This window comes from Stutzerimonas sp. VN223-3 (genome assembly GCF_045999685.1).
In the GTDB taxonomy this organism is placed as follows: domain Bacteria; phylum Pseudomonadota; class Gammaproteobacteria; order Pseudomonadales; family Pseudomonadaceae; genus Stutzerimonas; species Stutzerimonas stutzeri_AR.
On sequence record NZ_RBEC01000001.1, the window covers coordinates 565,569 to 794,836 of the forward strand.

Consider the following 229,268-nt stretch of genomic DNA (forward strand, 5'->3'; position numbering starts at 1 on the left):
GAAGCCCCGAACTACCGGGTCGGTTGATCCACACCTGTAAACAGGCGCTGGAAGCTGGAAGCTGGAAGCTGGAAGCGATGACTTCAGCTTGCAATTCCAGCTTCCGGCTTTCAGCTTCAAGCTCTTTCCGAAGGAAAGCCCATGTCTCATCAAGACATCCACGCCCACCGCATCCTGATTCTCGATTTTGGTTCCCAGTACACCCAGTTGATCGCCCGGCGCGTGCGTGAGCTTGGCGTCTACTGCGAGTTGCACCCGTTCGACATGAGCGATGAAGACATCCGTGAATTCAATCCGCGCGGAATCATCCTCGCTGGCGGCCCGGAGTCGGTGCACGCCGAAGGTAGCCCGCGCGCGCCGAAGGCTGTGTTTGATCTGAACGTGCCGCTGTTTGGTATCTGTTATGGCATGCAGACCATGTCCGAGCAGCTTGGCGGCAAGGTACAGGGTTCGGACGAGCGTGAGTTCGGCTATGCCCGTGTCGATCTGGTCGGCAAGTCGAAGCTGTTCGACGGCATCGAAGACCACATGGATGACGACGGCGTGTTCGGTCTCGACGTCTGGATGAGTCACGGCGATAAGGTGACCAACCTGCCGGAAGGCTTCCATATCCTCGCCAGCACCCCCAGCTGCCCGATCGCCGCGATGGGCGACGACTTCCGTGGCTACTACGGCGTGCAGTTCCACCCGGAAGTGACCCATACCCGTCAGGGCGGGCGCATTCTGTCGCGCTTCCTGCTGGAAATCTGCGGCTGCGAAGCGCTGTGGACGCCATCCAACATCGTCGACGATCTGGTCGAGCAGGTTCGCACCCAGGTCGGCTCGGCCAATGTGTTGCTGGGCTTGTCCGGCGGTGTCGATTCATCGGTGGTGGCGGCGCTACTGCACAAGGCCATCGGCGATCAGCTGACCTGCGTGTTCGTTGACAACGGCCTGCTGCGCCTGCACGAGGGCGATCAGGTTATGGCGATGTTTGCCGAGAACATGGGCGTCAAGGTGATCCGCGCCGATGCCGAAGCGCAGTTCCTCGACAACCTCGCCGGCGAAGCCGACCCGGAAAAGAAGCGCAAGATCATTGGCCGCACGTTCATCGACGTCTTCGATGCGCAGGCCAGCAAGCTCGACAACATCCAGTTTCTTGCTCAAGGCACTATCTACCCGGACGTCATCGAGTCCGCCGGTGCCAAGAGCGGCAAGGCGCACGTGATCAAGTCGCACCACAACGTTGGCGGCCTGCCGGAGGAAATGAACCTCAAGCTGGTCGAGCCGCTACGTGAGCTGTTCAAGGACGAGGTGCGCAAGATCGGCCTGGAGCTGGGCCTGCCGTACGACATGGTGTATCGCCACCCTTTCCCTGGTCCGGGTCTGGGTGTACGCATCCTTGGCGAAGTGAAGAAGGAGTACGCGGACCTGCTGCGTCGTGCCGACCACATCTTCATTCAGGAACTGCGCAACTTCGACTGGTACCACAAGACCAGCCAGGCCTTCGTGGTGTTCCAGCCGGTCAAGTCGGTGGGTGTGGTCGGTGATGGCCGCCGCTACGCTTGGGTCGTTGCCCTGCGCGCAGTGGAAACCATCGACTTCATGACTGCGCGTTGGGCACATCTGCCTTACGAGCTGCTGGAGAAGGTCTCGAACCGCATAATTAACGAAATCGAAGGCATCTCGCGCGTCACCTATGACGTGTCGAGCAAGCCGCCTGCCACCATCGAGTGGGAGTGATCGACGGGTCGATTCGCTGAAAATAGAAGCCCCGGTACGCCGGGGTTTTTATTTTCGGGATATCAGTGCATGACGGCTGGCATGTCGATACGGCGCCAGATCGCTTCGGAAAAGCTGTAGACGGCGAAGGCGACCAGCCCGAGGCCTACCAGCGACAGCCAGAAGGTGCCGAATGGCAGGCTCTGCAGTGCGTTTAACGCGTCTTCGATTCCAGGTGGGTTGGTGGGTTCGTAGCGAGCGCCCCCGCTGAACAGCATGCCGGCAACGATCAGGAAGGCAACCCCGCGAGCGATCAGCCCAATACGTGAGATCGGCCGAACCCAGCGCATGACATGTTCGGAAGCGTAGAAATACTTTTCGAACTTGGCTTTCCAGCCTTTGACGATGTGAGCGATACCGACGACAAGCGGAACCAGCGCCACGAGATAGACCAGATAATTCGAGTATTTCCAGCCGAGCAGGCCGGAGAGGAAGTCGCCACTGCCGGAGCCGCCGCCACCGCTACCGGCGGATTCGCCAATAGAACTGCCGAGCAGGCCGAGGGTGAATAGCGCAAGCAGGGTATAGGCGATGGCGCTGCCAATCAGTCCGGCTCGTATCATCAGCCCCTTGGCATCGCTGCCGTGCCCCTCCGGATCGGTTATGGCCTGAGTCAGGCGCCACGCTACGTAGGCCACAAGGCCAACGACCATGATCCAGAGCAAGGTTTCGCCAAACGGTTGCCCCAACAATTGCTGTATCGCGCCCTTGGTCCCAACGGTGTCTCCGCTGCCGATGCCGGCCATGAATGCGAATACGCCGATGATCAGATAGACGACGCCTCGTGCGGCGTAGCCGCTGCGGGCGAGCCAGACGATACCTCGACTGACTTCGCCTTTGGCATGGGTGGCAGTGATGTGCATGGGGCCTCCGGTCGAGAATGCTGTAAAGGTCTCTTGCAGTAGAGGTGCAATTGGCCGCTAGGGTTCGCGGGTTTGTGAGCCTGGTTTCGTCCGGGGCAGGTGTTAGCGCGGTCTGGAAGCTGTAGCATGACGCAAATGCGAGAGATTCCTTTTTCGGCTGCGGAAGGTCGATGAGGCTCGCGACCGTTTTTTATGGAAGGAAGAATGAGGTTTACACGACGAAAGCTGTTGACGGGACTCGCCGGGTTGGCAGTCTTGGGTGTTGCAGGTGGTGGTGCACGCTATTGGTTGGGCCGACCCTCTGATTCCGTCACTCATGACTATGAGCTGATCGCCGCGCCACAGGATCTCGAATTGATTGCGGGGCAACAGACGCCAGCCTGGTGCTACGGTGGGCAAGCGCCTGGCGTGGAGCTGCGCGCGCGGCAGGGTGATTGGTTGCGGGTGCGCTTCATTAACCATCTGCCGGAGCCCACGACCATCCACTGGCATGGCATCCGCTTGCCATTGAACATGGACGGAGTGCCCTACGTGTCGCAGCTGCCGGTGTTGCCAGGCGAGTCCTTCGACTATCTGTTTCAGGTGCCTGATGCGGGTAGCTTCTGGTATCACCCGCACACGACCAGCGCCGAGCAGCTGGGGCGTGGGCTGGTTGGCCCGCTGATCGTCGAGGAGCGCGAGCCGAGCGGCTTCCGCTATGAGCAAACGCTGAGTCTGAAGAGCTGGCATGTCGACAAACAAGGCGCATTCACTGATTTCAGCGTGCCGCGCGAGGCCGCGCGTGGCGGCACGCCGGGCGTGCTCTCGACAGTCAACGGTGAGCATGCACCAACGTTGGAGTTGCCAGCCGGGCAGGTAGTACGCTTGCGTATCATCAATCTCGATAACACGCTGACCTATCGACTCAATCTCTCGGATGGGGAGGCACGCATTTACGCGCTCGATGGCAATCCGATCAGTCCGCGGCCGCTCGGCAAAAGCTACTGGCTGGGCCCGGGCATGCGCATCGACCTGGCGTTGAAGGTGCCGCCACCAGGACAACAGTTATCCCTGCGCAACGGGCCGCTGCGGCTGGCTACGCTCGCATCCACGAGCACTAACGAGGTTGAGGGAGAATGGCCGGCACCACTGCCACCTAATCCGATCATCGAGCCTGATCTGCAGCAGGCAGAAACCCTGCGTTTCAACTTCGAATGGGCAGGCACCTTGTCCAGCGATGCGGGGCAAGGCGACGCTTTCACCTTCTGGCAGATCAACGGTCAGGCTTGGGACATCAATGACAAAACCTGTGCGGATCGGCCGATCGCGACGTTGAGGAAAAATGGTCACTACATATTCGAGCTGCGCAATCTCAGCCAGTACCAGCATCCAATCCATTTGCACGGCATGACCTTCAAGGTCATCTCTTCCAATCGCAAACGGATCGAGCCCTGGTTCACCGATACCTACCTGCTGGGCAAGAACGAGACGGCGCGAATCGCTCTAGTAGCGGATAATCCCGGCGTATGGATGTTCCATTGCCACGTCATCGACCATATGGAAACCGGTCTGATGGCGGCGATCGAAGTGGTTTGAGGCAGCTACAAAAAGTGCAAAGCGAAAGCGAGGGCGGCTGAAGCTGAGTTTGAATGAAAAGACCTATGATCATCGACCGTTCTCGTGACGAGGAATTCATGCGTGAAGCGCTGGCGCTGGCCGCCGAAGGGGCACGGCTTGGCGAGGTGCCGGTGGGTGCGGTGTTGGTGCAGAACGGCGAAGTCATCGGTCGTGGCTTCAACTGTCCGATTTCGCGCCATGACCCCAGCGCCCACGCCGAGATGGTTGCTATCCGTGATGCCGCGCTGGCGGTGGAGAACTACCGGCTGCCTGGCAGCACGTTGTATGTGACGCTGGAGCCTTGCAGCATGTGCGCCGGCCTGATTGTGCACTCACGTATCCAACGTGTGGTTTATGGCGCTACCGAGCCCAAGGCCGGTGTTGCGGTCAGCCGCGGTCAATTCTTCTCGCAGGACTTTCTCAACCACCGAGTACTGATCGAGGGCGGGGTGATGATCGAAGCGTGCAGCGCAGCGCTGAGCGAATTCTTTCGTATACGCCGCCTCAAGCTCCGCAGTGAAGATGCCACACAGAGTCCAGCGGACGGCTGAGCGCTGTACAGGTTATACGTTGCTGCTATAGCGGCGCACACCGGCTTCCGGCAGTTTTTCATGTGCGGCGACGCTGCCCTGTGCAGGAAAAACCACTAGATGATCGGCAGCGATGGCAATGCCGACGTCCTGGCCGGTCGGGTAGTCGGCGTGACTGGGAAAAATGCCTTCGAGCAGATTGCCGGTCGGCAGTTGCAGACGATACAGCGTCGACGCACCGAGGAAAGTCTTGCCGACGATAAGCGCCTTGAGCGGGCTCTGCGGCGAGTAGACGATGTCGTCCGGACGCAGCAGAACATCCACCGAGCTACCGGGAGGCATGGTGTAGGCGCGGTTGCCGCGGATAACTCCAAGCTCGGTCTGGACCGTTTCCGGGTCGATCAATTGGCCGCGGATGAAATAACCCTGCCCGATAAAGCTTGCGACGAAAGGCGTGAACGGCTCGTGGTAGAGATTGTAGGGCGTATCCCATTGTTCGAGGCGACCATCCTTGAACACCCCGACCTGATCGCTGACGGCGAAGGCCTCTTCCTGATCGTGGGTCACCAGGATCGCGCTGGTGCCGCGTGCCTTGAGGATTTCTCGCACCTCATGGCTCAAGCGGCGGCGCAAGTCGCCGTCAAGATTGGAGAAGGGCTCGTCGAGTAGGAGCAGTTCCGGCTCCGGTGCAAGCGCGCGGGCGAGGGCGACGCGTTGCTGCTGGCCACCTGACAGCTCGTGCGGGTAACGCTTGCTCAGCGGTGTGAGGTGCACCAGGTCCAGCATTTCCCGGACGATACGCTGGCAATGCGGATGCTTGCGGATACCGAATGCAATGTTGTCTGCCACCGTCAGGTGCGGAAACAGGGCGTAGTCCTGAAACACCATGCCGATTCGACGCTTTTCCGGCGCCAGGGTACAACCGCGCCGTGAAAGCACGGCGTCGCCCAGCTGAATCTCGCCTTCGTTAACGTGCTCGAAGCCGGCGATGGCACGCAGCGTGGTGGTCTTGCCACAGCCGGACGGCCCGAGCAGGCAACCGATGTCACCGCGATTCAAATGCAGATTGAGGTTCTGTACGACGCTCTGCCCGCCGTAGCCGCAATCCAGGTTGCGCAGGTGCAGGAGTGATTGATGGCTCATGCGTGGTGGTAGGCAGGCTCGACCAAAAACTCAAGCAATGCCTTCTGCACGTGCAGGCGGTTCTCGGCTTGATCCCAGGCTACCGAGCGCGGGTCATCGAGCAGGTCGTTGCTGATTTCTTCGCCGCGGTGAGCCGGCAGGCAGTGCATGAACAGCACGTCTTCGGACGCGACATCAAGCAAAGCGCGGTCGATCTGATAGGGGCGGAAGGTGGCGATACGTGCCGCCACTTCATCTTCCTGACCCATCGAAGCCCAGACGTCGGTGCTGACCAGGTGCGCTCCGTTCACCGCTTCGCGCGGGTCACGGAATATCTGCACACGGTCACCGGCCTGAGCCAGGAGTCCGGCCTCGGGCTCGTAGCCTTCAGGGCAGGCGATACGCAACTGGAAGTCGAACTGAATGGCGGCCTCCATATAGGAGTTGCACATGTTGTTGCCGTCACCGACCCAGGCGACCGTCTTGCCGGCGATGCTGCCGCGGTGTTCGTGAAAGGTCTGCATGTCAGCCAACAACTGGCATGGGTGTAAATCGTCAGAAAGGCCATTGATGACGGGCACCGATGAGTGTGCAGCGAATTCGGTCAGCGTGGCGTGAGCAAAGGTACGGATCATGACCGCATCGAGCATGCTCGACATAACGATGGCTGAATCGCTGATCGGCTCGCCGCGACCCAGCTGAGTGTCGCGAGGCGAGAGGAATATGGCCTGGCCACCGAGCTGAATCATCCCCGCTTCGAAAGAGAGTCGAGTGCGTGTCGAGGCTTTTTCAAAAATCATTCCCAGCACGCGATTCTTCAGCGGTTCGAACAGAATGCCGCGCTCGCGCAGATCCTTCAGCTCGATGCCGCGACGAACCAGGCCGATGAGCTCCTGGGGCGTGCAGTCCATCAGTGAGAGAAAATGCCTTGCGCTCATATCAACTACCTTTATTGCCGCAGTCGAGGCCGGAAGTTTTTCAACGAAAAAGGAGGGGCCTACGACAGGGGGTCGCACGAGAAGCGACGAAACGGGAAAGGCGAGATCTTATCCAGAAAGCCTTCGCAGGCGCAAATCGGCCTCAGCGCACCAATGACGTGGATCGCAAGCGGCTCTCCGCCCGCTTCGGCCGATAAAAACCGAGCTCGCGACTCGGCTTTTATAGTGCTGTTCTGTACAATGCGCGCCAACCGTGACTAGCCGAGGTGCCCCATGGATATCATCGAAACCATCAAAGAGCAGATCGAAAAGAACCCGGTGCTGCTGTACATGAAAGGCTCGCCCAACGCGCCACAGTGCGGGTTCTCCGCGCGCGCGACCCAGGCGGTGATGGGCTGCGGCGAGAAGTTCGCCTACGTCGACATCCTGCAAAATCCTGAAATCCGCGCCAATCTACCGAAGTACGCCAACTGGCCGACCTTCCCGCAACTGTGGGTCGATGGTGAGCTGGTCGGCGGTAGCGACATCATTCTGGAAATGTTCGAGAAAGGTGAGCTGCAGCCATTGATCAAGGAAGCCGTTCAGAAAGCTGGCGCCTGATCGCGACGCGCTGCCAAACCCGCCGAACGGCGGGTTTTTTGTGGTTGCGATTCCGAGTCGCTGAAGCCTCCCACACCTCTGCGATCAGAAGTTGAACGGTGGGCTTGCATAAAAGAAAACGGGAGCCCGATGGCTCCCGTTTGCACTGCAGGCAGATCGCTATTCGTCCATCTGTGATTGCAGGTAGTTTTCCATGCCGACTTTGTCGATGAGACTCAGCTGAGTTTCCAGCCAGTCGATGTGTTCTTCCTCGGACTCGAGAATGTCTTCCAGCAGTTCGCGGGTGCCGTAGTCGCCCACGCTCTCGCAGTAGGCGATCGCAACCTTCAGGTCCTGAATGCCGCCTTGTTCGAGCTTGAGATCGCAGTCCAGCATTTCGCGGGTGTTTTCGCCGATCAAAAGCTTGCCGAGATCCTGCAGGTTGGGCAGACCTTCGAGAAAAAGGATGCGCTTGATCAGCTTGTCGGCATGCTTCATCTCGTCGATGGATTCGTCGTATTCATGCTTGCCGAGCTTGCCCAGACCCCAGTCTTCGTACATGCGGGCATGCAAAAAGTACTGGTTGATGGCGACCAGTTCGTTGCCGAGGATCTTGTTGAGATGCTGAATGACTAGCTTGTCGCCTTTCATGTCGGTGCCTGCTTCGAATCGGGAACGTTAATTCAAAGCAGTCTGGCCACGAATAATCCGGCTGTCAAACCTAAGTCATTGAATGCAAAAGGGTAAAACCGAATAAGAATACTTCTGTTCCGCGACTAGAAAGCAACATCTTGATTTTCAGGCAGAAAAAAGCCGGGCATAAGCCCGGCTTAGGAAATGCGCCTATTCAGGCCGGAACGAAAGCTGCGGGATAGGCGAGGGATGCCTGGGCGCTCTGCGCATTGCTTAGCGTTTCGCGTACGACTTGCTTGGCTACACACGCGCACTTGCCGCATTGGGTGGCGACACCGGTGGCTTCGCGTACTTCACGATAGCTGCAGCAGCCTTCGTAAATCGCTTCACGAATCTGACCGTCGGTTACACCCTGGCAAAGACACACGTACATAAGAACTACCCGTTGGGTCTGCTGTTGGGTTGAGATGCTAAACAGAATGAGAATGATTGTCAAAGAACGTTCGTCGGGAGTGCTGCTGCCAGTTTCGGCTCAAGAGGCGGTATCTAGAGTTTGGCACCTAGCGGACGATTTGCAGGGTTCCGGCGTTACCTGCCAATGCAAGACTTGGATCGCTATGCGCTAAACTGCGTCTCCTTTTTCGCACCTGGAGCCGTCATGGCCCTGCAAGCCACACCCTATAAAGTCGAGATCAACCTCACTGATCTGGACCGCCACGTTTATCAGGATCTGCGTTTCACCGTTGCCCGGCATCCGTCGGAAACCGAGGAGCGACTAGCCGCGCGCCTTATCGCTTACGTGCTCTGGTATGACGAACAGTTGGCGTTCGGCCGGGGGCTGTCGGATGTGGATGAGCCGGCCCTTTGGGAAAAGAGCCTGGATGACCGTGTGCTGCACTGGATCGAGGTCGGCCAGCCGGATGCAGAGCGCATCACTTGGTGCTCACGTCGTACCGAGCGTTTCAGCCTCGTCGCCTACGGCAATTTGCGGGTATGGCAGACCAAGGTGTTGGACAGCGTACGCAGCCTGAAGAAGATCAACGTCGTTGCGGTCGGGCAGGAGGCGCTTGAAACCGTGGCGCTTGATCTGCCGCGTGCAATCAACTGGAGCGTCATGATCAGCGAAGGCGCGATGTTCATCACCGACGAGCGCGGCCAGCACGAAGTGCCGCTGGAATGGCTGATCGGCGAGCGCGACTGAGCGCGTCGCCGGTTCCAGCGCGACGGGCATCGCTGCCCCAAGGTGGTTTAGGATTGCCAGAATCGCAGCAGCGCGTCGAAGGACAACACCACGCCGACCGCGGTCGACCATTGCCAGCAGACCGAACAGCAACATCCAGGTCGGATGGCGGTACTCAGTGCCTACAATTTCGGGCTTCTTCGTCGCCCAGAGAATCAACTGGCGGGTCCCGGTACATCGGGACGAGATATGAGTACTACGACGATAAATTATCGATGATTTATCAATAAATATTTATCGGACACGGGTCGATCGGTCTCTCTGGAGCACATTGCTGTATGCTTGCGGACCCGATTCACCAAGGCGCCAGTCTCGCTGCCGCCCCCTCAGTTCATGGTCCACAAGATGGTTGACGCCAATTCCACACGCCCGTTGCGATCGTCCATCGTGGCGTCGGCGCATCTCGCCGAGCAGTCGCAGGAATTATCCGAGCTTGAATACGGCGTCATCATTGCCAGCGCCGCGTTGATGCGCTGGATGGAACGCTGCATGAAGGCATCCGGCGCGGTGGAAATGAATGCGCTGGACGTGATGGTGCTGCATAACCTCACCAGCCGCGGGCGTGCCAAGCGACAGGCGGATATCTGCCTGTTGCTGAACATTGAAGACACTCACACCGTGACCTACGCGCTGAAGAAGCTCGGCAAGCTAGGGTTGGTCGAGGGTGAGAAGCAGGGCAAGGAAATATTCTATCGCACCACCGACAAGGGGCGCGAGCTGTGCCAGGAGTACGCCGACATCCGTCGCGAATGCCTGATCGCGTCGTTCGAAAATCTCAATATTGATCCCGAGGAGATTCACCGTCTCGCCGGGATGCTGCGTGCCATGTCAGGTCTTTACGATCAGGCTGCGCGCGCCGCGACTTCGCTTTGAACTGCCCCTCGCTACAAGCCGGATAACCATCAGATGCGCATAGAACCCCGTCCGCTACCCGAACTGCTGCCTGATCTGGGCGACTTGCCGCCGCTGCTGACGCGCCTCTACGCCGCGCGCGGTGTGCAATCGGTGGCAGAGCTGGACAAGGGGCTCTCCCGGCTGATTCCTTACGCACAGCTCAAGGGCATCGATGGTGCGGTTGAGTTGCTCGTAGAGGCGCTTGAGAAGCGTCAGCGCATCCTCTTCGTCGGTGATTTCGATGCCGATGGCGCCACCGCCAGTACTGTCGGCGTGCTGGGCTTGCGTCAGCTCGGCGCGGCGCATGTCGATTATCTGGTGCCGAATCGCTTCGAATATGGCTACGGCCTGACGCCAGAAATCGTCGCCGTCGCGCTTGAGCGACAACCGGATCTGCTGGTGACCGTGGATAACGGGATATCCAGCGTCGACGGCGTCGCCGCCGCCAAATCCGCAGGCCTCAAGGTGCTGGTAACCGACCACCATCTGCCGGGACACGAGTTACCGGCGGCCGATGCCATCGTCAATCCCAACCAGCCGGAGTGCGCCTTTCCAAGCAAATGCATTGCCGGGGTCGGAGTTATTTTCTATGTGTTGCTGGCCTTGCGGGCGCGCTTGCGCGAGGCGGGCTGGTTCGCCCGCAACGGCTGGAGCGAACCAAATCTCGCCGAACTGCTCGATCTGGTCGCGCTGGGCAGCGTCGCCGACGTGGTGCCGCTGGACGCTAACAACCGCATCCTCGTGCATCAGGGGCTCGCGCGGATTCGCGCAGGGAGGGCACGCCCTGGGTTGCGCGCGATCCTTGAAGTCGCTGGGCGCGACCACAGCCGCATCACGTCTACCGATCTCGGCTTCATCCTCGGACCACGATTGAACGCGGCGGGGCGCCTGGACGACATGGCGCTGGGCATCGAGTGCCTGCTCTGCGAAGACGAAGCACTGGCGCGCGACATGGCCGTGCAACTCGATCAGCTCAATCAGGACCGTAAGGGCATCGAACAGGGCATGCAGCGCGAAGCGCTGGCGCAGCTCAAGGATTTGCCGCTGGAAGATATGCCATTTGGCCTGTGCCTGTTCGAGCCGGGCTGGCATCAGGGCGTTATCGGCATTCTCGCCTCGCGACTGAAGGAGCGCTATCACCGACCTACTATCGCGTTCGCTGATGCAGGCGATGGTTTGCTCAAAGGCTCCGCGCGCTCGGTGCCGGGTTTTCATATCCGCGATGCGCTGGATGCGGTCGCGGCGCGCCATCCCGGGCTGATCAGCAAATTCGGCGGCCATGCGATGGCGGCCGGCCTCTCACTGCCGCAGGGAAACTTCGGCGCCTTTGCCACGGCGTTCGATGCCGAGGTGCGCCGCCAGCTATGCGAAGACGATCTGACTGGACGCTTGCTTACCGACGGGCAGCTGAGCATCGAGGAATTTCACCTGGAACTGGCCAAAGCGCTGCGCAACGCCGGCCCTTGGGGCCAGCATTTTCCCGAGCCGGTGTTCCACGGCGTGTTCCAACTGGTTCAGCAGCGTTTGGTCGGCGAGAAACATCTGAAGATGGTGCTCAAGAGCGAATGTGGCTCGCTGACCCTCGACGGTATCGCTTTCAATATTGATCGCGACGTCTGGCCCAACCCCACCGTGCGCTGGGCGGATCTGGCCTACAAGCTGGACGTCAACGAATTTCGCGGTCGTGAAAGCGTGCAGCTGCTGGTAGCGCATATCGCAGCGCGCTGATCCGCTCGTTCGGGCCGATGATCGGCCCGCTGAATCAAGAGCCATTTGCCACGGCTTGATTGATTGTTGACCACTCGCAGCGCGCCTAGAGTGTTCGGACTACAACAACAATCTCCGGAGCCTGCGATGAGCGAAACGACCCGGCACCACCGTGCGTGCCACCTGTGCGAGGCCATCTGTGGCCTGACCATCGAAACCCGCGACGAACAAATCGTTTCGATCAAGGGTGACCCTCAGGATAGTTTCAGTCGCGGCCACATTTGTCCTAAAGCAGTTGCCCTGCAGGATATCCAGAACGACCCGGACCGCCTGCGCCATCCCATGCGCCGTGTTGGCGACGAATGGCAAGCCATTGAGTGGGACGAGGCCTTCGCATTGGTGGCCGAGCGCCTGACCGACATCCGCGAGCGTCATGGTAACAACGCAGTGGCGGTTTATCAGGGCAACCCCAGTGTGCATAACTACGGGCTGATGACCCATAGCAACTACTTTCTCGGCCAGCTGAAAACCCGTAATCGTTTCTCGGCTACCTCAGTCGATCAGCTGCCGCATCACCTGACCAGCCTAATGATGTACGGCCACGGCCTGCTGATTCCGATTCCCGACATCGATCACACCGACTTCATGCTGATACTCGGTGGCAACCCGCTGGCGTCCAACGGCAGCATCATGACCGTCCCTGACGTGGAAAAGCGCCTCAAGGCGTTAAGGGCACGTGGTGGCAAGCTGGTGGTGGTCGACCCACGCCGTAGCGAAACCGCTGCCATCGCCGATCAGCATCTGTTCGTTCGTCCCGGTGAGGACGCCGCGCTGCTTTTCGGTCTGCTCAACACGCTATTCGACGAGGGCCTGACGCGCGCCAGTCATCTACCGGTGGATGGTCTGGACGAACTCCGTGCCGCTGTAGCGCCATTCACGGCCGAGGCGATGAGCCTGCGCTGCGGCGTGTCGGCCGAGCAGATCCGCCAGCTGGCGCGCGATTTCGCTGCGGCGGACAAGGCGGTCTGCTACGGCCGCATGGGCGTATCGACCCAGGCGTTCGGTACGCTGTGCCAATGGCTAGTCCAATCGATCAATCTGGTGACCGGCAATCTGGATCGAGTCGGTGGCGCGCTCTGCACCGAGCCGGCTGTGGACTTGGTAGCCAACACCTCCGGTGGGCATTTCAATCGCTGGCAGAGCCGGGTTTCAGGCTTGCCGGAATACGGCGGCGAGCTGCCTGTATCGGCGCTGGCCGAAGAGATGCTCACCGAAGGGGAAGGGCAGATTCGCGCGTTGATAACGGTGGCGGGTAATCCGGCGCTTTCGACGCCCAACGGCCGGCAGTTGGAGCAAGCGCTGGACGGCCTGGATTTCATGCTCAGCGTGGATTTCTATATCAACGAAACCACTCGCTACGCCGATCTGATCCTGCCGCCAACGGCGCCGCTGGAACACGATCACTACGACACCACGTTCAACCTTTTCGCGGTACGCAACGTCACTCGCTTCAACGAGGCCGTGCTGAGCAAGCCGGCCGGTTCGCTGCACGATTGGGAAATCTTTGTCGGCCTGGCGCAGGCTTTTGCCGCGCGGACCGGTAGTGACCTCAAGCCGACCATCGCGCCCGAACAGATGATCGACCTCGGCCTGCGTGCCGGGCCGTACGGCGACCACAGCGAGCTTGCATTGAGCTTCTCCAGGCTGCGCGACTACCCGCACGGCCTCGATCTCGGTGCGCTCAAACCGAACCTCGCCGGTCGCCTGAAGACCGCCAATCAGCGTATCCAGGCGGCGCCGGAGCTGTTTCTCAATGACCTGAAACGCTTTGCTTTGGCGCCCACTCAGCAAGCGGATCAGCTGGTATTGATCGGCCGTCGTCATGTGCGCAGTAATAATTCCTGGATGCACAACTACCATCGCCTGGTGAAAGGCAAGCCGCGCCATCAGCTGTTGATGAACCCCGTGGATTTAAGTCGACTTGGGTTACTTGATGGCCAGCGCGTGCGGGTTCGCTCGCGGGTCGGGATGATCGAAGTGGAAGTCGCCGCCAGCGACGAGATGATGCCCGGTGTGGTCAGCTTGCCTCATGGCTGGGGGCACGGGCGCCCCGGCGTGCGGATGGGCATCGCCAGCAGCCAGCCGGGTGCCAGCGCCAACGACCTGACTGATGAGCGACAGCTTGATGCGCTGTCCGGCAATGCTGCGCTTAATGGTGTGCCGGTTCAGGTGGAGGCGGCGTAGCCGGCGATCTTGTGGGGCGATGCTTATGCGGTGCTACCAACTGCTGCCCCTCACCCTAACCCTCTCCCCTCAGGGAGAGGGGGCTGGACCGAGCTGATACGAGCGATAGCGATCCGCCCGGCGCGCACGGTGGCAAAAAGCACGCTGACTGTCCCTTCACTCTAACCCTCTCCCCCCTCAGGGAGAGTGGACTGGACCGAGCTGATATGAGCGATAGCGATCCGCCCGGCGCGCACTGTGGCAAGAAAAGCACGCTGGACCTCGTCGAATTGGGCTCAGATGCGTCAGAGGCTGCAAGCACGAGCGAAGCCAGCACGCGCTTCACACCGACACGGAACAAGCCCCCTCTCCCCTCCGGGGAGAGGGCTGGGGTGAGGGGAAACGAGGCAAACCCTCACGCTAGGTTCTGCCATACGCAATGCAAGCCCAATCAGCCACGGCGCGGAGCAACTTCTGCTTGGAGAGCGGGGCAAGCCAACCAGCCATGCCGCAAAACTCCATGGCCTTCGCAACACGCAGTCACCGATTCGCCCACCAAGCGCAGCTGTGACCAGGCAAGATCGTCGAAACAGTCTGTACTGAGGGATGTCCAACCCGCATCCATCGCAGCCGAGGTTTCCATGACACAGCTTTTTCAGCCGCTCACCCTGCGTCAGTTGACGTTGCCCAATCGCATAGCCGTTTCGCCCATGTGCCAGTATTCGGCCAAGGCTGGCATGGCCAACGACTGGCACCTGGTGCACCTCGGCAGTCGCGCAGTGGGTGGCGCCGGGCTGGTCATCATCGAGGCGACCGCCGTCACCGCCGATGGGCGGATTTCACCGGAAGATCTCGGCATCTGGTCTGATGAGCATGTCGAGCCGCTGCGCCGGATCACGCGCTTCATCGAAGCCCAGGGCGCGGTCGCCGGTATTCAATTGGCGCATGCCGGGCGCAAGGCGAGCACCTGGCAGCCCTGGCTTGGGCGGCACGGTAGCGTGCCAATCGCAGCTGGCGGCTGGACGCCGGTCGGCCCGTCGACCATTGCCTTCGATCCGGAGCACGCTGTACCCACCGCGCTGGACGAGACCGGCATCGCCGAGGTCAGTCAGGCCTTCGTGCGTGCAGCCGAACGAGCGCTGGCGGCAGGATTCAAGGTCGCCGAAGTGCACGCCGCCCACGGCTATCTGCTGCATCAGTTCCTTTCGCCTCTGTCCAACCAACGTCAGGATGGCTATGGCGGCTCCTTCGACAACCGTATCCGTTTGCTACTGGAAGTGACCGAGGCAGTGAGAGCCGTGTGGCCGGAAGAGCTGCCCCTGTTCGTCCGCCTGTCCGCGACCGACTGGGTGCAGGATGGCTGGAACGCCGAAGAAACCGTAGAACTGGCGCGGCGATTGAAAATCCTTGGGGTCGATCTGATCGACGTGTCCTCGGGCGGCACCGCAGTGAATGCCGAGATCCCGGTCGGGCCCGGCTATCAGACCCAGTTTGCCGAACAGGTCCGACGCGAGGCCGACATCGCCACCGGCACCGTCGGCATGATCACCGAGGCGGTTCAGGCCGAACACATTCTGCGCACCGGGCAAGCCGATCTGATCCTGCTGGCCCGCGAGTTGTTGCGCGATCCCTATTGGCCGCTGCATGCCGCCGAGGATCTGCGTGAAAACTCGGTGCCATGGCCTGCACAGTACTTACGCGCCGCTCATCGAAACACGCCGATTCGGCAAGTTCCCGATTCGCTCGACTAATCTATCCCTTGTTAAGCAGGTAATTTCATGAAGACCTCCGGTTTGCTCGATCAACTGCTCAAATCCGGGCAGGACCTCCTACAGAAACAGCAGGGCTCTGTAACGCGCCCGGGCAACACTAAAAGCAGCGGTTCGCTCGGCGACATGCTCGCTGGCGCCAGCGGTCCTCTGGGCAGCATTCTTGGAGGAAGTGGCGGCGGGCGTGGCGCACTGGCGACCGGCGCGCTCGGCATGTTGTTAGGCAGCAAGGGTGGGCGTCGCCTGGGTGGCAAGGCGGTGACTTATGGCGGACTAGCTGCGCTCGGCATGCTGGCCTACAAGGCCTATGGCAACTGGCAGGCACAGCAGGCCGGCGCAGCGCAGGCGAGCGCTACACAGGCCGAGCCGAAAACCGTTGATCGACTGCCGCCCGATCAGGTCGAGGAGCACAGCCGTGGCATTCTCAAGGCGCTGGTCGCCGCGGCCAAGGCTGACGGCCACGTCGATGATCAGGAACGCAAGATGATCGAGGCCGAATTGGCGCAGCTGACCGATGACCCAGAGTTGAAACACTGGCTGGAAGCGGAGCTGAACAAGCCGTTGGACCCGGTTGAAGTCGCCGCTGCCGCCACTACGCCGGAGATGGCCTCGGAAATGTATCTGGCCAGTGTGCTGATGGTGGATGAAGAACACTTCATGGAGCGCGCCTACCTGGACGAGCTGGCCCGGCAACTCAAGCTCGACGCGCAGCTCAAGGCCGAGCTGGAAAGCCAGGTGCGCGGCGTTTCCGCCTGATTGCCGCCGGGGCGGTCCGATGGCCGCCTTTGCTGGGATCGGCTTGGCTTGCCAAGAGCCGCGTCGATGGCCTCGCATGGGCTGTCAGCCACGGCCTGCTGCGCTATAATCGTCGGCTTTTCGCACCGTCCGATTGAGAGCTGCCTATCTATGGAAATCAACCCGATCCTCAACAGCATCAAGGACCTGTCCGACCGCACCCAGTCAATTCGGGGGTATCTTTGACTACGATCAAAAGCATGATCGTCTCGTCGAAGTAAACCGCGAACTCGAAGACCCCAACGTCTGGAACAACCCTGAGTACGCCCAGAATCTTGGTCGCGAGCGTGCGACGTTGGCGCTGATCGTCGAAACCATCGATGACCTCACAGGCAGCCTGGTCGACTCCCGCGACCTGCTCGACATGGCCGTCGAAGAAGACGACCAGAGCGCCGTGGACGACGTAGCCGCTGAGCTGGACCGTCTGCGCGGCATTCTCGAAGGGCTGGAATTCCGCCGCATGTTCAGCGGCGAAATGGACCCCAACAACGCCTACCTTGACATCCAGGCCGGTTCCGGCGGCACCGAAGCCCAGGACTGGGCCAACATGCTGCTGCGCATGTACCTGCGCTGGGCCGACAAGCACGGTTTCGACGCCACCATCATGGAACTGTCCGAAGGCGAAGTCGCCGGCATCAAGGGCGCCACGCTGCACATCAAAGGCGAATACGCCTTCGGTTGGCTGCGAACCGAGATCGGCGTGCACCGCCTGGTGCGCAAGAGCCCGTTCGACTCCGGCAATCGTCGCCACACTTCGTTCACAGCGGTGTTCGTTTCGCCGGAAATCGACGACAACATCGAGATCGAGATCAACCCGGCCGACCTGCGCATCGACACCTACCGTTCATCCGGTGCCGGTGGTCAGCACGTCAACACCACCGACTCGGCGGTGCGTATCACCCACGTGCCGACCAATACCGTGGTCAGTTGCCAGAACGAACGTTCCCAGCACGCCAACAAGGACACCGCCATGAAAATGCTGCGGGCCCGGTTGTACGAGCAGGAAATCCAGAAGCGCAACGCGGCGTCCCAGGCGCTGGAAGACACCAAGTCGGATATCGGCTGGGGCCACCAGATTCGCTCCTACGTGCTCGACCAGTCGCGCATCAAGGACCTGCGTACCAGCGTCGAGCGCAGCGACTGCGACAAGGTGCTGGACGGGGATATTGACGAGTATCTCGAAGCGAGCCTGAAACAGGGGCTGTAAGGATACTGCGCTTGGCCAGCGTCGGTGGGCTGAAGCCCACCCTACGGTACCGACGTCAGCCAGGGATTATGTAGGGTGGGCTTCAGCCCACCAAAACAGGGCGAGGTTGCTGGTGGGCTGAAGCGGAATGCCGCCCGGCCCACCGTGCTTCTGAAACCCGCAGCACATCAGCTTCAGCCTGCACGACAATCAGACATTAGCTAGCCAATCCATGGGTCTAGACGACCCACGCGCCGGAATAACTGACCATGAGCGAACAACCGCTGAACCAGCACGCCATCCAAGAGGAAGAAAACAGCCTGATCCTTCAGCGCAAGGAAAAACTGGCTGCCGAGCGCGCCAAGGGCGACGTCTTTCCCAACGACTTCCGTCGCGACAGCTACTGCAACGATCTGCAGCAGAAGTACGTCGACAAGACCAAGGAAGAGCTGGCAGAAGCGGCGATTCCGGTGAAGGTCGCCGGTCGCATCATGCTCAACCGCGGCGCCTTCATGGTGTTGCAGGACATGAGCGGACGCATCCAGGTCTACGTCAACCGCAAGACACTGCCAGCCGAGACCCTGGAAGCGATCAAGCACTGGGACCTGGGTGACATTATCGCTGCCGAGGGCACCCTGGCGCGTTCCGGTAAAGGTGACCTTTACGTCGAGATGACCGACGTGCGTCTGCTGACCAAATCGCTGCGTCCGCTACCGGACAAGCACCATGGTCTGACCGACACCGAGCAGCGCTACCGCCAGCGCTACGTCGATCTGATCGTCAACGAGGAAACCCGCCACACCTTCCGTGTGCGTTCGCAGGTGATCGGGCATATCCGCAAGTTCCTCAACGAACGCGACTTCCTTGAAGTCGAAACGCCGATGCTGCAAACCATTCCTGGCGGCGCCGCAGCCAAGCCGTTCGAGACCCATCACAACGCGCTGGACCTGCCGATGTTCCTGCGCATCGCGCCGGAGCTTTACCTCAAGCGTCTGGTGGTCGGTGGTTTCGAGCGCGTCTTCGAGATCAACCGCAACTTCCGTAACGAAGGCGTTTCGACCCGGCATAACCCCGAATTCACCATGCTCGAGTTTTACCAGGCCTACGCCGACTACGAAGACAACATGGATCTCACCGAAGAGTTGTTCCGCGAGCTGGCGCAGCTGGTTCTGGGCAGCACCGACGTGCCGTACGGTGACAAGGTGTTCCACTTCGGCGAGCCGTTTGTGCGGCTTTCGGTGTTCGATTCGATCCTGAAATACAACCCGGACATCAGCGTCGCCGACCTGCAGGACATCGATAATGCCCGCGAAATCGCCAAGAAGGCCGGCGCCAAGGTGCTCGGCTTCGAAGGCCTGGGCAAGCTGCAGGTGATGATTTTCGAAGAGTTGGTTGAGCACAAGCTGGAGCAGCCACACTTCATCACTCGCTATCCGTTCGAAGTCTCGCCGCTGGCGCGTCGCAGCGATGATGATCCGAGTGTCACCGACCGCTTCGAGCTGTTCATTGGCGGCCGCGAAATTGCCAATGCCTATTCCGAGTTGAATGACGCCGAGGACCAGGCCGAGCGCTTCATGCAGCAGGTTGCCGACAAGGATGCCGGTGACGATGAAGCCATGCACTTCGACGCTGACTTCGTCCGCGCGCTGGAGTACGGCATGCCACCGACCGCGGGTGAGGGTATCGGCATCGACCGCCTGGTGATGCTGCTGACCAATTCACCGTCGATCCGCGACGTGATTCTGTTTCCACATATGCGCCCTGAGGTCTGACCTCATCTGGTCCCCGCTCGGTGACGCTTTACCGAGCGGTGATCGTCCCGTCGTTTGCGTCTGGCGGTCGCGTCTGCACTGAAGATGCACCGCTCCGAGCATCGAACCTCCGCATCACCACCGCAGCCGCAGGGCGACGGCACATATCGTCGCCGTCTCGATGGCTTCAGATCGGTAATCTTCTGCCGACAGCTGTATATAGCTGAAGCAGCTCTTCGCGAACCGGGCACGGATTGCGACGGTCCGCTGATGTATAAGTTGAAGGCTACGGATCACTGACGAGGTACGGATGAATACCCGTAACAATCTCGATGAGTACCAAAGCACGGTTCGTGCACTATCCGACCGCATCGTCGAGGCACAAACCCCGGTGCGGGTGCTCGATGCGGTGAAGTGGGACGACAACGTCCGTAAGGGTTTCTTCGCCGCTGGCGGTCGCGAGCTACCGAAGATCGATCGCAGCTATTACGAAGGACGCCCGCTGGCGTTCGATTCGAGCGCCAAGAAGGAAGAATTCCAGAACATCGAGCGTGACATCACGCGGCAGCTGGGGCAGTTCAACCCGGTCGGGCAGATCATGCGGCGCATGTGCAAGGAATACCGCATGGTGATCCGCATGCTCGAAGCACGCGGTACCGCTGATTTCGGGCTGATCTCCCAGGAACTCTACGGCGCGGCGTCGGACGCTTTCCATGCCGGCGATCCTACGCTCGCCGACCTCGGCTTGATGCTCTCCGATTACCTGAACAACATTGCCGACCGAGGCGATCTCAAAGACGAAGCCAAGACCCTCAACGCGCCGCAAGCGGTGGACATGCTGCAGAAACGGCTCGACTTGGTATTTGGTGAAGGCGAAGGCGTGATCCGAGTGTTCGAATCCGACGGCATCCTTGCCGACGCAGCCGCGGGTGCCGACTACATCAAGATCCGCAGCGATGCCATGTTCAACGAGCGCGACGTGCGCGCGCTGGAGGTGCACGAAGGCCTGGTGCATGTGGGCACGACGCTCAACGGGCAGAACCAGCCGATTTGCACCTTCCTTGCGAAGGGCCCGCCGTCTTCCACCGTGACTCAGGAAGGCTTGGCAATTCTGATGGAAGTCATCGCCTTCGCCTCATACCCGACCCGCCTGCGCAAGCTGACCAACCGTACCCGCGCCATTCACATGGCCGAGGAGGGCGCGGATTTCCTCGATGTATTCGCCTTCTTCCGTGACCAGGGCTACGCCGAGGACGAGTGCTACAGCAACGCCAGCCGGGTTTTCCGCGGTTCGCTCCCGAATGGTTTGCCCTTCACCAAAGACCTGTCCTATCTGAAGGGCTTCATCATGATTTACAACTACATCCAGCTTGCGGTCCGCAAGGGCCGGCTGGAGCAGATTCCGCTGTTGTTCTGCGGCAAGACCACTCTGGAAGACATGCGCACCCTGCGCCAGCTGGTCGACGAGGGTATGGTCGTCCCACCCAAATATCTGCCGCAGCAGTTCCAGGACCTCAACGCGCTGTCAGCCTGGATGTGCTTCTCCAACTTCCTTAATCACCTGAGCCTCGATCGGATCGAGGCGGATTACGCGAATATTCTCTAAGGCGCATACGAAAAAAAGCCGGAGCATCTGCTCCGGCTTTTTTCGTTTCGGTTGATGGCAGTCAGAACAGTGTGTTCGGCAGGTAGGTCGCGATCTCCGGAAAGACCATGATGATGCCCATGCCGATGATGTTGACGATCACGAAAGGAATCACCGACCAGTAGATGTCCTTCATGGTGATGCTTGGCGGGACGATACCTTTCAGATAGAAGAGGTTGAACCCGAAGGGCGGCGTCATATAGCCGATTTCCATGTTGATCACGAACAGCACGCCGAACCAGATCGGATCGAAGCCCAGCGAGGCGATGATCGGCAGGAATACCGGCAGGGTGATCAACATGATGCCGACCGGATCGAGCAGCATGCCCATGACGAATACGATGGCCATCATGAAGATGACGATCGCCCAGCGGCCGCCCGGCAGGTCCATCATCAGCCCTTCGATCAACGACTGCGCGCCCATGCCTTGGTAGGCCGAGCTGAACGCGTGGGCCGCGAACAGGATCCAGGCGATCATGCCGGTGAGCTTGAAGGTGCGGATAGCTGCTTCCTGCAGGATCGGCCAGTTCAGCTTGCGGTACACGGCGGCGGAAATCAGCGCGCCGAACACACCCATCGCAGCCGCCTCGGTCGGCGTGGTTATGCCACCAATGATCGAGCCAAGGACCATTACCACGATGCCGATCGGCAGCAGCACGGCGCGCACCGCCCGAAATTTCTCCGGCCAGGTACCGCGTTCTTCCTTTGGCAGTGCCGGTGCCAGGTGCGGTTGCAAGTAGCTGCGCACTAGCACGTAGGTAACCGTCAGGAAGACCAGCAGCAGGCCCGGCAAAACGCCTGCGGCAAACATCTTGCCGACCGACTGGCCGCTGATCATTGCGTAGAGAATCATCATGATGCTCGGCGGGATCAGGATGCCCCAGCCCCCGCCGGTGTTGATGCAGCCCAGCACCATGCGCTTGTCGTAGCCGCGTTCGAGCATCGCTGGTAATGCGATGGTACCCATTGCCACCACAGCGGCGCCGCTGATGCCGACCATGGCGCCGAACACCGCGCAGATACCCAGCGTGCCGATCGCCAGCCCGCCGCGCATGCCGCCGCACCACAGGTGCATCATGCGATAGAGGTCGCGCGCCACGCCCGTTCGTTCGAGCAGCATGGCCATGAACACGAATAGCGGTATGGCCACCAGGGTGAAGCTTTCCATGGTGCCCCACATCTGCGAGGCGACCATGTAGAAGGCATCGACGCCCCAGGTGAAATAAAGAAACAGCACCGAGACGCCGCCCAGTACAAACGCCAGTGGTAGGCCCAGTACGAGGAAGAACACCAAGGTCAGGAAGAACAGCAGCGTGGTGATTTCGATGCTCATTGCGCATCCTCCGCGTGCTTGGCTGGCTCGTGCCCCAGCGCGATAAGGATGTCTTGCAGCAGCTTGGCAATGCCCTGCAACAGCAACAGCAAGGTACCGAGCGGAATCATCGCCTTGATCGGCCAGATAGGCGGGTTCCAGGCCGAATAGGAGGTTTCCATGCCTTGAATCGATTCCCAAGCCATTGAGCTGCCGAAGTAGAGCAGCGCGGCCATGAAGAGGAAAAACATGCTCGAGGTGAAGATATCGATCCATGCGCGGATGCGCGGACCGAACGAGGCATACAACAGATCCACGTTAACGTGGTCGCGATGCGCCATCACGTAGCCGCCGGACAGCACTACGTAAGCACCGAACAGCATCTGCCCGAATTCATTGGTCCAGGAGGTGGGATTCGAGAACAGATAGCGCATGAGCACTTCGAACAGCAGTAGTCCAAAGATGATAAAGATCAGGTAGGCCACCCAGCGGCCAATGAATTCGTTGAGCCGGGTGATGCCGTCGATGTAGGCATGGATCAGGCGCATGACGAGTCCCACGAGCAAGAATTGAGCGAATTGTCCAGGCCGGCGCGGTTAGGCGCGCCGGTCTGGTGATCAGGCGAGGAAATTACATGTAGCCGAGGTCGCCGAGGAAGGTCTTGAGTTTTTGCAGGGCTTGAGCGGCTTTTTCGCTGCGCTTGCCTTCTTCTTCCCACGACTTACGCGCTACTTCCTGTAGCCGCTTCTGTACGTCCTCGGGCAGCACGTTGACCTGTACGCCTTCTTCCTTGATCGCTTTCTGCAAGGCGATCTGCTCTTGGTACAGGTATTCGTTAGTGCGGTACCAGAACTGCTCGTCAAGGATCTGCTTGACGATCTCCTGGTCGCGCTCGGAGAGCTTATCCAATGCCTTCTGACTGACAATGATCACGTCGGTACCGGCAATGTTGAGCGCGGGTTTGACGTGAAACTTCGCTACTTCGTAGAAGCTCATGCTCGCCGCGCCCTGAGCCGCACCCCAATGCGCACCATCGACCACGCCGGTATCGAGCGCCGGGTAAAGCTCGCCGCCAGGTAGGTAGGTCGTCGAGGCGCCTGCCTCGTCGAGGAATTTTTGCAGCGCGCCCGAAGAGCGAATTTTCAGTTTGGTGAAATCCTCCCAGCTGTTGATCGGGCGCTTCACCACCATCTCTGTCGGGTAGACCTTGTCAGTCGACCAGTACACTCCGTACTGAGCGGCTTCTTCGCGGAGCATGTCCTCGAAGCCCATGTGCTTATGGAAGTAGGCCGTTTCCCAAACATTCTGAAAGGCGAACGGCAGTCCGGAGGCGATGCCGGCGAGCGTGATTTTGTCCTGGGCGTAGCCAGGGGAGATGGTGCCCATCTGAATGATGCCGCGGCTGACCGCGTTGAAGGTCTCCTGTGGCTTGAACAGCGCACCGGATTCGAACAGTTGCAATTCCAGGCGGCCTTCGGTGCGCCTCTCTATCTCATTCTTCAGACGCACCAGGCTGTCTTCGTAAGAGCTACTGGCGCTCGGCCAGTGGGATTGGACACGCCACTTGGTGACCTCTTGGGCCGCGGCCATTTGCGGCAGGACCGCAGAGACCGCCAAGGCGACCAGGCTGGCTGGAACGAGTAGCTTCTTGAGCATGAATTTCATAACGCGTCCTCTTGTTGTAATTGTCTGGCTGACGGGCCTTTTTTGTGTACTTACATCATTCTACGTTTCGCACAGTAAAACTGATTTTTGAAAATGTATCCGAAAGCTAACATAGCGCGTAGCTTTTTCAACCGCTGGTATGTGCTATCGACTCCTTTTTTTGTTTTTACAACTATCCCACCGCTTAGCTGACTGGTGCCATGGCACTTCGATATTGATCTTAGACGGTTCTGTTTGTGGGTCGTCATAATTCTGCCTGATGGAACTGGATTTCGAATTGACTCGAAGATTCAGGCATGCCAGCTTCAAAAAACAGCGTCTCTACAAAAACAATCGAGGGGGCTCGCTATGCGGTTCGTAATTCGATTCATCGAGATGGGGCAGTCCTGTACTTGCGCTTCAACGACTGCGACTCGCTCAAGCTGCGTGTCATGAAGACGCGAGACCTGGATCCGTCTGTGAGCGAAGACCCGGCGATCAAACTGCCGATCAGCGGCGGTAAGGATCTCCCAGGGTTTCATCAGGTGTTGGGCTACCGTCAAGTGACCTGGACGGAAAATGAGGCGGTCATCGAGCTGGACGTGCAAGCCTGTCACCTGAACATGGCGGGCGTGCTCCACGGTGGCGTGATCACCTCGCTGCTCGACGTGGTGCTGGCCGAGGCCGGCACCTATTGCCCTTATCCAGGCCGGGTGCGCAAAGCCATCACGCTGGTGCTGAACACCACCTTCACCGGGCAGTGTTCCGGCGGAGTCATCCGCGCCATCGGTAAGCGGCGTGCTGGTGGCACCCGAATCTTCAACAGTTCCGGCGAGGTACGCGACCAGGATGATCGTCTGCTGGCGATCGGCGAAGCGACTTTCCGCCTGCGCTCCGGCAGCGAGCATCCGCAAGGGGTGCCATTTTCGTTGCCCCCGCAGAACAACAAGAAGGAAAACGGCGATGTATGAATTGACTGGTAAAGCGCTGCAGATCCATGAACAGCTCACGGCATTCATGGAAGAGCATGTTTATCCCAACGAACACCTCTTTCATGAGCAGGTCGCCACCGCAGCGGATCGCTGGGCGCCGCCGCCGATTCTCGAAGAGCTCAAGGCCAAAGCCAGGGCGCAGGGGCTGTGGAATCTGTTCTTGCCGGAGAGCGAGTTCGGCGCCGGGCTGACCAATTTCGAGTACGCCCACCTGTGCGAGATCATGGGTCGTTCCCATGGTGCCGCTGAGGTCTTCAACTGCTCCGCACCGGACACCGGCAATATGGAGGTGCTGACGCGCTACGGCACGCCGGAGCAGCAGGAGCAGTGGCTGAAGCCCTTGCTCAACGGCGAGATACGCTCCTGCTTTTCGATGACCGAACCTGACGTGGCATCGTCCGATGCCACCAATATTGCCTGCGAGATTCGCCGCGAAGGCGATGAGTACGTGATCAACGGGCACAAGTGGTGGTCGTCCGGCGCGATGGCAACCACCTGCAAGATTGCTATCGTCATGGGTAAGACCGATCCCACTGCCGAGCGCCATCGCCAGCAGTCGATGATTCTCGTGCCGCTGGACACGCCCGGCGTTGAAATCACCCGGGCGCTCCACGTGTTCGGCTACGACCATGCGCCTCACGGGCATGCCGAGATCCACTACAACAATGTCCGCGTGCCGGCCAGCAACATGCTGCTCGGCGAAGGCCGCGGCTTCGAGATCGCCCAGGGCCGTCTCGGTCCAGGCCGCATCCACCATTGCATGCGCACCATCGGTGTAGCCGAGCGCGCGCTGCAGGCCATGTGCGAGCGCGTTCATTCCCGCGTGGCATTCGGCAAGCGGCTGGCCGACTTCGACTCGATTCGCAAGGATATCGCCCGTTCACGCATAGAGATCGAACAGACCCGCCTGCTGACGCTCAAGGCGGCGCGCATGATGGACACCGTCGGCAACAAGGTGGCGCGCCAGGAGATCGCCATGATCAAGGCGGCTGCACCCAGCATGGCGCTGCGCGTACTGGATCGCGCGATTCAGGTGCACGGGGCCAAGGGCGTCTGCCAGGACAGCTTTCTGGCGGCGGCGTGGGCCCACCAACGCACCTTGCGCCTGGCGGATGGCCCGGACGAGGTGCATCTGGACACCATTGCCAAACTGGAGCTGCAGAACTATTCCAAAAAGCGCTGAGCCTCCTACAAAACCTACAAGAAGGATGCAGTCATGACCAATCCGTTATTCGATCTGTCCGGAAAGGTGGCGCTGATCACCGGTTCCACCCGCGGCATTGGCCGCTCCATTGCCGAAGAAATGGCGAGGTGCGGCGCCAAGGTCGTCATCTCCAGTCGCAAGGCCGATGCCTGCGAGACCGTGGTCGCCGAGCTCCAAGCTGCGGGCTTCGAGGCCATCGCTGTGCCCTGTCATGTTGGCCGCAAGGAAGACCTGCAGCGGTTGGTCGAAACCACCTTGCAAACCTGGGGGCGCATCGATGTGCTGGTCTGCAACGCGGCCACCAACCCCGTCTACGGCCCGACCAGTGAGCTGACCGATGATGCCTGGGACAAGATCATGGACACCAACGTCAAGGGCACCTTCTGGCTGTCGAACATGGTTCTGCCGCAGATGGCCGAACGTGGCGAAGGGGCGGTAATCATGCTCTCCAGCATCGCCGGGCTGCGTGGCAATACCGTGATCGGCACCTATGGCGTATCCAAGGCAGCCGAAGCGGCGCTGGCGCGAAACCTGGCTGCCGAGTGGGGCCCCAAGGGCATCCGCGTCAACGCCATCGCGCCGGGGCTGGTGCGTACCGATTTCGCCAAGGCATTGCTCGACGATCCGGAGCGGGTTCGTCGGGCGGCCGAGAAAACCCCGCTGCGCCGTATCGGCGAGCCGGTGGATATTGCCGGACTCGCGGTCTTTCTCGCGGCGCCCGCCAGTGCCTATATCACCGGTCAGGTAATCGTCGCGGATGGCGGAGAAACCGCGTGCTGAGGGGTTGGTAATGAGCGAACCCGAACTGATCGAGGTCCTGCCGGCCCATCGTTTCGATGAGGCCGCGCTAGCTCGGCATCTGCGCCTGCATCTGCCGCAGCTGGGTGATGACGGTCTGATCATCAAACAATTCCAGGGCGGCCAGTCCAACCCCACATACCTACTGGAGACGGCGGGGCGCCGTTATGTGCTGCGCAAGAAGCCGCCGGGCAAGGTGCTGCCCTCGGCGCACATGGTCGAACGTGAGTACAAGGTAATCCGCGCGCTATCCGAGCACACCCGTGTGCCGGTACCGCATGTGCATCTGCTGTGCGAGGACGAAGGCATCATCGGCACGGCCTTCTATCTGATGGATCACGTCGAGGGGCGAATCTTCAGTCATCCGGCGCTGGAGGAGCTGGCGGCCCAGGAGCGTCAGCCGCTTCATCTGGCCGCTATCGATACCCTGGCCGAGCTGCATCGAGTCGATGTCGAGGCGGTGGGGCTTGGCGATTTCGGCAAGGCCCAAGGCTATTTCGCCCGTCAGGTGAAGCGTTGGTCCGGCCAGTACCAGGCGTCCCGCACCGGCGACATGCCAGCGATGGAGCGGCTGATGCAGTGGCTACCGGAACAGGTGCCGCAACGTGATGAATGCGCTATTGCCCACGGCGACTACCGCCTCGGCAATCTGATCTTTGAACCCGGGGCGGCGAAGGTGGCGGCAATTCTTGACTGGGAGCTGTCGACCCTGGGCCATCCGCTCGCCGACCTCGCTTATTTCTGCCTGCCGTATCACCTGCCCGCCGGTGTGGATGGCTTGCGTGGGCTAGTCGGCAGCGATCTGCAGGCGCAGGGCATTCCCACCGAACTGCAAGTGCTAGAACGTTACTGCAAGCAAAGTGGACGGACCGAAGTGGCTAACTGGCATGTCTTCGTGGCGTTTTCGCTGTTCCGTCTCGCGGCGATTGTCCAGGGTGTTTATGCCCGTGCACTGCAGGGCAACGCGAGCAATGCCGATGCGCTGCAAGTCGGTCAGCGCGCCGGCTTGCTGGCCGATGCGGGCTGGCGCATCGCCCAAGGTGGTCAGGGAGAATTGGCATGAGCGGTCCGTTGCTGCGCCGCGTCCTGCTGACCAACGACGACGGCATCGCCGCGCCGGGTTTGGCATTGCTCGAGCGAATCGCCGCGCAACTGGCCGAGGAAGTCTGGGTAGTTGCGCCAGAGCATGATCAAAGCGGCACCGGTCAGGGCATTTCCGTGCACTCGCCGTTGCGGGTATATCGCCACGGTGAACGGCGCTTCGCCGTTTCCGGTACGCCGTCCGACTGCGTGATGTTCGCCATGGCCGAGTGGTTGCAGGAGTCGCCACCCGATCTGGTGCTCTCCGGCGTCAACAGTGGGGCGAACATCGGCGACTCGGTTCCCTATTCGGGAACCATCGGCGCGGTGCTCAGTGCCGATTTACTGGGGCTGCCGGCCATCGGCCTGAGCCAGGCCTTTCTCGATCGCACGAATATCGATTGGTCGTGTGTCGAAATCTACGCTGAAGCCGCGATCCGCGAGCTCTGGATGCGCCGCTCGGAAGGCGGCTGTTGTTGGAACGTCAACTTTCCCGCCTGCTCGGCCGACGCGGTCAGCCATCTGCGGATGACCCAGCAATCGCGCGGCTCAATTTCCAAGCCGCGCCTGCAGGCCGGCCGGGACGGTCGAGGTCTGCCGTACTGGTGGCTCGGCTTCGAGCATTCCTCTTCGCACATCGTTGCGCCTGAGGCGGACGTCACGGCACTGCGCGAGAAACGCATCGCCATCACACCTTTGCGCGACACCCGAGGCTGGCTCGAGTGGGGCGAAGAACGGGCCTTGGCAGACCTGGCCTTTTATAGCGATTCAGGAGCTTTGTAATGTTCACTCGTCATCATGCGGTCTGGCCCGAGGATTTGCCCAAACATCTGACGGTGCCGGAAACCAGCCTGTTCACCAATCTGGAAATCTCCGCCCGACGTTTTCCGGACAAGACGGCCATCGTCTACTACGACACCCTGATCACCTACACCGAACTGCTACGCGAAGTGGAAGCGCTGGCCGGCTATCTGCAGCATCTGGGCGTCGCCAAGGGTGATCGGGTTCTGCTCTACATGCAGAACTCGCCACAGTTCACCATCGCCTATTACGCGATCCTGCGTGCGGACGCCGTGGTGGTGCCGGTCAACCCGATGAACCACAGCGCCGAGCTGGAGCACTACCTGCACGATACCGGCGCGAGCGTCTGCATCTGCGGCCAGGAGTTGACCAGCTTCATCGCGCCGCTGGCTGGCACCGCGCAGCTGCGTCAGGTGATCGTCGCGGCCTATTCGCAGTACGTTCGCCAGCCCACCGATTTGGCGTTGCCGGCAGAGGTGCAGGCAGCGCCGACCACGCCGGATTTCGCCGGTGGCGTCAGCTGGAGCGAGGCCCTGAGCGCGGGTCATGCGCCGGGCCCGCACACCGCCGGCCCGGACGATCTGTGCGTGTTCCCTTACAGCTCCGGCACTACCGGTGCGCCCAAGGGCTGCATGCACACCCATCGCTCGGCCATGGCGACCATCATTCACCGCGTGGTCTGGACCAATAGCACCAGCGAGTCGGTGATTCTCGCGACGCTGCCGTATTTTCACGTGACCGGCATGCAGGGCGCCATGAGCGGGCCGATCTACAACGGCGGCACCGCGGTGATCATGACCCGCTGGGACCGCAAGGTCGCGGCGAAACTGATCGAGCGCCACGCGGTAACCGGCTGGGTCAATATCGCCACCATGGCCATCGACTTTCTCGCCGATCCGGATCTCGAACAGTACGACCTGTCCAGCCTGGTCAGCGTCGGCGGCGGCGGGGCGGCCATGCCCAAGGCGGTCGAAGAAAAGCTGCATCGGCTCACTGGTCTGCGTTACATCGAGGGCTACGGCCTGTCCGAAACCATTGCTGCCACCCATATCAACCCGGTTGCGCGGCCCAAGGCCCAATGCCTCGGCATTCCGATATTCGATGTCGACAGTCGGGTCATCGACCTGAGCACGCAACACGAGCTCGGCCCCAACGAGGTGGGTGAGATCGTCAGTCACGGTCCGCAGGTATTCGTCGGCTACTGGAACCGGCCTGAAGAGACCGAACGCGCCTTCATCGAGCTGGACGGCAAGCGTTTCTTCCGCACCGGCGACATGGGCTACTACGATGAGGAGGGCTATTTCTTCATGGTCGACCGGGTCAAGCGCATGATCAATGCGTCGGGCTTCAAGGTCTGGCCGTCGGAGGTCGAGAGCCTGATGTACCGCCACCCTGCGATCCAGGAGTGCTGTGTCATCTCGCGCCCCGACCCAAAACGCGGCGAGACGGTAAAAGCCTGCGTTGTGCTGCGTGACGGTCAGGCCGGGCAGGTCAGCGAACAGGACGTCATCGACTGGTGCAAGGCGGAGATGGCGGCGTACAAGGCGCCGGTGTACGTGGAATTCGTCACGTCGCTGCCGCGCTCGTCCACCGGCAAGCTGATGTGGCGTGCCTTGCAGGAAGAAGAAAACCGCAAGCACGCCAGTGCGCAGGAGGCCTGACGGCACAGCCCCGACCTAGGCCCCTTCGAAACCAATGGAGAAGACTTATGCAAGATTCAACTTCGACGAATCGGGACGCGGAATGGCAGGTGCGTAAGGACCTCGCCGCGGCCTATCGACTGGTGGCGCACTTCGGCTGGGACGATCTCGTTTTCACTCATCTGTCTGCCCGCGTGCCGGGGCCCGAACACCACTTTCTGATCAACCCGTACGGCCTGCTATTTCAGGAAATCACTGCCTCGTCGCTGGTGAAAGTGGACAGCGAGGGGCAGATCGTCCAGAGCGGCAGCCTGCATAGGGTCAACCCGGCGGGCTTCACCATCCACAGCGCTATTCACATGGGGCGCGAGGACGCCGGCGCGGTCATGCACCTGCATGCCGCCGACGGCACGGCGGTCTCGGCACACCGCGATGGTCTGCTGCCGCTGAGCCAGACCGCGATGCTCTGTCTCGATCACCTCAGCTATCACGATTACGAAGGCGTGGCGCTGGACCTGAGCGAGCGCGAACGGCTGATCCGCGACCTCGGCGACAAACAGATAATGATCCTGCGCAACCATGGCGTGCTTACGGCGGGCAGCACCGTCGCCGAAGCTTTCACTTATCTCTATTTCCTGATGAAGGCGTGCGAGATTCAGGTGCGAGCCCAGTCTTGCGGCCCGACCCACCTGCCGTCGGATGCCGCCATCGAGACCACTCGCCAGCAGTCGGCCGAGCTGGGCAAAGCCGCCAAGCTGACCTGGCCGGCGTTGCTGCGTCTGCTGGAGGCCAACGGCCACGTCTACGCGATATAAGCGCCTCGGCTGGCATCATGGCCCGTCTGCCAGCCAGCGCAGGCGGGCATCTTTCGAACAGAACAAAAAGCAGAGCGCCCATGAAAATCCTCTTCGTCGCCGCCGATCCCAAGCCCGAGCGTTGGACCAACCTGATTCAGCAGCACCTTCCAGATGCCGAGATTCAGGTATGGCATCCGGACAGCCCGAGTTGCGGCGCCGACTACGCCATCGTCTGGCATCCGCCGGCCGCCTTGTTCGACAAGGAACCGCAGCTCAAGGCGATCTTCAATCTTGGCGCAGGGGTAGATGCCTTGGTGAAGGTGCCGAACCTGCCGCGAAATGTCCCGGTGGTACGCCTGGAAGACGCCGGCATGGCAGTGCAGATGGCCGAATACGTCGCTTATCACGTGATCGGCATCACCCGTGACATGGACGCCTACCGCGAACAGCAGACTGCCGGGCAATGGAAACTGCGCCGGCCGATCGAACGCAGCGATTGGCCGGTGGGCGTGCTGGGCCTCGGCCACATCGGCCAGCGTGTCGCCCGGACTTTGGCTGGGCTGGAATATCCGGTTTGCGGCTGGTCGCGCTCCTCTTATGCCATCGACGGCGTGCGCAGTTTCGCTGGCGAGGCGGAACTGGACGGCTTTCTCGGCGAAACCCGGGTGCTGATCAACACGCTACCGCTGACCGACAGCACACGGGATCTGATCGACTATTCACTGCTGTCGCGGCTCAGACCCGACGCGGTGGTGATCAACGTCGGTCGCGGTGAGCATCTGGTAGATGAGGATCTCGTTCGGGCCATAGAGGAGGGTCGCGTGACCCGAGCGGTGCTCGATGTCTTTCGTGAGGAGCCGCTGCCAACCACCCATCCGTTCTGGAACATGTCGCAAGTGAGCATCACCCCGCATGTCTCGGCACGTACGTTGCGCGAAGCGACCATTACACAGATCGGCGACAAGATTCTCGCGCTGGAACAGGGCCAGGCCATCAGCGGTATCGTCGACGTACAGCGTGGTTACTGAGGGCGGGCGCGAAGCGTAGGTACGCTCGCAAGGAACGCTGCTTGTACCGAGCAGCGCCTTCCCAGGCGCTGAACTCGGCTTTCAATCCAAAATGCCGTGCATTTCCAGATAGCGGTCCCGCAGCTCGCGCTTGAGTACCTTGCCAATGGCGCTGCGCGGCAACTCGTCAGTAAGCTCCAGGCGCGCCAGGCGTTGGGTCTTGCCAACGCGACCGTTGAACCAATCCAGTAGCGCTTCCGAGCTTTCCGTCGCTCCTGCGGTGCGCACGACGAAGGCCACCGGCGTCTCGCCCCAGCGCGCGGACGCTACGCCAACCACCGCGACGTCTGCGATTGCCGGGTGCTCGCGCAGTATGGCTTCGAGGTCGCTTGGGTAAAGGTTGAAGCCGCCGGAAATGATCATGTCCTTCTTGCGATCGAGCAGCGTCAGGAAGCCCTCGTCGTCGAAGCGGCCAACGTCCCCGGTGCGGATGAAGCGTTTGCCGCTGGGATCGAACCATTCGGCTTCGGCGGTCTTCTCTGGCTTGTTGAGATAGCCGGTCATCATGGCCGGCGAATGGCCGACAATTTCGCCAATGGCCCCTTTGGACAGTTCATTGCCCTCGTCGTCTATCACGCGAATGTCATGTCGTTCGGCTGGCTTGCCGACGGTGTGCAGCTTGTCCGGATATTCGTGTGCGGCGAGGATGCAGGTGCCGCCACCTTCGGTCATCCCGTAGGTGTCGATCAGTCCCCCCGGCCAGCGCGCCAGAACATCTGCCTTCAGCGCTGCATTGAACGGGGCGCTGGTGCACATCTTGTAGCGGAAGCGGCTGAGGTCGTACTGATCGAAGTCGTCGCGCGACATGATCCGCTGGTATTGCACCGGCACCAGCATGGTATGGGTGACGCCGTGCTGCTGTGCCAGGCGTAGATACTCGCCTGCCTCGAACTTGCTCATCAGCACTACGGTGCTGCCCAGCGCTACTGTAGGTAGGAAGGCCACCAGCGTCGTGTTGGAGTACAGCGGCGTAGAGATCAGCGTGACGGCATTTTCGCCATAGCCGTAGCCGGCACTGCGGCGGACGTGCGCCCAGCGCATGGCGTGGGACTGCACGATGCCCTTGGGCTCGCCGGTGGTGCCGGAGGAATAGATAATGTTGAACGCCCAATCCGGCTGGATCGCTACTGGTTGTGGCGCTGTATCGCATAGCCATGCGGACAATCCGTTCGCGGTTTGGTCCAGCCGCAGAGCCGGGCAGGGCAATCGCGCTGCGACGGGTGCCAGATGCTGCGCGGCATGCTCGTCGATGAACAGCAGATGAGGCGAGGCATCGGCCAACATGGTCAACAGGCTTTCTGCACTGGCCGAGGGCGCCAAGGGCGCTACCGCCACACCAGCGCGCAGCGCTCCGAGAAAAACCGTGGCGTATTCGATGGAGTTGAGCGCACAGATTGCCAACACATCACCGGGTTTCATGCCGTCGCGCTGCACTGCGGCGGCGACCCTGTTCATATGGGCGTCGAGTTGGGCGAAGCTCAGGCTACGCTCGCCCTGGATCAAGGCGCGATGATCGGGGCGATGCTTTGCCCAGTGCTTGATGAGGTCGGGGATGGCCGCAAAGGGTTGTTCGAGATCGATGGCGTCGGGGCGGGCAGAAATATCCATGGCTGGCTCGTCCTGTCGAAGAAGAGAGGTTGTGCCATGCAATAGCAGGCACGGCAGTGCATCGGATTGGATCAACATTCAGCGGTAATTGCGCGCGCGTGAAGTGTTATTCGCGCCGGCTATGGCAGGCAATCAATAGGATCAGACATTGCTGTCACAACGAAAGCGAGGCCTTTTCTGCTCAGCGCTGCGACCTCCAGCCGTGTATTCAGTCGGACGGCTGAGCCTTCGCCCCAGGCGCGTTATTTTTGCGACAATGTCGCCTATTTGATCAGGCGAGCCCCTCCATGTCCGAACGTAACCCCATCCCGCTGATCCTCACTGCCATCGGCAGTGTCATCGGCACCGTCGCGGTGCTGTCCTATTACGGCTATATGCACGTCGCCAAGCCAGAAGACGCGCTGTTGCTGGCCGACTACACCATGCTCAAGACCATCCCAGGCGAGGACTACCGCGTCTCGCTCAAGCCTGCGCCGCAGGTGGCGGAATGCATCGATGGCGTGCTGGTGCTGTTCGACACGGAGCAGAAGGGCCTGACCGGTGTGTTGGTGGATAACCGCAAGCGTGCGATTCGTTGCATGGGCCAGCAAGTGCCTGCCGCTGGCAATTCAGCGGTCGAGCAATAACGCGACAATTCGGCTGACGCTTCAACTAGAAAACCCGCCATCATGGCGGGCTTTCTAGTTGAAGCGTCGTTAGTACCGGTTTTCCGATACTGCCGTTGCGGTCATTCCATCGACGAGCGCGGGGCGACCTGTTGGTTGTCGTTGGAGATGGTCACTTCAACACGACGGTTCATGGCGCGGTTCGATGGTGAGTCATTGCTCGCGACCGGATACTCCTCACCGTAGCCAATGGTCTGGATCCGCTGTGGATCGACACCGGCGCGGGTCAATGCACGAAGCACGGACTCCGCGCGACGCTGTGAGAGCTGCTGGTTGTAGGAATCGGAGCCAGTGCTGTCGGTGTATCCCTCGACCACCACCTTGCGCTCCGGATTCTCAACGAGGAAGTCGGCAAGCTTCTGCACGCCACGCATGCCAGACGGCTTGAGTTCGGACTTGTTCAGATCGAACAGCACGTCGCCGAAGGTCACTAGCGTGCCGCGCTCGGTCTGCTTGGCCTGTAGGTCCTGCTGCAACTGGCGGATTTCCTCCTGCTGCCGCTGGAGCTGCTGTTCGCGCGATTCGAGACGGGCTTCTGCGCGCTTGGCCGATGCCTTCTCGATTTGCTGCTCGGCAGTGCGCAAGGCGATCGTCTGCTCGGCGAGTTCGATGCGACGCTTGGCCAGATAGGCGAGCTGGTCGACTTTTTCCTCATCCGCATCGTTCAGATAGGCCTGATTGGCCTTCTCCAGCATATTGCCGGCATCTTCGGTTTCCAATGCCGCCAACTGATTGGAGCGGGCGTCGGCCTGCAGTTGTGAATACTGGCTGCGGGCCTGCTCGAGGTTCTGGTTGGGCTGAGAAGAGCAGGCTGCCAGCCCGATGGTCATGGCCAGGACTGTTGGAAGAGTCAGTAATTTATTCATAACGGGTCATCCTTTTGTGAAGGCGTTGAGAGTTGAACGTCGTGATTACTGGAGGCCGCGCATGCTTTCTTCGCGCAGTTCCTGAATCCCTTTGTTGGCTTCCTCTACTGCCTTCTGCGCCTTGGCTGCCTGAGCTTTTCGCTCGGCCACTCGGGCATCCCATTCGGCTTGCTCGGCCAGCTTGCGGGCTTCGTCGTAATTTTCCTTCTGCATGGCCAGCTCGGCCTGTTTCCATTTTTCCCGCGCGTTGCGCATTTCAACCGCCGCGTATTCGGTGCCGCCCGCGCTTACCGCGCTACGTACCGCGGACTCGGTGACGGCGAACTGTTCATTCGGCGGGTTGCCGGCGCAACCCGCCAGTAGCAGGCCTCCAAGTGCAACGGCTGCAAGTTTGGGTAAGTGAAACCGCGACACTGGGCTTTCGATGGTGTTCATTTTCATGGTCAGTCTCCGATGGAAGTTTTGCCTGACGGATGGGAACAGTGCCCGCAAACGTTGCGCTCGGCCTGGAATCGTGTGGCCTGAGATCAGAACGGGCATGTTTTTGTGAGGCCATTTCGCCACAATCGTTCCAGTGGATTGGCAAACGGAGCGCTTGGATGTCGCTGTTTAGAGCCATCAGGACGGGGCCGAGGCCGCCTCGGGTAGCCGCCTCGGTGCAGCCATGCGGCGCATTGTGGAGCGTGTTAAGTGATCGACGATTCTCTCTGGACTATTCCGAACGCTCGGCAAGCAAGCGCTCCAGATGTTTTCGCGAAAGCGCCAGAAAACGTGGTGTAGGGCCGACGTCTTCGTAGATCGGGTCGCCTTGCTCGTCGGTGGAAATCACGTTGGAACCCTGCTTGTAAGGGAGGCTGGTTTCGATAGCTTCCAGCGCGGCGCCCACCAGCTCTCCGAGCAGCTCATCGGTGCTGCGCTTGGGATACATCTCGGCCAGTGCGGCCAGCCGCGCAGCGCTCTCGACATCCAGCGGAATGGTGTATTGCGTGCTGCTCATACGGCCGGTGGCAGTGCTTTCCCACTCGTGGACCAGTTCTGAGATTTTCATCAAGCTCCATCCTTAGCCCGCTATGCGAGCGACATTTGCGTGAAATGCGAGCGGTTGTCGAACGTGCGCTATTGCGCCATGCCTTGTCATCGACGAACGCGCTGGGCACTCTGTTTGGAGGGTTCTAACAGCGTAGCCGTTCAGCATCGATTGCAGATTGGCTGCGAGCCTTCGATGGTGCGGTCTGGGAGATACGAACATGGCGAAGATCGACGCGCGTCTGCGCGAGAACGTTCATCTGCTCGGCGAACTGCTGGGCAACACCATCCGCGAACAACACGGTGATGCCTTCTTCGACAAGATCGAGCGCATCCGCAAGGGTGCCAAGGGTGCGCGCCGCGGTTCTGCCGATGGGGCCAAACTGTTGCAGGAAACCCTCGACGGGTTGGCAGACGATGAGCTGCTGCCCATGACCCGTGCCTTCAACCAGTTTCTCAATCTGGCCAATATCGCCGAGCAGTATCACCAGGTACGTCGTCGACATCCCGGCGAGCCGGCACCCTTCGAAGCCGGCGTGCTGTCCGGGTTGCTCGAGCGGCTCAAGGGAGAAGGCTTCGGTCAGGATTTGCTCGCGCGTCAGGTAGGCCGGCTGGAAATCGAGCTGGTGTTGACCGCCCACCCGACCGAGGTCTCGCGGCGCACCCTGATCCAAAAATACGACGCCATCGCCGCGCAACTGGCAGCACGTGACCACACCGATCTCGGTGCGGCGGAGCTGGCCCAAATCGAACTGCGCCTGCAACGGCTGATCGCCGAGGCCTGGCACACCGAGGAAATTCGCCGCAGTCGGCCGACGCCGGTGGAAGAAGCGAAATGGGGCTTCGCCGTCATCGAAAACTCGCTCTGGCAGGCGTTGCCGAACGTGCTGCGGCATACCGATCAGGTGCTTAGTCGCAGCACTGGCTTGCACTTGCCGCTGGATGCTGCGCCGATTCGCTTTGCATCCTGGATGGGTGGCGATCGCGACGGCAATCCCAACGTGACGGCGAAAGTGACCCGCGAGGTGCTATTGCTGGCGCGCTGGGTCGCGGCTGATTTATTCCTGCGCGATATCGAGGGGCTGATCACCGCGCTGTCGATGCAAACCGCCAGCGACGAGCTGTTGCATCACAGCGGCGAATCGGCCGAGCCCTACCGGACGCTGCTCAAGAGCTTGCGTGGGCGCCTTCAGGCCACGCGAGACTGGGCGAGTAGCGCTGTCGAACACGACCAGCCGGCGCCGCTCGCGGTATTGCAGGAAAACCGTGAGCTACGGGAGCCGCTCGAACTGTGCTATCGCTCATTACATGCCTGCGGCATGGGCGTGATCGCTGACGGCGCTTTGCTCGATACGCTGCGTCGGGTCGCCGCGTTCGGGCTGTTTCTGGTGCGCCTCGACATCCGCCAGGACTCGGCTCGGCACGTCGCGGCCCTGGCGGAAATTACCGATTATCTGGGGATAGGCCACTATGACCAGTGGAACGAGCAGCAGCGCTTGGATTTCCTCCAGCGCGAGCTGAGCAATCGCCGTCCACTGCTGCCGCCACATTTTCAACCGTCGGCCGAGACCGCAGAGGTACTGGCGACTTGTCGCGTGGTGGCGCAGGCGCCGGGTTCATCGCTCGGCTCGTACGTCATCTCCATGGCCAAGGGTGCGTCGGATGTACTGGCGGTACAACTGTTGCTCAAGGAGTCCGGCCTGCAGCGGCCGATGCGCGTAGCGCCGTTGTTCGAGACGCTGGACGATCTGAACAATGCCGGCCCGGCCATCGATCGCCTGCTGGCACTGCCCGGTTATCGCCAGCGTTTGCACGGCCCGCAGGAGGTCATGATCGGCTATTCGGACTCCGCCAAGGATGCCGGTACCACCGCGGCGGCCTGGGCCCAGTACCGCGCTCAGGAAAGCCTCGTCGAAATCTGTCGTGATCACGATGTCGAGCTGCTGCTGTTCCACGGCCGTGGCGGCACTGTCGGACGAGGCGGCGGTCCGGCTCATGCGGCGATCCTGTCGCAGCCGCCCGGATCGGTGGCGGGGCGTTTCCGCACGACCGAGCAGGGCGAGATGATCCGCTTCAAGTTCGGGCTGCCGGATATCGCCGAGCAGAACCTCAATCTGTATCTAGCGGCGGTACTGGAGGCGACTTTGCTACCGCCGCCGATGCCCGAACCGGACTGGCGCGAAACCATGGATCAATTGGCCGGGGAGGGCGTCGAGGCGTATCGCGGTGTGGTGCGTGATCACCCGCAGTTCGTCGAGTATTTCCGCCAGGCGACGCCCGAGCAGGAACTCGGCCGGTTGCCGCTGGGCAGCCGGCCCTCGAAGCGTCGCGAAGGCGGCGTCGAGAGTCTGCGGGCGATTCCCTGGATATTCGCCTGGACCCAGACCCGGCTGATGCTCCCCGCCTGGCTGGGCTGGGAACAGGCGTTGCAGGTCGCACTGGAGCGCGGCGAAGGCGAGCGGCTACGAGCCATGCGTCAACATTGGCCGTTTTTCAGCACGCGCATCGACATGCTCGAAATGGTGTTGGCCAAGGCTGACGCGGACATTGCAAAGCGTTACGACGAGCGCCTGGTCTCAGCGCAACTGCAGTCGCTGGGTCGCGATTTGCGTGACAGATTGTCGCAGGCGGTGGAGGCGGCGCTTAGGCTGACCGGCCAGTCCGAACTGCTGGCGCATAGCCCCGAGACCCTTGAGGCTTTCAGCTTGCGCAACACCTATCTGGATCCCTTGCACCTGATGCAGACCGAGCTGCTGGCCCGTTCACGGCGACAACAGAACCCGGCGGAAAGCCCTCTGGAGCAAGCCCTGCTGGTCAGCGTGGCAGGTATTGCGGCGGGTTTGCGTAACACCGGTTGAGCCGAAACAAAGCAAATTACGGCGCGCCGGTCTAATGTCATCGTGGCCGGTCGGCGCCGTTTTATCGTCTCCATGTGCCGATAAACCGCCCATGAGCAGCGCGGTGGGGTCTGCTTGTCTGCATTCTGTGCGCTGTGTATCGTGTTCAACCTTTTGTCGCATGGCGGCAAACCAGAATTTTTGATTCGCCAGCGGTAGGGTTGCAGTCAATCGGCCCTGGCGGCATCCCTTTGCAAACTTGAGGACTCATCCATGCGCGTAATTTTGCTGGGAGCACCCGGTGCCGGGAAAGGCACACAGGCACGCTTCATTACCGAGAAATTCGCCATCCCGCAAATTTCCACCGGTGACATGTTGCGCGCAGCGGTCAAGGCCGGTTCGCCGCTGGGGCTGCAGGTCAAGGACGTGATGGAAAGCGGTGGTCTGGTTTCCGACGAGATCATCATTGCGCTGATTCAGGAGCGTCTGCAGCAGGCCGATTGCACCAACGGCTTCCTCTTCGATGGCTTCCCGCGCACCATTCCGCAAGCCGAAGCACTGCGCGACGCCGGAGTGAAGCTCGACCACGTACTGGAAATTGCCGTAGACGACGAAGAGATCGTCGGTCGTCTTTCTGGCCGCTGGGTACACGCTGCTTCGGGGCGTGTTTACCACACCGAGCACAACCCGCCGAAAGTGACCGGCATCGATGACCTCACCGGCGAAGAATTGATCCAGCGCAAGGACGACTTGGAAGAAACCGTTCGTCACCGTCTGAGCCTCTACCACTCGCAGACCAAGCCGCTGGTAGCCTTCTACCAGAACCTCGAAGCCGCCCAGGGCACCCCCAAGTGCAGCCGCGTCGAAGGCGTCGGCTCGGTAGAAGAGATCACCGCCAAGGTGCTGGCTGCGCTCAGCTGATTCACCTAGGCAAACTGAACGGCCCGCTTGCGGGCCGTTTTCGTTTGCATCGCATTCACGTCTAGCCGAGTTGTCCATAAAGGATCTGGCATGGCGCGCAGCTGCTACAATCGCCGCCCTTTTTCGACTGACCGGAACCGCCGATGACCACGCTGTTGGCCTTGGATACCGCCACTGAAGCCTGCTCCGTCGCGCTGCTGCATGACGGCCGCATGCTGAGCCATTACGAGGTGATCCCGCGGCTGCATGCGCAACGGCTGCTGCCGATGATCCAGGCCCTGCTGGGCGAGGCCGGCATCGCTTTATCGGCAGTCGATGCCCTGGCGTTTGGTCGTGGTCCGGGTGCTTTCACGGGGGTGCGCATCGCTGTCGGCGTGGTTCAGGGGTTGGCGTTCGCGCTGCAACGTCCGGTGCTGCCGGTGTCGACCTTGGCCACCATCGCCCAACGCGCGCATCGTGAACACGGCGCTGAGCAAGTAGCCACAGCGATCGACGCGCGTATGGACGAGGTTTACTGGGGCTGCTATCGACTCCATGGAGGCGAGATGCAATTGGCGGGTATCGAAGCGGTGCTGCCACCGGAACAGGCCAGCTTGCCGCGTGGTAGCGAGGGGCCGTGGTTCGGTGCCGGCACTGGGTGGGGCTATGGTGCACGTATCGCCGTCAGCCCGGCAGCGACCGATGCTGCGCTGCTGCCGCATGCGGAAGACCTGCTTCGGTTAGCCGGTTTTGCCTGGCAGCGAGGGGAAGCGCTGGAGGCCGATCAGGCGCAGCCGATCTACCTGCGGGACAACGTCGCCACGCCGAAGACCGCGCGGTGACGGACGGCATTGCCAATCCCTGGGCGGCTCGCTAGAGTCGGTATCACTTCGTACAGGTGAATGATGCGCCTCAACGGTCTTGCTCCCTCAGCCTATCCCATCGAACGCGTTTCCCCACGGGAAAACGCGCCCGTACCCTATCGCGAAAGCGAAAAGGCGGCCGAGCAGGCGCGCAAGTCCAACGTCGTCCCGGCCGGCCAGGCTGATTCAACCTACGAACATCTCTCCCGACGCACCCAGAGCGAGCCCACCGATTACACCTCGGTGGTGTCCGGCGATTTCATGCCGGCGCGCTTCGAGGCGATGATGGAGCGCCCGCTGACCAACCGTGCGACGCAAGCACTGCAAAGTTATGGCACCACCGCCAGTTTCAGCGCCGATATCGATGCCCATGAAGTGCTTGGTCTGGATCTCTACGCTTGAGGCGTAGCCAATCCCATTGAGTCTTCCCTATTTTCTCGGTTGCCCTTCGTGGAATGATGCCGCCTGGCGCGGTTCGCTCTATCCGTCTGGGCTGCCGGCTACCGGTTTTCTTTCCCATTACTGCTCAGTCTTCAACACCGTTGAGGGCAACACGACGCTATACGCCTGGCCGTCGGCGCAGAAGATCGAACGTTGGGCGACCTTGATGCCCGAAGGGTTTCGCTTTTGCGCCAAGCTTCCTCGAGAAATCAGTCAGGCATCGAATCTGCACGAGGTGTCGGAGCTGATCCTGGCGTTCCGTTCGCTGCTTGCACCGCTGGGCCAACGAGTCGCCCCGTTCTGGTTGCAGCTGCCGGCCAGCTTTGGCCCGGCTCGCCTCGGCGAACTGGCGTATCTGATCGAGACGCTGAACCGACCGCTCGCCGTCGAAGTGCGCCACACCGACTTTTTCGCGAAGGGTGAGGAGGAGCGTGCGCTCAATCGATTGTTGCTCGAGCGTGGCGTGGAGCGTATCTGCATGGATACCCGTGCGCTGTTCAGCTGCCAGTCACGCGATCCGGCGTTACTGCATGCGCAAAGCAAAAAGCCACGCCTGCCCGTTCGGCCCGCTGCCTTCAGCGAGTCGCCACAGCTGCGCTTCGTCGGTCACCCTGAGTTGGAAGCCAATGATCGCTTTCTCGCGCCCTGGCTGGAGAAAGTCGCGGGATGGATCGAGTCGGGTAAGCGCCCGCATGTTTACTTGCACACGCCAGACAATCGTCTGGCGCCCGATCTGGCCATGCGCTTCCATGACCGGCTCGCAGTGCGCCTGCCAGGCCTGCCGCCGCTGGCAGCTCCTGCACTGCAGAGCGAGTCTCAGCTGTCGCTGCTTGAAGACGAAGGCTGATCAAGTGCTGCGTGACGATAGTCGGCAGCGAGCGGGGAGCCGACCGCCGTTAACGTATCAGCCGCCCAGCTTGCTCAGCGCGAATGCGGCAAGGAAGCCCACGACAGTGATTAGCCCGGCGAAATTGTGGGTCTCATCGAATGCTTCGGGGATCATGGTATCCACCAGCATGGCCAGAATGGCGCCAGCGGCGATCGCCGTCGTGGCCGCCACCATATCTGGCGAGCTGCCGGCGAAGAGCACGTAGCCGGCGATCGAGGCAAGACCCGAAGCGAGCGCGATGCCGCCCCAAACGCCAAAAACATAGCCTGCGTGTCGGCCAGCCTTTTTCATGCCGACGGCGCTCGAAAGTCCTTCGGGGAGGTTCGACAAAAAGATGGCGGCGACGGCAACCAGGCTGACCGCGCCGCCTTGCAACAGGCTCAGACCGATAACGATGGACTCTGGAATACCATCGAGCAACGCGCCGAGCGCAATCGACAGGCCGCTTCCTGCCTGGTCCTTTTCCGACGCTTGTTGGCCGCCGGAGCGCTTACGATGTTTCGCGCCATACCGGGACAACCCCCAACTCGCGGTTGTGTAGACCAGCGCCCCGGCGAGAAATCCCAGGCTGGTTGAATCGAGACCGCCACGTTTGAACGCTTCATCCATCAGTTCGAACGACAATGCGGAAATCAGGACGCCGCTGCCGAATGCCATTATCGCGGCCACGAGGCGCTGGGGCACCCTAACAAAAAAGCCGGTTCCGGCGCCCAGGAGCAGGGCGCCCCCGGCGAGCAGACCCCACAGACCCGCCTCTAACCAACTCGGCACTCGCGCGCTCCTTCTTCAAATGACTGGTCGTGATGCGCGGTGCATGCAGCCTGTTTGGCACGACATGATGACGGGACTCAGAAGCATGGACCGCCTGCAAAGGGAAAAGTGTTGAAAGCGGAGGAGTGATTCTGCCCCCGCCAGCGAAACCATTTGTACAGCGTGGCACTGTTTACGACCGCCGCACGGGCACTGAGCCATCGGTCTGCAAAACGCGTCTATACGTGAACGGCCTGGTTGTCTGCGCCTTAATCACCGCTAACCCGGCGCTCCCAAAGCGATACGAAGGGGCCGGCAAGCCGGCGAAGGGGTTTGCAACCTTGAACCGCTCGCGTTGCCAAACCCAGCATGACTTTTGGCCGTTTCTTCCTGTTACTACTGCTCGCATTCGCCGGGTTCATCTACGCGGTATGGCGCGGTCACGTTGATGTCCCCGCGAAATGGAACCCCTGGGCGCCGCTGGATATCCGCGAGACGCCGAACCTGCTGACGTCGTTCAAACTGCAGCGTCTGCAGGGCGACCGTGCCCTCTGCGAGCAGGCACTGACGACCTCGGATCTCAAGTATGTCGCCGTGCCCGACAGCACACCGCAAGCGGGCTGCCCAGTGGAGAACGCGGTACGTGTCACCGGATCGGCGGTGCGCTTCAACGGTGCGTTCCTTGCCACCTGTCCTCTGGCGGCGGCTTATGCGCTGTTCGAGCGGCATGGTTTGCAGCCGGCGGCGCAGCAGGTGTTCGGCCAGCCGGTGGTGCGCGTCGATCACTTCGGCAGCTTCGCCTGCCGGAATATCGCCCGAAGTAACAGGCGCAGCCAGCACGCGTCGGCCAACGCATTGGATCTGGCAGGTTTCCGGCTGCAAGACGGCACGCGGATCACCGTCGCCCGCGACTGGAAGGGCGACGATGACAAGGCGCGCTTCCTCCGGCAGGTCAAGGCGGCCGCCTGTGATGCGTTCAAGATTACCCTGAGCCCCGAATACAACGCCGCCCATCACGATCATTTCCATGTGGACATGGGCGGCTTTGGCATGTGCCGCTGAGGCATGCCAGCGCCGGCTCTGGCAGAATGCGGCGTTTTCCATCACCGAGCTGCCCATGACTGCTTCCCTTCCATTGGTCCGTGTAGAAGCCCTTGCTCCGCAGTTCGCTGAGCGGGCCGAGGCCTGGGCGTCGCGACTGGGCTTGCCGGGCCATGCGGATGAAGCGGAATTTGCCTTGCAACTGGGCGAGTCCGGGCTGCAGCTACAGCTGCTCGGCGCACAGGCTCCGGGTCCGGTTCGGGTGGATTTCATCGAAGGCGGCGCCGCACATCGTCGTCAGTTCGGTGGCGGCAGCGGGCAGATGATCGCCAAGGCGGTCGGTATCCAGCCCGGTATTCGTCCCCGCGTACTGGACGCTACGGCCGGGCTTGGGCGCGATGCCTTCGTGCTGGCGACGCTGGGCTGCGAAATGATCCTGTTCGAGCGTCAGCCGCTGGTCGCCGCGCTGCTGGAGGATGGCCTGGCGCGTGGTCGCGAGGATGCCGAAGTGCGTCCTATCGTCGAACGCATGTGCTTGCGTCAGGGCAATGCCATCGAGCTGATGAGGCAATGGCAGGGCGAACCGCCGCAGGTCATCTATCTCGATCCGATGTTTCCGCACCGGGAAAAGAGCGCGCTGGTGAAAAAGGAGATGCGACTGTTCCGGCCCTTCGTCGGAGACGATCTGGACGCCGGCGCACTGCTCGAACAGGCGCTGGCATTGGCCAGCCACCGCGTCGTGGTGAAGCGCCCGCGCAAGGCGCCTGCCGTCGACGGCCCCAAGCCCGGCTACAGCCTGGAAGGCAAGTCCAGCCGCTACGACATCTACCCGAAGAAGAAGCTGCTACCTGCCGGGCAGTAATCCACCGGAGTCGCCAGTGCCGCCGCTGGTTGCCCGCTGCCCGGCAAGTACCGTTGCGTTGGTCTTGCTTAATCTCGCCAAGAGTGGCATTCCTAGTTCAGGCCGTTTGTGGCTGAACGGTGGTTACCTAGATCGCGTAGAAGGAAGAGCATATGCAGATCCAAGTACATAGCGATAACCACATCGAAGGAAGCGCCCGTCTTGTGGACTGGGTCAGCGGCAATGTTGCCGACAAGCTGGATAGATTCGACGACGAAGTCACCCGCGTCGTTGTGCATCTGAACGACGAGAACGGCATCAAAGCCGGTGCCCACGACAAACGATGCCAGATCGAGGCCCGGCCGAAAGGCCAGCAGCCTCTTTCCGTTACGCACAAGGCGGCATCCCTTGAACTGGCGGTCGACGGCGCTATCGATAAACTCAACAACGCCCTCAGACATCAATTCGGCAAGCTGCGAAGCAAGCGGGTATCGGCGCCGACGCCAATGGAAGGCGAGACCCTTGAGATCGAAGGTCGGGATGCACTGCTGGAGGAAGACTTCCTCGCCGACGAGCAACTGCGCACCTCCTGAACCGCCGGCTGTTTACCGTCCGTGCGAACTCGGACGAATAGCATCTCCCATCGAAACAGGCAGGCATCGTCCCGCGGTGCCTGCCTTCGCTTCAGTTATCGCTCAACCCACCTGATCCTATCGCTGCCCGATTATCGATAACACGACCACCGGGCCTATCGATCCCTGGCGCCTGTGCTATACCCCTTTGAGGTACTGCACGAGGAGCGCCGAATGCTGGCGCGCTAGGCTCGCGGCAGACCTTGACGAGAGGGGGACCAAGCGCGTGGGAAGGGCTCGAGTGGCCGCCCATTGCCATCAGCTAGTGAGGTGACACCATGACCATGATGCAATGCGAATACCGCGATCACGTCATTACCGCCGAAGTAATGGAGCATCCGGGCACACCAACTCCCTGGGCCGGCGGTTGCCGAATAAGCAATCTTCAGGGGCAGACCACCCGGCGTATGGCGCTCCCTGTCGGACACGCTTTCATGGCGGAACTCGAACAAGCGCAACGGGCATCCATCGCGCATGGCAAGTGGCTCGTAGATCAATATCTGGGTCAGGGAAGGCAGCTGTTCGACAAGGCGGCGTAATTCTCTTCATGCCTGTCGCGCCGTCTCAGGTGTGGCAGGCTTTTCAGCGTCTCGTTTGTCATTGCTCGTGGCTGACTCCGTTCTGAAACGTGATCGCCAGAAGCCGGGTTGAACTGAGTGCGGTCCGATCCTCTCTATCTAAGAACAGCCGGATCGCCAGAAAGGCGCTTCGGTATTCTCGATAGCCTGACGGAGCCCTTCATGGAACTACCCAATAAAGATCTCGGTACTCTCTTCGAACAACTGGGGCTGCCCTCGGATCCGGCCAGCATTGATGCCTTCATCGCCAGTCACCGGCCTATACCCAACCATATCAAGGTCTCCGAAGCGCCATTCTGGAACGAGGCGCAAGGCTCGTTTCTCAAGGAGCAGCTGATGGACGACGCTGAATGGGCGCCAATCGTCGATGAGCTCAATGTACGGTTGCATGAGCAGGGTGACGAGCTGTCCTGAATCGCCTCGGACCGAATGAATGCATCACTGACATATCGGTTCGATAGCTGAAGTCTTGCCGTGGCGTAACGCGTCAGGCGGAACAGCGCCGTAGTGGACAAGTAGGGCTGCGGCGTCCTGTTCGGTATGCCTGTTTCGCACGATTCACTAAAATCCGCCGTTCCGCGCAATTGCGCAGCCCCTCCATAGGAAAGCCATGAGTTCCGAGCGACCACTCGATATCGACGCGCGCTACGCCTGCGCCAAAGCCCTCGCCCTCGAGGCGGCGCAATTGGGCATGGAGTACTACCGAAAGCGCAACACCCTGACCGTCGAACACAAGGGTGACGATCTACAGGATGTAGTGAGCATCGCCGACAAACAGATCGAAGATTTCATTCGCGCTCGGCTTGGTGAACGCTTTCCCGAGGATGGCTTTCTCGGCGAGGAGAGTGGCTCGGCTGATTTGGGCGCCCGTTGCGTGTGGGTAATTGACCCCATTGATGGCACGGCCTGCTTCGTCAACGGGCTGCATAACTGGTGCGTGTCGATCGGCCTGCTGATCGACGGCGAACCGCACCTGGGCGCGATTGCCGATCCCAACCACGACGAGCTGTTCCATGGATGTCTGGGCCAGGGCGCTTTCGTCAATGACACGCCGCTGAAAGTCAGCGGCGCGACTCATGTGGGACAGGGCGTGACCGCGACCGGCACCTTCCACCCGCGCGGCAAGGAGCACTTCATTCCCTTTCTGGAAAAGCTGTTGGCCGAAGGCGGCATGTTCTTCCGCAACGGTTCCGGTGCGCTGATGACGGCTTACGTAGCGGCCGGGCGCCTGCTCGGCTACTACGAGACCGAGCTCAAGAGCTGGGACTGCATGGCTGGGTTGGTGCTGGTGAAAGAAGCGGGCGGACGAGTGAATGACTTCTTCCGTAACGATGGGTTGCTGCTTGGCAATCCTTATCTTGTCGCGTGTCCGGGCGTGTACCCGCAGTTGGCGGAAATGATCGGACCTTCGCTGGACGGCTGAACTCGATCTTTTGCTGCGAAGTTTTAATGCCGGTTCGCGAGCGAGCTCGCTCCTACAGGATGGCTTTCGTAGGAGCCAGCTTGCTGGCGAAGCGTTTGTTGCCAGTTCGCCATCAGCGGCCAAGCAACGACCGCACGGAACCGAGCAGGTTTTCCTCAGGTACGCAGTTCGGGTGGAACGGTGCCGCCATGTTCGGCGAGCTTGTGCATCACCGTGCGGTGCAGCCAGGTATTCATCTGCGCTGAGTCGGCCATCTTGTCCTGCGGGCAACCCAGCTCGGTTGCCAGCTCCTTGCGTGACTCCAGGCTGCTATCCAGACCCAGCAACTTGAGCAGATCGACAATCGAGGTGCGCCAGTTCAACTGCTCGGGGTGATTCGCGGCCATGCCGTCGAGCTTGGCCGGGACGTCTACCGCGGCGGTCGTCGGGCCTCCCGCCTCATTGCTCGGTCCGGCGCCTGGCGGGGTGGTGGTGGCGTTGTGAGCGGCCGTTGGGCGTTCGGAGTCGACGATCGTATCCGGCGCGTGCTGGTTCGGCGTGTTGTTCGGGTCGACGGGTTTGTGCGCCTCGTTACTGACGCCGCCCATGCCCAATTTGTCCTTGATCGTGTCGAACAGGCCCATTGCATGATCCTCGGTTGATGTAGGTAGCTGTTTGACTCTTGTTGCGGGCAGGACATTCAATCCCGCAGGTCGGAAGCGGTGCGTAGCAACAACCGTCCGTCTGGTGAGGCCAGCTAACGTGCGGCGGTTTCATTGGCCGTTGAGGCCGTGCCGCCGCCGAGGGCTACGTAGAGTTCGATCAGGTTCTGCACCTGCGCGCGTTGCACCTGAATGAGAGCCTGCTCGGCATCGAAGCGGTTGCGTTCGGCGTCGAGGACTTCCAGATAATTCACCACGCCTTCGGCATAGCGCTCCTGAGCCAGCTCTGCGATGCGCCGCAGCGTAGCAACGTTTTCCTGCTGCGCCGCGACCTGCTCGGCCAGGTATCGGCGACCCGCAAGGGCATCGGCCACCTCCCGGAAGGCCACTTCGATAGCGCGCTCGTATTCGGCGATGGCGATATTCTCGCGCGCTTCGGCGACGGTCAGGTTGCCACGGTTCCGACCGAAGTCGAACAGCGGCAGGCTGATTGACGGACCGATGCTCCAGGTGCGGTTATCGCTGCCGATCAGGTTGTTCAGTTCCGTAGAGGCATAGCCGGCACTGCCGGTCAGCGACACTTGTGGGAAGAACGCGGCGCGTGCAACGCCAATGTTCGCGCGGGCCGCACGTAACTGTTCTTCGGCAGCGAGAATGTCGGGGCGCACCAGCAGCAGTTCCGATGGCAGGCCTGCAGCCAGCGTGACCGGGTTGGTTTGCCGCGCCAACGCGTTGGCGTCCGGTAACGGGGCGGGCGGTTCGCCGCCGATCAGCTGAGTCAGGAAATTCAGCTGTTGCGCACGGGTGAGGCGCAGCGCGGCCAGCTCGGTTTCGGCCTGGGTGAGCAGGGCCTGGGCCTGGTTGAAATCCAGCGCCGAGGTAATGCCCGCATCGAAGCGTACCTGGGCGATGCGCAGGCCGTCGCGGCGACTGCGTACGGTAGCCTCCGCCAGTGCGATACGCTCGTCGGCCTCGCGCACCGCCAGATAGGTGGCACTGACATCGGCGATCAACGACAAACGAAACGCCCGCTGCGCCTCGACGGTGGCCAGGTACTGCGCCCTTGCCGCTTCGCTGAGATTGCGCACGCGGCCCCAGAAGTCCAGCTCGAAGGCAGTGATGCCAATGCCCAGCGAGTAACGTTCGATCACACCGGCGCCCCCGGCGGCGGCACTGCTACCTTGTGCGCCGCCAGCCCCGGCGCCTGTGCCTGCAGAAGTGCCCAGTGCGCCACTGGCTCCGGTGGGAAAGCGGCCACGGCTGGCATCGGCATTGAGACCGAGGCTGGGGTAGCGATCCGCGTCCTGAACACGAAACTGCCCGCGCGCTTCTTCGATCCTTTCCACGGCCACTTGCAGGTCGCGATTGCGCTCTAATGCCGATTCGATGAGCACCTGCAGGCGAGGGTCGAGCAGAAAGTCGCGCCAGCCAATACTCGCCGGAGCGACACCCCCTGCGTCGCTGTTGTACGCCTGTGGATAGCGCGGCGCGGTTGGCGATTTGGGACGCTCATGGGGCGGTGCGAACTGGCATCCGGCAAGCAGGCTGACCAGTAGCACCGACGCGGGCCTACGCATGGTCCGGCTCCTCGTCGTGTTTGCGAACCATGTCTTCGCTGGTAGGCGGTCGATGCCTGCTCAGCCAGCGGCGTACGCTGAGGTAGAACAGCGGTATGTAGAACAGCCCGAGGAGGGTGGCGACGATCATTCCGCCCATCACGCCGGTACCGACCGCCACGCGACCGGCCGCCCCGGCATCGGTGGAGAGCACCAGCGGCAGCATGCCGAGGATGAAGGTCAGCGAGGTCATCAGGATCGGCCGGAAGCGCAGCCGTACCGCGTTCATCACCGCATCGGTGAGGTTTTTCCCGTGGCCTTCCTCTTCGATGGCGAATTCGACGATGAGGATGGCGTTCTTGGCCGACAGGCCAATGATGGTCACCAGGCCGACGTTGAAATACACATCCGCCGGTAGATCGCGAAGCATTGCGAACAGCACCGCGCCGAGCGCGCCGAACGGCACCACCAGCAGCACGGCGATGGGCACCGTCCAGCTTTCATAGAGCGCCGCCAGCACCATTAGCGCCATCAGGAGTGAAAGACCCAGCAGCATGCCCACCTGTCCGGACGCCTGCTGCTCTTCATAGGAAATTCCGGTCCACTCGAAGGCGAAACCATCCGGCAACTCGCCGGCCAACCGTTCCATCTCTTCCATGGCCTCGCCAGTGGTACGGCCATTCGCGGCGTTGCCTGAAATAGTCATGGCCGGGTAGCCGTTGTAGCGCACCAGTTGGGTCGGCCCCTGCGTCCATCTCACCGTGGCGAAGGCCCCAAAAGGCACGTTCTCGCCCTGTTCGTTGAGGACCTTGAGATTGAGCACATCCTCAGGTGTCATGCGATAGGGCGAATCGGCCTGCAACAGCACTTGCAACACGCGGCCGTCGAGGTTGAAGTCATTGGCATAGGCACTGCCGAAGTGAGTGCTCAGGGTGGTGTTGACCTCGGCGATCGAAAGCCCCAGCGCGCGGGCCTTGATCCGGTCGACATCCACGCGCAGCCGGGGAGCGTCATCAGCCCCTTCGGGCCGCACCCCTTCGAGTATCGCGCTTTGGTTTCCTTCCCCGATTAACCGGTCCCGCGCATCGACCAACGCCTGATAGCCGTTATTGCCGCGATCCTCCAGCTTGAAGGTGAACCCGCCGGAGACACCGAGCGAGGGAATAGACGGTGGATTCAGCGCAAAGACACTCGCTTCTGTGATCTGCGAGAACGCGCCCATGGCCTGCCGCACCAGTGTCGGTGCGCTTTGCTCCTCTTCAGGTCGATCGTCCCATGGCGTCAGCGTGACGAAGGCCATCGCGTTGGCCTGGCCCTGGCCGAAAAAACTGAAACCATAGACGACGAGCGTATTCGCCACATGCGGCTGTTCGGCATAGAACGCACTGACCTGCTCCACTGCCTCGGTGGTGCGCTTGACGGTGGAACCAGGCGGCGCCTGTACGACCGTCATCACCGAACCTTGATCCTCGTCCGGCAGGAAGGCGCCGGGCATGCGCAGGAACAGGAAGGCGGTGATCACCATCAACGCCGCAAACGGCAACAGAAACCAAAGCGGCCTTGCGAGAACGCCGCTAACGGCATGGTGGTAGTGGCGTGTCGTGCGGTCGAGCCCGCGGTTGAAAGGCCCGAAAATGCGTTGGCTCCATCCACGCTTCCCCGATTCGTTCGCGCGGGGCTTCAGCACAGTCGCGCAAAGGGCCGGCGTAAGCGTGAGGGCGAGCAGGGTCGAGATCGCTACCGCGATAGAAAGTGTCACCGCGAACTGTCGATAGATGGCGCCGGTGGAGCCAGGAAAGAAGGCAAGTGGCACGAATACGGCGATCAGCACGAGCGTGGTACCGATGACCGGCGCGGTTACCTGCCCCATGGCTTTTACCGTCGCCTCGGAGGGCGACAGCTTTTCTTCATCCATGATCCGTGTAACGTTCTCTACTACAACGATAGCGTCGTCCACCAATGTGCCGATGGCCAGCACCATGCCGAACAGGCTGAGCAGATTAATGGAAAAACCTGCCAGCCAAAGCCCAAGGCAGGTGCCTGTCAGCGTGATGGGAATGATGATGGTGGGGATGATCGTGGTGCGCCAGTTCTGCAGAAATAGCAGCATGACCAATATCACCAGAATCATTGCCTGACCCAGCGTTACCAGCACCTCTTTGATCGAGGCCGAAATGAAAGGCGTGGAGTCGTAGGGGATTGACCAGGCGACATCATCGGGAAAACTCGACTCGAGCTCGGCCATCCGTTGCTTGATGCCATTGGCCGTATCCAGCGAGTTGGCTCCTGGTGCAAGCTGAATGGCCAGGCCGGCTGTGGGCTGGCCGTTCAGTTCGCTCTTTGTTGTGTAGTCTTCGGCGCCAAGTTCCACCCGCGCCACGTCGCCCAGGCGCACCGCCGAACCATCCGGATCGGCCCGCAGGATGATGTTTTCGAACTCCTCCGGTGAGCTGAAGCGCCCTTGCGTCTCGATAGGCGCATTGATATCGGTGCCTTCGCTCAGCGGCAGGGCACCTATGGAGCCACCTGCGGCCTCGCTGTTTTGTTCCTGCACTTGCGCCAGCACCTCACTGGCGGAAATATTGAAGCTCGCCATGCGGTCAGGATCAAGCCAGATGCGCATGGCGTAAGGCGTGTAGAAGTCGCGGATATCGCCAACCCCTTCTACGCGACGTAACTCGTCAACGATGTTGGTAGTAGCGAAATGGCCCAGCTCCAGGCTGCTCATTGCGCCGCTTTTCGAGTTGATCGACACAATCAGTAGAAAGTTGGACGAAGCCTGGAATACGCGAATGCCCTGGCGCCGAACCTCTTCAGGGAGACGCTGTTCGACGCGGGTCAGCAGGTTCTGTACTTCCATCTGCGCGACGTCGATGTCAGTACCGGGCTCCAGGGTAAGCTCGATCGACGCGCTGCCGTTCGACCGGCTGGTCGAATCCAGATACAGATAACCGTCGACTCCATTGAGCTCCTCTTCGATCACCTGGGTAACGTTGGTTTCCAGTACCGAGGCGTCTGCGCCGGGGTAGGTGACGTTGATATTGAGCACGGGCGGCGCGATCGACGGGTACTGTTCAATTGGCAGGCTCCGCAGAGCGAGCGCTCCACCTAGAAAAATGCCCAACGCAATGACCCAGGCGAATATGGGGCGACGTATGAAAAATGTTGGCGTCATTGTTGAGAAGGCCCGGTGGGCGGGGCGCCATCCTCTGGGCCGCTATAAGGCACCATGTGCACCGGCTGGCCGTCGCGCGCATTCTGTCCACCCTCGACTATGACGCGGTCGCCGGCTCGCAGACCGTCGCGTATTACCCAGTTGCTGCCATGCAGTTCACCCAGTTCGATATCCCGCGTGGCGACCTTGCCATCCTCACCGACCAGCAGCACGCGGGCACCGCGCTCGTTGACCATCACCGCGCGCTGCGGAATCAGCACACCGTTCGGGCGAGTGCCGGCACTTATCCTGGCGCGAACGAACTGGCCAGGCAGCAACAATCTGTCCGGGTTGGGAAACTCGGCGCGTACAGCCACGGTGCCAGTGGTTTCGTCGATGCTCATGGCGTAGAAGTCGATGTAGCCGGGGTGCGGATACTCATTGCCATTTTCCAGTATCAGTTTCACCTCGAAGCGGTCTTGCTCCGGCAGCGTCAACGCGCCCGAGGCAATTTGCGCGCGGATCCGCAGCAGATTGGAACTGGATTGGGAGAAATTCACGTAGACCGGATCGAACTGATCCACGGTGGTCAGCAGGGTGCCGTTGGTGCCGCTCACCAGCGCGCCTTCGGTGACCTGCGCACGGCCTGCACGGCCTTCGATCGGCGATTCGACTCGGGTGTACTCCAGGTTCAGCTCAGCCGATTGAACGTTCGCCTGGGCCTGTGAGACGTCTGCTCTGGCCGTCCGCAGCGTGGCCAGGGCGGTATCGTATTCCAGCTGGCTGATCGCCTGTTTGGCCACCAGTCCCTTATAGCGTTTCACATCCTGTGCGGCGTTCTGCGCGGTGGCTTCGGCGCGCTCCAGCGCCGCTTGAGCCGCCTTCAGATTGGCGCGCATCTCCCGCGGATCGATCTGGAACAGTGGCGTTCCGACTTCGACATCCGTGCCTTCTTCGTACAGGCGTTTCTGGATGATGCCATCGACCCGCGCGCGGATTTCCGCAACCCTGACTGCCTGGACCCGTCCCGGCAGTTCGACGATGTTGGCGACCGGATGAGGATCGACGGTCGTGACCTCCACCTTGGGTGGTGGCGGTGCAGGTTGTTCAACGTTCTTGTCGTCGGAGCAGGCGACCAGCAATAGCACCGTGACGCTGACTAGCGCACTGTTCAGCAGTAACTGCCTCATTAATCTGACCTTCGTTGGCGTTCGCACGGCCCCCGCTGCGGTATAGCGCGCGGACCTACACTCGACCGCAGCGGCGCGGGTACGGTTCCGGCAAAGTCTCGTTCGTGAGCAAGCGCCTCTGGTAGTCAGCGATATGCCGGTAGGCATCAGCTGTCCGGTGCGTGCAGCACCACGTTCTGCCGGGCCTGGTCAGGCAGTGAAACACCGGCGGCGCGCAGGGCTTCAACCAGAGCTTTGCGCACTTCGGAGGCGGTGATGACGAAATCCGATCGGCTCGAATCGCACCAGAACTCCGCATCGAACACCAATTCGGTCTGGCCCAGATTGCTGAGCCGCACCGAGGCTTCCGGCGTCGCCAGTACACCGGCCGTGGCCTGCGCAGCCTCACGCATGACATGGCTGATTGTGCCGATATCGATTTCATAGCCGAGGCTGCAAATCACCTTGCCGCGACGGATCGGGGCGGCGGTGTTATTGGTCACCCGCGATGTGAAGGTTTCGGCGTTCGGCACCAATACGCGGCGGCCATCGTAAGTGCGTATCTGCGTGGCGCGCAGTTCTATGCGCTCCACGCTGCCTTCGGTTTCGCCGATGATGATCTGGTCGCCCAGCTCGAAAGGCCGCAGTGTCAGAATCAGCAAGCCGCTGACGAAGTTGGAGAGAATGTCCTTGAGGGCAAACCCCAGCGCCAGGCTGGTCAGGCCCAGGCCGGTGGCGAGCGTGCTGGGTTCCAGCCCGAAAGCACTCGCCGCCACGATGAGACCCAGCAACCAGACGGTGTAATAACTTACCTGGCGGACCAGGTTCTCCACGGTCAGGTCGTTGACCACGCGGCTGAAGACCATTCGCATCAGGGCGCGCACCGCGGTCGCCAGGCCCCAGAACAGCAGCAGTACCAGCACCGCCGCCAAGATGCGCGGAATGATATTGATGGCCGATTCGAGCAGGCGGGCAAATGCCATTTCAACGCTTGCCTGGACGGATGTGACGAAGCGCCCGCGTTCCGAATCCCGGCGCTCTACTGCCGTAACCAGCGCCCTGTCGATAAGCGCGGCCCATTCCTGGGCAAGCGTATCGATGGTCTTGCCATTAGCGTCGGCGTCCATTGGCGTGACGGTTACCAGCTGTCGTCCGGCCACGCTGATCTGGCGACTATTGCCCGCCTCGCCAATCTTATTGATTCGTGCACGGGTGATGCCTTGGGGCGTTTCCAGTACAGCGGCGAGATGCTTTTCGACTTCTCTGGCCCGCGGTTTGGCTTCGAGCTCTTCGTTAAGGCCGATGCGGAACAAGGCGCGGCCATCGAGACGAACCGTGGCAACGCTTTCCTGCGCCTGCAACGGTGGCGACACCAAGATCAGCCAGACAAACGACAGCAATACCAGCCAGATCGGCTGACATGGCTGCGAGAGGGTTATCGGCTTTTGTATGGAAGGCATTCGGTCATCTGCGGGCGTGGCCGATGTGCTGCTGCAGGTAGGAGACAGACCACCGGTAGCCTTGGCGGCCTGTCGATAATGGCTTGTCAGTTCGGCGTAACGGATTCACGAACTGCGGTTCGGATTGGCATGCGCTTGTTCGTCGACTGCGCAAGCGGTGTCAGAACACCAGCATGAACAAGCCGATCACCACCAACAGACCAATCAGGAAGATGATTCCGATAGTGCTGCCCAGAAACTTCAGCATGAGGATGACTCCTGTTGCAGTGGGTTCACTAATTCCGACTGAGGCACGCTGTGATCGTTCAGAAAAGCCGCTGGCCGGACCGAAGCGGCCACACGGTCAGAGGTTTTTCAAAATCAATTGCAAGCCGGCCAGCAACATGCCGATTCGGGCGATTCGGTAAAACCAGGTGTGATCGATGCGTTTGTGCAGCCAGAGGCCGGTCCAGACGCCGAAGGGCACGATGGGCGCCAACGTCAGGCTCAGCAGCAGATTCTCGCGGCTGAACTGGCCGAGCGCGGCGTAGGGAATCAGCTTGATCGCATTGGTCATCAGGAAGAACAGGTTGATGGTCGCCACGTAGCGCAGCTTGTCCAGGTGCTGCGGGAGCAGATGCATCAGGATAGGCGGGCCACCCGCATGGGCGACGAAGCTGGTGAAGCCGGCAATCGAGGAGAGCAGAGTGCCGCGCCCACGTTGCAGCGGCCGTGGCTTGTCGTTGTTGGTGATCAGTCCGAGCATCACGAAGCTCACCGCGATGGCACCCATCATCAGGCCGATCATGCGTTCGTCGAGCATGCCGAAGGTCAGTGAGCCAAGCGCGATGCCGATCAGTGCGCCTGGAAGCATGACTTTCAGGTTCGCCACATCCCATTTGCCGAAATAGGCTTTCAGGCCCACCACATCCGCCAGGCAGAGAATCGGCAGCATCACGGCGGCCGCCTGTTTCGGCGAGATGGCCAGCGCCAGCAGCGGCACGGCAATGCCTCCGAGGGCTCCACCGAAACCACCTTTGGAGACGCCGGTAAGAAAGATCGCAGGCAGGGCGAACAGCAGAAAATCGGATAGGGTCATGGCTGGGTGTTTTCAGAACCAATCGAAATGCAGCGTGTGACGTTCGGTTTCGCCGCGTGATGATCGCACGTTTGCCCGCCTGTTTCGCTTGCGCTCGTGGATAGGTCTCGGCTGGCTGTGGTCAGCAGAATATAACGACCCGTAGGGCACGCTCTTGCGCTGGCCCAGGACAGAACCGAGAGCCGAAACAAGGGTTATCCATGACAGCGTCGCAAGCATCCGTAGTTTCTCCAGTCCGCACGCACCGAGCGCGGGGCAAACCGTTGAGGGTTGGCACCGTGTTGATGCTCGTCGTTGTCTTCGCGGCCGGGAGCAGGGCGGACGAGCCGATGGATCTGGTCAGCCTGATTAACGATTTTCGCAGCTCCACCCAGGCCTGCAGCGGTGGCGAAGGCGAAGCGGTGGGGCCGCTTGCGCCCTCTGATGCGCTCGCCGTGGCGCCAGCGACTAGCGGGGCGCAGCTGCAGCGTGATTTACAGGCGTCTGGCTATCGTCCGGCGAAATTGCAGGCTATCTCGGTGTCCGGCTTGGCGAATGCGCAGGCTGCCATGAGCGCGCTCAGGCAGCGCTATTGCAGCGCGCTGCGTAGTGATGAATTCGCCGAAATCGGCGTGTCGAGGCAAGGCAGTACCTGGCAGGTGCTGCTTGCCAAGCCGCTGCTATCGCCGAATTTGGGCGATTGGCAAGAAGCGGGCAAGGCAATACTCGAACGGGTCAACGAGGCGCGCGCGAACCCGCGTAAATGCGGCCGCCAGACCTTCGAAGCAGCACCGGCTTTGCGCTGGAACGATCAGCTGGCACAGGCCGCGCTGGACCATAGCCGCGACATGGCTAATCAGGATTACTTCAGTCACCAGGCTCCGGATGGCAGCCAGGTGAGCGATCGCGCCAGTCGCGCCGGATACAAATGGAGCCGGATCGGTGAGAACATCGCGGCCGGGCAGGGCTCGGTGGAGCAGGCCGTGGCCGGCTGGCTCGCCAGTCCTGGGCATTGCGCCAACATCATGCGACCGGATTTCACCGAGATGGGCGCCGCCTATGCCACGAACCCGGACAGCGCGGCTGTCAGCTACTGGACACAGGTATTCGGTACGCCGCGCTAGCCCTGACCTTCCAGCCAGTTATGCGCTTCGGTGCCTTGATGCTCATCGAACGCTTTCATCGTCAGGCCGGGAATCAAGGCGCCTTCAATTTCGCTGGCCTTGCGCACCCATTCCTTGGCACAGACCACGGCGCAGCGGTCGAAACGGCGGATGAAGCGAAACAGTTCTGGAATCCGCGACAGCTCGACGCCCACCGCGCCCAATGTCGGTATATCGAAATCGCCCACTCGGTAAAGCATCTGTCCGTGCGTAATGCCTTCGGATTTCCTCATCAGCTCATCGAGTGCGAAGCGCATCTCGCTGCTATCGAGCTTGCCGGAGAAATCTACATCGATGCGTTTGTCGCCTATGCGAGTGACATGGAACATGGTGAGTTCTCCTCTCGTTATGCCATCCGGTAAGAACGGCTGTACCGTCACCTGACCATAGTCCTTTTGACCCGTTCGGGCCTGTACGGTCGTGTGGGCTATCAACGTGTCGGTGGCTTTGATGCGCTTTTCGAGGAGAGATGTTGCGGCGTCCCCGCATATGGATGCGGGGACGGGGATGATTAGTCCTGGCGGCTGGTCACTTCCAGCAGGTGATAACCGAACTGGGTCTTCACCGGGCCTTGCACGACGTTGATCGGCGCGCTGAACACCACGGTATCGAACTCCTTGACCATCTGGCCGGGGCCGAACGAGCCCAGATCGCCGCCTTGACGGCTGGATGGGCAGGTGGAGTTGTCTTTAGCAACCTGGGCGAAATCGGCGCCGCCTTCGATAGCAGCTTTCAGTTCGTTGCACTTTTCTTCAGTGGGAACAAGGATGTGGCGGGCAGTGGCTCGGGCCATGGGGCGTTACTCCGTCTTGATAAGTGGCTGAGCCTACCGCAATCGGGTGGCGATTCAAACGCCGGTAAAGCGTTCGTGGAGCGAGCTGCAAACGCCGCGGCCGATCAGGCCGCGTCCACATCCACCGCTTTTGTCATGGCAGGTTGCGCATCCAGATATTGCTGCAACCGGTCCTTTTCCTGAGCGGTGAAGGCAAGGCCGAGCTTGGTGCGGCGCCAGAGGACATCGTCCACCCGAGCCGCCCATTCTTCCCGGCGGAGATAGTCCACCTCCTTTGCGTATAGATCCTGCCCCAGCTGCTCGCCCAGGTCGGCTACACAGCGCGCCTCGCCCAGCATGCGCCATGCACGATTGCCGTATAGGGTCGCCCAGCGCTGCGCCAGCGGCAGCTCCAAACCTTGCACCTTCGCTGCCAGCTCTTCAGTCAGTGCCTTGACGGTGCTCATGCCTTCGCCGCCGGGTAGGCTGGCGCTGGCCGTCCAGCTCGGGCCCATGGCCGGAAAGAAGGGTTTGAGCTGAGCCATCGCCGACTCGGCCAGTTTGCGGTAAGTGGTCAGCTTGCCGCCGAATACCGAGAGCAACGGTGCCTGCTTCTGCTCGGCATCCAGCGACAAGGTGTAATCGCGAGTAACGACCGAGGGGTTATCGGACTCGTCGTCGCACAGCGGGCGAACGCCAGCAAAGGTATGCAGGATGTCCTCCGGCTCCAGCTGTTTGCGGAAGTGAGTGTTGGCTACGCCAAGCAGGTAGGCGATCTCTTCTTCGCTGATGCTGACCTTGGCCGGGTCGCCGTGATACTCGCGATCGGTGGTGCCGATCATGGTGTATCGACCCAGGTAGGGGATGGCAAAGACGATGCGCCGATCCTCGTTCTGCATGATGTACGCCTGCTCGCCTTCATACAGCTTGGGCACGATGACGTGGCTGCCCTGAATCAGACGGATGCCATAAGGCGAACGTTGCTGAAGGTTTTCGCCGATGAATTGCGCGACCCAAGGGCCCGCCGCGTTGACCAGTGCCTTGGCGCGCAGCGAGAAGCGCGTGCCGTCCTGGCGCTGCAACTCGACATGCCAAATGCCGCGGGCACGCTTGGCGCTCAGGCAGCGGGTGCGGGTATGGATGTGCGCGCCTTTTTCTCGTGCGGCCATGGCGTTGAGTACGACTAGTCGCGCATCGTCGACCCAGCAATCGGAATATTCGAAACCGCGCCGTATCGCGGGTTTCAGCGGGCTTTCATCGCCGAAGCGCAGGCCGCGCGAGGCGGGAAGCTGTTCCCGCTTGCCGAGGTTGTCATAAAGAAACAGCCCGGCGCGAATCATCCAGGCAGGCCGCAGGTGCGGACAATGAGGCAGGACGAAACGCATCGGCTTGACGATATGCGGCGCCTTGCGCAGCAGCACTTCGCGTTCGGCCAGCGCCTCACGTACAAGGCGGAATTCGTAGTGCTCGAGGTAGCGCAGACCACCATGGATCAACTTGCTGCTGGCCGAAGACGTGTGGCTGGCAAGGTCGTCACGTTCACAAAGGAACACCGAAAGCCCGCGACCTGCCGCATCTGCGGCGATCCCCACGCCGTTAATTCCTCCGCCGATGACGGCGATGTCATAGAGCTCGGAGACGGGGCGGTCGGTGTCGGTCACTGTGTTCTCCTCAAAAACGAATATCTATTTTCGAATGTGAACATCGTAGCTCAGAAGAGTTCTGTTCTCCAGATTGGATGTTCGATATTTATATAAAAAGCAAATAAACGAACAGAAGTGAGCTGTTTTTTGTGCTGAGGCTCTACAGATCGAGTTGTGCTTTTTTCTTGGTGGGCTGAAGCCCACCCTACGGTGCTTCGAGGACAATTCGTAGGGTGGGCCGGGCGGCGTTCCGCTTCAGCTCACCAGCTTCGTAGGGTGGGCTTTAGCCCACCAGATGCTCTTTAGGCGAGTGATACGGGGGCTCAGGCGTCGCCCGACGTCAACAAAGTCGATCAGCTGGTGACTTCCAGCTTCACGTCGTGGCGGGCCAGCAGTTCGACAAAGGCTTCCGGTGGCTGGGCTTCGGTAAACAACATGTCGATCTGCTCCAGTGAACCGAGGCGCGTCATGGCGTTGCGGCCGAATTTGCTCGAATCTGCGGCGAGAAAAATCTTTCGCGCGTTATTGATGATGGCCTGCGAAACGCGGACTTCCTGATAATCAAAGTCCAGCAGGGTGCCATCCTCGTCGATGCCGCTGATTCCGATCAGGGCGAAGTCCACCTTGAACTGGCTGATGAAATCCGCCGTGGCCTGGCCGACCACGCCGCCATCGCTGCGCACGTTGCCGCCCGCGATCAGCACGTCGAAATCTTCCTTCGGGCTGAGGATGCTCGCCACATGCAGGTTGTTGGTGATGACCTTGAGGTCGCGATGGTTGAGCAACGCGTGGGCAATGGCTTCGGTGGTGGTGCCGATGTTGATGAACAGCGAGGCCTGATCGGGTATGTGCGCGGCCATGGCATCGGCGATGCGGCGTTTCTCGTCGCGCATCTGCCGGGCGCGTTGGGTGTAGGCAGTGTTCTGCACGCTGGAGTCGTGAGCAGCGCCGCCGTGGTAGCGGCGTAGCAGGCCGGCTTCGCCGAGCTGATTGATGTCGCGGCGGATGGTCTGGGGCGTCACCGCGAACTGCTGCGCCAGCTCCTCGATGCTGACGTAGCCGCGTTCGCGCACCAGTTCGAGAATGCTCTGCTGTCGTGGGGCCAGACTCATGGCGGTTTCCTTGTTATCGATATGCCGGGAAGCATGCCGCAGTCTGGCTTGTGATTAAAGAATTGTTCGTTTGCGAATGAAGGCGCCCGGCGGGAATCGAATCCGAGCCGGGCGCTGTATCGTTGATTCATGTGTCTGGAGTCAGGCGTCTTCCCAATCGCGGGTGCGATCCACCGCCTTCTTCCAACCCTTGTAAAGCGCTTCGCGCTGTTCGCTATCGCATGCCGGTTCGAAGACTCGCTCGATGGTGGCCTTGCCGCGCAACTCGTCCAGGCTGCTCCAGAATCCGGTCGCCAGGCCCGCCAGGTAGGCGGCGCCGAGGGCGGTGGTTTCCTTCATTTGCGGGCGCTCGACATGGGTGCCGAGCAGGTCGGCCTGGAACTGCATAAGGAAATTGTTGGCCACCGCGCCGCCGTCCACGCGTAGTGAACGCAAACGCTCAGCAGCGTCCTGCTGCATGGCGTCGAGCACGTCGCGGGTCTGGTAGGCAATGGATTCCAGCGCGGCGCGAATGATGTGGTCGACCTTCACACCGCGTGTGAGGCCGAACAGTGCGCCACGCGCACGCGGGTCCCAGTAAGGCGCGCCGAGGCCGGTGAACGCCGGCACCAGATAAACGCCGTTGCTGTCTTTGACCTTGGTCGCGAAGTATTCGGAATCCAGCGAATCGTTGATCACTTTCAACTCGTCGCGCAGCCACTGCACGGTGGAGCCGCCGTTGAAGATGGCGCCTTCCAGCGCGTAATTGACCTCGCCCTTCGGCCCGCAGGCGATAGTCGTGAGCAGGCCGTGCTCGGACTGCACGGCCTTGGTCCCAGTGTTCATCAGCAGGAAGCAGCCGGTGCCGTAGGTATTCTTCGCCTGGCCCGGTTCGACGCACATCTGGCCGAACAGCGCGGCTTGCTGATCGCCCGCGATACCGGCGATGGGAATGCCAGTGCTCTGCCCGGAACCGAGATAGGCGTGGCCGTAAACTTCCGAGGACGAGCGCACCTCCGGCAGCATTTCGCGCGGGATATCCAGCGCCTCCAGCATCACCGGATCCCACTCCAGCTTGTGGATGTCGTAAAGCATGGTGCGCGAGGCGTTGGTGTAATCGGTCACGTGCGCCTTGCCCTGGGTCATCTTCCAGATCAGCCAGCAATCGACGGTGCCGAACAACAGCTCGCCACGACGGGCGCGCTCCCGACTGCCCTCGACGTGATCGAGGATCCACTTGATCTTGGTGCCCGAGAAATAGGGGTCGATGACCAGGCCGGTGGTCTTGCGGATATGGTCTTCCATGCCGTCATGCTTGAGCTGATCGCAGATCGGCGTGCTCTGGCGGCTCTGCCAGACGATGGCGTTGTAGATCGGCCGGCCGGTGAGCTTGTCCCAGACGATGGCGGTTTCGCGCTGGTTGGTGATGCCGATCGCCGCGACCTGCTCGTTGGTGATGCCGGCCTGGGCCAAGGCTTCGACGAAGACGCCGCTCTGGGTGGCCCAGATTTCCATTGGGTCATGCTCGACCCAGCTCGGCTGCGGGTAGATCTGCGCGAATTCGCGCTGGGCGATGGTGACCACGTTGGCGTTGCGGTCCAGCACGATGGCTCGGGAACTGGTGGTGCCCTGGTCGAGGGCGACGATGAATTGCTTGTTGTTCTGAGTGCTCATGGTCGATTCCTTAACGAGCTCTGGTGCTCGGACATCGTGTGGGCTACAGCGCTTGGCGTGGCTTACTCACGCACGACATGTTGGCGAGAGAAGTCCAAGCCTCGAACGTGGCGCTAGCACAGCTATGTTCGTTTGCGAAAACTGAAGTCAAAAGAGTAGGCGGTCCAGACGAAACCGTGGGCTTTTCGACTTCCGTCGCTCAGCTGATCAGCGGTTCCTCGACCTGCGCCGCGCCGCGCTCGGTCTTCTGCGGCATGGCTTCGAAGCCGTCGGCTTGGGCCATGCTCCAGATGCGGGCGAAGAATTCGCTGTCGATCTGCTCCTTTAGCAGCGCACCCGGTTGGACGAAGTAATACAGCTGCGAAAACAGCTTGATTTCCGTCGAGCTGATGCGCCGGATCAGGTGGTGCGGCCCCAGTTCGGCAGGGTGTGACAGGCCGGCGGCCGCGAGCAGTTCAGCCAGGGCATGCACGGTGTTGCGGTGAAAACTGAAGACCCGTTCCGCCTTGTCCGGCACGACCAGCGCGCGTTGGCGCAACGGGTCCTGGGTGGCGACGCCGGTGGGGCAGCGATTGGTGTGGCAATGCTGCGACTGGATGCAGCCGATCGCGAACATGAAGCCGCGGGCCGAATTCACCCAGTCCGCGCCCATGGCCAGCACGCTGGCAATGTCGAAAGCGCTGACGATCTTGCCGCTGGCGCCAATGCGAATATGTTCGCGCAGGTTGCAGCCGACCAACACGTTATGCACGAACAACAGGCTTTCACGCAGGGGCATGCCGATGTGATTGGTGAACTCGACAGGTGCCGCACCCGTTCCGCCTTCCTTGCCGTCGACCACGATGAAGTCCGGATAGATACCGCTCTGCAACATGGCTTTGACGATGGCGACGAACTCCCAGGGATGGCCGATGCACAGCTTGAAGCCGACCGGCTTGCCGCCGGATAGCTCACGCAGACGAGCGATGAAGGTCATCAGCTCCAATGGTGTGGTGAAGGCGCTGTGGCTCGCTGGCGAGATGCAATCCAAGCCTTCCGGGATGCCTCGCGTGGAGGCGATTTCGGCGTTGACCTTGCGCCCCGGCAGGATGCCGCCGTGCCCGGGTTTGGCGCCCTGGCTCAGCTTGATTTCGATCATCCGTACCTGTAGGTCCCGCGCCTGGACGGCGAAGCGATCCGGATCGAATTCGCCGGTCTCGGTGCGGCAGCCGAAATAGCCGCTGCCCAGCTCCCAGACCAGATCGCCGCCGTGTTCGCGATGGTAGCGGCTGATGCTGCCTTCACCGGTGTCGTGGTAGAAGCCGCCAAGTTTGGCGCCTCGGTTCAGCGCCTGAATCGCATTGCCACTGAGCGAGCCGAAGCTCATCGCCGAAATGTTGAATACCGAAGCGGAATAGGGCTGCGCGCACTGCGGCCCACCAATAGACACGCGGAAGGTCTCGGGATCACTGACCGCTGCGGTGCGGATCGAATGGCCGATGCACTCGTATCCGGGTTCGTAGACATCGATCAGCGTGCCGAAGGGTTTGTCGTCCATCTCGTTCTTCGCCCGCGCATAGACCAGCGACCGCTGTGCGCGCGAGAACGGCACGCGATCCTGATCGCCTTCCAGTAAGTACTGGCGGATTTCCGGACGGATGCCTTCGAACAGGTAACGAATGTTGCCGAGAATCGGATAATTGCGGCGTACCGCATGTTCGTGCTGGCGCAGATCGTAGATGCCCAGCAGTGTCAGCAGGGCGGTGATGCCGAATAGCGGCCACACCCAAGGGTGATTCAGAAACGGCAGGCAGAGCAGGGCGGTCAACGCGCAGAGAACGAAAAATGCGTAGCGGCTGAGCAGCGAGATATTCATCTATGAACCTGTCTAGAGGGTTGGCGTGGCCTGCCAGAAAGCGACAAGCCTATCGCACTAGCCTCGGCCCGCCTAACGGCAGGCCGAGGGCGTCCCGCTCAAGGATGCAGGCGCGAGGTTGTCGGCGGGTCGAGCTGCCCAGCAAAGAAGGCGTCCAGTACGGCCTGAAAAACGGGCCGCTCGGGCGCGACGCAGGCAAACAAGGTCATGCTCGAGTGCAACTTCATATCGTCTGGCGAGCCGAGAATGTGTCGCGCCGAGCAATCGGTGTGCTGAAGCATTGCCTGCGCGCAATCCTCCAGTCGTGCTCCCAACAGCGAATGCTGCAGGTAGGCGAGCGCCTCGCCCGCATTGGAAATGGCGTAGCGCTGCGCCATCTCGCTGTGGCCGAGCCCGGCGATCTGGGGGAAGACGAACCACATCCAGTGACTTTGCTTGCGGCCGCTGCGCAGTTCCGCCAGGGCGCGGTCGTAGATGCCATCCTGGGCGGCGACGAATCGATTCAAGTCGTATGGGTCGAACATAAGAATTCCTCACGTTTGCAACTGCCTTGCTCATCAGACCGTGCCGCGCCGGATTCGGCGTGACCGCCCTTTACGCCTTGTTTACACCCCACTGACGCCTGCTGACCGAGCGGTGTTGTTTGATGGCTACGGGGAAAAGCCCCATCCGCAAAAGGAGACATTCATGTTCGGTCGAATAATCAAGGTGGGTTTGCTCGCGGGCTGCCTGATCATGGCTGGCACCGCTTCGGCCTCTGATCGCAACGTTGTGGTTCCCGTACTGGCGGGCGCAGCGGTGGGAGCGGTATTGGTTGCTGTGTTATCGAAGTCCGATGATGACCATCACGAATATCGGCAGCCTCGGCATGCTCAGCATCGCCCTCACGCCCGTTATCACCGGGCCCCTCCACGCGTAGTTAACTACCGGCCAAAACGCGTCGAGTACGTCATGGTTCCGGTAGAGCGCCGTGATTGGCGAAGAGGCCATCGTTAATTTGCCAAAGCAGAGAGGTGGGCGCCCGTCAGCTCATAACGGGCTGAGCTGACGGGACGCTCACCCAGACACGTCTTACTATGTTTTCACCCGGCTCGAAGAACGTCTTTTTGCGCCTGGCTGCTCCTTGGCCCGCTGTTCCTTAAAGCAGTGCTGACACAAACGAAATTGTCGCTCGGCCATCGGCATCGCCTTGCCGCACTGCTTGCAGTTGCGGGCCTCGCCAGACAAACGACGGCGGTCCGAACTGCGTGGCTTGCGTTGGCGCGACAGCTCGCGGGTGATCGCGCCGTTGAGCAGGCTGCGATGCTGTTCGGCCTGTTCCAACGCAGGAAAGTGCGTGGGCAGCGTCCGCGCCAAGTGCAGGTAGGTTTCGATGACATGCAGCGAGCTTTCCAATGTCGCCAGGTCGGCATCGATGATCAGCCGCGGCAGTGGGATTTCCTTGTCCTGCGCGACCTTCTTCAGCCATTGCTGGGCGAAGATGCTGGCGGGGCTGTCTAGGCCGCCGCGGATTGGCGTGCAGGCGAAAATCCAGCGCAGAGGCAGATCAATGGTCGGGTCATCGATCAGCTTGATCCACTCGGCCAGCTCGTCCGGCAATATGGAAATGAATTCTTCGCCATAATTGATGTTGCGATTGAAGGTCAGCCAGGCACGTAACAGGCTTGGCTCGTCCATCAATTCGGCGATGGCTTGCAGGTGTTCGATGGACGGCCGTACCTGGAATTGCGACAGGTCTACCGGCAGGTCATCGCTATGGAAAAGGCGCTTCACCGACTGCAGCGTCTGCGCATCCAGCGCGGTGATGAGGCCGCTGTCGTGATGGCCGAAGCGCCCGGCGCGCCCGCCGATCTGCTTGACCTCCTGCACTTTCAGCTGACGGTTCTGGATGCCGTCGTACTTTTCGTCGGTATAGAAACACAGCGTGTGCGCCGGCAGGTTGAGGCCCATGCCGACGGCATCGGTGGCAACCATGATGTCCGCCTCGCCTTCACGAAAGCGTCGCGCCTGTTCACGTCGTACTTCCGGCGATAGCGCGCCGTAGACCACCGAGACGCTCTTGCCGGCCATCTCCAGCAATGCCTTGAGTTCCAATACCGTCTTGCGGCTGAAGGCGACCAGCATCGAGCCCTCGTCGAGCTGCTTGAGCGTGGTGGAGCGGCGCGCCACTTCGACAGGCGACAGGCGTTTGGTGCGCTTGACCACCAGTTGGTCTTCGCATAGGTCGCAGAGTGTTTTCAGCGACGGCTGGATCAGCTCCGGGCCGGTCATGATCAGATCCTGGGTATAGGCGCTGACCAGCGCATCGACCCAGGCCCAACCGCGTTGCGAGTCGGCCATCATCTGTACTTCATCGATGACCACCACATCCCAGGGCTGATGGCGGAAGCGGGCGAATTCTTCGACAGTGCAGCAGTAGTGCGTGGCGCCTTCGCGAATGATTTCCTCCTCACCGGTGACCAGCGAGCAGGGCACGCCCATGGACTCGATGCGTTCCTGGTTTTCCAGGGCCATCAACCGTAGGGGCGACAGGTAGATGGCGTGCTCGACGCCCGTCATCGCTTCTATTGCCTGGTGCGTCTTGCCGCTGTTGGTAGGGCCGAGCAGGGCGGTCCAGGTGCGGGTGATGCGCCGTGCGGCGTAGAGCTTGTGGTAATGGACGAAGCGCGGGTTGTTCTCCAGCAGCACCGCAAAGGCCATTTTTTCCCGGTTGTCTTCACGGGCGAAGCGGATGGTACGGCGGAGCTTCTTCGGCTCCATCATGAAAATCTCGGTCAGGCGCTTCTCGCCCAGCAGCTGCAGATCGAAATCGCCGGCTTCCTCGACCATCATCTCGAACTTGGCGACCACCGCTTGGCGGTCCTCTTCCTTCAGTTCGGCTACCTCGCGCTCGCTGAGCACGTGACCCTGGCCGCCGGTAATGCGCCGCTGCATGTCCAGCGCCAGATCACCGTGGTGCAGCTTCACGACATAGCGCAGTTCGTGCTTCACCTCGTTGATAATATCGATGGCCTTGGCGGCGAAATCATCGAGCCGGGAGACTTTTGCTGGCAGGCGATCCAGGCAGCGCGACTTCTGCTCGCCGGTCATGCTGGCGAAGGGTTGCTCCAGGACATGCAGGCGGTCCCGGACCAGTGCCTGAATGGCGCTGTCCACGTTGGCTTCGAATTCGTCGATGGAGGTGCTGTCGGCGATGCGCAGCGTGAAGTCAGGTTCCAGCAGGTTCTGTACTGGGCCGCAGTCGAGCGTTTTCTCGACGCCGAAGATATCGACGTTACTGCTGTAGTCGTTCAGATCCCGATTCAGCAATCGACCAATCAGGCTTTGGGGGTCGGCTCCCTCGAGGTTGGCATCGACTGTCGGCTCGTCCAATCCCAACCAGAACAACCGCGCCGCGCGACCGATCTCCGGCGGTTGATGGCCAATGTAGGTTCTGAACCATTTCTCCTGATGGTTCTTCTTCGGCACGAAGTCTGGATGGCGCTCCGTAGCCCATGTCAGGAAGCGCTGGAGCCTTTCGAGTTTGACTGTGTTGCGGTGTTTGACTTCGGCCTTGCGCATGATCGACGCCTCTCTGATCAGGTTCTGCTACAGAGTATGGACAACCCTGTCGTCAGTTCCGATCGCTGTTTGCGATCTTCTGCGTGAGCACGCGCCCCGACCCAGGCAAACGTGCCGCGATGAACGTCTCTGACAGCGCAGAGTCGCAGATCAAGTAAGCCTTACCGAAACACAGCGGGAGACGCCAGGGCAGCAGCGTGGTGATCCCATCTGTGCTCGCTATCGAGGACGCTTCATAAAATGCATGGCTCTCGCTCGGCCGCCGCGGTGCGATTCATTAGGGTCGCGTTATGTGTTCCCTCGGCTATAGCGACACTTACAGCGTGCATCGCTCATCAAGACTGGTCAGATTTTGCCGAGCCATTACCAGGCCCACCGCGAATCCTCGGGCAGCATGCTGCTGGCTGTCTGATCGGTGCCGAGCCGCTAGCACTCGAAGGCATCGGCTATCAGGCAGTGGAGCTGCAACGCAACCGCCATTATGGTCATCCCGATCTGGTCGATTACATCCAGGCGTTGGGCCATCGCGTCGATCAGGCAGGCTTCGGCCCGATGCTGGTGGGCGACATGGCTCAACCGCGCGGCGGTCCCATGCCTTATGGCCATGCAAGTCATCAGACAGGGCTGGATGTGGATATCTGGTTTCGACTGGATCTGCCACCGCTGGAGCGCAGCGAGCGCAAGGATATCGAGCAGCCAATTCTGGTGAATGCGCAGACGGGCGAGCTCGACAGAGCGCGATGGACCGACCAGCAGGTCGAACTTGTTCGCCTCGCCGCGCTAGATCCACGCGTAACGCGGATATTCGTCGACGGTGCAATCAAGCGCGACCTCTGCGAGCGGCAATGGAAGGACCGATCCTGGCTGCAGCGCATTCGACCCTGGCCATTCCATGACGAACATTTTCATGTGCGGCTGCGCTGCCCTGCGGACTCGCCCGATTGTGTCGACCAGTCTCCGCCACCACCGGGAGAAGGGTGCGAGGGCATTGTTCCGACACCGCGCACGATCACGACGGCGAGTCCCCCTCGGCCACTGCCAGCCGCCTGCGAGACGGTGTTAGATCAGTAAGCGGAAAGCTATTTCGATGAAGCCGTGGGAGTTCGATTTGCATGAACATCATCGCTAGCAGCGAGCCGATTTTTCTAGGCTGTGCCGGCTGGAGCTTGCCGCGTAAGCAGTGGCCTGCATTCCCGTCAGACGGCACTCATCTGCAGCGCTACGCGGGCCGCTTCGGCGCGGTGGAAATCAACAGCTCGTTCTATCGCCCGCACCGGCCCGCGACCTATGCCAAATGGGCGCAGAGCGTACCGGAGGCGTTTCGCTTTTGCGTCAAAGTGCCCAAACAGCTTACCCACGAAGCCCGTCTGGTTGATTGCGACGAGGGACTTGATCGCTTCCTTCATGAATGCGGTCATCTGGGCGACAAGCTCGGTTGCTTGCTGGTCCAATTACCGCCATCGCTTGCATTCGACACGACCAGCGCAACGTCTTTTTTCGCGGCGTTACGGGCTCGCTATAACGGCTTCGTCGCCATCGAACCACGGCATCGAAGCTGGCTCGAAGCCGAGCCGTTGCTAAAGCAGCAGCGAATCGCTCGCGTCGCGGCAGATCCGGCGCCATTCCCCGAAGCCGCCAAGCCGGGCGGTTGGTCAGGGTTTCGTTACTACAGGCTGCACGGCTCGCCGCGTATCTATTACTCCTTCTACGACGATGGCTGGCTCGACAGGCTTGCCGCGCGGCTGATGGAAGATCGGCAACAGGGCGTCAGCTGGTGCATTTTCGACAACACCGCCAGCGGTGCCGCGACGGCCAACGCGCTGGATGTGCAGAAGCGCCTCCATCAGGCTTGAGTTGGCTACGGGAGCTGATACCGCATCGCCGCCTCTAAAAATGGTGGTTGCCGACGCCCAATAGCTCATTGATCGCGTGAAAGCATTCGCGAGCAAGCTCGCTCCTACAGACTTGGCTCGGTTTTCGCTTTTTGTAGCGAAGCGTTGGCCGCTGGTCGCAGATTACATTCCGCGCCTGACAGCGGCATGGCGCAGGCGTAGAATCCGCGCCGCTTGGCCCGTGCCGCCTGACTATTTACTGCTTCTTCCGGTTGAATCCCGCGCTTCTTCGAAGCCGTGGAGGCGACGGCATTGTCAGGCTCAGGTCGGCCTCTCATTTTCTTCATCATTCACCTGCCCGTTACGCCGTCCTGGCATGACGCATTGGTGGATGAATCGCACACCAGACATCGCCTACATGAACGAATCGGAAACCACCCGCGCCGGGAGCTGGCTCAGTGTCGTCGCACTGGCCATGGCTGCCTTTATCTTCAACACCACCGAGTTCGTGCCGGTGGCCTTGCTCAGCGATATCGGCAGCTCGTTTGAAATGCCGCCTTCGCAGGTCGGGCTGATGCTGACTATCTATGCTTGGGTGGTGGCGCTGATGTCGCTGCCGATGATGCTACTGACGCGCAATATCGAGCGGCGCACCTTGCTCATGGTGGTTTTCGCGGTGTTCGTCGGCAGCCATCTGGTCTCCAGCGTGGCGTCGAGCTTCGGCATGTTGATGGTCAGCCGCATCGGTATTGCCCTGGCGCACGCGGTGTTCTGGTCGATTACCGCATCGCTGGCCGTGCGTGTGGCGCCACAAGGCAAGCAGGCTCAGGCTCTGGGTCTGCTGGCGACCGGCAGCGCGCTGGCGATGGTGCTGGGAATTCCACTCGGACGCGTGGTGGGTGAGGCGCTGGGCTGGCGCACTACCTTTCTGTCGATTGCTGCCGTCGCAACCTTGGCTGTCGTTTGTTTGGCGAAGACGCTGCCGCTGCTGCCCAGTCAGAATTCCGGGTCGCTCAGAAGCCTGCCGGTTCTGTTCAAGCGCCCGGCATTGGTCGCTGCCTATGTGCTGACCGCGCTGGTGATTACTGCGCAATTCACCGCCTATACCTATATCGAGCCCTTCGCACAGACCATCGCCCATCTGAGCGGCGACATGACTACCGTGTTGCTGTTGCTGTTCGGTGGAGCCGGCATCCTTGGCTCGATTCTCTTCAGCCGCTACAGCAACCGTTATCCGAAAGGCTTTCTGATGGTCGCCATCGCCGCTATGTCGCTGTGCCTGCTGTTGCTGTTACCGGCCTCGCGCAACGCATCGCTGCTCGGCGCGCTGGTTGTGGTCTGGGGTATTGCCGGGATGTGCTTCGGCCTTGCGCTGCAGTCAAAGGTATTGAACCTGGCGTCCGATGCGACGGACGTTGCCATGGCCATGTTCTCCGGCATCTACAACATCGGGATTGGCGGCGGTGCTTTGCTTGGCAGTCTGGTCACCGTCCACCTTGGCTTGAGCGATGTTGGGATAATCGGTGGGTTGCTTGCGCTGAGCGGGCTGGTGCTGTGCTGCTTCGCGACTTATCGGTTCGCCCGGCCGGTCGGCAGCACGGCGCTTTAAGGGCACTCTTTGGCGGAGTAGCGTGCGGCGAATGGACTGCCATCCGCCGATCTGCTTGATCCAGCGGCTTTACTTGAGTTCGCTGGCGAAGCGGCCAACCGCGCCCACCACCTGCTTGGCGCCGTCCTGAATTTCGACGATCACTTCGCCGGCCTGATTGGCGAGTGCAAGACCCTGAGCGGCCTGCTCGCGGCTGTTGGCCATCTCGTGTACCGCCACCTCGACCAGCGTCTGGTTCTGCTGCACCACGCTGACGATCTCTTCCGTAGCGGCACTGGTACGGCCCGCCAGCTGCCGTACTTCGTCCGCCACGACCGCGAATCCCCGACCTTGCTCACCGGCGCGTGCCGCTTCGATGGCCGCGTTGAGCGCCAGCAGATTCGTTTGCGCGGCAATGCCGCCGATGGTCTGGACGATCGAGCTGATCAGCAATGACTGTTGGCCTAGCGCTTCTATTCCCTTGGTTGCCGATTCGACCTCCTCGGCGATGCGCTGCATGGTTTTGACTGTGTCCTTGACCACTGCGGCGCCGCGCTCGGCGCTGGTGTCGGTGTGCCGGGAAATTTCAAATGCAATGCTGGCGGCTTCCCTGACTTCTTCTTCGCGGGCGACCTGGTCGCTGATAATGCTGGCGAACTTGACTATCTGGCAGAGTTTGCCCTCGGTGTCGTGCACCGGGTTGTAGCTTGCTTCCAACCATACTTCACGGCCGCGGCTGTCGACGCGCTTGAAGCGATCGGCGACGAACTCGCCGCGGTTGAGTGTCTGCCAGAAGGATTTGTATTCAGGGGAAGCCGCATCTGCCGCGGTGCAGAACTGGCTGTGGTGTTTGCCGACGATCTGATTGAGTGAATAGCCCATCGCCTGCAGGAACTGATCGTTCGCGGTGACGACGGTACCGTCCAGGCGGAACTGGATCACCGCCGTCGAGCGAAGCAGCGCGTTGATAAAGGACTCGTTCTCCTTCGCCTGCTGCAGTTGCTTGGTAACTTCCCGCGCGTAACCGCTGATATGCAGCAGCCCGCCGCGCTCATCCTTGATCGGGTACCAATCGACGCGCAGCCACGCCAGGCTGCCGTCGGCACGCAGGTAGCGATAGTCATCGCTGATCGGTGCGAGCTTGGAAACGGCGGCTCTGAAATTGTGGAAGCAGGGCAGGTTTTTCACGTAAGCCGGAACGATATCGGCCATGGCACGGCCCTGTAGCTGCTCGGGGCTGTAGCCGAGCGTCTGGGCGAATTTCTGATTGACCGTCGCCATCCTGAATTCCGGGTCGAGGGTGATGGCGAGCATTGTGGCGTTCATGTGGTCATGCAGCTGGCGCAGGGTGGACAGTTCTGCGGTTTGCTCTTGGAGTTGTTTTTTCAGGCGGCCGTTGAACATGGTTGCACCAAGGTGGGTTTGCATTAATACGCTATCGGCTCCACTGGCGGCTTCTTGAAGCTTGTGGTTACTTTTCGGCGGTGTAGCGGCCATCGGTCTAGCTGATGAAGGTGGTGACACTGGTGATATTCCGAATTCAACGGGCCTGTCTCTGCACGTTTGCCAATCGATCACTCTGTCTTCTCGAGCCGCACCGGGATCACCCCCGAGCGCGTGCTGCCGATACGCTCGAAGGCGGACTTGGACAGATCGATGATTCTGCCGCGCACGAAAGGCCCACGGTCATTGATGCGCACCACCACGCTCTTGCCGTTGCGGGTATTGATGACCTTCACTCGCGTGCCGAAGGGCAGGGTGCGATGGGCGGCGGTGAGCGAGCCTTGATCGAATCGCTCGCCGCTGGCGGTCAGCTTGTTGTGATGTTGGCTGCCGTAGTACGAAGCCTTTCCCGAGCCGATATGCTCGCCCGTCACGGCGGGCGGTTGCTGGCTGGGTGTTGGCTCTATGGACGGGGCCGTCGAGCAACCGGCAAGCACAGCGGCCAACGACAGGGCAATGATCCAGTTCCAGTGGGTTGGTCTATGACGCATATTGATCCTTGTCTGCAATTGAAGAAGCCACGCGGCCGCTGATGGATGGTCAGCGGCAACCCGTTGATGCTGTTTGGGTTAGTGGACGAATCGCCCGAGGTTCCCCAGATGGCACAGCGCTAGGGCGCCTAAGCGTTCGTCCCGCGCGAAGGTCCTTACTTGCTTGGCTTGGCCAGCCAGGTATCGGCGATGCGTCGGTACTCGCCGGTGGCCTTGGTCAGATGCAGCCATTGATCGACGTATGCCTTGAAGGCAACGTCGTCGCGCGGCAACAGGAAGGCTTTCTCGCTGTACTGCAACGGCTTGTCGGCATTGACCGCGCATAGCGTAGGGTAGTTGCGTTGCTGGTACAGCGCTTCGGAGGCATCGGTGATCATCACGTCGGCCTTGTTATCGGCGACGGACTGGAAGATCACCGTGTTGTCGTGAAACAGCTCCAATTGCGCTTTGGGCAATTCGCGGTGAACGAAGGCTTCGTTGGTGCCACCCGGCGGCTCGATCAGACGCACCGAGGGCTGATTGAGCTGGGCTATGGTTTGGTACTTCTCGACCTCATCGCAGCGGACGAAGGGAATCTTGCCGTCCACTGTGATTGGGTCGCTGAAGAAGGCTTTCTTTTGCCGTTCGAGAGAGATCGAGATTCCGCCCACGCCCATATCGCAGTTGCCGGCAAGGAAGTCAGGCATCAGCGTCTTCCAGGTGGTCGGCACCCACTCGATCTTCACGTTAAGGGTTTTGGCCAGCGACTCGGCCAGGGCAATGTCGATGCCTTCGTACTGCTTGTCGTCGCGCAGGAAGGTGTAGGGCTTGTAGTCCCCGGTGGTACAGACCTTAAGGGTGCCGCGCTGCTGAACGTCGTCGAGCAGTGAAGTCGAGGGCGCAGCGAAACTGGCGCCGCTGGCCAGCAAGACACCGGCCGCAATCAGATATCTCATGGTTGTTCCTTACAAGGGCATGCCTGGGGAGGTCGCGGTTGTTGTTCTAGCCGCCTGACGGGCGGGCGTATCGAACGTACCGGACGGCGGCCTCGGCTCACAAGGTTTTTACGAAACGGATCAGCGGCCGGTTGAGCTGCGGACGCCATGACGGCGTCCGGCTCATATCGCACGTGACATGCTACTCAGGCGTGCGGCTTGTTGCGGATGGTCTTCATCAGGTCGGCTGGCGTGATGTGCCCGACCACGCTACCGGCGCTGCCCGGCTGTGGCAGGTTGAGGATGTTGCCCTTGATCTTGCCGATCACGTGCATCTCGCAGGGCTTGCAGTCGAACTTCAAGGTCAGCACCTCGTCACCGTGTACAAGCTGCATCGGCGCGACCTTGGTGCGCACGCCGGTGACGCCCTTGGCCTGTTTCGGGCAGAGATTGAAGGAGAAACGCAGGCAGTGCTTGGTGATCATCACTGGCACTTCGCCGGTTTCCTCGTGGGCCTCGTAGGCCGCATCGATCAGCTCCACGCCGTAGCGCTGATAGAAGGCGCGTGCCTTCTCGTTGTAGACGTTGGCGAGGAAGCTTAGATGCGACTCCGGATAGACCGGCGGCGGTACGCTGACCGGCTTGCGCGCGCCCAGCGGACGAATCGCCTCACGGGCCTCGGTCAGCGCCTCGATGGCTTCGCGGCGCAGGGCCTTGAGTTGCGAGTTGGGGATGAAGAACGCCTGAGGAGCGTCTACGTCGACTTCTTCGGCGTGGTAGATCGTGGTGCCCAGCTGGCTCAGCAGGTCGGCGATCTGACCGGGTACTTGCTCAGGCTTCTTCGCTTCGCCGAACGGGCCTGACAGCGAAACCGTGACATAGGCGCCTTCTTCGCTGGTCACGTGCAGCTCCAAGTCGTCCGCCCGCAGCTTGGCCAACCAGCGCACACCAACACGGCGTTCGGCGGATGTCTTGAGCAGTGCTTGCTGCCAGTTGTGGTCCAGGTTGCGGTTCAGTGGATGGTTCGGACGCAACTGGCGCAGCGCCGCTGGCATCTCGTTCGGCTCGACGCGGTACTGCAAGAGCTGCTGGCCGTCCTCTTCGAACTGCCCCAGCGGCTCGACCACGCTGGCGCGGAAACCCACCACTTCACGTTTGATCAGCACATTGAGGCCGTCACCGTTGGACAGCGGTTCGCGCGTCTGGACGGTCAGGTCGTGCTTGCCGACCTTGAGCACTTCACCCACGGCGAGGCCGGTGAAGGTCGGCGAATCGAACGCGCCGATGTCGATCTTGCGGTCGGTGACGAAATAGTCGGTGCTGCCGCGATGGAAGGTCTTGTCCGGGTCCGGCACGAAGAAGTGATCGGTGCGACCGCTGGAAGCACGGGCCAGATCGGTGCGGTCTTCGAGGATCTCGTCGAGGCGCTGACGGTAGTAAGCGGTGATGTTCTTCACGTAGCTCACATCCTTGTAGCGGCCCTCGATCTTGAACGAGCGCACGCCGGCATCTACCAGCGCGCGCAGATTGGCGCTCTGGTTGTTGTCCTTCATCGACAGCAGGTGTTTATCAAAGGCGACCACGCGGCCCTGGTCGTCCTTCAGCGTGTAGGGCAGGCGGCAGGCCTGTGAGCAATCACCGCGGTTAGCGCTGCGTCCGGTCTGCGCATGGGAAATATTGCACTGCCCGGAAAAGGCGACACACAGCGCACCGTGGATGAAAAATTCAATGGCAGCATCGGTCTCATCGGCGATCGCACGGATTTCCTGCAAATTCAACTCGCGCGCCAGCACCAGCTGCGAGAAGCCTGCCTTGTCGAGGAACTTGGCCCGCTCCAGGGTACGAATGTCAGTCTGGGTACTGGCGTGCAGTTCGATCGGCGGAAGGTCCATTTCCATCACACCCATGTCCTGCACGATCAGCGCATCCACGCCGATCTCGTACAGCTGCCAGATCAGCGCGCGCGCAGCTTCCAGCTCGTCGTCATGAAGAATGGTGTTGATCGTGACGAATACCCGCGCATGGAACAGGTGAGCGAAGGTCACCAGCTCGGCAATGTCCGCCACGCTGTTCTCGGCGTTGTGCCGCGCGCCGAAACTCGGTCCGCCGATGTACACCGCATCGGCACCATGCAGGATGGCCTCCTTGGCGATGGACACATCCCGCGCGGGGCTGAGCAGTTCGAGGTGGTGCTGGGGTAGGGACATGAGCGCGGACCGGCTGTGAATCGAAAGTCGCGCATTGTAATGGCTTGCGGCCTGTTTGGGGTTGGCCGCTGGGCGTGTCAGCCAGTTGATCCTGCACTGTAGATGACCGAGAGCCACGTTCACCAAACGCTTGTGCTTGGCGAGGCCCGCTTAGCCGATTTCAAGTGCCTTTGCAAAAAGCTTTCTGACACACCGTTCGAAAACCGTCCTCGGTGAGCCTGTATCAACAGGGAGGCCAGAACGCCCGGCAAGTCTATGCGCGAGCTTGCTCGCTGAAGATTTTTGCTATTGCTGTTAAAAATGATTAAGTATCTTATTTGAGATTGATTATTATCTCGATCCGAAACATGGCGTGCTTGCAAAAAAAAGACCCATCAGGCGCGCGGCTGACATCCACCCACAACAATGAGGAATTCACGTATGACTGGTAGCAAGGCCGGGCTTGACAAGGCGCAGGCATCTTGGCGACGCACCACCACCGCGTTCTTGTGCTGTGCTCCGTTGATTGCACCCCTGAGCGGTAACGCGCAGGAGTCGAGCCGCAACGAGGGCGAGGAGCCATATCGCCTTGCACCTATCATCGTCAACGCCAACGCATCTGCGGGTGACGACGCAAGCACCGTCGTTGCTCAGGAGCTCTGGGTTGGCGGCAAGGTGCCCACCAGCATCCTCAACACGCCCGCCTCGGTGTCCGTGATTACCCAGAAGGAAATCGAGCAACGCAGCGCCAGCACCACAGAGGAGGTGCTGCAATACACCCCCGGCGTCATCACCGATTTTTACGGTACAGATGACCGCAACGATTACTTCAAGATTCGCGGCTTCCAGGCCACCACTTACCGTGACGGGTTGACGCTGGGCTCGATGCGCGGCGTTCGCGAAGAGCCTTTCGCCTACGAGCGCATCGAGATTCTGCGCGGGGCCAACTCCACCCTGTTCGGACCGGCAGACCCGGGTGGCTCGGTGAACTTTGTAAGCAAACAGCCGCGTTTCGACAAGTTCGGCCAGGGTTATGTGACCTACGGCTCCTTCGACCATGTCGAGACCGGCATCGATGTCGGGGATTCGTTGAACGAGGACCAGACGCTGGCCTACCGCTTCACGGGCAAGATCCAGGACAGCGACCGCGAGTACGACCATTCCAAGGACGACAACAAGTTCGTGATGGGCGGTCTGACCTGGGCACCGACCGCGTTTACGTCGGCCACCGTGATTCTTGATTATCTGAACACTGATAGTTCACCAAACAGTGGTGGTTATCCGAAGGACAGAGAATATGACCGCAGCAAATTCTATGGTGAGCCTGGCTACAATTTCCATGATGTCGAGCGCACCAGTATTAGCGGCATCTTCACTCATGATTTCGACAACGGCTTTGTGCTGCGCAGCAACCTGCGTTACAGCGAGCTGACCGACGACTTTGGCTACGTTTACCTGGACGGTACGGGGACGGGAACCTCACTCAATCGTGACGCTTTCGGTACCGACACCGAAGCCGATCAGCTTAACGGCAACCTGATGCTGCAGTACGACGCCCGCTTCGAGAACATCGATAGCAGCACGATGGTAGGGGTGGAGTATCGCGATGCTTCGTCCGAGGACAGCTCTGTATACCAAGGCGTTTCTCCCATCGACATCGCCAATCCAACTTACGGCGGTGCCCCAGTCGGACTGGTGCCTTATAGCCGCAATAAACAGGACTACACCACCAAGTCGGTATTCGTGCAGCAGAACCTGTCCTTCTTCGACCGTTTCATCGTCACCGGCGGTGTGCGCAACGACTCTTTGGACCTCGCCAGCACCGACATCACCAACGTGAAAGCCTCTGATAACTTCTCGGAGACCTCCTACCGCGGTGCGCTGACCTATATGGTCAACGACGAGATATCCACCTACGTCAGCATGGTCGAGTCCGTCGCACCGCCCACCATCGGCGTGACCCCGGAACGCGGCAAGCAGTACGAGATCGGGGTGAAGTATTCACCTATGGGCATGAACGCGCTGTTCTCGGCTGCTGTTTATGATTTGACCCAGGAAGACGTCACCATCGCTGTCGTACAGCCCAATGGCACCATCGAACGGGAAACCATCGGTGAGTCGCAGGTGCGTGGTCTAGATCTGGAAGCCAAGGCCGAACTGACCGACAACCTGAGCCTGATCGGTGGTTACTCGTACATGGAGTCGGAAGTGCTGCGCGGAGCGTTGCGCAGTGGCGTTTCACTCAAGGGCAATGAGTTCGCCACGGCGCCAAAGCATTCCGCTTCGTTATGGACTTACTACAGCTTGCCGGGCACGGACATGAGCGTTGGTCTGGGTGCGCGCTACACCGGTGCCTACCAGTTCGATGCCGCCAATACCGCCGAAAGCGATGCCACCACGTTGTTTGACGCCGCCTTCAACTACCAGATCCTCAAAGACACCGAGCTGGCCGTTAACGTCAGCAACCTGCTGGATGAGCAGCACGTGGTCGGCTCTGGTACTGCGGACTACTACAACCCCGGCCGTGAGATCACGGCAAAGGTTAGCTACAACTGGTAAACAGGCCGGTCTGCGGTTCAAAGTCCGCTGTCTCGCTTCTCCGAGGCGAGACAGCGGCAGCAGGTTCTGCCTCTGCAAAAATGTGGAATTTGCCGGTCGGGTTGCATGGCCGGCGATGCCCATCTCCGCGCAAACGATGATTCCGACTTGCCATCTGCCGCCTCGCTACTGCGCAGCACAGCGAGGCTCCAAGTCGACGTACGGCTTCGCCTCTTACCGACCCTGTCGGCTGAATGCTGCTTAAGAGGAGGGATCGGTCCCTTCCTTTGACAGCCGTTCCTGAGCGCCCAACTGCGCGCGTAACCCCTGAACCTCGTGGTTCAGCTGTTCGACCTGTTTCAGCAGGCTTTGCATCACCGCCCGGTCGGCTTCCTGTTGTTTGGCACTCTCATCGCTCTTGTCAGCGGTGAACAGCGAGCCAACGTAAGCCGCGAAGCTACCGAACAGCCCGACACCGGACACCATCAGCAGCACCGCTACGATGCGACCCTCGGTCGTGACCGGGTAGTAGTCGCCATAGCCGACGGTCGTGACGGTCACGATTGCCCACCAGAGCGCTTCTTCCGGCGTATTGATAGCACTTTGCGGGTTAGGCGCCTCGACCAGCAACATGGTGATCGCGCCGAACGCGACCAGTAGCAGCGTGGCCGTGGCGACCGACGCGACAATGCTTTCAGCCCGGTTGCGAAACAGCAGGCGCCATATGATCTGCGTTGACTTGATCGCGCGCAGCGCACGCAGAACCTGCACGACACGCACCAATTTCGCCGCCTGCAGGCCTCCCGCCGGCACGCTGGCCAACAGGTCGATCCAGCCCCAACGCATGAACCGCCATTTGTCTTCGGCCATTTGCAGACGTCTGACGAAGTCGATGAAAAAGAACACGCAGACGATGTTGTCGATGTAACCCAGAAGCTCGGACACATCGGGCGGCAAGTCGAGCAGCAGGTCGGCGATCAGCGCCCCCACGACATACAACGAGAGCACGAGAATGAAAAGCTGGAAGGGCGAAACAGGGCGGTTGGTCATGGTAATGGCAAGCATGGGCGTGAGATGGGCCGCAGCTTAAGACATGCGGCGGCTCCCTTACACACCGCATCCGCCTTCGTTGACAGGCGAGCTCGGTTGGGGGGATTGAGCCTGAAATAATTTTCTTCAGGTTCTCAGCGGTACTTCGATGAGTGTCGCTTCGCTCAAATCAGTACGCAAACCGCCCAAATCATCCCGCCTAACAAGGGTAACCCCGTCGCCAAACGCGGGGCGTAGGGGATCAGCAGAAGCAGAGCGAAGCCGGTAAGCGAGATCAGACCGAACCAGCCGACCAGCGCCATGCCGCCGGGCCATACGCGGGTGGCGGTATACACGGCGAGGCCGAGCAGAAGGGCGCCTACCGGTACGCAGAGACGGCGTAGCCGAGCGGGAACGTGTGGGTGGGCCAGTTGTTTCCAGTGGCGTTCCTTGCCCAGGCAGAAGCCGAGCATACCGGCGTAGGCCAGCAGCAGACTGGCGAGCAGGGCCGAACCGTTCATGACGAGACTCCCGGGACCGGATGGTTGAGGGAAGCTTGGCGTGATTTCCTGGCGGCGACGACCGCCGGAATTTTCCAGGCGGTCCAGCCCGACAGCAGGCCCATCGCAAACACGGCTGCGAGAACGGACAACCGGATGCCGTCCAGCGCTGCGTTGGTTGTCATCAGGTCCAGCAGCGGCAGGGCCATCGCCAACGCCGCGGCGGCGAAGAGTTGCTCTCGCCATGCAAGCAACGGCTTGCGAGCCCGGGCATGTAGCCAGCTCAGGGCCCAGATGCCGAAGAACAGGCGCAACTCCCAATCCTGCCGATTGGCCAACTCAGCCGGCAGCAGGCGATTGCTCCACAAGAGCGCGACGCAGGCCAGGGAAAGCCCGGCCACCACGGCCACGTTGAGGCTTTCCACCATCCGCAGGAACTGCGCGTTGGCTTTGGCCTGCTTGCGTTGCTTGACGGTGTAAAGAACCAGCCCAGTGGCAATCATGGCGCAGCTGACCAGGCCACAGATGAAGTACAGCCAGCGCATCGGGTAGCCGCCGAACTGGGCGAAGTGCAGGCCGGCCATCACGCGTTGGGTCAGCTGGCTGGTGCGCGACGGCTCCGGCGCCTGGATCAGCTCACCGGTGACACCGTTGAAGACCATGCCTTCGCCCTTGGTCAGCTCGATGCGATTACCCAGTACCGGTCGCGCCGTGACCTGGGCATTCGCCCTTCCCGGGTTGCTCACGGCCAGACCGCCAATCATGCCCGCGCCGTAGTGCGCCTCGGCATGGGTAACTATCTCGCTTAGCGGAAGCAGCGGCGCGGCCTGCGCTTGCACGGGTTTGCTGTCACGGCCTGCGCCGAGCGGCGCCTGTGCGACAGCTCGTGCCGGCTGCGCCTCGCGGAAATAGGCCTGGCGATCGCCGCCGTACAGCGCATCGACCGCAGCCGGCATATAGATCAGGAAAAAGATCGCCAGCCCGGTGTAGGTGATCATCAGGTGGAACGGCAACAGCAGGACGGCGCTGGCATTGTGGCCGTCGAGCCAGGAGCGCTGCCCTTTGGCCGGGCGAAAGGTGAAGAATTCCTTGAAGATCTTCTTGTGGATGATGATCCCGCTGATCAGCGCCACCAGCATCGCCATCGCCGCGAACCCCACCACCCAGATGCCGAGCAGCCGTGGCATATGCAGCGTGTAGTGGAAATGGAAGAAGAAGTTGCCGCCGATGGTTTCCCGCGCCTCGACGGTCTCGCCAGTGAGCGGGTCCAGATGCGTGCCACCACTACCACCACGCCGCCGCTCCCCGACCGACACGCCGAGATCCGGCGAACGCTCGGTCGGCAGGCTGATGTTCCAGTTCGTCTCATCGGCGTGGTGCTCCATCAGCCAGCGCTGCGCGACGTTGGCCGCAGCTGCAGACGACTGGCCCTGGTCGGTCAGTTCCGGCTGCATCCACCAGCTGATTTCCTTGTCGAATACCGCCAGGGTTCCGGTGAGGAATATGGCGAACAGCACCCAGCCGAGCAAAAGCCCGCACCAGGTATGCAGCCAGGACATGGATTGCGTCAGGCTGCCTTTCATTGCAACGCCTCCAGCAGCTGTGGCCAGAAGCCGATGGCTGCCAAAGGCAGGGCGCCGCTTACGCCGGCCAGCACACGACGCACCGAGGTGGCGGTGAAAGCCCAGAGAATGAACGCCAGATAAACCACGAACGACAGCAGCGAGGCCGTCGCAAGGGCATCGACGCGATCCATCGGTAACAGCCGTGCCAGGGCGGCCGTGGCTGCATAGGTGAAGGCATAGCCGCCGAGGACGGCGAGGGCGGTACGCGCCGCAATGTCAGGCCATGCACTTCGCGATTGCGATACGGAACGAGTCACGACAGGCTCCCGGTGGGAAACAGCTGAAGTCATACGAAAAAACCCGCCAGGCAAGCCAGCGGGCAGTCTGTTCGAGGCGGGCGTGGCAAGCCGCGAAGGCCAGGCCGCGCCGCATCGCGTTTAAAAATCGACCGTCATACCCACAACCAGCCGGCGTCCGTCCAGTACCACTTCGTAGTCGTCATTGGTGACTTCCTTGTTGGCGATGTTGTACACCCCGGCCTTCACATCGACGCTCTGAGTCAACTGGTACACCACGCCAGCGTCGAAGAAACCGTAGCCGGGCGTGCCGTCGGACATGCTGGTGCGGCTGAGGTAGGTGCTGGTTTCGCTGCGGTAGTTACCTTGCAGCCAGGCGTTGAGGCGGGAGGTCGCCTGCCAGTCGAGCAGGGCGTTGGCCATGTGCTTGGGCTGCTTGTTCAGCGGATCGCCCTTGAATTCGCCGGTCTTCTGCTCGGAGTCGGTGAAGGTGTAGCTGGTGCTCAGATGTAGGTTCGGCAGAAAATCGTAGTCCAAGGTCCATTCGACGCCCTGCATGACGGCTTCGTCGACGTTCATCCGAGTGCTGAGAAAGTAGAAGTTGTTGCCGCCGAAATCGCAGGACCAGGCCGCCACGTTGTTCCGGTTGGTACTGGAGCCGTCGGTGTCGGTTTCGCAAATTCGGTCTTCGGTGATCTTGTCCTTGTACTGGGTATAGAAAGCCATGACGCTGGTGGCGAAGCCCAGCTCGGGGTTGTCGTAGTTGAAGCCCAGCTCGTAGTTGGTGCTGGTTTCCGGATCAAGTTCCGGGTTACCGATGATCAGCCCGCGCGGGTAGGGCGCGGGCGAACCGCCGCCGCCAGTGCCACGACCGAAACCTTCGGTGGCATCGGCGAGACCGGGTTGCTTGTAACCGGTGGAAATGCCGCCCTTGAGCGTCAGGTTCGGTGTGGATTGGTACACGCCGTAGAGGCGCGGTGACAGGTAGCCGCCGAACAGCTCGTCGTCGTTGTAACGCAGGCCAGTGGTGACCGCCAGATCTTCGGTTACGCCCCATTCCGCTTCAGCGAAGACAGCCGCCAGCCAGCGATCGACGCTCGCCACGGCACCCGGCACGTTGGAGGTCAGCAAGCCGTTGGATTCGTCGACGAAGTCTTCGTACTTGTACTGGCCGCCAACGGTAAACACATGCGAGCCCCAGAAGTAGCTGGCCTGGGTGTTCAGCGTGGTGATCTCTTCACGCTTGGTCAGGTCCTGGACACGCTCCGATTCGTCGTGTTGCAGATAGCTGCTGACCTGCCAATCGGCGTAGTGGCCGTCATGGGCCAGCACGTAGATGTCTTTCTCGTAATCGGTGGTGTTCTTGCTCGCCGTGATGTCGACGCTCTGGCCCGGATGATGGGTTTCGTTCAGGCGGGCGGCCTGGTAGCTGATGGAAAAGCGGTTGCGCTCGTCGGGTGTCAGATAAAGCTCGACGCCGCCTTGCTTGCGCTGGCTGTCCGGCATGCTGGCGGCACCATCGCCACCGCCGATGTAGTCGCTTTCGTCTGCCCGTGTGTAGCTGCCATTCAGCCTGGCGCCCAAGAGGCCAGGCACCAGCGCGCCGCCCAGGTAGAAGTTGGTGGTCGCTTCGTCTTCGTTGATGTCGTTCAGCGAGTGGCCGTACTCGGTGGAAATGGTACCGGCCCAGGCATCACCACCTTTGCGGGTGATGATGTTGATCACACCGCCCATGGCATCGGAGCCATACAGCGAAGACATCGGCCCGCGGATCACTTCGATACGTTCGATCATCGCCAGCGGCGGCAGACCGATCTGCTTGCCGCCGTCGCTGCCGTTGGTATTCACCGAACGGCCAGCGGAAACGGGGCGGCCATCGACGAGATACAGGGTGTAGGACGAACTCATGCCTCGAATGCTGATGTCCTGCATGTTGCCGCCGCCCGTAACGTAGACGCCGGGTATGTTTTTCATCGCATCGACGACGTTGGTGTACGACTGCTTTTCCAGCTGCTCGCGGGTGATCACCGAAATGCTCGCCGGGGCCTTGGCGATGTTCTGCTCATAACCGGCGGCGGTCACCACAGTCGTGGGCTGCAGCTCGAGAGGCTCTTCGGCATGTGCCGGTGTGCTCATCCAGGTTGCCACAGCGATCGCGCAAGCCAGCCGGTGTCGATTGAAAATCACCATTTACAGCAGTCTCCCTGAGAAGCGTTACGTCGTCTGCGGTCCGTTGGGTAACCGCGTGCCTGGCGCAGCAGTGTTACTGGCTGCCGTGTCGGCCGTAATGCTATGTATTCTCATTTGAGAGTAAAGCGCATTTACAATCTATACACTTCGCAGGCGGATGTTCATCCGCAAACCGGGCGCGCCGTTCTCGGCCCAGATATCGCCGCCCTGCATCAACACCATGCCGCGGGCGATGGCCAATCCGAGGCCGAACCCATCGCCTCCGGGCCGAGCTGCACTGAGGCGGGCGAAGGGGCGAAAGATGATTGGCAGTTGCTCCCGTGGAACGCCCGGTCCTTGATCTTCAATGCACAGACGCCAGCAATCAGGCTCACGGTGGGCTGATAGGCAAATGGCACCTTCTGCAGGGGAGTAGCGGATGGCGTTGCGCAAGATATTCTCCATCGCCTGCGCCAGCGCGTTCAGATTGCCGAGCACCTGGCAGCCCTCCGGCACCCGTGTGCAAATACGCTCGCGCGGCCAGCCCGCCTCGAAGCAGGCGTTTTCGCAGAGCACATCCCATAAGGCCTCGACATCCACCGGCTCGCACTCGAAGCGCGGCTGCTCGCTGTCCAGCCAGGCGAACTCCAGCGTGCGGTCCACCAGTTGCTGCATACAGACGACTTCGCGGTCGGTACGGCAACGCATCTCTTGTACGCTCAGCGCACTTTCGCAGGCCACGCGCAGGCGACTAAGGGGCGTGCGCAGTTCATGGGAAAGGTCGCGTAGCAACTGTCGCTGCTGGGTGATGGAGTCGCGCAGGCGTTGGGTGAGATATTCGAGCGAGCGGCCCAATTCGCCGAGCTCATCGCTGCGACGGGCGATCGACGTGGGCAGCAGCGAGTCGAGACGATTGCCCCGCAGCGCATTGGCCTGCCGGCGCAAACTATCCAATGGCGACACCAGCAGGCGATAGAGTAGCCAGCAGAACAGTACTGACAGCAGTACCGGAGGCAAATACACCGCGCCGGCAGTGAGCAGCGCATGGTTGCGCCAGGGGCGAAAACGCTCGGGTAGGCGCATGATCAGCTTCTCGCCCGCGTCACTCAGCGGGATCGAGACGAGCGGCAGGCCCGCGTTGCGACGGCTCATCGGCCACTCATAATCCCTCACGAAGGTGAGCATCTGACGTTCCTCGACGCTCAACGTCTGGCCGCCGAGCGGTTGCAGGTGCTGGTCCACTACTACCATCCAGCTCGACTCGCGCTGCCACATAGTCCTGAGCCAACGGCCCAGCTCTTCCGACCCCGCTTGCAACGCGGTGTGAGCGTCCTTGGCGTAACCGGAGAGCACCTCGCGCGCGTCCTCTGACAGGTAGGAATTGTTCCGGTCGATCTGTCGACCGACATAGCCGCTGACCCAGATCATCGACAGGCAAAAACCGGCGACCAGTAGCACCAGGCGCCAGAACAGCGAATGACGGTTGGGCATCAGTCGGCCTGCAGTTCCAGCACGTAACCCTTGCCCCACACCGACTCCAGGCGCAGCGCGACGACCTGCTCGCGTGCGAGTTTGCGGCGGATATTGCTGATATGCATGTCCAGACTGCGGTCATGTTGCGAGTAGCCACGGCGCAGCGCCTGTTGATAGAGAAACGGCTTGCTCAGCACCTCGCCAGCTGCATCGTGAAGGACCTTCAGCAATCGGTACTCGGTGGCGGTGAGGCCGGTCCAGCGGTTCTCGTAACGTAGATCGCTGCGCTGATCGTCGAACCTCAGCAGGTCGTCATTCGCAGCCGGTGGCACGCTACGCTCGTAGGCGACGCGACGCAGGATGGCGGCGATACGCACCTGCAGTTCTTCGATGCTGAACGGCTTGGGCAGATAATCGTCGGCGCCGCTGTCGAACCCCTGAATGCGATGCGCCTCGTTGCCTAGCGCGGACATCATCAGCACCGGCGTGCGGCAATTGATGCGCAGTTGGGTAAGCAGCTCCAGGCCGCTGAGACCCGGCAACAGCACGTCGAGAAGGATGAGGTCGTAATCTGTCTCGCTGGCCAGCGCCAGCCCGCTCGGGCCTTCGTCGGCAAGGGTGACCTGAAAGCCGCGGCTCTCCAGGGATGTTTTCAAGTGGGCACCGAGAATTGGGTCGTCTTCGATTGCAAGAATCTGGCGGGCTGCGGAAGGGAGCATTACAGGAACCGGTGCAAATAAGAATGATTATAGATTGCTGGTGTGCCGGTGCGGCAATAGGCATCGACAGTTGAGAAGATTGCGCTGGCGTACTGTCATCGGCGGCTCGACTTGAGATGCGCTCTCGGTGCATCGTCAAGCTACTCACAACTTGGGCTTTCGGAGATTTCATGCGCGTCCTTTCATCCTCCCTGCTTTTGGCTGTGCTACTGAGCGGCAACAGCCTCGCTGTCGCTGCAAACGGCAGCCAAGAGGCGCAGCTGGTCGAATCGATCAACGCCTATCGCAGTGCAGTGCAGCATTGCGACAGCCAGGCGAGCGAGGAGCTAACGCCGCTTTCGCCCGATCCGCGTCTGGTATTGCCGGCGACTGGTGCTGGCGATCTACAGGGCTCGCTTGCTCGCGCGGGTTATCCGATGGTCAACGTGCAAGCCATCAGCCTGTCCGGCCCGCGCGATGCGCAAGCGGCCATGCAGGCGCTACAGGAAAGCTTCTGTCGCGTGGTGCTCGATCCGCAGTACGCCGACATCGGCATCAGCCGAGAGGGCCGCGACTGGCGAATCGTCGTCGCGCGGCCGCTGCTCGGCGGGCATCTAAGGGACTGGCAGGTGGAAGGGCAGATGCTGCTCGATGAAATCAACCGTGCCCGCGGACAAGCGCGGCAATGTGGCGGCAAGCCTTTCGCTAGTGCGAAACCGCTGGCCTGGAACGCGACCCTCGCCAGCGTCGCTGAAACCCACAGCCGGGCCATGGCCAACGGCAATTTCTTCAGCCCGCTCGACAAGGATGGCCGCACACCCGGAGATCGGGCGGAGTTGGCGGGTTATAGCGGCACCCAGGTAGGGCAAAACATCGCTGCAGCGGTGGACCGGCCGAGCAGGGTGGTCGAGGGCTGGCTAGCCAGCCCCGGGCATTGCACCAACGTGATGAATCCGCGGTTCAGCGAGCTGGGCGCGGCTTATGCGGTCGACCCGCAGAGCGATGCGGGGATCTATTGGGTGGGGCTATTTGGAGAACCGTGACGCGTGGAGCGAAAGGCGGAGTGTTTCGAGTTAGCGGTTGAGAACGGGCACGCGCCGCGCCGCGCCGCTATTCAAGGTTCCTGCTGATAACCGGCAAGGAAGCGTTCCCATGGGGGCGTGGGAACGCTTAAACATACATGACAACCGTACCGTCACCGGGACCTGGTTAGATCAGCTTCTTCTTCGCCGCTTCTTCCAGATTGCTCTTGGTGAGGTCGTTTAGCAGCGCATCGCCCGACTCGTTGAACGGCAGCGCAAAAACCAGCAACAAGTGCATCCACGTCGTCAGTTTCTCTTGCTTCTGCACCCGTCCCAACTTCTTACCTTCCCCGTCGCGGAACATCATGTCCATGGTCAGGGTGTTATCGAAGGTACCGGGCACCAGGAAGAAGGTGGCACCAGTAACGAACGCCAAGCCCATACTGCCCGTTTCCTGATTTTGCAGCGTCACCGTCACATAGAGGTCCGACTCTTCCTGCTCCGTGCTGACCCGGGCAAAGCGTTCGCTGTCCATGAATGCCTGCCTGAGCAGCCCTTCAATCCTGGCAATGTCGGGACTGCTGGCCGTCGGCGTACCGTTCACCGAATATTCGGTCTGCACCTTCAGGTAAGCGGTGGGTTTGTCCCGCGCAGATTCGGCCAGCGGCCATTGCTCGACCTTCGGCAGCGAGTGGTGGGAGTAAGTCATGCAGCCCTGAAGACTCAGGGACGCGGCTACGGCCAGGAGGGCTATCAGCTTTTTCATTTTTGGCTTCCGTGTCAGTTTGCGAGTTGCTGGGTGCTGTCTTGCAGAAGCTGTTCGACGAGCTGCGTGAGCTGGCGCGAACCGAGAGATGTGTTGAAGTAGTCGTAGTCCCAAAGACCTGTGTTCTGATTCAACACCAGCGTTTTGCGTGAAATCGCCAGTTGCTTGCCGGCGGCATCGGTAACTTGCAGCTCGGCGGCGAGGTCGTATTTGTCTACGTAGATGGGGCCGTTTACCCAGATCCACACGGTCAGGGTCAGCAGCGCGCCGGGAAAATAACCGGGATGCGGTGTGCGCTTGCCCTTTAGCGAGCTGAAGTTGAATTGCAGCTGAACATCCTTCTCGTCCAGCTTGGCTGGAAAGCTGATGACTCGCTCGAAGTACTCGCCGCGGTCGACGTGCTGGGCGATTTGCGCCGTCAGTGTGTTGCTGATGTTCCTGCGCTGGGTCTCATTCAGGCGCGTGTCGGAAATCTCCACATCCTTGAGCATTGCGCCGGCGGGTATCGAGTGTTCGACGATTTGCGAAGGCGGACCGATAGGTCCTGAAGGGGTAAAGGAGACGCAGCCGGTCAGCGCCAGCCCCATCAGCGCAGCGGCTAGGTATTTCAACTTGATCATGGAACATCCTTGAAGGTACTTGCAGAAAGTGCTGGCTTGCCGTGGATGGTCGTTGGCGCTCTCTGTGGAGATCTTTTAGCCATCCTTGGGCGCGGCGGAGTTTAGCGGCATATTGCCATCAGGCAAGTGCGCTGATTCTCGCCCGCGGTACTGGTTCTCAATATTGGGCTCAGCCGCCGACATACGGTCTAGTGCGGCTGGCGGGGGATTCAGGCGTATCTTTAGCAGCGCCGCTGGCCATAGCTACGGTTTATGGCGTCGGCTGAGGAAGGCCAGCGAGGCCATTAATAAGCTCAACGCGTCGATGTATCGTCGTTGGGCAAGGACGGCAAGAGGCCCGCTGACCTGAACGCGTCACCAGGCATCGCTAATGACAGCGGATATTCTTTTCAACTAACCTTTCTCGCACGTGGCGCCGGGCCCCTCTGGCGGTGAACAATCCTCACCGTGATGTCGGAGTCACTAAGTTGAATTCTTGACTTAGGCAGACATACAGGGAGGGCTCATGACAGCTCTGCACGCGTTTTTGGCGACTCCGTTCCTCGGTACACCTTACTGGTTCTGGCTGGCATTCCTAGTCATCGTTTTTGCGCTGCTGGTCTTCGACCTCGGCGTGCTGCACCGCGACCAGCACGAAATCGAAATGCGTGAAAGCCTGCTGCTGTACAGCGGCTATTTCAGCGTCGGCATGGCGTTCGGTGGCTGGGTCTGGTGGCAGCTCGGCGCGACCAAGGCGCTGGAGTTCTACACCGGCTTTCTGGTCGAGCAATCTCTGTCGATGGACAACGTGTTCGTCATGGCGATGATCCTCGGTTTCTTCGGCATCCCCCGCAAATACCAGCACCGCGTCCTGTTCTGGGGCATCCTCGGGGTGATCATGTTGCGCGCCATCATGATCGGCCTGGGCACGGCCCTGGTGCAGCAGTTCGACTGGATTCTCTACGTGTTCGGTGCGTTCCTGCTATTCACCGGCGTCAAGATGCTGCTGAGCAAGGACCACGAAGAGCATCCAGATCTTTCGCAGAACCGTCTGCTGGCGTTCCTGCGCCGGCATATCCGCGTTACCGACGACCTTCACGAGGGGCGCTTCCTGGTGCGCCAGCACGACGCCGCCAGCGGCAAGACGCTGCTCTACGCCACGCCGCTGCTGCTGGCGCTCGTGCTGATCGAACTGGCGGATCTGGTGTTCGCCGTGGACAGCGTACCGGCCGTGTTCGCCATCACCCAGGATCCGTTCATCGTCTACACCTCGAACATCTTCGCCATTCTCGGGTTGCGCTCGCTCTATTTCGCGCTCGCGGCTCTGATGCACCGTTTCGTGTATCTGAAGTACGCGCTCGCAATCGTGCTGATCTTCATCGGCGGCAAGATTTTCCTGCATGGCTTCGTCAAGGTGCCGGCGTTGTTGTCGCTCAGCGTGACGCTCGGTGTGCTGGCTGGCGGTGTACTGCTGTCGCTGCTCAAGACGCGCGTCAAGTCGGAAGGCCAATAGTGGCGTAATTTGGAATATCGCGAAGCGATTTCCCGCCGAGGCGTTAGCGCCGGATCGTCAGTCCGATCAGGCGCGAAACGACCAGGGCGATATACATCACCCCGGCGAATTGCTCGAGCATCACCAACGCACGCGCCATCGGCGTGATCGGCAGAATGTCGCCGATGCCCACTCCGGAAAGAATGGTAAAACTCAAGAAGAGCAGTTCGAGCCAGCTGCGCGGCGCTTCGGGATCGAGCAATGCGGTAAAACTGCCCGGAAATAACAACTGGCAGACCATGAAACTGTACGCGAATGCCCAGGCAAGCAGCGTAAAAGTGGCACCGACCGCAAACAGCTCATCGGTGGTGGCGCGCTGATCTTCCATCATGTAAGCGATCAGGCTGGCTGCGGCATAGAAATAGAAGGCGGACTCCAGCGCTGCCAGCGACAGGCTCAGCACGGGACCGCCGCGAACCTCACCGATGATCGTCAGCGCCAGAATGCATGCGGCCAGCGTAAGGGCGACCCACTGAGTCAGTGGGCTACGACGCACCATGCGCAGGGCCGCCACCAATACAACGATGCCAAATGTGCCGATGATGGCCCGCGCATGGGATAGGTCTTCCAGAAACGGGTACAGCACGATACCCAGCAGTTGAATGAGCAAAAGGCTGGCAGACGGATAGCGAAGCAGAAATGATTGGTTGGTGTTCATCACGGGCGACAGCCGAAAGGGGATTGAAGCGTACAGTTTCGTCAGCGTGCCTGGCCACTGCCCGGTGCTAGGTACAAAGCGTTTCTTTCAGGGCACCCAATCGTCGTTCGACGTAGCTGCTGGCGATCAAGGTCTTTCCCTTTTTGCTTCGGTGAAGGAGGATGCTGCCGGCTCAGCCAGTGCCAGGCGCTGTGCATGCGTTTGTTTTGATCGAAAGGTAGGTGGATTGTGAGAAAGAAAAAGCCCGTTGACCCCGTCCGGCAGGCGGAAAAGAACCGTGCGCATCGGATTGGCTGGTTAATTGCGCTGGCGGGGATTGTTGTTGGGTTTGTGCTGGTAATGATGAGGCCGGGGCTATAAGCCTTTTGGTTTTTAAGCGCGGCTTAAGCGGTTCGATCACCCTGTACCGCTGCAGCCGCGGCCTACTGTGTCTACTCATTGCGACAACCCGCTCGGAGAATGAGCCGTCCCCACAGTGCCGAGCCCAGCCATGCACATCGCCATTTTTACCTTTGACGGCTTCAACGAACTGGATTCGCTTATCGCGCTAGGCATCTTGAATCGCATCAAGCAGCCGGACTGGCGCGTCTCCCTGGCATCACCGAGTGAAACGGTTACCTCGATGAACGGCGTGCGGCTATACCGCCAGGCCGCGCTGGAAGAGATCGACTCGTTCGATGCCGTGCTCGTTGGCAGCGGTATTAAAACTCGCGAAATTGCCGAGGATGCTGCCGTAATGCGGACGCTGGCGCGGCTCGATCCTGCGCGCCAGCTGATCGGCGCGCAGTGCTCCGGCACTTTGCTGCTAGCCAAATTGGGGCTGCTGAAAGGCATCCCAGGCTGCACCGACCTCACCACCAAACCCTGGGTGCAGGAAGCCGGCATCGACGTGCTGGAACAGCCGTTCTTCGCTCGCGGTAATCTCGCCACCGCCGGCGGCTGCCTGGCCTCCATCTATCTTGCAGCCTGGACGCTGGCCCGCCTGGTTGGGCGCGAGGCCGCAGCCGAGGCGCTGCATTACGTCGCGCCGGTAGGGGAGAAGGTGGAGTACGTCGAGCGGGCGCTGGCCAATATCGAACCTTATCTGCCCAGCGCCTGAACGGTCTCGCCGCGTGGCCTTTGTATAGGTTGCGATGTATGGTGCGAGCCGAACCTGGCCACCGATCGAAAAGCCCGCATGAGAACCGACAGCCGCCTTTCCCGCATGCTCCACGTCCTGCTGCACATGGCGCGCGACGAACGCCCGGTCACTTCGGAGCAGATCGCACAGATGCTCGGGACCAACGCGGCAGTGGTGCGTCGCACCATGACGGGGCTGAGAAAGGCCGGTTACGTCCGCGCCGACAAAGGTTACAACGGCGGCTGGAGCCTGTCGGTCGATCTACAACAGGTCACCTTGCTGGACATCTTTCATGCGGTCGGCGGCCCGCGAATCTTTGCTATCGGCGCGGACCGCGACAATCCGGATTGCCTGGTCGAGCGAGTGGTCAACGCCGCGCTCGAAGACGCCCTGCAACAAGCCGAAGCCCTGCTGTTGCAACGGCTGGGTTCGTTGACTTTGGCTGACCTGTCTAGCGAATTTAATACGCTGTACGGCACGTGCCCATCTAAAGCCGGTACTCATCGCTCGCACTGAGCGTTTCAACCTTTTCATCATTAAAACTCTTTCATGGAACTTGATTATTAGTGTAACTTCAAAAGATACAAAAATTATCGAGAGGGAGCGGATCATGTTCTATGACGTGATTATTATCGGTGGCAGCTATGCGGGATTGTCTGCGGGGCTACCCTTGGCGCGGGCCCGTCGGCGGGTTCTGGTGATTGACGCGGGCCTGCGGCGTAACCGTTTTGCCGCGGCATCTCACGGTTTTCTGACCCAGGATGGCGTACCCCCAGACGAAATCGCCGCTGAAGGTCGCGCCCAGTTGATGAACTACGACACTGTCGACTGGCTCCATGCCGAGGTGGCGCAGGCCGAGCGTGACGACCAAGGCTTCAGCGTCACCGACCGGAACGGAAAGCAGCACAGGTCGCGCCTATTGATCTTGGCTAACGGAGTCGTCGACGAGCTGCCGGCCATTCCGGGCCTGGCCGAGCGGTGGGGCACGCAGGTATTTCATTGCCCGTATTGCCACGGTTATGAACTTGAACAGGGTCGCATCGGCGTGCTGGCGACATCTCCACTATCGATGCACCAGGCGCTGATGCTGCCGGATTGGGGTAGTACGACACTGCTGTTGAACGATGCCTTCGAGCCGTCAGCCGAAGAGCTGGCCCAGCTCGACGCACGCGGGACAGCGCTGGAGCGCACCAAGGTCACTCGGCTATTGAACGGCGAACCGCTGAACGTGGCGTTGGCAGATGGCCGCCAGCTGCCGTTCGCCGGCCTCTTCGTCGCGCCACGTATGCGGGTCTCGGCATTGGTCGGGCAACTGGGGTGCGAAATGGAAGAAGGCCCGCTCGGTCCCTTCATCAAGACCGATCCCACCAAAGCCACCTCGATCCCTGGTGTATTCGCCTGCGGCGATGCGGCGCGGGCGGCCGGCTCGGTGCCTTTGGCGGTGGGGGACGGCGCGATGGCCGGCGTGGCCGCGCATCGGGTGTTGATGTTCGGGTTATGAGGTGAACTGGCGATTGAGCGGCGAGGTGTTTGCCAGTCAGGTCGAGCGAGCGCCCCGTCCATGCGTCCAACAGCCAGGAGTTCCGGCGTCTTCGCGCATGCGCTCGACGGTCGCTCACCATGGCGGTGCCTGGTGAGCGACATGCGTCGTGCTACACGCGGAAGCGGCTGACCATCGCCTGCAGCTCATTGCCAAGGCGAGCCAGTTCGATACTCGATGCGGCGGTCTCATCGCTGGCCGTTGCGGTCTGCTCGGAGATGTCGCGCACGTTAACCACGCTGCGGCTGATCTCCTCGGCCACGGCGCCTTGCTCTTCGGCAGCGGCAGCGATTTGCTGATTCATCGCCTGGATGTTCGAGACCTTCGCGGTGATATCGTTGAGCGCCAACCCGGCCTTGCGCGTGAGCTCGACGCTGCTTTCGGTCAGGTTGTGGCTGTTCTGCATCGCGACCGCAACCTGTTGCGTACCTTGCTGCAGACCGGCAACCAATTGTTCGATTTCCTCGGTCGATTTCTGTGTCCGCTGAGCCAGGCCGCGTACCTCGTCAGCGACCACTGCGAAACCGCGTCCCGCTTCACCGGCACGTGCGGCTTCGATAGCCGCATTGAGGGCCAGCAGATTGGTCTGCTCGGCGACCGCTTTGATCACGTCCATGACGCTGCCGATTCGGTTGCTTTCAGACTCCAGCTTGGTCATGGCTGCGGTAGAGCGAAGCATCTCGTGGGATAGCCGTTCGATCTGGGTTACCGCCTCGGACACTACCGCGTCGCCCGCACGCGCTTCCCGATCCGCGTCGCTGGCGGCTCGCGAAGCATCCTCGGCATTGCGCGCCACTTCTTGCACCGTGGCGGACATCTCGTGCATCGCCGTTGCGACCTGATCGGTCTCGATTTTCTGGCCGTTCATGCCGACGCTGGTCTGCTCGGTAATGGCCGACAATTGCTCTGCGGCACTGGCCATTTGCGTAACGCTGTCGCGGATACCGCTGATGAGCTCGCGTAGGGTCGCCGCCATGCCCATCACGCCTTGCTGCAACGCACCGATTTCATCCTTGCGCGCGATGTGGCGTTGGTCGGTCAAATCACCGGCAGCAATATTCCTGACGACCGCAAGCGTATCCGCCAACGGCTGGGTGATCTGACGCGTGATCAACCAGGCAGCCAGCAGGCCGATGAGCAATGCCAGCACGGTAACCGAGATCTGGGTGATTCCAGCCTGAGCGGTCTCATGATCGCGGCTAGCGTTCTGGGCCTGGGTCAGGGCCATGCCGAGACGGTTGATCTCATCCGTCTCGCTTGCCATTTCCTGGCGTGCCGCTGCAATCGCTTCGGTTTGAGCGACGACTGCTTTGAGCGCTACGAGATACCCGTCGAGTGCCTGCTCGGTGACGGCCACCTGAGCGGAGAAGTCGTCCCCAAGCACCGCCTTCAAGCGCGCGGCGGATTGCCGAGCCTGCCCAATCTGGTGCTCGACCTTGGCAGCGACCTCGGCCGTAGGCGTGGTGTTGTAACCACGCATCTGGTAGCGCACCAATTGCCAGTTCATGCGCAGGTCGGAAATCGCCTTCAGGCCTGCGTAGCGATTGTCCGCGTAGACCGGCAATTGCTCCACCGCCTTGCCCATGGCGTCGATTGGCGCGCTGGCGAGCGTTGCATGCTTGCCCATGTCCGCTCGGGCTGCGTCGCCGGCGGTGTAGGCGTCACGCATGTTTTTCAACGAGGCGCGGTAGAGCTGGATCTGCTCGCCTTGCTTTCGCAGAAGCACCAGATTTTTGGGGTTGGAGAAGTTCGGCGAAATCTCGTTGAGACGAGTCTCAAACCGGTCCAGGGCCCCGTTCACGGCCTCGGCCGATTTCGCATCTCCGTTGTCGAGCATGTACTGCAGGCGCGCAACTCGCAGATCGGTTAGCGATTTGTTTAGCGAAGCGATCTGCTCCATCAAGGCGCTGCGGTGTGTGACGCTACCCAGGCTGAGCCAGCCGGAGACGGCCAACCCGGCGGTAAGCAAAAGCACCGAGCCGAATCCGATCGCCAGCTTCTTGGTCATGCTGATATCGGCAAACCAGTTCTTCATTCAATTTTCTCCTGACCAGATTCGGCTGCGGTGCCGAGACGCCTGACAACCGCTGACGCTGCGACTGCCAGGTGACATCGTGGGGTAGGTAATGCCAATGCCGCTGCCGAGGGGGTGACAGAAATTCAGGCCGTGTTGCATGCCGCATGCGCTGATTGCTATAGCCCGGTGCCACGGCCTCGGGCTATAGCGATAGCTCAATAAACGAACGTCAGCAGCGCGTTGAAGATCAGTGCCGCGACAAAGCCCAGGGGCGCAGCGCGGAACAGCAATCGCGGAAAGAGCGAGGTACGGCTTTGCTCCGTTGTGCACGAGCCGAGGATCAGGCTGCCGCCTGATGAGAACGGCGAGATCGAGGTGGCCTGGGAACCGACAACGATGGCGATGAACAGGAGCATCGGATCAAGGCCAAGCGCCGAGGCAATTGGCGGTACCATCGGGAACAGCGCCGGCGTGACGACCCCCAATGTGCTGGAAAACAGCGACATGAACGCCGCCACCACGCCAAAGACGATCGGGACCATGATCGGCGGGATGCTGTTGCCCATCCACGACGCCAGGGCGTCGATGGTGCCCGCCTTGATGGCGACGGAAATGAGCATGCCCACGCCGCAGATCATGATCAACGTGGCCCAGGGCACCGAGGCCATGGCTTTGCGTTCGTCGCCCAGCTTCAACAGCAGTGCGATGACCGAGAAGATGCTGGCGATCAGGCCGATGTCCATCTTCGAATTGATGAAGCTGACCGTCGCGTTGTCCGGCAAGGCGATGTGCGCGATTGGTGCCGCCAGCACGATTGCCATCATCGCCAACGTCAGCCACAGCGTAATCTTCTGCTCGCGGTTCAGCGGCGTCGGCTCGGTTGCTATATAGGCGAATGCCTTCATCGCTTTACCATGCCCGGTCAGGAATACCAGTACGGAAATCACCAGCAGCGGAATTACCAGCGTGCTGACGAAAATCCCCGCCGCGTTGATGAAGGCGTCGTTCTCCGGGATGCCTGCGTTGACCATCAAGCCACGGAAAATGATGCCGCTCTGGCTGGACACGAAGTTGGCGCCGCTCAAGGCGCCGTAGTTCACTGCCATGCCGCCGGCAATCAGGCTCATGCCAGTGCGCTCACAGAGCAGCAGGGTGATCGGTGCCATGAACGCCAGCACCGTGTAGTAACCCGCGCCCATTGCGGAGATGACCGTCGCAGTGAAGAAGACCGCGAACGGCAACAGTTGCGGCACCGAGCGACAGTGATAGATCAGGTGCTCGGCCAGTTTCTCCAGGGTGCCGTTGACCGTGGCGAAACTGTAGAACAGGCAGACCGAGAAGATGATGAAGAAGATCTTCAACGGCCACATGCTGATGACCTCGGACGGGCTGAGGCCCATACCGAAACAGCCGATCAGGTAAGCGAAGGCGATTGCGAACAGACCGATGTTGATCTTGGTCTTGTAGCCAAGTGCGACGGCGACGACGATGGCCGCGACGACGAGCATGCTCATCATGATGTAAGTGTCCTGTTGTTGTTATGAAGCGTTTAGCGGGAAAGGTTGAAGCCGAACAGCTCCGCCGGGTTATTCATCAGCACCTGGGCGCGCTCGCCCGCGTCCGGCAATAGCGCCTCGATGAAAGCGACCTGCCGGTCATAATCGGTCTGGTCTTCGAACTGGGTGTTGGGCCAGTCGCTGCCCCAGAGGAAACGCTCGATGCCGTCGCTCGCTTCACGCACCTGAGCCAGCACTGTGGCTGCCTGGGCGAGATCGGACTGGCTGCGGTAGGCGGCGGACAGCTTCAGCCATACGCGCTTGTCTCCCAGCAACGCGAGAAACGCCTTGTGGTTGGGCTTGTCAGCGTCGATGCCGCCAGTCGGCAGCCCGAAATGGTCGATCACCACGTCGACGCCGCAGGCCAGAATGGCCGGCACGATCAACGCCACATCATCAATGCCGCGCTGAATTTCCACCTGCCAGCCGCGCGGCGCGAGCCGCTCGAACAGGGCTGTCCAGGCGGGGCCGCTGTAGTCGTTCAGTGTCTTACCGATGAGGTTCAGACGGATGCCCACCACACCGGCTTCGGCCAGTTCGTCCAGTTGAGTCTCGCTGATGTCGGCATCGACCACCGCGACGGCACGCAGGCGCTGCGGATAGCGGCGTAGCGCTTCGAGCATGAAGTGGTTGTCGGTCCCCAGAAAGCTCGGCTGAATCAGCACACCGTGCGACAGGCCGTTGCGATCAAGATGCTCGAGGTACTGCTCAACCAGCGCATCGTAATGCGGGCTGTAGCGACGGCCGGGCGCCATCGGCAGATCCTGACGGAAGATATGGGCATGCGTGTCTACGCCAGTGAGAGCGGGCGGATAAAAGCCAGTCATAAGCGGATAACCCTGGTCGATTGTTGTAGTGGCGAACGGCCTGGCGTATTCGCCGCCAGATCGCGGGCGAACCAAAGCTCGCGGCCACATTTGTTACTGACATGTAGTCATATATATGAATAGATGACCATATATTCAGCGGTGGATATCTGTCAATCAACGTGTCAGTGCTAAAGTGGCTCCCGTCTCGGAAATGGACTGATCAAACATGAACGCCCCGACCCTCGGATACGATGAGCGCCTACCGCTCTATCAGCGTCTACGAGAAGAAATGCTGGCCAAGATCGCCGCTGGCGAGTGGACGCCCGGCGCGCCCATTCCCACCGAAGCGGAACTGACCCGACTGTATGGCGTGGCCATCGGTACGGTGCGCAAGGCGGTGGACACGCTGGTCAATGAAGGGTTGCTGTTGCGTAGCCAAGGCCGCGGTACCTTCGTTCGCCGGCCCAACTTCGATGCCTCGCTGGCGCGTTTCTTTCGCCAGGTGAACGCCAGCGGCGGACGAGAAATCCCCACCAGCCGCATTCTCTCCAAGGCGCTGCAAAAGCCATCGCCGACGGTCGCCACGGCGCTGGAGCTGAACGACGGCGAGCAGATCGTCCGCATGGAACGCCTGCGGATGGTCGAAGGCCGCACGCTGTTTCACGAGGAGATCTGGCTGCCCGCCACACGCTTCGGCGCGTTACTGGAGATCGAGTCCGAAAGCTTTGGCGAGCTGCTCTATCCGTTCTACGAAAAACAGTGCGGCCAGTGCATCGCCTCGGCCAAGGAAACCCTCACCGTTGGGGCAGCCGATAGCACCATGGCGAAAGTCCTGTCGATCAAGGAGGGCGCACCGATGGTGATGATCGAGCGCACGGCCTTGGGCTATGACCGATGCCCGCTGGAATACCGCATGTCCCGCGCTGCGGCCGAGGGGTTCCGGTATCAGATTGATATTTCCTGAGTGATCTGCGCGATGGCCGGTCCGCGGCGCTTGTAGGGTGGAAAACGGCGAAGCCTTTTCCACGCGTTGCTCCCAAAGCTACTTCGCTACTTCGCTATTTCGCTTCGACGACAGCATATTCAGTCGTGCGCCGCCGAGCTGTTATTGCAGATTAGGATCCTGGCGCGGCTTGGCTTGTCAGGGTTCGATCAACTAGGCGGATACTGTTTCGCCCGCCACGCTTGGATTCGTAGAGCGCGACGTCGCCTTGCTCGATCAGCGCCGCCAGGCTGGCTGGAGGCTGATCGAAAACACTGACGCCGATGCTCAGGGTGACCGGCTCGGGTGTGGTGAAATTCTGGGCTGCTGTGTCATGGAACTCTCTGCGCAGCACGTCGCCTAGACTCAAGATTCGTTCATTGGAGGCGTCGCTCAACAAAATCACGAATTCATCGCCGCCCAGCCGGGCCGCTACCGCGCCTGCGGGCAATACCAGACGAATCATCTCGCCCAACGCGACGAGCAATCGGTCGCCTGCCGTATGCCCGTGAAGGTCATTGACCAGCTTGAAATTATCGATATCGATCAGCAGCAGAGCGCCCGGGCGAGCAGGGGAGACCTCATTCAGCAGACGTGGCGCCCGAGCCTCCAGGGCGCGCCGGTTATACATGGCGGTCAGTGGATCCCGCGCGGCTAACCGCTCTATCCGCTTTTCTCGGCGGTAGCGCACGGTACCGGTCATCGATAGCGCAATCAGCATAATCGCCATCACCCCTTCGACCAGTGAAATCTGAATGATCCTGCCCCGGAAGGCAGCAAGATCGATCAGCGTGCCTGGAACGAGCGCCGGTATCATCTTGGCGAAGTAGAACAGGCTGTGCCCCAGCAGCACATAGCGCAGCTGCGCCGCTCCAGCTCCCAGCGATTTGGCATGCGGGCGCAGCAGTAAGCTGGCCTTGAGCGCCAACAGCGCAACCAAAAACGAATTGAGCAGCAGAATGACCTTCGACCAGGGCTGCTCGCCCGGTAGCAGCAGCAGCGCGAACCAGGCGACGAAGATCAGGTACCAGGCGCGAGACAGGCGCGTTTCCGTGAAGCGCGTAACACCTATCAGGAAAAGCCAGTGAGCCGTTACCAGCAGGCCGTTGGCAAACCAGATGCCGATCAGCAGCAGGCCGCTTACACGGAGCAAGGCCAGCGACGAGCCCACGCTGATCAAGGCAAAGCCTGCGCTCCAAAACAGCAAAGAGGGCTCGCGAACGGTTTGCCACTCGAAGGCCAGATACAGCGCGGAAGCCAGCGCGAGGGCGACGGAGAGCGTCAACATGGTTAGTGGATCGAGTGCCATGTCTTATCGGCCTGTTTGAAACCATTGAATGGTTAGTTGTAGCGAAATTAGCCATCGCCGTGATGGCAGCCGTGTTCAGAACTGCGGGCCGGAGCGGGTGTTATTGCCCTTGGCCAGACGGTCATAGAGCACCACGTTTACGGTCGCCGCGAGATTCATACAACCATTGGTGGGGATGTAGACCACATCCTCGCACCAATCGCGGATCTCCTTGCTCAGCGAGCCGTCCTCTGCGCCAAAGATGTACAGGGCGCGATCCGGGTGCGTGTACTCGGGGAGGGCGCGGGCTCCCTCGACCAGCTCCACGGCCACCGGTACGCAACCGAGCGGCAGGATCTTGCGCAGATCATCGATGTTGATCAGCGGAATGCCCTGATGGACCTTCTTGGTATCGGTGATGAAATCCTTAGCGCGGTCGTAGCGCGTGCCGGTGTAAAACACCGAAGCGGCGCCGTAGCAGCCAGCCGCTCGCATGATCGCCCCGACGTTGGAAGGCGATTTCGGGTTGCTCAGGCCGATGCAGGCGTATCGTTTGTTGCTCACAGGGAGGACTCGCGCGGAAAACGCGCGAGTATACGGGACAGCCCTGCCGTTAGTTGGATCGAGGCGCCTGGCTCCGATCAGGGGATGAGTTTGTTTTCACGCAGTGCCGAGAACACCCGGGCTTCGCGAGCTGGAAGCGAGCGGACTGATCGAACGCTATACGCTCGACTCGATACCGCCAGCGGTGGGCTTCGGGGTGTCACCCCTTGGCAGGCTCATGATCCAACCCATCGAAATGATCTACGAGTGGGCACGGCAGAACTCCACTGCACTGGGCCAGCTACAGCCGAGAAGCACGTCGCGCAGGCGGCAGCACTATCCAATTTGAATCACGTTTATGGCCCGCTAACGGCTGGCCGTCGCGCGATCAGAGCTGATCGCCAACCGCGGCCTTGTCGATTACTGACCAGACGTTTCGGATTTTTCCCTCGCCGAATTCGTAGAACACGTTTTCGGTGAAGGCCACTTGCTTTCCGTTTACCGCATAGCCGAACAAATCCCCGGTGGGCGTACAAGCGAACCGCAGCTGTGCCGCCACATGGGGCGGCTCGGCGATGAGCAGCCCGATATTGAATTGCAGATCGGGAATCGCTTGAACGTCACCTTCGAGCATCTGGCGATAGCCATCCAGCCCGACGAACTTGCCGTTGTAGTGCACCTCGTCATGGACGAAACGCCCCAGCTCCGGCCAGTTACGGCTGTTCAAGCAGGCGATGTAGCCTCGGTAGCAATCAGTGATCACGTCGCCTGTCATCGTCGTCCCCCCAGAGTGAGTCAGATAGTCAGGCTAGCGGCTTGCTCGTTATACGCCATCCTTAGTGGCCTGCTGCGCCAGGCCGACGCAGGCATATCGCTTAGTGCTCAGGATCGGCCGCTCACAAAAACGGGGTGCGCGTTAAAAAAGTAAGCGTGGCGTCGAATTCATTCTCCTTCGTTCGACTATCAGAGCCATCAAGGCAAACCCGCGACCAAAGGAGAACGCCATGCCCAGCACTATCCGCCTTCACCGCGTCTTGCGAACTACGCCCGATCGCCTTTATCGCGCGTTCCTGGATCCAGACGCCAAGGCCAAATGGCTGCCGCCGAATGGTTTTACCGGCAAGGTGCACGAGATCGATGCGCGTGTGGGTGGCCGCTACAGGATGTCCTTCACCAATTTCTCCACGGGTGAGATCCACAGCTTCGGTGGCCAATACCTCGAGCTGCTGGAAAACCAGCGAATCCGCTACGAAGACACATTCGATGATCCGGGCTTACCGGGCACCATGGAGGTGACAGTGACGCTCACCCCCGTTTCCTGCGGCACCGAGCTGAACATCACCCAGGACGGCGTCCCGGACGCGATCCCAGCCGATTCCTGCTACCTCGGCTGGCAGGAATCGCTGACGCTACTGGCGAAGCTGGTCGAGGTTGAGATTCCGGATGAATGATTGATCGCCAGGGATGAGGATGGGTGGCAAAGCTTCAGGTGCTGTACGGCGAAGTGGTCCGCCACCTTTTTCTCTCTATCCATTAAAAGCTGCTTCGTTATTCAGGCACTGGGGGACATTTTCCCCCGGTATGCCCCGACATCCGATAGCCGCCACCATGGCAATTCCCTCGTAGCGGGGTTGAGATTATGATGCGCGCCCGCCAACGCTCCACGCCCAAAACATCAGGTCATCATGCCCGGCAATGCTCTCTATACCGACCTGTCGGGATACTACGACCTCATGTGTGCCGATATCGACTACACAGCGCAAAGCCACTGTATTCACAGGCTGCAGCAGCTATTTGGTAACGCTGGGATCAGGCATCTGGATCTCGCCTGTGGCACCGGGCCGCATGTGCGACATTTCATCGATGCCGGTTTTGAAAGCTGCGGGCTCGACATCAACCAGCCCATGCTAGATAGAGCGGCCATCCGCTGCCCCGAAGCCCGGTTTTCCCTTCAGGATATGTGCGGCTTCAAGGTGGATCAGCCGGTCGATCTGATCACCTGCTTCTTGTATTCCATTCACTACAGCGCAGGACTTGAGCGGTTGAAGGCCTGTATCGCCAGCGTGCATGGCGCACTGGCGGCGGGTGGGCTCTTCTGCTTCAACGCCGTTGACAAGGAAAGAATCGACAATGACTCGTTCGTCTCGCACACCGCCAAACATGCGGACGGCCTGTTCAGCTTTAGCTCTGGTTGGAGTTATTCCGGCAACGGTGAGCAGCAGTCTCTAAAACTCCGCATCGAGAAAACGACCGCAGGCGCACGCCAGGTATGGCACGACGAACACCGCATGGTGGCGGTGAGCTTTGGCGAATTGATCGAGCTGTTACGGCCGTACTTCGAAGTGCACGTGCTTGAACATGATTACGAAAGGATCATTCCCTGGAACAAGACGACCGGGAACGCGATATTTGCTTGTGTGAGGGTTTGATCTGCGGGGTTCAAAGCCCGGGCTTTCACTCGCTCGCCGACGCATCGGTAGCTACGCAGCTGGAAGGCGGCGGCACCTGTTCCATGGGGCGTGCTTCTTCAAACGATTAATGCAAGCGATTGGCTGCCGAGTAGGTCTGAGTGAGGTGAAGGGCCTGTTGGGCCAGTTGGTCGAGCAGACAATCGCGTTCTTTCTCCGCATCGCTCATGGCTTGCTCACCGTGCTGTTTCACGAGATAGCTGTGAATCTGACGGACTTCCTGGGACTGGAAAATCGGCTGCAAATCCTGCACTGCGACCACTCCGTTCGACGCCTGGCTCCGGGTATTCATCACCACTTGCGGACCGCGAGCCGCCAGAGGCAGAAAGCCCAGCTCTTCGAAGTAGGGAACCTTGCCCGCCACGCACGCCACTTCCGCATGGGGATAACGCGCCACCATCGCGTCGACCATGGCCCGACCGATGCCCTGACGGCGATGGTCGGTTTGCACTGCCAGATAAACCAACGCACAGGCTTCAGGGTCGTCCATATACGGTAGATACAGGGCAAATCCGAGCAGGAGCAACGGGTCATCGGCATCCAGCGCCATGATCAGTTCGGGCTTGCCCGCCTGCGCGCCATCCATGCTATCCAGATAACGATGCACCTCGAACCCCACCACGTACTGATACAGCTGATACAGCGGGTTGGCAGGCGTGAGCGATACCGGGCTGATGTCGCCGAGGTAGTCCACGACCATCTGCAGCACCTGGCTTTTCATCGATTCCGGCGGCGGGGTGTCCAGATGGGCAAGCGTGAACATAGGCGATGAGACTCCGGATCAATGCGCAAAGCGGGCATTGTACTGGGCGATAGGCTGGGGCGAGCGGGAAGGGCGTGCTCATCCCTGGAAAGAGACAGAACAGGGAATAGTAACGGCACGTTGCAGCCGTTGCGGCAATTGAATTCGCTTGGTTTCTGCTTCCTTATCAGATCTGCATCGGGCAGAGCGAGACGATGTGAAGCGGCAACGATTCCTGAAGAGGCGCCCAACGCAGCCGCGCTGGCACAGTGACTTGCTGTTGGTTGTGACTCAGGTTTAGGTAATGCCTATCGAGGCAATAGCGAAATTTGATCCCCCGTTTATTTGCCTTCTTCAGGCATACGCGAAGCGATCCAGACCGCATGAATGCTGTGTTTGAGGCTCATCCTGGGGGCTCGCGCCGTTTCGATAGGCGGATTGCGCGTTTTTGTTCTGCCATGAACTGAGTGCTACGGTTCTAAAGCGGCGCCTGACCGCGATAACCACAACCACGAGAGGAACAGAACATGAGCGCTGAGTCTGGAGAAAATACTGGCGGTGGATGCCCGTTCGGTCATGGCGCCGGTGCACCCCGCAAACGCCCGGGCAATCGTGACTGGTGGCCGGAAGCATTGAGCCTCACCTCACTCAACCAGCACTCGCCGCGCTCCAATCCATACGGCGGCGATTTCGATTACGCAGCTGAGTTCAAGTCACTCGATCTCGACGCCGTGATCGCCGACCTGCACGCCGTGATGACGGATTCGCAGGACTGGTGGCCAGCGGACTTTGGCCATTACGGCGGCCTGTTCATTCGGATGGCCTGGCACAGCGCCGGTACCTATCGCATCACTGACGGTCGCGGCGGCGCCGGTGGAGGTCAGCAGCGTTTTGCGCCGCTCAACAGCTGGCCGGATAACGCCGCGTTGGACAAGGCCCGGCGCCTGCTGTGGCCGATCAAACAGAAGTACGGGCGCAAACTGTCGTGGGCCGATCTGTTCGTACTCACCGGAAACGTTGCGCTCGAATCCATGGGCTTCAAAACGTTCGGCTTCGGCGGTGGCCGTGCGGACACCTGGGAGCCCGAAGAACTGTACTGGGGCCCTGAGGGCACCTGGCTAGGCGATGAGCGCTACAGCGGCGAACGGCAGCTGCACCCTGGCTTGGGCGCCGTGCAGATGGGCTTGATCTACGTGAACCCGGAAGGCCCGAACGCCAACCCAGACCCGAAAGCCTCGGCCATCGACATCCGCGAGACCTTCGCGCGCATGGCGATGAACGATTACGAAACCGTGGCGCTGATTGCTGGCGGTCACACCTTCGGCAAGACCCATGGCGCGGGCGACCCCTCATTGATGGGGCCGGAGCCGGAAGGCGCAGTTATCGAAGACCAGGGACTGGGTTGGCGCAGCAAGTTCCAGACCGGCATAGGTGCCGATGCCATCACCTCCGGCCTCGAAGTCATCTGGAGCCAGACTCCGACGAAATGGTCCAACTACTTTTTCGAAAACCTCTTCAACTTCGAGTGGGAACTGACCAAGAGCCCTGCCGGAGCGCATCAGTGGGAAGCCAAAGACGTCGGGGAGATCATTCCCGACCCGTTCGACCCCAACAAGAAGCGCAAGCCGACCATGCTCACCTCGGACCTGGCACTGCGCTTCGATCCGATCTACGAACCGATCTCGCGTCATTTTCTCGAAAACCCGGACGAATTCGCCGATGCCTTCGCCCGCGCCTGGTTCAAGCTGACCCACCGCGACATGGGCCCCACCGCCCGCTACCTCGGGCCGCTGGTGCCGAAGGAAAAGCTGATCTGGCAGGACCCGATCCCCGAGTGCGACCATCCGAAAATCGATGACGCGGACATTGCCTCGCTCAAGCAGAAGATGCTGAGCATGGGCTTTTCCGTCTCTGACCTGGTGTCGGTCGCCTGGGCTTCGGCGTCGACCTATCGCGGCTCGGACAAGCGCGGCGGGGCCAACGGCGCACGCATCCGCTTCGCGCCGCAAAAGGACTGGCAGGAAAACAACCCGGCGCTACTGGCTCGCGTGCTTGAGAAGCTCACCCAGATCCAGACCGAGTTCAACGGCTCGGCCACCGGTGGCAAGAAGGTCTCCATGGCGGACCTGATCGTGCTGGCCGGATGCGCCGCGATCGAAAAAGCGGCGCAGGACGGCGGGGTCAGCGTCAAGGTGCCCTTCACGCCAGGGCGCATGGACGCTCTGGAGGAGTGGACCGATGCGCAGTCATTCGAGGCGCTACGCCCGGTCGCGGACGGCTTCCGCAATCACTATTACGAGGCCCACTTCATGGCGCCCGAGGAAGCGCTTGTAGACAAGGCCCACCTGCTACGCCTCAGCGCGCCGGAGATGACCGTGCTGGTCGGTGGCATGCGGGTGCTGGGCACCAACGCGGATGGCGGCAAAGAGGGCGTCTTTACCAACCGCGTGGGCACGCTGTCGAACGACTTCTTCGTCAATCTGCTGGACATGAAGAACGAGTGGACCGCGACCGAGCACAAGAACCGCTTCCAGGGCCTCGACCGCAACACCCGCCAACCCACTTGGACTGCCACTCGCGTGGACCTGATCTTCGGCTCGCAATCGGAGCTGCGTGCGCAAGCCGAGGTGTACGGCATGGTCGACGGCAACGAGAAGTTCGTCCACGACTTCGTCAAAGCCTGGGACAAGGTGATGAACGCGGACAGGATGGATATCGGTAAGCCGGAAGATATCTTCAGCCAGAAGCTCTCGGCCTAAGCAAAGCGCTGGCGCCCTTGTGGCGCCAGCGCCGATTTGAGCCCTAAGGCTGACGAGTCACCGGCAGAGTGCGAGCCGCGTTAATCGTACTTCACTCCGATCCGGCCGGTGTAATCGGTATAAAGCAACAAAGGACGCTTCTTCGTCTCTTCGAAATAGTCATCAGTTGCCTTCTTCGAGCCTGTGAAGTGCCCATAGTCATCGATAATCAACGAACCGCCGATGCTAACTCTCGGATACAGGATTTCCAGCTCTTTCTTTGTGGACTCATACCAGTCTGTATCCAGACGAAGTACTGCGATTTTATCCGGAAGATTCTGTTCCTGTTCAAGCGTAACCAGTACATCGCCTTCAACGATGATTACGTTTTCATCAAGAAGATTGGCCTTGGCAAAGTTTGCTTTTACCTCTTCCAGGGCGGAGTAGTACATCTCATTGTGGGTGTCGCGTTGTTTGCTGAGAAAGACCTCTCGAACGGATGAACCATCGGAGAAATACTTGTCCGCCTCGGTGGGCTCAGTCATTCCTTTGAATGTGTCGAACAAATATACCCGGCGATCTGACCCGTAGAGTTTGAATATCGCTGCTGCCAGGATAGCGTTGCCCCCTCGCCATACTCCGCACTCGACAAAATCGCCCGGAATATCCCTCTCGACGGCATGCTTGCAGGCCATCAAGGTTGCCCACAGCCTCTCGTATGAAACCAACGTCAGCTTGTTGTCCATGACATAGCTGACGATGTTCTTTTCTTCTTGGGTGAACTCCACCGGCATTTTTGCGGCTTTCTTTTCGCTGGTCATCCTGCTTCCCCCGTTCTGTTTAGGCTTTAGGCAGAGCCAAGGTTGTGGAGCTGCCTCTATCTTGTCGCCAATGTTGATCATCCTAGGTCAACGTTTCATGTATGAAAGTTATACCTGCGGCTCGAGCAGTTCTGCTCCGTTCGTATATGCATGATCCAACCATTGATGGAAGGGGCTGGTGGATACCTGCAAACGTTCCTTCAAGTCGCTATACATCCATTCATTTGGCAAGGCAGAGCCTTCGCATCACGCAAAGTGAGCTATCAGCAGTTCTTTGATAGGCCTGAGCGTTGTGCTTGCAGCCGACTCAGCATACTTCCACCGCCCACGCACCAAGGAAACTTCCCGTCTCGGTAAATCGAATCTCCTGACATGCCTGAGTTTCCCTGCCTTGCAAACCTCTTGGACTTTCAATGTGTAGGCCGTACCGCCCAGGGCAATGCCGATAGCTCCATATTTTAGGTACTTGCCGTCTTGGCAATCTCATCCATATGGGTGGTGTATCTTGGATCTGGCCCGGTGCGCCACAGCAACTTAATCCATCTGGTCTCACTCAACGCCGCTGAGTTTGAGTAGGGCTACTGCGATTAGAAGCCACGCAAAGCCAACAAATAAAAGACCGACCGAAATTCTCATTAGCCGTTTGATATCGGGGGGGAAATTACGAACCTCCTCAGGGTCAAGTGTGCCTTGTCGAATATGGATTTTTGGCCAGAGTAAGAATCCTCCAGTGCTCCCGACCTGCATACAACGCGATACAAAATCGAATCCTGCCCACAGTCGCTGATAATTTTTTACCCCAAGGCTATTGGGGAAGGCTGCGATTATTCGATCGTAGTAGCGGTGCGTGGTGTATGCCTGAACGGCCAGACCGGAAAGCGCTATGACAAAAGGCGTTATCAAAAAGGCTATCTGCAAATCCAAGGGCCAAGTTTCAAACCAAGCGCTGAAACTCATCGCTGGCTCCTCTCATAAACTTTTTCCCCGGCCAGTTCGCCAGCCCATCCGCCGCCAGCCCCACCCGCAGCCGAAGCCCCACCGACAACAACAAGGCCGCAGATAATACCGCCAATGCCGCCGGAGGCCAGGCCTATAGCGCCGCAGACATAAGGAGCCATAGCTATTCCGATGCCCACGCCTGCCGATCCACCTCCGATTCCGCCAACAAAGCTCCCCGTCTCGGTAAAGCGAATTTTCTGGCACGCCTGGGTCTCGCCAGCTTTGCACACTTCCTGAACCTTCAAGGCAGAGGCAGTACCGCCCAGCGCAATACCAACATAGCCACCATACTTGAGGTACTTGGCCGCCTTGGCAATCTGATCCATATGGGTGGCGTATCCGGGGACCTGGCCCGGTGCGCCGCCTTTGCTCCAGTGGTGCACGAGGCTGCGGGTGGAGATGCCGAGATCCTGGCGCAGCGTTGTATAGCTGCCCAAGCCCAGCTGCTTGCCGAGGAAGGTTGCCTTTAGTTGGTTATCGAGTTGGCGATACAACTGCTGGCGTGAGGTGAAGAACTGCGTACTGCGCAGGTGGCCATGCGTGGCGAACTCGCGCTGATGCAGGTATTCGATATCGCGTAGCGTGCCGTCAATCTGCTTCAAACCGTTGCCTAGCACATCGGTACCCATCCCCAGCGACTGGCTGGCGCCACCGACCATCACGGCGATCTCAGCCTGATGCTTAGCCATGAAGTCGGCTTCGCTCTCGCTCAACGGTTCCAGAGCCGCACGCACCTTGGCGGCCGCCGCCATCAGGTCGGCTTCTTCGCGCGAGCAAGCAGTTGGATTGATCAGGTTGCCCAAGACGACCATCTCGCCGGCCTTAAAGCCTTTGGCGAAAGTGGGGTTTAGTGCCTTGATGCGGTTGACCAAGTGGTTGTGGGGCGCATCGGCAAACAGTCTGGCAAGTACCTGCTCGCCGGACATGCTACGCGGCACAATGTAGAAGCCAGGAGGCTGGGGCTCGGGGAGCCGAAGCATGTCGGGCGGCGGCCAATCCGAAAGCTCTGGAGTGCTTTCGACATTCGCTTCCCAGGCCGCAAATGAGGCGCCGCCGTTACCTAGCTTGGTCTTCGGCAGTTCCGGCTGACGGCCCCAGCCACGATCAGGCATCCAACTGGAGTCGCGGCTGCCGGTGCTGTCTGCCTTCCAACCGTTGTCCAAGTTCCAGTCCTGATCGAGCGGGTAGGCCGCGTCTTTAAGGTTGTCCGTTCCCATGAAAATCTCCCTGTTTTGCTGAATCGGGCCGCAGTTTATCTGTTCAAAGCGTCGGCCAATTAGCGCCTGTTCACGAAGCTTGAGCCCGAGCAGCACCAACGGCGTGGGTTACAAAAGATTGAGGACTGGTCACAAGCGCTGCCTGAAGCTCTTCCACCAAGGAATCAACCTGATGCAGCGCCTCAGCCACCGAGGCCGCCAACACATCGCCACCCGTTTCCTGACCTTCAATTGCGATCTGATGAATGCGGGTGATGCCGATGAAATTAAGCGCCGTCGCCAGGTTCGGCTCCAGATGGTTCATGTGAGCCATCTCCCGGCCAGGACCAAAGCCAATGCCGCCCCTGGCGGTGAGGATGACCGCATGCCGTGGCCGATCTTCCAGCATGGGCAGGTAGGGATCGTCGGGAAGTCGGCTTTCATCGATGCCAACCGTGCGGCCCAAGCGCACCACTTGATCGATCCAGGCTTTTAACGGCGCGGGCATCCCGAAGTTGTAAAGCGGCGTCCCGATGACCAGCACATCGGCTGCAATCAACTCATCGACTAGCTGGTCGCTTTCTGCCAGCGCTTCCTTCATCCAAGGCTCCTGGCGTTCTGGCGGCGTAAAGGCCGAGGCGATCCAGTCATGGTCGAGGAAGGAGGGCGGGTTCTGGCCGATGTCCCGATAGACGATGCTGTCCTGCGCCCGGTGGGCCCGCCACTGGCTGACGAAGCGGTGGGTAAGGTTGCGGCTGTGGGAACCGTGCTCGTCCTTGCCTGCAAGGCCGGGGCGAGCGCTGGCGTCGAGGTGCAGAAGGTGCGTCATGGTGGTTCTCCTCTGTGACTAAATTCATCTGTCATTCGCGGTAGACCCAGGCTAGGACTAGGCTCTATGGGCGACAAACGATCAATATTTCCAGGTACAGATGAGGAAAACTCAGTTATGGCGTATCGCCGGTTACCCTCGCTTTCCGCACTGCGAGCCTTCGAAGCGGCTGCCCGCCATGAGAGCGCCAAGCAGGCCGCCGAGGAGTTGTCTGTCACCGCTACGGCGATCAGTCACCAGATTCGGCTGCTGGAAGAATCACTCGGCGTCTCGCTGTTTCTGCGAAAGCCCCGAAAGCTGGAGTTGACCGACCCAGGGCGCGAGCTGCAACAGGTGCTGGAAACGGCGTTCGACACCATCAGCGTAACGGTCGAACGCCTCAGCACGGGGCCATGCCGTCAGGCAATCACCCTCAGCACCACACCGGCCATAGCGGTGCGCTGGCTGGTGCCCTGGGTCTGCATGCTGCGCGATTCGCATCCCAACATCGATCTGCGCTTTCACACGTCCCATGAACCGGTCGCGCTGGATGGCGTCACGGCGGACGTCGCCATCCGCTACGGCGACGGCCTCTGGCCGGGGCTGGTGGCGGAGAAGCTGTTCGACAACACCTTCGTTCCCATTTGTAGCCCGCACCTCGGTTTGCGTGATGTAGCCGAGCTGCCAAATCACTCCTTAATCCACTTCCGCGCCCAGGGCGCTTCATCCGCTCCGATTCATTGGGCGTCATGGCAGAAACTGGCCAACGTACCGGGATTGGACGTTAGCGCTGGGTTGGTCTTCTCCGACGAGACCCACGCCATCTCAGCCGCCGTTGGCGCCCAAGGCGTGGCCTTAATGAGCCGTCAGCTGATTGACGATGAGCTGAGGGAAGGGCGGCTGGTGCAGCCGTTCGGGCCGGAGATGGAAGGGAAGCCATTTCATCTCGTATATCCAGAGAGCCGTCGGGATGATCCGACGGTTCTGGCTGTGAGGGATTGGGTGATGGCCGTGCCGGGTGGGTTGTGTGAGGTGACGGAGTGATAGCGGCAATGTATGCGAGTCAGATCGTAGGGTGGAAAACGGCGGAGCCTTTTCCACGCCTCACTTCCAGGCTACTCGCTAAACATTCCCATACCGTCCGTCGTCGCGAATTCAAAGCCGGCAACGGTCTGTAAGGAGCACGCAAACAGCGACTATGCCCCGCCCTATGCGGGGCATAGTCGTTTTGGCGTGCCGCCTTGTCCGCGCTTCAAGACCTTCAAGACCTTCAAACCTTCAGGACCTAACCATCAAGACAACGGCCAATAGTGCCGATACCCCAAAGAGCGGCGACGGAACGCCTTGCAGACCAGCCGACTGCAAGACAGGACCGCCCCTACCCAAGCGGGCAGCACTGCAGATAAGGAACTCCTCAGACGCTTTAATCTGGAGTCACCCTCAATGAGCCCCGCACGACACTCACGTACAAGACCGATTCAACTGCTTACCGCTATTCTGGCCGTCACGCTGGCCGCACTGCTTTATGCCTTTTATGCCATGAAGCACGCTTCGACCGACCTGCGCGACATCAGCGAATTACGTTACAACTCCTATTTGCTAGCCGATGAGCTCCGACAAAGCTCGGATGACCTGACCCGGCTGGGCCGCACCTACGTGGTAACAGCCGACCCGGAATATGAACGCCAGTACACGCAGATACTCGATATCCGCAACGGCAAGGCCCCGCGCCCCCAGGAGTACCAGCGGATCTACTGGGACTTTGTAGCCGCCGGCAACGCCAAGCCGCGTCCCGATACAACCGCAATCTCGCTCGATGACCTGATGAAGCAAACCGGCTTTAGCGATGCCGAATTTTCCAAGTTGCAACAAGCACAAGCCAATTCAAATGGCCTGGTGCAACTTGAAGTGAAAGCCATGAATGCAGTCAAAGGCCGGTTTGCCGATGCCCAGGGTAACTACACCCGTACGGGCGAACCGGATTTAGCCATGGCCCGCGAGCTGGTGCACAGCAAGGACTATCACCAGCTCAAAGGCCAGATCATGCAGCCGTTGGACGAGTTCTTTGTACTGCTCGACCAGCGCACCGCCAGTGCGGTAGCCGTTGCAGATGAAAGTCTGGTTCAGGCCCAATATATATTCCTGGCGCTGATCTTCGCCCTGTTCGCCGAAATCGGCCTACTGATCTACCTCAACCACCGCAAGATGCTCGGCCAACTCGGCGCCGTGCCCGCTGAGGTGGACCGCGTGGTCAATGAGTTGGCTGCCGGCAACCTGGCCGTGCAAATACCGCAGGCTTCCGCAGACAGCGTGATGGGTACTTTGCATATGATGAACGACAAACTCAGGGTCCTGATTGGCGCGGCCTTGCATACCAGCCAGCAATTGATGTCGGCCATCGGCGAGGTGACCGAGATGGTCGATAACACCACCGGTCGAACCAACCAGCAAAACGAAATGACCGACTTGGTGGCAACAGCCGTGCATGAGATGGGCCTTACCGTGCAGGAGATTGCCCGCAATGCCAGCAGCGCCGCGCTCGCCACCCGTGACGCCCTGGAAGAGTCCCAGCAGGCCAGCCAAAACGTACGTAACTCCTGTAGCCATATCGAAACCATGGCCAGTGATATCGGCAATGCCGCCGGTGCTGTCAGCCAACTGGCTGAACAAGTGGCATCCATCGACCAAGTGCTGGCGGTGATTCGCGGTATCTCAGAGCAGACCAACCTGTTGGCCTTGAATGCCGCCATCGAGGCCGCTCGGGCGGGCGAAATGGGCCGTGGTTTCGCCGTGGTTGCCGATGAAGTTCGCACCCTGGCCGGCCGTACGCAGGGCTCGACCGATGAAATCCAGCAGATGATTGCCCGCCTCAAGAAGGGCGCCGAAGACGCCGTGACATCCATGCGCACCGGCCATGCAGCCACCGCGACCGGTGTTGAGGCCAGCCAACAGACCAGCAAATCGCTGCAGACCATCGCAGCACGCATCGAAGAAATCAGCGACATGAACCAGCAGGCGGCCGCCGCCACTGAGGAGCAGTCATCGGTGACCGAAGAAATCAACCGCAACGTGCAGGGCATTTCCGACCTTGCCACCTCAACCAACAGCGATATTCAGCGCTGCCGCGCCAGCTGCCATACGCTACGCCAGCTGTCAGAAGACCTGGCGCATAAAATGGGGAGCTTCCGTCTCTGAGCGATGAGCACCGCAATCAACCCGGCCGCGAGCTTTAACAAGCCCGGCCGGATCACCTTGGCCCGGCGTTGTCGACGGAGGGGGCAGTATCAGCGTTTGACCTGCAGGCAAACTAATAAGCACATGCGGTAGGGAAAGAGGAGGCGTTCTGCACTTCGGACAATAGGGGACAGACCGCGTTTCCTAGATGTTAATGGACTGAAAATCGTGGTCTGTCCCCTATTGTTTCTGGATCTTCACCTGGACCGTCTGCGCCATGCCTCCCTGGAGTTTTTTGGCCGGGCGCCGTCCGATGACCTTCTGCGCTCATACATTCGGATGGCGATTCAAGAGGGGGCGAGAGACCAGTCGCTGACGGTCACTGTCTTCTCGCCCCATGGCGAATTCACCGCCGATAGCATGGATGTTGAGCCTGGCGTGCTCGTGCGTACCGTCGCTCCGTCTGATGGACCGAAAGGCCCGTTACGCTTGAGTGCCATCGCGCACCAGAGGCCTCTGGCCGCAATCAAGCATGTCGGTGAAGTAGGCAAGACCTACTACCTGCACCAGGCCATACGGCAGGGCTTTGACGATGCGGCGTTTCTCGATGATCGCGGCCATCTGAGTGAGGCCACCATCTGGAACCTGGTGTTCTGGGATGGCGAAACGGTGATCTGGCCCAGGGCCGATATGCTGAAAGGCACCATGATGGGCATGGTTCAGCGTCAACTTGCACGCCTGGATGTGCCGCAGCGCCACGAGCACATCACGCTTGAACGCTTGAACGAACTCTCCGGTGCGGCAGTGATGAACTCATGGACGCCGGGGATTCCAGTTACCGCGATCGCCTCCCATATCGTTGACGAGGCAAGACCTTTCATCGAGCTGCTGCACAAGGCCCACGAGGCTGAGCCGGCCGACTTTCCCTGAGAATGGCTGGATAGATATTGCGCTGGTGTCCCGCCGGCTTCGACGGGCTCACCTGTTGCTTCAGGGGTACCGAGCGGTGCTTAGCCTCGAGGAAAACGTCAGCGGAGGGGCAGGAAAATAAATCTGTCCCCTTTTTCGTCCCGCCGCTACGCGACCCAGCTAGTCAGAAAAAGTAGAATCTAAAATCAGATCCTGCAGGCGCCCAGATCCTTGATTGGGCTCCAGCCACCGTTGGTACGTTGAAGGTATAAAAATGCTCAATATCGTTTGGGGTTCTAATAAGGAAAAGCCAGAGGCTGCTAAAGCCTTGGCGGATATCCTGGCAAGCGAAATCGGTGGTGAAGGTTATTTATATGTCGGGTATCCCGTCGTAGGTTCGCCGTTAGGTCCTGTAAAGTTCGACTCACTGCTCTTATCAAGAAAATATGGATTATTTGCTTTTGACCTAGTTGAGGGGCTTGAGCTTGGTGATTATAAATCTCGCCTTGATGATATTGCCTCGATGTTAGAAGTAAAACTAAAGCCCTATCCAACTCTTAAGCAGGGCAGGAACCTTAAATTTCCGATCAATAGTGTGACGTTTGCGCCAGCAAAGCGAAGTGTCCCTGAATCAGAGGATTACTACATATGCGCAAACCGAGATAACGTTGTAAAATCTGTAGAGGGTGGGGAGCCTATAGATGACGAGTTATACGCGAATTTGCTAGCGGCTATTCAGGTTGTTACGACAATTAGGTCGGGAAGGTCGAAGCGAGAACCGGCGCGTCCAAATTCAAAAGGGGCAAGGTTAAAACGGGTGGAAGAGTCGATCGCGAATCTCGACCAGCATCAGTCGCGCGCTGTGATCGAAACTGTGGAAGGTGTCCAGCGTATCCGCGGACTCGCGGGTTCGGGAAAAACTATCATATTAGCTCTGAAAGTCGCTTACCTGCATTCTCAGAATCCAGGGTGGAAGATTGCGGTAACATTTAACACGCGCTCCCTTAAAGAACAGTTCAAGAGATTAATTAATAGCTTCACAATTGAGCAAACCAGTTCCGAGCCTGATTGGGAGCGGATCGATATTATCAACGCTTGGGGAGGCCCAGGTGAAAAAGAGCAGGACGGAATTTATCACAAGTTTTGTAGAGAACATGGCGTTCCGTTTTTAGATTTTGGTACTGCTAAGTCACGGTATGGTGCTTTTGACCCATTTGCTGGGGCTTGTTCGGATGCGCTAAGTAAAGCTACGGAACGACGCCCGTTATATGACTTGATACTTGTAGATGAAGCACAGGATTTTCCTCCTGAGTTTTTGAGGCTTTGTCACGCGTTTATCAATGAGCCTAAACGGCTGGTTTATGCGTATGACGAATTGCAATCATTGACTGGGAATTCGGTTCTTCCTCCCGAGGAGTTGTTCGGGGCGAATGAGGAGGGACCGTTGGTTAAGTTTGATTATTCAGAAGCTGCCATTCCCCGGCAGGACATAATATTGGAGAAATGCTACCGGAACTCTAGACCTGTACTGGCTACGGCTCACGCTCTAGGTTTCGGTATCTATAGGGAACGCGGTTTGGTTCAGTTCTTCAATCAAGATAATCTATGGTCCGACGTTGGTTATGAAGTCGAGGACGGGGCGCTGGAAGGCGGTGTTGACGTTACGCTTGCTCGTACTGCTAAGACCTCTCCATTATTTTTGGAAGAGCACTCTGACCCTGATGAGCTGATTCAATTTCATTGCTTCGAAACCTCCGAACAGCAAACCCGCTGGCTAGTGGAAGAAATCAAAAACGATATCGAAAATGAAGAGCTTAGGGCTGAGGATATTGTGGTTATAAATCCTGACCCTATTAAGACTCAGGATTCTGTAGGGCTGGGAAGAAGGCAGCTGTTTTCTGTTGGTATCAACAGCGAGCTTGCGGGTGTAAGCACTTCAAGAGACGTATTCTCAAAGGAGGGCGCAGTAACTTTTACCGGAATATTCAGAGCGAAAGGTAACGAAGCAGGGATGGTTTACATTATTAACGCCCAAGATTGCTTTGATGCCTTTACCAAGCCCCAGCTGGCGCTCATTAGGAATCGGCTTTTTACCGCTATTACTAGATCTAAGGGGTGGGTATGCGTGCTGGGGGTTGGTCCAAAAATGGAGCAGCTACGCGAGGAATGGATGCGTCTCAAAAATAACAATTTCAAATTGAGATTTACTTATCCAACTGAGCAGCAGAAAAAAGAGCTGCGCCTCATAAATGTTGATCTAACGCCTAGACAAGCGTTGCGTGAAAAGAGGTTGAAGAAGCAAAGGGATGAGTTATTAGAGGCTGCTAAGTTGGGTGATATTGATATCACCCAGCTTATTCTCGATCTAGAACGTGCTAGTAGGAAAGAGTAGATGCCTAGATGAAATTGAACTCGGTTGTGCTTCAGTTGAATGAAGTAATAAAGCGAGCAATAGAATCTGGGGTTTCGGTAAGACAGAATTATCCCAAGGTAACTGATTGCTCCGTGGGCGACCTAAAAACGTCCGGTGTCGCCTTAAAAGATATCCCGTACGTAGACATATATAACGATTTAGAGCTAAACGACCAGTATCATATAAAGCTGCCAGATGGTGGGTTGCTAATCTTCCAGTATGCTTTTGATGATGTTGGACTAGTCAAGCATCGGCTAGGCTTTTTCCCTTCGCCTGTTTTGCCTTCAGTTGAAGAGTCGCCAGAGCTATATGAACGGGATGAGCTTTATGGTGATATCTTGTTAAATAAGATAGTCCGGTTTCCTATTCGGTTTGACTACGATCCTAAAAGTTATAAGCCTTTATTCCATCCTAAGTCGCATGTGACTTTCGGGCAGTTCGAAAATTGCAGGGTGCCCGTTAGTCATCCTGTACTACCGAACGTCTTTTTTAAGTTTATAATTATGAACTTCTATCATTTGGTTTATAAAAAAAATAAGAATATCTTTGATAAAAAGTTAGCTGGTTGCGCGGGGGTGGGATGCATGCTCCCAGGAGATGCTGCCACGTACCTATCGATAAGCTGATGGGGTATTAATTCAGTTCGGGCATTTGGGTAGGTAGCTATGGGTGGTTACCAGTGCATGTGCAATGGCCTGCTATTTAACGCTCGAGTTAGAAGTGGGAAGCCCCAGGCTAGGCGGGTCTATTGAAATAGCGATAGATCCCGCGTTAAAGTCTCGCCCGTTTCGAAAGCAAAACTTTGGTTTCCTTAAGCGTCCACTTTGCTGGCTATCTCGGGTCGTTGCTGTTTTTTGATAAGCGTCTTTTTAATGAGCTCCAATCTAGTTCGATGCCGAGGTATTGAAAGCGTCCTAATTTAATAAATCCACCAAAAAACATATCGCTACTTTGGGTCTTGTTATCCGACGAGACCGAAACGAGGCTATTCCTAGGTGTTTTAATTTTAGCTAGCTCTTGGCTTAAGTTTGTTATTTTTTCTGTCTGTAAAGATAGCAGAGCCGCTTGAACGCGGTTTTCGCTTTTGATATTTGTAACCTCAGAGATGAGCTTTTCTAGCTTCAATTGGATGATCGGCTCTTGGTGGTTGCTTGCAAGTGGCGGTTCCAGTTCGGGTAGTGACAGATAGATAACTAGTGCTTCTTTAATCGTTCTTAGAGAGGTGTCTTTATCAGTGGGTTCAATAGAGAAAAGGGTTTCGTGGCCTCTTCTTGTTACAGTGCTGTTAGAGTCGATTCCTAAGTCTCTTAAGAACTCTATGAAGTAGACCAGATATCTCGTGCAGGAAGTCTCGACTCCAGTGCTGAAGTTAAATCTGGCTATTATTTTGTCTGTGCTATCGAGCGTTTGAATGTTATCGCTGGCTTTATTTTGCAATTCATCTATATGTTTGTTTATAGTTTCTGCCGCTTCCGAGATCGTTATTTTTGGTTGAAAGTTGAAAGAGAAAAAAATATCTAGATATCCATCGTTGTCCTCCGTGTTTATTAGCACTGCGGATGAGTTGAGGCTTTTGCTTGCCTGTACCATTTCGTCTCTTAGTAACTTTGGGTTGATTGTGCCGTTCCAGCTTAAAGGGTCAATCGTCCAGCAAACTTCAATGCTGTCGTCTTGCCCATTTATTGAGGCGAATGTTGCCATGTGGTGGAATTTTTGGCCGTCGAGTGGGATTCGTATTTCTGATGGTATGGAACAGATTGGCAAATTGGATATTTGTTTAAATACGTCACTCTCATGGTGGTAAGGTAACTCATAGATATTGTCATCGTAGCGGCTGCCTCCTTTAAGATCGAAGATTGTTTCGTTGAGTTCTAACCTCCAGTCTTGCCAGTCGTTACTTGATTTGATCAGCTTCATAGTGAAATCCATAGGAAAGAAAAAGCCCCGTGCGAGGCGGGGCTTTTTAGGTTTTATTCACAACACTCGAGGTCTACTCAGACAGGGCGCAGTGGTCTCGGTATGCCTGAATCAATCCCAACTCAAAGCCCCACCCGTCTGATACTCAATAACCCGCGTCTCAAAGAAGTTCTTCTCCTTCTTCAGGTCCATGATTTCGCTCATCCATGGGAACGGGTTGGTTGTACCCGGGTACTCTTCCTTCAGCCCAATCTGCGTCAGACGACGGTTGGCGATGAACTTGAGGTAGTCCTCCATCATCGAGGCATTCATGCCGAGGACGCCGCGGGGCATGGTGTCGCGGGCGTATTCGATTTCGAGCTGCGTACCCTGGAGGATCATCTGGGTCGCTTCGTCCTTCATAGCGGCGTCCCACAGGTGTGGGTTTTCGATTTTGATCTGGTTGATCACGTCGATGCCGAAGTTCAGGTGCATGGACTCGTCGCGCAGGATGTATTGGAACTGCTCGGCGGTGCCGGTCATCTTGTTGCGGCGGCCCATGGAGAGGATCTGGGTGAAGCCGCAGTAGAAGAAGATGCCTTCCAAGACGCAGTAGTAGGCGATGAGGTTGCGCAGGAACTCTTTGTCCGTCTCGACGGTGCCGGTCTGGAAGGTCGGATCGGAGATGGAGCGGGTGTACTTGAGGCCCCAGGAGGCCTTCTTCGCGACGCTCGGGATCTCGTGGTACATGTTGAAGATGGCGCCTTCATCCATGCCCAGTGACTCGATGCAGTACTGGTAGGCGTGTGTGTGGATCGCCTCTTCGAAGGCCTGGCGCAGGATGTACTGGCGGCACTCGGGGTTGGTGATCAGGCGGTACACGGCCAGCACGAGGTTGTTGGCGACCAGGCTGTCGGCGGTGGAGAAGAAGCCGAGGTTGCGCATGACGATGCGGCGCTCGTCCTCGGTGAGGCCGTCCGGGCTCTTCCACAGGGCGATGTCGGCGTTCATGTTCACTTCCTGCGGCATCCAGTGGTTGGCGCAACCATCCAGATACTTCTGCCAGGCCCAGTCGTACTTGAAGGGCACGAGCTGGTTGAGGTCGGCGCGGGCGTTGATCATTTGCTTGTCGCCAACGTGAACGCGGGCGGATTCGCCTTCGAGTTCGTCGAGGCCTTCCTGGATGTCGAGGTCGTCCAGGGCCTTTTTGGCGCGGGCGACGGCAGCGGAGTCGTCAGAGGCTACGGCGCGGGCTTCTTCGACGGAGCCGGCGGCGTCCTGGTCGAGTTTGGCGGGAGATTCAGTCTTTGCGGCAGCGGCTTGAGGGGCGGCCTGCGCGGTGGCGGTGGTGGTTTCTTCTTCGTCGAATTCGTCCCAGCTCAGCATGGCGGTTTCTCCTGATTGGGGACCGGCTTGGCCGGTCGGGAATGTTTGGGCTTTTGTGTGTGCACGCAAAAGCGGGTGTTTTGTTGGGGGGAGGGTGGTGGTGCCCTGCGTCCCGGTGATCTGTATCAGGTCGGGGTATTGGTCCGGCCTTTGGGTTGTTTGGTGGGGCTGCCCCTCACCCTAACCCTCTCCCCGGAGGGGCGAGGGGACTGGATTGGAGGCGGCCTTAGGCTATGCGTTCGCTCGGCTAGTGAGCTGGCTGATAGCGCTTCGCGAGCAAGCTCGCTCCTACAAATTGGTCCGGTCCGCGCAGGCGTCCCCGACTGGTTTTCGCGAACAAGGACTAGGCGCCCCCTCGCTCCTACGAAAAGCGCGCTCTTCAGCAGCAGCTCGGTGTGAGCGCGAAGCTGAGCGAGGCAGCGCTAGGCGCCTGGCGGGTCGGAGCCCCTGAGCGTACGCATGTACGTGATGGGGGCCGGCCTGCCGGGCAACAACGCGCGGTCCGCTCTGGGACCGCGACTTTCTTAACTACTTATTGGCAGGCTTCGCAGTCTGGTTCATCGATCGCACAGGCCTTTGGTACCGGTGCCGGGCCAGCGGACATTTCCGGTGCTGGCGCAGCTTTCGCCGGGGCGGCGCTGGCGCCACTATTGCCACCGCTGGACACGGCGTTGAGCTTGCCGGTGTTGACGGTGGACTTCTCGGTGCTGGTCGCGGCCAGGGCGCGGAGGTAGTAGGTGGTTTTCAGGCCACGGTACCAGGCCATGCGGTAGGTCACGTCCAGCTTCTTGCCCGAGGCACCGGCAATGTAAAGGTTCAGCGACTGGGCCTGGTCGATCCACTTCTGGCGGCGGCTGGCGGCGTCGACGATCCACTTGGTTTCCACTTCGAAGGCGGTCGCGTAGAGGTCTTTCAACTCCTGCGGGATGCGCTCGATCTGCTGCACGGAACCGTCGTAGTACTTGAGGTCGTTGATCATGACCGCGTCCCACAGGCCGCGCGCCTTGAGGTCGCGCACCAGGTAGGGGTTGATCACGGTGAATTCGCCCGAGAGGTTCGATTTCACGTATAGGTTCTGGTAGGTCGGCTCGATGGACTGCGACACGCCGGTGATGTTGGCGATGGTCGCGGTCGGGGCGATGGCCATGATGTTCGAGTTACGGATGCCGTTCTTGACGCGGGCGCGAACTGGAGCCCAGTCCAGGGACTCGGTCAGGTCGACGTCGATGTACTTCTGGCCACGCGCTTCGATGAGGATCTGCTGCGAATCCAGCGGCAGCACGCCCTGGCTCCACAACGAACCCTGGAAGGTTTCGTAGGCACCGCGCTCGTCGGCCAGGTCACAGGAGGCCTGGATAGCGTAGTAGCTGACCGCTTCCATGGACTTGTCAGCAAAGTCGATGGCGGCATCGGAGCCGTACGGGATGTGCTGCAGGTACAGCGCGTCCTGGAAGCCCATGATGCCCAGGCCCACCGGGCGGTGCTTGAAGTTGGAATTGCGCGCTTGCGGCACCGAGTAGTAGTTGATGTCGATGACGTTATCGAGCATCCGCACGGCGGTGCGCACGGTGCGCTCCAGCTTGGCGGTGTCCAGCTTGCCATCGACGATGTGGCGCGGCAGGTTGATCGAGCCCAGGTTGCAGACGGCGATCTCGTCCTTGTTGGTGTTCAGCGTGATCTCGGTGCAGAGGTTGGAGCTGTGCACCACGCCGACGTGCTGCTGCGGGCTGCGCAGGTTGCACGGGTCCTTGAAGGTCAGCCATGGGTGGCCGGTTTCGAACAGCATGGAAAGCATCTTGCGCCACAGGTCTTTGGCCTGCAGGGTCTTGTAGTTCTTGATCTTGCCGTATTCGATCAGGGCTTCGTAGTACTCGTAACGCTCCTCGAAGGCCTTGCCGGTGAGGTCGTGCAGGTCGGGTACTTCGCTTGGCGAGAACAGGGTCCACTTGCCGTCGTCGAAGACGCGCTTCATGAACAGGTCCGGAATCCAGTTGGCGGTGTTCATGTCGTGGGTACGGCGACGGTCGTCACCGGTGTTCTTGCGCAGCTCGAGGAATTCCTCGATGTCCAGGTGCCAGGTTTCCAGGTAGGCGCAGACCGCGCCCTTGCGCTTGCCGCCCTGGTTGACCGCAACAGCGGTGTCGTTGACCACTTTCAGGAAGGGCACGACGCCCTGGGATTTGCCATTGGTGCCCTTGATGTAGGCGCCCAGTGCACGCACCGGGGTCCAGTCGTTGCCCAGGCCGCCGGCGAACTTGGAGAGCAGGGCGTTATCGCGGATGGCGTCGTAGATGCCGCCCAGGTCGTCCGGCACGGTGGTCAGGTAGCAGGAGGACAGCTGCGGACGCAGGGTGCCGGCGTTGAACAGGGTCGGCGTGGAGGCCATGTAGTCGAAGGACGACAGCAGGTTATAGAACTCGATGGCACGGGCTTCGCGCTGTTCTTCCTCGATGGCCAGGCCCATGGCGACGCGCATGAAGAAGATCTGCGGCAGCTCGAAACGCACGCCATCCTTATGGATGAAGTAACGGTCGTAAAGAGTCTGCAGGCCGAGGTAGGTGAATTGCTGGTCCTGCTCGTGGTTGATCGCAGCGCCCAGCTTGGCCAGGTCGTATTCCTTCAGGCGCGGGTCGAGCAGTTCGAACTGCACGCCTTTTTCCACGTAGGCCGGCAGCGCCTTGGCGTAGAGGTCGGCCATTTCGTGATGGGTGGCGGACTCGGCGACTTCCAGGAAGCTCAGGGCTTCGGCGCGCAGGGTGTCCATCAAGAGGCGAGCGGTGACGTAGGAGTAGTTCGGCTCACGCTCGACCAGGGTACGGGCGGTCATTACCAGGGCGGTGTTGACGTCGGTTTGCTCGACACCGTCGTAGAGGTTCTTCAGGGTTTCTTTCTGGATCAGTGCGCCATCGACTTCTTCGAGGCCTTCGCAGGCTTCGGTGATGATGGTGTTCAGGCGGCCGAGGTCCAGCGGCGACAGGCTGCCGTCGGCACGCTTGATGCGGATGCTCGGGTGGGCGTCGACCGGCACGTCGACCGCGCCACGCTTGCGCTCCTGGCTACGGGATTCGCGATAGATCACGTAGTCGCGGGCGACTTTCTGCTCGCCGGAACGCATCAGGGCCAGTTCGACCTGGTCCTGGATTTCTTCGATGTGGATGGTGCCGCCGGAGGGCATGCGGCGCTTGAAGGTGGCGGTGACCTGTTCGGTCAGGCGCGCCACGGTGTCATGGATGCGCGACGAGGCGGCGGCGTTGCCGCCTTCCACTGCGAGAAACGCCTTGGTGATGGCGACGGTGATCTTGTCATCGGTGTAGGGGACGACTGTACCGTTGCGCTTGATCACGCGCAGTTGGCCCGGCGCAGTGGCGGCCAGGTCCAGCGTGCTGTCGGCGTGTGGGTTCTCGCGAATGGACTCGTTCTGCATGGGGTCTCCGAATTCTCTCTGTCTCTAACGCGTTAGGTGTCAGGCCTGCTTTGCGGGCGGCCTTGTTCTATTGCATGTCTCGTATTGCATGAACCATGCCCCGGCGAGCCGGCACATGGGTAATTCAAAAAGGAGTCGATCTCGCACCGGGAGGTGGCGAATCGAATGTCCCGAAGCATAGTCAGGCGTTGTGAAGATCACAACCTCAAAACACAACATGTAGTGTGATGCGCTTGGCGTGTGCGCTACTGCTGGGCGTGTACAAAATCAACGTTGGGCTCCGCAAGTTCGGGGCCTGCGGCATCGATCCATCGCGCCCTGCGCGGGCGCGAGCCGGCAAAATACAGAGCAAATTATTTTGCTTGCTTTTTTGGGTGTTTGTGTCTGTTTGGCTGTTTGCCCCCAATATATGGGGTTAAAACGGCCGGAAGCGACACGATAGTAGCGGTTCGAGCCCAACGCAAGGTGCCGGAAATGAACAACCTGTGAATAAGTTGTGGGTGAGCTGTGCGCGATTGCAGCGCAGCCCGCGCCACCTCGGGGCTGCGCTGCGTTCGGATGAAATGCCGGTCCAGGCACGCTATTCGGTCATCAAAACGTTGAAGGCGTAAACACTATATATGGTGTTTTGTCAAAGACGACTTTGTGCGCTTTTCCCGCTATCGGTAGACCATATTGATAAGCAGGCCGGAAATACTGGCCTTATGGCATCTGAAGGTGCGGATTGGCTGCTACTGAACGATCAGGTCTGCGCGATCCAGGTTGCTATAAAAGGCCACCGATCAGTTGCGCTTGGCAGTGCAGGCCTTCCACATGACGATAAAAGCGTCAGGCTGACACCGAAGCGACTTTGGGCTTTGGTGCCACAACGGGCTGCCAGCCATCCAGCTGGCCGGATGCTCTGCGTCGCCAGGCGGCGCGACGCTGCCATCTCGCCTCGGCGTAACGCTACAATGCGGCCGATGATCTGGGGAGGGCGCATGGTGGATCAAGAGTCGTGGAACATCCTGATTGTCGAAGATGACCAGCGGTTGGCCGAGTTGACCCGTGAGTATCTCGAAGGTAATGGCATGCAGGTGTCGATCGAGGCGGACGGTGCCCAGGCTGCCGAGCGCATCATCAACGAGCGGCCTGATCTAGTCGTGCTCGATTTGATGCTGCCGGGCGAGGATGGGCTGACCATCTGCCGCAAGGTGCGCCATCGCTACGATGGCCCGATTCTGATGCTCACCGCCCGCGCCGATGATCTCGATCAGGTGCTGGGCCTGGAGATCGGCGCCGACGACTATGTTTGCAAACCGGTGCGTCCACGCCTGCTGTTGGCGCGGATTAGGGCACTGTTGCGCCGACGTGAGGGAGCGGAGCCGGCCCCGGCCACCAACGGCAAGCGTTTGCAGTACGGCCCGCTGGTCGTCGATAACGCGCTGCGCGAGGCCTGGTTGCGCGGCGAAGGTATCGAGCTGACCGGCGCCGAGTTCGATCTGCTCTGGCTGTTGACCTCCAATCCGGGGCGCATCATGTCCCGCGAGCAGATCTTTTCCGAGTTGCGCGGCATCGAGTACGACGGCCAGGACCGCTCCATCGATGTGCGTATTTCACGCATCCGCCCCAAAATCGGTGACGATCCCGAGCATCCACGGCTGATCAAAACGGTGCGTGGCAAAGGCTATCTATTCGTATCCGAAGCGGCTGAAGCGCTGCAGTGAATTCGGTCTTCCTGCGCATCTATGGCGGCGTGCTCGCCGTGTTGGTACTGGTTGGGCTGCTGGGTGCCGGTGGCCTGCAACTGCTCAACGAGGTGCGCGCCGATCACCATCGCGAGGCGCTGGCCGCTGGCACGTTCCGCCTCATGGCGCACAACATGCAAAGCATGACGCCTATCGAACGCCGCCAGGCGGCGAATCTCTGGGGCCGTCTGCTAGGCATCCCGCTGCGGGTGCGTACGCTGGAAGACGTCAGTCTGGAGAGCCGCCTGGAAACCCGCTTATTGCGCGGCCAGGTGCTGGTCGAGCAGATGCGTCCGCATAGCGTCACGATATTTTCCCTGGTCAGCGCCACCGATCGCCTGGTGCTCACCGGTGAGGTCGAACAGATCAGCGAACAGCTGGCACGCGCGACCATCTATCTGCTGATCGACGAGCTGATCCGCTATCCCGAGCAAGAGCAACCCCAGCGCCTGGCTGAATTGAAAAAGGCCCGTGGCTTTGGCTATGCGCTGGAGCTGCTCACCCGCGACAGCGCCAGCCTCGATGACGATCAGCGCCGTCGCCTCGACGAGGGCGACACGGTCATGGCGCTGGACAAGGGTGGTGATGCCATCCGCGTGTTCGCCGCGATTTCCGGAACGCCTTGGATCATGTCGCTGGGCCCGTTGCATCAGCTGAACCCTTATCCGCCGCAGCTGCTGATCGTGATTGGCGTGCTCGGGCTGTCGCTGATCGGGCTCACTGTCTATCTGCTGGTGCGCCAACTCGAACGGCGCGTGCGCGAAGTGGAAAGCGCCGCCACGCGTATCGCCGGTGGCAATCTGGAGACGCGTGTGCCGGCCGCCGGCACCGATTCGGTGGGGCGGCTGGCGAAGGCCTTCAACGGCATGGCCAGCCACCTTCAGCGCTTGTTGGCGGTACAGCGCGAGATGGTCAGCGCGGTGGCGCATGAGCTGCGCACGCCGGTTGCGCGTCTGCGGTTCGGGTTGGAAATGGCAGCCGAGGCGCAGACGCCTGAGGCTCGGACCAAGTACCTCGAAGGCATGGACGGTGACATTGATGACCTCGACCGGCTGGTGGATGAAATGCTGGTCTATACCCGTCTCGAACGCGGTTCGCCTGAGTTGACCTTTCAGATGGTCGATCTCGGCGCGCTGGTCGATCAGGTGATCGGTGAGCTGGCACCGCTGCGCGCAAACGTACGGGTTGAGCGTGGCGCTTGTGTGCCGGCTTTCGACGGTAGCTGCCTAGTAGAGGCCGAGCCGCATTATCTACGCCGTGCGCTGAGTAATCTGGTTACCAACGCCATGCGCCACGCTGAAACGCAGGTGCAGGTGAGCTTCATCGTCGACGCCGAGCGCGCGCAGCTGAGCGTCGACGATGACGGGCCGGGCGTACCGGAAGAGGCGTGGGAGAAAGTCTTCGCGCCCTTCCTGCGTCTGGACGATAGCCGTACTCGAGCCTCCGGTGGTCATGGGTTGGGGCTTTCCATCGTGCGGCGAATCACTTACTGGCACGGTGGGCGATCACAGATCGGCCACAGTGAACTGGGCGGAGCGCGCTTCAGCCTGGTCTGGCCGCGAAAGCAGCCGGGGTAAGTGACGCCGCCTTGGCGCGAATCAGTTTTAAGTGCGCAGTACCGTTGGAGTTTGGGAGCGATGGGTTGCATCCGCCGGGCGTGCCGCTCCACGTCCTGCCTGTTGGCTCACCCGTAGAATGAAGGAAATCCATCAAGCCACAAGCGACGGATTGCATCCTTCCGCCTCTTAAAGCGCGTCTTCAGGCCGGAATGCTGACCAGGCTCAGCAGATAATCGTCGAACTGAACGAACTGGCCCTCCAGCTCGGCGCCGGTCGACCATTCTTCCGAGAGATCATTAAGCAGGCGTAGGCGCGCGTGGCCGCTGCTGTCGTAGTGAATCAGTTCGGCTTCTTGAAAATAGAAACGCGTATTCACCAACGGATAGAGCGCCTTGAACAAGCTCTCCTTGATCGAGAAGGTCACGGTAACCAGCAGCGCTCGCTGTGCGTCAGGACGCTCGGCGTAGCCTTCCAGCTCCCGTGGTGTGAGGATCTCGGCGACTAGGCGATCGGCTTTTGTGACGGGTAACAGCTTTTCCACATCCAGTCCCAACCCGCGCCAATGTTCACTTCGCGCCGCCACCACCGCGGCCCAGCCGGCGCCATGGGTAATGGAGCCGACTACACCGGTCGGCCAGCAAGGCGAACGATCTTCACCAACGGCGGGAATGCCCGGAACACCGGTAACCCGGCGCAGCGCTTCGTGGGCGCAAATTCGGCCGGCGAGAAATTCGGTTTGGCGCTTGCTCACCGCAGCCAGGGCGGGAAGGCCCCAGCGGCTGAAGTCGTTTGGATCGAGCAGGTTGGGATCGAAACGGGTGCTGAGCAGGTGCACGCCGGGGAGGGCACGCGGCAGTGGCCAATGATCGAGCAAAGGCGAGCAGCAGGCGGGGTGCTGAGGTCGAGAATTCATGGTGCGCTAGTGTGCCTCAACTGCTGGATCCGAGGTTCGTGCTCGCCATACTCTTTTTCGCGAGCAAGCTCGCTCCTACGGTGCTCCGGCTAGCACCGGACAGCTTTTGTAGGAGCGAGCTTGCTCGCGAAGAGCGCGCTAGTAGGGAGCCTGACGGCGCCGTCGCACTACGCCTCCTCCGGTTGTGCAAGGATCTTCGGTGCGGCTTCGACGATCTGTCGCGACAGGTTTTCCATTCGTGGCGACTGTACCTTCCAGGTGTGCCAATACAGTGCGATATCCAGCGGCGCATCTTCCGCCAGATCGACCACCGCGCCTTGCGCCAGGGCGTCGTCCAACAACAGTTCCGGCACCATGCCGTAACCCAGGCCATAGCGGATCGCGCTGAAATGCGGCTCGGCACCGGGTACGTAGTGGCAAGGATAGGCGCCTTCCGGCAGGCCCAACTGGCGCAGCAGAAAGGAGGAGGTGAGGCTGTCCTTGCGGGTGTAAGCAACCACCGGAGCCTTGCGTGCGGCGTTGCGGGTGAGGCCGTTGGCGAAGTGCCGCTGGCGAAACTCCGTCGAGGCCACCAGACGATAACGCATGCTGCCCAGCGGGCTGGCGGTGCAGCCGCGCATGGGTTTGGGCTCGGTGCTGATGCAGCCGATCGCCAGTCCGGTTTCCAGCAGGCTGTAGGTGTGGTCCTGATCTTCGACGGTCAGGTCCAGCAGCACGCGTTCGCGCATCAGCACTTCGGCCAGGGCCGGGAAGAACCATGTGCCGAGGCTGTCGGCATTGAGTGCGGCGACCACCACCAACGGCGCATCGCTGCGTTCGGCCAGATCCGCTATCAGGTCGGCTTCGAGCAAAGTTGCCCGCTTGAGATATTGCAACAGTCGCTGACCGGTCTCGGTGGGGCGGCAGGGCCGGCTACGCACCACCAGCGCGTTGCCCAATGCACTTTCCAGGGCGCGTACCCGCTGCGAAATAGCAGGGGGCGTCAGGTGCAGACGCAACGCTGCCTGCTCGAAGCTGCCGGTCTTGATGACAGCGCGAAAGGCTTCGGTCTGTTTGGGGTCGAGATTCAAGAGGTGGCGCTCCGATTAAGGAAATATTTGTATAGCCTAAATTTACTTAGCCACAACGATTAAGCCGGAGTCTGCCCCATAATCGCGCGCCTTTCATCGTCCCGCCCAGCTTGGAGTCGCGCCGTGACCTTGTTGCACATTATCTATCTGATCGCGATTACGGCTGAAGCCATGTCCGGCGCCATCATGGGCATGCGTCGCGGTATGGATCTGTTCGGCATCTGCCTGCTAGGCACGGTGACCGCACTCGGCGGCGGCACGGCGCGCGACGTGTTGCTGGGGCATTACCCGGTGGGCTGGATCGCCAACCCGGAATACCTTGGATTCACCATTGGCGCGGCCATCGTTACCGCCATGGTAGCGCGGCATATGCACCATCTGCGGCAGGTGTTTCTGCTGGTCGATGGTCTGGGCTTGGTGGCGTTCACCGTGATCGGCTGCGGCGTGGCGATGAAGATGGGCGCGCATGTCTCGATCGTGGTGCTGGCCGGCGTGATCACCGGTGTGTTCGGCGGATTGCTGCGCGACATCCTCTGCAACGAGGTGCCGATGGTGCTGCAGCGCGAGCTGTATGCGACGGTGGCGCTGTTCACGGGTGTGCTCTATGTCGCGCTGCTCTGGTTGGGTGTCGGCAATTCCATCGCCTCGCTCGCCACACTCTGTGCCGGCTTCCTGTTCCGCGTGCTGGCGATGACCTTCCATTGGAAACTTCCCGATTTTCAGGAGCGGAATATCCGCGGTCTGGACTGATTGTCCAACTGCCTGCCAGGGTCTGCCTGACGGATTGCTGATCGATCGTCAGCGCGCCCTGTCGCCGGGCGGCTCTGGCAGGCAGATTCCCGCACGCTGAGCCGCTACACTAGTCGCCTGGCAAACCGGGGAATGGATCCGTGCTTAAAGATCTAGGAATAAGGAGTCGTGTGCTGGCGCTGATACTGCTGCCCAGCACCGTGCTGGCCGTGGTGCTCGGCATCTATTTCACCTGGATGCAGCTGGCGGAGATGCGCCACCAACTCGACGAACGCGGCCAACTGATCGCCGAGCAGTTGGCGCCGCTGGCTGCACCGGCCATGGCCCAGGGCTACGACAAGCGTCTTCAGCGGATCCTCAAGCAGGTGCTGGATCAACATGATGTGCGCGCGGTATCCATCCTCGATATCGAGCGCAACCTGCAGGCCCATGCCGGGCCAAATATGATTACGCCCTCGCCACCGGCCGATCCCGAGGCGCTGACTCAGGTCAGCAGTGTCGACACCACGCGCATCCTGATGCCAGTGCTTGGCAAGCATCTCAACCTCGCCGAAGACAACCCGAACGACGATTTTCGCCAGATCGGCTGGCTGGAACTGGAGCTGTCGCATCAGGGCACGCTGTTGCGTGGCTATCGAAGTCTGTTCACCAGTCTGTTGCTGATCGGCGCCGGACTGATCATCACCGCATTGCTGGCATTGCGCATGAGCACCGCCATCAGCAAGCCGCTGCACAAGGTCAAGGTAGCGGTGGCTCAGCTCAAAGACGGCTATCTGGAAACCCGGCTGCCTCCGCTCGGCAGCCATGAAATGGATGAGGTGGCGGCGGGCATCAATCGCATGGCCGAGGCGCTGCTCAGCGCCCGCGAGGAGTTGCAGCAGAGCATCGATCAGGCGACCGAGGACGTACAGCAGAACCTCGAAACCATCGAGATCCAGAACATCGAACTGGACTTGGCGCGTAAGGAGGCTCTGGAAGCCAGCCGGATCAAATCCGAGTTCCTAGCCAACATGAGCCACGAAATCCGCACGCCGCTCAACGGCATACTCGGCTTTACCCATCTGCTGCAGAAAAGCGATCTCACGCCGCGCCAGCAGGATTATCTGTCGACCATCGAAAAATCCGCCGACAGCTTGTTGGGGATCATCAACGAGATTCTCGATTTCTCAAAAATCGAGGCCGGTAAGTTGGTGCTCGACAATATTCCGTTCAACCTGCGCGACCTGATCGAAGACACCCTGACCATCCTCGGTCCAGCGGCTCATTCCAAGCATCTGGAGCTGGTCAGCCTGGTCTATCGCGATACGCCGCTGTCGCTAGTTGGCGATCCGCTGCGCCTCAAGCAGGTGCTGACCAATCTCGTCAGCAACGCCATCAAGTTCACCAACGAAGGCACCATCGTCGTCCGTGCCATGGTCGAGGACGAACGCTCCGATCGCGCCCAGCTGCGCATCAGCGTGCAGGACACCGGCATCGGCTTGACCGATCAGGACCTGCGTGCGTTGTTTCAGGCCTTTAGTCAGGCGGACAACTCCCTGTCGCGCCAACCCGGCGGTACCGGCCTGGGGCTGGTGATATCCAAGCGTCTGATCGAGCAAATGGGCGGCGAAATCGGCGTCGACAGCATTCCTGAGGAGGGCTCCGAATTCTGGATCAGCCTGAGCCTGCCCAAGGCCCGCGACGATATTGAGGACCTACCGCGCGCAGCCCTGCTGGGGCGCAAGATCGGGCTGCTTGAGCAGCACCCGTTGGCGCGCCAGGCACTGCAGCATCAGCTGGAAGGCTGTGGCCTTGAGGTAGTGCCGTTCAGCACCCTGGATCAGCTGCAGGAAGCTGTGGCGACCGCACGCACAGGCGACACGCCCATCGAAATCGCCGTGCTTGGCGTGTCCAGCCGCGAGATCGGACCGCAGCAGCTGTGTCAGCGGCTGTGGGAATTCGAGGGGCTGGGCTGCAAGTGCATCGTGCTCTGCCCGACCAGCGAGCAGGCGCAGTACCACGAGGCCCTGCCCGAATCTCACACTCATACTCAACTGCAGGGCAAGCCGGCCTGCACGCGCAAGCTGCAGCGGGTCCTGCTCGATCTGCTGCGCCCGCCACAGGCACTGGCCGAGAGCATGGCTATGCCCGAGACCCGCCCGCCGCGCGTCCTTTGTGTCGACGACAACCCGGCCAACCTGTTGCTGCTGGAAACGCTGCTCACCGACATGGGTGGCGACGCCGAAGCGGTGGGCAGCGGCAAGGAGGCGCTCGAGGCGGTCAAGCGCAAGGCTTTCGATCTGGTGTTCATGGACGTGCAGATGCCCGGCATGGACGGTCGCCAGACCACCGAGGCGATCCGTCAATGGGAAGTCGACAGCGGACAGCCACCTCTGCCGATCATCGCGCTCACCGCGCATGCGCTGTCCAACGAAAAGCGTTCGTTATTGCAGAGCGGCCTGGACGATTACCTGACCAAACCGATCAGCGAACGGCAGCTCGCGCAGGTGGTGCTGAAGTGGACCGGGCTGCCGCTGCTGCGCAGTTTCCTGGCGGCACCTGCCGAAGTGCCGTTACCGGAAAACAACCTCAAGGTGCTGGATGCGGAGGAGGGGTTACGTCTGGCCGCGGGCAAGGCCGATCTGGCGACGGACATGATGAGCATGTTGCTGGCGTCCCTGGATGATGATCGGCGGGCGATCCGTGAAGCGCGCCTGGTCAACGATCAACAGGCGATGATCGATCGCGTTCACCGGCTGCACGGCGCTACCCGTTACTGCGGCGTTCCGCAGCTGCGGGCCGCCTGCGAGCGCAGCGAGACCTTGCTCAAGCAGAATCACCCGAGCGCCGCCCAGGCGTTGGACGAGTTGGACAGCGCCATCGAACGGTTGGAATACGAGGCTCGGGTCGTCTAGCACACGCCCTGAGGTCGGGCCTTCCACGCCTAGTAGATGCGCACCTGGTGTCGGAGGCGCGCCTTTGCGGCGAGGCAGGCCGCTGGGCTGCCTCTATTCCTCAGCTGCTATCGCAGGGATGGCTGATGCGATCGTAGTTTCACTCACCCATCACAACGCCTTCACGACGCGGATCGGCACCGCCGAACCAGCCGCTGTCGGTGCGCTGAATAGCCTGTAGTCCGCTGGTCATCTCTGTCTCGTTGACCTCATGACCTCGCGCTTTAAGCGCCTGCACTGTGCCGTCCGGGAAGCGATCTGCTTCTAGCACCGTCGGACCATTGAAGCTGCCGAAATTGGGCAGGTCTATCGCCCGCTGCGCATCCAGTCCCCAGCCGTACATGCCCAGCAGTGTCTTCGCCGTGAAGTGGATGATCGCCGCGCCGCCTGGCGAGCCGACACTTGCCAGCAACTTCTCGCCCGCAGCATCGAACACCAGCGTCGGGCTCATGCTCGAGCGCGGACGTTTATTCGGCTCGACGCGGTTGGCCACCGGCCGGCCCTGGGCATCACGTGGTACGAAGGCGAAGTCGGTGAGTTCGTTGTTCAGCAGGTAACCACCGGGCAGCCCGGTACCGCCGTCATTGAGCAGGCGCGAACCGAACGCTTGTTCGATAGTCGTGGTCATCGCCAGCGCGTTACCTTCGGCATCGACAATGCTGATATGGCTGGTGCCGTACTCCGGCTGCTCAGCCTGCGATGCGAACGCGATGGGCATATCTCCAGGTTCGCCGGGCTCGGCGGTGCCCATGCTACGCGGACCGATCAGCTCGGCGCGCTGCTTGAGATAATCAGGCGCGAGCATGCTGTTCCAGGTCCGCCCCGGTACGGGAACGAAATCCGGATCAGCCAGATACTTTGCACGATCGGCGTAGGCCAGACGCGCTGCTTCGGTATAGCGGTGCAGGAAATCGACTGACGGTACACCCTGATCCAGTGCCGGCAAGGGTCCCAGCTGCTCCAGTATTCCGAGGATCTGCATTTGGGTGATGTGCCCGGACGAGGGCGGCGGAAAACCACAGACTTGATACTGGTTCCGCCAGAGGTTGCAGAGGGCGTCGCGCTGACGCGGCTCGTAGACCTCAAGGTCGCTTAGCGTGATCTTCCCGGCGTTGCTCGGATGGCTGTTCACCTGTTTGACCAGTGCCTGGGCATTGGTGCCGCGGTAAAAGGCATCGCTGCCATCCTGCGCAATGTTGCGCAGCAGTGCGGCGAGGGCGGGGTTGCGCAGTCGGTAACCGACAGGCCACGGCTTGCCGTCCGGCTGGTAGTAAAAGGCTGCCGCGGGCGGGTTGTCGCGTAGCGCTGGGTCGCTCTGGAGCAGGCTGTGCAGACGTGGACTGATGGCGAAGCCATCCTCGGCAAGACGAATTGCAGGTTGCAGCAGTTCTCTCCAGGGCAGCTTGCCGTACTGCTGGTGTGCCTGTTCAAGCATCTTCACCGTGCCAGGTACACCGACAGAGCGACCGCCAACCACGGCCTGCAGAAAATCCATGGGGGTGCCGTCGGGGTTCAGAAATAGATTTTCATTGGCAGCGGCCGGCGCAGTCTCGCGACCGTCCAGCGCAGCGACATTTTCACCGTCCCAATACAGTAGAAAGGCACCGCCGCCGAGCCCGCTGGACTGCGGCTCGACCAGGCTCAGAACCATCTGCACCGCAACGGCGGCGTCCATCGCGCTGCCACCGGCCTTGAGAATTTCGTAACCCACTTCTGTCGCCAGCGGATTGGCCGCGGCCACGGCGAAGCGTTCGACGGCCCAGCCGGGCTTTGCGGTGTAACCGCTTGAGGCCTCCGGAGCGGGCGGGGTTTCGCTGGATGGGCCATCCGGATTGGTGCAGGCAGTAACGCTGAGGAGGAAAAGCGTTGAAACCAGTGCGGCGCGTCCGGCGGGCATGGCGGGTTCCTTAGTAGAAGGTGAAAGGCAAAAGCTCGAAGATAGATTCTTTATAGACCTAACGACAGACAAGCATCGGCCAAGCTTGATCGGCCAGCGTCGGCATTTCGCGGTACAACTGGCTCGCCTTGTGGTTCGCTGCGTTCCCAAGTTACAGGCTCGTGCTGGTACGGCTCGTGCCGTTCAGGACTCGAGGAAGGGTCAAGCGGTCTGCCCGTCTGCGGTCGTTGCCGGTATCATGTGCGCCTTCCAATGCCGCTCGGTTCATCGTCGCCATGACAATTCAGTACCCGACCATTGCCGATTGCGTCGGCAATACTCCGCTGGTTCGCCTGCAGCGTCTGCCCGGCGAAACCACCAACACGATTTTGGTCAAACTCGAAGGCAATAACCCGGCCGGCTCCGTCAAAGACCGCCCGGCATTGTCGATGATCGCTCGTGCCGAAGCGCGCGGCGACATCAAGCCCGGCGATACGCTGATCGAAGCCACGTCCGGCAATACCGGCATCGCCCTGGCCATGGCCGCGGCGATCAAAAGTTACAAGTTCATTCTGATCATGCCGGATAACTCCAGCGCCGAGCGCAAGGCGGCCATGACCGCCTACGGCGCCGAGCTGATTCTGGTGAGCAAGGACGAGGGCATGGAAGGTGCCCGTGACCTGGCTGTGAAGATGGCCGCCGAAGGTCGCGGCAAGGTGCTCGATCAGTTCGCCAACGGCGACAACCCTGAGGCGCATTACACCAGCACCGGCCCTGAGCTATGGCAGCAGACGGGTGGCAGCATCACTCATTTCGTCAGCTCCATGGGCACTACTGGCACCATCATGGGCGTGTCGCGTTACCTCAAGGAGCAGAACCCGGCGATCCAGATCATCGGCTTGCAACCCATGGAAGGCGCGTCGATTCCGGGCATTCGCCGTTGGCCAGAGGAATACCTGCCGAAGATCTACCAGGCCGAGCGTGTCGATCGCATCGTCGACATGGCACAGGCCGAAGCCGAGGACGTGATGCGTCGTCTGGCCCGCGAAGAGGGTATTTTCTGTGGCGTGTCGTCCGGCGGCGCGGTGGCGGGGGCGTTGCGCCTATCGCAAGAAGTCGAGAATGCAGTGATCGTGGCGATCATTTGCGACCGGGGCGACCGCTATCTCTCGACAGGCGTCTATGACCAACCCAACTGACCTGGCAAGGCGAACTCAGGGCGGACTCCGCTGATGGCCAAACGCAGCGGCGGCTTGCGCTTTCAGCCCAGTGGCGGTGAGAAGAAGCCGCAGATACCGACCGGCAAGAAGCAACGCCTGAAGATCGAGCGCCTGGCCAACGACGGACGCGGCATCGCCTTTCTCGACGGCCGGACCTGGTTCGTCGAGGGCGCTCTGCCCGGTGAGGACGTCGAGGCGCGGGTGCTGGGCGCGCGCAGCCAGATCGTCGAAGCCCGTAGCGAACGCATCTTGACCGCCAGTGAACTGCGCCGCGCCGAACCCTGTCCGCATGCCCGCATTTGTGGCGGCTGCACTCTGCAGCACCTGCCGGCTGCCGATCAATTGACGCTCAAGCAACGCAGTCTCGCCGAACAGCTGTCGCGACTGGCGGGTATCGAGCCGCAGATCTGGGCGGCACCGCTGAGTGGGCCCGAGTTCGGCTATCGTCGACGTGCCCGGCTGGCGGTGCGCTGGAACAACAAGGCGCAGCGGCTGGATGTCGGTTTTCGCGCTGGCGCCAGCCAGGACATCGTTTCGATCCGCGAATGCCACGTGCTGGTACAGCCTTTGCAAACGCTGCTGCCGGCATTGCTGACGGTTCTGCAAGCCTTGGACAAACCGCAGGCGATCGGACACGTAGAGCTGTTCAGTGGCACCGCCGAAGCGGTGCTGGTGCGCCATACGGTGGCACTGGCTGACGCGGATTTGCAGCGCCTCAAGGCGTTCACCCTGGAGCAGGGCGTGCAGCTCTGGTTGCAGGGCGAAGGCCAGCCGCAGCCGCTGGAGCCGGCGTATACGCTGGGCTACCGCCTGCCGGCCTGGGATCTTGAGCTGGCCTGGCGGCCAGGCGACTTCGTTCAGGTCAACGCACCGGTTAACGAGGCGATGGTGGCGCAGGCGCTGGAATGGTTGGTACCGGAGCCGGGCGAGCGGGTGTTGGATCTGTTCTGTGGGCTGGGCAACTTCGCCCTGCCGCTGGCCCGTAAGGGGGCTGAGGTGATTGCAGTCGAGGGCGTCGAAGAGATGGTCGAGCGCGCCCGCACCAATGCGGCGCATAACGGTCTGGAGAATGCGCACTTCTATCAGGCGGACCTGTCGAAGCCGCTTATCGAAGCGCAGTGGGCCAAAGGCGGTTTTGCCGCGGTGTTGCTGGATCCGCCGCGTGACGGCGCGCTGGAACTGGCCAGGCAAATGCAGACTTTAGGAGCACGGCGCGTGGTTTATGTTTCATGTAATCCTGCAACGCTGGCACGCGACGCCGCAGAGCTGGTGCGCCAAGGCTTTCAGCTGAAACGGGCCGGGGTGCTGGACATGTTTCCACAAACAGCGCACGTCGAGGCCATGGCGCTCTTCGAGCGGCCGGCGTAGCGCTGGAATTTTCGACAGGCAAAAGGCCTGTGGTTCAACCGACCGACTCCGAGAAAGTCGGCGTATTCGACGCAGATGATGCGTAGAGGGAAGGTAAATTAGATGGTCCAGGTCAGAGCGCTTCAGCCGATCAATACCGACGGCAGCATCAACCTCGATGGCTGGCTCGATCATGTGCTGGGAATGGACCCGGCACTCGACCGCGACGCACTCAAACAGGCCTGCGAATTCGCTCGCGCGGCGGAACAGCAGGCCAACGCTGCACAGAACCTGTGGAGCGAAGGTACTTCCAGCTTTCACGCCGGACTCGAAATTGCCGAGATTCTCGCCGATCTCAAACTCGACCAGGACAGCCTGGTTGCGGCGGTCATGTACCGAGGTGTGCGCGAAGGCAAAATCCAACTGGCGGAGGTTCATCAGCAGTTCGGCCCGGTGGTCGCCAAGCTGATCGAAGGTGTGCTGCGCATGGCCGCCATCAGCGCCAGCCTCAACCCGCGCGAGTCGCTGGTGTTGGGCACCCAAACCCAGGTGGAAAACCTGCGCAAAATGCTCGTGGCGATGGTCGACGACGTGCGCGTCGCGCTGATCAAGCTGGCCGAGCGCACCTGCGCGATCCGCGCGGTAAAAAATGCCGACGATAACAAGCGTCACCGCGTCGCCCGCGAGGTATTCGATATCTATGCGCCGCTAGCGCACCGCCTGGGCATCGGCCACATCAAGTGGGAATTGGAAGATTTGTCCTTCCGCTATCTCGAGCCCGAGCAGTACAAGCAGATCGCCCAGTTGCTGCATGAGCGTCGTCTGGATCGCGAGCAATACATCGACAGCGTGGTGCAACAGCTCAAGGAAGAATTGACGGCTACCGGCATCGATCCCGAGATCGACGGCCGCGCCAAGCACATCTATTCGATCTGGCGGAAGATGCAGAAGAAGGGCCTGCAGTTCAGCCAGATTTACGACGTTCGCGCCGTGCGTGTGCTGGTGCCGGAAGTGCGCGATTGCTACACCGCGCTGGGCATCGTGCATACGCTTTGGCGGCACATTCCCAAGGAATTCGACGACTACATCGCCAACCCCAAGGAGAACGGCTACCGCTCATTGCATACCGCCGTGCTCGGCCCGGAGGGCAAGGTTCTGGAGGTGCAGATCCGCACCCAGGCCATGCACGAGGAGGCCGAGCTGGGCGTCTGTGCGCACTGGCGTTACAAGGGCACCGACGTCAAGAGCACCTCCAACCATTACGAGGAGAAGATTTCCTGGCTGCGTCAGGTGCTCGAATGGCATGAAGAGCTGGGTGATATCGGTGGTCTGGCCGATCAATTGCGGGTGGATATCGAGCCCGATCGGGTTTACGTGTTCACGCCTGACGGTCACGCGATCGACCTGCCCAAAGGCGCCACACCGTTGGACTTCGCCTACCGCGTGCATACCGAGATCGGCCACAACTGCCGCGGCGCCAAGATCAACGGGCGCATCGTGCCGCTCAACTACAGCCTGCAGACCGGCGAGCAGGTCGAGATCATCACCAGCAAGCACGGCTCGCCGAGCCGCGATTGGCTGAACCCCAACCTGGGCTACATCACCACCTCACGCTCGCGGGCAAAAATTGTCCACTGGTTCAAGCTGCAGGCCCGCGATCAGAACGTCGCTGCCGGCAAGGCGATGCTGGAACGTGAGCTGGGCCGTCTCGATCTGCCACCGGTCGACTTCGACAAACTGGCCGAAAAAGCCGGCCTGAGGGCCGCTGAAGATATGTTCGCCGCGCTTGGCGCCGGCGATTTGCGTTTGGCCCCGCTGGTCAATCATGCCCAGCAATTGGTGGAGCCGGACGGTCATTCCGATCAGCTCGAATTGATCCCGCGTAGACCTACCAGCACCAAGCCGGGCAAGCGCGGCGACGTGCAGATTCAGGGCGTCGGCAATCTCCTGACGCAAATGGCAGGCTGCTGCCAGCCGCTGCCGGGCGACCCCATCGTTGGCTATATCACCGTGGGCCGTGGCGTAAGCATCCACCGTCAGGATTGCGCCTCGGTGCTGCAACTGGCCGGGCGCGAGCCGGAGCGGATCATCCAGGTCAGCTGGGGTCCGATTCCCGAGAAAACCTATCCCGTGGATATCGTCATCCGTGCCTACGACCGTTCTGGCCTGCTGCGCGACGTTTCGCAGATCCTGCTCAACGAGCGGATCAACGTGCTCGCCGTCAACACGCGCTCGAACAAGGAAGACAGCACGGCATTGATGTCGCTGACCATTGAAATTCCAGGGCTGGATGCTCTGGGGCGGTTGCTCGGCCGGGTTTCGCAACTCCCGAATATCATCGAGGCCAAGCGTCAAAGAGCGACGTGAGGCGCTCTCCGGCGGTGTTGCCGGCCGCGTCACGGTGGATGGGTGAAGCGTCAGCTACGCGCCCCGATCCACCCTACAATCGGCTTGACTCCGTAGTGTGGATGTCGCTTTTTTACATCCACCGAAACGCCGCTACGATTGCCGCTTGGCCCGAGGAATTCTATGTACCAACTCAACGACCTGCTGCATCTGATGGCCCGGCTGCGTGACCCCCAGCATGGCTGCCCTTGGGACTTGCAGCAGGATTACGCCAGCATCGTGCCGCACACCCTCGAAGAGGCCTATGAGGTGGCAGATGCCATCGAGAGCGGTGACTTCGATCATCTGCCAGGCGAGTTGGGCGATCTGTTGTTTCAGGTCGTCTATTACAGTCAACTGGCGAAGGAAGAGGGGCGCTTCGAGTTCGGTACGGTGGTCGACGGAATCACCCGCAAGTTGTTGCGCCGGCACCCGCATGTCTTCCCCGACGGAGACCTTTACGGTTCGACTGAATTGCCGCGCCTCGACGAGGCGGCGATCAAACAGCGTTGGGAAGAGATCAAGGCCGAGGAGCGCGCCGAGAAGGCCGGTGCACCGGAGCAGTTGTCTTTGCTCGACGATGTACCCAGCGCGCTTCCGGCGCTGAGCCGTGCCGCCAAGCTGCAGAAGCGCACCGCTCAGGTTGGCTTCGATTGGCCGGATGCGTTGCCGGTAGTGGACAAGGTGCGCGAAGAGTTGGACGAAGTGCTCGAAGCCATGAGCGAGAACGACCCCGAGGCCATCGCCGAGGAGATTGGCGACTTGCTGTTCGTCACGGTGAATCTGGCGCGGCATCTGAAGGTCGACCCGGAAAACGCACTGCGCGCAGCCAATCGCAAATTCGAACGGCGCTTCCGCTTTATAGAACAAGCCTTGCGGGATAGCGGCCGGCCCATCGAGAATTGCGATCTGGAAGAGCTCGACATGCTCTGGGGCGAGGCGAAGAAAGCCGAACGGTTGCCTTCCTGCGGTTAACAGCCAAGACAATTCGAAGACCTGGATGGCCATTTCATCCACCACAATTCTCCTGGGTGAATCGACAAAGCCTGATCCACCCTACGTCTAATTTTGAATCCACGACGAGACGAGCCGACACATGAGTCTTTCCCTTCGCGACCAGCTGCTCAAAGCCGGGCTAGTCAATGAGAAGCAGGCCAAACAGGCCGGCAAGCAGCAGCAGAAACAGCAGCGTCTGGTTAAGAAAGGCCAGGCAGAAAAGGATGACTCTCAGCGCGAAGCGGCGCTAAAGGCCCAGGCCGAGAAACAGGCCCGCGATCAGGAGTTGAACCGCCAGCAGCAGCAAAAGGCCGAGCAGAAGGCGCGTACTGCGCAGATCAAGCAGCTGATCGAAGGCAGCCGCCTACCCAAGTTGACCACCGAGGATTACTACAACTTCGTCGATGACAAGAAGGTCAAGCGTCTGTCGGTGAACAAGCTGATGCGTGACAAGCTGTCCAGCGGCTCGCTGGCCATCGTCCGCCATGGTGGCGGTTACGAAGTCATTCCGCGCGAGGCGGCGTTGAAGATTCAGGAGCGCGATCCGCGCCGTATCGTCCAGCTCAACACCCAGACCGAAGCTCCGGATGCGGACGATCCTTATGCCGCTTACCAGATTCCCGACGATTTGATGTGGTAACGGCTACCGCTGGACGGCGATTTTCGCGCGCGCTACCGCCGCTTCTGTAGGAACCAGCGGGGCGCCGACCTTTGCTGGCGTATGTGCAGTTACCTGTTCGCGAGCAAGCTCGCTCCTACAGGAGCCTAGATGTTGTGTTGAGCGCGGTTCCGGCGCCCGTGGCGAGTTATCGGCCTGGCTGTGACTGCCATGCCCGACGGAAGGACGGATATCTGCCGGTCGTTCGGCCTCTACTGCTATAGACCTATCCGGACTTCCCGGTTACCGCAGCGGAGGACAGCGACATGGAAACCACAGGCTATTCGGACGACAACGAGACGCTCAGCTGGCAGGCCGGCGGCGTGCCCGGTGATCCAGAAGAACCAGGCGTACCGGACCTACCCAGCGAGCCGGGCGAGCCGACGATCCCGGACCAGCCGCCACCTGCACCAGTGGCCTGATTTCAAGGTTCTGCCGGCTTGTCCGCTATGAAGGCTTGAGCACGCGCGAGCAGGTCGATGACTTGCTCGTCGCGAGTCTGGTCGAATTCACCGTAATGACGCCCGACGCCGATGAATGGCTCGGGCATCGCCAGGCACACCAGTTCATCCACCTCCGTTCGCAGCATCTCGATCACATCCCTCGGCCCGACAGGTACCGCGAGCACGATTCTGCTCGGATTCGATTGTTTCAATCCCTTCAGCGCCGCTCTTACGGTCGCGCCGGTGGCGACGCCGTCGTCGATCACGATCACGCAGCGATTGCCGAGCAAGGGCGCTGGCCGATCGCCACAGTAGCGCTGGCGACGACGCTCCAGCTCGGTCAGCTGACGCTGCATCTCTTCGTCAAACCAGTTTGGCGGCGGCGCGATCTGGTTGAATAGCTCCTGATTGATCACCCACTTGGGCTCGGCGCCGTCGATCACCGCACCCAGCGCCAGCTCCTCGTTGCCCGGCGCGCCGATCTTGCGCACCAGCACCAGATCCAGCGGCGCGTTCAGGCTCTTGGCTACTTCGAAGGCAACAGGCACGCCGCCGCGTGGCAGAGCGAGCACCAAGGGTTTCGTATCGGCCAGATGCAGCAGCGCCTCGGCCAGTTCCTGGCCGGCATGGACGCGGTCGCGGAACAAATGGGTTTCAGGAATGAACGCACGCATGACTCACTCTCCGAATGGATAGGTATCCGGAACGATGTCGTCGTCGATCTGCTGTGGGCCGATGGGCGTCACTGCCGTCGTCTGCTCCAGCCATATCAGGGCGTCGAACTGTTCAGAGAGTATGGCTTGGAAATAATGACTCTGACGTTCAGTGGCCGGACGGTAAATGACGCCTATGGCGCGCTCGAGCCGCGGCTTGGCCAATGCACGGCGCAGTTCGTCATCGTCGCGCCAGGTTGTCAGCGATGCCGGCTTGCCGGCGCGCAGAAACAGTTGCTCCCAGCTGTCCGGGCGCGAAGGACGGACCTGCTTGACCTGCATCGGCTCGTCCCAGTTATCCGCCGCCGCCACCTCGCCGCGATCAGTTGCCATGCCGATCAACACCGTGTCTCGGCCGAAGGCGGTACGGCATAGCTCGCCGATATTGAACTCGCCGCCCCAGCCCATGGACGTCGAGGCGGCGTTGCCGATGTGCGAGTTGTGCGCCCAGACCACCACTTTGGCAGCGTCGCCGCGGTGTTCCAGCAAAGCGCGCAGGGTGTCGAACATATGCCGGTCGCGCAAATTCCAGGATTCGGTCGAGCCCTGATACATGGACCGGTAATACTGCTCGGCGGCAAGCACGACACGGGCGTTGCGCTCGGCGTTGAAGAAACTGTCACCATCTGTTTCCAGATATTCCAGCCGTTGATCGAGAAGCGCGCGTAGTTGTTCGACCACTGCGCTTTCGCAGGACGGCTGGCCAAGCATCACGTTGTGGCCGTAGATCGCCGGCTCCTCGTGCCAAGGGCTGAGGCAACCGTAGCGGTGGCGAGCGGCGCTGGCGGCTTGAGGGTCGACGCGGTCGAGATAGCCGAGCACTTCCTGAATCGATGAGCCAAGGCTGTAGACGTCCAGCCCGCGAAACTCGACGCGCCGCTCGGGCGGCAGAGTGTCGTTGTGATCTCGCAGCCAGCGCGCGAAATCCGCGACTTCCTGGTTGCGCCACATCCAGGTCGGGAAGCGTTTGAAGCCTTCTTCGACCCACGTCGGCGGCTGTTTCTGGCGCACGTAGCGGTCGATCTTCGCAGCGTCCGGCCAGTCCGCTTCGGCGGCGATGATGGTAAATCCGTGTTGCTCGATCAGCCGGCGGGTGATGGCCGCTCGGGCGCGGTAGAACTCCGAAGTGCCGTGGCTGGCCTCGCCGATCAGCACGACCCGTGCGTCGGCGAACTGATCGAAATGATTGGCAAAGGTTGGATCATCGACCGGCGGCAGCGGAGTGGCATGCTGACGCAGCAACTCTGCCAACTGCTCTTCGGTCATCTCGGTAGGCCGTGGGCGAGATTGGATCATGGCCTCGTCTCCTTGCTTGCTCTTCTATCGATGACCGACGTTGCATACCTCTGTTCGGACCGTTCGGCAGGTCGTCCGATCAAGCATAAGCGGCAGAACTGAAGGCGACGGGCTAGTCTCTAAACAAAGCAACGCCAATATCGGCGAGAGAATTTTGCCGAAGGCGCTAAGAATGAGGGGGCATCATGACGACCTGGATCATCGCGTACAGCAAAGACGGCAACACCTCTATCCTCAGGACCGAATCCGATCACCAGCCGGATATAGACGAGGCAGTAGCGCTGGTTACTCAGAAGGCCGAACAGGAATATGCCGGTGAGGAAAATGCCTTTGAGCATGACCCGGACATAGAGGAGACGCCAGCCACGCTTCTGGCCGAACGCTTCGGCATCACCGTAACCGGCATTTCGCAGGCTTGATTGCCGGTCACGCTACCCGCCACACGTTGTTATCCCCAACCACGTACAGACGCCGACCTGGGTCGGCGTCGAGCTCCATCATGCCGGTAAAACTGCCAAACGCCGGCAGCAGGCTCACCTGTGCGCCGATGCAGAAGCAGGGCAGGCGCAAGCTCTGACGTCCTCGTCCGATGAGGCGATAAGCGGGGTGTAGGTGGCCAGCCAGCACGTGATGAGTAGGGTGCGGATCGGGTTCGTGCTGCAGGGCGAACGGACCGAGCAGCAGCGGCTCGGGGACCACGGCCATGTCGAGCGTCGCCGGTGGGTCGCCAGCGCGGCGATCGTGGTTGCCGCGGATCAGCGTGACTTCGAGCTGGGGGTGCGTTGCGCGCCATGCGTGCAGTTGCGCCAGGATGGCGGGCGTCTGGGATTCCGGTGCGTGCAGGAAATCGCCGAGGAAGATCAACTGCCGACAGCTGTAGCGGGCCAGTAAGGCATCCAGTCGCTGCAGATTGGCTTGGGTGGTGCCGTGCGGTACCGGCTGACCGAGACGGCGATACGCGGCGGCCTTGCCGAAATGGATATCGGCGATCAGTAGCGCTTGCTGCTCCGGCCAGTAGATGGCTTTGTCGGCGAGTAACCAGAGCTCGGTGTTTTTCAGTTCGATGGGCAAGTATGGGGTCATTGGGGGCAGTCTAATCTGTTGGCCCGGCGATGGTCTGTGTTATGCCGTTTCGCGAGCAAGCTCGCTCCTACAGGAGCGCTACGGTGTCGGAGTTGAGCACTGCTTTTGTAGGAGCGAGCTTGCTCGCGAATAGCCTCGCCCAAAGCTCATCGCGTTATGGTTTCGCCTTCTTCGGCCTCGGCGTGCCGTCTTTGGTCATGCGCGGTTTGCGTTTCGGGCTGGTTTCCCGCTCGACCGCAATGGCGTCGCCTTGCTCGGGCTGATAACCACCGGGACCGGCGGCTTTGTCGAGTTCGGCGACCATTCGGCGGATACGGTCGGCCAGCTTTTCCGAACTCATGCTTTCGCGAAAACGCTCGACCATCAGCGGAAAGGCCAATGGTGTGGTGCGCTTGACCTGATGAATGTCCAGCCGACGCTGTTGCAGGCGCGTCAGGGTTTGTTCCAGCCGCTCGACCTCCAGTTCCTGGCGCAGCACTTCCTCTTCTGCCTGGGTCAGCAGCAGGTTGTCCGGGTCGTACTGGCGGAACACATCGAAGAACAACCCACTGGACGCCTGCAGCTGCCGGGCGCTTTTCTGCGCGCCTGGGTAGCCGGAAAACACCAGTCCCGCAATACGCGCAATCTCGCGGAAACGCCGGCGTGCCAGCTCGCCGGCGTTAAGACTGGCGAGCACGTCGTGCAGCAGGTTGTCTTGGCTGAAGAGCGCGGGTGTCAGCCAGTGCATCCAATCCACTTCGGTGGCCGAAAGCAGTTCGAACCCGTAGTCATTGACCGCGATGGAGAAGGTCACCGGTTGGCGCTGGCCCATTCGCCAGGCAAGCAGGCTGGCGAGGCCCAGATGCACGTGGCGACCGGCGAAGGGGTAAAGGAACAGGTGCCAACCTTCGCGGGACTTCATCACCTCGGCCAGCAGCGTGGTTTCAGTGGGCAGCGCCGACCAGCCTAGCTGTACTTCCAGCAACGGCTGCACCAGGCGCATCTCGTCGCTGGCGAATTCCCCGCGCGAGGCGGCGCCGAGTTGTTCCACCACCGCATCGGCCAGCTCGCTGGAAAGCGGCATGCGCCCACCGTTCCAGCGCGGCACAGCGGCCTTCTTGCCAGTGGCGCGGCTAACGTAAGCGGTCATGTTTTCCACCCGCACCAATTCCAAGAGGCGTCCGGCGAAGAGGAAATTGTCACCCGGTCGCAGGCGCGCGATGAAACCTTCCTCCACCGAGCCCAGTGAGCGGCCACTGCCACCCTTGGCCCAGAATTTCACCGTCAGACTGGCATCGCTGACGATAGTGCCGATGCTCATCCGGTGGCGCATGGCGACACGCCGGCTCGGAACCTTCCACAGCCCGGTTTCGTCCGGTTCCACCCGCTGATAATCCGGATAGGCCGTAAGCGAATGCCCACCGTGACGGACAAAAGCCAGTGCCCACAGCCACTGTTCGGCATCGAGATCTCGGTAGGACCAGGCCCGGCGCACTTCGGCGTAGAGCTCATCCGGCCGAAAACCACCGCCCAGCGCCATGCTTACCAGATGTTGCACCAGCACATCGAGCGATCGATGCGGAGCGCTGCGGGCTTCGATCCGCCGTTCGGCAACGGCGACATGAGCGGCCGCGGCTTCCACCACTTCGAAGCTATGTGTCGGCACCAGTGTGACTCGCGAGGCCCGCCCAGGCGCATGACCAGAGCGCCCAGCGCGTTGCATCAGCCGCGCCACGCCCTTGGGCGAGCCGATTTGCAGCACGCGTTCGACGGGCAAAAAATCCACGCCCAGATCGAGACTGGAGGTGCAGACTACCGCCTTCAGCGCACCTTGCTTGAGTCCCAACTCCACCCAGTCCCGTACTTCGCGGGCCAATGAGCCGTGGTGCAGCGCGATCAACCCGGCCCAGTCCGGCCGCGCATTGAGAATCGCCTGATACCACAGCTCCGATTGCGAGCGGGTATTAGTGAACACCAAGGAAGTGGCCGCCGATTCGATTTCTTCGACCACCTGCGGCAGCATGCGCAGGCCGAGATGCCCAGCCCAGGGAAAGCGTTCAATGCTGGGCGGCAACAAGGTGTCGACGCGCAGCTCCTTGTTTACTTTTCCTTGAACCAACCGGCCTGTGCCCGGATGCAGAAGCACTTCCAGTGCGTGCGGTTGATTGCCGAGCGTGGCGGATAGCCCCCAGACGATCAGTTCCGGCATCCAGCTGCGTAACCGCGCCAACGCCAGCTGCAGCTGTACGCCGCGTTTGTTGCCCAGCAGCTCGTGCCACTCATCTACCACCAGCATGCGCAGCCCGCCGAAGGCCTGGCGCGCATCGGCGCGGGTCAGCAACAGGGTGAGGCTTTCCGGTGTGGTGACTAACGCGCTAGGTAGCCGCCGGCTTTGTCGGGCGCGTTCGGCGCTGGCGGTATCGCCGGTGCGCAGGCCAATACTCCAGTTGATGCCGAGGTCGTCCAACGGCGCCTGGAGTGCTCGGGCCGTATCCGCGGCCAGGGCGCGCATAGGGGTGATCCAGAGGACTGTGAGTGGAGCAGGTTTGTCCGATGGCTTGGCGAGTGCATCCGACTCTTTCGCGGGCAAGCCCGCTCCTACAGAAGCGAAACGATCGAGCGCGCCGAGCCAGACGGCGTAGGTCTTGCCCGAGCCGGTGGTGGCGTGAAGCAGGCCGGATTCGCCGTTTTGTACGGCCTGCCAGACTTCATGCTGAAACGGAAAGGGTTGCCAGGATTTACTGGCGAACCAATTTTCCCCAGCTGTGGTTGATCGGTTGCTCATGCTTCGGGCCGCGAATAAGCGCGAACATGAGAGGTCGCGTGGCTGCGATTCGCCAGCAAGCTGGCTCCTACAGAAGGGCGACGGCGTTGAGGTGCGACATGGCACTTGTAGGAGCGAGCTTGCTCGCGAACAGACGCCGCCGCGTGGTTGTGGGTCGCGAGCATATTGGTCCCTACGGGAGCGCATGGCCGCGTCATCCCAGCAATTCCTTCAACGTCTCCAGCGTATCGGCTTCCTCGACCGGCTTGTCGTGGCGCCAACGCAGCATGCGCGGGAAGCGGACGGCGATGCCGCTTTTGTGCCGGCTGCTGGCGGCGATGCCCTCGAAGCCGAGTTCAAATACCAGCGTCGGCGTCACGCTGCGCACTGGGCCGAATTTCTCCACGGTGGTCTTGCGCACGATGGCGTCGACCTTACGCATTTCCTCATCGGTCAGCCCCGAATAGGCTTTCGCGAAGGGCACCAGCTTGCGCTCCGGCGCGCCTGGTTCGCCGTCCCAGACGGCAAAGGTGAAATCGGTGTAAAGGCTGGCGCGGCGGCCGTGGCCTCGCTGGGCATAGATCAATACCGCGTCTACCGAGTAGGGGTCGATCTTCCATTTCCACCAGGTGCCGACATCTTTGGTGCGACCCACGCCGTACTGCGCCGCGCGAGCCTTGATCATCATCCCTTCCACCCCCAACTCACGGGATGCCTCGCGCTGGCGAGCCAGATCAGCCCAATCGCTGCCTTCGATCAAGGGCGAGGCCATCAGGATCGGGTTGGGGCATTGTGCTACGACCGTATCGAGTTGCGCTCGTCGCTCACGGTGTGGTCGTTGGCGCCAGTCTTCGCCTTGCCATTCCAAGAGGTCGTAAGCGAGCACCGCGACGGGTGCGTCTTCAAGCACCTTGGCAGTGAGGTTCTTGCGGCCGATTCGCTGTTGCAGCAGGGCAAAGGGCTGTACGCCGAAGCGGGCCGGCTCGCTGCCTGTTGCGGATGAACTCTCGAATAGCGCGGCTGGCTGCTCTGTCGGTTGCGACTTCCAGACCACGATTTCACCGTCGATCACGGTGCCATCCGGCAGGCACCCGGCCAGTTCGCAGAGCTCGGGGAAGCGGTCGCTGACCAATTCTTCGCCGCGTGACCAGATCCATATCTGCCCGTCACGTTTGACCAGCTGGGCGCGGATGCCGTCCCACTTCCATTCGATGATCCAGTTCTCCGGCGAGCCAAGCAGCGTCTCGAACTCGTCCACCGGCGCTTGCAGCGAGTGAGCTAGAAAGAAGGGGTAGGGCTGGCCGCCGCGCTGTGCGTGCTCGTGCTCCGATTCATCGGCAATCAGGGCGAGGTAGCCTTCAGCACTCGGCCGGTGCGATAGGTCTGTATAGCCCACCAGCCGCTGCGCCACGCGCTTGGGATCGAGGTCCACCAGAGAGGCCAGCGCGCGGGTTACCAGAAGCTTCGACACGCCGACGCGAAAGGCGCCGGTGATCAGCTTGATGCAGACCATCAGACTCAGGCGGTCCAATTGCGCCCATAGCTCCGGCAGGCGTACGGCCAGTTCTTCGGGCGGCTGTCCGCGTAGCGGCAGCAACTTGTCCTGCATCCACACGGCGAGGCCGTCGTCGGAGCTATGGGCAGATTCGGGAATGAGCAGCGAGATGGTCTCGGCCATGTCGCCGACGGCTTGATAACTCTCCTCGAATAGCCACTCAGGTAAGCCCGAGGTCTGCATGGCCGTTTCACGCAATACCCGCGTCGGCACCAGTTGGCGCGGTCGCCCGCCGGCGAGAAAGTACACGGCCCAAGCGGCGTCGGCAGGGTCGGCTTCCCGAAAATAATCGCGCATAGCGGCGAGCTTGGCGTTGCTCGAGGTGGTGGCATCGAGGCGGCTGTAGAGCGTGGCGAAGGCTTTCATCGGACGCCGCCGTGCCAAGTAGCGATTGAAAGGGCTTCGCGAGCAAGCTCGCTCCTACAGGGGAGCAGGGCGGAGCAGGAATGGAGAATCACTGAACCTCCGGTTCAGGCGCATCATCTTCGTCGCCATATTCGGTTTCGAAGGCCTGCGCATCGAGGCCGCGCATTTCACGCAGGTAGCGCACCAGCACCGGCACCGAGCCATGGGTGACCATCACCCGCTCGGCGCCGGTCTGTTCGATGGCCCAAAGCAGGCCGGGCCAGTCGGCGTGGTCGGAAAGTACGAAACCACGGTCGACACCGCGACGGCGGCGCGTGCCGCGCAACATCATCCAGCCGCTGGCGAAGGCGTCGGCATAGTCGCCGAATCGGCGCATCCAGGTACTGCCGCCAGCCGAGGGCGGGGCGAGGATGATCGCCTGCTTCAGGCGCGGGTCGCCCTTTTTCAGATCTCCCGCATAAACGGTCGGCGGAAGGTAAACGCCGGCTTCGCGGTAAACCTTGTTCAATGGTTCGACAGCGCCGTGCACCACCACCGTGCCGATGCTTTCATCGAGCCCGTGAAGAATCCGCTGCGCCTTGCCAAAGGCATAGCAGAACAACACGCTGGCACGGCCTACCGCGGCGTTGGCCCGCCACCAGTCGTTGATTTCTCGGAATACTTCGGTCTGCGATGGCCATTGATAGATGGGCAAGCCGAAGGTCGATTCGGTGATGAAAGTATGGCAGCGCACCGGCTCGAAGGGGGCGCAAGTGCCATCGGGCTCGACCTTGTAGTCTCCTGAGGCGACCCAGACTTCGCCGCGATATTCCAGGCGTACCTGCGCCGAGCCAAGCACATGGCCGGCGGGGTGAAAGCTGAGTTTTACGCCGTGATGGTCGATGGATTCACCGTACGCCAGCGTTTGCAGCGGCATATCCGGCGCGATTCGCGAGCGTAGGATGCCTTCGCTGTCGCTGGACGCCAGGTAATGGTTCATGCCCCAGCGGGCGTGGTCGCCGTGGGCATGGGTGATCACGGCGCGGTCGACCGGACGCCAGGGATCGATATAGAAATCGCCGGGCGGGCAGTAGAGGCCTTCTGGGCGGGCAACGACAAGGTCCATTGAATACAGGCACTTTGAGGGCTTGTAGGGTTGGAGCCTGTCGGGGCTGAAGGAGTTCGGGCGGACGCCGCCCGATAGGTTCAGTCCTGCAGTTTCAGGTGCGAAGTGTCAGGTACCGGTGCATCGCTGGCGCGGCGGCGTTCACCCATGTCGCTGCCCACAGGGGCCAGGCTGAACTGCGAAAGGTCAACGGCGGGCGCTTGAGCAGGCGCACGGGCATCCTGCAAGTCGGCACCTACCGGTGCAATACCGAAGTCCGGCGCCTCGACGTCGACAAAAGCTGCCATGTATTCGTCGCGAGGCACGACCTTGAGCGGCGACGGCGCGGCCGTAGAGGTTTGGGTGGCTGCTGGCGTCGTGGACTCTACCGCTGGCGGCGGGGCCAGTTCGATCTCTTCGACTTCCACCGGTAGGGCTCGAACCTCGGCGATCGCACCGGCACGGGCCATGGCTTCGCGGTATTTTTCAACGTTGGCGTAGTCCAGGTCCTGCTTGATCACTATCCGACGACCGGAAAACAGCAGCGCGATGCGCTGGGCATCGGCCTGGAACAGGCGCGTGAGGTTGGCCTCGACCTGTTCCAGCGTGGCGCCCGGTGCGAGTTGGCCGGAAAAGGCGATCTCATAGCGGCTCATGATTACGTTCCTATATTGGGCGGGGCCGATGTGTTGATCATAGAGATTGGATTTCGGGCTTGAAAGCGGCGGGCATCAAAAAGCCGTTGGAGGTCGGCCTTAAAGGCGGTTCCTTGTGGGGGCTTGTCAGGCTTGGGGATAACAGCTTCTCCCTCACCCCAGCCCTCTCCCCTGGCTTGCTGCGTACTTTCACCGAGGGGAGAGGGAGCTGCTCATGCAAGGTAACGAGCGAAGGCGTCCAGCCTACCCGCCGCCTGAAACTGGAAGTCTCAATCCTCAGTCCTCAAGCTTCCCAACGGGGCGAGCAGTGCCTCGATATCGTTCTGCTCCAACTGCCACTCGCCCTGGTTGCCTGAATCCAGCACGCCGGCGGCCAGGTCGGCCTTGCGTCGCTGTAATTGCTGAATGCGTTCTTCGACGGTGCCACGTGTGATCAGGCGGTAGACGAACACCGGTTTGTCTTGGCCGATGCGGTAGGCGCGGTCGGTGGCCTGGTTCTCGGCGGCTGGATTCCACCAGGGATCGTAATGAATGACGGTGTCGGCGGCGGTAAGGTTGAGGCCGGTGCCGCCGGCTTTCAGGCTGATCAGGAATACCGGCACCTCACCGCGTTGGAAACGCTGTACCGGGGTGCGTCGGTCTCGGGTTTCGCCGGTGATCTGCACATAATCGATGCCGCGCTGACGCAGGCTGTCCTCGATCAGCGCCAGCATCGAGGTGAACTGTGAAAACAGCAGCACGCGGCGGCCTTCGGCGAGCAGTTCCTGGAGCATGTCCAGCAAGCTGTCCAGCTTGCCGGAAAAGCCGCTCTTGGCCGAACGGCCCGCTTCACCCTTGACCAGGCGCAAGTCGCAGCAGACCTGGCGCAGCTTGAGCAGCGCTTCGAGAATGACGATCTGGCTGCGTGCCAAGCCCTTGCGGTCGATCTCCTCGCGGACCTTGCGATCCATCGCCAAACGCACCGTCTCGTATAGATCGCGTTGGGCCGGGGTCAGGTCCACCCAATGCACAATCTCGTTTTTCGGTGGGAGTTCGCGGGCCACCTGTTCCTTGTGACGACGCAGGAGGAAGGGACGAATACGGCCGATCAGATGTTGCAGCCGCTCCTGGTTGCCATGCTTTTCGATCGGTGTGCGATAGGTGCGGTTGAACTCCTTGGCGTTACCCAGCCAGCCTGGCATCAGGAAGTGGAACAATGACCACAGTTCGCCGAGGTGGTTTTCCATTGGCGTGCCGGTCAGGCACAGGCGTTGCCGCGCTTGCAGCCGGCTGGCAGCCTGGGCGGCCTTGCTGCTGGCGTTCTTGATGTTCTGCGCCTCGTCCAGGATCAGCACGTGAAGAGGTTGTTCGCTTAGCGGCTCGATATCCCGGGGCAACAGCGCATAGGTGGTCAGCAGGACATCGTAATCGCCCAGCGCATCGAAGTGCTTGTGCCGCGCCGTGCCATGCAGGGTCAGCAGCCGCAGATCCGGAGTGAACCGCGCCGCTTCGTCCTGCCAGTTGGGTATCAGGCTGGTGGGCATGACGACCAGGCTGGGACGGTCTAGGCGCCCGGCCTGTTTTTCGGTAAGCAGGTGGGCCAGGGTCTGCAGGGTCTTGCCCAGACCCATGTCGTCCCCAAGAATGCCTCCGACTTCCAGTGCACGCAGGGTTTGCATCCAGCTCAGACCCTCAAGCTGATAGGGACGCAGTTCGGCATTCAGACCGGTCGGTGCCCCGCAGGGTTGCTGCTTGTAGTCCAGCAGGCGCCGGCCGAAATCGCGTAACCGCTCGCCACCCTGCCAGTCCAGCGGCAACTGCTCCAGGTGATTCAAGCGTACGGCGTCGGCCTGATCCAGCCGCAGGCTATTGCCGAGCTCCGGTTGCAGGTATAAGTCGCCCAACGTCGCGAGGATCGACTTGAGCCGGCCGAACGGCAGCATCACCTGAAGCGGCTGAGCGTTGTCGCGCTGGCGCAGCTGCACCCGCAGTGTTTCATCGTCGCCGCGCTGGGCCAGCTGCGGCGCAGCGAGCAGCGTCGGATTCTTGCGGATCACGTCGAGAAGCACCGGTAGCAGGCTGATGCGCTCGCCTTCGACGACAATGCCCAGTTCCAGGTCGAACCAGCTGTGCTCCGGCGATTCCTCCACTTGGGCATACCAATCGTCTATAGCGGTGAGGTCGTAGGCGAAGCCTGGCTGAATGACGATCTCCCAGCCTTCGTCGCGCAGCTGTGGCAGTTGCTCGGCGAAGTGCAGCCAGGCGGCTTCGTTGGGCAGCTCGAACATTTCCGCCGAGTCCTTCGGCAGCGCCTGACTCTGCCGCAGAGCAGGGCGCAGGCCCAGCTGCTGAAGGCGCTGGCGCAAGGCCTGCTCGGCCGTGGGTTGGCGGGCAATGCTGAGCACATCCTGGCCATTGATCTGGCGAACCCGCTCTGCAGCTTTGCTTTTGCCGTGTACGGCGCTGCAGTCATAGACGAAGCTGAGTCCGGCGCGGTGCTGTTGGTCGTTGATCATCCGTCCGCTAGCGGCGTGGTAGTTCGTGACGTGACGGCTGCCGAGTATCAGCCGTGCCTGGGGAAGAAGGTCGTCGATGCGCCTTTCGGTCGGCCGAGCGGGCGCGGGCAGTTCCGGAGCAATGTCGCTCAGCGAGAGGCTGAATAGCGCGACCTGGCCAGCGGGCACCTCTGGGGCGCCGATCAGGTGCCGTGCCAACGCATCGTTTAGCCCGTGGCGAACCATGCCGATTTCGTTGCGAGTCTTGTCCAGATAATGGAGCGGGTCGACCGCCGTGAGCAGTTCGGTGCCCTCTGGCGCCAGGTTGACACGCAGAGCGCCGTCGCTGGCGTCGCGCCATTCCAGCCGGACCTCGCGACAAAGGCCGGGCTGCAGCGGCGGCTGTTCGAAATTCAGATAGGCACGTCCAGTTTCCAGCGCCAGACGCAATGCTTCGCCGCCGTTCGGGCCGTCGAGCCAGAAGCTGTGGCCGGCACTCTTGCAAAGGCTCAGCAGGGCTGCGATGCGCAGGTCGATCGGTTGCAGGAAGCGCGGCTGGCGGAAGCTCGCCTCGCGCATCGCGAAATAAGGTTGAATATCGCTGACGCTGCCGTCCTTGAGCTGGCGCACCTTGAATACGGCAACGGTTAGGTCTGGCTCGATCAGATAACGCAGGCTGTTCTGCGGTAACGCTGCAGGCGCTTCGCCGAGGGCTTCGGGTAGTTGCGAAAGCCAAGTTTGCAGCGCGCCGGGCAGGCCGTCTTGCGTTTTGTCAGCGGGTTCGTTGAGTTCCGTTTGTTGTCGCTCAAGCACATACAGGACCGCCGCCGCGTGTTTGCAGACCCAGCCTACCGGGCAGGTGCACAGACAGTGCAATTCCCCGCGTGGGCTAAAAGAAAGCGTCTGGCGGTAGCGGTTGCTGCCGGAGCCAAGGCAGCTGGCGATAACCCGCTGGTCCGCTTGCTGCTCGATCCGAACCCGCTCCTGCTTGGCGTATTCCTGGCCACGGCTCAGGGCAAGGGGCGAGAAGTAGGCCGTCCAAGGTTCGGGGATATGGTCGAAAAACGCGTCGGGCATAGCTACCGGCTAGGGTCGGTGGTCAAGCCGGCGCAGCGGTGCTGCGCCGGGCGGGCGAACGTATTACTGGCCTTGCGTTGGGGCCAGACGCTCGAGCAGCGCTTCCAGAGTATTGAAGCGTTCCTCGGCACGCTCCATAGGCACTTGGAATTTGAACACGGTAGCACCCTCGAACTTGTAGCGGTTGGGTTGGCTCTGGATCAGCTTGATCAGCACCATCGGGTCGACGCTGGTGTCTGCGGTGAACTCGATTCGCCCGCCTTGCGGGCCGGCGTCGATCTTGCTGATGCCGAGGCCGGAAGCCTGCAGCTTGAGCAGTGTCAGACGTACCAGATGCTTGGCCGGCTCGGGCAACAGGCCGAAGCGATCGATCATTTCCACTTGTAGCTCACGTAATCCGTTCTCGTCGGCGGCGTTGGCGATGCGCTTGTAGAGGATCAGTCGTGCATGCACATCCGGCAGATAATCTTCGGGAATCAACGCCGGCACGCGCAGGTTGATCTCCGGGCCGCCCCCTAGTGGTTGATCGAGATTCGGCTGTTCGCCTTTCTGGATGGATTTGACTGCGCGTTCGAGCATTTCCATATAAAGGGTGAAGCCGACCGCCTGGATCTGCCCACTCTGGCCGTCGCCTAGCAGCTCGCCAGCACCGCGGATTTCCAAGTCGTGAGTCGCCAGGACAAAGCCGGCACCCAAGTCCTGCGCATTGGCGATGGCTTCCAGGCGCTTTTCGGCATCAGGCGTCATGGCCTTGCGTGGCGGCGTCAGCAAATAGGCGTAGGCCTGGTGGTGACTACGCCCGACTCGGCCGCGAAGTTGGTGCAGCTGAGCCAGGCCGAACTTGTCCGCACGCTCGATGATGATGGTGTTGGCGCTGGGCACGTCGATGCCGGTCTCGATGATGGTCGAGGCGATCAGCACGTTAAAGCGCTTGTGATAGAAGTCGCCCATCACCTGTTCCAGCTCGCGCTCGCGCATCTGCCCGTGACCGACGCCAATGCGCGCCTCGGGCACCAGGGCGGCGAGGTCGGCAGCGCATTTCTCGATGGTCTTCACATCGTTGTGCAAGTAATAGACCTGACCGCCGCGGAGCAGCTCGCGAAGCAGGGCTTCCTTGATCACGGAGTTCTGCTGTTCCATGACAAAGGTGCGCACCGACAACCGCCGAGCCGGTGGTGTGGCGATGATCGACAAGTCGCGCATGCCGGCGACCGCCATGTTCAGCGTGCGCGGAATCGGCGTGGCGGTCAGCGTGAGGATGTCCACCTCGCTGCGCAGGGCCTTGAGCTGTTCCTTCTGGCGAACGCCGAAACGGTGCTCCTCATCGATGATGACCAAACCTAGATTGGTGAACTTCACATCGTCCTGCAGCAGCTTGTGGGTGCCAATCAGGATATCCACTTTCCCTTCGGCCAGTTCCTGCACCGCGCCCTGAATTTCCTTGGTGGATTTGAAGCGGCTCATCACCTCAACCCGAACCGGCCAGTCGGCGAAGCGGTCACGGAAGCTGTTGTAGTGCTGTTGGGCGAGCAGGGTGGTTGGTACCAATACCGCGACCTGACGCCCGCTGTGTACGGCGATAAAGGCTGCGCGCATCGCCACTTCTGTCTTGCCGAAGCCGACATCGCCGCAGATCAAGCGATCCATCGGCTTGGGCGCGAGCATGTCGCTGCGCACGGCTTCGATGGCGGCCTGCTGATCAGGCGTCTCCTCGAAGGGGAAGCCGGCGCTGAAGGTTTCGTAGTCGAGCTGCGGATCGGCAAAGGCATAGCCTTCACGCGCTGCACGTCGGGCATAGATATCCAGCAGTTCGGCGGCAACATCACGGACTTGCTCGGCGGCCTTGCGCTTGGCTTTTTGCCAAGTCTCCGAGCCCAGGCGATGCAGCGGCGCCAGTGCGTCGTCGCTGCCGGTGTAGCGGGCGATCAGATGCAGGCTGGCGACCGGCACGTAAAGTTTGGCTTCCTCGGCATATTGCAGCTGGAGGAACTCGGCGGCCTGGCCTTCGATTTCCAGTGTGACCAAGCCTTGGTAGCGTCCAACCCCGTGGTCGATATGAACCACCGGCGCGCCTTCGCGCAGCTCGGTAAGGTTCTTGATGACGTTTTCGCCAGCGTCGCGGCCTTTCTCGCGGCGCCGACGCTGCATGACGCGTTGGCCGAACAGCGGACTTTCCGCTATCAGCGCCAGTGCCGGGTCCTGAAGCAATAACCCGTCATCCAGTGGGGCGATGGTGATCGCCAGGCGCTCCGTGCTTTCGACGAATTGCGGCCAGCCGGCGACCTCCTGCGGCCGCAGTTTCAGCCGCGCGAGCAATTCCAGCAGCACTTCGCGGCGGCCGGCGGATTCGGCGGTGAAGAGTACGCGGCCAGAAAACTCATCGAGAAAGCGACGCAGCGCGCCTAGTGGTTCGCTGGCCTTGGCATCGATCGCCAGTTCCGGAAACAGGCTGGCGGGGAAACGCTCGCGGCCAATGCCGGGTTCGACGTCGTCGTGACTCGCAACAACCCGTGGCCACAGCTTCAGCCGGGCGAAGCAATCTTCCACCGGTACGAACAATTCGGTAGGCGGCAACAGCGGGCGTTCAGGATCGACGCGGCGTTCTTCGTAGCGATTTCGCACGTCTTTCCAGAAATTATCCGCAGCCTGCTCGATGCCAGGCAGGGAAAACACCTGCGTGTCTTCTGGCAGGTAGTCGAACAACGTCGAGGTTTCGTCGAAGAACAGCGGAAGGTAGTACTCGATGCCCGCTGGCGTGATCCCTGTGGAGAGATCCTGATAGACCGGGCAGCGACGGAAATCCACATCGAAACGCTCACGGAAACGTGCGCGAAAGCCGGTCACCGACTCTTTCTTCAACGGAAACTCACGGGCCGGCAGCAGGCGAATCGACTCGACCTTGTCGATCGAGCGCTGGTTCTCTGGATCGAAAGTACGCAGCGTCTCGATCTCGTCATCGAACAGGTCGATGCGATAGGGCAGGGCGCTGCCCATAGGGAACAAGTCGATCAGTGCGCCGCGTACGGCGAACTCGCCATGCTCATACACCGTGTCGACGCAACGGTAGCCGGCAGCTTCCAGGCGTGCGCGCATCTGTTCGACGTCGAGCTTCTGTCCTATATCCAACACCAGACTGGAGCCGAGCAGGAAGCGCTTGGGCGCAAGCCTGTGTAGCGCTGTGGTGATAGGAACTACCAGCACGCCATGGGTCAGCTCAGGCAGCTGGTAAAGCGTCGCAATACGCTGGGAAATGATGTCCTGATGCGGCGAAAAAACGTCATAGGGCAATGTTTCCCAGTCAGGAAAATGCAGCACTGGCAACTCTGGCGCGAAGAAGCCTAGTTCTTCCTGCAGGCGCTCGGCGCTCTGACTGTCGGCCGTGAGAAGAAGAGTGAATCGCTTTGCGTTGCTGGCTGCTTCGGCAATGGCCAGGCTCAGCGCGGCTCCGGGAAGGTTGCCCCAGGTTTGCTTGCCGCTGGCGGCAGGCATGGGCGGAAGGCGCAATACGGACACGAGTGGGCGTGGCTCCGGTCGAAAAATGGACCGCGCGGATTGTAACTATCCGCGCGGGACGCTGTCAGTGTTTCCGCTGCACAGATTGCCGACGCTAGGGTGCGTCGGCATAATGTAGCCCCTTTTCTCAGCCCCTACATGTTGGAAGGAACTGCCCGTGACTCAGAAGCCCGACCAGTGTCTTGGTGAATGGATTGATCGAGAAGCCCTCGCCGAAGCGATGATTCCGCTGATTGGTCAGCTGTATCGTAACAATAACGTGGTGACTTCCATCTACGGCCGTGGCTTGATCAATCGCTCGGTCATCGCGCTGCTCAAGGCCCATCGCTTTGCTCGTCATCGTCAGGCTGACGAAGCCGAACTCTGTGTGCACGAGACGCATCAGATTCTCGCCACTATGAGCGACATGAATCTGGGCGCCGCTTCGGTCGACCTGGGTAAAGTCGTCGCCAAGTACAAGGCCGAGGGCAACGGCCGCAACCTCGATCAGTTCGTGCGTGACGAACTGGTTGAAGTGGCCGGCAAGCGCAACACCACCGGCGTGCACAAGGGTACCGACGTGGTGCTCTACGGTTTCGGTCGCATTGGCCGCCTGCTGGCGCGCATTCTCATCGAGAAGACCGGCGGCGGCGACGGCCTGCGCCTGCGTGCCATCGTCGTGCGCAAGGGTGCCGAGAATGACCTGGTCAAGCGCGCCAGCCTGCTGCGCCGTGACTCGGTGCACGGTCCGTTCGAAGGCACCATCCATATCGATGCCGAAAACAACACCATCACCGCCAACGGCAACCTGATTCAGGTGATTTACTCGAATGACCCGGCCTCGGTGGATTACACCCAATACGGCATCGAGAACGCACTGCTGGTCGACAACACTGGCAAATGGCGTGATTCCGAAGGTCTTGGCCAGCATCTGAAGTGTCCAGGCGTTGCACGCGTAGTGCTGACAGCGCCAGGCAAAGGCGAGCTGAAGAACATCGTTCATGGCATTAACCACGGTGAAATTAGCGCTGACGACAAGATCGTCTCCGCGGCCTCCTGCACCACCAATGCCATCGTGCCGGTGCTCAAGGCCGTCAACGATCAGTACGGCATCGTTAACGGCCACGTGGAAACTGTGCACTCCTATACCAACGACCAGAACCTGATCGATAACTTCCACAAAGGCAGTCGTCGCGGTCGTAGTGCTGCGTTGAATATGGTGATCACCGAGACTGGTGCCGCTACGGCGGCCGCCAAGGCGCTGCCGGTGCTCAAGGGCAAGCTGACTGGCAATGCCATTCGCGTACCGACGCCGAACGTTTCCATGGCTATTCTCAATCTGAACCTGGAAAAAGCCACCACGCGCGAGGAGATCAACGAGTACCTGCGTCAAATGGCGATGCACTCGGATCTGCAGAAGCAGATCGACTACGTCAACTCGCTGGAAGTTGTATCCAGTGATTTCGTCGGCTCGCGGCACGCCGGCGTGGTGGATGCCGAGGCGACCATCTGCAGTGATAACCGCGTTGTGCTCTACGTCTGGTATGACAACGAGTTTGGCTATAGCTGCCAGGTGGTGCGTGTGATGGAGGACATGGCAGGCGTCAATCCGCCAGCCTTCCCACGCTAAGGCGCCGGGTGTCGATAAACGGGAGCTTCGGCTCCCGTTTTGCATTCAACTCTAGGAAAATTCGGCGGAAAATTCGGCCGTTCAGGGTGTTCGTAGAGCCCGGCGTCAATAGATGGTTATAGGTGGCTGCCGGTCCCGAGTCAAAAAATTGGAAGGCCTTGGGTGGTCAGTCACGGGTCGTGGCCTCTATAATCGGGCGGATTTCTACCTGGACCCGCGGCATAGCGCCGCGCTGATAATTCATCAGTGCGCGTCGTGCAATTCGACTTTTAGCCAAGCCGTCGGGCTCGTAAAAAAGACTTTTAAATCAGTGGTTAGCGAACCGATGATCAATATAAAACGTGGGCTTGATTTGCCCATTGCAGGTACGCCGACGCAGCGTATCGAGGCTGGAAGGCCCGTCCGAAGCGTCGCCGTATTAGGGTTTGATTACCCCGACATGAAGCCGACGATGGAAGTTCAGGTCGGCGATCGCGTCAAATTGGGGCAGGTTCTGTTTTCCGACAAGAAGACTCCTGGGGTTCATTTCACCGCGCCTGGCTCAGGTGTGGTCAGCGCTATTCATCGTGGCGAGAAGCGCGTTCTGCAATCGGTGGTCATTGACCTCGATGGAACGGACGAGATGACGTTCAGCCAGTACGGCGCTGGCGAACTTGAAGGGCTCAGCGATGCACAGGTTCGTGAGAACCTGCAGCAATCGGGCCTCTGGGCAGCCCTGCGTACGCGCCCCTACAGCAAGGTGCCGGCGATCGACGCCGTGCCCAGCTCCATTTTCGTCACGGCTATCGACACCCATCCACTGGCTGCCGATCCGGCGGTGATCATTGGCGAGCGTGCCGATGATTTCGAAGCGGGCCTGAAAGTGCTCGGCAACCTTGGCAAATTATTCCTGTGCAAGGCAGAGGGCGCTTCGTTGCCAGGCGAGCAGCTCGCCAAGGTAAAGTCCGAAATCTTCTCCGGCCCGCATCCAGCGGGCCTGGCCGGTACGCACATCCATTTCCTCGATCCGGTTAGCGCCAGCAAGAGTGTCTGGACCATCGGCTATCAAGACGTGATTGCAATCGGTGCGTTGTTCACCACTGGTCGCCTGTCGGTCGAGCGTGTGGTTTCGCTTGCCGGTCCGGTGGTGGAAAATCCACGCCTCGTGCGGACACGCCTGGGCGCCAGCCTCGACGAGCTGACGGCCGGTGAGCTGCAGCCCGGTGGGAATCGCGTGGTGTCCGGCTCAGTGCTGGGCGGACGCACGGCACATGGGGCTTTCGCCTTCCTCGGTCGTTATCACCAGCAGATTTCCTGTCTACGTGAAGGCAAAGAGCGCGAGATGCTGCATTACCTGCGTGCCGGTAGCGACAAGCATTCGATCCTCAATATCTATATCTCGAAGCTGATGGGTGGCAAGAAGTTCGCGTTCTCCACATCCACCAACGGCAGTCCTCGCGCCATGGTGCCGGTGGGTAACTATGAGGAAGTCATGCCGCTGGACATCCTGCCGACCCAATTGCTGCGTTCCTTGATCGTCGGTGATACCGAGGTGGCGCAGAAGCTCGGCTGCCTGGAACTGGATGAAGAAGATTTGGCACTGTGCACCTATGTCTGTGCCGGCAAATATGAATACGGCCCGATCCTGCGGGACAATCTGACCCGTATCGAGAAGGAGGGGTAAGGTATGGGCATTCGCGAATACCTCGACAAGATCGAGCACAACTTCGAGAAGGGCGGCAAGTACGAGAAGTGGTATGCACTCTACGAAGCCGCGGACACCTTCCTCTATCGTCCTGGCAGCGTGACCAAGACCACGGCTCACGTGCGTGACGGCATCGACCTCAAACGGATGATGATCACGGTCTGGCTGTGCACCTTCCCGGCGATGTTCTTCGGCATGTGGAACACTGGCTACCAAGCCAACCTGATCTATGCACAAAGCCCTGATCTGCTTGCTGCGCAGGAAGGCTGGCGCATGGCGCTGATCAGCGCGCTGGCTGGGTTCGATCCGAACAGCCTGTGGGATAACTTCATTCAGGGGGCGGCCTACTTCCTGCCAGTCTATGCGGTGACGTTCATCGTTGGCGGTTTCTGGGAAGTGCTGTTCGCCTCGATCCGCAAGCACGAAGTCAACGAAGGCTTCTTTGTTACTTCGGTGTTGTTCGCCCTGACGCTTCCGCCGAGCATTCCGCTCTGGCAGGTCGCCCTGGGTATCAGCTTCGGTATCGTAATCGGTAAGGAGATTTTCGGCGGCACCGGCAAGAACTTCCTCAACCCGGCCCTTACCGGCCGTGCCTTTCTATTCTTCGCCTATCCGGCGCAGATGTCGGGTGACGCGGTCTGGACTGCAGTAGATGGCTTCGCCGGTGCTACCGCACTCAGCCTGAGCTTTGCCGGCGGCATGGAAAACGTAATCGCCAGTGGTATCACCTGGATGGACGCTTTCGTTGGAACCATTCACGGCTCGCTCGGTGAAACCAGTACGCTGGCCATCTTCATCGGCGGTGCGGTATTGCTGATGACCAAGATCGCCTCCTGGCGCATCGTTTCGGGCGTGATGCTCGGCATGATCGGGCTGAGCTTCTTGTTCAACCTGATCGGCTCCGACAGCAATCCGATGTTTGCCATGCCCTGGTACTGGCATATGGTGGTGGGTGGTTTCGCCTTTGGCTTGATCTACATGGCTACCGATCCGGTTTCGGCATCCATGACCAATACCGGCAAGTGGGTGTTCGGCATCTTCATCGGCGTCATGGTCGTGTTGATCCGTGTGGTCAATCCGGCCTTCCCAGAAGGCATGATGCTGGCAATCCTGTTCGCCAACCTTTGTGCACCGTTGATTGACCACTTTGTCATTCAGGCCAATATCAAGCGGAGGCTGGCACGTAATGTCTAGTCAAAAAGAATCCACTACCCGAACGCTGGTGGTGGCCCTGCTGGTCTGCCTGGTTTGCTCGGTATTTGTCGCCGGCGCGGCTGTGGCTTTGCGTCCGACGCAGATGGAAAATCGTCAGCTGGACAAGCAGCGCAGCATTCTGGCGATTGCCGGCCTGGGTGAGGCGGGTATGTCTGCCAAGCAGGTCAAGACCCTGTACGGTGAGCGTATCGTTGCCAAGCTGGTCGATTTGCAAACCGGAAAGTTCAGCGATGAGTTCGATCCGAACAGCTTCGACCCCTTGGTCGCTGCCAAGGACCCCGAACTTTCGAAAGCGCTGCCAAGTGATGAGGACATCGCCTCGATCAAACGCCGTGAGCGTTACAGTGTCGTGTATATCGTCGAAGAAAATGGCGAGCTTGAGACGCTGATCGTCCCGGTTCGTGGCTACGGGCTGTGGTCCACTCTGTATGGTTTTGTAGCCATTCAGGGCGACCTGAATACCGTTGAGGGTCTGGGTTTCTATCAGCACGGCGAGACTCCGGGTCTTGGCGGTGAAGTAGACAACCCGAAGTGGCGCAGTCAGTGGCAGGGCAAAGAACTGTTCAACGAGGATGGCGAGCTGGCCATTGAGGCAGTCAAGGGTGGTGTCGATCCGCAAAGCCCGCAGGCTGACCACCAAGTCGATGCCCTGGCCGGTGCGACGCTGACCAGTAACGGAGTGAATAACCTGTTGCATTTCTGGTTGGGCGAGGATGGCTTCGGACCATTTATCGCTAACCTACGCGCTGGGGAGGCTTGATCATGTCGCAACCTACCGTTAAGGAAGTCCTGTTCAATCCGGTCTTCAACAACAACCCCATCGGTCTGCAGATTCTTGGTATCTGTTCGGCCCTGGCTGTTACTTCGAACCTGAAAACCGCTTTGGTGATGTCCATCGCGCTAACACTGGTGACTGCCTTTTCGAGCATGTTCATTTCGATGATTCGCTCACAGATTCCAGGCAGTATCCGCATGATTGTGCAGATGGTGATCATTGCGTCATTGGTAATCGTGGTGGATCAGATCCTCAAAGCCTACGCCTTCTCGCTGTCCAAGCAGCTATCGGTATTTGTCGGCCTGATCATCACCAACTGCATCGTGATGGGGCGAGCCGAAGCCTTCGCCATGCAGAACCCGCCGATACTGTCGTTCTTCGATGGAATCGGTAACGGTCTCGGCTACAGCGCCATGCTGATTGTTCTCGGCATCTTCCGCGAGCTGTTCGGTGCCGGCAAGCTGATGGGCTACACGATCATTCCGGTGGTCAACGATGGCGGTTGGTACCAGCCCAACGGCTTGCTGTTGCTTCCGCCGTCTGCGTTCTTCCTGATCGGACTGATCATCTGGGGCATCCGCAGTTGGAAGAGGGAGCAGGTCGAGAAGCCTTCCTTCAAGATGGCGCCGCAAGTCTCGAACAAGGAGGCTTACTAATGGAGCACTACATCAGTCTGTTCGTCCGTGCCGTGTTCATCGAGAACATGGCTCTGGCGTTCTTTCTCGGTATGTGCACCTTCATCGCGATCTCGAAGAAGGTGGAAACGGCGATAGGCTTGGGTATCGCGGTCATCGTGGTGCAGGCCATCACCGTGCCGGCCAACAACCTGATCTATACCTATCTGCTCAAGGCCGGAGCCTTGTCCTGGGCAGGGCTGCCAGACGTCGATCTGAGCTTTCTGGGTCTGCTCAGCTACATCGGCGTGATCGCGGCGATCGTGCAGATCCTGGAGATGCTGCTCGATAAGTACGTTCCCAGTTTGTATAACGCCCTGGGGGTTTTCCTGCCATTGATCACTGTGAACTGCGCCATCATGGCTGGTTCTCTGTTCATGGTAGAGCGTGATTACAACCTGGCAGAAAGTACGGTCTACGGCCTGGGTTCCGGTGCTTCTTGGGCGCTGGCCATTGCGTTGCTGGCAGGTATCCGCGAGAAGCTGAAGTACAGCGATGTGCCGGAGGGTCTGCAAGGGCTGGGTATCACTTTCATCACCATCGGCCTGATGTCGCTGGGCTTCATGTCATTCTCTGGCGTACAGCTCTAAGGACGGGATGAACAGATGAGTTACGAAATTTTCCTCGCCATTGGCATGTTCACTGCCATCGTGCTTGCGCTGGTGGTGATCATCCTGGCGGCACGCGCCAAGCTCGTTTCCAGCGGCGACATCAGCATTGAGATCAACGGCGAACGCACCATCACCGTGCCCGCCGGCGGCAAGCTGCTACAGACCCTTGCGTCCAACAATATCTTCTTGTCGTCGGCCTGTGGTGGCGGCGGCACCTGTGCACAGTGCAAGTGCATTGTCGAGAGCGGCGGCGGCGAGATGCTGCCCACCGAGGAGTCGCACTTCACCCGCCGCGAGGCGGGAGAGGGCTGGCGCCTGTCCTGCCAGACCCCGGTCAAGACAGACATGAAGATCGAGGTGCCGGAAGAAGTATTCGGTGTGAAGAAGTGGGAATGCACCGTGCTTTCCAATCCGAACGTCGCTACCTTTATCAAGGAGCTGACCCTGACACTTCCGGAAGGCGAGAACGTGGACTTCCGTGCCGGTGGTTATGTTCAGCTGGAATGCCCGCCGCACGAGGTCCGCTACAAAGACTTCGATATTCAGGAGGAATATCGAGGGGACTGGGATAAGTTCAACCAGTGGAAGTACGTATCGAAGGTCGACGAAACCGTGATCCGGGCCTACTCCATGGCGAACTACCCGGAAGAAGTCGGTCTGGTGAAATTCAACATCCGTATTGCTTCACCCCCACCAGGCAAGGACGATCTGCCTCCGGGCAAGATGTCCTCCTGGGTGTTCAGCCTAAAACCGGGCGACAAGGTCACCGTCTACGGTCCATTCGGTGAGTTCTTCGCCAAGGACACCGATGCCGAGATGGTCTTCATCGGCGGCGGTGCGGGCATGGCGCCGATGCGTTCACATATCTTCGATCAGCTCAAGCGCCTGAAGTCCAAACGCAAGATGACCTTCTGGTACGGCGCGCGCTCCATGCGCGAGGCGTTCTATGTCGAGGAATACGATCAGCTGCAGGCGGAAAATGACAATTTCCAGTGGCACTTGGCGCTGTCCGATCCGCAACCTGAAGATAACTGGGACGGCCCGACTGGCTTCATCCACAACGTTCTGCTCGAGAACTATCTGAAGGACCATCCGGCTCCGGAAGATTGCGAGTTCTACATGTGCGGTCCGCCGATGATGAACGCCTCGGTGATCAAGATGCTCACGGACCTAGGCGTCGAGCCGGAGAACATTCTGCTCGACGACTTCGGCGGCTAGCATGACCCAAGCGTTACTACAGCCCGTCATCGTTGTCGCTCTGGCGACAGCCCTGACGGGTTGTCTATTTCAGGACAAGGTAGAAAGCTTTGGCGGACCAACCATGGGCAGCACCTATTCGGTGAAGTATGTGGCCGGAGACAAGGCCGCTGCCAAGGAACAGCTGCAGCGCGAGACTGAGTCGATACTTGCGGAGATCGACAAGCAGCTCTCGACCTACCGCGCCGACTCGGATATCGAAACCTTCAACGCCTTGCCTGCACATGAGTGCATGGCCATGCCGAGCGGAGTCCGTAAGCTGATCCTGGCAGGGCAGCAGCTTTCGGAAGAAAGCAACGGTGCGCTGGATCTGACCATCGAGCCGTTGCTCAATCTGTGGGGCTTCGGCCCGCACGGCCGCGGCGAACGGGTGCCCTCTGCCGAGGAAATCGTCAGCGTTCGTCAGAATATTGGTCAGCAATATCTTCGGATCGACGGTGAACAGCTTTGCAAGGACGCAGCCGTTCAGGTCGATTTCAATAGCATTGCGGCTGGCTATGCGGTTGATCAGGTGGTGGCAGCCCTCGAAGCATCCGGGGTCAGCAGTTATCTGGTGGAAATCACCGGTGAACTCAAGGCTCAAGGCCATAAGCCGGACGGATCGCCATGGCGCATTGCCATCGAGGCGCCTCGGGATAACGAGCGTGTTGCGCAGCGGATCATTGAGCTGGACGGCTATGCCGTTTCTACGTCCGGCGATTACCGCAACTATTTCGAGCGTGACGGCAAACGCTATTCGCACACGCTGGATCCGCAGACCGGTGCCCCTATCGACCACCACTTGGCGGCGGTGACGGTGGTCGATCCATCGACATTGCGCGCCGACGGGTTGTCTACTGTGCTCATGGTGCTGGGTCCTGAGCGTGGCCTGACGTTTGCGACTGAACGGAAAATTGCAGCGTTCTTCGTGGTTCGCGAAGGACAGGAATTCGTAAGCAGAAGCACCGAAGCCTTTAATGAGCTGTTCGGTGCGGGAGCGGAGCAATGACTTGGTTAATTGTTTTTCTCGTCATGTTGTTGGTTGTGTTCGGCATGTCCATTGGCGTGATCATGGGACGCAAGCCCATCGCAGGGTCCTGCGGGGGTATTGCCAATCTCGGCATCGAGAAAGAGTGCTCGATTTGCGGCGGCAGTCGCGAAAAATGCGAAGAAGTGAAACAGCAGACGAGCCAGGGCGCAAAAGCAGATCTCGCATACGATGCGACCAGACGCTGACAGTCGTGCCGCTCGGGTTGCATCGGCGTAACAACGGCTCGGGGCGGCGGCGCTTCAGCGAATGACGCCCCCTTCTAGATCTACCGAATTCGTTAACAGCGGCAGGGCTGCCTGCTGCGTGTTCAGGGGTGAATATGGCTGTCTACAACTACGATGTGGTGATACTGGGCTCAGGCCCTGCCGGCGAAGGTGCGGCAATGAATGCGGTCAAGGCGGGACGCAAGGTCGCCGTGGTCGACAGCAGACCGCACGTTGGCGGCAACTCCACCCATCTGGGGACCATCCCTTCCAAGGCGTTGCGCCACTCGGTGCGGCAGATCATGCAGTACAACACCAATCCGCTGTTCCGCCAGATCGGCGAACCGCGCTGGTTTTCGTTCCCTGACGTGCTCAAGAGTGCTGAGAGCGTAATCGGCAAGCAGGTCACATCGCGTACCGGCTACTACGCGCGTAACCGTATCGATTTGTTCTTTGGCACCGCGAGCTTTGCCGACGAGCAGACAGTCGAGGTGGTCAGTGCCAACGGTATGGTCGAAAAGCTGGTTGCCAATCAGTTCATCATTGCCACCGGTTCGCGGCCCTACCGCCCGTCCGATGTCGACTTCTCGCACCCGCGTGTCTATGACAGCGACACCATCCTGACCCTAAGCCATACGCCGCGTCGCTTGATCATCTACGGAGCCGGTGTGATCGGCTCAGAATACGCATCGATCTTCAGCGGCCTCGGCGTACTGGTCGACCTGATCGACAATCGCGATCAGTTGCTCAGCTTCCTTGATGACGAGATTTCCGATGCGCTGAGTTATCACTTACGCAACAACAACGTGCTGATCCGTCACAACGAGGAGTACGAGCGCGTTGAAGGGGTGGACAACGGTGTCATCCTGCATCTCAAATCAGGCAAGAAGATCAAGGCAGACGCCTTCCTCTGGTGTAACGGGCGGACCGGCAATACCGACAAGCTGGCCCTGGAAAACATCGGCCTCAAGGTCAACAGTCGCGGGCAGATAAAGGTCGACGAGCATTACCGTACCGACGTCGGCAACATCTACGCGGCCGGTGATGTGATCGGCTGGCCATCGCTGGCCAGCGCTGCATACGACCAGGGCCGTTCGGCTGCAGGTAGCATCGTCGAGAACGATAGCTGGCGCTTCGTCGACGACGTGCCGACTGGGATCTACACCATTCCGGAGATCAGCTCGATCGGCAAGAACGAACGAGAGCTCACCGAAGCGAAGATTCCCTACGAAGTGGGCAAGGCGTTTTTCAAGGGAATGGCGCGAGCGCAGATTTCTGCCGAGCCGGTCGGCATGCTGAAAATTCTTTTCCATCGCGAGACGCTGGCGGTGCTCGGCGTGCATTGCTTCGGCTATCAGGCTTCAGAGATCGTGCATATCGGTCAGGCAATCATGAACCAGCCGGGTGAGGCGAATACCATCAAGTATTTCATCAACACCACCTTCAACTACCCGACTATGGCTGAAGCTTATCGCGTGGCTGCGTTCGACGGGCTCAACCGGCTTTTTTAAGCGGCTCCGACCGGTGGCCTGAGCCGGTCGGAGACGATACCCAAGATTGGCGTTGGCCAAACCGGGAAAGCTTTTGATCAGGAATCGGTAGAAAAGCGGCAAGCTACAAGAAGAACCGAGCGGTTCCAAGCTTGAAGCCTAGTCTTCAGCCGCTTATTTCTTGCGCAGTGTTTCAACCGCGAGACCAGGAAAATCGGTAATCAGGCTGTCGACTCCGAAATCGGCGAGTCGGCGCATCAGCGCCGGCTCGTTCACAGTCCATACCGATACGTGCAAGCCCTGCTGGCGCGCTTTAGCGATCCGTTCGGGTGTGCATAAAGTCCATTTCAGCGCCAGTAGCTCGCAGCCGTATTGCTTGGCCACCTTCAGCGGATCGAGCCAGCCATACTCGGCCACCAGCCCGCAGGACAACTCGGGCGTCAGTCGCTTGAGCGCCCGCAGCACTTCCCGTGAGCCAGATGTGACGGTAATACGATCAAGCAGGCCATAGCGTTCGGCCAGTTCCCTAATTGCCATTACCGAGCGCGCGGCGCGAACCCTTGAAGCGCTTTTGACTTCAAGCTGCCAATGATCGAAATCACATTTTTCGAATAGTTCTGACAAGCGAGGAATGGGGCAGGGTTGTTTCCAGCCTGGTCCGCCATTGCGCGCATCGTAATGCACCAGTTCTTCGGCATCGTGCTCCACCACCTTGCCGCGCTGACCGGTGGTGCGCTTCAAGGTCGGATCATGGATGACCATCAGCACGCCGTCTTTCGACAGATGCAGATCCAGCTCGCAGCGACGCACGCCATGGGCGAGGCATTGCTGGAAGCCGATCAGGGTATTTTCCGGAGCTTCACCTTTTGCGCCGCGGTGGCCATAGATCAAGGTCACTATTGCATTTCTCGCTGTACGGGTCTGATGCGTTGATGATGTAGAACGCTGTTGATTACTCGGTTGCCTTCGAAGTAAACGGAAAACTCGCGGTAATCCCATCGTGTGATGGGCGGCTGACCGACCGCCGGATGCTCTTCATCGGCGAGGCCGAAGTTATTGAGTACCTGATTCTTTGAGTCGCCGCGGCTGGGCATGGTCGTCTCGACGTGGCCTTGTTGACCAACTGGAATACGGATGATGTCGGCACGGGCCGGGGCGCTTAGAACGAACAGCAGAAAGACGATTGGTAGCGGATGCATGTATCAAATTCCTTGCAGGCTTTCACGAGCCAGGCGCCGTTCCGTCGCCTGTTTCTGCAGGATATGTCGAGCGAGTAATTGCCGTTGTGCATCAGTCAACGCTTCGAAGGACGTTCCGATTGCAAACTGGCCATCATCGAGCGCTTGGCAACTCGCGACGCGTGCCGTCAACAGCATGCCCAGACCCTGCGGCATCAATACCAGCTTGAGTGTCCAGGCCGAGCCCTCACCGAGTGGCTGATCATGAGCGAAGCTTATGCCGCCTTCGGAAAGCACCACCTCGCGCGCCGGCCCGATGTCCTTCAGCAGATCCTGCGCCAGCACCTGGCCAAGCAGGTCGATACGCTTGTTCTGCACCTTCAGATAATTGGCCAGCGTGCGGTTGCCCTCAGCTATCTGACGCAGGAGATGCTGCGCTTCGAATTCAAGCTGATGCAGCTCGCCGAGTAGGTCGAACAGCTGCGTTGAACCACTACTGGAGACTGTTTCGGCGTGTTCCAATGGCAGGATTTCCAGTGCGATCATGTCCTCGATACGATAGTATTCGCGGCGATCTTCAGTGTCTTCTGTGGGCATGTCGATCCCTGGGCTGCAGTGATGGCTTGAGTGTATCAGGCCGCTTGGCAACGTCATGCAGCTTGTTATTTCCTGCCAGCGAAAGCGAACTCATCGATTTATGTTCAGACCGCTGTCCGTGTATATCGGGGCGCGCTACACACGCGCCAGACGTCGCAGCCTCTTCGTCTCCTTCATATCGTTCACGTCCATGATCGGGCTCGCACTGGGCGTGCTGGTGATGATCGTCGTGCTTTCGGTGATGAATGGCTTCGACTATGAAATGCGCACCCGGGTGCTTGGCATGGTGCCGCACGCAACGATCGAAAGCCCGCTGCCGATCGACGACTGGCAGACGCTGGGGCAGCGTTTGGAAAAGCATCCGCAGGTAGCGGCGGTAGCGCCATTTATTCAGATGCAGGGTTTGCTGACCAGTCGCGGACAGGTCACCAAAATTCTTATCAACGCCGTTGATCCCGAGATCGAGCCGGACGTTTCGATCATTGGACGGTTCTTTCGCGAAGGGTCACTGGAGGCTCTCGAGCCTGGCGAGTTCGGCATCGTTATCGGCGATAAGGCTGCCGAAACGCTCGGCGTCGGTGTCGGCGACAAGGTCACCTTTGTAGCTCCGGAAGTAACGGTCACGCCGGCAGGGGTATTTCCGCGCATGAAGCGCTTTACCGTGCGTGGCATCTTTCATGTCGGTGCGGGTGAGATCGATGGTTATGTAGCGATGGCCAATATCTCCGACATGGCACGCCTGCATCGCTGGAAGCCGGACCAGGTTCAGGGCTTGCGCCTGCGTTTCGTCGATCTGTTCCAGGCGCCGCGTATAGCCTGGGAGCTGGCAGGGCAGCTGGGTGACGACTTCTATTCGCGTGACTGGACCCGTACTCATGGCAATCTCTACCAGGCGATCCGCATGGAAAAGGCCATGATCGGTCTGCTGCTGCTGCTGATCGTTGCCGTAGCAGCGTTCAATATCATCTCCACATTGGTCATGGTCGTGACCGACAAGCGCGGCGATATCGCCATCCTGCGTACGCTCGGCGCAACGCCCCGGCAAATCATGGCGATCTTCATGGTTCAGGGAACGGTCATCGGCGTCGTCGGAACCCTCGTTGGTGCCTTGCTCGGAATTTTCGTTGCGCTCAATGTGAGTAGCTGGATCGCCGCGCTGGAACGCCTGATCGGCCACAAATTTCTCAGTGCCGATGTGTATTTCATCGACTATCTGCCGTCTCGATTGATGACTGCCGATGTGGTTCAGGTTTGTGTCGCGGCGCTCGTCCTGAGTTTTCTCGCCACCCTTTATCCGGCGTGGCGTGCGGCCCGCACCCAGCCGGCAGAGGCGCTACGTTATGAGTGAGCTGGTTATGAATGAAAGGTCTTCGCTGGATAGCGCGGTGTTGAGCTGCCGCAATTTGAGCAAGCGCTACGAACAGGGCCCCGAGTCAGTCAATGTGCTTTCCGGGCTGCAGTTGGAGCTGTTCCCCGGTCAGCGAGTCGCCATCGTCGGCAGTTCCGGCTCCGGCAAAAGCACGCTGCTGAACCTGCTCGGCGGACTCGACACACCCACCGAAGGAAGCGTTTGGCTGGCCGGAGAGGAGCTTTCCGCGCTCAGCGAGAAGGATCGCGGCCTGCTGCGTAATCGCGCGCTGGGCTTCGTCTATCAGTTCCATCATCTGCTGCCAGAGTTCTCCGCCCTGGAGAATGTCTGCATGCCGCTGCTGATCGGCAAGGCGCCAATTTCCGAAGCGCGCGCGCGAGCAAGCGAACTGCTGCAGCGTGTGGGGCTCGGTCATCGACTGGCGCACAAGCCTTCGGAACTGTCCGGTGGCGAGCGCCAGCGCGTGGCGATTGCCCGGGCGTTGGCCAATCGTCCGGCTCTGGTGTTGCTCGACGAGCCCACCGGCAACCTCGATCACCACACTGCGCAGGGTATTCAGGACTTGATGCTGGAGCTAAGCACCTCGTTGCGCACCGCTTTTCTCGTCGTAACACACGATCCGCAACTGGCCGGGCAAATGGATCATATATTGCGCCTGGAAGACGGTCGGCTGGTGGCTGGCTAATGTTCAGGCCGTTAAGCATCTTCATTGGCAGCCGTTACACGCGCGCCAAGCGTCGCAACCATTTCATCTCGTTCATTTCGCTGACTTCGATGATCGGTCTCTCGCTGGGTGTGCTGGCGATGATCATGGTGCTGTCGGTCATGAATGGTTTTCAGAGGGAGATGAGCAATCGCATTCTCGGTATGGTCCCGCACGCTATGGTCGCTGGAGACGGGCAGCCGCTGGACGACTGGCAGTCGGTCGCCGAGCGGGTTCGTACGCATCCCGAAGTACTCGGCGCGGCGCCTATCACCCCGCTCGAAGGCATGCTTTCGTTCAAGGGCTCAATGCAACCGATCGAGATCAATGGTATCGATCCACAGGCGGAAGCCGACGTGTCGATCCTCGGCTCGAAAATGGTTGCCGGCCGACTCGATGATCTCAAACCGGGCGATTCCGGGGTGATTATCGGACTGATGACTGCGCGTCGGTTCGGCCTGAAACTGGGTGACAAGCTGACACTGATCGTGCCCGAGCTCAGTGACACGCCCGGTGGCATAACGCCGCGAATGCAACGCCTGAATGTCGTTGGGGTATTCAAGGTCGGTGCCGAGCTCGACGGTAGCCTGGCGATGATCCATCGCGTCGATGCGGCGCAGATCCTTCGCTGGCAACCGCATCAGGTTGCGGGCGTCAGGGTGCGGCTGGCCGACCTGTACCGCGCTCCAGAAGTGGCTGCCGAGCTCGTTACCATGCTCGGCGATGGCTATCGCGGCGAGGACTGGTCACTGACCCAGGGCAGCCTGTTCAGCGCGATGAAAATGGAAAAGACCATGATCGGGCTGCTGCTGCTGTTGATCGTGGCGGTGGCCGCTTTCAATATCATCGCGACCCTGATCATGGTGGTGGCGGATAAGCGTGCCGATATTGCGATCCTGCGTACCCTGGGCGCAACACCCCGACAGATCATGAGGATCTTCATGGTACAGGGAAGCATTATCGGGTTGACCGGCACGCTGATAGGTACCGTCTTGGGCGTGCTCGGCGCGCTCAATGTCAGCGCTTTGGTTGGCTGGCTGGAAAAGATATCAGGGCAGCATATCTTCAGCTCCGACGTCTATTTCATTAATACCTTGCCGTCAGAACTGCGGCTGGAAGATGTTCTGCTTGTTACGCTTGCCGCGCTGATTTTAAGTTTCCTCGCGACGCTCTATCCCGCCTGGCGCGCCGCGCAGACTCAGCCCGCCGAGGCACTACGCTACGAATAACAAGCGGCGCTCAGCGGCGACCTTGCTGGCGCTTGCGCCAACTGCGGCTGACCCACCAGCGCCAATATGCTTGGGTTGCGATATAACCCAGTACCGCCGAGACGACGGCAACGACGAATGAGCCGAGAAAAAGGGGTTGCCAATGGCTGTTGAGCATCTGGCGAACCCAGGCGAGGCTTAGCTCCATCGGCATTGGTGAGACGGGTGTATTCATCAGCCAGGCGCCGACCTTGTAGTTGCAATAGAAGACCGGTGGCATCGTCAACGGATTGGTCAGCCAGACCAAGCCCACGGCTATCGGCAGGTTGGCTCTGGCCGGTACAGCGCATAGGGCCGCCGCAAGCATTTGCATGGGCATCGGGATCATGGCCCAGAAAAGGCCGATAGCCATCGCTCTGGAAACTGAATGCCGGTTGAGGTGAAGCAGGTTGGGGTCGTGAATCAGCGCGCCAAGAAAACGCAGGGACTTGTGAGCCTTGATGCGATCGGGGTGCGGCATGTAGCGTTTGAAAAAACGACGCGGCATGAAGGTTCTCTGGCGGGCTGAAGCGCGCCGATTATGCCTGAAACGAGACCCGGCGCTGAGATGACTTTGTGACATAAATTCTACACTGCGACCGCCGATAGGATGTCGGTAAGGGTCGCAGAGAACACGCATCAGCTGCTCGGCGGGTCGTACCATCGTTTGGAAAGGAATCCACGTAATGCGTACAGCGATGCTGGCGCTGGCAGCAGGCCTTCTACTGCTGCGCTTCCTACCGCAACTGCCGCCAATATCGGCGCTGCCGTTCATATTTACAGTGGGCCTGGCGTTGCTGCCGTTTCGCTACCGGGCGATCGGGTTCTTTTTCCTAGGGTTTGGCTGGGCTTGCTTAAGTGCTCACTGGGCCATGGACGACCGCCTCCCGACGGAACTCGACGGGCGAACCTTCTGGCTTGAGGGGCGAGTAACCGGACTGCCTGACATTCGTGACGGCGTGGTGCGATTCGAGCTGGAAGATATCTCGTCCAGGCATACCGGCTTGCCGTCGCGGATGCGCCTGGCCTGGTACGGCGGGCCTGTCATGCAGGCGGGGGAGCGATGGCGGCTCGCCGCCAAGCTGAAAAGGCCGCGTGGCCTCGTCAACCCGCATCCGTTCGATTACGAGGCTTGGCTTCTGGCGCGCCGGATCGGCGCCAGTGGCACGATCAAGGCGGGCGAGCGGGTGTCGATCGCGGCGGGGGAGCAGGCGTGGCGCGATCGGTTGCGACAACGCTTGATGGAGGTTGACGCCCATGGACGCTCGGGCGCCATCGCAGCGCTGGTAGTGGGGGACGACAGTGGCCTGTCGACGTCCGATTGGCGGATCCTGCAGGACACCGGCACCGTGCATCTGATGGTGATCTCGGGTCAGCATGTCGGGATGCTGGCCGGCTTGCTCTATGGCCTGGTCGCGCTGATGGCGCGTTGGGGTGTTTGGCCGCCACGGGTCGCCTGGCTACCTTGGGCGTGTGGCCTCGCTCTGGTTGGCGCGCTTGGATACGGTTGGCTGGCGGGCTTCGAAGTGCCGGTCCAGCGCGCTTGCATGATGGTCGCGCTGGTACTCGTGTGGCGATTGCGCTTTCGACATCTCGGTGTTTGGGTGCCGCTGCTGATGACGCTTAACGGCGTCCTGCTGATCGATCCCCTGGTAAGCCTGCAATCGGGTTTTTGGTTGTCGTTCTCAGCGGTTGGACTGCTCGCACTGATCTTCCGGGGTCGATTGGGTAGCTGGTCTTGGTGGCAGACGCTGGGCCGTGCGCAATGGAGCATGGCGCTCGGCCTACTGCCGGTGTTGCTTGCGCTTGGCTTGCCGGTGAGCCTGAGCGGGCCAATCGCCAACCTGTTTGCAGTGCCGCTGGTTAGCGTACTGATTGTGCCGCTGTCATTACTTGGCACCTCGCTGCTATGGCTGCCCGAAGTTGGTGAATTGTTGTTATGGCTGGCTGGCGGACTATTAGCGATTCTTTTCGAGGGGTTGCAATGGCTTGCTGGCTGGCAATCTGCCTGGCTGTCGGCGTCCTTGCCGCTGTGGGGATGGTGTGTGGTGGCGCTGGGCATGGTGCTCGTTCTTTTGCCACCCGGCGTGCCGTTCCGGGCCCTGGGGCTGGTGCTACTCGCACCGCTTTTGTTTCCACCGGTACAAAAGCAGACGGCGGGACAGGCAGAGGTCTGGATATTCGACGTTGGCCAGGGATTGGCGGTCTTGGTACGTACACGTGAGCATGCGTTGCTGTATGACGCAGGGCCGCGCTATGGCGACTTCGATATCGGTGAGCGGGTCGTGTTTCCCTCATTGCGCACGCTGGGGCTGGCCGATCTGGACATGATGATCCTCAGTCATGCCGATAGCGATCACGCTGGTGGCGCCGAGGCGATCCAGCGGCTGATGCCGATATCGCGGGTGCTCAGCGGAGAGCCGAAACGGCTGCCTGCCTCGCTGGGCGTCGAATCATGCCGGTCTGGAGGGCGCTGGGAATGGGATCAGGTGCGCTTCACCCTATGGCGATGGTCGCATCCTCGAGATGGCAATCAATCTTCTTGCGTGCTCTTGGTCGAGGCAGCCGGCGAACGTCTGTTGCTCACCGGAGACATCGATGTGTCTGCCGAGGAGGCGCTGCTGGAGAGCAACATGGCAGTTGATGCGCAATGGCTGCTGGTGCCGCATCATGGCAGCCGTAGTTCGTCATCGACAGCGTTCATCGAGGCGGTCGGTGCCAGTGGTGCGCTTGTTTCGCGCAGCCTGCACAATCCATTTGGTCATCCACACCCTGATGTAGTGCGGCGTCTGCAGGCGTCCGGCGCGAAGCTCTACGACACGGCGGAGCAGGGCGCCATGCGGATCGCTCTTGGGCGTTTTGAGCCGGTTCGGGTATTGCGCGCCGAACGTCGATTCTGGCGGGAAAAATGAGAACCGAGGCCGTCAGCGGTTCAGCGCCCCTATGCTAGAGTGGCGCCACTTTTTCGAGGGGGATTCATCTCGTGTGGGAGCTGGTTAAAGCGGGTGGCTGGATAATGCTGCCAATCATTTTGTGTTCCATCGCTGCTGCCGGCATCGTTGCCGAACGGTTATGGACGCTGCGGCCAAGCCGCGTGACCCCGCCGCATCTGCTTGGGCAGGTGTGGAAATGGATCAAGGACAAAAAGCTCAGCAACCAAAAGCTCAAGGAGCTGCGCGCGGATTCGCCGCTCGGTGAAATCCTGGCCGCAGGTCTGGCCAACTCCAAGCATGGCCGGGAAATCATGAAGGAGTGCATCGAGGAAGCCGCAGCGCGGGTCGTGCATGACCTGGAGCGCTATCTCAATGCGCTGGGTACCATCGCCGGTATCGCGCCACTGCTCGGGCTTTTGGGCACAGTGCTCGGGATGATCGAGATTTTCAGCGCCTTCATGGGCTCCGGTATGGCTAACGCGCCTTTGCTCGCGGCCGGTATTTCCAAGGCGCTGATCACTACTGCCGCCGGTCTGATGGTCGGCATCCCAGCGTTGTTCTTCCACCGCTTCCTGCTGCGCCGTGTCGAAGAACTGGTGGTCGGTATGGAGCAAGAGGCGATCAAGCTGGTCGAGGTGGTGCAGGGCGACCGTGACGTCGATCTGGGTGAGGGCAAGGCGTGAAGTTTCGTCGTAAGGCGCGGGAGAACGTCGATATCGGCCTGGCCCCGTTGATCGACGTGGTGTTCATTCTGCTGCTGTTCTTTGTGGTCACTACTACCTTCACCCGCGAGACCCAGCTTCAGGTCGATCTGCCGGAAGCGGCCAGCGGTACGCCGCCGCAAGAAGCCGAGAAGAAACGGCTGGAAGTGGTTATCGACGTCGACGGCAGCTTCAGCCTCAATGGCAAAGCGTTGATCAAGCATGATCTGAACACCTTAATGGCTGCACTCAGCAAGGAATCCGGCGGTGACACCAGCTTGCCGATGATCATCAGTGCAGACGGCAAGACGCCGCATCAAGCGGTGATCACCGCGATGGATGCTGCTGGCAAGCTGGGATTTGCTCATCTGCGTATCACCACTGTCGAGGCCCAACCGGAGCCCTGATGTCCTTTGCCGACCGTCTGCAGCGAGCCTGGTATGAGGGGCATCCGGCCCTGGCTCTGCTCGCTCCGCTTGAGATGCTCTATCGGCGCGTAGTCAACGCCAGACGGAGCAAATTTGTCAGTGGCAACGTTGATAGCTACCGGGCTCCAGTACCTGTTGTGGTAGTGGGCAATATCACCGTTGGCGGAACGGGGAAAACCCCGTTGATCCTCTGGCTGATCGAGCACTGCCGCCAGCGTGGCTTGAAGGTCGGCGTGGTCAGTCGGGGCTACGGCGCCACACCTCCTTCGTATCCCTGGCGTGTGTTGCCAGAGCATTCGGCAGCGGAGACGGGCGACGAACCGTTGCTGATCGCTCGGCGGACTGGTGTGCCGATGATGATCGATCCGGACCGCGGGCGCGCGGTTCGTGAATTGCTCAAGAGCGAGTCGCTCGATTTGATCCTTTCGGATGACGGATTGCAGCATTACCGGCTTGCTCGAGACCTCGAACTGGTGCTCATCGATGCGGCACGTGGATTGGGTAACGGTCGTTGCCTGCCCGCCGGTCCGTTGCGTGAACCTGTTGATCGCTTACGGTCAGTCGATGCGGTGCTGTTCAACGGCGCTTTTGCCGACAGCGCATCCGGCTATTCCTTCGCCTTGCAACCGTCAAGGTTGATCGAGCTGGTCAGTGGGCAGGACTGGCCGCTCGACCATTTTCCGCCAGGCCAGCAGCTGCATGCGGTCGCCGGGATCGGTAATCCGCAGCGTTTCTTCACTACGCTCGAGGCGCTACACTGGCGACCGATCCCGCATCCCTTCGCCGATCATGCCCGCTATAGCCCCGAGCAGCTGAGCTTCAGCCCCGCGCTACCGCTGGTAATGACTGAGAAGGATGCGGTCAAATGCCGGGCATTTGCGCTCCCGGGTTGGTGCTATCTGCAGGTGCAAGCCGAGCCTTCGGCTGCGTTTGTTACCTGGTTCGACGCCCAGCTGGACCGATTGCTGCCCGAACACCCCTAAGCCGCTCGATCTGCCAGGTGCAGTCGGCTGCATCCAAGGACCGCGCATGGATACCAAACTCCTCGATATTCTCGCTTGCCCACTCTGTAAGGGTCCGCTGAAGCTGACTGAAGACAAATTCGAATTGATCTGCAAAGCCGACGGAATGGCTTTTCCGGTGCGTGATGGCATCCCGGTGATGCTGGAAAGCGAAGCCCGCACCTTGGAAGTGGATGAGCGTCTGGACAAATGAGTAGCGCCTATACTGTCGTGATTCCGGCGCGTTACGCGTCCAGCCGCCTTCCAGGCAAGCCACTGCAGGACATTGCCGGCAAGCCGATGATCCGCCACGTCTGGGAGCAGGCGTGTAAAAGTGGTGCTCAGCGGGTCGTTGTTGCCACCGACGACCAGCGTATTCTCGAAGCTTGCAAAGGGTTTGGCGCGGAGGCGTTGCTGACCCAGGTGGAGCACAACTCGGGCACCGATCGCCTCGCCGAAGTGGCACAAAAGCTTGGTTTGCCGGCTGATGCCATCGTAGTGAACGTTCAGGGCGACGAGCCGCTGATTCCTCCTTCGGTGATCGACCAGGTTGCGCGCAATCTCGCTGGTCACCCAGAGGCGGCGATCGCAACGCTTGCCGAGCCGATCAGCGATCCGCAGGCCCTATTCAATCCCAATGTGGTGAAGGTGCTCAGCGATATCGACGGGCTGGCGCTCGCCTTTAGCCGTGCGCCATTGCCGTGGGCGCGGGACGAATTCGCGCATGATCGGGATGCGCTTCCGCCTGGTGTTCCGTATCGCCGGCATATCGGCATCTACGCCTACAGGGCCGGGTTCCTCGCCGACTTCGTTGCCTGGGGGCCTTGCTGGCTTGAAAACACAGAATGCTTGGAGCAACTGCGGGCACTCTGGCATGGCAAGCGCATTCATGTAGCTGATGCGGTTGAGGCACCTCCGACCGGGGTCGATACCGCTGAGGATCTGGAACGTGTCCGCAAGCTGCTCGGAGCCTGAGCGTGAAGGTTCTGTTCGTTTGTATGGGCAATATCTGTCGATCACCCACCGCTGAGGCGGTGTTTCGTAAACAGGTGCAGGTGGCCCAGCTGGAAAGTCGAATCAGCATCGATTCGGCCGGAACCGGTGACTGGCACGTCGGCAAGAAGCCAGACCAGCGATCCTGCCAGGCGGCCGCCCTGCGAGGCTACGATCTGCAGTCGCTGAAAGCACGTCAGGTGACCAGAGAAGACTTCCAGCGCTTCGATCTTATCCTTGCGATGGATCATGACAATCTGGCCTATTTGCAGGCGCTGCGACCTGCTGACTCCCATGGTGAACTCGATCTGTTCCTGCGCCGCTATCGCCTGGGTCAAGATGTTGTGCCGGATCCTTATTTTGGTGGCGAGGACGGTTTCGAGCAGGTGCTGGATCTTGTCGAGCTGGCATCCACGGCGTTACTTAATGAAGTCAGGGAACGTTTGTGAGTCTGCTTATCGAACAGAATCGCTCGCTCAAGGCGCTCAATACCTTCGCGGTCGAAGCCCGTGCGACGCACTTCACCGAAGCACAGTTCGATCAAGACGTAGCTGAAGCGCTCGGCGAGGCGCGGCGTCTCGGAGTTCCGCTGTGGATCCTGGGCGGCGGTAGCAATCTCGTGCTTACGACCGACCTGGATGCGCTGGTGCTTCGCATGGCAAGCCGAGGTATTCGGGTGCTCGAGGATGACGGTGAACGGGTGATAATCGAGGCGGAGGCGGGGGAGCCCTGGCATCCCTTCGTGTTGCGCAGCCTGGAGCTCGGATTGTCGGGGTTGGAAAATCTCAGTCTGATTCCTGGCACTGTCGGCGCCGCGCCAATTCAAAATGTCGGCGCGTACGGCGTCGAGGTCAAGGATGTATTCGCCGGGCTAACTGCGTTGGATCGAGAAACGGGTGCCCAACGCGAGTTCGATCTGCAAGCCTGCGAGTTCGGCTATCGCGACAGCGTATTCAAGCGGCAGGCGGGGCGCTACATCATCCTTCGGGTGCGCTTCGCGCTGCAGCGGACGGCGAATTTGCAGCTGGATTACGGGCCGCTCCGTCAGTGGCTGCAACAACACGCTATTGATTCACCTACGCCAGCAGATGTCAGTCGCGCGGTCTGCGCCATTCGGAGCGAGAAGCTGCCTGATCCCAGGATCTTGGGCAACGCCGGTAGTTTTTTCAAGAATCCGTTGGTGCCGCAATCTGTAGCCGATGCCCTGCGCGAACGCTTTCCGGACGTCGTGACGTTTCCTCAGGCGGAGGGGCAGGTCAAGCTTGCTGCCGGCTGGCTGATTGAGTGTGCAGGCTGGAAAGGGTATCGGGATGGCGATGCCGGCGTGCACAAGCTGCAGGCGCTGGTTCTGGTTAATTACGGTCAGGCCACCGGTCAGCAGATCATCCAGCTCGCCCGGCGTATTCAGGCGGATATCGCCGAGCGTTTTGCCGTACAGCTGGAAATCGAGCCGAACGTTATCTAATTCGTGCGGCGGCCTGGCGCCGCCTCAGTGTGGCCCGGTTGTTTGCGAGGTCCGGCTCGTGCTGCTGGGCCTCCAGCGAACCACAAAAAAGGGATGCCGAAGCATCCCTTTTCAATTGCGACGAGATTAACTCTGACGCTTCTCGGCGTCGTCTTGCTCGCCAGCGTCGTCAGCTACATCAGGCTTGGCTTGTGCAACTTCGGTCGGCTCGGCGTTCGGCTGGGCTGTTTCCGCGTTGACCTGTTCAGTCTTCGGTTCGGCAGCTAGTTGCTCAGCTTGGGGAGCAGCCTCGGCGGGCTTTTCCTCGCTGCTGTTGGTTGCGTCGAACATGTGCCCGGCTGGCGCATCGCTGGCCGTTTCGCCGACAACGATCTCAGGGCTGGCCATTGGCTGTTCTACTGGGGCCTTCGCTTCGGCTGCGGTTTTCGCTTCAACCTCCGACGCTTCCTTGGCTAGACGTTCCTGCTCGAGGCGGCGACGGCGTACTTCACGCGGATCGTTAGCTGCGCGGCCAGAGGCAGTCACAACCGGCGCCGCAGGTTCGACCGCAACCGGGGCGGGTTGCTCGGCAGCAGGCGAGACTGCTTCGGCAAATGTGGGTTCGGCTGTGACCGGTTCTGGTTGGCTGGCTTCCTGCGGGGCCGGCTCGGCTTCCAGGGCAGCCGGTGTAGCGACCTCGACTGCCGGCGCTGAGATGCTTTCAGCAGGCTTCGCAACCTCTTTGGATTCACTGATGCTTTCGGTGGCGCTTTCGGCGAGCACCGATGCAGTCGGCATCGCCTCGTCTTCGGGCTGGGCTGGAGTCGGTGCTGTCTCGGTGTCGGCCGTATTGGCAGCCAGAGCAGCTGCCGTGGCAGCGATGGCGACCTGTTCGGATTTCACCGGAGCGTTGCTCTCGCTGACTTCAGCTGTAGCCGCCTCGGCCTCGCTGTCGATCTCGTTGCCATTGGCATCACGCTGACGGTCACGGCGGTTGCTGCGACGACGCTGGCCACGGGACCGGCGACGTGGGCGATCATTGCCCTCGGTCGATGGCTGCTCGTCCTGTGCGTTTTCAACTGTTTCTTCGTTCTGCTGCAGTTCTTCCTCGTTCACACTCTGCTCGACGCGAGGTTTGCGCTCTTCGCGAGGCGGGCGCGGTTTGCGCTCTGTCGTTTCCTCGATGAGGTCCACGCCCGGAGCTGCCTGGGTCGGTTCGTCGAGCGGCGCCCGCAATTCACGCTTACGCTCTTCGCGGGGCTGACGGTCCTCACGAGGGGTGCGTTCACGACGCGGTTGAGGCTGCGAAGGGCTCTCGCTGGCTTCTACCGGCTCGCGAGATTCACGAGGTTCGCGTGGCTTGCGCTCTTCGCGCGGCGGACGCGGCTGGCGCTCTTCACGAGTCTGGCGTTCCTCTCGCGGTACACGTTCTTCGCGTGGCTTGCGCTCTTCGTCGCGATTGCTGCGTGAATCACGACGACGGTTTTGTTGGCGACCGCTGCGACGCTCATCGTTGCGTTGCGGGCGGCTGCTGGCTGCAGGTTTCTTCTCAACTTCCACTGCCGGCGCTTCCTGCTTGCCAGCAAAAAGGCCGACTAAAGATTTGACCAATCCTTTGAACAGGCTTGGTTCCTGAACGGCAGGTGCGGCTACGGCTGGCGACTGAGCAGGGGTAGGTGCGGGTGCGGTACGCTGCGGCGCCGTTTTCACTGCTGCTTCCTGTCGCACCAGCGTACGAGTCGAGCTAACCGGCTGGGCTTCTTCAATCTCGGTCGGGCTCATCTCGTAACTGGCCTGACCGGCGACGATCTCCGGGCTGTCGTCGCGCAGGCGCTGTACTTCGAAATGCGGTGTTTCCAGGTGGTCATCCGGCAGAATGAAGATGCGCGCGCGGCTGCGCAGTTCGATTTTGGTGATAGCGTTGCGCTTCTCGTTGAGCAGGAAGGCGGCGACCTGGAAGGGCACGCGAGCCCGAACCTCGGCGGTGCGGTCTTTAAGCGCTTCTTCTTCGATCAGGCGCAGGATAGCCAATGATAGCGATTCGACGTCACGGATGATGCCTTGGCCATTACAGCGAGGGCAGACGATGCCGCTGGTTTCGCCGAGAGACGGGCGCAGGCGTTGACGGGACATTTCCAGTAGGCCGAAGCGAGAAATGCGACCGACCTGAATGCGTGCGCGGTCAGCTTCGAGCGCTTCGCGGACTTTCTCCTCCACGGCGCGCTGGTTTTTTGCCGGGGTCATGTCGATGAAGTCGATGACGATCAGACCGCCGATATCCCGCAGGCGCAGCTGACGAGCAATTTCCTCGGCTGCTTCAAGGTTGGTCTGCAGCGCGGTTTCTTCGATGTCGCCGCCCTTGGTGGCGCGCGCCGAGTTGATGTCGATGGAAACCAGCGCTTCGGTAGGATCGATGACGATGGAGCCACCGGACGGCAGCTTCACTTCACGTTGGAATGCGGTCTCGATCTGGCTTTCGATCTGGAAGCGATTGAACAGCGGGACGCTGTCTTCGTACAGCTTGATCTTGCTGGCGTACTGCGGCATCACCTGCTGGATGAACGAAAGGGCTTCATCCTGGGCTTCGACGCTGTCGATCAGGACTTCGCCGATATCCTGGCGCAGGTAATCTCGGATGGCACGGATGATGACATTGGATTCCTGGTAGATCAGGAAGGGCGCTGAACGATCCTGCGAGGCTTCCTTCACCGCGCTCCACAGCTGCAGCAGGTAGTCCAAATCCCATTGCATTTCTTCGCTGGAGCGCCCAAGGCCGGCGGTGCGGACGATCAGGCCCATGTCGGCTGGAACGTTGAGGCCATTCAGCGCTTCGCGCAATTCGTTGCGCTCTTCGCCCTCGATGCGGCGCGATATACCACCCGCACGCGGGTTATTCGGCATCAATACCAGGTAACGGCCAGCCAAGCTGATGAAGGTAGTCAGGGCTGCGCCTTTGTTGCCACGCTCTTCCTTTTCGACCTGGACAATGACTTCCTGGCCTTCGCTCAGGACGTCCTTAATGTTGACGCGGCCTTCCGGAGCCTTCTTGAAATACTCGCGGGAGATTTCTTTGAGGGGGAGAAAGCCGTGGCGATCTGCGCCAAAGTCCACGAAGGCTGCTTCGAGGCTGGGCTCGACGCGGGTGATTTTGCCTTTATAGATATTGGCTTTTTTCTGTTCGCGGGCGCCGGATTCGATATCGAGATCGAACAGACGCTGGCCATCGACCAGTGCGACACGCAACTCTTCTGGCTGAGTTGCGTTAATTAGCATTCTTTTCATGTAGTACCGTCGGTTTCCAGGGCAGCGGAAACGGCGTTCGGCACACACGACTCTCGCGGTCGGTGTCAGGTGAGTCAGGAATGGTTGTAAGGCATTCCAGTGTCCAGCGATGTGAGGCCAGTTGGGCCGGCGTCGCGACGACGTCTCCTGCTTGCTGTCGGAACAGAAGCAATGGTTCGGGAGGAGGAATCAGCAATCGGTAGCGGACGGAATGAAGCGTCTGTGAAAGCCTTTGCTACGCAATCCGATGGCTGTGCATCTCCACCCAACACTCATACTTTGAAAATCGGGTGCCACTCGCAGAAATCCGGGAGCGGTTGTCGATTATCGCGATTCCCCAACGGGGGCACGCATCATGTCTTCAAGGCTTGTTTCGGTGCTTCAACGCTACTTGAGAGAAGCTCCGTCGGACGGCCTCACGTCCTTGCATTACAGGGTCAGAAATGGCGGTTTCGCTGGCATTCCTCGACCTGGCCGCTTTTGGCGGCGTTCGGGACTATAACAGCAATGTTTAAGTGCTTCAAATTCATGAAAATTGATATCATCCGCCGATGACCAATACCCCCTCTCAGATCTCCGGCGTTCAGCTGCTCGAGGTCTCGCCGGAACTTGCCGGCCAGCGCATCGATAACTTTCTTCGTACCCAGCTCAAGGGTGTGCCCAAGACCTTGATCTACCGCATCCTGCGCAAGGGTGAGGTGAGGGTCAACAAAGGACGAATCAAGCCCGAATACAAACTTCAGGCAGGTGATGTGGTGCGTGTTCCACCGCTTCGATTGGCCGAGCGCGATGAGGTAGCGCCGTTGGCCCAGGGCCTTCTCGAGCGTCTGGAAGCTGCGATTGTCTACGAAGACAAGGCGCTTATCGTGCTGAACAAGCCGGCGGGTATCGCGGTACACGGTGGCAGCGGGCTCAGTTTTGGGGTCATCGAAGCGCTGCGCCAACTGCGTCCGGACGTGAAAGAGCTGGAGCTGGTCCATCGCCTGGATCGGGATACTTCGGGTCTGCTAATGATCGCAAAAAAACGCAGCATGCTGCGCCACCTGCATCAGGAGTTGCGCGGTGATGGCGTCGACAAGCGCTACATGGCGCTCGTGCGGGGCCGCTGGGATACCAGTAAGAAGCAGGTAAATGCGCCGCTATTGAAGAACACGTTGCGCTCGGGTGAGCGCATGGTCGAGGTTACCGATGAGGGCAAGGAGGCGCTGACGCTTTTCCGTGTGCTGCGCCGTTTTGGTGATTTCGCTACGCTGGTCGAAGCCAAGCCGGTGACAGGACGCACGCATCAGATTCGCGTACATGCGCGTCACGCTGGTCATGGCATTGCTGGCGACAACAAATACGGCGATGAAGAGTTCTCCAAGATTGTCCGTGATCTGGGCGGCAAGCGCCTCTTTCTACACGCCTATGCCTTGAAGGTGCCTTTGCCCGACGGCGGCGAGTTGAGTCTGGAGGCGCCGGTCGATGAAGTCTGGACGCGGACGATGGAGAAGCTGGGTGAATAAATACGAAGTATTGATCTTCGACTGGGATGGGACCCTTGTGGACTCGATCGGGCGTATCGTCGAATCGATTTCTGCCGCAGCGGCCAGCTGTAATCTGCCAGCGCTTGATGAAGTCGCCATCAAGGGGATCATTGGGCTCGGTTTGCCCGAGGCGATTGCGGTGCTGTATCCGCATCTGACTGATGCGGGTGCGATCGAGGCGTTTCGTCGCGCCTATGCCGACCATTATCTTTCCCTGGAAATTGAGCCGTCGGCGTTGTATCCAGGCGTCGCGCAGGCATTGCAGCAATTTCGCGATCAGGGGTATCTGCTCGCTGTGGCGACTGGCAAGGGTCGGCGTGGGCTGGACAGGGTGCTTGAAGGTCAGGGTTGGACGGGTTTCTTCGATGTGACTCGCTGCGCAGACGAGACCGCGAGCAAGCCTGACCCTCTAATGATCCGCGAAATTCTGGCGCATTGCGGGGCGCGTCCCGAGCAGGCGGTGATGATTGGAGATTCGGTGTTCGACCTGGAAATGGCCAGGCGAGCTGGCGTAGACAGTGTTGCGGTTTCCTACGGTGCGCAGCCCATAGAGGTGTTGCAGGCATGCGCGCCGAGCAAGCTCATCAATCGTTTTTCGGAGCTCGGCAATTGGCTGCGTTCCGCTGGTACAGCAGAGGTAGTTGCATATGTCGGATGAATGGAAAGCGCCGGTGAATGAAAGTAAGGAAGACCGCAGCAGTTGGAAGTTGCTGGAAAAGACACTGCTTGCTGGTGTGCAGGAACAGCGGCGCGCCCGGCGTTGGGGGATTTTCTTCAAGCTGCTGACATTCATTTATCTCTTCGGCGCGTTGCTGATGTTCTCGCCCTTGTTGCAATTGGGTGATGGAAAGCATGCCAGTGGTAGCCATACCGCCGTCATCAATGTGCGCGGGATGATTGCCGACGAGGAGTCGGCGAGTGCGGACAATATTGTCGGAGCGCTTCGTGCAGCCTTTGAGGATGCCAATACCAAAGGTGTGGTGCTGCGGATCAATAGCCCAGGTGGCAGTCCGGTGCAGTCGGGTTATATCTATGACGAAATACGTCGGTTGCGTAGCGAGTATCCGGCCATCAAGGTATACGCGGTGATTACCGATCTGGGTGCATCGGGTGCTTATTACATTGCCAGTGCAGCGGACGAAATCTATGCGGATAAATCGAGTCTTGTTGGCTCTATCGGAGTGACGGCAGCGACTTTTGGTTTTGTCGAGACGATGGACAAGCTGGGTGTCGAGCGTCGGGTGTACACGTCGGGTGAACACAAAGCATTTCTCGATCCGTTCCAGCCGGAAAAACCTGAGGAAACCGAATTCTGGCGCAGCGTTCTGGCCACCACTCATCGGCAGTTCATCGATAGCGTCAAGCAGGGGCGGGGGGATCGATTGCAGATTACCGGGCATCCTGAATTGTTTTCCGGGCTTATCTGGTCCGGCGAGCAGGCGCTGGAGCTCGGTCTGATCGACGGTCTCGGCAGCACCGGATACGTCGCGCGCGAAGTAGTCGGAGAAGAGGAGTTGGTGGACTTCACTGTCAAAGATTCCGCTCTGGATCGCTTTACCAAGAAGCTCGGTGCTAGCCTTGGCGCGCAGCTTGCTCTATGGATGGGCTTCCAGGGACCGCAGCTGCGATAGTCGCTCTCGTCCTGTCAAGGCACTTCGATTCCTGCCTCGTTGAGCATGTCTACCAGCCTGATCAGTGGCAGCCCGATCAGGCTGGTAACATCCGTGCCTTCCGTGGCGCGGAACAAGCTGATCCCTAATCCTTCGGCCTTAAAGCTGCCGGCGCAGTCGTAAGGTCGTTCGGCATGCAGGTAGCGCTCGATCTGTTGGTCCTCAAGAACCCGAAAATGCACGGTAAAGCATACGCAGTCGACTTGGGTGGTCCTGTTTCGGCTATCAAGAAGCGCTAGCCCGGTCAGGAAGCTCACGCTTTTTCCGCTGCAGATCTTCAGCTGCTGCTTTGCTCGCTCAAACGTATGGGGTTTACCGAGGATCTGCTGCTCAAACACGGCGACTTGATCGGAGCCGATGATCAAGTGATCCGGGTGGGTCTCGGTCAGCGCCTGAGCCTTCTCGCTGGCCAGTCGGCGCACAAGATGCTCCGGCGATTCTCCAATATGTGCGGTTTCGTCAATCTGCGGAGCGCTCCAATCGAATGCCAGCCTCAGTCGCGAAAGCAATTCGCGTCGATAGGGGGAGCTTGATGCGAGAAGCAGACGGCGCATTTTCCTTCCTTATATATAGGGGGCCAATTACTGGTTGGTCGGGCTCAATTGTGGGGTTGAATTCCTTTGACAGTCGAGGGGCGCATCCCTAGAATGCCGCGCTTATGTTGAAAGGACCAATACCTCCGCACGTTGACCCGCGCAAGCTCGCTGATCGAGCGGCCACTCTGAGGGGTGAGCTGCAGTTGTCGGAGCTGAGGCGGCTCGTCGATCCTCTCGAGGACGATAAAGGTGTGGTGCGCGCCAGTTTTGATTTCGGGCGCGACGAGCAGCGTACTGTGGTGATCCACAGCGAGCTGGATGTTGAGGTCACAATGATTTGCCAGCGTTGTCTGGAGCCGGTTGTTCTGCCTATTCACAGCGAATGCGACTATGCCGTGGTGAATGAAGGTTCGAACAGTCAGCACCTGCCCAAAGGCTATGACGTGCTGGAAGTGGGAGAGGATCCTCTGGATCTGCTGGCGCTGGTTGAAGAGGAGCTTTTGCTCGCTCTTCCGATTGTTCCACTCCATGACCAAGAAGTTTGCCAGCCGCCGGTTGGGCCTGATGAGCCCGAGCCGAGTGAGGACGAGGTATCGCGGTCCAACCCGTTCAGCGTACTGGCGCAGTTAAAGCGTGACCCAAACGTTTAGGAGTTGACCCCAATGGCTGTTCAGCAGAACAAAAAATCCCGTTCCGCCCGTGACATGCGTCGTTCGCACGACGCGCTCGTGCCGAACGCCCTGTCCGTGGAAAAGAGCACTGGTGAAGTTCACCTGCGTCACCACGTTTCCCCGGAAGGTTTTTATCGTGGTCGTAAAGTGATCGACAAGGGCGCTGACGAGTAAGTCTTGTCTGCTCCGATCATAGCGATCGACGCAATGGGTGGGGACTTTGGTCCCCACTGCATTGTTCCGGCCAGTCTCCAGTGTCTGGCTGAATCCCCCTCGTTACATCTGGCCCTGGTTGGCCAATCCTCCATTCTCGAAGAAATCGTCGCCCGGCATGCGGGTGTGGATCGAGCGCGCCTGAAGATCGTCAATGCTGACGAGGTAATCGGCATGGACGAACGACCCACACAGGCCCTGCGCGCCAAGCCGCGGTCATCAATGCGCGTCGCTCTGCAATTGGTGCGCGATGGTCAGGCTCAGGCCTGTGTCAGTGCTGGTAATACGGGTGCCTTAATGGCATTGGCTCGCCACGTACTGAAGACGCTGCCTGGAGTCGATCGTCCTGCCATGATGACCGCTATACCCACTATCGATGGTGCCTGTCTGTTGCTTGACCTAGGTGCGAACGTGGATTGCACCGCCGAGCAACTCTATCAATTCGCGGTAATGGGTTCGGTTGCTGCGCAAAGTCTAGGGATCGAACGCCCGAGAGTCTCGCTGCTAAATGTTGGTACAGAAGAAATTAAGGGAAACCAGCAGGTCAAGGCGGCAGCTGGGCTATTGCAGCAAGCTGGCGATATTAATTATCAGGGATTCATCGAGGGTGACGGGTTGTTTCGTGGCGAGGCTGACGTGGCGGTGTGTGATGGCTTCGTTGGCAATATTTTGCTCAAGTCCAGCGAGGGGCTGGCGCATATGGTTGCCTTGCGTGTCGAGGCGCTTTTTCGCCGTTCGCTGATCTCGCGCCTGGTGGGTGCGCTGGCTCTACCTCTGTTACGCCAGCTACGAGCGGATCTGCGGCCGGAGCAATATAACGGCGCAAGTTTTTTGGGGCTTCAGGGCATCGTTGTGAAGAGTCATGGCGGGGCGGGCGCGGAAGGTTTCCGTTCGGCGATTCTGCGCGCAGCCCAAGACTTGCAGCACAATCTGCCGGAGAAGCTGCATAGTCGGCTCGAGCAGCTGCTTGTGACCAATCGATCGGTAAACGGTCCCGGTGATGTGACCGCTGCCAGCAGCTCACCATCCAACTGACAATTCGGTGCGTCCTCGTGGCGTATTTTTTGACGAAACAACCACAAGAGAGCCGTTTCATGTCCGCATCACTTGCATTCGTCTTTCCTGGGCAGGGCTCCCAGGCCCTTGGCATGCTCGCAGAGCACGGCACCCAACAATCGCTGATCGTCGATACGTTCGCTGAAGCCTCGTCGGTGCTGGGCTACGATCTTTGGGCGCTTTCCCAGCACGGTCCAGAGGAACATCTGAATCAGACCGACAAGACTCAGCCGGCCATTCTTACGGCTTCGATTGCGCTTTGGCGTTTGTGGCTGGCTGAGGGTGGTGCGAAGCCAGCATTTGTAGCAGGTCACAGCCTAGGCGAATACTCGGCACTGGTCGCAGCAGGCAGTCTCCCGTTTGCCGACGCAGTAAAGCTGGTCGAGTTGCGTGGCCAGCTCATGCAGCAAGCCGTTCCGGCAGGCACTGGCGGAATGGCGGCAATTTTGGGGCTGGAAGATGCGGATGTCCTGGCGGCCTGCAGCGAAGCGGCCCAAGGCGAGGTCGTCAGTGCGGTCAACTTCAATGCGCCTGGCCAAGTAGTGATAGCTGGCAACGCCGCAGCCGTTGGGCGCGCTATCGAAGCCTGCAAAGCTAGGGGTGCCAAGCGCGCAATGCCGCTGCCGGTCAGCGTGCCGTCGCATTGCGATCTAATGCGCCCTGCGGCAGAGCGTTTTGCCGATTCCGTCACCGAAGCAGCCTGGCAGGCGCCCGAAATTCCATTGGTGCAGAATGTCAGCGCGGCGACAGTCACGGATCTCGACACGCTCAAGCGCAACTTGCTGGCACAGCTTTATAGTCCGGTTCGCTGGGTCGAGACGATCATTGCATTGAGTGAGCGCGGCGTAACCGATCTGGTCGAATGTGGTCCGGGCAAGGTGCTTTCGGGACTCAACAAGCGCTGTGTAAAAGGCCTGAACACCTACAATCTGGACACCCCCGAAGCTTTTGCTGCCGCTCGCGGCGCACTGGTCTGAACAAGGAGAACTCTATGAATTTGCAAGGCAAGGTTGCGCTGGTAACCGGCGCCAGTCGCGGTATTGGCCAGGCCATCGCTCTGGAATTGGGTCGTCAGGGTGCGATCGTGATTGGCACCGCGACTTCTGCTTCGGGTGCCGAGCGCATCGCCGAAACGCTCAAGGAAAGCGGTATCGAGGGCGCAGGTTTGGTCTTGGATGTCACGAATGACGAGTCCGTGGCAAGCACGTTGGAGCAGATCCAGCAAAGCTTCGGCCAGCCGGCTATTCTGGTTAACAACGCAGGCATCACTCGCGACAATTTGATGCTGCGGATGAAAGACGATGAATGGCACGATGTGATCAACACCAACCTTAGCAGTCTTTATCGTCTGACCAAGGGCGTTCTGCGAGGCATGACCAAGGCACGCTGGGGGCGGATCATCAGTATCGGCTCCGTAGTAGGTGCCATGGGCAATGCCGGACAGGTAAACTACGCGGCGGCCAAAGCCGGACTCGAGGGCTTCAGTCGTGCGCTGGCTCGTGAGGTCGGGTCGCGCGGTATCACGGTCAATGCCGTGGCGCCGGGATTCATCGATACCGATATGACGCGTGAACTGCCGGAAACGCAGCGTGACGCTCTGCTGGGTCAGATCCCGCTGGGTCGTCTTGGGCAGGCGCAAGAGATTGCCAAGGTCGTTGCCTTCTTAGCTTCTGACGGTGCTGCCTATGTTACTGGGGCTACGGTTCCGGTGAACGGCGGCATGTACATGAGTTAATGTGACGCCCAACGCATGTAAGTAGTCATAACGGCTGACAATTTCGTTATAAAACTGCGGCTTGTTTATAGACAGAAGGTTGAAAGCAGGTTCATGCTTGCCCGCTTTCAGCTTGAAATGCGGAAAACGCTTTCTATACACTACCGCGCAGACCAGCTGCCTGATTTTTCCATAGGAGTGAAAACAAGGTATGAGCACCATCGAAGAACGCGTCAAGAAAATCGTTGCCGAGCAACTTGGCGTCAAGGAAGAGGAAGTCACCAACAGCGCTTCCTTCGTCGAAGACCTGGGTGCCGACTCCCTTGATACTGTTGAGCTGGTTATGGCTCTGGAAGAGGAATTCGAGACCGAAATCCCGGACGAGCAAGCCGAGAAGATCACCACTGTTCAAGAAGCTATCGATTACGTCAATGCGCACGCGCAGTAAATTGTAATCCTGCTTCGAACCAGTAAGCCGCACTGCCTTGAACGGGCAGTGCGGCTTTTGTTTGAGTTAGCTGAATTCAGCTGGTCGCGTATATTTGCGCGATGCTTGAGATGGTTGGTTTTGATCCGTTGCTAGCTAGCGGGATCGAGCGGGCCAAATGTAAACGGAAGGAGAATTGCTGTGTCGCGTAGACGCGTCGTAATCACCGGGATGGGCATGCTATCGCCGCTGGGTAACGATGTGCCAAGCAGCTGGCAAGGGATTCTCGCCGGCCGCAGTGGTATCGGCCTGATAGAACATATGGACCTCTCCGCCTATTCCACTCGCTTTGGCGGATCGGTGAAGAATTTCGATGTCGAGCAGTACCTGCCAGCGAAAGAAGCTCGCAAGCTCGATCTTTTCATCCAGTATGGTCTGGCTGCCAGTTTTCAGGCAGTGCGTGATTCCGGACTGGAAATCAACGACGCTAATCGTGAGCGCATTGGCGTGGCTATGGGTTCTGGTATCGGCGGCCTGACCAATATCGAAAACAGCTGCAAGTCGTTGATTGAGCAGGGACCGCGGCGTATTTCACCATTTTTCGTCCCGGGCTCGATAATCAATATGGTCTCGGGTTTTCTGTCGATCCATCTGGGCTTGCAGGGCCCGAACTATGCCATCGCAACAGCCTGTACCACCGGAACGCACTGCATCGGCATGGCTGCTCGCAATATTGCCTATGGCGAGGCCGATGTGATGGTCGCAGGGGGCTCGGAAATGGCTGCCAGCGGGCTCGGAATTGGCGGTTTCGCCGCAGCGCGAGCGCTGTCCACACGTAATGACGACCCAGCGGCAGCCAGTCGACCTTGGGACAAGGGGCGGGATGGCTTCGTCTTGTCCGACGGTGCTGGCGCGTTGGTCCTGGAAGAGCTCGAACACGCCAAAGCGCGTGGCGCGAAAATTTACGCCGAGTTGATCGGTTTCGGCATGAGTGCCGATGCTTTCCATATGACGTCCCCGCCAGAAGACGGCGCAGGTGCTGCTCGCTGCATCCGCAACGCCATCGTCGACGCTAAGATCGATATCGATCAGGTGCACTACATCAACGCTCACGGCACTTCTACGCCCGCTGGCGACAAGGCTGAGACCGCCGCGATAAAGTCCGTGTTCGGCAGCTATGCCTATGATCTGTCGGTGAGTTCGACGAAGTCGATGGTTGGTCACCTGCTGGGTGCCGCCGGTGCCGTCGAGGCGATTTTCAGCGTGCTTGCCATTCGCGATCAGGTCGCCCCACCGACTATCAACCTCGATGAGCCAGATGAAGGCTGCGATTTGGACTTCGTGCCGCACGAGGCGAAACCAAGAACGATTGATGTCGCAGTCTCCAACTCCTTTGGTTTCGGTGGCACCAACGGTTCGCTGGTTTTCCGCCGGTTCGCCGAGTGACATTGAGCTGGGTGAACGGGCAGCCCGCCAATGGGGTGTCTGTTCATGATCGTGGGCTCGCATACGGTGACGGTCTGTTCGAGACCATAAAGGTGGTCGACGGCCAGCCGGAACTGCTGGATCGCCACCTGCATCGTCTCGAACTCGGCTGCCATCGCTTCGCTATACCTTGTGATTTCATTATGCTTCGCGCGCAAATCGCCGCTTTTAGCGCAGCGCTTGGTGATGGCGTGGCCAAGTTGATCCTCAGCCGCGGCGATGGGATGCGTGGCTATAGGCTGCCGCAGCCCTGCCTGCCGCGAACGGTGCTGACTGGCTCGCCTCTGCCGAACTACCCGATCGAACATTCTGAAGATGGCGTGCGCTTGTTCGCTTGTACGACTCGCCTCGCCGAGCAGCCAGCATTGGCCGGACTGAAACACCTTAATCGGTTGGAACAGGTGCTGGCGCGTGCTGAATGGCAGGATCCCGCAGTCGCTGAGGGGTTGATGCGTGATACGTCCGGGCGTGTCATCGAGGCTGTTTTCAGCAATATCTTTATCGTGAAATCCGGCGTACTGCTCACGCCATCGGTTGAGCGGTGCGGCGTGGCCGGCGTGATGCGTGGAGAGCTTTTAGAGCGGGCCCGCCGTGCAGGCATTCCGACGCAGGTAGCTGATATCTCGCTCGATCAATTGCTTGGTGCCGACGAGGTCTTCGTCTGCAACAGCCTGTATGGCATCTGGCCCGTGCGGCAACTGCAGGCGAGCGTCTGGCCGGTGGGACCGCTCACACGTAAACTTCAAAGCCTGGTTGCTGATCTGTCGAGTAATACGTGATTCGAAAACTCTCTTTCATGCTCGTGGGTGCCGTACTGGTCGCCGCATTGGCCCTCGGTCTGGTTGCCTGGAAACTCTACTCCGCGTTAGAGCAACCATTGCAGCTCAGCGAGACGCATACCCTCGAGGTCAAACCCGGCGATACGCCCAGCGGGTTATTCCAAAGTCTGGAGCGAGAAGGGCTTCTGGACGACTCGTTCTGGTTGCGGCTGCATTGGCGTTTGAATCTGTCTGGTCAGAATCTACACAGCGGCGAGTATCGATTGCTTCAGGGGATGACCGCGCACGACATGATCGGGTTGTGGCAGCGTGGCGAGGTCGTTCAGCACACCCTGACAATTGTCGAAGGATGGAATTTTCGCCAGGTTCGCGCCGCGTTGGAGGCATTGCCCACGATCCAGCAAACACTCCGGAATATGTCGGACAGCGAGGTCATGGCGCGACTCGGTCAGGCGGGCATTCATCCGGAAGGGCGCTTCTTTCCGGATACCTACAGCTTCACTCGTGGAGTAACCGATCTCGAATTGCTTCAGCGGGCCTTTTCACGGCTTGAAACCGTTTTGGCTGAAGAGTGGCAGCAGCGCAGCGAGGGACTGCCTTACCAAGACGCTTATCAGGCGCTGATCATGGCTTCGATCATCGAAAAAGAAACGGGTGTGCCGTCCGAACGCGGTGAAATCGCAGGCGTCTTTGTCCGTCGCCTCGAGCGCGGCATGCTGCTGCAGACCGATCCGACAGTCATCTATGGAATGGGCGAGCGGTATCAGGGACGGATTACCCGCAAGGATTTGCGCAGGCCGACACCCTACAATACTTACACCAATGCAGGACTGCCGCCGACGCCGATCGCAATGGTGGGCCGTGAGGCCATTCACGCCTCACTGCATCCGGTGGAAGGGAAAAGCCTCTATTTTGTCGCTCGTGGAGACGGTAGCCACGTGTTCAGTGATTCACTGAGCGAACACAATCGCGCGGTACGCGAATACCAGCTCCAGCGTCGCGCCGACTATCGCTCCAGTCCACCCCCCCGGCAAGCGCCGGCGCCAGCCGAGAATATTCAGTGACAGGACTCTTCATTACTCTGGAAGGGCCTGAGGGCGCCGGCAAGAGCACCAACCGGGAATACCTCGCTCAGCGTTTTCGCGAGCACGGCCTGGATGTCGTACTGACCCGTGAACCCGGCGGAACACCGCTTGCTGAGCGAGTGCGCGAACTGTTACTGGCGCCTGCAGACGAGCCGATGGCCAGCGATACCGAGTTGCTGCTGGTATTCGCGGCGCGTGCACAGCATCTCGCTCAAATCATTCGACCGGCCCTGGCACGCGGCGCTGTGGTGCTTTGCGATCGGTTCACCGATGCGACCTACGCCTATCAAGGCGGCGGTCGCGGCTTATCCTTTCAACGTATCGAGCAACTTGAGTGTTTCGTGCAAGGTGATCTGCGCCCGGATCTGACGCTTATCTTCGATCTGCCGGTGGAGGTAGGTTTGAGCCGCGCTGCTGCACGCGGGCGTCTCGATCGATTCGAACAGGAAGGCCTGACCTTCTTCGAGGCCGTGCGTAGCGCTTATCTCGACCGAGCCCGCGAGGTTCCGCAGCGCTATCGCGTGCTCGATGCCGGCCAGCCACTGTCTGCGGTGCAGCGGGATTTGGAAACGCTAGTGCCCGAGGTTTTGGAGCGTGCCCTTGGCTGACGGCATTCTTCCTTGGCAGAGCGACTTGTGGCAGTTACTGGCAGGCCGGCAGGAGCACGCCCATGCCTATTTGTTGCACGGTCCCGCCGGTATCGGTAAGCGAGCACTGGCCGAACAACTGATGGCGTTGCTGCTGTGCAAACAGCCGTCGCGGGATGGGGCGTGTGGGCACTGCAAGAGTTGCCAGCTCCTCGCCGCACACACCCATCCGGATCATTACATTCTCGAACCAGAGGAAATCGACAAGGCCATTCGTGTCGATCAGGTGCGTCAGTTGGTTGGGTTCGTCAGCCAGACCGCACAGCTCGGCGGGCGCAAGGTGGTGCTGCTCGAGCCGGCCGAGGCGATGAATCTGAACGCCTCTAACGCTCTGCTGAAAAGCCTCGAAGAGCCAGCGGGTAACACCGTGTTGCTGCTTATCAGTCATCAGCCCAGCCGGTTGTTGCCGACAATCAAAAGTCGCTGTGTGCAGCAGAGCTGTCCCTTACCTGGGCGTCAGCAAAGCCTGGACTGGCTTGGTGACAAGCTTGCGGACCTGTCGACAGTGCAACGCGAAGAGCTGCTGACACTGGCGGCGGGTTCACCCCTTGCAGCGCTCAAGCTGCATGGGCTGGGCGTGCTGGAGATGCGTGTGCAGATCGTCGAGGGGGTGAAGAAGCTACTCAAGCAACAGCAATCCCCGAGTCAGTTGGCCGAAGCCTGGAATCCGTTCTCGCTGATTCTATTGTTCGATTGGTTTTGCGAATGGGCGCATCTGATTTTGCGTTTCCAGATGACCGGCGATGAAGCTCGGCTCGGTGCTGCCGATATGAAAAAAGTCGTTCAATACCTGGCACAAAAATCCTCATCGGCCAAGTTGCTTGCATTACAGGACTGGTTGTTGGCCCACCGGCAGAAAGTATTGGGCAAAGCCAATCTCAACCGTGTCTTGCTTCTCGAAGCGCTGCTGGTGCAGTGGGCAAGTTTGCCTGGGCCAAGCTAGAATCCACCGGAACTGTTGTTAGGAATACCGCATGAGCCTGCCTGCAAATCTTGGTCCGCGTAACGGCATCCTGTCCCTGACCATCAAGGACAAGTCGGTGCTCTATGCGGCGTTCATGCCATTCATCAAGCACGGTGGATTGTTCATCCCCACCAACAAGAGCTACAAGCTCGGCGATGAGGTATTCATGCTGCTGAGCCTGATGGACGAACCGGAAAAAATCCCTGTTGCTGGCAAAGTCGTGTGGATCACACCGAAGGGCGCGCAGGGCAACCGGGCTGCCGGTGTCGGTGTGCAGTTCAACGAGGGTGATTCGACCGCTCGCAACAAGATCGAGACCTACCTGGCTGGCGCTATGAAGTCGGATCGGCCGACGCATACCATGTAGGTGGGAAACAGCGAAAAGCTTCAGAGGCAACCGGAAAAGGAAAAGCCTCCAGACTTTGGTGTCAGCTCGCTTGCAGCTTGCAGCTTGCAGCTTGCAGCTGTTGTTTCCCCTACAATGCACGCCCAATCTGGCTCGATGAGTAGCGTGTTCAATGCTGGTAGATTCCCACTGTCACCTTGATCGACTCGATCTCACTGCACACAAAGGTTCTCTTGATGCGGCACTGGCTGCTGCGCGACAGCGTGGTGTTGGCCACTTTCTCTGTATCGGCGTCAGTGCCGACAATACTGCGGCTGTAAAGGCGCTGGCAGAGCGTTATGACGATGTCGATTGCTCGGTCGGTGTGCATCCGCTAGACCTCGATCCAGGTGCCGCGCCTGTACTTGACTGGCTACTGAGCGAGCTGGAACATCCCCGTGTCGTGGCGATCGGTGAGACCGGTTTCGACTATCACTACGAGCCCGAAGCCGCTGATCTGCAGCAACAATCCTTTCGTTTGCATCTCGAGGCTGCCCGAATCTGCGGCAAGCCGGTGATCGTGCACACCCGCGCGGCCCGCGCTGACACGCTGGAGCTGCTTCGTGAAGCGGCGTTGCCACAGGCTGGGGTGCTGCATTGCTTTACTGAAGATTGGGACATGGCGAAGGCAGCGCTGGATCTCGGTTTCTACATTTCACTTTCTGGAATTGTCACGTTCCGCAATGCTGATGCGCTGCGAGAGGTTGCCCGTCGTGTACCAGCGGATCGTCTGCTGGTCGAGACGGATTCTCCCTATCTGGCTCCGATTCCCTATCGTGGCAAACCGAATCTGCCGCAATACGTGCGTGACGTTGCCGAGTTTCTATCCGACCTGCGTGGTGTCGATTTCGATGTGCTGGCGGAGCAGACCACCAGCAACTTCAAGCGGCTGTTCCCGCTGGCTCGGATCGGCGCCTGATTGATTTCCTTTGTTGCGCCCTGACGCGTATGACGCTGCCTCACCCGCAGCTCATGTGTAAAATTCGGCGCCGTTTCGGTGCTCGCATCGCCAAAGGTCGGGACATCAGGCTCGACGTTCCAGTTCAACTCCGCCTCCGCTCATCAGCCAGGACGGGGCAACTTCTCGTTACAAACAGAACAAGGTGACGCATGTCCAGCGACACGCTGCAGACCGGCCCGCTTCAGCGCGGCCTGAAAAATCGGCATATCCAGCTGATTGCGCTCGGCGGCGCCATCGGCACGGGTCTGTTTCTAGGCTCGGCTGGTGTACTTCGCAGTGCTGGCCCGTCGATGATTCTCGGTTACGCCATAGGCGGCCTGATCGCGTTCCTCATCATGCGTCAGCTTGGCGAAATGATCGTTGAAGAACCGGTCGCAGGATCTTTCAGCCATTTCGCCCACAAATACTGGGCGCCTTATGCGGGCTTTCTCTCGGGCTGGAATTACTGGGTGCTCTACGTGTTGGTGGGAATGGCTGAGCTGACTGCCGTTGGTAAGTACGTGCAGTTCTGGTGGCCGGAGGTTCCAACCTGGGCCACCGCGGCTGCTTTTTTCGTACTGATCAATCTCATCAACATGGTGAACGTGAAAGCATTCGGCGAGACCGAATTCTGGTTCGCCATCATCAAGGTTGGCGCAATCATTGGCATGATCGCGCTGGGTCTCTACCTGTTGCTGAGCGGCGAGGGTGGTGAGCAAGCCAGTTTCAGCAACCTGTGGAATCACGGCGGGTTTTTCCCCAATGGGGTCAGCGGGATGATCATGGCGCTGGCGATCGTCATGTTTTCCTTCGGTGGGCTCGAATTGGTAGGGATCACGGCTGCCGAAGCATCCGATCCGAAGACTGTCATTCCCAAGGCCATCAATCAGGTTGTCTACCGCATCCTGATTTTTTACATCGGTGCGCTGAGCGTGCTGCTGGCGTTGTATCCCTGGGACAGTCTGCTGGAAACCCTGGGCTCGGCCGGCGATCCCTACAGCGGCAGCCCATTCGTACAGATATTTTCACTAATCGGCAGCGATACCGCCGCGCACATCCTCAACTTCGTGGTGCTGACCGCGGCGCTCTCGGTCTACAACAGTGGCGTCTACTGCAACAGCCGGATGCTCTATGGCCTGGCTGAGCAGGGCGACGCGCCGAGGGGGCTGATGATGGTCAATCGCCGCGGGGTTCCGGTGCTGGCCATTGCCGTTTCCGCGCTGGTGACCATGCTTTGCGTGCTGGTGAACTACATGCTGCCGCAAACCGCCCTGGAATTGCTCATGTCTCTCGTAGTCGCCGCGCTATTGATCAACTGGGCCATGATCAGTCTCGCCCACTTGAAATTCCGCAAGGCAATCACAGAACAGGGCATCGAGCCCTCGTTCAAAGCCTTCTGGTTTCCCTTTAGCAACTACCTCTGCCTGGCATTCGTGGCGCTGATCGCAGCCATCATGCTGTCGATGCCCGGGCTGCGTACTTCGATATTCGCCATGCCGTTCTGGGTGCTGTTTATCTGGATCTGCTTCCGATTTCGCCTGGCCAGAGGCGCCAGGCTCCGCTGAACCCCGCTATGTCCATGCAAAAAAAACCCGGCTTCGCGAGGAGCCGGGTCAAGACCATTAGGAGTATGAGGTCACGTTCCTCGCTCCCTCAGCTGGCCGAGCATTGGGGGGATTGCTCGGCCAGTGCTTGAAGTATTGGCCTGGATTGACGACTTTGCCGCCCGATTCGCCGCGTTTTTAAAACGGATTTGGAATAGCTGTGGTGCCGTTGATCGCTCACTGGACCGCAGCAAGGGCGCGAATCACCGACAAGGTTTGTTCAATGACATCCGGGCGGGTATAGAAGTGTGGCGAGAGCCTTACGCCGCCGCCGCGAAGGGCGCAGACAATCTGCTCCGCCTTGAGACGATCGAACAGCATCTGGTTTTTCAAGCCGCTGACCCTGAAGGTCATAATCCCCGCTCGCCGAAACGGATCGGCAGGGCTCAATAGCTCAACGCCGGACATAGCTGATAGCTCGTATTGCAGATGATCGATGCGCTCGCCCAGCGCCTGACCCACTCTGTCCATGCCGACTTCTTCCAGCAACGACAGGCTTGCCTCCAGCGCCATGGTCCCGAGCATATTCGGGCTGCCGCATTCGAAGCGGCGCGCGCTACGGGCCGGCTCCCAATCGCTTCGATCGTAATCACCGGCATGCTCGAGCATATGCCAGCCGTACTCATGAAGCTTCAATTTGGCGCGCAGATCACTGCGGCAGTAGAAGACGCCGAGCCCTTCGGGACCCAGCAGCCATTTGTGCCCGTCAGCCATGGCAAAGGCACACCGGTATTGCTGAACGTCGAACGGCAGCGCCCCCAGCTGTTGGATTGCGTCGATACATAACAGCACGCCACGCTGTTCGCAGCCCTCGCCAAGACGCGGCAAGTCGAGCCGCAGGCCGCTGGCATATTGCACCGCGCTGATCGCCATCAACCGCACCTTCGGTCCGCAGGCGGCAAGCAGGTCAGCCTCCGGATTTTCGCCCTTGAGATTGACCTGTATCACCTCGACGCCTTGCGGCTGCAAAGCCTCCCAGACCACCCGGTTAGAGGGAAACTCCTCGTCGCTGATGACGATCTGGTCGCCGGCTTTCCAATCCAGACCGAATGCCACGAAGGACAGTGCCTCGGACGTATTCTTCACCAGCGCTATGTCTGCCGTGGATGGTGCATTCAGCAGCCTGGCCAAGCGCCCACGCAGGCTCGTCTCGACGTTCAGCCATTTTGGATAGTCGCGCGCGCCCAGCGTCATATTCTGCTGAGCAAAAGCCGTCACTGCTTCTGTCGCCCGGCGTGGCCAGGGCGCGACGGCAGCATGGTTTAGATATCGCAGCCCCTCGATTTGAGGAAATTCGTCATTCAATGTACTCATTGGCGATGTTCCGTGCATTTTCTGACTAGATAGGCATAATAATCCGCTTTGATTTTCAAGCTGCAGCCTCTTATGCAAACTGAACCCCGGAAGGTCCGCGAATTTCGCCGTCGCGAGCAAGAGATTCTCGATACAGCGCTTCAGCTTTTTCTCGATCAGGGAGAAGACAGCGTCACCGTCGAGATGATCGCCGACATGGTGGGTATCGGCAAAGGCACCATTTACAAGCACTTCAAATCAAAGGCCGAGATTTACCTGCGGCTTATGCTGGACTACGAGCGCGACCTGAACGAGCTTCTGCACTCGCCAAACCTCGATCAGGACAAGGAAGCGCTGTCACGCGCTTACTTTGAATTCCGCATGCGCGATCCCCAGCGCTATCGCCTGTTCGATCGTCTCGAAGAGAAGGTCGTCAAAGGAAATCAGGTTCCGGAAATGGTCGAAGAACTCCACCGCATTCGCGCATCCAACTTCGAACATTTGACCCAACTGATCAAGGGGCGCATATCCGAAGGAAAGCTGGAAGATGTGCCGCCATACTTCCACTATTGCGCTGCATGGGCGCTGGTGCATGGAGCTGTAGCGCTTTATCACTCGCCGTTCTGGAGTAACGTGCTGGAAGATCAGGAAGGCTTCTTCCAGTTCCTGATGGATATCGGTGTACGTATGGGCAACAAGCGCAAGCGCGACTAGTCCATTTATGCTGGGTGGGGCCTGCCGCGCCTGTCAGCGCTGGCGCAGGTTCGCCGCGTTACTCGAAGAGCCCTGTATTCGTTATAACGCCAAGAACGGCCGCCCGGGCCTGTAACCTCTTCTTCGTACTGAACTGGCTTGTTTGCTGCATTGCTTCGCTATTCGCCGGTTTTTCGTCAGAGGCAGGAGCAAAAAATGAAAGTGTTTAGCCTTATCGCAGCTTTGTTCGTACTGAGCGGATGCATGAAGATAAGCGACATGGCCGAAGGCACTCGCGATCAATTGCGCGACGTCGGTATTCTCGATCACAGCGAGACCGTGCGATCCGCGTCCTGGCGCTTGCAGCCCGATTCGTTCATCTATATTGCCCAAGGTCATTTTGTGCCGCCCGGCAATGCCTATCCCAGGCCCAACGTGGTAGCCGAGGAGGCCTTCAAGGGTTTCGTCGAGTATTTCCCACTGGTCCGGCGAGCCCCGGAACCTGTCGGGTTGGACGAGGCACTGAACCAGGCGGCTACCGCTGGTGCCAATTACTTGCTGTACACGCGATTTGCCGCCGCCGATGATCGCATCGGTAGTTTCGATGAGCTCAACGATCAGCGCGCGCTCGATCGTCTGGGTGTCGACACCAGCGTGGTGCAGTTGATGCTGATCGAGACTGGCAACCGTTATCTTGTCGATACAGCTCGAATCCGCAGTCGGGGCGGGCTGTTGAATATTTATGATGCGACGCCGCAGGTTTTGCTGGGTCCGCCTTTGCGAGACTACGCCCGGCGCCTGACGGGCCTCAGTCGTTAGGGAGCGCACGTGAGCGATTCTGAAAAAGCCGCGGATCTGCTGGGTCAGATTACGAAGTCTGAAAAGAAAGGTCTGCCGCCGGTGCATCTCTGGAATCCGCCGTTCTGCGGTGATCTGGATATGCGAATCGCCCGCGACGGTAGTTGGTACTACATGGGCACGCCGATAGGGCGGCCCGCCATGGTGCGGCTGTTTTCCACGGTTATCCGGCGCGATGGCGACAAATACTTCTTGGTGACTCCGGTGGAGAGAGTCGGCATCCAGGTTGATGACGCACCCTTCGTGGCGGTTCGGCTGGAGATGGAGGGGAGCGGTGATGTACAGATCCTTCGCTTCATCACCAATGTCGACGACGAAATCGAAGCTGGGTCAGAGCATCCGATGCGGGTCGAACTCGATCCCGATAGTCAGGAGCCAACACCCTATGTCCATGTGCGCGCCAATCTCGACGCGCTGATTCATCGAAACGTTTTCTACCAACTGGTCGAGCTGGCTGTGCCGCGTGAAATCGAAGGCGCTACTTGGCTGGGTGTCTGGAGCCACGGACAATTTTTCCCCATTGGGCGCACCGAATAATCCGAACAGGATGAGGTAACCCGTTCGGATTCGCGTCTGCACTAACTAAAATAAGAAAGGCTCCCGAGGGAGCCTTTCTGCAATTTACATGTTGGGGTAGTTAGGTCCTCCGGTGCCCTCCGGCGCCACCCAAGTAATGTTTTGTGCGGGGTCTTTGATATCGCACGTCTTGCAGTGCACGCAGTTTTGCGCATTGATCTGGAAGCGCTTGCTGCCATCGTCATTATCTACCACTTCGTAGACGCCAGCCGGGCAGTAGCGTTGGGCGGGCTCGTCGTACAGGGGTAGGTTCTTCTCGATCGGAATGCTCGGATCGGTCAGCTTGAGATGGACCGGCTGCTCTTCTTCATGGTTGGTATTGGAAAGGAATACCGAGCTGAGCTTGTCGAAACTGAGCTTGCCATCCGGTTTGGGATAATCGATCTTCTTCGACTCGGCTGCGGTTTTCAGGCATGCGTAGTCCGGCTTGGTGTCATGCAGGGTGAATGGGATCTTGCCACCGAAAATGTTCTGGTCGATGAAATTGAAGGCACCGCCCTTGACCGCGCCCCACTTGTGGATCGCCGCGCCGAAATTGCGGCTGGCATGCAGCTCTTCATAAAGCCAGCTGGCCTTGAAGCCTTCTTCGTAGCCGGTCAGTTCGTCACCACCTTCGCGGCCGGCGAACAGGGCGTCCGCAACCGCCTCTGCGGCGAGCATGCCGGATTTCATCGCTGTATGGCTGCCCTTGATCTTGGCGAAGTTCAGCGTGCCGGCATCGCAGCCGATCAGTGCGCCGCCATTGAAGACCATCTTGGGTAGCGAATTGATGCCACCCTTGGCGATGGCGCGCGCTCCATAGGAAACGCGCTTGCCGCCTTCCAGGTACTGCTTTACCACCGGGTGATGCTTGTAGCGCTGGAATTCGTCGAACGGCGAGAGGAACGGGTTGCTGTAGGACAGGTCGACGATCAAGCCGACCACGACCTGGTTGTTCTCGATGTGATAGAGGAATGAGCCGCCGGTGTTCTCGTCATCCAGCGGCCAGCCTGCGGTATGTACGACCAGGCCCTGTTCGTGCTTGGCCGGGTCGATGTCCCAGAGTTCCTTGATACCGATGCCGTAGTGTTGCGGGTCGACATTAGCGTTGAGCTGGAAACGATTGATCAGCTGCTTGCCGATATGGCCGCGGCAGCCTTCGGCGAACAGGGTGTACTTGGCACGCAGCTCCATGCCTGGGGTGTACATGTCTTTCTTTGGATTGCCTTCGCGGTCCACGCCGAGGTCGCCGGTGAGAATGCCACGAACCACGCCTTGTTCATCAATGAGCGCTTCCTGAGCTGCGAAGCCGGGATAAATCTCGACGCCGAGGTTTTCGGCCTGTTGCGCCAGCCAGCGGCAGAAGTTGCCGAGCGAAATAATGTAGTTGCCCTCGTTGTGCATGGTCTTGGGAACTAGCGCATTGGGCAGCTTGCGCGCGGCTTCGGCGTTTTTGAGCAGGTAGATGTCGTCGCGCTTGACGGGGGTGTTCAGTGGCGCTTCGAGTTCTTTCCAGTTGGGAAAGAGCTCATTTAATGCGCGGGGCTCGAACACGGCACCGGACAGAATGTGGGCGCCTACTTCGGAACCCTTCTCGACGACGCAGACGCTGATTTCCTTCCCGGCATCGGCGGCTTTTTGCTTTAGTCGGCAGGCAGCAGAAAGGCCCGCGGGGCCGGCGCCGACGATGACTACGTCGAATTCCATGTATTCGCGTTCCATTGGCTATCTCCTACTCAAGGCTTGATTATTTTTTAGGTGATGGAGGGCTGGATCGTTTCCCTGACCAAGCCGAGCTGCGGCATTATATATAGACGCCGGAAAGGGTCCAATACAAACGTTTGTTTGAATTTACGCAGCCCTGTTAGAATCGGGAAACTGCGGCTTATAACGGGGTATTTGCGCTGTTGACCCCGGCCATCACCAGCAGTCAAGATACGAGCAGTTTTGTGCTCGCCGAACAGGTCCGGTGGCTGAATTGACGACCCCGGACCTCGAGCATGGCTCGGTTCGCCTCGGCGAAATTCTATTCACCGGAGAGTAACGAGGAATCCATGAAGGTTCTTGTAGCTGTCAAACGAGTGGTCGATTACAACGTCAAGGTTCGCGTCAAGGCGGACAACTCCGGCGTCGACCTCGCCAACGTCAAGATGTCGATGAACCCCTTCTGCGAAATCGCCGTGGAAGAAGCTGTACGCCTGAAAGAGAAGGGCGTTGCGAGCGAGATCGTCGTGGTTTCCATTGGTCCGACCGCTGCGCAGGAGCAACTGCGCACCGCATTGGCACTGGGTGCTGATCGCGCCGTTCTGGTCGAATCGACTGAAGAACTCAATTCTCTGGCCGTTGCCAAGCTGCTGAAAGCGGTAGTCGATAAGGAACAGCCACAGCTGGTCATCCTCGGCAAGCAGGCCATCGACAGCGACAACAACCAGACCGGCCAAATGCTTGGTGCATTGACTGGCTACGCTCAGGGCACCTTTGCTTCGAAAGTCGAAGTTGAAGGCGACAAGGTCAAGGTCGAGCGCGAAATCGATGGCGGCTCGCAGACCGTTTCGCTGAATCTGCCAGCAATCGTCACCACCGACCTGCGCCTGAACGAGCCGCGCTATGCCTCGCTGCCGAACATCATGAAGGCCAAGAAAAAGCCGCTCGAAGTCCTGACCCCGGACGCACTGGGCGTATCCACCACCTCCACCGTGAAGACCTTGAAAGTCGAAGCGCCAGCGGCTCGCAGCGCTGGTATCAAGGTCAAATCCGTGGCTGAACTGGTCGAGAAATTGAAGAACGAGGCGAAGGTAATCTAAATGACTATCCTGGTTATCGCTGAACACAACAACGCCGTTCTGGCTGCTGCTACGCTCAATACCGTTGCTGCTGCCAAAGCGATTGGCGGCGACATTAATGTACTGGTAGCCGGCAGCGGCTGCGCGGCAATTGGCGAAGGGGCTGCCAAGATCGAAGGCGTCTCCAAGGTTCTGGTTGCAGACGATGCCGCCTATGCCAATCAGTTGCCGGAAAACGTCGCGCCGCTGATTGCCGGCCTGGCTGCTAATTACAGCCATGTGCTGGCTGCTGCCACCACTAATGGCAAGAATTTCCTGCCGCGTGTGGCTGCACAGTTGGACGTCGACCAGATCTCCGAGATCATCGCCGTAGAAAGCGCTGATACTTTCAAGCGCCCGATCTATGCCGGTAATGCCATTGCCACCGTGCAGTCCAGCGCGCCGATCAAAGTCATCACCGTTCGTTCCACCGGGTTCGATCCGGTCAAGGCAGAAGGCGGTTCGGCTACTATCGAACAGATCTCGGGTGCTGGCGATGCGGGGGTTTCGTCCTTCGTTGGCGAAGAGCTGGCCAAGTCTGATCGCCCAGAACTGACCGCTGCCAAGATCGTCGTTTCCGGCGGTCGTGGCATGCAGAACGGTGACAACTTCAAGCATCTGTATTCGCTGGCCGACAAGCTGGGCGCTGCCGTTGGTGCCTCGCGCGCCGCGGTCGATGCCGGCTTCGTGCCGAACGACATGCAGGTCGGGCAGACCGGCAAAATCGTTGCGCCGCAGCTGTACATCGCCGTGGGCATCTCAGGAGCTATCCAGCACTTGGCGGGCATGAAAGATTCCAAGGTGATCGTTGCGATCAACAAGGATGAAGAGGCGCCAATCTTCCAGGTCGCCGATTACGGCCTGGTGGGTGACCTGTTCGAGATCGTGCCGGAGCTCGAGAAGCTCGTTTGAGCTGACCGGCTTCAGAACGAAACCCGCTCCCAGGAGCGGGTTTTTTCATGGGCGCTCGGTTGCGGTAGCCAATGGTAAGATCGCCGTCTGGCTCCGGCAGGTGCCTGCTCGATTCCGAACGATGAGGTTCTCCATGCGCTGTGCCGTTCCGCTGAAATCCGCTTTGATTACCCTGCTGCTGGTGACAACGTTGGCTGCGAGCGCGGCGGCTGCAAAGTGTGACAGGCTGATCGCAACGGGCGGTGCGGACAACCCACCATTCCTATGGCGCGATCCGCAGAACCCTAAGCGGTTGATGGGTGCCAACGCCGATCTGCTGAAGACCATCACCGATTCACTCAATCTGAAGCTTGAGGTTCTCTACACAGGCGATGCCGACAAGGCACTTGAGGAGGTTCGCAGCGGCCGGGTAGATCTGCTTGTTGACGCGGTGCTCAGTACGCCGGAGTTGGCGCATCTGGATTTCATCCATCCATCAATCTCCGGCTTGCAGATAGCTGCGTGGGTGCGCAACGAGCCGGGTTTCCTCTATGCCAACCGTGACGATCTCTCAGGCCAGACGGGCACCTACATAGCGAGCGCTCGTTTTGGCAGCGAGTTCGACGCGTACGTCAAAAACAACCTTCGCCTGAAATCGTCGCCGAGCCTGGCCGAAGCCATGCAAAATTTACTGATCGGTAAAACCGATTACGTATTGCACGAGCGTTACAGTGCAGTCGCGCTGGCTGGGCCGCTGGGTTTGCTCGATGACGTACAAAGACTGCAACCGCCGGTGTTCAGCCGCGGCATGCATTTCGCCGTGGCGCATGACTCGGCCTGCAACGGGCCCTGGCTGCGCGGACAACTGGCGATAAAAATGACAGAATTGCGTGCCGCCGGGGTTCCGCAGCAGCTGCTGGCGGAAAATCTTGATCGCTGGAAGCAACAGCAGTTGGCACCGGAAAGCAATCCGCAACGCTAGGACCATATTCTTGAAAAAACACCTTCCCTGCATGCTTGTCCTGTTGGCAATGGTCGGCTGTGCCAGCGATCCAGCACCCACTGAGCAGCTACGTCTGACTGAACAGGCGCTAAGCCAAGCACGTGCGGTTGGCGCGTCGGAGCAGACCCCGGAATTTGCTCTCGCCGAACGCAAGCTCTCGATGGCTATCGCTGCGATGAAGGACGAGCGCTATCGCGAAGCGCGCCTGCAAGCCGAGGAAGCAGAACTGGACGCCAGGCTGGCGGAGGCCACCGTGCTGAATGAAAAAGGTCAGCTCGAGGTGACAGAGTTGAACCGGCGCATCGCACGGTTGCGTGAACAGTTGAGGGATCTGCGATGAAGCCAGTACGCCTCTTACCCGTTTTGCTGGTCGCGCTCGCCGGACTTCAGGGTTGTGCGACGCCAGAGCAGCAGCTGCAACAAGCGGCTGCTGCGTATCAAAGCGTCAGCGAAGACCCTCAGGTGCTTCGCGATGCGCCCAAGGACGTGATGCGTGCGGGCGAGTCGCTAGAACGAGCCAGACGCTTCGCCAGTTACCTAGGCAGTGCGGAGGACGTTAGTCACTATGCTTATCTCAGTAAACGCTATAGCGAGATCGCTCGCCAGCACAGCGAACAATTGCAGAATCAGCAGCGCGCCACACGGCTAGCTATGGAACGTGAGCGCCTGCGGCAGACTTTGCAGCAAGCCAAGCTACTAGACATGCAGCAGCAGGGCCGCTGGTTGGAAGATCAGATGATCAGCCTGGCCGCCGCCGAAACCGACCGTGGCCTGGTGATGACATTGGGCGACGTGCTGTTCAAGGCGGCAAGCGCTGAGCTGGGGCCATCGGCCAACCGCACGTTGCTCAAGCTGGTGCATTTCCTCCAGCTCAATCCCAAGCGCATGATTCGGATCGAGGGCTACACCGATAATCGAGGTGACGCGGCGGAAAATCTTGCGCTCTCCCAGGCTCGTGCACAGGCGGTGGGCAACTTTTTGCAGGGTTTGGGCATCGACGCACAACGCATTGAGGTAGTGGGTTACGGCGAGCAGTTCCGCATCGCCGAGAACGCGTCGGCCCGCGGGCGCGCGCAGAATCGGCGGGTCGAGATCCTGTTTTCCGATGAGCAAGGGCGACTGAGTAATTCGCGTTGACATCACGCTCTGTCGGCTTCCGCAAACGTAACTGACTGTGTCGGCGAGTTAAGCTGCAACTGTATTGGTCCTGCGTAACGGTGCTGTACTACTGTTATGGTCCAGTTGGCGGAGACGGACAATATGACCAATCTGTTGCTTTATCAGCGTATCGCTCATCAGCTTGCCGAAGACATTCGGCGAGGCGTTTACCGGCCGGGGGAACGTGTGCCTTCGGTGCGCAAGATGAGCATGCAGCTGAACGTCAGCCACGCGACGGTCTTGCAAGCCTATGCCAACCTTGAAGATCAGGGGATGATCCGCGCTCGTCCTCAGTCCGGTTTCTATGTCCACCATACGCCTGCACTGACGGCGCCCACGCCCGATATCGCCCAGGTTGAACGGCCCACCCTGGTCACGCGCAGCAGCATCATCAATCAGGTACTGAGCGAGTCGCGCCGCGATGGCCTGATTCCCCTGGGCGCAGCCGTTCCTCATGTTGATTATTTGCCCGTGCGTGCCTTGCATCAGCAGCTCGCCAAAGTCACTCGTTTCCAGAGCCAACGGGCGTTCAGCTACATGTTCAGCCCCGGCTATGAGCCACTGCGTAGGCAAGTGGCGATTCGCATGCGTGATGCCGGTGTGGTCGTCGGTCCGGATGAAGTAGTGATTACCCATGGTTGCGTCGACGCTCTGCAAATGTCCTTGCGCGTACTGACCAAGCCGGGTGATCTGATAGCGGCGGAATCGCCCAGTTACTACGGCTTGCTCCAGTTGGCCGACTTGCTCGGGCTCAAAGTTATCGAGATTCCCTGCGATCCAGACACCGGGCTCAGTCTCGAGGCATTGCAACTGGCTGCCAGCCAATGGCCGATCAAGGCGCTGGTATTGACGGCGCGCCTGAGCAACCCCCTAGGCGGCAGTATGCCCGATGCACGGCAAAAGCAATTGCTGAAGCTGGCGGCGAATTTCGACATCCAGGTTGTCGAAGACGATATCTACGGCGAATTGTTGTTCGATGCGGGGTCCATCAAGGCGCTCAAGTCCAATGATCGCGACGGTCGCGTGATTTATTGCTCGAGCTTCTCCAAGACGATTTCGCCGGGTGTGCGTATTGGTTGGATCATTCCCGGGCGTTATCGGGAAGAAGTACAGCGGCTGCAAACATTCAGCACGCATTCGGCCTGCAGCGTCACACAGATGGGGGTCGCCGCGTATCTGGAAAACGGTGGCTACGATCGCCATTTGCGTTATATCCGCCATGAGTACCGCAAGAATCTCAGCGCTTTCCAACTGGCGGTGCAGCGGTACTTTCCGGAAGGCACCCAGATGACCCGCCCAACCGGCGGATTCATTCTATGGGTCAGCCTGCCGGCGCGGATCAACACTAAGGAGTTGCATGTGCAGGCGTTGGAGCGAGGGATCAGCATCGCGCCGGGCCTGATTTTCAGCAACACCGAGCAGTTCAATCACTGCGTGCGGCTCAACTGTGGGCTGCCCTGGACGACAGAGGCGGAACGGGCCCTGAAGACGCTTGGCGAGCTTACGGCCGAACTTTGTCGACAATCGAACTAGTTGGATCGGAGGAGGGCGCTGGCGATGAAGTTGTTGATATTCCTGCTTACGCTGTCGCTGTTGAGCGCATGCGACGGTGACAACGTGCCGGCCGAACCCAGCCCGCCCGCGCCGCCGAAGGTTCGGGTCTCTAATAGCGAGCAGGCGCCGTTGTCGACACCCGTTGAGCGCGAGGATAGCGTGCCTCCGAAAATCGAAATCGAACTCGAGCCGGTTACCGCTGGAAATCCCGATGAGCTGCCATCTGATCGGGTCGCGTCTGCGCCTTCCGCCAAACCGGCCGCTCCGGCTGCGCCGAAGAAGAAGGTCGCGGTCGAGGATGTCGAACTGCCTGAGCCGAACCTCGATCTGAGTCTCCCTGAGGACTGGTCCGAGCAGCTCGAGCCAGGCCGGAATGCAACGACCATGAACTTACTGCCGCCCTTGTTCGAGTCCGATGATTCTCGCTCGCTGCAGATGAGCGGACGCCTTCTACCGGGGCTGGAACATGATGAGGCTCTAATCGACGGCGCTCAGATCAATTTCGAGCTCAAGCGCTGATCGCTATCAGGTCCGGTATCAAACGGGGTTTTGGCCCAACGGCTCGATCTCGCCGGTGCCGGCCTGGTTCAGCAGGGCATGCAGGTCTTTAGCCCGGAGTGGATGGCTCATGTGAAAGCCCTGAATTTCACTACAGCCATCAGCAAGTAGCAGCTTCAGTTGTTCCGAGGTCTCCACGCCTTCGGCCGTTACTCGCATACGCAAGCCATGCCCTAGATCGATGAGTGCCTTGACGATGGAATGATCTTCAATCGAGCGCGACATGCCTGCGACGAAGCTGCCGTCTATCTTGATCGTGTCGAACGGATAGTTACGCAGATTGCTCAGCGAGGAATATCCAGTACCGAAATCATCCATGGCGAGTCGCACGCCCAATGTTTTCAGCTGGCTAAGCACGTCCAATGTGCGCTGGCTTTCCTGGAGCAATGCCGTTTCAGTTATTTCCAGCTCCAAGCGACTGGCTGGCAGTCCGCTTTCGCCAAGAACGCTATGAATCATTTCGTAAAGGTCACCGGTGCGAAGCTGCAGAGAGGACAGATTGACCGAGACTATGATATCGCTTGTCCAGCCTGCGGCTTCGCTACAGGCCTGGCGCAGTACCCATTCGCCGAGCGGGACTATCAGTCCGGTTTCTTCGGCCAAAGGAATGAAATGCTCGGGCAACAATAGGCCTCGGGCCGGATGCTGCCAGCGCAGCAAGGCTTCGGCACCATTGATGCGCATGCCTTCGCTGAAATAACGCGGTTGGTAGTACACCTCGAATTGGCCTTCGGCGATGGCCTGACGGAGCTCGTCTTCCTGTCGGCGCCGCTCCAGCAGCCGCCTGTCCATCTCGTTGCCGTAGAACCGCCAGGTCCCGCGGCCGTCGGCCTTGGCCTGATACAACGCGATATCCGCGCAACGCAAGAGTTCGTTGGCCTGCGTCGCATCGGTGGGTGCTATGGCGATGCCAACGCTGGTGCCTATATAGATCTGTTTCTCTTCGTACAGGAAGGGTTCGCTGATCGCCTCGACCACGCGGAGGCAAAGTTTCTCGACGTCCTCGTTGTGCTGCAGACGGCTCATCACCATGACGAACTCGTCGCCACCCAGACGGGCAACCAGGTCGTCTCCTCTAATGCATTGCTTGAGGCGATTGGAGACGCTGACCAGCACCTCGTCGCCCGCCCCATGACCCAGCGTGTCGTTCACCGGTTTGAAGCGATCCAGATCGATATAAAGGACGGTCAGTCGTGACGTGCTTGTCAGCGAATCGAGCTTGGTTTCCAAATAGTCGCGCAGCCGGTTTCGATTCGGCAGTCCGGTCAAGGCGTCGTGCTGCGAGAGATATTGCACGCGTGCCTGGGCTTGGGTTTCTTCGGTGACATCGCTGGCAGTGCCGCGATAGCCCAGCAGCTCGTCACCACGATGGATTGCACGTGCAGAGAGCCGGCAGTACCGCTCGCAACTGTTCGCCGCATGATAGCTGCAACGCAGCGGCGTTCTGTGCGGTGCGGCCAACCAGTCCTGTAGCGCGGCGTGGTCGCTGATCAACAAATCGATCAAGGGTCGGCCAATCCAAGCCGCTGGGTCGTGACCGGTAATTTCCTCGAAACGACTGGATAGGTAAGTCAGCCGGGCGTTCTGGTCGGTTTCCCAAATCCAGTCGGATGCGGCTTCCGCCACGTCGCGAAAACGTTCTTCGCTGGCTACCAATGCCGTGCGGCTTTTGGACAGTCGCTTGTAGTTGGCATCCATCAGCCTCACGGTTTTCAGCGCCTGGCGCAGCAACAGCCAAGCCAGCAAGCCGAGCCCAAGGGTGACCACGGCGAGCACCGGCAGGGTCATCCATAACAAGTAGCGGCCGGGCTCGGACACGGTCCAGGTAAATACCAGCGGTGATCCGTCGAGCATTTTCGTTTTGATGAGAGGCCGCTCGGTGCGGACGGTTTCGTCACGGACCCGCAGCCCTTCGATTGAATATTCCTGGCCTAGGTGTAGGAGCAAGCCGGGATCCAGCACATCCACGAAAAGCAATATCGAGGCGGGACCGGGCGCTTCTTTCACATCGCTGCCGCCAGTCGTCATTACCGCTGCGGCAGCTATCGCCGGGTAACCTTCGGCCGAAAGCAGGCCGGCCGCGGTTTCATCGTCTTCCAGCGCGTCGCGTGCTTGGGCCAATAACACATCGAGGCCGTTGCCGAGCCACTGGTATGCATCGACCTGAGCCAGGTTCCCGCGGATCACCGAATAAGTGGTTTCGCCGGCTGAATTGACGACAAACACCGCTTCGTAACCGAAATCTTCATACAGAGAGGGGCCGAGGTTCGCTTGATCGTAAGCCCAGTTCAGATTGACCTGTTTGCTCAGATTGGCATAGGCATCGCCCCAGAACGCATTGTCCGCGACATGGCGATTCATGCCGCTCATATGTGCCTCGAATGTCTTACCGGCCAGGAAGCGCTCCTGGGTCACAGCATCGTGGTCGATGGTACTGGCGATCTGTATCACCGCGACCGTTGCGGCGAGCAGCGCAACGGCGAGCAAGCCGGCAATGCCTGGCAAGATTCGTCGGGAGAATGCGATGTGGGCCTTGGGTCTGAGGTCCTCGGCCGATGAGGGAACTGCTGACATCAATGCTTCCTTGAGGGGAGGCAGGATATTTACCGGAATGTTGGCGAAAAGCCATCACTAATTTATGGGTTCGTCATTTTTTCGACGCATGGCAGGATGGAGAGGCGCTGTTATGAATAGCAGGCTTATTTGTTACGAGCGTCTTCGACATCCGCTTCGGCGTTGCGTTGTGCAATTCGCTGCTTCTGTTGTTCGGTCAGTGGAACCTTGTGTGCGCTGGCACGTAGCGTCAACAGCCCACCGATAATCATCCCGAGCACCAGAACCACTAATAGCCAGATATACCAAGGCATTTATTTCTCCTAATTAAGAGCTGCTTTCACCTTACGCCACCGCACATGGCTGCGCCATTTCGCGCCTGTGCATTGACACAATTCAGCTTGGATCTCAGCGCTCAACGACACCGCCTTGTTTGCAATTTTCTGCGACAATGCGCGCCGAATTTTGCCGAGGACTCGCCATGACTTGCCAGACTCCTATCATCGTTGCGCTCGATGTTGCTTCCCATGATGCGGCGCTGAAGTTGGCTGGGCAGCTCGATCCAGCGCTTTGCCGCGTCAAGGTCGGCAAGGAGCTCTTTACCCGCTGCGGCCCGCCAGTGGTCGAGGCGCTCCAAGCTAAAGGATTTGAGGTCTTTCTGGATCTGAAATTCCATGACATTCCCAACACCACCGCGATGGCAGTCAAGGCGGCTGCAGAATTGGGCGTGTGGATGGTCAACGTGCATTGCTCGGGTGGCCTACGGATGATGGCGGCCTGTCGCGAGACGCTGGATAAGGCGGGCGGGGCGAAACCGCTGCTGATCGGCGTGACGGTGCTGACCAGCATGGAGCAGACGGACCTCGCCGACATCGGCTTGGATCTGGAGCCGCAGCAGCAGGTATTGCGTCTGGCGGGACTGGCGGCAAAGGCGGGATTGGACGGGCTGGTCTGCTCGGCGCAGGAGGCGCAATCGCTGAAAGCACAGTTCGCGCAGCTGCAACTGGTCACGCCGGGTATTCGCCCAGCTGGAAGCAAAGCGGATGATCAGCGGCGGATTTTGACGCCGACCGAGGCGATGGCGGCGGGTTCGGATTATCTGGTGATCGGCCGCCCGATTGCCCAGGCGGCCGATCCGGCTCAGGCGTTGGTTGCGGTGGTAGCCGAACTGGCCTGATCGATAGCAAGCTTTACCGGTCGTCTCTGTCAGACGACCGGTTCTGCGGCACGATGGTTTAATCGATTTTCAACACCAATTTGCCGAAGTTGCCACCGGTGAATAATTTCATCAGCGTGTCGGGGAATGTCTCCAATCCTTCGACGATGTCCTCTTTGCTTTTCAGCTCACCGCTTTGCAGCCAACCGGCCATGTCTTTCATAGCGTCCGGGTAGCGCGGAATGTAGTCGCTGACGACCATGCCCTGCATCCGTGCCCGGTTGACCAGCAAAGACAGGTAATTAGCCGGGCCTTTGACCGCTTCCTTGTTGTTGTATTGGCTGATGGCGCCACAGATCACCACGCGCGCGCCAACGGTGATGCGCGTCAATACGGCATCGAGGATATCGCCGCCGACGTTGTCGAAGTAAACGTCGACGCCCTTGGGGCACTCGCGCTTGAGACCTGCTGCGACGTCCTCGCCCTTGTAGTCGATGGCGGCGTCGAAGCCGAGCTCTTCGGTGAGGAAGCGGCACTTGTCGGCACCACCGGCGATGCCCACCACGCGGCAACCCTTGAGCTTGGCGATTTGTCCGGCAACGCTGCCTACCGCACCGGCAGCACCTGAGAGCACCACGGTTTCGCCAGCTTTCGGCTCGCCTACGGCCAGCAAACCGAAATAAGCCGTCATGCCGGTCATGCCCAATGCGGACAGGTAGAGCGGCAGCGGCGCCCGGTTTGGATCGACCTTGTAGAAGCCTTTCGGCTCGCCGAGAAAGTATTCCTGCACGCCGAGCGCGCCGTTGACGTAATCGCCCTCGGCGAACGCTGGATGCTGGGACGCAACCACCTTGCCAACGCCGAGCGCGCGCATCACTTCGCCGATGCCTACCGGTGGGATATAGGACTTGGCATCGTTCATCCAGCCGCGCATGGCCGGGTCCAACGACAGGTATTCCACCTTGACCAGAACTTGGTTCGGGCCAGGTTCGCCCAGCGGCTTTTCGATGAATTCAAAGGTGTCTCGCGTGGGGGCGCCGACAGGGCGTTTGGCCAGCAGAAACTGGCGGTTGGTCTTGTTCATGGAAGCCTCTGGTCGATTGCAAAAGCTTGGTTTAGCCCGCCAAGACCATCCCTGCAAGCAATGCCGGAAATTTGGAATGCACAGGCATCCGTCTGAGTGATATCGCCTCGTGGCAGTTAAATGAAGCAAAGGATGACGGTATAACCATGACTGATGTTTGGCTTGTGGTCACATTCGGACTCAATGCCGTTTCTCAAATAGATAGGATATTCAGCATGAGCATGTCTTTTTCCGGGCGCGTCGCCCTGGTTACCGGTGCAGCAGCAGGGATCGGCCGCGCCACGGCGTTGGCGTTCGCCGAACATGGCCTAAAGGTGGTGGTGGCCGATATCGATGAGACGGGTGGTGCCGCCTGTGCCGACGCTATTCGAGAGGCGGGCGGCGAGGCGGTCTTCGTACGTTGCGATGTCACCCGCGATGATCAGGTCAAAGCGATGATCGAGCAGGCAGTCGCGAGTTACGGGCGCTTGGATTATGCGTTCAATAATGCCGGGATCGAGATCGAGCAAGGCCGCCTGGCTGAAGGCAGCGAAGCCGAATTCGACGCCATCATGGGCGTGAACGTCAAAGGCGTCTGGCTGTGCATGAAGCATCAGCTGCCGCTAATGCTGGCGCAGGGCGGCGGCGCTATCGTCAACACCGCTTCGGTTGCGGGCCTGGGGGCGGCGCCGAAGATGAGTATCTATTCGGCGTCGAAACACGCGGTAATCGGCCTCACCAAGTCGGCGGCGATCGAGTACGCCAAGAAAAAGATCAGGGTCAACGCGGTCTGCCCGGCGGTGATCGATACCGATATGTTCCGCCGAGCCTATGAAGCGGATCCGCGCAAGGCGGAATTTGCCGCGGCCATGCACCCGGTCGGCCGGGTCGGCAAGGTTGAGGAGATCGCCGCCGCGGTGCTCTATCTCTGCAGCGATGGCGCCGCCTTCACGACCGGCCACGCACTGGCTGTCGATGGTGGCGCCACGGCCATCTGAAAGTATCAACAGCCGCGGCGATTAGGCCGCGGCCTTGCGTTCGCTGACGATCAGCAATGTCAAGATTCCCGCCACCAGCCCCCACAATGCCGAGCCGATGCCGAACAGCGTCAGCCCCGACGCGGTGACCATGAAGGTAATCAATGCAGCCTCGCGCTCACGCGGCAGCTGCATGGCCTGGGTCAGGCCGCTGCCGATCGAGCCGAGCAATGCCAGCGCCGCGATGGATAGCACCAGCGCCGGCGGAAAAGCGGCGAACAGGGCTGCCAGCGTCGCGCCGAAGATTCCTGCAATCCCGTAGAACAACCCGCACCAGACCGCCGCGGTATAGCGCCGGGATGGATCTGGATGCGCCTCCGGTCCGCTGCAGATTGCCATGGTGATAGCCGCCAGATGGATACCGTGAGAGCCGAACGGGGCGAGCAGGACCGAGGCGATACCGGTCGTGGAGATCAAGGGCGAGGCGGGCACCTGATAACCCTCCGCCCGCAATACGGCCAGCCCCGGCATGTTCTGTGAGGCCATGGCGATGACGAACAAAGGAACGCCGATGCTGAAAATAGCTGCGAACGACAGCGTCGGTGTGGTCCAGACCGGCACCGCGACTTCCAGCCTCAGCTCGCTGAAGTCCAGCAAGCCCAACCCGCCGGCCAGCGCGCAGCCGATGATCAGTGCCGAGAGCACCGCATAGCGCGGAACCAGGCGCTTGGCCAGCAGATAACTGAAGAACATCCCCAACACCAACAAGGGTTGCACTTCTACCGCGCGGAAGATTTCGCTGCCGATGTTGAACAATACGCCGGCCAACAGCGCCGCCGCCAGGGACGCCGGAACTCTGCGCATCAGGCGATCGAAGCTGCCGGTGAGGCCGCACAACGCGATCAATGCCGACGCAAAGATAAAAGCACCGATCGCTTCGCCATAGGGAACGCCGGGCAGGCTGCTGATCAACAGCGCCGAACCGGGCGTCGACCAGGCGATAACCACCGGGGTCCGGTAGCGCAGCGACAATCCGATGCTGCACACCGCCATACCAATCGACAGCGCCCAGATCCAGGAGGAGATTTGTGCGCCGCTGAGTCCCGCTGCCTGGCCTGCCTGAAACATCAGCACCAGCGAACTGGTGTAGCCGGTGAGCATGGCAATGAAGCCGGCCACGATCGTCGAGGCTGAGCTGTCCTTAAGCGGTCGCAGCAACGGGGCGGCGGTGTTGGTCATCGTCGGGGTCGGATCCGGTTTCATGGCAACGCACGTGAAGGTGAGGGGACGGTATGTCAGGAGAGCAGGCGGTTGGCAATTCGCGCACGATCCTTGCTTCCCGGCAGCTGCAGGCTAGTTGCCAAGGCGCGCTGCGTCGCGGTACAGCCGCAAGCGGGATCAGCGTAACAGTGCTACTACGCCGCCAGATACCGTTCGTCCTCCGTCACGAACTGGTACGAGATGCCAAATCAGACAATGGCACTGATGTTGCTATTACTCAGGTGGTCGCTGCGAAGCGTCAAAAAAACCGCAGCTGTCGGAGGAAGAATGAGCCAGGGTATTGAATTCAATCGCTTGATGCTGGAAATGCGGGCCATGCAGACCGATGCGATGGCGCGCTCGAAACCAGTGGTCGCTGCCCCCGAGGCCGGCGCGCCAAGCTTTTCCGACATGCTCGGTCTGGCCGTCAATAAAGTGAGCGAAACCCAGCAAGCTGCCAGCCAACTGGCGACCGCCTTCGAGATGGGGCAGGGCGGCATTGATCTGACCGAAGTGATGATCGCTTCGCAGAAAGCCAGCGTTTCCATGCAAGCCATGACCCAGGTGCGTAACAAGCTGGTGCAGGCGTATCAAGACATCATGCAGATGCCGGTTTAAGGCAGGGTTTGAATAATGGCTGAAGCGCTTAGCAAAGTTCCGGCAACGGTTGATTCGGGCGATCCGAAGAAGCCCCTGCTTGGCTTGTCCTTTCTGGAAAATCTTTCTGAAATGTCGATGTTGCGGCAGATCGGTCTGCTGGTCGGGCTGGCTGCAAGCGTCGCCATCGGCTTTGCCGTGGTGCTCTGGTCACAGCAGCCAGACTACCGTCCATTGCTGGGAAGCCTGGCCGGGATGGACGCCAATCAAGTGATGGAAACCCTCGCAGCCGCTGATATTACCTACACCGTCGAGCCGACCTCCGGCGCCTTGCTGGTCAAGGCCGACGATCTCGCCCGTGCGCGCTTGAAGCTCGCTGGCGCTGGCATTGCGCCGACCGACAGCAACATCGGCTTTGAGATTCTCGACAAAGAGCAGGGCCTCGGCACGAGCCAATTCATGGAGGCCACACGTTATCGGCGTGGCCTGGAAGGTGAATTGGGTCGCACCGTTTCCAGCCTCAATAACGTCAAGGCGGCCCGTGTGCACCTGGCGATTCCGAAGAGTTCAGTCTTCGTGCGCGACGAGCGCAAACCCAGCGCCTCGGTTCTGGTTGAGCTCTATCCGGGGCGCAACCTCGAGCCGAGCCAGGTGATGGCGATCATCAATTTGGTAGCCACGAGCGTGCCGGAGCTGAACAAATCGCAGATCACCGTGGTGGACCAGAAGGGCAATCTGCTATCTGACCAGCAACAGCTCTCCGAGCTGACCATGGCCGGCAAGCAATTCGATTACAGCCGTCGTATGGAAAGCCTCTACACCCAACGCATACACAACATCCTGCAGCCGGTGCTGGGCAATGGTCGCTACAAGGCCGAGGTCTCCGCCGACGTCGATTTCAGCGCGGTGGAATCTACCTCGGAAACCTTCAATCCGGACCAGCCTGCCCTGCGAAGTGAGCAGAGCGTCAGCGAGCAGCGCCAAAGCAGCCTCGGCCCGCAAGGCGTTCCGGGTGCACTGAGCAACCAGCCACCGGGCCCGGCGACGGCTCCGGAAAACGCGCTGGCGGGACAGGACGCTGCTGGTGCCGTCGCTCCCGGACAGCCGTTGCTGGATGCCAACGGGCAGCAGGTGATGGACCCGGCAACCGGCCAGCCGATGCTGGCGCCGTATCCGGCAGACAAACGCGAGCAATCGACCCGCAATTACGAGCTGGACCGCTCCATCAGTCACACCAAGCAGCAACAGGGTCGCCTGCGCCGCTTGTCGGTTGCCGTGGTACTCGACGACCAGGTGACGGTCTCAGCGGATGGGCAGACTACACGTGTACCGCTGACCGCTGAAGAACTGGCGCGCTTCACTCGCCTGGTGCAGAACGCCGTCGGTTTCGACGCCAGCCGTGGCGACAGCGTCAGCGTGATCAACGCGCCGTTCGCTGCCGATTCGCTGGACGAAACCTTCATCGATATCCCGTTCTACTCGCAGCCTTGGTTCTGGGACATCGTCAAACAGGTGCTCGGCGTGCTGTTCATCCTGGTGCTGGTGTTCGGCGTCTTGCGGCCAGTGCTGAATAACCTGACCAATGCTAGTAAGGGCAAGGAGCTTCAGCCTGTCGGTGGTGACGCCGAACTGGGCGGCATGGATGAAATGGACGGTTCGCTAGTCAATGATCGGGTCAGCCTGAGCGGGCCCCAGAGCATCATGCTACCGAGCCCGACCGAGGGATACGATGCGCAACTGAATGCCATCAAGAATCTGGTAGCTGAAGATCCGGGCCGGGTGGCTCAGGTCGTCAAAGAGTGGATCAACGCTGATGAGTGACGCTCGAATTCCCGTCAAGATGAACAAAGTCGACAAGGCCGCGATTCTGCTGCTGTCGCTGGGCGAGGCCGATGCGGCCCAAGTGCTGCGCCACCTCGGGCCAAAAGAGGTACAGAGAGTCGGCACGGCGATGGCACAGATGCGCAACATTCATCGCGAGCAAGTCGAGCGGGTGATGGGTGAATTCGTCGAGATCGTTGGCGACCAGACCAGCCTCGGCGTGGGCGCTGATGGCTACATTCGCAAGATGCTCACCCAGGCGCTGGGTGAGGACAAGGCGGGCGGTCTGATCGATCGCATCCTGCTGGGTGGCAACACCAGCGGCCTGGACAGCCTGAAATGGATGGAGCCGCGCGCGGTCGCCGATGTGATTCGCTACGAACACCCGCAGATCCAGGCGATTGTGGTGGCGTATCTCGATCCTGACCAGGCCGGTGAAGTGCTATCGCATTTCGATCACAAGGTGCGGCTCGACATCGTTTTGCGGGTGTCGTCGCTCAATACCGTACAACCGGCGGCGCTGAAGGAACTCAACCTGATCCTCGAGAAGCAGTTCTCCGGCAACGCCAACACCACCCGCGCGACGCTGGGCGGCGTCAAGCGGGCCGCGGACATCATGAACTTCCTCGATAGCTCGGTCGAAGGCCAACTGATGGACGCCATCCGCGACGTCGACGAAGACTTGTCGGTACAGATAGAAGACTTGATGTTCGTCTTCGACAACTTGGCGGATGTCGACGACCGGGGCATCCAGATACTGCTGCGCGAAGTATCCTCCGATGTGCTGGTGATGGCGCTCAAGGGTGCTGACGAAGGTATCAAGGAAAAAGTATTCAAGAATATGTCCAAGCGCGCTGGCGAGTTGCTGCGCGACGATTTGGAAGCCAAGGGGCCGGTGCGCATCAGCGAAGTCGAAAGTGCCCAGAAGGAAATTCTTACCATCGCCCGCCGTATGGCCGAAGCCGGAGAGATCGTTCTCGGCGGCAAGGGCGGCGAAGAAATGATCTAAGCGAGCCATAACCCTGATGTCCAAGGAAAACCCCAGCGACGTCATCCGCGCAAAGGATGTCAACGCCTTCAACCGCTGGGCCTTGCCGAGCTTCGACCCGCTAGGCGCGGAGCCGGAAGAGCTACAGACGGGCGACGATCCGGAGGAAGTTGAAGACCTGTCGCACAGCGAGGATGTTCCAGTCGAGGAAGTCAAACCGCTGACGCTCGACGAACTCGAAGCGATTCGTCAGGAAGCCTATAACGAAGGTTTCAGCACGGGCGAAAAAGATGGCTTTCACGCCGGCCAGCTCAAGGCCAGGCAGGAGGCCGACGCGGCGTTGGCGCCCAAGCTCGCCAGCTTGGAGCAAGTGATGACGCAATTGCTCGAGCCCATCGCTGATCAGGATCGCAACCTCGAACACGCCATGGTCACGCTGGTTAGCCAGTTGGCCCGCGAGGTGATTCAACGCGACCTGCTGGTCGACTCCAGCCAGATCCGTCAGGTTTTGCGCGATGCGTTGAAGCTGCTACCAATGGGTGCCAGCAACGTGCGAATCCATATCAACCCGCAGGATTTCGAACTGGTCAAGGCGCTGCGTGAGCGCCACGAAGAGACCTGGCGGATCGTCGAAGACAGCGAGCTGCTGCCGGGTGGTTGCCGAATAGAAACCGAACAGAGCCGTATCGACGCCAGCGTCGAAACGCGTCTGGGTCAGGCCATCAAGCAGCTGTTCGAACAACAGCGCGAAAACGCTACCAGCCCGCCCGAGGCTGATTTGCAGCTGGATCTGAGTTCGAATACGGAGCGGCCCGATGCGTCTTGAGCGCACCAGTTTTGCCAAGCGCTTCGAAACCTACGGCGAGGCGATCAAACTACCCAGCCAACCGATCCTCGAGGGTCGGTTGTTGCGTATGGTTGGCCTGACGCTGGAGGCTGAAGGCTTACGTGCTGCTGTCGGCAGCCGCTGCCTGGTGATCAACGAGGACAGCTATCACCCGACCCAGGTCGAAGCCGAGGTGATGGGATTTTCCAGCGGCAAGCTTTATCTGATGCCGGTTGGCAGTCTGGCCGGCATCGCGCCGGGTGCGCGTGTCGTGCCGCTTGCCAATACCGGTCGCCTGCCGATGGGTACCTCGATGCTCGGTCGGGTGCTCGATGGCGCCGGCAGGGCGCTGGATGGCAAGGGCGGTATGAAGGCCGAGGATTGGGTGCCGATGGATGGCCCGGTGATCAACCCGCTCAAGCGCCACCCCATCAGCGAACCGCTGGACGTTGGTATCCGCAGTATCAACGGCTTGCTGACGGTCGGTCGCGGTCAACGCCTCGGCTTGTTCGCCGGCACCGGCGTCGGCAAGAGCGTGCTGCTGGGCATGATGACCCGCTTCACGGAGGCGGACGTGATCGTTGTCGGGCTGATTGGCGAGCGTGGCCGCGAGGTCAAGGAATTCATCGAGAACATCTTAGGCGAGGAAAGTATCAAGCGCTCCGTGGTAGTGGCGTCGCCAGCTGACGATGCGCCGCTGATGCGGCTGCGCGCAGCCATGTACTGCACGCGCATCGCCGAATATTTCCGTGACAAGGGCAAGAACGTCCTGTTGCTGATGGATTCGCTGACCCGCTTTGCCCAGGCCCAGCGGGAAATCGCGCTGGCCATTGGCGAGCCGCCGGCGACCAAGGGTTATCCGCCTTCGGTATTTGCAAAGCTGCCGAGCCTGGTGGAGCGTGCTGGTAACGCCGAAGAGGGCGGTGGCTCGATCACCGCGTTCTATACCGTACTGTCCGAGGGCGACGACCAGCAGGACCCTATAGCCGATGCTGCGCGCGGCGTGCTCGATGGTCACATCGTGCTGTCGCGGCGCCTCGCTGAAGAGGGTCATTACCCGGCTATCGACATCGAGGCCTCCATCAGCCGGGTCATGCCGCAGGTGGTCAGTGCTGAGCATGTGCGCCATTCGCAGCGGTTCAAACAGCTGTGGTCACGCTACCAGCAGAGCCGCGATCTGATCAGCGTCGGTGCCTATGTGCCCGGCGGCGATCCCGAGACGGATTTGGCCATCGCGCGTCAGGCAGAGATGGTCCGCTATCTTCGACAGGGCTTGAACGAGGCCGAGTCCCTGGCCCAGAGCGAAGCAGCGTTGGCCAGCGTATTCAACCCCAGAGCGGCGAGCTAAGCCTTGTCGGCAAGTCGTGCAGCCCGTCTGGCGCCAGTGATCGACATGGCCGAGCGCGCCGAGCGCGATGCCGCGCGTCTGTTCGGTCAGGGTCAAACCCAGCTATCCCAGGCCGAAGCCAAACTGGGCGAATTGCGCCAGTATTTCAGCGATTACCAGCAGCAGTGGATGAGCCAGGGCAGCCAGGGCGTGTCCGGCCAATGGCTGGTGAACTACCAGCGATTCCTTTCGCAACTCGAATCGGCCATCGGGCAGCAGCAACGCAGCCTGGATTGGCACCGCAACAATCTCGACAAGCTGCGCGATCAGTGGCAACAGCGACGTGCGCGGCTGGACGGCCTGCGCAAACTGGTCGAGCGTTACCTGCAGGAAGCGAGAACGGCGGCCGACAAGCGCGAGCAAAAGCTGCTCGATGAATTTTCGCAGCGCCTTGCGGGCCGGCCGAAACAGGGCTGAACCTTGCTGCGCAGGGCTTTGAATGCTAAATCTTCATTAGCTTTAGCTTCTTTGTTACAGCACGGCTGGCATAGAAGCCGCAGACGCAGGCTGGACGAGGCGCCACCGGCGAATGCGCCAGCGCCTATCCAGCTAACACGACAGCCGTGGCGGCAGCCACGACCTCGTTTCGGATCAGGGAGTGCTACATGACCATCAGTTCACAGCTATCGGCAGATGGACAGGAGCTGACGATTACCATCCAGGGGCGCTTCGATTTCAATACCCATCAGGCCTTTCGCGATGCGTATCAGCGCGCTGGCAGCACCGCGCAGCGTTACGTGGTGGATCTTTGTGGCGCCACTTACCTCGACAGCTCCGCTCTTGGCATGTTGCTGCTGTTGCGCGATCACGGCGGCGGCGATAAGGCCGACATCCGCCTGATCAACTGCAATCCAGATGTACGCAAGGTCCTTGCGGTTTCCAATTTCGAACAATTGTTCGTGATCGCCTGAATGTCGGGTCGGCTTTCCATACTCATCGCCGAGGATGGCGTTGCCGACCGCATGCTGCTGGCAGCCATCATCAGTCGTCAGGGGCACCGGGTGACGACTGCCGAGAATGGCGCCGAAGCGGTAAAGCTGTTCGAGCGCGAGCGGCCACAGTTGGTGCTGATGGACGCGCTGATGCCGGTGATGGACGGTTTAGAGGCTGCGCGACAGATTAAGCGCCTGGCTGGCAATGAGTTGGTACCGATCATCTTTCTCACCTCGCTGACGGAGCATGAGGCGCTGGTGCGCTGCCTCGAAGCAGGCGGTGACGACTTCATCGCCAAGCCTTACAACCCAGTCATCCTCGAAGCAAAGATTCAGGCCATGTATCGCCTGCGCCGACTGCAGGCGACGGTGTTGGAGCAGCGCGATCTGATCGCACGCCGGAATCAGCAACTGCTCGACGAACAGCGCGCCGCCAAAGCCATTTTCGACAAGGTCGCCCACGCCGGTTGCCTCAATGCGCCGAACATCCGTTACCGCCAGTCCCCTCGCGCATTGTTCAACGGCGACTTGTTGCTGGCCGCGCAGGCGCCTGCCGAGCGAATGTTCGTGCTTTTGGGCGATTTCACCGGACACGGCTTGCCCGCTGCGATCGGTGCCATGCCGTTGGCCGAAACCTTTTACGGAATGACCGCCAAGGGCTATTCGAGCAATGACATCCTTCGCGAGATCAATGCCAAGCTGAAACTTATCCTGCCGGTAGAAATGTTCTGCTGTGCGGCACTGCTGGATATCAGCCTCAAACATGGCACGCTACGGGTATGGAATGGCGGATTGCCGGACGGATATCTGCTCAAGGCATCCAATGGAGAGCGGCTGCCACTGCCGTCCCGGCATCTGCCGCTTGGCGTGCTCGGTGCTTCGACCTTCGACGATGCCTTCGACACGTTGCCACTGGAAGTCGGTGATCGCTTGCTGCTGATGTCCGATGGCGTACTGGAAATCAGCAATATCGATGACGAGCTGTTTGGCGAGCAGCGTCTGCTGGCGGTGATGGATGCAAACAGCGAACCGGCTCTGCTGTTCGACGAAATCCAAGAGGCGCTGCACGCCTTTCACGGTCAAATACTTGACGACCTGAGCCTGGTCGAAGTGAGCATGACCGAAGAAATGGCGTCGACCGACATCCCACCGTTAGGCATATTCCCACTTGGCGCGCGCCAGTTACGGCCGATGGATTGGTCGGCGAGCTTCGAGCTCCGTCCCGCCAGCTTGCGCACATCGAACCCATTGCCACTGATGATGCAGTTGTTTCTGCAGATCCCGCCGTTGCGCCACCGCGCCGGCACCGTTTATACGGTGCTGACCGAGCTTTATGCCAATGCGCTGGAACATGGGGTGCTTTTACTCGACTCGTCTTTGAAGTGCGATGCCGAGGGTTTCGCCAAATATTACCGTGAGCGTCAGCGGCGGCTGGACGAGTTGACGGAAGGCTGTGTGTCGATCGATCTGGACATTAAATCCGAAGGGGCCAAAGGCTATTTGCGTATCGGGGTGCGTGACAGCGGGCCGGGGTTCGATGTGCAGCAGGCGTTAAGCAAGCAGTACTGCGCTGAATGTCTAGGAGGTAGGGGGTTGCGGATGATTCGCCAACTGAGTGAGCACTTCCATTGGCAGCCGGACGGCAAGGGCATGAGCGTGGAGTTCCACTGGGGCGGTCATGCATAATTCAACGCTTTGCAGCCAGGAGCACAACTGTGGTCGATCATCTCGACAGTAGCGTGCTGGCGACCCTTCAGGAAGTGATGGAAGCGGAGTATCCGGTGCTGCTGGACACCTTTCTGGTCGACTCGGAAGAAAGGCTGCGCCTGTTGCAGAACGCCTGCCAGGGAGGCGAGGCGGAAAGCCTTCGCCAAGCCGCGCACAGCTTCAAGGGGAGCTGCAGCAACATGGGCGCAGCCTTGCTGGCGGAACTTTGTCGCGAACTGGAAGAGTTCGCAAGACGTGAACAGCTTGGCGATGCGCCTGAGCTGATCGAGCGCATCGAGCGTGAGTTCGCCATTGTGCGCATTCTCTATCGTGCCGAACGCCAGCGTTTTGGCGGGCTTGCCTGATTTTTTTGCGTTCTTCGTCGCACTCGCATCATCTCCATCAAGCCCATCGTGGTGGGCAAGAACAGATGGGTAGCGCCGCTGGCCTGGACTTTGCTTTAGAAAACGCACGTCATCAATCTCAGCGGAAAGACCCATGGCCGTTTCCCCCGATCTGTTGCTCAATATCAAGACGCCTACGGCTGCCGCCAAGGCTGCGAGCGCGTCCCCCAAACCAGCCCCACAAGCCAGCCGGGACGAGCCTTCCAGCTTCGCGAACGTTTACGCGAAAGAGCGCCAGGCCAAACCGGCCGAGCGCTCGGACGCTGCGGCAAAGCCTGCCCGTGACAAGCCGGTGAACGAGAAGCCAAGTCAGGAAACTGCCGAGGCGGGCGGCACCCAAAAGCCGGATACGGCCGAGGCCGGCAACGAATTGCCTGGTGACGAGGTGGCGGCTGATGACGCCGCGCAAAGCGACGAAGCGGAGCTGGACCCGCTATTGCTGCTGGGCATGGGCGGGCAGGGTGAAGTCACTGACGATCCGCTGGCCGCGCAGCCGCCGACCGGCGGCGAGTTCCTGGCTGGCTTGGCTCAGGCACAGGCAACCGCGATAAATGCTGAGGGCGAGGGCGAGGAGGCATTGGTCGGCCAACGCGCGTTGCTCGAGACTCAGTCTGCGACGCAGAAGCTTCCGCTCTCGGACCTCGTTATGCAGGATGGAGCGTCAGCGGATGCGCAGGACGTGCTCCCGGCGAGCCTGCTGGCAGGCGAGGAGTTTTCC

At 60.0% G+C, this 229,268-nt stretch carries 205 protein-coding genes (2 of these 205 cut by a window edge); 126 read left to right on the plus strand and 79 right to left on the minus strand.

Annotated features, from left to right (window positions below; genetic code table 11):
- Positions 1-27, plus strand: the 3' end of a protein-coding gene (guaB, locus tag D7241_RS02650) for an IMP dehydrogenase (protein WP_408100190.1). Its footprint begins 1,443 nt before the window's first position; only the last 27 of its 1,470 coding nucleotides appear in the window; the start codon falls outside the window, past its left edge; the stop codon is at positions 25-27.
- A gap of 114 nt (positions 28-141) precedes the next feature.
- Positions 142-1,722 (plus strand): glutamine-hydrolyzing GMP synthase, encoded by a 1,581-nt coding sequence (guaA, locus tag D7241_RS02655; RefSeq protein WP_408100191.1) that lies wholly within the window; start codon positions 142-144, stop codon positions 1,720-1,722.
- Positions 1,723-1,784: 62 nt separating this feature from the next.
- Here guaA and D7241_RS02660 read toward each other — a convergent pair whose 3' ends face one another.
- Positions 1,785-2,624 (minus strand): DUF1206 domain-containing protein, encoded by an 840-nt coding sequence (locus D7241_RS02660; protein ID WP_408100192.1) that lies wholly within the window; start codon positions 2,622-2,624, stop codon positions 1,785-1,787.
- A gap of 204 nt (positions 2,625-2,828) precedes the next feature.
- Between D7241_RS02660 and D7241_RS02665 the strand changes: the two genes are divergently transcribed.
- On the plus strand, positions 2,829-4,199 hold the full coding sequence (locus tag D7241_RS02665) for a multicopper oxidase family protein (protein ID WP_408100193.1): 1,371 nt from the start codon (positions 2,829-2,831) through the stop codon (positions 4,197-4,199).
- A gap of 53 nt (positions 4,200-4,252) precedes the next feature.
- A complete protein-coding gene (tadA, locus tag D7241_RS02670; protein ID WP_408100194.1) occupies positions 4,253-4,771 on the plus strand; it encodes a tRNA adenosine(34) deaminase TadA in 519 nt (172 codons plus the stop codon).
- Between the two features lie 12 nt (positions 4,772-4,783).
- On the opposite strand, the gene D7241_RS02675 is transcribed toward tadA, so the two are convergent.
- Together D7241_RS02675 and argF are read right to left on the minus strand one after the other, a co-directional pair.
- On the minus strand, positions 4,784-5,893 hold the full coding sequence (locus D7241_RS02675; RefSeq protein ID WP_408100195.1) for an ABC transporter ATP-binding protein: 1,110 nt from the start codon (positions 5,891-5,893) through the stop codon (positions 4,784-4,786).
- Positions 5,890-6,810, minus strand: a complete 921-nt coding sequence (gene argF / locus D7241_RS02680) for an ornithine carbamoyltransferase (protein ID WP_408100196.1) — start codon at positions 6,808-6,810, stop codon at positions 5,890-5,892. The genes D7241_RS02675 and argF overlap by 4 nt, the downstream gene beginning before the upstream one ends.
- Before the next feature lie 273 nt (positions 6,811-7,083).
- Here argF and grxD point away from each other — a divergent pair, with 273 nt between their 5' ends.
- Complete coding sequence (gene grxD, locus D7241_RS02685) at positions 7,084-7,410, plus strand: Grx4 family monothiol glutaredoxin (RefSeq protein ID WP_025242580.1); 327 nt, start codon at positions 7,084-7,086, stop codon at positions 7,408-7,410.
- A 159-nt stretch (positions 7,411-7,569) separates the two neighbouring features.
- Here grxD and bfr read toward each other — a convergent pair whose 3' ends face one another.
- A complete protein-coding gene (bfr, locus tag D7241_RS02690) occupies positions 7,570-8,040 on the minus strand; it encodes a bacterioferritin (RefSeq protein WP_255980858.1) in 471 nt (156 codons plus the stop codon).
- 196 nt (positions 8,041-8,236) lie between these two features.
- A complete protein-coding gene (locus D7241_RS02695; RefSeq protein WP_255980856.1) occupies positions 8,237-8,455 on the minus strand; it encodes a bacterioferritin-associated ferredoxin in 219 nt (72 codons plus the stop codon).
- A 225-nt stretch (positions 8,456-8,680) separates the two neighbouring features.
- Between D7241_RS02695 and D7241_RS02700 the strand changes: the two genes are divergently transcribed.
- The 9 genes from D7241_RS02700 (at position 8,681) to D7241_RS02740 (ending at position 21,193) form a co-directional block, all read left to right on the plus strand.
- On the plus strand, positions 8,681-9,223 hold the full coding sequence (locus D7241_RS02700) for a YaeQ family protein (protein WP_408100197.1): 543 nt from the start codon (positions 8,681-8,683) through the stop codon (positions 9,221-9,223).
- Between the two features lie 384 nt (positions 9,224-9,607).
- Complete coding sequence (locus D7241_RS02705) at positions 9,608-10,135, plus strand: winged helix DNA-binding protein (protein WP_408100198.1); 528 nt, start codon at positions 9,608-9,610, stop codon at positions 10,133-10,135.
- Positions 10,136-10,168: 33 nt separating this feature from the next.
- The gene (recJ, locus tag D7241_RS02710) at positions 10,169-11,884 is read left to right on the plus strand and encodes a single-stranded-DNA-specific exonuclease RecJ (RefSeq protein ID WP_408100199.1); all 1,716 of its coding nucleotides are present in this window, start codon (positions 10,169-10,171) and stop codon (positions 11,882-11,884) included.
- Between the two features lie 126 nt (positions 11,885-12,010).
- Positions 12,011-14,107: a molybdopterin oxidoreductase family protein gene (locus D7241_RS02715; protein ID WP_408100200.1), complete on the plus strand. Its 2,097-nt coding sequence runs from the start codon at positions 12,011-12,013 to the stop codon at positions 14,105-14,107.
- A 620-nt stretch (positions 14,108-14,727) separates the two neighbouring features.
- Positions 14,728-15,837, plus strand: a complete 1,110-nt coding sequence (locus D7241_RS02720) for an NADH:flavin oxidoreductase/NADH oxidase (RefSeq protein ID WP_408100201.1) — start codon at positions 14,728-14,730, stop codon at positions 15,835-15,837.
- Positions 15,838-15,864: 27 nt separating this feature from the next.
- On the plus strand, positions 15,865-16,611 hold the full coding sequence (locus D7241_RS02725; protein ID WP_408100202.1) for a tellurite resistance TerB family protein: 747 nt from the start codon (positions 15,865-15,867) through the stop codon (positions 16,609-16,611).
- 150 nt (positions 16,612-16,761) lie between these two features.
- A protein-coding gene (prfB, locus tag D7241_RS02730) for a peptide chain release factor 2 (protein ID WP_408100203.1) occupies positions 16,762-17,857 on the plus strand; the annotation gives its coding sequence in 2 pieces (ribosomal slippage) (positions 16,762-16,833 and positions 16,835-17,857; 1,095 coding nt in all).
- Positions 17,858-18,105: 248 nt separating this feature from the next.
- Positions 18,106-19,608 carry a lysine--tRNA ligase gene (gene lysS, locus D7241_RS02735; RefSeq protein WP_408100204.1) on the plus strand — a complete coding sequence of 501 codons (1,503 nt, stop codon included), beginning with the start codon at positions 18,106-18,108 and terminating at the stop codon, positions 19,606-19,608.
- Between the two features lie 289 nt (positions 19,609-19,897).
- On the plus strand, positions 19,898-21,193 hold the full coding sequence (locus tag D7241_RS02740) for a flavohemoglobin expression-modulating QEGLA motif protein (RefSeq protein WP_408100205.1): 1,296 nt from the start codon (positions 19,898-19,900) through the stop codon (positions 21,191-21,193).
- A 61-nt stretch (positions 21,194-21,254) separates the two neighbouring features.
- Here the strand turns inward: D7241_RS02740 and D7241_RS02745 are convergent, their stop codons facing one another.
- From D7241_RS02745 to dctP, 3 genes are all read right to left on the minus strand, one after another.
- Positions 21,255-22,565, minus strand: a complete 1,311-nt coding sequence (locus D7241_RS02745) for a TRAP transporter large permease subunit (RefSeq protein WP_255980834.1) — start codon at positions 22,563-22,565, stop codon at positions 21,255-21,257.
- Positions 22,562-23,092 carry a TRAP transporter small permease subunit gene (locus D7241_RS02750; RefSeq protein ID WP_408100206.1) on the minus strand — a complete coding sequence of 177 codons (531 nt, stop codon included), beginning with the start codon at positions 23,090-23,092 and terminating at the stop codon, positions 22,562-22,564. Before D7241_RS02750 ends, D7241_RS02745 begins: the two co-directional genes overlap by 4 nt.
- Positions 23,093-23,174: 82 nt before the next feature.
- Entirely contained in the window at positions 23,175-24,209 is a 1,035-nt protein-coding gene (dctP, locus tag D7241_RS02755; protein ID WP_408100207.1) for a TRAP transporter substrate-binding protein DctP, read from the minus strand.
- A gap of 431 nt (positions 24,210-24,640) precedes the next feature.
- Here dctP and D7241_RS02760 point away from each other — a divergent pair, with 431 nt between their 5' ends.
- The 8 genes from D7241_RS02760 to D7241_RS02795 all read left to right on the plus strand — a co-directional run bounded on the left by D7241_RS02760 (position 24,641) and on the right by D7241_RS02795 (position 32,528).
- The gene (locus D7241_RS02760) at positions 24,641-25,159 is read left to right on the plus strand and encodes a PaaI family thioesterase (protein WP_408101178.1); all 519 of its coding nucleotides are present in this window, start codon (positions 24,641-24,643) and stop codon (positions 25,157-25,159) included.
- Positions 25,152-26,363 carry an acyl-CoA dehydrogenase family protein gene (locus D7241_RS02765; RefSeq protein WP_408100208.1) on the plus strand — a complete coding sequence of 404 codons (1,212 nt, stop codon included), beginning with the start codon at positions 25,152-25,154 and terminating at the stop codon, positions 26,361-26,363. The genes D7241_RS02760 and D7241_RS02765 overlap by 8 nt, the downstream gene beginning before the upstream one ends.
- A gap of 33 nt (positions 26,364-26,396) precedes the next feature.
- Complete coding sequence (locus D7241_RS02770) at positions 26,397-27,164, plus strand: SDR family NAD(P)-dependent oxidoreductase (RefSeq protein ID WP_408100209.1); 768 nt, start codon at positions 26,397-26,399, stop codon at positions 27,162-27,164.
- A 10-nt stretch (positions 27,165-27,174) separates the two neighbouring features.
- A complete protein-coding gene (locus tag D7241_RS02775) occupies positions 27,175-28,245 on the plus strand; it encodes a phosphotransferase (protein WP_408100210.1) in 1,071 nt (356 codons plus the stop codon).
- Positions 28,242-29,045 (plus strand): 5'/3'-nucleotidase SurE, encoded by an 804-nt coding sequence (surE, locus tag D7241_RS02780; protein ID WP_408100211.1) that lies wholly within the window; start codon positions 28,242-28,244, stop codon positions 29,043-29,045. The genes D7241_RS02775 and surE overlap by 4 nt, the downstream gene beginning before the upstream one ends.
- Positions 29,045-30,724 carry a long-chain fatty acid--CoA ligase gene (locus D7241_RS02785; RefSeq protein WP_408100212.1) on the plus strand — a complete coding sequence of 560 codons (1,680 nt, stop codon included), beginning with the start codon at positions 29,045-29,047 and terminating at the stop codon, positions 30,722-30,724. The genes surE and D7241_RS02785 overlap by 1 nt, the downstream gene beginning before the upstream one ends.
- A 47-nt stretch (positions 30,725-30,771) precedes the next feature.
- Positions 30,772-31,518, plus strand: a complete 747-nt coding sequence (locus D7241_RS02790) for a class II aldolase/adducin family protein (protein WP_255980816.1) — start codon at positions 30,772-30,774, stop codon at positions 31,516-31,518.
- A gap of 80 nt (positions 31,519-31,598) precedes the next feature.
- A complete protein-coding gene (locus D7241_RS02795; RefSeq protein WP_408100213.1) occupies positions 31,599-32,528 on the plus strand; it encodes a 2-hydroxyacid dehydrogenase in 930 nt (309 codons plus the stop codon).
- Positions 32,529-32,609: 81 nt separating this feature from the next.
- Here D7241_RS02795 and D7241_RS02800 read toward each other — a convergent pair whose 3' ends face one another.
- A complete protein-coding gene (locus tag D7241_RS02800; RefSeq protein ID WP_408100214.1) occupies positions 32,610-34,175 on the minus strand; it encodes a class I adenylate-forming enzyme family protein in 1,566 nt (521 codons plus the stop codon).
- A gap of 287 nt (positions 34,176-34,462) precedes the next feature.
- Between D7241_RS02800 and D7241_RS02805 the strand changes: the two genes are divergently transcribed.
- A complete protein-coding gene (locus D7241_RS02805) occupies positions 34,463-34,801 on the plus strand; it encodes a hypothetical protein (RefSeq protein WP_408100215.1) in 339 nt (112 codons plus the stop codon).
- A gap of 101 nt (positions 34,802-34,902) precedes the next feature.
- Here the strand turns inward: D7241_RS02805 and D7241_RS02810 are convergent, their stop codons facing one another.
- The 3 genes from D7241_RS02810 to D7241_RS02820 form a co-directional block, all read right to left on the minus strand.
- Positions 34,903-35,706 carry an OmpA family protein gene (locus D7241_RS02810; RefSeq protein WP_255980808.1) on the minus strand — a complete coding sequence of 268 codons (804 nt, stop codon included), beginning with the start codon at positions 35,704-35,706 and terminating at the stop codon, positions 34,903-34,905.
- Between the two features lie 45 nt (positions 35,707-35,751).
- Positions 35,752-36,147 (minus strand): DUF4398 domain-containing protein, encoded by a 396-nt coding sequence (locus D7241_RS02815; protein WP_408100216.1) that lies wholly within the window; start codon positions 36,145-36,147, stop codon positions 35,752-35,754.
- A gap of 271 nt (positions 36,148-36,418) precedes the next feature.
- Positions 36,419-36,754 carry a pilin assembly protein gene (locus tag D7241_RS02820; RefSeq protein WP_408100217.1) on the minus strand — a complete coding sequence of 112 codons (336 nt, stop codon included), beginning with the start codon at positions 36,752-36,754 and terminating at the stop codon, positions 36,419-36,421.
- 199 nt (positions 36,755-36,953) lie between these two features.
- Here D7241_RS02820 and ppc point away from each other — a divergent pair, with 199 nt between their 5' ends.
- The 5 genes from ppc to D7241_RS02845 all read left to right on the plus strand — a co-directional run bounded on the left by ppc (position 36,954) and on the right by D7241_RS02845 (position 42,620).
- Entirely contained in the window at positions 36,954-39,590 is a 2,637-nt protein-coding gene (gene ppc, locus D7241_RS02825; protein WP_408100218.1) for a phosphoenolpyruvate carboxylase, read from the plus strand.
- 252 nt (positions 39,591-39,842) lie between these two features.
- A complete protein-coding gene (gene adk, locus D7241_RS02830; protein WP_255980802.1) occupies positions 39,843-40,490 on the plus strand; it encodes an adenylate kinase in 648 nt (215 codons plus the stop codon).
- A gap of 143 nt (positions 40,491-40,633) precedes the next feature.
- Positions 40,634-41,311 carry a tRNA (adenosine(37)-N6)-threonylcarbamoyltransferase complex dimerization subunit type 1 TsaB gene (tsaB, locus tag D7241_RS02835; protein WP_408100219.1) on the plus strand — a complete coding sequence of 226 codons (678 nt, stop codon included), beginning with the start codon at positions 40,634-40,636 and terminating at the stop codon, positions 41,309-41,311.
- A 63-nt stretch (positions 41,312-41,374) separates the two neighbouring features.
- A complete protein-coding gene (locus D7241_RS02840) occupies positions 41,375-41,734 on the plus strand; it encodes a hypothetical protein (protein ID WP_408100220.1) in 360 nt (119 codons plus the stop codon).
- A gap of 16 nt (positions 41,735-41,750) precedes the next feature.
- Positions 41,751-42,620, plus strand: a complete 870-nt coding sequence (locus D7241_RS02845) for a DUF72 domain-containing protein (RefSeq protein WP_408100221.1) — start codon at positions 41,751-41,753, stop codon at positions 42,618-42,620.
- Between the two features lie 57 nt (positions 42,621-42,677).
- Here D7241_RS02845 and D7241_RS02850 read toward each other — a convergent pair whose 3' ends face one another.
- Positions 42,678-43,271: a ZIP family metal transporter gene (locus D7241_RS02850; protein WP_408100222.1), complete on the minus strand. Its 594-nt coding sequence runs from the start codon at positions 43,269-43,271 to the stop codon at positions 42,678-42,680.
- A 510-nt stretch (positions 43,272-43,781) separates the two neighbouring features.
- Here D7241_RS02850 and D7241_RS02855 point away from each other — a divergent pair.
- The 6 genes from D7241_RS02855 to D7241_RS02880 all read left to right on the plus strand — a co-directional run bounded on the left by D7241_RS02855 (position 43,782) and on the right by D7241_RS02880 (position 47,927).
- Positions 43,782-44,474, plus strand: coding sequence for an extensin family protein (locus tag D7241_RS02855; RefSeq protein ID WP_408100223.1), 693 nt, complete (start codon positions 43,782-43,784; stop codon positions 44,472-44,474).
- Between the two features lie 55 nt (positions 44,475-44,529).
- The gene (locus D7241_RS02860; protein ID WP_408100224.1) at positions 44,530-45,315 is read left to right on the plus strand and encodes a class I SAM-dependent methyltransferase; all 786 of its coding nucleotides are present in this window, start codon (positions 44,530-44,532) and stop codon (positions 45,313-45,315) included.
- 152 nt (positions 45,316-45,467) lie between these two features.
- The gene (locus D7241_RS02865) at positions 45,468-45,887 is read left to right on the plus strand and encodes an HPF/RaiA family ribosome-associated protein (protein WP_408100225.1); all 420 of its coding nucleotides are present in this window, start codon (positions 45,468-45,470) and stop codon (positions 45,885-45,887) included.
- 317 nt (positions 45,888-46,204) lie between these two features.
- Positions 46,205-46,465 carry a hypothetical protein gene (locus D7241_RS02870; RefSeq protein WP_255980788.1) on the plus strand — a complete coding sequence of 87 codons (261 nt, stop codon included), beginning with the start codon at positions 46,205-46,207 and terminating at the stop codon, positions 46,463-46,465.
- 201 nt (positions 46,466-46,666) lie between these two features.
- On the plus strand, positions 46,667-46,918 hold the full coding sequence (locus D7241_RS02875; RefSeq protein ID WP_255980786.1) for a DUF2789 domain-containing protein: 252 nt from the start codon (positions 46,667-46,669) through the stop codon (positions 46,916-46,918).
- Positions 46,919-47,114: 196 nt separating this feature from the next.
- On the plus strand, positions 47,115-47,927 hold the full coding sequence (locus D7241_RS02880) for an inositol monophosphatase (protein WP_255980784.1): 813 nt from the start codon (positions 47,115-47,117) through the stop codon (positions 47,925-47,927).
- 155 nt (positions 47,928-48,082) lie between these two features.
- Here the strand turns inward: D7241_RS02880 and D7241_RS02885 are convergent, their stop codons facing one another.
- From D7241_RS02885 to D7241_RS02910, 6 genes are all read right to left on the minus strand, one after another.
- Complete coding sequence (locus tag D7241_RS02885) at positions 48,083-48,550, minus strand: DUF3597 domain-containing protein (protein ID WP_408100226.1); 468 nt, start codon at positions 48,548-48,550, stop codon at positions 48,083-48,085.
- A 113-nt stretch (positions 48,551-48,663) separates the two neighbouring features.
- Entirely contained in the window at positions 48,664-50,145 is a 1,482-nt protein-coding gene (locus D7241_RS02890) for an efflux transporter outer membrane subunit (RefSeq protein WP_408100227.1), read from the minus strand.
- Complete coding sequence (locus D7241_RS02895) at positions 50,138-53,299, minus strand: multidrug efflux RND transporter permease subunit (RefSeq protein ID WP_408100228.1); 3,162 nt, start codon at positions 53,297-53,299, stop codon at positions 50,138-50,140. Before D7241_RS02895 ends, D7241_RS02890 begins: the two co-directional genes overlap by 8 nt.
- Positions 53,296-54,468, minus strand: coding sequence for an efflux RND transporter periplasmic adaptor subunit (locus D7241_RS02900; RefSeq protein ID WP_408100229.1), 1,173 nt, complete (start codon positions 54,466-54,468; stop codon positions 53,296-53,298). The genes D7241_RS02895 and D7241_RS02900 overlap by 4 nt, the downstream gene beginning before the upstream one ends.
- Positions 54,469-54,614: 146 nt before the next feature.
- Entirely contained in the window at positions 54,615-55,907 is a 1,293-nt protein-coding gene (locus D7241_RS02905) for a mechanosensitive ion channel family protein (RefSeq protein WP_408100230.1), read from the minus strand.
- A 343-nt stretch (positions 55,908-56,250) separates the two neighbouring features.
- On the minus strand, positions 56,251-56,985 hold the full coding sequence (locus D7241_RS02910; RefSeq protein WP_408100231.1) for a sulfite exporter TauE/SafE family protein: 735 nt from the start codon (positions 56,983-56,985) through the stop codon (positions 56,251-56,253).
- 329 nt (positions 56,986-57,314) lie between these two features.
- Here D7241_RS02910 and D7241_RS02915 point away from each other — a divergent pair, with 329 nt between their 5' ends.
- Entirely contained in the window at positions 57,315-58,088 is a 774-nt protein-coding gene (locus tag D7241_RS02915; RefSeq protein ID WP_408100232.1) for a CAP domain-containing protein, read from the plus strand.
- Here the strand turns inward: D7241_RS02915 and D7241_RS02920 are convergent.
- The 7 genes from D7241_RS02920 to D7241_RS02950 form a co-directional block, all read right to left on the minus strand.
- Entirely contained in the window at positions 58,085-58,456 is a 372-nt protein-coding gene (locus D7241_RS02920; RefSeq protein WP_408100233.1) for an STAS/SEC14 domain-containing protein, read from the minus strand. The genes D7241_RS02915 and D7241_RS02920 overlap by 4 nt on opposite strands.
- A gap of 182 nt (positions 58,457-58,638) precedes the next feature.
- Positions 58,639-58,920, minus strand: a complete 282-nt coding sequence (locus D7241_RS02925; RefSeq protein ID WP_025242533.1) for a peptidylprolyl isomerase — start codon at positions 58,918-58,920, stop codon at positions 58,639-58,641.
- A 104-nt stretch (positions 58,921-59,024) separates the two neighbouring features.
- Positions 59,025-60,560: a glycerol-3-phosphate dehydrogenase gene (gene glpD / locus D7241_RS02930; RefSeq protein ID WP_408100234.1), complete on the minus strand. Its 1,536-nt coding sequence runs from the start codon at positions 60,558-60,560 to the stop codon at positions 59,025-59,027.
- Positions 60,561-60,895: 335 nt separating this feature from the next.
- Positions 60,896-61,654 carry a DeoR/GlpR family transcriptional regulator gene (locus tag D7241_RS02935; protein WP_408100235.1) on the minus strand — a complete coding sequence of 253 codons (759 nt, stop codon included), beginning with the start codon at positions 61,652-61,654 and terminating at the stop codon, positions 60,896-60,898.
- Between the two features lie 141 nt (positions 61,655-61,795).
- Positions 61,796-63,307: a glycerol kinase GlpK gene (gene glpK / locus D7241_RS02940; protein ID WP_408100236.1), complete on the minus strand. Its 1,512-nt coding sequence runs from the start codon at positions 63,305-63,307 to the stop codon at positions 61,796-61,798.
- Between the two features lie 199 nt (positions 63,308-63,506).
- The gene (locus D7241_RS02945; RefSeq protein WP_408100237.1) at positions 63,507-65,162 is read right to left on the minus strand and encodes an FMN-binding glutamate synthase family protein; all 1,656 of its coding nucleotides are present in this window, start codon (positions 65,160-65,162) and stop codon (positions 63,507-63,509) included.
- A 98-nt stretch (positions 65,163-65,260) separates the two neighbouring features.
- The gene (locus D7241_RS02950) at positions 65,261-65,686 is read right to left on the minus strand and encodes a DUF1810 domain-containing protein (protein WP_408100238.1); all 426 of its coding nucleotides are present in this window, start codon (positions 65,684-65,686) and stop codon (positions 65,261-65,263) included.
- A 163-nt stretch (positions 65,687-65,849) separates the two neighbouring features.
- Here D7241_RS02950 and D7241_RS02955 point away from each other — a divergent pair, with 163 nt between their 5' ends.
- Positions 65,850-66,158: a hypothetical protein gene (locus D7241_RS02955; RefSeq protein WP_408100239.1), complete on the plus strand. Its 309-nt coding sequence runs from the start codon at positions 65,850-65,852 to the stop codon at positions 66,156-66,158.
- A gap of 78 nt (positions 66,159-66,236) precedes the next feature.
- Here the strand turns inward: D7241_RS02955 and D7241_RS02960 are convergent, their stop codons facing one another.
- Entirely contained in the window at positions 66,237-68,723 is a 2,487-nt protein-coding gene (locus D7241_RS02960) for a helicase-related protein (protein WP_408100240.1), read from the minus strand.
- A gap of 240 nt (positions 68,724-68,963) precedes the next feature.
- Between D7241_RS02960 and mepA the strand changes: the two genes are divergently transcribed.
- The 3 genes from mepA (at position 68,964) to D7241_RS02975 (ending at position 72,164) form a co-directional block, all read left to right on the plus strand.
- Positions 68,964-69,794 (plus strand): penicillin-insensitive murein endopeptidase, encoded by an 831-nt coding sequence (mepA, locus tag D7241_RS02965; RefSeq protein ID WP_408100241.1) that lies wholly within the window; start codon positions 68,964-68,966, stop codon positions 69,792-69,794.
- Between the two features lie 41 nt (positions 69,795-69,835).
- Positions 69,836-70,576, plus strand: coding sequence for a DUF72 domain-containing protein (locus D7241_RS02970; protein WP_408100242.1), 741 nt, complete (start codon positions 69,836-69,838; stop codon positions 70,574-70,576).
- Positions 70,577-70,973: 397 nt separating this feature from the next.
- On the plus strand, positions 70,974-72,164 hold the full coding sequence (locus D7241_RS02975; RefSeq protein WP_408101179.1) for a sugar transporter: 1,191 nt from the start codon (positions 70,974-70,976) through the stop codon (positions 72,162-72,164).
- A 69-nt stretch (positions 72,165-72,233) separates the two neighbouring features.
- On the opposite strand, the gene D7241_RS02980 is transcribed toward D7241_RS02975, so the two are convergent.
- From D7241_RS02980 to D7241_RS02995, 4 genes are all read right to left on the minus strand, one after another.
- On the minus strand, positions 72,234-73,547 hold the full coding sequence (locus tag D7241_RS02980; protein WP_408100243.1) for a methyl-accepting chemotaxis protein: 1,314 nt from the start codon (positions 73,545-73,547) through the stop codon (positions 72,234-72,236).
- Between the two features lie 170 nt (positions 73,548-73,717).
- Positions 73,718-74,137 (minus strand): septal ring lytic transglycosylase RlpA family protein, encoded by a 420-nt coding sequence (locus D7241_RS02985; protein WP_408100244.1) that lies wholly within the window; start codon positions 74,135-74,137, stop codon positions 73,718-73,720.
- Between the two features lie 155 nt (positions 74,138-74,292).
- Positions 74,293-75,072: a transporter substrate-binding domain-containing protein gene (locus tag D7241_RS02990; protein WP_408100245.1), complete on the minus strand. Its 780-nt coding sequence runs from the start codon at positions 75,070-75,072 to the stop codon at positions 74,293-74,295.
- Between the two features lie 185 nt (positions 75,073-75,257).
- Positions 75,258-77,258, minus strand: coding sequence for a peptidase U32 family protein (locus tag D7241_RS02995; RefSeq protein ID WP_408100246.1), 2,001 nt, complete (start codon positions 77,256-77,258; stop codon positions 75,258-75,260).
- Between the two features lie 420 nt (positions 77,259-77,678).
- Here D7241_RS02995 and D7241_RS03000 point away from each other — a divergent pair, with 420 nt between their 5' ends.
- Positions 77,679-79,796 (plus strand): TonB-dependent siderophore receptor, encoded by a 2,118-nt coding sequence (locus tag D7241_RS03000; RefSeq protein ID WP_408100247.1) that lies wholly within the window; start codon positions 77,679-77,681, stop codon positions 79,794-79,796.
- A gap of 240 nt (positions 79,797-80,036) precedes the next feature.
- Here D7241_RS03000 and D7241_RS03005 read toward each other — a convergent pair whose 3' ends face one another.
- From D7241_RS03005 to D7241_RS03035, 7 genes are all read right to left on the minus strand, one after another.
- Positions 80,037-80,825 carry an ion transporter gene (locus tag D7241_RS03005; RefSeq protein ID WP_408100248.1) on the minus strand — a complete coding sequence of 263 codons (789 nt, stop codon included), beginning with the start codon at positions 80,823-80,825 and terminating at the stop codon, positions 80,037-80,039.
- A 164-nt stretch (positions 80,826-80,989) separates the two neighbouring features.
- A complete protein-coding gene (locus tag D7241_RS03010; RefSeq protein WP_255980738.1) occupies positions 80,990-81,325 on the minus strand; it encodes a DUF3325 domain-containing protein in 336 nt (111 codons plus the stop codon).
- Positions 81,322-82,887: a PepSY-associated TM helix domain-containing protein gene (locus tag D7241_RS03015; protein WP_408100249.1), complete on the minus strand. Its 1,566-nt coding sequence runs from the start codon at positions 82,885-82,887 to the stop codon at positions 81,322-81,324. Before D7241_RS03015 ends, D7241_RS03010 begins: the two co-directional genes overlap by 4 nt.
- Positions 82,884-83,186, minus strand: coding sequence for an iron transporter (locus D7241_RS03020; RefSeq protein WP_408100250.1), 303 nt, complete (start codon positions 83,184-83,186; stop codon positions 82,884-82,886). The genes D7241_RS03015 and D7241_RS03020 overlap by 4 nt, the downstream gene beginning before the upstream one ends.
- Before the next feature lie 120 nt (positions 83,187-83,306).
- Positions 83,307-85,355, minus strand: coding sequence for a TonB-dependent receptor domain-containing protein (locus D7241_RS03025; protein WP_408100251.1), 2,049 nt, complete (start codon positions 85,353-85,355; stop codon positions 83,307-83,309).
- 138 nt (positions 85,356-85,493) lie between these two features.
- Positions 85,494-86,825, minus strand: coding sequence for a histidine kinase sensor domain-containing protein (locus D7241_RS03030; protein WP_408100252.1), 1,332 nt, complete (start codon positions 86,823-86,825; stop codon positions 85,494-85,496).
- Positions 86,825-87,526: a response regulator transcription factor gene (locus D7241_RS03035; RefSeq protein ID WP_408100253.1), complete on the minus strand. Its 702-nt coding sequence runs from the start codon at positions 87,524-87,526 to the stop codon at positions 86,825-86,827. The genes D7241_RS03030 and D7241_RS03035 overlap by 1 nt, the downstream gene beginning before the upstream one ends.
- A 170-nt stretch (positions 87,527-87,696) precedes the next feature.
- Between D7241_RS03035 and D7241_RS03040 the strand changes: the two genes are divergently transcribed.
- Positions 87,697-88,548 (plus strand): CAP domain-containing protein, encoded by an 852-nt coding sequence (locus tag D7241_RS03040; RefSeq protein WP_408100254.1) that lies wholly within the window; start codon positions 87,697-87,699, stop codon positions 88,546-88,548.
- Between the two features lie 166 nt (positions 88,549-88,714).
- Here D7241_RS03040 and D7241_RS03045 read toward each other — a convergent pair whose 3' ends face one another.
- Both D7241_RS03045 and D7241_RS03050 read right to left on the minus strand, forming a co-directional pair.
- Entirely contained in the window at positions 88,715-89,293 is a 579-nt protein-coding gene (locus tag D7241_RS03045; RefSeq protein WP_408100255.1) for a hypothetical protein, read from the minus strand.
- A gap of 14 nt (positions 89,294-89,307) precedes the next feature.
- Positions 89,308-89,913: a hypothetical protein gene (locus tag D7241_RS03050; RefSeq protein ID WP_255980722.1), complete on the minus strand. Its 606-nt coding sequence runs from the start codon at positions 89,911-89,913 to the stop codon at positions 89,308-89,310.
- Positions 89,914-90,418: 505 nt separating this feature from the next.
- On the opposite strand from D7241_RS03050, the gene D7241_RS03055 reads away from it, so the two are divergent.
- Complete coding sequence (locus D7241_RS03055; RefSeq protein WP_408100256.1) at positions 90,419-91,405, plus strand: TerC family protein; 987 nt, start codon at positions 90,419-90,421, stop codon at positions 91,403-91,405.
- 43 nt (positions 91,406-91,448) lie between these two features.
- Here D7241_RS03055 and D7241_RS03060 read toward each other — a convergent pair whose 3' ends face one another.
- The gene (locus D7241_RS03060; RefSeq protein ID WP_408100257.1) at positions 91,449-92,102 is read right to left on the minus strand and encodes an ion channel; all 654 of its coding nucleotides are present in this window, start codon (positions 92,100-92,102) and stop codon (positions 91,449-91,451) included.
- Between the two features lie 490 nt (positions 92,103-92,592).
- Here D7241_RS03060 and D7241_RS03065 point away from each other — a divergent pair, with 490 nt between their 5' ends.
- The 3 genes from D7241_RS03065 (at position 92,593) to D7241_RS03075 (ending at position 94,723) form a co-directional block, all read left to right on the plus strand.
- Positions 92,593-93,201 (plus strand): DJ-1/PfpI family protein, encoded by a 609-nt coding sequence (locus D7241_RS03065; protein ID WP_408100258.1) that lies wholly within the window; start codon positions 92,593-92,595, stop codon positions 93,199-93,201.
- Positions 93,202-93,279: 78 nt separating this feature from the next.
- Positions 93,280-93,738, plus strand: coding sequence for an Rrf2 family transcriptional regulator (locus tag D7241_RS03070; RefSeq protein WP_408100259.1), 459 nt, complete (start codon positions 93,280-93,282; stop codon positions 93,736-93,738).
- A gap of 94 nt (positions 93,739-93,832) precedes the next feature.
- Positions 93,833-94,723, plus strand: a complete 891-nt coding sequence (locus D7241_RS03075) for an NAD(P)/FAD-dependent oxidoreductase (RefSeq protein WP_408100260.1) — start codon at positions 93,833-93,835, stop codon at positions 94,721-94,723.
- Between the two features lie 151 nt (positions 94,724-94,874).
- On the opposite strand, the gene D7241_RS03080 is transcribed toward D7241_RS03075, so the two are convergent.
- The 3 genes from D7241_RS03080 to D7241_RS03090 form a co-directional block, all read right to left on the minus strand.
- The gene (locus tag D7241_RS03080) at positions 94,875-96,797 is read right to left on the minus strand and encodes a methyl-accepting chemotaxis protein (protein WP_408100261.1); all 1,923 of its coding nucleotides are present in this window, start codon (positions 96,795-96,797) and stop codon (positions 94,875-94,877) included.
- 197 nt (positions 96,798-96,994) lie between these two features.
- A complete protein-coding gene (locus D7241_RS03085; protein ID WP_408100262.1) occupies positions 96,995-98,296 on the minus strand; it encodes an SLC13 family permease in 1,302 nt (433 codons plus the stop codon).
- A 32-nt stretch (positions 98,297-98,328) separates the two neighbouring features.
- Positions 98,329-99,162, minus strand: coding sequence for an amidohydrolase family protein (locus tag D7241_RS03090; RefSeq protein ID WP_408100263.1), 834 nt, complete (start codon positions 99,160-99,162; stop codon positions 98,329-98,331).
- A gap of 208 nt (positions 99,163-99,370) precedes the next feature.
- Here D7241_RS03090 and D7241_RS03095 point away from each other — a divergent pair, with 208 nt between their 5' ends.
- On the plus strand, positions 99,371-100,108 hold the full coding sequence (locus D7241_RS03095; protein ID WP_408100264.1) for a GntR family transcriptional regulator: 738 nt from the start codon (positions 99,371-99,373) through the stop codon (positions 100,106-100,108).
- Positions 100,109-100,259: 151 nt separating this feature from the next.
- Here the strand turns inward: D7241_RS03095 and D7241_RS03100 are convergent, their stop codons facing one another.
- Both D7241_RS03100 and D7241_RS03105 read right to left on the minus strand, forming a co-directional pair.
- Positions 100,260-101,435 (minus strand): GGDEF domain-containing protein, encoded by a 1,176-nt coding sequence (locus D7241_RS03100; protein WP_408100265.1) that lies wholly within the window; start codon positions 101,433-101,435, stop codon positions 100,260-100,262.
- Between the two features lie 75 nt (positions 101,436-101,510).
- Positions 101,511-101,978, minus strand: coding sequence for an RNA methyltransferase (locus D7241_RS03105; protein WP_408100266.1), 468 nt, complete (start codon positions 101,976-101,978; stop codon positions 101,511-101,513).
- A 103-nt stretch (positions 101,979-102,081) separates the two neighbouring features.
- Between D7241_RS03105 and D7241_RS03110 the strand changes: the two genes are divergently transcribed.
- Positions 102,082-102,306: a winged helix-turn-helix transcriptional regulator gene (locus tag D7241_RS03110; protein WP_408100267.1), complete on the plus strand. Its 225-nt coding sequence runs from the start codon at positions 102,082-102,084 to the stop codon at positions 102,304-102,306.
- Between the two features lie 39 nt (positions 102,307-102,345).
- On the opposite strand, the gene D7241_RS03115 is transcribed toward D7241_RS03110, so the two are convergent.
- The gene (locus tag D7241_RS03115) at positions 102,346-102,732 is read right to left on the minus strand and encodes an ester cyclase (RefSeq protein ID WP_408100268.1); all 387 of its coding nucleotides are present in this window, start codon (positions 102,730-102,732) and stop codon (positions 102,346-102,348) included.
- 229 nt (positions 102,733-102,961) lie between these two features.
- Between D7241_RS03115 and D7241_RS03120 the strand changes: the two genes are divergently transcribed.
- Both D7241_RS03120 and D7241_RS03125 read left to right on the plus strand, forming a co-directional pair.
- On the plus strand, positions 102,962-103,408 hold the full coding sequence (locus D7241_RS03120) for an SRPBCC family protein (protein ID WP_408100269.1): 447 nt from the start codon (positions 102,962-102,964) through the stop codon (positions 103,406-103,408).
- Positions 103,409-103,642: 234 nt separating this feature from the next.
- Positions 103,643-104,386, plus strand: coding sequence for a class I SAM-dependent DNA methyltransferase (locus D7241_RS03125; RefSeq protein WP_408100270.1), 744 nt, complete (start codon positions 103,643-103,645; stop codon positions 104,384-104,386).
- Positions 104,387-104,492: 106 nt separating this feature from the next.
- On the opposite strand, the gene D7241_RS03130 is transcribed toward D7241_RS03125, so the two are convergent.
- A complete protein-coding gene (locus D7241_RS03130; RefSeq protein WP_408100271.1) occupies positions 104,493-105,188 on the minus strand; it encodes a GNAT family N-acetyltransferase in 696 nt (231 codons plus the stop codon).
- 506 nt (positions 105,189-105,694) lie between these two features.
- Here D7241_RS03130 and katG point away from each other — a divergent pair.
- A complete protein-coding gene (katG, locus tag D7241_RS03135; protein ID WP_408100272.1) occupies positions 105,695-107,926 on the plus strand; it encodes a catalase/peroxidase HPI in 2,232 nt (743 codons plus the stop codon).
- Between the two features lie 80 nt (positions 107,927-108,006).
- On the opposite strand, the gene D7241_RS03140 is transcribed toward katG, so the two are convergent.
- The 4 genes from D7241_RS03140 to D7241_RS03155 form a co-directional block, all read right to left on the minus strand.
- Positions 108,007-108,726, minus strand: coding sequence for a TylF/MycF/NovP-related O-methyltransferase (locus D7241_RS03140; protein WP_408100273.1), 720 nt, complete (start codon positions 108,724-108,726; stop codon positions 108,007-108,009).
- 549 nt (positions 108,727-109,275) lie between these two features.
- Positions 109,276-109,683 carry a hypothetical protein gene (locus tag D7241_RS03145; protein ID WP_408100274.1) on the minus strand — a complete coding sequence of 136 codons (408 nt, stop codon included), beginning with the start codon at positions 109,681-109,683 and terminating at the stop codon, positions 109,276-109,278.
- Complete coding sequence (locus D7241_RS03150) at positions 109,680-110,942, minus strand: hypothetical protein (RefSeq protein WP_408100275.1); 1,263 nt, start codon at positions 110,940-110,942, stop codon at positions 109,680-109,682. Before D7241_RS03150 ends, D7241_RS03145 begins: the two co-directional genes overlap by 4 nt.
- A gap of 70 nt (positions 110,943-111,012) precedes the next feature.
- Positions 111,013-111,750, minus strand: a complete 738-nt coding sequence (locus tag D7241_RS03155) for an FMN-dependent NADH-azoreductase (RefSeq protein WP_408100276.1) — start codon at positions 111,748-111,750, stop codon at positions 111,013-111,015.
- A 117-nt stretch (positions 111,751-111,867) separates the two neighbouring features.
- Here D7241_RS03155 and D7241_RS03160 point away from each other — a divergent pair, with 117 nt between their 5' ends.
- The 5 genes from D7241_RS03160 (at position 111,868) to D7241_RS03180 (ending at position 118,851) form a co-directional block, all read left to right on the plus strand.
- Positions 111,868-112,773, plus strand: coding sequence for a LysR substrate-binding domain-containing protein (locus D7241_RS03160; protein ID WP_408100277.1), 906 nt, complete (start codon positions 111,868-111,870; stop codon positions 112,771-112,773).
- A 399-nt stretch (positions 112,774-113,172) separates the two neighbouring features.
- Complete coding sequence (locus D7241_RS03165; RefSeq protein ID WP_408100278.1) at positions 113,173-114,924, plus strand: methyl-accepting chemotaxis protein; 1,752 nt, start codon at positions 113,173-113,175, stop codon at positions 114,922-114,924.
- A gap of 207 nt (positions 114,925-115,131) precedes the next feature.
- The gene (locus tag D7241_RS03170) at positions 115,132-115,833 is read left to right on the plus strand and encodes an aminotransferase class IV (protein WP_408100279.1); all 702 of its coding nucleotides are present in this window, start codon (positions 115,132-115,134) and stop codon (positions 115,831-115,833) included.
- 253 nt (positions 115,834-116,086) lie between these two features.
- Positions 116,087-118,204: a DEAD/DEAH box helicase gene (locus tag D7241_RS03175; RefSeq protein ID WP_408100280.1), complete on the plus strand. Its 2,118-nt coding sequence runs from the start codon at positions 116,087-116,089 to the stop codon at positions 118,202-118,204.
- Positions 118,205-118,212: 8 nt separating this feature from the next.
- Entirely contained in the window at positions 118,213-118,851 is a 639-nt protein-coding gene (locus D7241_RS03180) for a DUF2290 domain-containing protein (RefSeq protein WP_408100281.1), read from the plus strand.
- Positions 118,852-119,056: 205 nt separating this feature from the next.
- On the opposite strand, the gene D7241_RS03185 is transcribed toward D7241_RS03180, so the two are convergent.
- The 3 genes from D7241_RS03185 to D7241_RS03195 form a co-directional block, all read right to left on the minus strand.
- A complete protein-coding gene (locus D7241_RS03185; RefSeq protein ID WP_408100282.1) occupies positions 119,057-120,142 on the minus strand; it encodes a hypothetical protein in 1,086 nt (361 codons plus the stop codon).
- Positions 120,143-120,253: 111 nt separating this feature from the next.
- A complete protein-coding gene (locus D7241_RS03190; protein ID WP_408100283.1) occupies positions 120,254-121,507 on the minus strand; it encodes a ribonucleotide-diphosphate reductase subunit beta in 1,254 nt (417 codons plus the stop codon).
- A 532-nt stretch (positions 121,508-122,039) separates the two neighbouring features.
- A complete protein-coding gene (locus D7241_RS03195) occupies positions 122,040-124,931 on the minus strand; it encodes a ribonucleoside-diphosphate reductase subunit alpha (protein ID WP_408100284.1) in 2,892 nt (963 codons plus the stop codon).
- Positions 124,932-125,914: 983 nt separating this feature from the next.
- Here D7241_RS03195 and D7241_RS03200 point away from each other — a divergent pair.
- Positions 125,915-126,637: a winged helix-turn-helix domain-containing protein gene (locus tag D7241_RS03200; protein WP_408101180.1), complete on the plus strand. Its 723-nt coding sequence runs from the start codon at positions 125,915-125,917 to the stop codon at positions 126,635-126,637.
- Positions 126,634-128,235 carry an ATP-binding protein gene (locus D7241_RS03205; RefSeq protein ID WP_408100285.1) on the plus strand — a complete coding sequence of 534 codons (1,602 nt, stop codon included), beginning with the start codon at positions 126,634-126,636 and terminating at the stop codon, positions 128,233-128,235. The genes D7241_RS03200 and D7241_RS03205 overlap by 4 nt, the downstream gene beginning before the upstream one ends.
- A gap of 181 nt (positions 128,236-128,416) precedes the next feature.
- On the opposite strand, the gene D7241_RS03210 is transcribed toward D7241_RS03205, so the two are convergent.
- Positions 128,417-129,130 (minus strand): 4'-phosphopantetheinyl transferase, encoded by a 714-nt coding sequence (locus D7241_RS03210; RefSeq protein WP_408100286.1) that lies wholly within the window; start codon positions 129,128-129,130, stop codon positions 128,417-128,419.
- Positions 129,131-129,297: 167 nt separating this feature from the next.
- Positions 129,298-130,200 (minus strand): HTH-type transcriptional regulator ArgP, encoded by a 903-nt coding sequence (locus D7241_RS03215; RefSeq protein ID WP_408100287.1) that lies wholly within the window; start codon positions 130,198-130,200, stop codon positions 129,298-129,300.
- A gap of 123 nt (positions 130,201-130,323) precedes the next feature.
- Here D7241_RS03215 and D7241_RS03220 point away from each other — a divergent pair, with 123 nt between their 5' ends.
- Together D7241_RS03220 and D7241_RS03225 are read left to right on the plus strand one after the other, a co-directional pair.
- Positions 130,324-130,950 (plus strand): trimeric intracellular cation channel family protein, encoded by a 627-nt coding sequence (locus tag D7241_RS03220; RefSeq protein ID WP_408100288.1) that lies wholly within the window; start codon positions 130,324-130,326, stop codon positions 130,948-130,950.
- A gap of 140 nt (positions 130,951-131,090) precedes the next feature.
- On the plus strand, positions 131,091-133,844 hold the full coding sequence (locus D7241_RS03225; RefSeq protein ID WP_408100289.1) for a response regulator: 2,754 nt from the start codon (positions 131,091-131,093) through the stop codon (positions 133,842-133,844).
- Between the two features lie 139 nt (positions 133,845-133,983).
- Here D7241_RS03225 and ggt read toward each other — a convergent pair whose 3' ends face one another.
- Complete coding sequence (gene ggt / locus D7241_RS03230; RefSeq protein ID WP_408100290.1) at positions 133,984-135,780, minus strand: gamma-glutamyltransferase; 1,797 nt, start codon at positions 135,778-135,780, stop codon at positions 133,984-133,986.
- A gap of 275 nt (positions 135,781-136,055) precedes the next feature.
- Here ggt and cysM point away from each other — a divergent pair, with 275 nt between their 5' ends.
- The 6 genes from cysM (at position 136,056) to D7241_RS03260 (ending at position 142,787) form a co-directional block, all read left to right on the plus strand.
- Entirely contained in the window at positions 136,056-136,958 is a 903-nt protein-coding gene (cysM, locus tag D7241_RS03235; RefSeq protein WP_408100291.1) for a cysteine synthase CysM, read from the plus strand.
- Between the two features lie 33 nt (positions 136,959-136,991).
- Positions 136,992-138,347 (plus strand): 23S rRNA (uracil(1939)-C(5))-methyltransferase RlmD, encoded by a 1,356-nt coding sequence (rlmD, locus tag D7241_RS03240; RefSeq protein WP_408100292.1) that lies wholly within the window; start codon positions 136,992-136,994, stop codon positions 138,345-138,347.
- Between the two features lie 102 nt (positions 138,348-138,449).
- Complete coding sequence (relA, locus tag D7241_RS03245; RefSeq protein ID WP_408100293.1) at positions 138,450-140,693, plus strand: GTP diphosphokinase; 2,244 nt, start codon at positions 138,450-138,452, stop codon at positions 140,691-140,693.
- 162 nt (positions 140,694-140,855) lie between these two features.
- A complete protein-coding gene (gene mazG / locus D7241_RS03250) occupies positions 140,856-141,686 on the plus strand; it encodes a nucleoside triphosphate pyrophosphohydrolase (protein ID WP_408100294.1) in 831 nt (276 codons plus the stop codon).
- 121 nt (positions 141,687-141,807) lie between these two features.
- Positions 141,808-142,347, plus strand: coding sequence for a DUF2058 domain-containing protein (locus D7241_RS03255; RefSeq protein WP_255980547.1), 540 nt, complete (start codon positions 141,808-141,810; stop codon positions 142,345-142,347).
- Positions 142,348-142,631: 284 nt separating this feature from the next.
- On the plus strand, positions 142,632-142,787 hold the full coding sequence (locus D7241_RS03260; protein ID WP_408100295.1) for a hypothetical protein: 156 nt from the start codon (positions 142,632-142,634) through the stop codon (positions 142,785-142,787).
- A 2-nt stretch (positions 142,788-142,789) separates the two neighbouring features.
- Here D7241_RS03260 and D7241_RS03265 read toward each other — a convergent pair whose 3' ends face one another.
- Both D7241_RS03265 and D7241_RS03270 read right to left on the minus strand, forming a co-directional pair.
- On the minus strand, positions 142,790-143,482 hold the full coding sequence (locus tag D7241_RS03265; protein ID WP_408100296.1) for a phosphoribosyltransferase: 693 nt from the start codon (positions 143,480-143,482) through the stop codon (positions 142,790-142,792).
- Between the two features lie 3 nt (positions 143,483-143,485).
- The gene (locus D7241_RS03270) at positions 143,486-144,817 is read right to left on the minus strand and encodes an erythromycin esterase family protein (RefSeq protein ID WP_408100297.1); all 1,332 of its coding nucleotides are present in this window, start codon (positions 144,815-144,817) and stop codon (positions 143,486-143,488) included.
- A 185-nt stretch (positions 144,818-145,002) separates the two neighbouring features.
- Between D7241_RS03270 and D7241_RS03275 the strand changes: the two genes are divergently transcribed.
- The gene (locus tag D7241_RS03275; RefSeq protein ID WP_408100298.1) at positions 145,003-145,236 is read left to right on the plus strand and encodes a hypothetical protein; all 234 of its coding nucleotides are present in this window, start codon (positions 145,003-145,005) and stop codon (positions 145,234-145,236) included.
- A gap of 7 nt (positions 145,237-145,243) precedes the next feature.
- Here the strand turns inward: D7241_RS03275 and pdeM are convergent, their stop codons facing one another.
- The 7 genes from pdeM to mfd all read right to left on the minus strand — a co-directional run bounded on the left by pdeM (position 145,244) and on the right by mfd (position 159,368).
- The gene (pdeM, locus tag D7241_RS03280) at positions 145,244-145,900 is read right to left on the minus strand and encodes a ligase-associated DNA damage response endonuclease PdeM (protein ID WP_408100299.1); all 657 of its coding nucleotides are present in this window, start codon (positions 145,898-145,900) and stop codon (positions 145,244-145,246) included.
- Positions 145,901-146,054: 154 nt separating this feature from the next.
- Positions 146,055-148,664, minus strand: a complete 2,610-nt coding sequence (locus D7241_RS03285) for a ligase-associated DNA damage response DEXH box helicase (RefSeq protein WP_408100300.1) — start codon at positions 148,662-148,664, stop codon at positions 146,055-146,057.
- A 193-nt stretch (positions 148,665-148,857) separates the two neighbouring features.
- Entirely contained in the window at positions 148,858-150,564 is a 1,707-nt protein-coding gene (locus D7241_RS03290; protein WP_408100301.1) for an ATP-dependent DNA ligase, read from the minus strand.
- A gap of 88 nt (positions 150,565-150,652) precedes the next feature.
- Positions 150,653-151,669: a ligase-associated DNA damage response exonuclease gene (locus tag D7241_RS03295; RefSeq protein ID WP_408100302.1), complete on the minus strand. Its 1,017-nt coding sequence runs from the start codon at positions 151,667-151,669 to the stop codon at positions 150,653-150,655.
- An 80-nt stretch (positions 151,670-151,749) separates the two neighbouring features.
- A complete protein-coding gene (locus D7241_RS03300) occupies positions 151,750-152,304 on the minus strand; it encodes a hypothetical protein (RefSeq protein WP_408100303.1) in 555 nt (184 codons plus the stop codon).
- A 269-nt stretch (positions 152,305-152,573) separates the two neighbouring features.
- The gene (locus D7241_RS03305) at positions 152,574-155,855 is read right to left on the minus strand and encodes an SNF2-related protein (RefSeq protein WP_408100304.1); all 3,282 of its coding nucleotides are present in this window, start codon (positions 155,853-155,855) and stop codon (positions 152,574-152,576) included.
- Positions 155,856-155,918: 63 nt separating this feature from the next.
- The gene (gene mfd, locus D7241_RS03310; RefSeq protein WP_408100305.1) at positions 155,919-159,368 is read right to left on the minus strand and encodes a transcription-repair coupling factor; all 3,450 of its coding nucleotides are present in this window, start codon (positions 159,366-159,368) and stop codon (positions 155,919-155,921) included.
- A 157-nt stretch (positions 159,369-159,525) separates the two neighbouring features.
- Here mfd and D7241_RS03315 point away from each other — a divergent pair, with 157 nt between their 5' ends.
- From D7241_RS03315 to sthA, 10 genes are all read left to right on the plus strand, one after another.
- Positions 159,526-160,977 carry a glyceraldehyde-3-phosphate dehydrogenase gene (locus D7241_RS03315; protein WP_408100306.1) on the plus strand — a complete coding sequence of 484 codons (1,452 nt, stop codon included), beginning with the start codon at positions 159,526-159,528 and terminating at the stop codon, positions 160,975-160,977.
- A gap of 325 nt (positions 160,978-161,302) precedes the next feature.
- Positions 161,303-162,640, plus strand: a complete 1,338-nt coding sequence (locus D7241_RS03320) for a Na(+)-translocating NADH-quinone reductase subunit A (RefSeq protein WP_255980521.1) — start codon at positions 161,303-161,305, stop codon at positions 162,638-162,640.
- Between the two features lie 3 nt (positions 162,641-162,643).
- Positions 162,644-163,855, plus strand: coding sequence for an NADH:ubiquinone reductase (Na(+)-transporting) subunit B (locus tag D7241_RS03325; protein WP_255980519.1), 1,212 nt, complete (start codon positions 162,644-162,646; stop codon positions 163,853-163,855).
- Complete coding sequence (locus D7241_RS03330; RefSeq protein ID WP_255980517.1) at positions 163,848-164,636, plus strand: Na(+)-translocating NADH-quinone reductase subunit C; 789 nt, start codon at positions 163,848-163,850, stop codon at positions 164,634-164,636. The genes D7241_RS03325 and D7241_RS03330 overlap by 8 nt, the downstream gene beginning before the upstream one ends.
- The gene (locus D7241_RS03335) at positions 164,633-165,307 is read left to right on the plus strand and encodes an NADH:ubiquinone reductase (Na(+)-transporting) subunit D (RefSeq protein ID WP_255980515.1); all 675 of its coding nucleotides are present in this window, start codon (positions 164,633-164,635) and stop codon (positions 165,305-165,307) included. The genes D7241_RS03330 and D7241_RS03335 overlap by 4 nt, the downstream gene beginning before the upstream one ends.
- Complete coding sequence (gene nqrE / locus D7241_RS03340; RefSeq protein ID WP_255980513.1) at positions 165,307-165,915, plus strand: NADH:ubiquinone reductase (Na(+)-transporting) subunit E; 609 nt, start codon at positions 165,307-165,309, stop codon at positions 165,913-165,915. Before D7241_RS03335 ends, nqrE begins: the two co-directional genes overlap by 1 nt.
- 15 nt (positions 165,916-165,930) lie before the next feature.
- Positions 165,931-167,154: an NADH:ubiquinone reductase (Na(+)-transporting) subunit F gene (gene nqrF, locus D7241_RS03345; protein ID WP_255980511.1), complete on the plus strand. Its 1,224-nt coding sequence runs from the start codon at positions 165,931-165,933 to the stop codon at positions 167,152-167,154.
- Position 167,155: 1 nt separating this feature from the next.
- Positions 167,156-168,181, plus strand: coding sequence for an FAD:protein FMN transferase (locus D7241_RS03350; RefSeq protein WP_408100307.1), 1,026 nt, complete (start codon positions 167,156-167,158; stop codon positions 168,179-168,181).
- Positions 168,178-168,408, plus strand: coding sequence for a (Na+)-NQR maturation NqrM (gene nqrM / locus D7241_RS03355; protein WP_408100308.1), 231 nt, complete (start codon positions 168,178-168,180; stop codon positions 168,406-168,408). The genes D7241_RS03350 and nqrM overlap by 4 nt, the downstream gene beginning before the upstream one ends.
- Before the next feature lie 134 nt (positions 168,409-168,542).
- On the plus strand, positions 168,543-169,937 hold the full coding sequence (sthA, locus tag D7241_RS03360; RefSeq protein ID WP_255980505.1) for a Si-specific NAD(P)(+) transhydrogenase: 1,395 nt from the start codon (positions 168,543-168,545) through the stop codon (positions 169,935-169,937).
- A 153-nt stretch (positions 169,938-170,090) separates the two neighbouring features.
- Here sthA and D7241_RS03365 read toward each other — a convergent pair whose 3' ends face one another.
- From D7241_RS03365 to D7241_RS03375, 3 genes are read right to left on the minus strand one after another with little or no spacing between them, the layout of a single operon-like run.
- On the minus strand, positions 170,091-170,813 hold the full coding sequence (locus tag D7241_RS03365) for a glycerophosphodiester phosphodiesterase (protein WP_408100309.1): 723 nt from the start codon (positions 170,811-170,813) through the stop codon (positions 170,091-170,093).
- Positions 170,813-171,115, minus strand: coding sequence for a phosphodiesterase (locus tag D7241_RS03370; protein WP_408100310.1), 303 nt, complete (start codon positions 171,113-171,115; stop codon positions 170,813-170,815). The genes D7241_RS03365 and D7241_RS03370 overlap by 1 nt, the downstream gene beginning before the upstream one ends.
- Before the next feature lie 3 nt (positions 171,116-171,118).
- The gene (locus tag D7241_RS03375; protein WP_408100311.1) at positions 171,119-171,691 is read right to left on the minus strand and encodes a PilZ domain-containing protein; all 573 of its coding nucleotides are present in this window, start codon (positions 171,689-171,691) and stop codon (positions 171,119-171,121) included.
- Between the two features lie 100 nt (positions 171,692-171,791).
- Here D7241_RS03375 and D7241_RS03380 point away from each other — a divergent pair, with 100 nt between their 5' ends.
- Genes D7241_RS03380 through D7241_RS03390 form a run of 3 tightly spaced genes read left to right on the plus strand, consistent with a single transcriptional unit; the run spans position 171,792 to position 174,992 of the window.
- On the plus strand, positions 171,792-173,039 hold the full coding sequence (locus D7241_RS03380; RefSeq protein ID WP_255980498.1) for a lipoprotein-releasing ABC transporter permease subunit: 1,248 nt from the start codon (positions 171,792-171,794) through the stop codon (positions 173,037-173,039).
- Positions 173,040-173,046: 7 nt separating this feature from the next.
- Complete coding sequence (gene lolD, locus D7241_RS03385) at positions 173,047-173,745, plus strand: lipoprotein-releasing ABC transporter ATP-binding protein LolD (protein ID WP_408101181.1); 699 nt, start codon at positions 173,047-173,049, stop codon at positions 173,743-173,745.
- The gene (locus D7241_RS03390) at positions 173,745-174,992 is read left to right on the plus strand and encodes a lipoprotein-releasing ABC transporter permease subunit (protein WP_408100312.1); all 1,248 of its coding nucleotides are present in this window, start codon (positions 173,745-173,747) and stop codon (positions 174,990-174,992) included. Before lolD ends, D7241_RS03390 begins: the two co-directional genes overlap by 1 nt.
- 10 nt (positions 174,993-175,002) lie before the next feature.
- Here D7241_RS03390 and D7241_RS03395 read toward each other — a convergent pair whose 3' ends face one another.
- Positions 175,003-175,518 (minus strand): DUF2062 domain-containing protein, encoded by a 516-nt coding sequence (locus D7241_RS03395; RefSeq protein WP_408100313.1) that lies wholly within the window; start codon positions 175,516-175,518, stop codon positions 175,003-175,005.
- A 178-nt stretch (positions 175,519-175,696) separates the two neighbouring features.
- On the opposite strand from D7241_RS03395, the gene D7241_RS03400 reads away from it, so the two are divergent.
- The 8 genes from D7241_RS03400 to murB all read left to right on the plus strand — a co-directional run bounded on the left by D7241_RS03400 (position 175,697) and on the right by murB (position 182,531).
- A complete protein-coding gene (locus D7241_RS03400) occupies positions 175,697-177,922 on the plus strand; it encodes a DNA internalization-related competence protein ComEC/Rec2 (protein ID WP_408100314.1) in 2,226 nt (741 codons plus the stop codon).
- Between the two features lie 71 nt (positions 177,923-177,993).
- Positions 177,994-178,626 carry a MotA/TolQ/ExbB proton channel family protein gene (locus D7241_RS03405; RefSeq protein ID WP_102834821.1) on the plus strand — a complete coding sequence of 211 codons (633 nt, stop codon included), beginning with the start codon at positions 177,994-177,996 and terminating at the stop codon, positions 178,624-178,626.
- A complete protein-coding gene (locus D7241_RS03410) occupies positions 178,623-179,051 on the plus strand; it encodes an ExbD/TolR family protein (RefSeq protein WP_408100315.1) in 429 nt (142 codons plus the stop codon). Before D7241_RS03405 ends, D7241_RS03410 begins: the two co-directional genes overlap by 4 nt.
- Positions 179,051-180,055, plus strand: a complete 1,005-nt coding sequence (gene lpxK / locus D7241_RS03415; RefSeq protein ID WP_408100316.1) for a tetraacyldisaccharide 4'-kinase — start codon at positions 179,051-179,053, stop codon at positions 180,053-180,055. Before D7241_RS03410 ends, lpxK begins: the two co-directional genes overlap by 1 nt.
- A 46-nt stretch (positions 180,056-180,101) precedes the next feature.
- The gene (locus tag D7241_RS03420; protein ID WP_158189379.1) at positions 180,102-180,287 is read left to right on the plus strand and encodes a Trm112 family protein; all 186 of its coding nucleotides are present in this window, start codon (positions 180,102-180,104) and stop codon (positions 180,285-180,287) included.
- The gene (gene kdsB / locus D7241_RS03425; protein ID WP_408100317.1) at positions 180,284-181,048 is read left to right on the plus strand and encodes a 3-deoxy-manno-octulosonate cytidylyltransferase; all 765 of its coding nucleotides are present in this window, start codon (positions 180,284-180,286) and stop codon (positions 181,046-181,048) included. Before D7241_RS03420 ends, kdsB begins: the two co-directional genes overlap by 4 nt.
- Before the next feature lie 2 nt (positions 181,049-181,050).
- Positions 181,051-181,515 carry a low molecular weight protein-tyrosine-phosphatase gene (locus D7241_RS03430; protein ID WP_408100318.1) on the plus strand — a complete coding sequence of 155 codons (465 nt, stop codon included), beginning with the start codon at positions 181,051-181,053 and terminating at the stop codon, positions 181,513-181,515.
- Entirely contained in the window at positions 181,512-182,531 is a 1,020-nt protein-coding gene (gene murB / locus D7241_RS03435) for a UDP-N-acetylmuramate dehydrogenase (protein WP_408100319.1), read from the plus strand. Before D7241_RS03430 ends, murB begins: the two co-directional genes overlap by 4 nt.
- A 126-nt stretch (positions 182,532-182,657) precedes the next feature.
- Here the strand turns inward: murB and rne are convergent, their stop codons facing one another.
- Positions 182,658-185,792, minus strand: coding sequence for a ribonuclease E (gene rne, locus D7241_RS03440; RefSeq protein ID WP_408100320.1), 3,135 nt, complete (start codon positions 185,790-185,792; stop codon positions 182,658-182,660).
- A gap of 551 nt (positions 185,793-186,343) precedes the next feature.
- Here rne and rluC point away from each other — a divergent pair.
- Genes rluC through D7241_RS03455 form a run of 3 tightly spaced genes read left to right on the plus strand, consistent with a single transcriptional unit; the run spans position 186,344 to position 188,949 of the window.
- A complete protein-coding gene (gene rluC, locus D7241_RS03445) occupies positions 186,344-187,297 on the plus strand; it encodes a 23S rRNA pseudouridine(955/2504/2580) synthase RluC (protein ID WP_255980477.1) in 954 nt (317 codons plus the stop codon).
- Positions 187,290-187,976, plus strand: a complete 687-nt coding sequence (locus tag D7241_RS03450) for an HAD-IA family hydrolase (protein WP_408100321.1) — start codon at positions 187,290-187,292, stop codon at positions 187,974-187,976. Before rluC ends, D7241_RS03450 begins: the two co-directional genes overlap by 8 nt.
- Positions 187,966-188,949, plus strand: coding sequence for a S49 family peptidase (locus tag D7241_RS03455; protein WP_408100322.1), 984 nt, complete (start codon positions 187,966-187,968; stop codon positions 188,947-188,949). Before D7241_RS03450 ends, D7241_RS03455 begins: the two co-directional genes overlap by 11 nt.
- Before the next feature lie 14 nt (positions 188,950-188,963).
- Here D7241_RS03455 and D7241_RS03460 read toward each other — a convergent pair whose 3' ends face one another.
- On the minus strand, positions 188,964-189,542 hold the full coding sequence (locus D7241_RS03460) for a nucleoside triphosphate pyrophosphatase (protein WP_255980471.1): 579 nt from the start codon (positions 189,540-189,542) through the stop codon (positions 188,964-188,966).
- A gap of 104 nt (positions 189,543-189,646) precedes the next feature.
- Here D7241_RS03460 and D7241_RS03465 point away from each other — a divergent pair, with 104 nt between their 5' ends.
- The 14 genes from D7241_RS03465 (at position 189,647) to D7241_RS03530 (ending at position 201,455) form a co-directional block, all read left to right on the plus strand.
- The gene (locus D7241_RS03465; RefSeq protein WP_408100323.1) at positions 189,647-190,174 is read left to right on the plus strand and encodes a YceD family protein; all 528 of its coding nucleotides are present in this window, start codon (positions 189,647-189,649) and stop codon (positions 190,172-190,174) included.
- 12 nt (positions 190,175-190,186) lie between these two features.
- Positions 190,187-190,369, plus strand: a complete 183-nt coding sequence (rpmF, locus tag D7241_RS03470; protein ID WP_037021568.1) for a 50S ribosomal protein L32 — start codon at positions 190,187-190,189, stop codon at positions 190,367-190,369.
- A gap of 3 nt (positions 190,370-190,372) precedes the next feature.
- A complete protein-coding gene (gene plsX, locus D7241_RS03475; protein ID WP_408100324.1) occupies positions 190,373-191,443 on the plus strand; it encodes a phosphate acyltransferase PlsX in 1,071 nt (356 codons plus the stop codon).
- A gap of 59 nt (positions 191,444-191,502) precedes the next feature.
- On the plus strand, positions 191,503-192,441 hold the full coding sequence (fabD, locus tag D7241_RS03480) for an ACP S-malonyltransferase (RefSeq protein WP_408100325.1): 939 nt from the start codon (positions 191,503-191,505) through the stop codon (positions 192,439-192,441).
- Between the two features lie 14 nt (positions 192,442-192,455).
- Complete coding sequence (fabG, locus tag D7241_RS03485; RefSeq protein ID WP_408100326.1) at positions 192,456-193,199, plus strand: 3-oxoacyl-ACP reductase FabG; 744 nt, start codon at positions 192,456-192,458, stop codon at positions 193,197-193,199.
- Positions 193,200-193,389: 190 nt separating this feature from the next.
- Entirely contained in the window at positions 193,390-193,626 is a 237-nt protein-coding gene (gene acpP, locus D7241_RS03490; protein WP_255980461.1) for an acyl carrier protein, read from the plus strand.
- A 180-nt stretch (positions 193,627-193,806) separates the two neighbouring features.
- A complete protein-coding gene (gene fabF, locus D7241_RS03495; protein WP_408100327.1) occupies positions 193,807-195,051 on the plus strand; it encodes a beta-ketoacyl-ACP synthase II in 1,245 nt (414 codons plus the stop codon).
- A 2-nt stretch (positions 195,052-195,053) separates the two neighbouring features.
- On the plus strand, positions 195,054-195,869 hold the full coding sequence (pabC, locus tag D7241_RS03500) for an aminodeoxychorismate lyase (protein WP_408100328.1): 816 nt from the start codon (positions 195,054-195,056) through the stop codon (positions 195,867-195,869).
- Positions 195,866-196,933: an endolytic transglycosylase MltG gene (mltG, locus tag D7241_RS03505; protein ID WP_255980454.1), complete on the plus strand. Its 1,068-nt coding sequence runs from the start codon at positions 195,866-195,868 to the stop codon at positions 196,931-196,933. The genes pabC and mltG overlap by 4 nt, the downstream gene beginning before the upstream one ends.
- Positions 196,930-197,562, plus strand: a complete 633-nt coding sequence (tmk, locus tag D7241_RS03510) for a dTMP kinase (RefSeq protein WP_408100329.1) — start codon at positions 196,930-196,932, stop codon at positions 197,560-197,562. The genes mltG and tmk overlap by 4 nt, the downstream gene beginning before the upstream one ends.
- Entirely contained in the window at positions 197,555-198,544 is a 990-nt protein-coding gene (locus D7241_RS03515; RefSeq protein ID WP_408100330.1) for a DNA polymerase III subunit delta', read from the plus strand. Before tmk ends, D7241_RS03515 begins: the two co-directional genes overlap by 8 nt.
- A 31-nt stretch (positions 198,545-198,575) precedes the next feature.
- Positions 198,576-198,932, plus strand: a complete 357-nt coding sequence (locus D7241_RS03520) for a PilZ domain-containing protein (RefSeq protein WP_019342489.1) — start codon at positions 198,576-198,578, stop codon at positions 198,930-198,932.
- Between the two features lie 151 nt (positions 198,933-199,083).
- Positions 199,084-199,869: a TatD family hydrolase gene (locus D7241_RS03525; RefSeq protein WP_408100331.1), complete on the plus strand. Its 786-nt coding sequence runs from the start codon at positions 199,084-199,086 to the stop codon at positions 199,867-199,869.
- Positions 199,870-200,060: 191 nt separating this feature from the next.
- Positions 200,061-201,455 carry an amino acid permease gene (locus D7241_RS03530; protein WP_408100332.1) on the plus strand — a complete coding sequence of 465 codons (1,395 nt, stop codon included), beginning with the start codon at positions 200,061-200,063 and terminating at the stop codon, positions 201,453-201,455.
- Between the two features lie 216 nt (positions 201,456-201,671).
- On the opposite strand, the gene D7241_RS03535 is transcribed toward D7241_RS03530, so the two are convergent.
- Positions 201,672-202,808: an aminotransferase class V-fold PLP-dependent enzyme gene (locus D7241_RS03535; protein ID WP_408100333.1), complete on the minus strand. Its 1,137-nt coding sequence runs from the start codon at positions 202,806-202,808 to the stop codon at positions 201,672-201,674.
- 72 nt (positions 202,809-202,880) lie between these two features.
- Here D7241_RS03535 and D7241_RS03540 point away from each other — a divergent pair, with 72 nt between their 5' ends.
- The 3 genes from D7241_RS03540 to D7241_RS03550 all read left to right on the plus strand — a co-directional run bounded on the left by D7241_RS03540 (position 202,881) and on the right by D7241_RS03550 (position 204,875).
- Positions 202,881-203,501, plus strand: a complete 621-nt coding sequence (locus tag D7241_RS03540) for a TetR/AcrR family transcriptional regulator (RefSeq protein ID WP_255980442.1) — start codon at positions 202,881-202,883, stop codon at positions 203,499-203,501.
- 195 nt (positions 203,502-203,696) lie between these two features.
- Positions 203,697-204,299: a DUF4823 domain-containing protein gene (locus tag D7241_RS03545; protein ID WP_408100334.1), complete on the plus strand. Its 603-nt coding sequence runs from the start codon at positions 203,697-203,699 to the stop codon at positions 204,297-204,299.
- A gap of 9 nt (positions 204,300-204,308) precedes the next feature.
- A complete protein-coding gene (locus tag D7241_RS03550) occupies positions 204,309-204,875 on the plus strand; it encodes a DUF1285 domain-containing protein (protein WP_408100335.1) in 567 nt (188 codons plus the stop codon).
- 84 nt (positions 204,876-204,959) lie between these two features.
- On the opposite strand, the gene D7241_RS03555 is transcribed toward D7241_RS03550, so the two are convergent.
- Positions 204,960-206,615 carry an electron transfer flavoprotein-ubiquinone oxidoreductase gene (locus D7241_RS03555; RefSeq protein WP_408100336.1) on the minus strand — a complete coding sequence of 552 codons (1,656 nt, stop codon included), beginning with the start codon at positions 206,613-206,615 and terminating at the stop codon, positions 204,960-204,962.
- 332 nt (positions 206,616-206,947) lie between these two features.
- Between D7241_RS03555 and D7241_RS03560 the strand changes: the two genes are divergently transcribed.
- From D7241_RS03560 to D7241_RS03590, 7 genes are all read left to right on the plus strand, one after another.
- Entirely contained in the window at positions 206,948-207,697 is a 750-nt protein-coding gene (locus D7241_RS03560) for an electron transfer flavoprotein subunit beta/FixA family protein (protein WP_408100337.1), read from the plus strand.
- Positions 207,698-208,627: an electron transfer flavoprotein subunit alpha/FixB family protein gene (locus D7241_RS03565; RefSeq protein WP_408100338.1), complete on the plus strand. Its 930-nt coding sequence runs from the start codon at positions 207,698-207,700 to the stop codon at positions 208,625-208,627.
- A gap of 133 nt (positions 208,628-208,760) precedes the next feature.
- Positions 208,761-209,588, plus strand: a complete 828-nt coding sequence (locus D7241_RS03570) for a substrate-binding periplasmic protein (RefSeq protein ID WP_408100339.1) — start codon at positions 208,761-208,763, stop codon at positions 209,586-209,588.
- Between the two features lie 31 nt (positions 209,589-209,619).
- A complete protein-coding gene (locus tag D7241_RS03575; RefSeq protein WP_255981047.1) occupies positions 209,620-209,949 on the plus strand; it encodes a DUF4398 domain-containing protein in 330 nt (109 codons plus the stop codon).
- Positions 209,946-210,746, plus strand: coding sequence for an OmpA family protein (locus tag D7241_RS03580; protein ID WP_408100340.1), 801 nt, complete (start codon positions 209,946-209,948; stop codon positions 210,744-210,746). The genes D7241_RS03575 and D7241_RS03580 overlap by 4 nt, the downstream gene beginning before the upstream one ends.
- Positions 210,747-210,869: 123 nt before the next feature.
- Complete coding sequence (locus D7241_RS03585) at positions 210,870-212,300, plus strand: PLP-dependent aminotransferase family protein (RefSeq protein ID WP_408100341.1); 1,431 nt, start codon at positions 210,870-210,872, stop codon at positions 212,298-212,300.
- A 24-nt stretch (positions 212,301-212,324) separates the two neighbouring features.
- Complete coding sequence (locus D7241_RS03590) at positions 212,325-212,840, plus strand: hypothetical protein (protein WP_408100342.1); 516 nt, start codon at positions 212,325-212,327, stop codon at positions 212,838-212,840.
- Between the two features lie 18 nt (positions 212,841-212,858).
- Here D7241_RS03590 and D7241_RS03595 read toward each other — a convergent pair whose 3' ends face one another.
- Together D7241_RS03595 and D7241_RS03600 are read right to left on the minus strand one after the other, a co-directional pair.
- Positions 212,859-215,453, minus strand: coding sequence for an EAL domain-containing protein (locus D7241_RS03595; protein ID WP_408100343.1), 2,595 nt, complete (start codon positions 215,451-215,453; stop codon positions 212,859-212,861).
- A 125-nt stretch (positions 215,454-215,578) separates the two neighbouring features.
- Positions 215,579-215,746 (minus strand): DUF2897 family protein, encoded by a 168-nt coding sequence (locus tag D7241_RS03600; RefSeq protein ID WP_408100344.1) that lies wholly within the window; start codon positions 215,744-215,746, stop codon positions 215,579-215,581.
- A gap of 167 nt (positions 215,747-215,913) precedes the next feature.
- Here D7241_RS03600 and pyrF point away from each other — a divergent pair, with 167 nt between their 5' ends.
- A complete protein-coding gene (gene pyrF / locus D7241_RS03605; protein ID WP_408100345.1) occupies positions 215,914-216,609 on the plus strand; it encodes an orotidine-5'-phosphate decarboxylase in 696 nt (231 codons plus the stop codon).
- A 58-nt stretch (positions 216,610-216,667) separates the two neighbouring features.
- Here the strand turns inward: pyrF and D7241_RS03610 are convergent, their stop codons facing one another.
- Positions 216,668-217,672, minus strand: coding sequence for an NADP-dependent oxidoreductase (locus D7241_RS03610; protein WP_408100346.1), 1,005 nt, complete (start codon positions 217,670-217,672; stop codon positions 216,668-216,670).
- Between the two features lie 215 nt (positions 217,673-217,887).
- Here D7241_RS03610 and D7241_RS03615 point away from each other — a divergent pair, with 215 nt between their 5' ends.
- On the plus strand, positions 217,888-218,649 hold the full coding sequence (locus D7241_RS03615) for an SDR family oxidoreductase (RefSeq protein ID WP_255980415.1): 762 nt from the start codon (positions 217,888-217,890) through the stop codon (positions 218,647-218,649).
- A 21-nt stretch (positions 218,650-218,670) separates the two neighbouring features.
- Here the strand turns inward: D7241_RS03615 and D7241_RS03620 are convergent, their stop codons facing one another.
- Positions 218,671-219,891, minus strand: coding sequence for a benzoate/H(+) symporter BenE family transporter (locus tag D7241_RS03620; RefSeq protein ID WP_408100347.1), 1,221 nt, complete (start codon positions 219,889-219,891; stop codon positions 218,671-218,673).
- Positions 219,892-220,176: 285 nt separating this feature from the next.
- Between D7241_RS03620 and fliE the strand changes: the two genes are divergently transcribed.
- The 10 genes from fliE to D7241_RS03670 form a co-directional block, all read left to right on the plus strand.
- On the plus strand, positions 220,177-220,506 hold the full coding sequence (fliE, locus tag D7241_RS03625; RefSeq protein WP_255980412.1) for a flagellar hook-basal body complex protein FliE: 330 nt from the start codon (positions 220,177-220,179) through the stop codon (positions 220,504-220,506).
- A 15-nt stretch (positions 220,507-220,521) separates the two neighbouring features.
- Positions 220,522-222,306: a flagellar basal-body MS-ring/collar protein FliF gene (gene fliF, locus D7241_RS03630; RefSeq protein WP_255980410.1), complete on the plus strand. Its 1,785-nt coding sequence runs from the start codon at positions 220,522-220,524 to the stop codon at positions 222,304-222,306.
- Positions 222,299-223,315 carry a flagellar motor switch protein FliG gene (gene fliG / locus D7241_RS03635; RefSeq protein WP_255980408.1) on the plus strand — a complete coding sequence of 339 codons (1,017 nt, stop codon included), beginning with the start codon at positions 222,299-222,301 and terminating at the stop codon, positions 223,313-223,315. The genes fliF and fliG overlap by 8 nt, the downstream gene beginning before the upstream one ends.
- Positions 223,316-223,331: 16 nt before the next feature.
- A complete protein-coding gene (fliH, locus tag D7241_RS03640) occupies positions 223,332-224,120 on the plus strand; it encodes a flagellar assembly protein FliH (protein WP_408100348.1) in 789 nt (262 codons plus the stop codon).
- The gene (gene fliI, locus D7241_RS03645; RefSeq protein ID WP_408100349.1) at positions 224,110-225,468 is read left to right on the plus strand and encodes a flagellar protein export ATPase FliI; all 1,359 of its coding nucleotides are present in this window, start codon (positions 224,110-224,112) and stop codon (positions 225,466-225,468) included. Before fliH ends, fliI begins: the two co-directional genes overlap by 11 nt.
- 3 nt (positions 225,469-225,471) lie before the next feature.
- Positions 225,472-225,924 (plus strand): flagellar export protein FliJ, encoded by a 453-nt coding sequence (fliJ, locus tag D7241_RS03650; protein ID WP_408100350.1) that lies wholly within the window; start codon positions 225,472-225,474, stop codon positions 225,922-225,924.
- Between the two features lie 188 nt (positions 225,925-226,112).
- Positions 226,113-226,418 (plus strand): STAS domain-containing protein, encoded by a 306-nt coding sequence (locus D7241_RS03655; protein ID WP_408100351.1) that lies wholly within the window; start codon positions 226,113-226,115, stop codon positions 226,416-226,418.
- Positions 226,419-228,125, plus strand: a complete 1,707-nt coding sequence (locus tag D7241_RS03660) for a SpoIIE family protein phosphatase (protein WP_408100352.1) — start codon at positions 226,419-226,421, stop codon at positions 228,123-228,125.
- Positions 228,126-228,202: 77 nt separating this feature from the next.
- Positions 228,203-228,511 carry an Hpt domain-containing protein gene (locus D7241_RS03665; RefSeq protein WP_408101182.1) on the plus strand — a complete coding sequence of 103 codons (309 nt, stop codon included), beginning with the start codon at positions 228,203-228,205 and terminating at the stop codon, positions 228,509-228,511.
- Between the two features lie 133 nt (positions 228,512-228,644).
- On the plus strand, positions 228,645-229,268 hold the start of the coding sequence (locus tag D7241_RS03670) for a flagellar hook-length control protein FliK (protein ID WP_408100353.1). Its footprint extends 624 nt past the window's final position; the window shows 624 of its 1,248 coding nt (coding positions 1-624); it begins with the start codon at positions 228,645-228,647; its stop codon lies off the right edge, out of view.

Bases quoted from the DNA above. Each gene is read 5' to 3' on its own strand.
- dctP (WP_408100207.1), bottom strand. From the start codon at position 24,209: ATGAAATTCATGCTCAAGAAGCTACTCGTTCCAGCCAGCCTGGTCGCC.
- sthA (WP_255980505.1), top strand. From the start codon at position 168,543: ATGGCTGTCTACAACTACGATGTGGTGATACTGGGCTCAGGCCCTGCC.
- D7241_RS02865 (WP_408100225.1), top strand. From the start codon at position 45,468: ATGCAGATCCAAGTACATAGCGATAACCACATCGAAGGAAGCGCCCGT.
- D7241_RS02895 (WP_408100228.1), bottom strand. From the start codon at position 53,299: ATGACGCCAACATTTTTCATACGTCGCCCCATATTCGCCTGGGTCATT.
- D7241_RS03080 (WP_408100261.1), bottom strand. From the start codon at position 96,797: ATGAAGAACTGGTTTGCCGATATCAGCATGACCAAGAAGCTGGCGATC.
- fliE (WP_255980412.1), top strand. From the start codon at position 220,177: ATGAGCCAGGGTATTGAATTCAATCGCTTGATGCTGGAAATGCGGGCC.
- D7241_RS03160 (WP_408100277.1), top strand. From the start codon at position 111,868: ATGGCGTATCGCCGGTTACCCTCGCTTTCCGCACTGCGAGCCTTCGAA.
- lpxK (WP_408100316.1), top strand. From the start codon at position 179,051: ATGTCCTTTGCCGACCGTCTGCAGCGAGCCTGGTATGAGGGGCATCCG.
- D7241_RS02695 (WP_255980856.1), bottom strand. From the start codon at position 8,455: ATGTACGTGTGTCTTTGCCAGGGTGTAACCGACGGTCAGATTCGTGAA.
- D7241_RS02995 (WP_408100246.1), bottom strand. From the start codon at position 77,258: ATGTCCCTACCCCAGCACCACCTCGAACTGCTCAGCCCCGCGCGGGAT.
- D7241_RS03660 (WP_408100352.1), top strand. From the start codon at position 226,419: ATGTCGGGTCGGCTTTCCATACTCATCGCCGAGGATGGCGTTGCCGAC.
- D7241_RS03455 (WP_408100322.1), top strand. From the start codon at position 187,966: ATGTCGGATGAATGGAAAGCGCCGGTGAATGAAAGTAAGGAAGACCGC.
- D7241_RS03060 (WP_408100257.1), bottom strand. From the start codon at position 92,102: ATGAACACCAACCAATCATTTCTGCTTCGCTATCCGTCTGCCAGCCTT.
- D7241_RS02705 (WP_408100198.1), top strand. From the start codon at position 9,608: ATGGTTGACGCCAATTCCACACGCCCGTTGCGATCGTCCATCGTGGCG.
- nqrE (WP_255980513.1), top strand. From the start codon at position 165,307: ATGGAGCACTACATCAGTCTGTTCGTCCGTGCCGTGTTCATCGAGAAC.
- D7241_RS03115 (WP_408100268.1), bottom strand. From the start codon at position 102,732: ATGACAGGCGACGTGATCACTGATTGCTACCGAGGCTACATCGCCTGC.
- D7241_RS03195 (WP_408100284.1), bottom strand. From the start codon at position 124,931: ATGCAGAACGAGTCCATTCGCGAGAACCCACACGCCGACAGCACGCTG.
- D7241_RS03100 (WP_408100265.1), bottom strand. From the start codon at position 101,435: ATGGCACTCGATCCACTAACCATGTTGACGCTCTCCGTCGCCCTCGCG.
- D7241_RS03590 (WP_408100342.1), top strand. From the start codon at position 212,325: ATGAAGTTGTTGATATTCCTGCTTACGCTGTCGCTGTTGAGCGCATGC.
- D7241_RS02885 (WP_408100226.1), bottom strand. From the start codon at position 48,550: ATGGGCCTGTTCGACACGATCAAGGACAAATTGGGCATGGGCGGCGTC.
- D7241_RS03175 (WP_408100280.1), top strand. From the start codon at position 116,087: ATGCTCAATATCGTTTGGGGTTCTAATAAGGAAAAGCCAGAGGCTGCT.
- D7241_RS03145 (WP_408100274.1), bottom strand. From the start codon at position 109,683: ATGAGTTTCAGCGCTTGGTTTGAAACTTGGCCCTTGGATTTGCAGATA.
- D7241_RS03615 (WP_255980415.1), top strand. From the start codon at position 217,888: ATGAGCATGTCTTTTTCCGGGCGCGTCGCCCTGGTTACCGGTGCAGCA.
- D7241_RS03150 (WP_408100275.1), bottom strand. From the start codon at position 110,942: ATGGGAACGGACAACCTTAAAGACGCGGCCTACCCGCTCGATCAGGAC.
- D7241_RS03460 (WP_255980471.1), bottom strand. From the start codon at position 189,542: ATGCGCCGTCTGCTTCTCGCATCAAGCTCCCCCTATCGACGCGAATTG.
- rluC (WP_255980477.1), top strand. From the start codon at position 186,344: ATGACCAATACCCCCTCTCAGATCTCCGGCGTTCAGCTGCTCGAGGTC.
- D7241_RS03290 (WP_408100301.1), bottom strand. From the start codon at position 150,564: ATGAAAGCCTTCGCCACGCTCTACAGCCGCCTCGATGCCACCACCTCG.
- D7241_RS03055 (WP_408100256.1), top strand. From the start codon at position 90,419: ATGACAGCTCTGCACGCGTTTTTGGCGACTCCGTTCCTCGGTACACCT.
- D7241_RS03305 (WP_408100304.1), bottom strand. From the start codon at position 155,855: ATGCCCGACGCGTTTTTCGACCATATCCCCGAACCTTGGACGGCCTAC.
- D7241_RS03390 (WP_408100312.1), top strand. From the start codon at position 173,745: ATGTTCAGGCCGTTAAGCATCTTCATTGGCAGCCGTTACACGCGCGCC.
- D7241_RS03265 (WP_408100296.1), bottom strand. From the start codon at position 143,482: ATGCGTGCGTTCATTCCTGAAACCCATTTGTTCCGCGACCGCGTCCAT.
- D7241_RS02950 (WP_408100238.1), bottom strand. From the start codon at position 65,686: ATGTTCGACCCATACGACTTGAATCGATTCGTCGCCGCCCAGGATGGC.
- D7241_RS03300 (WP_408100303.1), bottom strand. From the start codon at position 152,304: ATGAGCCGCTATGAGATCGCCTTTTCCGGCCAACTCGCACCGGGCGCC.
- cysM (WP_408100291.1), top strand. From the start codon at position 136,056: ATGACAATTCAGTACCCGACCATTGCCGATTGCGTCGGCAATACTCCG.
- D7241_RS03555 (WP_408100336.1), bottom strand. From the start codon at position 206,615: ATGGAACGCGAATACATGGAATTCGACGTAGTCATCGTCGGCGCCGGC.
- D7241_RS02740 (WP_408100205.1), top strand. From the start codon at position 19,898: ATGAATACCCGTAACAATCTCGATGAGTACCAAAGCACGGTTCGTGCA.
- D7241_RS03090 (WP_408100263.1), bottom strand. From the start codon at position 99,162: ATGACTGGCTTTTATCCGCCCGCTCTCACTGGCGTAGACACGCATGCC.
- D7241_RS03545 (WP_408100334.1), top strand. From the start codon at position 203,697: ATGAAAGTGTTTAGCCTTATCGCAGCTTTGTTCGTACTGAGCGGATGC.
- D7241_RS02890 (WP_408100227.1), bottom strand. From the start codon at position 50,145: ATGCGTAGGCCCGCGTCGGTGCTACTGGTCAGCCTGCTTGCCGGATGC.
- tsaB (WP_408100219.1), top strand. From the start codon at position 40,634: ATGACCACGCTGTTGGCCTTGGATACCGCCACTGAAGCCTGCTCCGTC.
- D7241_RS02700 (WP_408100197.1), top strand. From the start codon at position 8,681: ATGGCCCTGCAAGCCACACCCTATAAAGTCGAGATCAACCTCACTGAT.
- rlmD (WP_408100292.1), top strand. From the start codon at position 136,992: ATGGCCAAACGCAGCGGCGGCTTGCGCTTTCAGCCCAGTGGCGGTGAG.
- ggt (WP_408100290.1), bottom strand. From the start codon at position 135,780: ATGCCCGCCGGACGCGCCGCACTGGTTTCAACGCTTTTCCTCCTCAGC.
- D7241_RS02795 (WP_408100213.1), top strand. From the start codon at position 31,599: ATGAAAATCCTCTTCGTCGCCGCCGATCCCAAGCCCGAGCGTTGGACC.
- D7241_RS02870 (WP_255980788.1), top strand. From the start codon at position 46,205: ATGACCATGATGCAATGCGAATACCGCGATCACGTCATTACCGCCGAA.
- D7241_RS03610 (WP_408100346.1), bottom strand. From the start codon at position 217,672: ATGAACAAGACCAACCGCCAGTTTCTGCTGGCCAAACGCCCTGTCGGC.
- D7241_RS02955 (WP_408100239.1), top strand. From the start codon at position 65,850: ATGTTCGGTCGAATAATCAAGGTGGGTTTGCTCGCGGGCTGCCTGATC.
- argF (WP_408100196.1), bottom strand. From the start codon at position 6,810: ATGAGCGCAAGGCATTTTCTCTCACTGATGGACTGCACGCCCCAGGAG.
- D7241_RS03130 (WP_408100271.1), bottom strand. From the start codon at position 105,188: ATGTTCACGCTTGCCCATCTGGACACCCCGCCGCCGGAATCGATGAAA.
- D7241_RS03000 (WP_408100247.1), top strand. From the start codon at position 77,679: ATGACTGGTAGCAAGGCCGGGCTTGACAAGGCGCAGGCATCTTGGCGA.
- D7241_RS03255 (WP_255980547.1), top strand. From the start codon at position 141,808: ATGAGTCTTTCCCTTCGCGACCAGCTGCTCAAAGCCGGGCTAGTCAAT.
- nqrM (WP_408100308.1), top strand. From the start codon at position 168,178: ATGACTTGGTTAATTGTTTTTCTCGTCATGTTGTTGGTTGTGTTCGGC.
- D7241_RS03285 (WP_408100300.1), bottom strand. From the start codon at position 148,664: ATGAGCAACCGATCAACCACAGCTGGGGAAAATTGGTTCGCCAGTAAA.
- D7241_RS03395 (WP_408100313.1), bottom strand. From the start codon at position 175,518: ATGCCGCGTCGTTTTTTCAAACGCTACATGCCGCACCCCGATCGCATC.
- fabG (WP_408100326.1), top strand. From the start codon at position 192,456: ATGAATTTGCAAGGCAAGGTTGCGCTGGTAACCGGCGCCAGTCGCGGT.
- D7241_RS03540 (WP_255980442.1), top strand. From the start codon at position 202,881: ATGCAAACTGAACCCCGGAAGGTCCGCGAATTTCGCCGTCGCGAGCAA.
- D7241_RS02770 (WP_408100209.1), top strand. From the start codon at position 26,397: ATGACCAATCCGTTATTCGATCTGTCCGGAAAGGTGGCGCTGATCACC.
- D7241_RS03350 (WP_408100307.1), top strand. From the start codon at position 167,156: ATGACCCAAGCGTTACTACAGCCCGTCATCGTTGTCGCTCTGGCGACA.
- D7241_RS03465 (WP_408100323.1), top strand. From the start codon at position 189,647: ATGTTGAAAGGACCAATACCTCCGCACGTTGACCCGCGCAAGCTCGCT.
- D7241_RS02850 (WP_408100222.1), bottom strand. From the start codon at position 43,271: ATGGATGAAGCGTTCAAACGTGGCGGTCTCGATTCAACCAGCCTGGGA.
- D7241_RS03560 (WP_408100337.1), top strand. From the start codon at position 206,948: ATGAAGGTTCTTGTAGCTGTCAAACGAGTGGTCGATTACAACGTCAAG.
- D7241_RS02970 (WP_408100242.1), top strand. From the start codon at position 69,836: ATGAACATCATCGCTAGCAGCGAGCCGATTTTTCTAGGCTGTGCCGGC.
- D7241_RS03575 (WP_255981047.1), top strand. From the start codon at position 209,620: ATGCTTGTCCTGTTGGCAATGGTCGGCTGTGCCAGCGATCCAGCACCC.
- D7241_RS03585 (WP_408100341.1), top strand. From the start codon at position 210,870: ATGACCAATCTGTTGCTTTATCAGCGTATCGCTCATCAGCTTGCCGAA.
- D7241_RS02720 (WP_408100201.1), top strand. From the start codon at position 14,728: ATGACACAGCTTTTTCAGCCGCTCACCCTGCGTCAGTTGACGTTGCCC.
- D7241_RS03165 (WP_408100278.1), top strand. From the start codon at position 113,173: ATGAGCCCCGCACGACACTCACGTACAAGACCGATTCAACTGCTTACC.
- D7241_RS02880 (WP_255980784.1), top strand. From the start codon at position 47,115: ATGAGTTCCGAGCGACCACTCGATATCGACGCGCGCTACGCCTGCGCC.
- adk (WP_255980802.1), top strand. From the start codon at position 39,843: ATGCGCGTAATTTTGCTGGGAGCACCCGGTGCCGGGAAAGGCACACAG.
- D7241_RS03600 (WP_408100344.1), bottom strand. From the start codon at position 215,746: ATGCCTTGGTATATCTGGCTATTAGTGGTTCTGGTGCTCGGGATGATT.
- D7241_RS02665 (WP_408100193.1), top strand. From the start codon at position 2,829: ATGAGGTTTACACGACGAAAGCTGTTGACGGGACTCGCCGGGTTGGCA.
- D7241_RS02775 (WP_408100210.1), top strand. From the start codon at position 27,175: ATGAGCGAACCCGAACTGATCGAGGTCCTGCCGGCCCATCGTTTCGAT.
- D7241_RS02840 (WP_408100220.1), top strand. From the start codon at position 41,375: ATGCGCCTCAACGGTCTTGCTCCCTCAGCCTATCCCATCGAACGCGTT.
- D7241_RS03070 (WP_408100259.1), top strand. From the start codon at position 93,280: ATGAGAACCGACAGCCGCCTTTCCCGCATGCTCCACGTCCTGCTGCAC.
- D7241_RS03190 (WP_408100283.1), bottom strand. From the start codon at position 121,507: ATGCTGAGCTGGGACGAATTCGACGAAGAAGAAACCACCACCGCCACC.
- D7241_RS02875 (WP_255980786.1), top strand. From the start codon at position 46,667: ATGGAACTACCCAATAAAGATCTCGGTACTCTCTTCGAACAACTGGGG.
- D7241_RS03570 (WP_408100339.1), top strand. From the start codon at position 208,761: ATGCGCTGTGCCGTTCCGCTGAAATCCGCTTTGATTACCCTGCTGCTG.
- D7241_RS03010 (WP_255980738.1), bottom strand. From the start codon at position 81,325: ATGAACGGTTCGGCCCTGCTCGCCAGTCTGCTGCTGGCCTACGCCGGT.
- D7241_RS03210 (WP_408100286.1), bottom strand. From the start codon at position 129,130: ATGAATTCTCGACCTCAGCACCCCGCCTGCTGCTCGCCTTTGCTCGAT.
- D7241_RS03320 (WP_255980521.1), top strand. From the start codon at position 161,303: ATGATCAATATAAAACGTGGGCTTGATTTGCCCATTGCAGGTACGCCG.
- glpK (WP_408100236.1), bottom strand. From the start codon at position 63,307: ATGAGCACTCAGAACAACAAGCAATTCATCGTCGCCCTCGACCAGGGC.
- D7241_RS02785 (WP_408100212.1), top strand. From the start codon at position 29,045: ATGTTCACTCGTCATCATGCGGTCTGGCCCGAGGATTTGCCCAAACAT.
- pdeM (WP_408100299.1), bottom strand. From the start codon at position 145,900: ATGACCCCATACTTGCCCATCGAACTGAAAAACACCGAGCTCTGGTTA.
- D7241_RS03035 (WP_408100253.1), bottom strand. From the start codon at position 87,526: ATGCTCCCTTCCGCAGCCCGCCAGATTCTTGCAATCGAAGACGACCCA.
- ppc (WP_408100218.1), top strand. From the start codon at position 36,954: ATGGCGAAGATCGACGCGCGTCTGCGCGAGAACGTTCATCTGCTCGGC.
- D7241_RS03565 (WP_408100338.1), top strand. From the start codon at position 207,698: ATGACTATCCTGGTTATCGCTGAACACAACAACGCCGTTCTGGCTGCT.
- D7241_RS03535 (WP_408100333.1), bottom strand. From the start codon at position 202,808: ATGAGTACATTGAATGACGAATTTCCTCAAATCGAGGGGCTGCGATAT.
- D7241_RS03045 (WP_408100255.1), bottom strand. From the start codon at position 89,293: ATGAAAAAGCTGATAGCCCTCCTGGCCGTAGCCGCGTCCCTGAGTCTT.
- D7241_RS02945 (WP_408100237.1), bottom strand. From the start codon at position 65,162: ATGAATATCTCGCTGCTCAGCCGCTACGCATTTTTCGTTCTCTGCGCG.
- D7241_RS02675 (WP_408100195.1), bottom strand. From the start codon at position 5,893: ATGAGCCATCAATCACTCCTGCACCTGCGCAACCTGGATTGCGGCTAC.
- kdsB (WP_408100317.1), top strand. From the start codon at position 180,284: ATGAGTAGCGCCTATACTGTCGTGATTCCGGCGCGTTACGCGTCCAGC.
- lolD (WP_408101181.1), top strand. From the start codon at position 173,047: ATGAATGAAAGGTCTTCGCTGGATAGCGCGGTGTTGAGCTGCCGCAAT.
- D7241_RS02805 (WP_408100215.1), top strand. From the start codon at position 34,463: ATGTCCGAACGTAACCCCATCCCGCTGATCCTCACTGCCATCGGCAGT.
- D7241_RS03580 (WP_408100340.1), top strand. From the start codon at position 209,946: ATGAAGCCAGTACGCCTCTTACCCGTTTTGCTGGTCGCGCTCGCCGGA.
- D7241_RS02925 (WP_025242533.1), bottom strand. From the start codon at position 58,920: ATGGCCCGAGCCACTGCCCGCCACATCCTTGTTCCCACTGAAGAAAAG.
- D7241_RS02790 (WP_255980816.1), top strand. From the start codon at position 30,772: ATGCAAGATTCAACTTCGACGAATCGGGACGCGGAATGGCAGGTGCGT.
- D7241_RS03120 (WP_408100269.1), top strand. From the start codon at position 102,962: ATGCCCAGCACTATCCGCCTTCACCGCGTCTTGCGAACTACGCCCGAT.
- guaA (WP_408100191.1), top strand. From the start codon at position 142: ATGTCTCATCAAGACATCCACGCCCACCGCATCCTGATTCTCGATTTT.
- D7241_RS03530 (WP_408100332.1), top strand. From the start codon at position 200,061: ATGTCCAGCGACACGCTGCAGACCGGCCCGCTTCAGCGCGGCCTGAAA.
- D7241_RS02905 (WP_408100230.1), bottom strand. From the start codon at position 55,907: ATGCCTTCCATACAAAAGCCGATAACCCTCTCGCAGCCATGTCAGCCG.
- D7241_RS02745 (WP_255980834.1), bottom strand. From the start codon at position 22,565: ATGAGCATCGAAATCACCACGCTGCTGTTCTTCCTGACCTTGGTGTTC.
- D7241_RS03525 (WP_408100331.1), top strand. From the start codon at position 199,084: ATGCTGGTAGATTCCCACTGTCACCTTGATCGACTCGATCTCACTGCA.
- D7241_RS03330 (WP_255980517.1), top strand. From the start codon at position 163,848: ATGTCTAGTCAAAAAGAATCCACTACCCGAACGCTGGTGGTGGCCCTG.
- rne (WP_408100320.1), bottom strand. From the start codon at position 185,792: ATGAAAAGAATGCTAATTAACGCAACTCAGCCAGAAGAGTTGCGTGTC.
- D7241_RS02920 (WP_408100233.1), bottom strand. From the start codon at position 58,456: ATGTTCCATGTCACTCGCATAGGCGACAAACGCATCGATGTAGATTTC.
- D7241_RS03380 (WP_255980498.1), top strand. From the start codon at position 171,792: ATGTTCAGACCGCTGTCCGTGTATATCGGGGCGCGCTACACACGCGCC.
- pyrF (WP_408100345.1), top strand. From the start codon at position 215,914: ATGACTTGCCAGACTCCTATCATCGTTGCGCTCGATGTTGCTTCCCAT.
- fliH (WP_408100348.1), top strand. From the start codon at position 223,332: ATGTCCAAGGAAAACCCCAGCGACGTCATCCGCGCAAAGGATGTCAAC.
- D7241_RS03665 (WP_408101182.1), top strand. From the start codon at position 228,203: ATGGAAGCGGAGTATCCGGTGCTGCTGGACACCTTTCTGGTCGACTCG.
- D7241_RS03180 (WP_408100281.1), top strand. From the start codon at position 118,213: ATGAAATTGAACTCGGTTGTGCTTCAGTTGAATGAAGTAATAAAGCGA.
- grxD (WP_025242580.1), top strand. From the start codon at position 7,084: ATGGATATCATCGAAACCATCAAAGAGCAGATCGAAAAGAACCCGGTG.
- D7241_RS03655 (WP_408100351.1), top strand. From the start codon at position 226,113: ATGACCATCAGTTCACAGCTATCGGCAGATGGACAGGAGCTGACGATT.
- D7241_RS03295 (WP_408100302.1), bottom strand. From the start codon at position 151,669: ATGGACCTTGTCGTTGCCCGCCCAGAAGGCCTCTACTGCCCGCCCGGC.
- D7241_RS02990 (WP_408100245.1), bottom strand. From the start codon at position 75,072: ATGAGATATCTGATTGCGGCCGGTGTCTTGCTGGCCAGCGGCGCCAGT.
- D7241_RS03005 (WP_408100248.1), bottom strand. From the start codon at position 80,825: ATGACCAACCGCCCTGTTTCGCCCTTCCAGCTTTTCATTCTCGTGCTC.
- D7241_RS03065 (WP_408100258.1), top strand. From the start codon at position 92,593: ATGCACATCGCCATTTTTACCTTTGACGGCTTCAACGAACTGGATTCG.
- D7241_RS03270 (WP_408100297.1), bottom strand. From the start codon at position 144,817: ATGATCCAATCTCGCCCACGGCCTACCGAGATGACCGAAGAGCAGTTG.
- D7241_RS02860 (WP_408100224.1), top strand. From the start codon at position 44,530: ATGACTGCTTCCCTTCCATTGGTCCGTGTAGAAGCCCTTGCTCCGCAG.
- D7241_RS03075 (WP_408100260.1), top strand. From the start codon at position 93,833: ATGTTCTATGACGTGATTATTATCGGTGGCAGCTATGCGGGATTGTCT.
- fliI (WP_408100349.1), top strand. From the start codon at position 224,110: ATGCGTCTTGAGCGCACCAGTTTTGCCAAGCGCTTCGAAACCTACGGC.
- D7241_RS02900 (WP_408100229.1), bottom strand. From the start codon at position 54,468: ATGAGGCAGTTACTGCTGAACAGTGCGCTAGTCAGCGTCACGGTGCTA.
- D7241_RS02985 (WP_408100244.1), bottom strand. From the start codon at position 74,137: ATGCGTCATAGACCAACCCACTGGAACTGGATCATTGCCCTGTCGTTG.
- D7241_RS03275 (WP_408100298.1), top strand. From the start codon at position 145,003: ATGACGACCTGGATCATCGCGTACAGCAAAGACGGCAACACCTCTATC.
- D7241_RS02765 (WP_408100208.1), top strand. From the start codon at position 25,152: ATGTATGAATTGACTGGTAAAGCGCTGCAGATCCATGAACAGCTCACG.
- D7241_RS03040 (WP_408100254.1), top strand. From the start codon at position 87,697: ATGCGCGTCCTTTCATCCTCCCTGCTTTTGGCTGTGCTACTGAGCGGC.
- bfr (WP_255980858.1), bottom strand. From the start codon at position 8,040: ATGAAAGGCGACAAGCTAGTCATTCAGCATCTCAACAAGATCCTCGGC.
- D7241_RS02725 (WP_408100202.1), top strand. From the start codon at position 15,865: ATGAAGACCTCCGGTTTGCTCGATCAACTGCTCAAATCCGGGCAGGAC.
- D7241_RS02915 (WP_408100232.1), top strand. From the start codon at position 57,315: ATGGATCTGGTCAGCCTGATTAACGATTTTCGCAGCTCCACCCAGGCC.
- D7241_RS03420 (WP_158189379.1), top strand. From the start codon at position 180,102: ATGGATACCAAACTCCTCGATATTCTCGCTTGCCCACTCTGTAAGGGT.
- D7241_RS03030 (WP_408100252.1), bottom strand. From the start codon at position 86,825: ATGCCCAACCGTCATTCGCTGTTCTGGCGCCTGGTGCTACTGGTCGCC.
- D7241_RS03140 (WP_408100273.1), bottom strand. From the start codon at position 108,726: ATGACCAGCGAAAAGAAAGCCGCAAAAATGCCGGTGGAGTTCACCCAA.
- recJ (WP_408100199.1), top strand. From the start codon at position 10,169: ATGCGCATAGAACCCCGTCCGCTACCCGAACTGCTGCCTGATCTGGGC.
- D7241_RS02910 (WP_408100231.1), bottom strand. From the start codon at position 56,985: ATGACCCTATCCGATTTTCTGCTGTTCGCCCTGCCTGCGATCTTTCTT.
- D7241_RS03025 (WP_408100251.1), bottom strand. From the start codon at position 85,355: ATGGTGATTTTCAATCGACACCGGCTGGCTTGCGCGATCGCTGTGGCA.
- D7241_RS03400 (WP_408100314.1), top strand. From the start codon at position 175,697: ATGCGTACAGCGATGCTGGCGCTGGCAGCAGGCCTTCTACTGCTGCGC.
- D7241_RS03050 (WP_255980722.1), bottom strand. From the start codon at position 89,913: ATGATCAAGTTGAAATACCTAGCCGCTGCGCTGATGGGGCTGGCGCTG.
- fabD (WP_408100325.1), top strand. From the start codon at position 191,503: ATGTCCGCATCACTTGCATTCGTCTTTCCTGGGCAGGGCTCCCAGGCC.
- lysS (WP_408100204.1), top strand. From the start codon at position 18,106: ATGAGCGAACAACCGCTGAACCAGCACGCCATCCAAGAGGAAGAAAAC.
- D7241_RS02800 (WP_408100214.1), bottom strand. From the start codon at position 34,175: ATGGATATTTCTGCCCGCCCCGACGCCATCGATCTCGAACAACCCTTT.
- D7241_RS02855 (WP_408100223.1), top strand. From the start codon at position 43,782: ATGACTTTTGGCCGTTTCTTCCTGTTACTACTGCTCGCATTCGCCGGG.
- D7241_RS03125 (WP_408100270.1), top strand. From the start codon at position 103,643: ATGCCCGGCAATGCTCTCTATACCGACCTGTCGGGATACTACGACCTC.
- surE (WP_408100211.1), top strand. From the start codon at position 28,242: ATGAGCGGTCCGTTGCTGCGCCGCGTCCTGCTGACCAACGACGACGGC.
- mepA (WP_408100241.1), top strand. From the start codon at position 68,964: ATGCATGGCTCTCGCTCGGCCGCCGCGGTGCGATTCATTAGGGTCGCG.
- D7241_RS03185 (WP_408100282.1), bottom strand. From the start codon at position 120,142: ATGAAGCTGATCAAATCAAGTAACGACTGGCAAGACTGGAGGTTAGAA.
- D7241_RS02820 (WP_408100217.1), bottom strand. From the start codon at position 36,754: ATGAAAATCTCAGAACTGGTCCACGAGTGGGAAAGCACTGCCACCGGC.
- D7241_RS02935 (WP_408100235.1), bottom strand. From the start codon at position 61,654: ATGAGTCTGGCCCCACGACAGCAGAGCATTCTCGAACTGGTGCGCGAA.
- D7241_RS02815 (WP_408100216.1), bottom strand. From the start codon at position 36,147: ATGAAAATGAACACCATCGAAAGCCCAGTGTCGCGGTTTCACTTACCC.
- D7241_RS03325 (WP_255980519.1), top strand. From the start codon at position 162,644: ATGGGCATTCGCGAATACCTCGACAAGATCGAGCACAACTTCGAGAAG.
- fliF (WP_255980410.1), top strand. From the start codon at position 220,522: ATGGCTGAAGCGCTTAGCAAAGTTCCGGCAACGGTTGATTCGGGCGAT.
- D7241_RS02760 (WP_408101178.1), top strand. From the start codon at position 24,641: ATGAAGACGCGAGACCTGGATCCGTCTGTGAGCGAAGACCCGGCGATC.
- D7241_RS02715 (WP_408100200.1), top strand. From the start codon at position 12,011: ATGAGCGAAACGACCCGGCACCACCGTGCGTGCCACCTGTGCGAGGCC.
- D7241_RS02750 (WP_408100206.1), bottom strand. From the start codon at position 23,092: ATGCGCCTGATCCATGCCTACATCGACGGCATCACCCGGCTCAACGAA.
- D7241_RS02980 (WP_408100243.1), bottom strand. From the start codon at position 73,547: ATGTTCAACGGCCGCCTGAAAAAACAACTCCAAGAGCAAACCGCAGAA.
- fliG (WP_255980408.1), top strand. From the start codon at position 222,299: ATGAGTGACGCTCGAATTCCCGTCAAGATGAACAAAGTCGACAAGGCC.
- acpP (WP_255980461.1), top strand. From the start codon at position 193,390: ATGAGCACCATCGAAGAACGCGTCAAGAAAATCGTTGCCGAGCAACTT.
- tadA (WP_408100194.1), top strand. From the start codon at position 4,253: ATGAAAAGACCTATGATCATCGACCGTTCTCGTGACGAGGAATTCATG.
- D7241_RS03015 (WP_408100249.1), bottom strand. From the start codon at position 82,887: ATGAAAGGCAGCCTGACGCAATCCATGTCCTGGCTGCATACCTGGTGC.
- D7241_RS03085 (WP_408100262.1), bottom strand. From the start codon at position 98,296: ATGATGAGCATGCTCGTCGTCGCGGCCATCGTCGTCGCCGTCGCACTT.
- D7241_RS03375 (WP_408100311.1), bottom strand. From the start codon at position 171,691: ATGCCCACAGAAGACACTGAAGATCGCCGCGAATACTATCGTATCGAG.
- katG (WP_408100272.1), top strand. From the start codon at position 105,695: ATGAGCGCTGAGTCTGGAGAAAATACTGGCGGTGGATGCCCGTTCGGT.
- rpmF (WP_037021568.1), top strand. From the start codon at position 190,187: ATGGCTGTTCAGCAGAACAAAAAATCCCGTTCCGCCCGTGACATGCGT.
- D7241_RS02660 (WP_408100192.1), bottom strand. From the start codon at position 2,624: ATGCACATCACTGCCACCCATGCCAAAGGCGAAGTCAGTCGAGGTATC.
- D7241_RS03620 (WP_408100347.1), bottom strand. From the start codon at position 219,891: ATGAAACCGGATCCGACCCCGACGATGACCAACACCGCCGCCCCGTTG.
- D7241_RS03370 (WP_408100310.1), bottom strand. From the start codon at position 171,115: ATGCATCCGCTACCAATCGTCTTTCTGCTGTTCGTTCTAAGCGCCCCG.
- D7241_RS02975 (WP_408101179.1), top strand. From the start codon at position 70,974: ATGAACGAATCGGAAACCACCCGCGCCGGGAGCTGGCTCAGTGTCGTC.
- D7241_RS02960 (WP_408100240.1), bottom strand. From the start codon at position 68,723: ATGCGCAAGGCCGAAGTCAAACACCGCAACACAGTCAAACTCGAAAGG.
- nqrF (WP_255980511.1), top strand. From the start codon at position 165,931: ATGAGTTACGAAATTTTCCTCGCCATTGGCATGTTCACTGCCATCGTG.
- D7241_RS02810 (WP_255980808.1), bottom strand. From the start codon at position 35,706: ATGAATAAATTACTGACTCTTCCAACAGTCCTGGCCATGACCATCGGG.
- relA (WP_408100293.1), top strand. From the start codon at position 138,450: ATGGTCCAGGTCAGAGCGCTTCAGCCGATCAATACCGACGGCAGCATC.
- D7241_RS03520 (WP_019342489.1), top strand. From the start codon at position 198,576: ATGAGCCTGCCTGCAAATCTTGGTCCGCGTAACGGCATCCTGTCCCTG.
- D7241_RS03095 (WP_408100264.1), top strand. From the start codon at position 99,371: ATGAACGCCCCGACCCTCGGATACGATGAGCGCCTACCGCTCTATCAG.
- D7241_RS03260 (WP_408100295.1), top strand. From the start codon at position 142,632: ATGGAAACCACAGGCTATTCGGACGACAACGAGACGCTCAGCTGGCAG.
- mazG (WP_408100294.1), top strand. From the start codon at position 140,856: ATGTACCAACTCAACGACCTGCTGCATCTGATGGCCCGGCTGCGTGAC.
- D7241_RS03155 (WP_408100276.1), bottom strand. From the start codon at position 111,750: ATGACGCACCTTCTGCACCTCGACGCCAGCGCTCGCCCCGGCCTTGCA.
- D7241_RS03595 (WP_408100343.1), bottom strand. From the start codon at position 215,453: ATGTCAGCAGTTCCCTCATCGGCCGAGGACCTCAGACCCAAGGCCCAC.